A 228527-nucleotide genomic window follows, 5' to 3' on the forward strand; every position below is an offset into this window, starting at 1 on the left:
GGCCGTCGAGCTGCCCGGCGCCCGGTTCCTGGGCGTCCAGTGGCACCCGGAGGACATGTCAGCACATCAGGCGTTGTTCGAGGCGCTCGTGGGGTGCTTGGATCAGGACCCATGACGGTCCACGCGACGATCGAGGCGGTCTGGCGGATCGAGTCGGCCCGTGTGATCGCCGGGCTCGCCCGGATGGTGCACGACGTCGGGCTGGCCGAGGAGCTGGCCCAGGACGCCCTCGTCGCCGCGCTGGAGCAGTGGCCGCGCGACGGCGTGCCGGACAACCCGGGCGCCTGGCTCATGCTCACCGCCAAGCACCACGCGATCGACCAGCTCCGCCGCAAGGCCCGCTACCAGGAGAAACTCGCCGAGGTGGGGCGCAGCCAGCAACAGCGGGAGGAGCCCGAGGAGCCGGACCCGCCCATCGAGGACGACCTGCTGCGCCTGCTCTTCACCGCCTGCCACCCCGTCCTGCCCACGGAGGGACGGCTGGCGCTCACGCTCCGGCTGCTCGGCGGGCTCACCACCGAGGAGATCGCCCGCGCGTTCCTGGTGCCGGAGCCGACCGTCGGCCAGCGCATCTTCCGCGCCAAGCGCACCCTGACCGACAGGAAGATCCGCGTCGAGCTGCCCCCGGAGGAGGAGCTCCCCCAACGGCTGGCCTCGGTCCTGGAGGTCATCTACCTGATCTTCAACGAGGGCTACTCGGCCACGGGCGGCGAGGACTGGATGCGCCCGTCCCTCTGCCAGGAGGCGATGCGTCTGGGCCGGATCCTCGCCGGGCTCATGCCGGGCGAGAGCGAGGTGCACGGGCTGGTCGCGCTGATGGAGATCCAGGCCTCGCGCACGGCGGCGCGCACCGGGCCGTCCGGCGAGCCGATCCTGCTGCTCGACCAGGACCGGTCGCGCTGGGACTGGCTGCTGGTCAGGCGCGGCCTGGCCGCGCTCGACCGGGCGCAGTCGCTGGGCACCCTCGGCCCATACGGCCTGCAGGCCGCGATCGCCGCCTGCCACGCCAGGGCGCGCACGGCGCAGGACACCGACTGGAGCCGCATGGCCGCGCTCTACGTGCTGCTCGGCCACCTCTCGCCGTCGCCGATCGTGGAGCTGAACCGGGCCGTGGCCGTGGGCATGGCAGGAGAGCCTGCCAAGGCGCTGGAGATCGTCGACGGGCTGGCCGGCGAGCGGGCGTTGAAGGGGTATCCGCAACTGCCCGCCGTACGCGGGGATCTGCTGGAGAAGCTGGGTCGGCGCGGGGAGGCCCGCGCCGAGTTCGAGAGGGCTGCGGCGCTCACCCGCAACGCGGGTGAGCGCACGCTCTTCGAGGCGAGGGCGGCTGCCCTCTAACTCCGGTCTGTACCGCGCCCCTGTGGCGGACAGGCCCTGGTGATCCATGCTTCGTTGCCCGCCCCCGGGCCAACCTTCGTCTGTTTCACGCCGCCACCATCGGCGAGCGTGGTTGTGCGGCGGTTAAGCCCCAGCTCAGTCGGCGACCAGCCGCCTGGTTCTGGTCTGGTTGTTGTGTTCGCGTTGCCTGCGCACCACGTAGGTGCCGGGCGTGAGGCCGGTCGCGCCGTGCTCCGGGTGGAGCAGGTAGGCGGGCGCCGTCGTGGTGAGCGCGCCGAGCGCCAGGTCCATGGTGTCCCTGACGCTGACCGTCCACAGGCAGGTGCCCGGGTCGGCGACGAGCGTGTGCGGGTTGCCTCCAGCGGCGCCGCGCAGTAGCTCGACGCCCTCGGGCGGCACGGGGCGCCAGTCCTCGCGCCAGATCCTGATCGCGTGGGCGATCGTCTCCAGCGGGATGACGATCAGGTCGCCCTGGGCCTGGAGCCCGTCGATGACCGGGATGGTCACCGTACGCTCCAGGTGGTCGAGCACGGCCAGGCCCGTGCGGTCCGTAAGGTCTGCGAGGTTCATGTGCGTCTCATCACCTGTGCGTATTGGCGGCCGGACAGCCCGTAGGTCCATCCGGCGGCGTCGAGGGGGTCGTCGAGGTGGCCGGGAACATCCAGCCCGTATCTGCGCCGCTGACCGTCCCGTTCGACGGAGCCGTTGACGGCGAGCAGCAACCGGCCCTTGGGCGTCTCGTAGAGCTGCAGCTCCGACCCGTCGTTGCCGGGGTCGGGGGCGACGGAGACGAGCCGCAGGCGGGCCTGGTCGAGGTAGGCCTCCCAGCCGATGCGCTCGATGGCGCACCTGCGCACCTCCACGTTGGGCTCGTGGCTGATCCGTTCGGCCGAGGGGTCGTGGATCACCCAGCCGGGCACCCGGGTGCCGTGCCAGGAGTGCACGCCCCAGCCGTCGGCGTACTCCACGGCGGGCCCGTCATCCGCGTGCAGACCCTTGTCGCCGGCGTGGACGGCGGCCGGGCGCTCGGCGACGACGCAGACGCCGTCCCCCGGCCACCACCAGCCGCACGACCTGGCCAGCGTCACCCAGAGGTCGAGCTGCCAGTAGCTGCGCACGCCGCCCAGCCGGCGCCAGGCGTCGTAGTGGCCGATCCAGTACGCGTCGTGCTGCCCGCGCCAGATCTGGTCGGTCCGCCGATCGAGCTCCTGGCACAGCGGCGAGAGCAGATCGTCCCGTACGGCTTCGCGCAGCGGGTCGCGCACCTCTGCCCTGAGCACCTCCCACAGCGGGCGGTCCACGCCGCGGTTGACCCAGAACCCCTCGGCCCACGGACGGCCGATCCGCCTGTCGAGGCGGGCGCGCAGGTCGTACATGAGGGTGGCGAGCGGGGCGGCCACGGGCGTCTTGGCTGACGGGAGCGCGGCAGGGGAGTCGACCCAGGCGAAGCGCGGCTTCTCCTGGCCGATCAGGCGGTAGAGCTCGGTGATCACGGCCTCTGCGGCCGGGCGGTCGGCTGGGAGCGTCGAGTACGCCCATCCCAGCCATTCGGCACGAAGGTCAGCGGCTTCCCGCCGCTTGACCGCTGTCATGCGTGGGGGGCGTCATGCCCCTTTCTTCCGATCATGTTCCGAGGGTGGCAGCGCCCTCGCCGATCCGTCAACCCTTGGCCGCCTCGAGGTGGGCGACGATGTGGCGCAGCGTCGAGGCGAGCTCGTCGACCCGCTCCTTGTCCAGATCGCCCAGGACGTGCTTCTCCTCGGCGTTGAAGGCGGGGAAGAGCGTACGCATCAGCTCATCCCCCTCCGGCGTCAGCCTGAGCAGCACCCTGCGCCCGTCGGTGGCGTGCGACAGCCGCGTGAGCAGGCCCCTCGACTCCAAGGTGCGGATGATGCCGGTGAGCGTGCCCTTGGAGATGCCCGCCTCGGCCGCGACGTGCCGCGTCTCCATCTCGCCCCAGATCCACACCACCCAGAGCACCACGAACCCGGTCCAGGTCAGGTCCTGCGCGCGGAGCACCGACTGCTCCAGGTGGTTGCGTATGGCGTTGACGGCCCGGTGCAGGTTGGACACGGCGGCCATCGCCGAGAAGTCGAGGCTGAGGTCACCCACCCTGGCCTGTACGGCGCGTTCCGTCTCGCTCAGCGTGTGGTGCCCGGTCATGAACTCACTCTAGTCGTTCGGGACCGTACGAACTGCGGGCTGACGCCGTGCACCCGCTTGTACGCCGTGCTCAGCGCGAAGGAGCTGCCGTAACCGACCTTGCGCGCCACGGCCTCCAGCGTCACCCCGGGCTCGCGCAGCATGTCCGCGGCCAGGTCGAGCCGCCAGGAGGTCAGGAACGTCATCGGCGGCTCGCCGACCAGTTCGGTGAACTTCCTGGCCAGCGCGGCGCGCGAGACGCCCGTCTTGGCGGCCAGCGAGGCGACCGTCCACGGCTGCGCCGGGCTGTTCTGGATCATCCGCAGCGCCCGCCCGACGACCGGGTCGCTCATCGCCTTGTACCAGGTGGGCGGCTCGGCCTCCGGGCGCGCGAACCACGTCCGCAGCACCGCGATGAGCAGCAGGTCGAGCAGGCGGTCGAGCACGGCCTCCTGGCCGGGATCGTCCTTGACGATCTCCTCGGCGAGCAGCGACAGGATCGTGCAGTTCCACGTCTCCTCGCGGATCACCAGCATGGGTGGCAGCACCTTGAGCAGGCGCTGGCTGATCTCGCCGTCCATCTCGTAGGTGCCGGTGAACATCATGGCCGCGCCGTCGAGGCTGTCCCCCCAGGTCCGTACGCCGAGGTCCATGGAGAGCGCCAGGTGTTCTCCCGAGGGCGTCATGCAGACCTGGCCGGGGTGGATGACCGCCTGCGGCTTGGTGTCCAGGGCGTCGCCGATCGTGTACGGGTCGGGGCCGCGCATGATCGCCACGTCGCCGGGGCGCAGGAGCTGCGCCTCGCCGTCGTCCGGCTTGAGCCACGCCTCGCTCCGCACCATCGCGATCAGGGTGAGCGGCGAGCGGTCCTCCAGCCTGATGGACCAGGGCGGGTCCATGATCGAGCGGAGGAGGAACGCCCCCTTCGCCCGAGGACCGTCAAGCAAGCCAGCCAGTGCATCCATGTAGACGATTAAACATGGAAATGAGGTTCCTAGCGATGTTGCGTCTCTTCTGGAGGCACTTAGCTGAGGGACATGGAAAACAACACTCTGATTCTCGGTGGCAAGGGCAAGACCGGTCGACGCGTGGCGGACCGGTTGCAGGGGATGCCGGTGCGCATCGCCTCCCGCTCGGCGCAGATCCCCTTCGACTGGGAGAACCCGGACACCTGGGAGGCCGCTGTGGAGGGCATCCAGCAGGTCTACATCACCTACCAGCCCGACCTCGCCGTCCCCGGCGCCGCTGACTCGATCCGCGCCTTCGTGGACGTCGCGGTCAGGAGCGGCGTGCGGCGGCTGGTGCTGCTGTCGGGGCGCAGGGAGGAGCAGGCGCAGCTCAGCGAGCAGATCGTGAAGGACTCCGGGCTGGAGTGGACGATCGTGACGTCGAGCTTCTTCGCCCAGAACTTCAGCGAGGGGGTCATGCTTCCCGCGGTGCTCGGCGGGGCGATCGCGCTGCCGGCCGGGATGGTGGCGGAGCCGTTCATCGACATCGACGACATCGCGGACATCGTGGCGGAGGCGCTGTCCACGGACAAGCACGTGGGCAAGCACTACGAGGTGACCGGGCCGCGCCTGCTGACCTTCGCCGACGCCGCCGCGGAGATCGCCGAGGTGTCGGGACGCGAGGTCGCCTACTACCCGATGACGCCCGACGAGTACCGGGCGGAGATGGCGAAGTACGGCGTGCCTGAGGAGGAGACGGAGATGCTCATCGCGCTGTTCGGTGAGATCCTCGACGGGCGCAACGCCCTGGTGGCCGACGGGGTGCAGCAGGCCCTCGGCCGCCCGGCCAGGGACTTCTCCGACTACGCCCGCGACGCGGCCGCAGCGTGGAAGTAGCGGCCAGTCTCGAAGAAGCCGCCCGACGCGCCCGTTGTTACGGCGAGCACCCCGTGAGCCCTCACGACCTCCCGCGACAGCCGGTCACCCACGGCGGCGGGAGGCATCCCCTGGCGCCAGCCGTACCCCCTAGAAATGTCCCGCCAGCCGCGACTCGACGTCGCGGTAACGCGAGACGGGGATGAGATGGACGCCGTCGAATGCGCCGGAGTCGCGGATGGCGAGCACGTGCTCGCACGCCGCCTCGACTCCGGCCATCCGGTCGGTGGCCAGCCGGTCGACCAGCTCGGCCGGGATGTCGATGTCCGGGATCATGCCCGCCAGCCGCCGCGCATGGGTCTCGCTGGCCAGGACCATGACGCCCGCGTAGACCGGCACGTCGACCGGGTTGGCCTCGCGCCAGCGCAGCAGCGCCTCCAGCGAGAAGCTCGCCTGCACGAACAGGAAGTCGGCCGCGCGCTTGAAGGCGGGCAGCGGCTTGAGCCCCGCAGACGCGCCCAGCCGGAAGTCCGGCGAGAAGTTACGCGCCTCCTCGATCATCGAGCGCACGTTCAGGTCGCTGGTGCGGTTGCCGCTCGTCGGCTTGTCGCCATAGACGAAGAGGAACTGGTCCACCCCGTACGCCGCGGCGGTCAGCAGGTCGCGCTGGAAGCCGAGCAGGTTGCGGTCGCGCGAGTTGAGGCACGCGATGCTCCGCCCGCCCATCGACTCCACCTCGTGCGCCACCGCGACGCTCGACACCGTCGCCCGGCCGATGTGGTTGTCGGGGATCAGGAACGAGTGCGCGACCTTGCTCAGCGTGCCGATCTGGTGCCTGACGTGCTTCAGATCGGGCTTGGTCGGGGGTTCGATCTCGCAGACCAGCTCGAAGCTCATGGACGCGAACTTAGCGCCTGGATCCCGGCCAGCAGCAAATCCACCCCGAACGAGTCGTAAAAATCGGGATCCATCCCGTTGGCCATCGGCCCGGCCATTTCCACAAGGTGTGGATACTTCTCCACCGGCAGCGACTGCAGGGCGAGCTTCTTGGTCCTGGACCTCTCCGGCGTCTTGGGGTGCACGGGAGCGTCGGCGATGGCGATCACGCTCTGCAGGATGTACTTGGAGATCAGGCAGCTCTCCTCGATGCTGAACCCCGCCGAGCGCGCCAGGCCGAGCGTCAGGTCCCAGACCGCCAGGAAGTTCGGCACCTCGACCTGGTCCACCTGCTCCAGCACGTTCTTGGCGCACGGGTTGCGGCGCAGCGTCCTGATCAGCCCCTGGACGAGGTCGCGCAGCTGGTCCAGCCACGGCCGCTCGTCGGCCGGCTTGGGCACGAAGTCGGCGATCAGGTGGTCGGCCATGCCGGCCAGCAGCTGTTCCTTGTTCTTGAAGTGCCAGTACAGGGCCATCGGGGTCACGCCGAGGTCGGTGGCCAGGCGCCGGATCGTCACCGCGTCGAGCCCCTCGGTGTCACCGATCTCCAGCGCCCGCTCGACGATCGCGGCCGCGGTCAGTTTTCCCATCACGGTTGACAACTATACGCCGTACAAGTTCAACTATACGACGTACAAGTACGGCGTATAGGAGACAGCGATGCGATGGTGGGCCCTGAGCGCGGTGACGCTCGGAACTTTCATGACTTATCTCGACAACAACGTGGGGAACGTGGCTCTCCCGACGATCCAGCGGGAACTGAACCTGACGCTGTCCGGCCTGGAGTGGATCTCGGCCAGCTACATCCTGGTGTTCGCCGGGCTGATGCTGGTCGGCGGCCGGCTGGCCGACGTGTTCGGCGCCCGGCGGGTGTTCGTCTCCGGTCTGGCCGTCTTCACCCTGGCCTCGCTGGCGGCCGGCCTGGCCACGGACGGGACGGCGCTGATCGCCGCCCGCGCCGTGCAGGGCATCGGCGCCGCCTTCCTCACCCCGACGGCGCTCTCGCTGATCTCGCAGATCTTCCCCGACCCGGCCGAGCGCGGCAGGGCGGTCGGCATCTGGAGCGCCGCGGGCGCGCTCTCCATGGCCCTCGGCCCCGTCACCGGCGGCTTCATCACCGAGAACCTGCAGTGGGGCTGGATCTACCTGATCAACGTGCCGATCGGCGTGGCCACGATCGGGCTGGCGCTGTGGGCGGTCCGCCCGGCCTTCACCCGCGTACGGCACCGCCTCGACCTCCCCGGCCTGGTCAGCTCCACCGTCGCGCTGTTCGCCCTGACCTTCGCGCTCATCGAGGGCGAGAGCCGCGGCTGGACCTCGCCGGAGATCCTCGCCGCCCTCGGCCTGTTCGCCGCGGCCGCGCTGACCTTCGTCCTGGTCGAGGCGCGCTCCGCCGAGCCCATGATCGACCTGTCGTTCTTCCGCGTGCGGATCTTCTCCGGCGGCCTGGCCAGCATGGGCGTGTGGTCGTTCGGCGTCTTCGGCATCTACTTCTTCAGCGCCCTGTGGCTGCAGAACGTGCTCGGCTTCTCCCCCACGCAGGCGGGCGCCTCGTTCGTCCCCATGGCCCTGCTGATGGCGGTCACCGCGCTGCAGTCGCAGCGGATCAGCGCCCTGTTCGGCACCGCCAGGACCGTGGCGCTCGGCCTGGCGATGATGGGCGTGGCGATCTTCATGCTCTCGGGCGTCGGCGCCGACGGCGGCTACGGCGACGTGCTGCCCTGGTTCCTGCTCTACGGCCTGGGCGCCGGGCTGCTGGTCTCGCTGACCGCCGTCACCCTGGGCGCGATGCCAGCGGGCCGCTCAGGGGTCGCCTCCGGCGTGCTGAACGTCTCGCGCGAGGTGTTCGGCCTGCTCGGCATCACCGTGCTCGGCGCGATCCTGAACGGCAGGCAGAGCGGCAGCACCCAGCCGCCGCTCCTCGCCTTCCTCGACGCCTACCAGTTCACGCTGATCATCGCCGCCGCGATCGTGATGCTCGGCGTGCCCGTCGCGCTGCTCACCCTGCGCACCCCCAGGAAGCAGCCTCAGGCCGCCAGCCCCGAGTTGGTCGGGTCGGCGAACTGAGTGGTGTAGAGCTCCTCGTAGCGGCCACCTGCGGCGAGGAGCTCGGCGTGCGTGCCCCGCTCGACCACGCGGCCGTCCTCGATGACCAGGATGAGGTCGGCCGCCCTGATCGTGGACAGCCGGTGGGCGATCACCACGGCCGTGCGGCCGTCGAGCGCCTCGCCCAGCGCCTCCTGCACCGCCACCTCGGAGACCGAGTCGAGCGCGGCCGTGGCCTCGTCGAGGATCACCACGCGCGGCCTGGCAAGCAGCAGCCTGGCGATCGTCAGCCGCTGGCGCTCGCCGCCCGAGAGCCGGTAGCCGCGCTCGCCCACCACGGTGTCGAGCCCGTCGGGCAGCGACTCGATGAGCGCGGCCAGCCTCGCCCTGCGCAGCACCTCCCAGAGCTCCTCCTCACTCGCCTCCGGCCTGGCCAGCAGCAGGTTGCCCCTGATGGAGTCGTGGAAGAGGTGACCGTCCTGGGTGACCATGCCGAGCGTCTCGCGGATCGTGTCGGCCGACAGGTCGCGCACGTCCACCCCGCCCAGCCGTACGGTGCCCTGGTCGGTGTCGTAGAGGCGCGGCAGCAGTTGCGCGATCGTCGACTTGCCCGCGCCTGAGGAGCCGACGAGCGCCACCATCTGGCCGGGCTCTGCCTTGAACGAGACCTCGTGCAGCACGTCGACCCCGCCCCGGCTGTCGAGCACCGCGACCTCCTCCAGCGAGGCCAGCGACACCTTGTCGGCCGACGGGTAGCCGAAGGTCACGTTGTCGAACTCGACGGACACCGCCCCTTCCGGCATGGCCTTCGGCGAGGAAGGGTCGGCGATCAGCGGCTTGAGATCCAGGATCTCGAAGACCCGCTCGAAGCTCACCAGCGCGCTCATCACGTCCATGCGGGCGCTGGCCAGCGCGGTCAGCGGCGCGTACAACCGGGTCAGCAGCAGCGCCAGCGCCACGACGGAGCCTGGCTCCAGCGAGCCCGCGAGCGCGTAGAAGCCGCCCAGCCCGTAGACGAGCGCGAGGGCCAGGGCCGAGACCGTCGTCAGCGCGGTGATGAACATCGACTGCGTCATCGCGGTGCGCACCCCGATGTCGCGCACCCTGCGCGCCCTGGCCGCGAACTCGGCCGACTCCCGCGACGGGCGGCCGAACAGCTTCACCAGCGTCGCGCCCGGAGCGGAGAAACGCTCGGTCATCTGGGTGCCCATGGCGGCGTTGTGGTCGGCCGCCTCCCGCCTGAGCTCGGCGATCCGCGCGCCCATCCGCCTGGCGGGCAGGACGAAGACCGGCAGCAGGACGAGCGCGAGCAGGGTGATCTGCCACGAGATGCCGATCATCACGGTCAGCGTCAGCGCCAGCGTGACCACGTTGCCCGCGACGCTGGAGAGCACGTCGGTGAAGGCCCGCTGGGCGCCGATCACGTCGTTGTTCAGCCTGCTGACCAGGGCGCCCGTCCTGGTCCTTGTGAAGAAGGCGATCGGCATGCGTTGCACGTGGTCGAAGACCGCGGTGCGCAGGTCGAGGATCAGTCCCTCCCCGATGCTCGCCGACAGCCACCTGGTCAGCAGGCCGAGCCCGGCCTCGGCCAGCGCCAGGACGGCGATCAGCGCGGCCAGGCCGACCACCGTCCCCGTCGTCGAGCCCTTCACGATGGCGTCGACGACCCGCCCGGCGAGCACGGGCGAGGCCACGGCCAGGGCCGCCATGACCACGCTGAGCAGCAAGAACTGGATCAGCCGCGCTCTGTGCGTCTGCGCGAACGCGGCGATCCTCCGCAAGGTGGCCATCGAGAACGGCCGTCGCTCCGGCCGCCCGTTCATCGAGTACAGCTGGTGCATAGCCGTCATCTGCATGTCCATGGCTATGGACAATAGGAGCTCAACCTAAGTTGAGGTCAAGCTTTTTCAGGCGCCGACCTTGCGCCCGCGCGAGTGCCACACGACCGCGACGGACGGCCGGGGCTGTGAGGTGCCGCCGTCGGGCCAGCGGCTGGCCGGGTTGTCCGGGGTCGCGCCGTCGATCTCGCCCGGGTGCTGCACGGCCACGAACACGCTGCGCTGGTCGGCCGAGACCAGCGGGCCGCAGGTCTCGGCGCCCTTGGGCACCGTGAGGAACTGGCGCAGGTAACCGCGCTCGCGCCCCCGCAGGGGCATGACGAACATGCCGTCGTTGCTGCCGAGCTGGTTGCCGTCGGTCGAGATCCACAGGTTGCCGTCTGCGTCGAAGGTGACGTTGTCCGGGCAGGAGATCGGCGAGACCTTCGTCTTGTCGAACCCGGCGAAGTACGTCGCCGGGTCGTTGGGGTCGCCGCAGACCAGCGGGAGCGACCACGCGAACGTGCTCGCGCCCGCGTCGTTGCGCCGTTCGACGATCTCCAGGATGTGGCCGTGCTTGTTGGACGGGCGCGGGTTGGCCTCGTCGACCTGCGCCGCCGTACGGTTGGAGTTGTTGGTGAGCGCCACGTAGACCGCGCCGTTGACCGGGTTGCGCTCCATGTCCTCCGGCCGGTCCATCTTCGTCGCCATGACCTTGTCGGCCGCCAGGCGGGTGAAGACCAGCACCTGCTCGGCGGTCATGCCGGGCACGTGCGACTGCGAGCCGCTGACCAGCGGGATCCACTCGCCTGAGCCGTCGAAGGCGCCGTCTGAGGGCAGCTTGCCCGTGCCGTCGATCTCGGCGGCCGGGCTGTCGCCGGTCAGCTTGGCCACGTACAGGGTGCCCTCGTCGAGCAGCGTCCTGTTGTGGCGGTCGTAGCCGGGGATGTACCGCTTGCTGGAGACGAACTTGTAGATGTACTCGAAGCGCGAGTCGTCACCCATGTACGCCACCACGCGGCCGTCGCGGGCGATCGTCGTCGTGGCCGCTTCGTGCGCGAACCGCCCGAGCGCCGTGCGCTTGACCGGCGTGGAGTCCGGGTCGAACGGGTCGATCTCCACGATCCACCCGAACCTGTTGACCTCGTTCGGGTGCTTGGCCAGGTCGAAGCGCTCCTCGACGCGGTCGAACCGGCGGCCGGCCGTACCGCTGGGGATGCTGTAGCGGACGTTCTCCGGCGTCTTGGCGCCGCTGATGAAGTACTGGTTGAAGTTCTCCTCGGCGGTCAGCACCGTGCCCCACGGGGTCGTGCCGCCCGAGCAGTTGTTGAGCATGCCGACCGGGTTGAGGCCCTCGGCGTCCGCCGCCGTCTTGAGCAGGTCGCTCCCGGCGGCAGGGCCGCTGAAGCGCATCGGGGTCTGGGCGGTGATGCGGCGGTTGTAGCGCCTGCGGCCGTTGGTGACGAGCTGCCACTGGCCGGTGCCGCGCACCCGCTCGATCTCTACGACGGAACCGCCGTGGGCGGCGAGCGCGATCCTGATCTGCTCCTCGGTCGCGGCGGCGCCGGTGGTGTAGCCGCGGAACATCAGCGTCTCGTCGGTGTACTCGTGGTTCACCCACATGAGCGCCCGGTTGTGGCCCATCGGGAAGACCGTCACGTAGTCACAGTTGTAGCCGAACTGCTTGGCCTGCGCCGCCGCGCTCTGGTTCTCGAAGTCGAAGGCGGGGGCGTCCGGCAGCACCGGGTCGCCCCAGCGCACCACGACGCCCGAGGAGTAGCCCTCGGGGATCGTCAGCGCGTCGTTGGTGTTCGGCGCGACGGGCGTGAAACGAAGGTCGCTCCCCCAGAAGCCCTGAGCCTCCACCGCCGACGGCTCGTCAGCCAGGGCCGGTACGGCTCCCGCCACCCCGGCGCCCACGACGACGGCGCCGATGGCCCCCGCCCTGAGCATGCCGCGCCTGGACAGGGCCTTGGTGGCGATGTCGCCGAAATAGGTGTTGTCACTGGTGTTGGCCACTTCGTGGGCACATGCGTTACCACAGCGGAACTGGCAGGTCAGTGCGCTTCTGCCGCTCTTGTGCGGGGTGGAAATAAGGGGCAACATCCGGCTCTGCACAGGTCCTCCAGCTTTGGGCGCAGTCGTACGGCGGGCACGTTACGGCGGCCGTTGAAACCAGAGGTGAACAACTGTTGACAGGCGACTCCTCACCAGCCCAACGTATTGCGGTGCTCCAAGATCCCAAGCTCGTGCGGCTGTACACCGAGGCAGTGAACGAGGTGCTCGCCGGCGAGGAGATCCGCACGGCCATCGCGGACACGGCGGTGTCCCTGGCAGGCATCCGCGTCGCGCTCGCCAACGACGCGAACAGGATCCTCGAGCAGGCGGGCACCGAGTACACCGTCTACCGGAACGCCATGGCCGACGCCGGTGAAGCCCCGGTGACCTTCCCCGAGCTCACCCGCCCGCTCCTGCTGATCGCGGGCGGATTCGGGCTGGCCGGGCTGGTCATGCTCCCCATCGGACTGGTCGCGCCGTGGGTGAGCTGGGCGGGCGCCACGCTGCTGATCGCCGCTGCCCTGGTCGCGCTGCTCGCGTACGTCAAGGACACCAGGTTCGTGCGGCATCTCGTCGGCGCGGGCGTCGCCACGATCAGTGCCGACATCGCCCGCGCCCAGCTCGTCGAGGCCGTCGCGGAGACCGAGCTCCTGTCCGAGGTCAGGGCGCGGATCAACGCCGCCCGCACCGACCGGTTCGGCCACGAGGTGTCCGTCGACACCAGCCCTGGGCTGAGCGAGGTCCACGAGCGCTCCTACCACGTGTCCACCGCCGTGGCCCACCAGGTGGACGGCCTGCTCGACCGCCTGGCCGGGGCCAGCATCGGCATCGCGGGACCGCGCGGATCCGGCAAGTCCACGCTCGTCCGCCGCTACTGCGAGAACCTGCCCGGCGAGCGCGGCGACCTGCGGTGCATGGTGTCCGCGCCGGTCGACTACGTGGCCAAGGAGTTCGTGCTCCACCTGTTCGCCGTCTTCTGCCGCAGCACGATCAGCTACTTCACCAGGAACGGCAAGGTCAACAAACGCGCCGTCGCCGACGCCAGGCGCCACCTGCGCCGCACCCGCTACCTGCAGACCGTCTCCCAGGGCTGGACGGGCTCCGTGCAACTGCCCGTCGGGATCGGCGGCCAGCTGAACAGCGGCAGGTCCAAGGCCGAGTACCCGCTGACCTACCCCGAGATCGTCGAGCAGTTCCGCTCCTTCGCCAGGCGCGTCGCCCGCGTCGTGCACGAGCGCGGCGACCGCGTCTGCATCGGCGTGGACGAGCTCGACAGGATCGGTACGGCGGAGCAGGCGGAACGGTTCCTCAACGAGATCAAGGGCATCTTCGGCGTCCCCTACGTCTACTTCATCGTCTCGGTCTCCGACGACGCGCTCACCTCGTTCGAACGGCGCGGCCTCCCGCTGCGCGACACCTTCGACAGCGCCTTCGACGAGATCGTCAGGGTCGGGCCGCTCCCCTACGCGGAGTCGCGCCGCCTGCTCTACCGCCGCGTCATCGGACTCACCGAGCCCTACATCGCGCTCTGCCACTGCCTGTCCGGCGGCCTGCCGCGCGACCTCATCAGGGCGGCCCGCCAGGTCATCGAGGCGGCCAAGCGGCCGCTGCCCGAGGGCGAGAACGTCCTGGCGAGTACGGCTGCCGCCGTCGTCCGCGACGAGATCCGCCGCAAGGCGGGCGCCTCGCCGAACCTGAGCCGGCTCGCCCACGCTCTGGACCGGGGCGACTACGCCGACCAGCCGGTGCTGTCGATCCTCTACGACCTGCCGGAGGACGCGGAGGACTTCGCCGCCTACGTCTACTTCTGCGGCACCCTCGAGGACGTCTTCACCTGGCGCAGGCCCTCCACGGCCGAGCTGATCGCCGCCACCTCGGGGTCGCGGGACCCCGGCACCTTCGACGCGCTGGCCTCGGCCCGCGTCGCGCTCGGCCACGACACCAGGCTCGCCTGGGACGCGATCGGCGCGTTCCGGGAGAGGTGGGGGGATCTGCACACGCCAGAATGGGGAGCATGGCGACCCGCAAGATCGACGAGGAAAAGGTCAGGACCGCGCTGGACGCGCAGCTGATCGCGCTGGACGAGCCGGGGTTCGACGGGCCTGTCTCGGCGCTTCCCGACGCGTGCGTCTCCGCGGTGCTGGCCGCCTATGACCGGGGGCTCAAGCCGGAGCGGGAGGCTGCTCGCTTCGCCGTACGGTATCTGCTGGACAAGCTGGCGACGGCCGCGCCGGGGCGGACGGTCGAGGTGCGGGTGCCGCCGTATGCGGCGGTTCAGGCGATCGCGGGGCCTCGGCACACGCGGGGGACGCCGCCGAACGTGGTCGAGATGGACGGGCGGACGTGGCTGGAGCTGGCCACGGGGCGGGTGAGCTGGGCTGAGGCCATGGCGAAGGGCGCCGTTCTGGCGAGCGGCGCCCGTGCCGACATTTCCGATTTTTTGCCTGTTTAGTTGCCGGACCAGCGGTCCTCGACGCAGCGCCTGGCGAACTGCTCGGGCAGGTTGAAGCAGTCGCCGAACTTGCTGACGAACCACATCGTGCCCGCCACGGCCAGGATCAGGGTGAGGATGCTGAGGCCGATGCCCACCCAGGCCATGCTCTTGTTGGCGCCCTTGGCCACGGCGACGATGCCGAGGACGAGGCCGACGATGGCGGTCAGGGTGCCCACGCCGCAGAGGGCGAGCAGGAAGATGCTGGCGATGCCGAGGATCATCGAGGCGGTGCCGAGGCCGCCGCCGGGCTTCCTGGGCTGCCAGTCGGCCTGGTAGGGGGGCGGGGTGGCGCCACCGGCAGGGGGCACGTAGACGGACCCGCTGGCCGGGGCTCCGTAGGCGGACCCGCTCTCGCCGTAGCCACCGGCGGGCATGTAGGGGTTCTGCCCGGTGGGGGCAGCGGCCTCATAGGGATTCTGCGACGCCCCACCGCTGTACGGCTGACCCCCCTGAGAGCCACCACTCTGCGGGGTGCTGCCGCCGTAGGGGCTCTGGCCGCCCTGGGCGGCGCTGTCACCGCTCTGAGCGGCGCCACCGCCGTAGGGGCTGCCTTGAGGGCTGGCCTGCGATGCGCCGCCCTGAGCACCCGCCGCGCCGCCTCCTGCTGCGCCGCCTCCTGCTGCGGCGCCGAAGGCTCCTGCGGCTGCTGCTGCGCCTGCGGCCCCAGCGGCGGCTCCGAACGCTCCTGAGGCGCCCTCAGGGGTGCCCTGGTCGCCGGTGGACGTCGCGTAGGGGCTTTCCGGCGCACCCGTCCCGCCGTACGGCGACGCGCCAGGCGTGGGCTGGCCGTACTCCTTCGGTGCGCCCTCGTACGGCGAGCTGTACTCCTTGGGCGCACCCTCGTAAGGCGAGCTGTACTCCTTCGGCCCGCCCTCATACGGAGAGCTGGTGCCGTCGGTGGGCGGGGCGAACGACGGGCGGTCCACCGCGGGGAACCCGTGCGGCGGCGTCGGCGGGTCGTAACGTGACGGGCTGGACGCCCCCGGAGTCTCGGGGGCGGCGGGCGCGCTGCTCTCCCACCCCGGGTACGCGGGCGTCCCTCCAGGCACGGGCAACGACTGCCCAGCCTCAGGGGTGGACGGCTGCTGCCAGTCCGTAGCCCCGAACACCGCCGTCCTCTCAGCATCCCCACCCTCAGCCTCGAACGCCCCCCTGGACGCCTCATCCGCCCCATAGGCGGGCGGCTCATAGGCCGATGGCTCACTGGCGGCAGGCGCTTCGTAAGCGGGCGGCTCGTAGGCCGCGGGCTCGCTTGGGGCGGGCGCTTCGTAAGCGGGCGGCTCATAGGCGGGCGGCTCGTAAGCCGGGGGCTCGCTTGGGGCGGGCGCTTCGTAAGCGGGCGGCTCATAGGCCGCGGGCTCGCTGGCGGCGGGCGTTTCGTAAGCCGGGGGCTCGTAGGCGGGCGGCTCGCTGCCGGCGGGCGCTTCGTAGGTCGGGGGCTGGTACGCCGGAGGCTCAGGCACCTCGGGCGATGAGGGAAGGTCGGGGTGCTGCGGTTCGCTGGGCTCCCACGGCGAAGGAGCGGGCGGCGTGGGCACGATCGGCGGCGCCGGCGCGATCGGCTCCTCGGAAGCCCAGGCAGCCCCAGCGGACTCCTCAGACGTGGTCGCCCAGGACGAGCCGGTGGACTCCTCAGAGGAGCTGGCCCAAGAAGCACCAGCGGACTCCTCGGACGTGCTCGCCCAGGACGACCCGGTGGACTCCTCGGAAGTGCTCGCCCAGGAAGCGCCAGCGGGTTCCGAGGACTCGGACCATGACAGCCCCGGCTCGTCGGAAGCGGTCAGCTCCTGAGCAGCGGTCTCCTGCTCCGGCCAGGGTGTCTCCTCAGGCTCGGAAGCGGGCTCGGACGATGGCTCGGAAGTGGGCTCGGTAGCGGACGGCCCGGAGGCAGCCGGTGCAGCGTCCTCTGCCGGGCGGTCCTGCCCCGGGTGAGGCTGGTTCGGATCTCCAGGTGTGGTCACGTCTACGTCTCCCGACGTGTCGTCATGCCGCGGACACCCCACCTTTGCTCGCCACGCCCCGTCGTACACCTTCGACACGGTAAGACCACGTCCATCCTTGGGTCACGGTGCGCCAAACGCCCAGGCAGCGGGCAAGATAGGGACATGCTGGACGAGACCCTGGTCTACAGATTGCTGAAGGTCGTGAAGACGTACCGCTTCAGGATCGCCGCCGGTCTGGCCCCTCTGGGCCTCCACCCTGGCCAGGAGTTCCTGCTCAACCAGCTCTGGCGCGAGGACGGCCTGACCCAGAGCGAGCTCATCGCCAGGCTCGGCGTCGAACCCCCCACGGTCACCAAAACCCTCCAACGCCTCGAACGGGCCGGAATCGTCACCCGCACCCAGGAGCAACGCACCCGCGTCCACCTCACCGAGCAGGGCAAAGCGCTCAGGGAGCCCGTCGAGGCGGTCTGGCGCGAGGCCGACGAGGACCTGCGCGCGGGCCTGAGCGACGAGGACAGGAAGGTCCTCGACCGCCTCCTCGAAGCCACCTGACGGTTTCACTCCAAGCGAAACCCCCTTGTGTACGGCGACGCCGCGGAGTTAGCTGGCTAATTAGCCGACTAACAAGGGATGACACCATGAAAGTACTCGTCACCGGCGGATCATCGGGCATCGGCGCCGCGACGGCCGTGGCGTACGGCAGGACCGGCGCCCACGTCACCCTGACCTACCGCGAGGGCGAGGAGCGCGCCGCCCAGGTCGTCAAGCGGGTGGAGCAGGCGGGCGGCACGGCGCGAGCCGTACATCTCGATCTCGAGGACCACGCGAGCATCGGGCTGGCCGTACAGACCGCTGGGCCGTTCGACGCGCTGGTCGCCAACGCGGTGCGGTGGGGCAATGTGATGCCGAACTCGATCCCGTTCGAGGAGGTCCCTGCGGCCGAGTGGTCGGCGGCGCTGCACGGGAACGTGGTCGGCAACGCGGTGCTGGTGCAGGCCGTACTCCCGGAAATGCGGAGGAGGAAGTTCGGCAGGATCGTGTTCGTCTCCTCGGGCGCCGCCGAGGAGGGGCTGCCGGGCCCCGGCCCGTACGGCACGGCCAAGAGCGCCCTGCACGGCATGGCCCGCGCGCTGGCCTGGGAGGCGGGCAAGGACGGCATCCTCGTCAACGTCGCCGTGGCCGGGCTCACGATCACGGAGCGCGAGCGGCCGGTCCCCCAGGAGGCCCTCGACGCCATCGCGGCCCACACGCCCACGGGAAGGTTGTCGACCGCTGAGGATGTGGCGGAACTCATCCTCTTCCTCGGATCGGCCGCGAACCGCAACCTCACCGGCGAGTTCATCAGGGACGGCTCGAACGCGGGAAGGTCCTCCCACATGCTCTGATCTGGACCCGGGTGTGCGAGCACGGAAGCCGCCGACCTAGACTGAAGCATGTGCTGAAGGGCGACGGCCGGCTCGGCCATGACCTGGACCCCCACGACCGCGCACCGAAAGATGCCTGTGGCATCTTCGGGGTCTGGGCGCCAGGCGAGGAAGTCTCCAAACTCACCTACTACGGGCTGTATGCGTTGCAGCACCGCGGGCAGGAGTCCGCGGGCATCGCAGTCAGCGAGGGCAGCCGCATCCTCGTCTACAAGGACATGGGGCTGGTCGCCCAGGTCTTCGACGAATCGGTGCTGGGCACCCTGCGAGGCCACCTCGCCATCGGTCACTGCCGCTACTCCACGACGGGTTCGAGCGTCTGGGAGAACGCCCAGCCGACCCTGTCGTCGACCGAGGTGGGCGGGCTCGCGCTCGCCCACAACGGCAACCTGATCAACACCCCGGAGCTGGCCAAGCAGCTCGCTCCGGGCGTGACCAGGGCGACCACCGACACCGAGGTGCTGACCAGCCTGCTCGCGCAGGACCGCAGCCAGCCCATCGAGGACGCGGCGGCCGAACTGCTCCCGCAGGTCAAGGGCGCCTACTCGCTGGTGTGGATGGACGAGAAGACCCTCTACGCGGCCCGCGACCCGCAGGGCATCCGCCCGCTGGTCCTGGGCAGGCTCGACAGCGGCTGGGTCGTCGCCTCCGAGACGGCGGCGCTCGACATCGTCGGCGCGGTGTTCGTCCGCGAGGTCGAGCCAGGCGAGCTGCTCACCATCGACGAGCGCGGCGTCAGGTCGCGCAAGTTCGCGCTGCCCGACCCCAAGGGCTGCCTGTTCGAGTACGTCTACCTCGCCCGCCCCGACACCACGATCGCGGGCCGCGGCGTCCAGGTGACCAGGGTCGAGGTGGGCCGCGTGCTGGCCCGCGAGCACCCGGTCGAGGCCGACCTCGTCATCCCGACGCCCGAGTCCGGCACCCCGGCCGCCGTCGGTTACGCCGAGGAGAGCGGCATTCCGTACGGCCAGGGCCTGGTCAAGAACTCCTACGTCGGCCGCACGTTCATCCAGCCGTCGCAGACCATCCGCCAGCTCGGCATCAGGCTCAAGCTCAACCCGCTGCGCGAGGTCGTCGAGGGCAAGCGCCTGGTCGTGGTCGACGACTCGATCGTCCGCGGCAACACCCAGCGCGCGATCGTGAAGATGCTGCGCGAGGCGGGGGCGCGCGAGGTCCACGTACGGATCTCCTCTCCCCCTGTCGCCTGGCCGTGCTTCTACGGCATCGACTTCGCCACCCGCGCCGAGCTCATCGCCGGTTCGCTGTCGGTCGAGGAGATCCGCGCCTCGCTCGGCGCTGACTCCCTGGGCTACATCTCGCTCGAAGGCCTGACCACGGCGACCACGATCCCGGCAGAACGGCTGTGCAGGGCGTGCTTCGACGGCACGTACCCGATCGCCATCGACCAGGACAACGTCGGCAAATACGTCCTAGAAGGTTCCAAGAAGTGACTACATACGAGGCCGCCGGGGTCGACATCGAGGCGGGCGAGCGCGCCGTCGAGCTGATGAAGGCGAAGGTCGCCCGCTCGCGGCGGCCCGAGGTCGTCGACGACGCCAGCGGCTTCGCCGGCCTCTTCGACGCGTCGTTCCTGCTGAAGTTCAGGCGCCCGCTGCTGGCCACCTCGACGGACGGCGTGGGCACCAAGGTCATGCTCGCGCAGCGGTACGGCAAGCACGACACGATCGGCATCGACCTGGTCGGCATGGTCCTCGACGACCTCGTGGTGTCCGGGGCAGAGCCGCTGTTCATGACCGACTACATCGCCTGCGGCAAGGTGGTGCCGGAGCGCATCGCCGAGATCGTCGGCGGCGTGGCCGAGGGCTGCAGGCTGGCCGGGGCCGCCCTGGTCGGCGGCGAGACCGCCGAGCACCCGGGCGCGATGGGTCCCGACGAGTACGACCTGGCGGGGGCGGGCACCGGCGTCGTCGAGGCGGACGAGATGCTCGGCCCGGACAGGGTCGCGGCCGGAGACGTCGTCCTCGGCCTGGCCTCCTCGGGCGTGCACTCCAACGGCTATTCGCTGGTGCGCCACGTGCTGCGCGAGGCCAAGCTGGAGCTCGACGCCTCGCTGCCCGAGCTGGACCGTCCGCTGGGTGAGGAACTGCTCGAACCCACCCGCATCTACTCCCTGGACTGCCTGGCGCTCGCGCGCGAGGTCGAGGTCCACGCCTACGCCCACATCACCGGCGGCGGCCTGGAAGCCAACCTGTCCCGCTCGCTGCCCTCGCACCTGGACGCGGCGCTCGACCGCTCGTCGTGGACGGTGCCCGCCATCTTCGACGTGCTGGCCGGTCGCGGCGGCATCGAGCAGGCGGCGATGGACAAGACCTTCAACCTGGGCGTCGGCATGGCCGCCATCGTCCCTGCGCCGGTCGCCGACGAGGCCATCCGCTTCCTGACCGTCCGGGGCCTGCCCGCCTGGGTCCTCGGTGAGATCGTGAACGGCACGGGCCAGGCCCGCTACCGCTGACGATCAGTTCCCCAACGGGCCTGCCGACGATCTGACAGAACCGTCGCGGGCGAACACGACCTCGACGTGCTCGCCCGGTGCGTGCTCGCGGCAGAACAGCCACACGTCGCTCAGGCCGAACACCGGCGCGGCCCCCAGGCGGAGGATGATGTCCCCGGGCCGCAGTCCGGCGGCCTCGGCGTACGAGCCTGCCGCGACCTCGACCACCTCAGGCCCGGCCGGGCCGTCGCTCAGGTGTGCGCCGACAGCGCCCCTGAAGGTGTTCATGCGGTCGTAGGTCACTCCGGTACGCAGATAGAGCTGCAGCCCGGCGAGGCTCTGCGCCCAGCCGAGCCGGGTGCCGTCGAGATGCCCCTGCCACACCGGGCCAGCGCCGAACCCGGCCTCCTCGATGGCGACGCTGGTGACGTCCGGACCGGCCGGCTCGAGGGTGACGGTCGTCCGGCGCTCGCTGGGGACGGAGCCGGGGGGTTCGATCCAGACGAGGCGAGCGGGCGCTTCTACGGCCTCGACGGTCCAGGTGATCCCGCTGGCGCCGGGAAGGTCGAAGGTGATCCGCCCACCGGGCCGGATGTCGCACTCCCGGACGGGCGCCAGCCACGTGGCGAGGTACTCGGGCGCGGTGAACGCCAGCCACGCCCGCCGGATGGGCACGGGAAGCAGAAGATCCGTACGGAAGATCCCCGTCATGGGCGAGAGCGTAACTCAGCCCCCGAAGCGGCGGGCCAGGTGGGATCACGTAGCGTCAGCACATGATTTTCACCCAAGCCGAGCTCGACTACCTGGCTACGCAACCCATCGGACGGCTGGCCACCGTCTCGCCGGAAGGACAGGTGCAGAACAACCCGACCAACTTCTTCGTGGACGCCGAGGGCGGGGCGATCGTCATCGGCGGGGGTGCGCTGGGCGCGTCGAAGAAGTTCCGCAACGTCCAGCGGGGTAGCACGGCTTCGTTCGTGGTGGACGACCTGGCGTCGACGGACCCTTGGACACCGCGGGGCATCGAGATCAGAGGCAGGGCCGAGGCCTTGACCGACCAGGAGCCGCCCGTGCCAGGCCTGTCCCGGGAGATCATCCGGATCACCCCCACCAAGATCGTCTCCTGGGGCCTGGACGGCGGCCGAACCACCCGATCAACCTGACACTCTCGGGTCCTTAGCCGCCCAGCACCGACGTACCTGAGCACACCGCCGAGATCGTCGGCGGTGTGGCCGAAGGCAGGCCGGGGCCGCGGTCAGCCATCGTTGACACCCCAAGGCTTCTCGATGCGCTCCGGGCGCTGTTCAAGCACCGATCTCCGCACCGTCACCCCGGTTTCAGGGGGGCTAAAGTCGAGGGGTGGCGCGCGCGGTCCCGCCGCCACAACAGGGGGCCAGATCGCCGACGGTCGCGGGGAGGGCAACGCCCGGATGGATCTGAAGACGCTGAGGGAAGTCGCGGAGATCGCCGACCCTGTCGAACGCGCTCGTATCCTCAGCCGGCTGATGACCGAAGAGCAGGGCCTGGTCACCGAGGCCGCCAAGATGCGCCGCCAGGCGATCGCCGAGGCGCGCGAGACCGGGATGAGCCTGGAGGAGATCGCCGGACACCTGGGTGTCTCTCCGGGCCGGATCTCACAGATGAAGAAGGGCCCTGCCGCCCGCGCGCCGGAGGGGCCGGCCCTCCCCGCGCCCCGGGTGCTGGTGCAACGCGCGTTGCCAACTGAGCCTGCGGTGCGTGGGTCGAAGTCCCTGTTCCTGGCCGAGGCCGAGCGGCAAGGACTCAAGGCCGACCGACGCATGCTGTACATCGGGCTGGAGCCCGCCGGCGATCACGTCGCGCCCTGTCTACGCGTCGAGCCGGGTACGGAGATCATCGCCAGGCGCAAGATGATGACCGCCAACGAGGTGCCCGTGCGTATCGCCACGAGCTACTTCCGGGCAGACCTGTTCGGGGGGACCCGGATCGCCGAGCCGGAGTTCGTGCAGCCGTCGTTGCAGTCGGCATTGACGGCCCTGGGGTATGCCTTCGGCCATGCCGAGGAGAACTTGACAGCCCGCCCGCCGACGTCGTTCGAGCGTGAGACTTTGGAGCTGGAGTCGGGCGAGTGGGTCGTCCAGGTGCTCCGCGCGAGCTACTCGACCGAGGGCACAGCGATCCATGTCCTGGAGACCATTTGCGCCGCCAACCGGCACATCTTCCCCATCGGCCAGGTCTCCGGCTACGACGAATTCTGAGCGACGATCTCCTTGCGCCCGCCGGTGGCGAGGAGCCTGCCCCTCGGAAGAGCTTCATGCGACCCGCCGCGTTCCTTACCCAGCGGAGCAGGTGGGGTCACGGCTTCATGCAATGGAGCCGAGCTGGTTACGGTTCGCGCTCGCGACTTCACTGACCCCCGCGTATCTGGAGCACGACCAAGCCCTCGCCGCCGAGCGACCTACAAAACCTCGGGCCAAGCACTTCGAGCCCAGGGGGCGCAAGCCCCCGGGAAGCGCTTCTCGCAACCCGCCGGACCCCCTCTCCCAGCGCAGCGGGTGGGACAAAAGAGGCCCAACCACGGAAGCGTGCACGGGTGGGCCGGGGGTCCGGGGGCCTGCCCCCGGCTGGGGGTCTTGGGGGGCTAGGCCCCCCAAAGGAGACCAGCCCGGAGCGCGAAGCGCGAAGGCCCATGCCGTTCAGGGGCACACAGATATGCACCCGGCGTGACCATCCACCCCGGGTGCACATCATGCGTCAAGCAGCAATACGCCTATCGTTTGCCGGACGTACGCTCATCGTCGTCGTCTCCGGCGTCATAGCCGTCGGCGTAATCGGCATAGCGATCCGCCAGCTCGTCGTTGAGGTCGTCGGCGTCGTCGTTGTTCTCGTTGGAGTCAGAGACTCCGAGTTCGTCGCGCAGACGGTCAAGATCCGTGCCACCGCTGTTGTACTTCAGCTGGCGAGCAACCTTGACCTGCTTGGCCTTTGCTCGGCCGCGCCCCATTGGCTCGACCCCCTCGTGTGGGGTCGTCCCCGACCCCTCGTCGCTAACGCACCACACACTGACGCCATGACTGGGCGTCAGCCTCTCGTTCGCCTATTACCGTACCTGTTTTGTGCCCAGCTCGGTACGCCGTATGGGCGTGGGGCGTCACTGGCCCAGCCAGATGCCCCTGATCCGCCCGACTTCTGACATTCTCCGCTCGGCCAGCCTATCCGCTGCCACCGCTGGTGGAACGCCCTCGTCCGTCGCGATCCCGAAGATCTTCAGGGTCGTGTCGTAAATCTGGGCGGCCTTGGCCCGCGCGCGGTCCATGTTGAAGCCCTCGATCTCGTCCGCCACCTGGATGACGCCGCCCGAGTTCACCACGTAGTCCGGCGCGTAGAGGATGCCGCGCTCGGCGAGCTGCTTCTCCACGCCGGGGTGGGCGAGCTGGTTGTTCGCGGCGCCACAAACGATCTTCGCGGACAGCAGGGCCACCGAGGCGTCGTCCAGCGCGCCGCCCAGGGCGCACGGGGCGAAGACGTCGATGTCCGCCGCTTTCAGCGCCGCAGCGTCGGCCACGACGGAGACGGCCGGATGGCGCTGCAGGACCCGGTCCACGGCCGCGGAGTTGACGTCGCAGATCACCACCTCGGCGCCGTCCTCGATGAGGAGGTCGACGAGCCGGTGCCCGACCTTGCCCACGCCTTCGACGCCGACGCGCTTTCCATGCAGGGACGGCGTGCCGTACACGTGCTCCGAAGAAGCCCGCATCCCCTGGAAGACGCCGAACGCGGTCAGGATCGAGGAGTCGCCGGCGCCGCCGTGGGCCACCGTACGACCGGTCGCGAAGCGCGTCTCGCGCGCGACGATGTCCATGTCCTCGCTGTAGGTGCCCACGTCGCAGGCGGTGATGTAGCGCCCGCCGAGCGTCTCGACGAAGCGCCCGTAGGCCCGGAGAAGGGCCTCCGACTTGTCCACAGCGGGATCGCCGATGATCACGGCCTTGCCGCCGCCGAGGTCGAGCCCGGCGAGCGCGTTCTTGTAGGCCATGCCTCTGGAGAGGTTGAGCACGTCGGCCAGCGCCGCCTGCTCGCTCTCGTACGGATAGAACCTCGTGCCGCCCAGACCCGGCCCGAGAGCCGTGTTGTGGATGGCGATGATGGCGCGCAGCCCGCTCTGCCGATCGGCGCAGAAGACGACCTGCTCATGCCCGAAGACGTCGGTCACTGTAGTGACTCCCTGTCCAGACCACTGCCCCTTCGCAGCGGAGATCGCCTCTTAGCGTAACTACAACGGTGCACACCGGGTGTCTTCATGACACGATGCCTGCGTGCTGCCCTATGCCGCGTACCTCCGCGTCTACGAGCCGCTGACCGCTTTCGGCGAAGCCGAACGCCGGGTCTGGGCCGAATATGCCGAGTCTCGCGACCGCCCCCGCCGCGCCACGGCGCTCAACGCCGAGCACGGAGAATCGGTCAGACGCCTCCTCGGCATGCCTCCCCAGCCCGCACCACCCCAGGAGAGCCCCAACGCCTATCTGAGGCGCGTGGAGGATCGCCTGTACGTCTGCCCCTGGCAGACCCGTCTGCGGTCCTGGCTGGCGTTCTCACGCTTCCGTGGAGCCACTCCCGTCAAGCTGATGGACCGTTTCGTCCCGAACGCCATCTCCGAGCAGACCGCGGATGACTTCGACCGGTTCAAACGCGGCGGCAGCGCATCCATCCTGCGCACCTACATCAGGACCACGACGTGGCACGTGCCGGCGTCATGGTTCGTCCCGTTCGACGGCAACGAGCGCTGGCTGGTGCTCGGCACCGCGACCAAGGGCCAGGACGTGACGACGACCACGGGCCGCAATCTCATCTATGTCACCTCGATGGCACAGGCGAGGAGGCGTACGGCTCGCGCGCTCCAGGTGTTGCGCAAGCACGTGGGTGAGGTGGCGACAAGCCTCGAGGTGGAGGACGTGGCCCGGTGGCTGGAGGAGTTCCACCCGCATTCGCTGGTCGAACTCGACTATGGCGGGCTGGTTCATCTCATGGACGATGATGCCCTCACTGCAGACCAGTCTGTTGCGGAACTTGCTGCCGCTTTGACCGGTTTGGACACCGGTCAAGAAGAACTTGCCTACGCCATGTATCAGCGGGTGATCTTGCGCTGGAAGTCAATGCAACATCTGGAATCTGCCAACTGAACCTAAAACAACGCTCCTGACCTGCAAGAGCATGGCATGAGTGGGTCACGTGTCCCGTCCGCTGGCTTCTGCGAACTGAGTAGTTTGCCGTTTTCACTGCGATACCACGAAACGTGTCGCTAGAATCACCGAGCGTGACATCGCCACGTGGGCGGGCAGATGGGTCAAAGAAGGGCTCGCCAATCGCTCTGCGTGGCGGTATGGTCACTTCGGGTGATGCCGCATATGGACCAGATAAGCCGCACGCACTGGTCTATAGGGGGACATCCGTGACACGCGCAGAAGCAGTCGCAGGACCGCCAGAGCCGGTCCACACGGAGGAGAGGCCGCACAAATGTCAGCTCGTACACCCGAGGCCGAGCCACTGCTCACGCCCGCCGAGGTCGCGACCATGTTCAGGGTCGACCCCAAGACCGTTACGCGGTGGGCCAAGGCGGGCAAGTTGACGTCGATTCGCACCCTCGGCGGTCACCGGCGCTACCGGGAGACCGAGGTTCGCGCTCTGCTCGCGGGGATTCCGCAGCAGCGCTCGGAGTAACACCGGGGTCGTCACGGACCTAGGGGGGTTTAACGGTGGGCCTGGTATTCCGGCCCGGTCCACCCGCGTGACGACTCCATGTCGCCCGCCGCGTCGGGGGACGCAGAAGCAGACACGGGAGCTGGCGCCGCCCGCCCGGCGCCATCCTTCCCACCCCTACGTCAGCTGCTCACGTACCAGCAGTTCGAGCAGCTGCTCGACATCCTTGTCGTAGACGGCGGCCACCCCGAGCAGGGCCACCATGTGGTCCACCAGCATGCGCTCCAACGTGGCCCGCTCGATGTCGCGATGCTCCAGCCAGTCGAGACCGGCCGTCTCCACCGAGGCGATCCACGACCTGAGCGTCGTACGGAGCACAGGACTCGGCTCCTCGACCCTCATCTGCTTCATGATGAGGCGGAACAGCCGGTGCCTGACCCCGTCCACGATCTCGCCGATCTCACCGGCCCTGTTGGCGGGCCCGCCGCGCAACAAGGCGGCGAACCCGGCCGCGTGCTCCTCGACGAAGTCGAAGTAGCGCCGCAGCCCGGAAGCCAGCTCGTCCACCGGCCTGCCGCCGTCCTGCGGCCGCAGCCGGGACTCCAGCTGCTCGGCCGCGCTCCGCAGCGCGGCGACGTACAACTCCTGCTTGCCACCGAAGTAGTGGTAAACCAGCGCACGAGACGCCCCGGCAGCCGACGCGACGTCGTCGATCGAGACGTCTTCCGCGTCGCGCTTGCTGAACAGCTCCAGGGCTGCCGCCATGAGCTCCTCGCGCCTGCGGTCGACGCTGAGCCTCCGACGAGCGGGGCGAGCTGTGTCAGCGGGCTTCACATCAGAAGATTATCCGACTCCGCGCCCAATAGCGTTCCGGTCAATATCGGCCAGGCCGTACCCTGCGGCGAGCTCGATCGTTTTGACAGACAGGTGCCCATCTTCGCATCGCGGGGGAGACACATGTCAGGACCACCCGTCAACACCATCACCGAGCTCGACAGCCTGCCGAGACCACGGCCGACGATCCGCAACGTCGCAGAGAGAGCCGGCGTCTCGAAATCGCTCGTCTCGCTCGTGCTGCGCGGATCGCCGCACGTCAGCGAGCATCGACGGCAGGCCGTACTCACCGCTGCCCGAGAGTTGGGCTACCGGCCCAACGCGGTCGCGCGCAGTCTCGTCGAGGGACGTACCCACCTGATCGGCGCGCTCGTCGCCGATCTGCACAACCCGTTCTACGCGGAGTTCTTAGACGGTCTGCAGGAGAGCCTGCACGGCGACGGACTCCGCATGCTGATCGGCAACAGCCAGTGGGACCCGGCCTTCGAGGACGAGGCGGTCGAGGCGTTCCTCGAGCTCCGCGTCGACGGGCTCGTCCTGCTGGGCATCGCGCCGACCAGCGAGACACTGATCGAGGCGACCGCCTACACCCCCACGGTCGTCGTGGGGGAACGTGACATCGAGCTCGACAACGTCGACATCGTCGTCGACGACGACCAGCTGGGCGCCCGCCTGGCGATCGACCACCTGGTCGAGTTCGGGCACAAGCGCATCGCGCACATCGAGGGTTCGCGCTCGTCGCGCTGCGAGGGCTACCTGGTGGCCATGCGCAGGCACGCGCTCGCGCCGTACATCATGGTCGAGCACGGCGACTCCACCGAGGAGGGCGGCAGGCAGTCCGCACTCGCCCTGCTCACCAGGGATCCGCGGCCGACTGCGATCTTCGCGGCCAACGACCTCGTGGCGCTCGGAGTGCTTTCAGCGGCGAGCGAACTGGGACTCCGCGTGCCGGAGGACCTGTCGGTGATCGGTTACGACAACACGCACCTGTCTGCCGTCCACCACATCTCGCTCACCTCGGTCGACCAGCCCCGCCGTACCATGGGCCGGTCTGCCGCAGCCCTGCTCAGCGACCGGATCGGAGACCCGGGCAAAGTCGCCCGTCTTCGTCAGGTCACCCCTGAACTGATCGTACGGCGGAGCACGGGACCCGCCTAAGACCTGGCCAAGCCTGGGTCAATCCAGGCGGCGGCGCACCAGCCCAGCTGTTAACTCGTCAGGGTCACTACGTCTGATCCTGGGGGGAACAGTCATGCGTGATCCTGAACTGGTGTCCTGCGCCCAACGCGCCGCCGCCGAGCTCGAGCGCGCCTGGTCGCACTGGCGCGCTGGTCGAGGGAGGGGCGCGGACGTCGGCGCCGAGTCTGTCGCCAGCTACGTCGCCCACTCCCTCGACCACCCGTGGGGCCGTCCGCGCGTGGTCCTCGGCCTCGACGCCGAGGACGCGAGGGAGCTGGCGGCGCTGCTGCAACGTCAGGAAGTGGGCGAACACGTCTGGTAGGTCGCCGCGTTGACGTAAGTTGGAGCGCATGCGTGCTCTCCCAGCCTCCGTTCTCGCCCTCTGCGGCCTGGCCGTCAGCGCCTGTGGCGGCGTCGCCACAGGCGAGTCGGCGGCGGGCCGCCAGCCGCTGCCCGTGGAACAGCAGCCAGCCGTGGAGAAGCCGGCGGCGGCCAAGGCCGCCAAGCCGCTCGAAGGCAAGGTCGTGGTCATCGACCCGGGCCACAACGGCGGCAACTTCAAGGACCCGAAGGCGATCAACAAGCAGGTCAACGTCCTGACCAAGTGGAAGGCCTGCGACACGACGGGCACGGCGACCAACGACGGCTACACCGAGGCGGCCTACACCTGGGACGTCTCGACCAGGCTCGCCAAGATCCTCAAGCAGCGCGGCGCCACGGTCAAGCTGACCAGGGCGGACAACACGAGCGTCGGCCCGTGCATCACCGAGCGGGCCGCGATCGGCAACAGGGCCAAGGCGGACGCCGCGATCTCGGTCCACGCCGACGGCGCGGCCGCGGGCAACCACGGGTTCCACATCATCATGCCGAAGAAGATCGGCGGTCCCGTCGATCCCGTGGTGGGCGACTCCGCCGAGCTGGGGCTGGCCGTACGTGATGCCTTCAAGAAGGGCACGGGCGTCCCCTACTCCACCTATATCGGCTCCAAGGCCCTCAACTACCGCGACGATCTGGGCGGCCTGAACCTGTCCAAGGTGCCGAAGATCTTCATCGAGTGCGGCAACATGCGCAACGCGGGCGACGCGGCCAACTTCAAGGACCCGGCATTCAGGCAGAAGGCAGCACAAGCGCTGGCGAACGGTCTGCAAAACTACCTTTCATGACTTCGCTGCTCCCGCACCCGAGCGTTCTCAGCTCGCTCTCCGGCTCCTACGAGCTGACCTCCGGCGCCACGGTGTCCGGCCCCACCGACCTGGTCGACGCGGTACGGCTGGCGCTGCCCGGACTCGACCTGCGCCCGGGTGACACGGGGGCGATCGACGTACGGCACGACACCACGCTCGGCGCCGAGGCGTACAAGCTCACCGTCGGCTCGCGGGGCATCGAGATCACCGCCGGCGGCCGGGCCGGCGCCTTCTACGCGGCGCAGACCCTGCACCAGCTCCTGCCCGACGCCTCCTACCGCTTCTCCGCCGAGGCGTCCTGGACGGTGCCCGGCGTGCGGGTGGAGGACTCCCCCGCCTTCTCCTGGCGCGGCATCCACCTCGACGTGGCCAGGCACTTCCAGCCCAAGCGTGAAGTGTTCCGCATGATCGACCTGATGGCGGTGCACAAGCTCAACCGGCTCCACCTGCACCTGGTCGACGACCAGGGCTGGCGGATCGAGAGCCGGGCCTTCCCGCGCCTGCACGAGGTCGGCTCGCACCGGGCGCGCACGGCGACCAACTACTTCCGCGAGCCGGACACCTTCGACGAGATCCCGCACGGCGGCTACTACACGCTCGACGACCTGTCCGAGCTCGCCGCCTACGCCAGGTCGCGATCCGTCACGATCGTCCCCGAGATCGACGTGCCCGGCCACGCGACGGCCATCCTGGCCGCCTACCCGGAGTTCGGCGCGACGGGTGAGACCTTCGAGGTGCTGCCGAAGTGGGGCATCTCCCCCGCGATCCTGTCCCCGCTGCCGCCGACCGTCGACTTCCTCACCACGATCTTCGACGAGCTGCTCGGCGCGCTCGGCGAGACGCCGTTCGTGCACATCGGCGGCGACGAGGTCGTGCTCGACCACTGGTCGGAGTCCGCGGAGATCGTCGCCTACCAGGAGTCCCTCGGCCTGGACAACTCGGCCGAGCTGCAGGCCTGGTTCCTGCGCAAGCTCGCCGACGTGCTGGCCGAGCGCGGCGTGCGCGCCGTGGTGTGGGACGAGGCGTTCGTGAGCGGCGAGCTGCGCCAGGACACCGTGGTCATGCCGTGGCGCGGCATGGGCGTCGGCCGCCGGGCCGCGGCGGCGGGCCACGACGTGATCGCCACCCCGGTCTTCCCGCTCTACTTCGACTACGCGGAGGCGGCGAGCACCGAGGAGCCGATGGCGATCGGCGACTCGATCACCGTGCACGACGTGGCCGCCTTCGCGCCGACGCCGTCCTCGTGGTCGGCCGAGGAGACCGCCCGGGTGCTCGGCCTCCAGGCCCAGCTGTGGAGCGAGCGCATCCCCGACGCCCGGGTCCTCGACTACCGCGCCTGGCCGCGCGCGTGCGCCCTGGCCGAGGTCGCCTGGGCGGGCAACGCCTCCGAGGGGTTCGGCGACCGGCTGCGCGAGCACCTGGGCAGGCTCGACGCGATCGGCGTGGAGTATCGCCCGCTGGACGGCCCCAAGCCGTGGCAGCGCCGCCGTCCGCACCGTCCGGGCATCGTCCCCGTGGTGACGGCGATGGAGCACCTGGACAAGATGACCGAGAGCGCGCACTCGACGCGCCCCAGCATCTAGCCCTTCTTGAGGTCGGTGACCGTCGAGACGCCGTGCCTGCGCAGGCGCCTCGACAGGTCCCGGTGGATCCGGTACGCGTACAGCGGACCCTCGTAGATCATCGCCGTGTAGCCCTGGACCAGCGTCGCGCCGGCCAGCAGGCGTTCCCACACGTCGTCGACGTCCTCGACGCCGCCCACGGACACCAGCGCCAGCCGGTCGCCCACGCGGCCGCTCAGCCGGCGCAGGACCTCCAGCGAGCGCGCCTTGAGCGGGCGGCCCGACAGGCCGCCCGTCTCGCCGCCGTGCCTGATCGTGGTGTTCGTCGCGATGATGCCGTCGAGCCCCAGCTCCAGGGCCAGGTCGGCGACCGCGTCGACGTCCTCGTCGGCCAGGTCCGGCGCGATCTTCACCAGCAGAGGTGTACGGCGGGGCGTCCCGTCGGCCACCTCCTTGACCGCGACCAGCAGCGGGCGCAGCAGCTCGACGGCCTGCAGGTTGCGCAGTCCCAGCGTGTTGGGCGAGCTGACGTTGACGACCAGGTAGTCGGCCAGCGGCGCGAGCTGCCTGGCGCTCGTCACGTAGTCGGCCGTCGCCTCGGACTCGGGCACCACCTTGGTCTTGCCGATGTTCACCCCGACCACGACGGGCACCCCGCGCGTACGGCGCAGCCGCTTGGCCGCCGCCGCAGCACCGGCGTTGTTGAAGCCCATCCTGTTGATGATCGCGCCCTGGCGTACGAGCCGGAACAGCCGCGGTCGCGGGTTGCCCGGCTGCGCGTGCGCGGTGATCGTGCCCACCTCGACGTGCCCGAAGCCCAGCGCCGACATGGCCTCGGCGCACGAGGCGTCCTTGTCGAAGCCGGCTGCCAGGCCGAACGGGCTCGGGAAGTGCACGCCGAACGCGCTGACCCGCAGCGCGGGGTCGCGCGGCGCCAGCAGCCGGTGCAGCAGTCGCTTGAGCAGGGGCAGGCTCGCGAGCAGCGCGAGCGCCCTGACGGTCACGTGGTGCACGGCCTCGGCGTCGAAGCGACGCAGGACCTGCGAGAACAGGAGTCGGTACATCACCGGCCAGGTTATCGCTCCTGGTCCTGCCGCCCGGACACCAGACCCGCCTCGTAGGCGACGATCGCCGCCTGCACCCTGTTGCGTACGTCGAGACGGGTGAGGATGGCGCTGACGTAGGCCTTGACCGTGCCCTCGACGATGAACAGCCGCCTGGCGATCTCGGCGTTGGACATCCCGGCGCCGAGCAGGGCCAGGACCTCGCGCTCCCGATCGGTCAGCCCGGTGATCCGGTCGCGCGCTGCCGCGCCTTTGGCCATCTGGCCGCCGGCGAGCTGCGTGATCACCCGCTGGGCCACCTTGGGCGACAGGTACGCCGCGCCGTCCGCCACGGCGTGGATCCCGGCGATGAGCTCCCTGGGGTCGCCCGACTTGAGCAGGAAGCCGCTCGCGCCGACCTCCAGGGCCTTGGCGATGTAGTCGTCCTCGCCGAACGTGGTCAACATCACGATCGCCGTCTCCGGGGCGACCTTGCGCATCTCGGCCGCCGCTGCGAGCCCGTCGAGCTTGGGCATGCGGATGTCCAGGAGCGCGACGTCCGGCCGGTGGCTGATGGCCAGATCGACCGCCTCGCGCCCGTCGCCCGCCTCGGCGACCACCTCGAAGGCGGGGTCGGCGTCCAGGATCGCGCGGATGCCGAACCTCATCATGGCCTCGTCGTCGGCGAGGAGCAGGCGAATCATCCCTCTATATTGTCCGACATGGCTCAGGTGAAGGTCTTCGGCCGCCGCGACGTGTGGGCGGGCCGACAGCGCGAGGTGTCCGATCTGTTGCAGTCATGCCTGGTGGAGGCGTGGGGGCTGCCGGAGGACAAGCGGTTCCACCGGTTCCTGCTGCTCGACGCGGAGGACTTCATCTGCCCGCAGCGCAGCGACGCGTATCTGATCGTCGAGGTGGTGTGCTTCACCGGGCGCAGCGAGGAGGCCAAGAAGAAGCTCATCAGGGCGGTTTCCGCGGCCTTCGAGGACGTGGAGATCACGATCATCGAGATGCCGATGGTCAACTGGGGGATTCGCGGGGTTCCTGCTGACGAGCTGGCTCTGCCGTACAAGGTGGAGGTCTAGCCGACCTCGCCCAGGAACACGGCTCCCGCGAGGATCGCCCCGGCGAGGGGGAAGGCCCACCATTTCGGGCGCTCGCCCTCCCTGAAGAGCTTGATCGCGTAGGGCAGGAAGGCGACGCACAGGCCCAGGGCCGCGACGATCGACATCGGGCCCGTGCCCTTGAGCACGCCCAGCGGCAGCGCGGACATCAGCCCCAGCGCCACGGACTGGACTCTCCCGAGTGCTCCGGAGCGCCAGGTGGCGACGGCCAGGACGATCCAGCCCAGGAACGTGGCGATGTTGACCGCGTGGAAGATGTGGAAGGCCGAGTAGGCGTCTTCCATGGTCTTCTGCGCCTGGGGCAGGCCTTGGGCGTCCACGAGCTGGAAGGCCAGGTGGTTGATCCCGGCGTGGAAGGTCCTGGCCAGCAGACCCAGCAGTACGGCCATGCCGCCCCAGACGCTGCCCGCCCTCCTCGCCAGGCCGATCACCACCGGGAAGGCGAGCACGAGCCCCGCCGTACAGCAGCTGTAGGAAACCGTCATCAGCGTTGGGCTCTCCGCGAACGCGGCGAGCTGGCTGGGGAAGAACCCGTCATAACCGAGGCGCAGCAGCACACCGGTGAGCAACAGCAGCGGGCTCAGCAGGGCGGAGACGCCTTCGACCCAGCGGCCGGGGAATTCGTTCATGGCTCCCATCCAACCGACGTGCCGCTTTTCACACATGGGCGCTGGTTGGAGGGTTCAAGGTAGACCTGGCACTACCGGTATCGTCCGAAGCATGAGCACTCACTATGACGTCGTCGTCCTCGGTGCCGGGCCTGGGGGTTACACGGCCGCGGTAAGAGCATCACAGCTGGGGCTGCGTGCGGCCGTGGTGGAGGAGAAATACTGGGGTGGCGTCTGCCTCAACGTGGGATGCATCCCGTCGAAGGCGCTCCTGCGCAACGCGGAGCTGGCGCACATCTTCAACAACGAGGCCAAGACCTTCGGCATCAGCGGCGAGGTCACCTTCGACTACGGCGCGGCCTTCCAGCGCAGCCGCAAGGTGGCCGACGGGCGCGTCAAGGGCGTGCACTTCCTGATGAAGAAGAACGGCATCACGGAGTACAACGGCCGCGGCACCTTCCTCGACGCCAACTCCCTGCAGGTGGGCGACGAGACGATCACCTTCGACCACTGCATCGTCGCCACCGGCGCGACCACCCGCCTGATCCCCGGCACGTCCCTGTCCGACCGCGTGGTGACCTACGAGGAGCAGATCCTCTCCGAGGAGCTGCCGTCCAGCATCATCATCGCCGGAGCGGGCGCGATCGGCGTCGAGTTCGCCTACGTGCTGCACAACTACGGCGTGAAGGTGACGATCGTCGAGTTCCTCGACCGGATGGTGCCGCTGGAGGACGAGGAGGTCTCAGCCGAGCTGTTCAAGCGCTACAAGCGGCTCGGCATCGAGGTGCTGACCTCGACCCGCGTGGAGGACCTCCAGGTCACCGGGTCGTCCGTGCGGGTGACCGTCTCCCAGAACGGGCAGCAGAAGGTCCTCGAGGCTGACAAGGTGCTGCAGGCGATCGGCTTCCAGCCGCGGGTCGAGGGCTACGGCCTGGAGAAGACCGGCGTGGCGCTCACCGAGCGGGGCGCGATCGCGGTCGACGGGCGGGGCCGTACCAACGTGCCCAGCATCTACGCCATCGGCGACGTGACGGCCAAGCTCATGCTCGCCCACGCCGCCGAGACCATGGCCGTGATCGCCGCGGAGACGATCGCCGGGGCGGAGACCATGGAGGTGGACTTCGCCATGATCCCGCGCGCCACCTACTGCCAGCCGCAGGTCGCCAGCTTCGGATACACGGAGACCCAGGCGCGCGACCTGGGCTACGACGTGAAGGTGCAGAAGTTCCCCTTCACCGCGAACGGCAAGGCACACGGCCTCGGCGACGCGGTGGGCTTCGTCAAGATCATCGCGGACGGTGAGCACGGGGAGCTGCTCGGCGCCCACCTCATCGGCCCCGAGGTCACCGAGCTGCTGCCCGAGCTGACGCTGGCGCAGCAGTGGGACCTGACGGTGCACGAGGTCGGGCGCAACGTGCACGCGCACCCGACCCTCGGCGAGGCCGTCAAGGAGGCCATCCACGGGCTCGCAGGCCACATGATCAATATGTGAGAGCGAGGGCGAGCAGGACCGTGGCCAGGGCGTCCGCCCAGCCTCTGGTCGTGTTGAACCTGGTCCACCTGGGCGAGAACGCCGCCCAGGTGGTCTCGTTCCTGTCGAGGGCGTTGTTCATGGGCACGTTGACCGCGCCGGTGAGGATGAGGGAGCCGACGAGCGCCACCGCTCCCCCGGCGAAGGCGAACAGCGCCGGCGTGGTCTGACCGGCGATGAGCGCGACGACCCCGGCGGCGAGCGCCACGATCGGGCCGCCGACGAAGGTGAGCAGGAACCTCGGGTTGAGGATCTTGCGGTTGATGCTCTGCATGGCGGCGACGGCCTCTTCCGGCTTGATCGCGTCGAAGGCGGGCATCACGGCGGTCGAGAAGGCGAAGAACACTCCGGCCATTGCCCCGTTCATCAGCAGGGCCACGATGATCACGATGTCTGTCATGCCCTAAGTCAATCGTCACCCGGGCGCCGGGACCATCGTCGAGATGCTCAACCCCATAAGCACCCGTCTCATACGATGGGCAGGTGAAGTACATGATGATCATCTACGGCAACAAGGAGATGTGGGACGCGATCCCTCCCGAGGAGTGGACCGAGGAGATCGCCAGATACGACGTGTTCAACACGAAGTTCCGCGCGACCGGGGAACTTCTGGGCGGGTACGGCGTGGCAGACGCGGAGGACGTCAAGCAGGTCCGGGTGCGCGACGGGATGCCCGCCGTCACCGACGGGCCCTACCTGGAGTCCAAGGAATACCTCGCGAGCTGGTACCTCCTCGACGTCACCGGCGAGGAGCGGGCGCTGGAGATCGCCGCCGAGCTACCCGCCGCCAGGAACGCCATGGTCGAGGTCTGGCCGATCACCCACGAGTCTTCATAACCCAGTTCGGGTCCCGGCCGATGAATCCCAGCAGGCGGTCCTGCGCCGAGGCGTCTCCGGCCACCTTCACCTCCGGCCCGAACACCTCCACGCCGGGGCCGAACGCGCCCGGGATGCGGAACTTCTCCATCATCTCGGCCGGGATCGAACTCATCGACCCCCAGCCCCGCTCGACGTCCACGGGGTCGATGGTGGCGTCCTGACCTGTGGCCTTGGCCAGGTCCCAGCCGTGCAGCGGCAGATCCGCGCTGACCACCTGGTCGACGTGCTGCGCGGCGGTCATCCGTCCACTGGGGGTGTCGCACTCCTGACCGGCCAGCTCGGGGTCGTCGAGGACGGCCTCGACGTCGGCGCGGGCCGACCTGAACCTCTCCAGCGGCTCCGCACCCGACGGGCTGAGCTGCCTGCCGAGCGGGTTGAGCATGGCGCCGTGCATGTCGACGATGTGCTGGACGACGTCCCTGGCGGTCCATTTCGCGCAGGGAGACGGGTTGTTCCACTGGTCCGGCCGTACAGCCATGATCTTCGCCTCGAAGGCGTCGGCGCGGCGGCGGTAGGTTTCCTTCATAACTCATAGTTTCTATAACTCATTGGTTTCCTACGTCAAGTGATCCCTTCGTGATCCGTACGCGCCAGGATCTCTTCCCATGAAGCGTCTCGTCCTGGCGGTCATCGCCGCACTCACCGCCATCAGCGCCCCGGCGCAGGCCACCGGCCCCGTTGAGGTGCCCTTCGCTGACGGGCGCGGGGTGACGGTGTCCGAGACGAGCCACTACAAGCTCGCGCGCGACAAGATCACCTACACGACGCTCGCCGCGGGGGTGATCGGGTTCAGCGACTCCGCGGCTGTGACGCACGACCTCACCCGGACATTCAAGATCACTCCGGAGATGGAGAAGGAGCTCAGCGAGCAGGAGCTGGAGTACGCGCGTCAGCCCCTCCGCGAGATCAAGGTCGGCCGCTACACCTACGTGAACCCCTTCGAGTGGGGTCCGATGCCGGCGGGCACCAAATGGGTGCGCTTCGGGGGCAACGCCCACTGGGGCTCGGAGGGGCAGCGCGCCAACCAGCTCGTGGACGTCTTCGACCCGGCCGTCCTGAAGCGGGTGCTCTCCAGGGCCACGCTCGTCGGCGACGGAGAGTACCGGGGTGTCCTTCGCAGAAAGGACCTTCCCCTGTTCACCGACGCGCACTCGATCGCCTTCAGGCTCTTCCTCGACCACGAGCGCCGGCCCATCCGGCTGTTCACCGAGTTCACCGAGGACGCGTACGTCCTCAACGACGACGAGACGGACCTCGTCCGCACGACGGCCCATGTCGTGGTCGACACCCGCTACACGCAGTGGGGCAGGAAGGTGCACGTGGTCGCGCCGCCGAAGAACGAGGTCGTCGACTTCAACAAGCTCGACCCCTCCGACTGGCCCAAGCCCGACCCGTGGCGGCTCGTGGGGTAGGGCTGGCCCTACCCCGTGACGCTGGTGCGCCGGATCGATCGCGCCCGGCCCGGCTCGTAGCGTTGTCGGCATGAAGTCACTCCCCCGCCGCATCGCCGCAGACACCCACTACAACCTGGTCGGCCTGCCGACCTCCATCGCCTCCTTCTCCCTCACGATCGCCGGGATCGCCGCCGGGGTCGGCAGCCTCGTCGCCGTCGTCGGCCTGCCGGTCCTCGCCGGCACCGGCGCCATGGCCCGCACCTTCGCCGACCACGAGCGCGCCGCGCTCACCGAGGTCGTGGACCAGCCCCTGGAGCGCCCCCACTACGCGGCCGCCCCCGCGGGCGCCGGGTGGTTCAGGCGCGCGCTCAACCCCCTGGCCAGCGGCCAGACGTGGATGGACCTGCTGCACGCCATCGTGACGTTCCCGCTGTCGCTGGTCAGCTTCGTCCTGACCGTGGTCTGGTGGGCGGGCGCGATCGCCGGGCTGACCTTCCCGCTGTACGGATGGATCCTCTACCGGATCCCGGACTTCCACAGCAGCCTGCCGGAGCTGCTCGGCCTCGGCAGCGACCTGACGACCTACGTCGTCTTCAACACGGCGCTCGGCGTGGCTTTCGCCGTGACGCTGCCCGTCGTCGTGCGCCTGGCCGCGCTGACCAGGGCGAGCATGGCCCAGATCCTGCTGACCCGCCCGGCGTACGCCCCGCGCCTGTACGCCGCGGCCGCCTGAACCGGTTTCCTGCCGGTGCTGCGTTTCTGCCGGTGCTGCGTTTCTGTCGGTGGTGCGTTTCTGTCGGTGCTGCGGAGCATCATCGACGGATGGAGAAGCCAAGGATCGTGTCGCCCGAGGAGTGGCAAGAGGCCCGGGACGACCTGCTCAAAGCCGAGAAGGAAGCCACCCGGGCGCTCGACGCGCTGGCCGCGAGGCGGCGGAGGCTCCCGATGGTCGCCTTCGACAACAGCTACGTCTTCGACACCCCGACCGGCCCCAGAACCCTGCTCGACCTCTTCGAGGGGCGCAGGCAGCTGGTCGTGTACCAGTTCATGAACAACGGCCCGGACAGCTACTGTCCGGGCTGCACGCATTTCACGAACAACGTCCCCCCGACCGCCCTGCCCTCTCTGGGTGAGCACGACGTGACCTGGATAACGGTCTCCACGATGCCCCTGTCCCAGATCGAGGCCTACAAGGCGGAGCGCGGCTGGACCCTGCCCTTCGTGTCGTGTGCGAACACCACGTTCGCCGAGGACTGCGGCGCCAGATATTTCATGCTGAGCGTGTTCCTACGGGACGGCGACGACGTCTACCGGACGTACAACACGACGGCGCGCGGGGTGGACCGGCTGCTGTTCGCGAACAACATCCTCGACCTGGCCCCTTACGGACGGCAGGAGGAGTGGGAAGACTCCCCACCCGGCTGGCCCCAACACCCCACCTACGGCTGACCGTGAATTAGGGCCTTCCTGTCAGTCTGACAAAAAGCTACGGTGTCCCCATGGACGACGACCCGTGGGAGCCGCCGAGCGTGTTGCTCGCGGTCGACCTGGTGATCCTGACCCTGCGCGGCTCGCGCCTCCACGTCCTCCTCGTCGAACGCGGGATCGAGCCCTTCCACGGTGCCCTCGCCCTGCCCGGAGGCTTCCTCCGCGACCACGGCGAGGGCCTCGAGACCGCCGCACGTCGCGAGCTGGCCGAGGAGGCCGGCCTCGTCGACGTCCCACACCTGGAGCCTTTGGGCGTGTACGGCGAGCCGGGGCGCGACCCGCGCGGCCGCGTGGTGTCGGTCGCCTACCTGGCGATCGCCCCACGCCTGCCGGAGCCCGTCGCCGGCACGGACGCGGCAGGCGCCCGCTGGGAACCGGTGTCTGACGTCGTGGAGCTGGCGTTCGACCATCTCCAGATCCTCACGGACGGGGTGGAGCGGGCGCGCGCCAAGCTGGAGCACTCCTCGCTCGCGACGGCGTTCTGCGGCGAGACCTTCACCATCTCGGAGCTCCAGCAGGTCTACGAGGCCGTGTGGGGGGTCCAGCTCGATCTCAGGAACTTCTACCGCAAGGTGCAGAAGGCGCAGGGATTCATCGTCGCCGACGGTCCTACCCGACGGACGCAGAACGGGCGCCCTGCCCGGCTCTTCAGGGCCGGACCGGTTCACGTGCTGTACCCACCCATGGTCAGATCTGCCCAATCCTGAAGGAGACGTGCGCTCGTGAACGAACGTCCCATCGTGATCCTCACCGCGCTGGATCTGGAGTACCAAGCCGTTCGCGAGCACCTGATCGGGCTGCGCCTCCACCGCCATCGCGCGGGCACCCGGTTCGAGATCGGCCGCCTCTCCGGCGGAGGGGCCCAGGAGGTGGCGCTCGGGCTGGTCGGCAAGGGGAACCAACCCGCGGCGGTGCTGGCCGAGCGCGCGATCGGCGAGTTCGACCCGCTCGCCCTGCTGTTCGTCGGCGTGGCCGGTGCCCTCTGGCCCCAGATCGGACTTGGCGAGGTGGTGGTGGCGACCCACGTGTACGCCTATCACGGGGGCACCAGCGAGGACGACGGGTTCAAGGCTCGCCCCCGCGTCTGGGAGGTCTCCCACGAACCTGACCAGATCGCCCGCCACCTGGCTCGGAGCGGCACCTGGTTTCCCGGAGGCGCAGCCGTACCGAAGGTGCACTTCGGGCCCATCGCAGCGGGAGAGGTCGTCCAGGACTCGGCCATCTCCGCGCACGCGCGCTGGGTGCGCAGGACGTACAACGACGCGCTGGCGATCGAGATGGAAGCCGCCGGGGTGGCGCAGGCCGCGCATCTGAACAGGTCGCTGCCCACGGTCGTGGTGCGCGGCGTCAGTGACAGGGCCGACGGCACCAAGGTGGCGACCGACGGCGCGAACTGGCAGCTCAGGGCGGTGGCCGGAGCCGCGGCCTTCGCCACCGCCCTGGCCCGCGAGCTGGGCCGGGAGTTACCTCACGTCACGACGGGAAGGGCAGGCGCACCGATGAACGAGGGCGTTCGTAACGTCGCGAGCGGCAATGCGCGGGTGGGTGTCCAAGCCGGGCACATCTACGGCAACGTCTCGATCGGACAGCCGCAGGAGACGGCGCTCGACTGGGCCGCGGAGCTCGCCAAATTCCGCGAGAAGCTCAGAAGGGCGCTGAAGGCGGGAGAGCTGGACGAGGCCACGTTCGCCGCGGCGGAGGAAGAGCTGGACGCGGTGGCCGAATCGCTCTCGACGCGAACGGAGCAGGGCAAGAGCAAGGCGATGATCGCGCTCAAGAAGCTCCGCGGCCTGGTGGTGGACGTGGCGGAGCTGGCCTCGAAGGTGACGTCCATCATCGCGGCCATCCGGGGCGTCTTATGAGCAACTTCGCCGACGGCTCCGCGACCGTAGGAATCCAGACAGAGGCCGTGCACGGCGACGTCCACGTCTACCAGCTTCCTCCCAGCCCCACGCCTCAGGAGAGGTTCGAGCTGGGCGTCCGTCATCTTCACGGCGGGATGCCGGGTAAGGCCAGGGAGTACATCGTCCAGGCTGTGACGGATGGCTATGTGACGAGTCGTTCGTGCTTCTACCTGATCCTCGCCCTGCTGAGCGGCCGCACGCTACAACAGGTGTCGAACGCGGATCTGTGCGCTCTCCGCTCGGTGCAGGGGAAGATCAAGGACACAGCCCGCGATGAATGGACCGAGGCGATCAGGATGATCAACCGCCTCTTCACGTCCATCCAGACGAAAACGGTGGACTCCGACGTCATCGAGAAGGAGCTCAAGAGTCTTGGCTCCCTTCAACAGGACGAAGTCCTGCGAGATCTCGAGATGTTCCTGAGCGGAACCGTCCAGGACGCCTTGTGGACGCGGACGTTCGACCTCGCGAGGGAAGAGAGACACCACCGGCGTTCGAACCGGGTCTGGCGCTTCTTCCAGCCCAAGCCCATGGAAGCGCGGGTGCGGCGGCCGCGCATGGTGGCCACCACCACGGGTGACTGGCTCCGGTCGATCGCGACCAGCATCCTGGCGCTGGCGGCCGTCGGCTTCGTCAGCGTCATCGCATGGCGGCATTCCTGGCTGTCGGCCGCCATCGCTCTCCTGGCGTTGGCCGCGGGCAGTTATGTATGCGCGCGGAACGGCGTGGAATGGCGATTCCGTACCGACCGCCGCCGGGCGAAGGACCAGGAATTCATGGACGTACGGCAGAGCCCGGCGTCCTCCGGCCAGCGCGGCGGTTTCGTCAACAAGATCGATCGGCAGTTCACCGACTACTTCAACAGATACGTCCCGAGGAATACCGACAGAGCGGAATGGGTCGCGCGGACGGCAGGCATTCGCAAGGCCCTCAGGGACGAAGTGGTGGACCTTTATCGCGAGAGCAGAATCGACGCCAAGCGAGTGGCCTGGCTCACCCGCTATCTCGTGAGCGATGTGAAAGCCCGATGGCAGGCGGGCACGCTGCGGGAGTACCAGGAAACCTTCCGGGTCTCCGGTACCACCAAGGCGGCTTTCGCGGCAGGGCTCGCCGTACTAACCATTGGCGCGACCATGCTGGTCTCTGGCGGATTCCAGTCCGAGTCGCTCCGCGTCGTGGCCGCGACGGTGATCGCCCTGCCTTCCGGGTGGCTCGCCGTACGCTCCTGGCTGCGCATTGCCCTGGAGAACAAGCGATACGCGGCTGAGTACGCGGAGTCCGAGCGGTTGCTGGCCGATCGGCAGGCAGCTCTCGAACGGTGGCGGAAGAAGCTCGCCGACAAACCCGATGACCAGGAAATGGCTCGCTGGCTGGACTGCGATCGCAAGGCGCTGATGGAGGAGGCGATGCACCATTACAAGCTGGTGGCGCACGATGTCATCGCCCACGCCTTCATCGAAGCACCGGCAGCGACGTACAAACGGGCCAGGGTGAAGACCGGGCCTTGGCGCTATTCGCGATACACGCTCCTGATCTTCCTGTTGACGGCGGACGGTGTGCGTCAGATGACCGTGGATCTGGACTTCGAGGAGGCCACCTTCCACAACCGGGCGAGAATCAACTATCGCTACGACGCGGTCGCCGCCGTCCAGGTCAGCGAGGCCGACTCCGGTGAGAGGGTCTTCGAGCTGACGCTCGTGAACGGCCATCCCATCAAGGTCGAAGTGACCGGGCGCTGGTCAGAGCCCGTGGAGCCGGGCGAGGACATGCGTACCGTGTCCCAGGTGACGCTCGACGCCGCGGGGCTCGGAAACACCCTGCACATCCTTGAAGGCGTCGCGGCCGAGGGGAAGAAGTGGATCAACCACGAGCGGCAGCGGGAGGCGAAGCGGCTGGCTGATCTCACCAGCGCCGCCCACCAGGTCTTCTTATGACCGGTTCGCTGACTTGACCTCGACGAGGATCACGTTCACCTCGCCTGCCAGCAGTTCCCAGGAGTGGTCGAAAGCGTCCTCCTGCCAGACGACCGCCCCTGGGTTCAGGTCCACGATCTGCGTCGTCCCGTCCGCCATGGTCACCTTCTGGCGGCCGGAGCCGTGGTTGACGACCAGCATCGGCAGGTGCGAGTGCATCGCGCTCTCCCAACCGTGCGAGGCCCGCGCCTGGATCACCCGGACGTGCTCGTTCTCGAACAGGACCTGGTGCACATCGGGGTCCACGACCGTGGCGTGCTGGTGCGTCTCAGGGGTCGAAATGCTCATTGCAGGCTCCTATCGGCTGGGCTGTCGCCTCAAACAGTAACCATGCAAGGTTGTAAAAAACAACTAGATTGAGTGTCGATTTCAGATTGCTGGCGAGGGGTTGTGAAAAGCAACTACAATGGGTGGTAGTTCGGGATGGACAGAGGAGAGGCATGCCAACCAACCGCAGCTACCGGGACTCGTGCGGGATGGCCCGAGCCCTCGACGTCGTCGGTGAACGGTGGGCCCTGCTGGTCGTCCGGGAGCTACTCCTCGTGCCCCAGCGCTTCTCCGAGCTGCGTCACGCTCTCCCCAACGCCAGCTCCAATCTGCTCGCCGACCGCCTCCGGGAGCTCGAACACCACGGAGTGATCCACCGCCGCAAGCTGGCCACGGACTCGGGCCCGCAGGTCTACGACCTGACCGCATGGGGCAGGAAGCTGGAACCCATCGTCCTGGCCCTGTGCGATTGGGGCATCGACGCCCCCAACCCCCCAGAGCCGTCCTCCCTCAGCGCCACCTCGGTGCTGATCTTCCTGCGCGACCACGCCCGCCCCGACCCGGCGGCCCCGCCGTACGTCTGCCGCCTCGACCTCGACGGCTCGATCTGGACGGTCTCGGTGGACATAGGAAAGGTCCAGGTGGAGTACGGCGAGCCGCCCAAAGCCGACATCTCTCTCCGCACGACCCCCAAGACCCTCGGCAACCTGCTGGCCAACCCGGCCGAGCTCGACGCCGCACTCGCCGACGGAAGCGCGACCCTTGTCGGCGACCTTCAGACCCTCACCTGGCTTCTCAGCGGAGGTTGACGATCAAGGCAGTACGCCGATGGCGAGACTGTCCGCGTCAGCGATCTTCTCCGGCAGGGCCAGCTTCCTCGCCGTGCCGGTGCGGGCGTTGACCAGGTGGTACTCCCACCCGTCCCCGGTGGAGACCTCGAGGACCACTTCGTTGGAATTCCGCCAGCCGAAGAAGGACGGGGTGTCGTCCACTGACTTGATCTTCAGTGGTCGCGTGCTGAGCACCCTGCCGGTCTGGGCGTCCATGGTGGTGATGCCGTATCCGCCGTCGTCGGGAAGGTCGACCGTGAAGGCCAGCGTGCGACCGTCGGGAGAGAGCTGGCTCGCCGATTCCCAGAGGGCGAAGTCGATCTGGAAGCGCGTCCTGGGCTTGGCATAGCCCGGCCGGAACTCCATGACCTGGCTCACCACGGGGAAGCCCGGCACGTCGCCGGTCACGGCGCGGTTGGCGAGCATGGCGACTCCGGAGTCCGAGACTCCGATCGCGCAGCAGGCCAGCGGGATGTGGGTGGCCTGGCCGGTCTTCAGGTCGTAGAGCACGGACTCCGCCTTGACCTCGTCCTCGCCGGAGTCGGCGAGGACGTAGCGGCTGTTGGCGGAGAAGACCAGGCCGACGCCGCAGTCGCCGTGCTTGACCTTCCCCGAGATCTCGCGCGTGGTGCCCTTGCGGAGATCGCGCGTCACGAGGTTGCTCTTGGCATCCAGGTAGACGAGGTGCCTGCCGTCCGGTGACACGCTCAGGGCGCCGTCGTCGTCCGATGCCCGAGCCTGGTCGAAGGCCCAGGAACGGCCCGACTTGTCGATCAGCCTCCAGCCGGAGTCGCACTCGTCCTCGTCGCAGGAGTACGCGTATCGGATCGGCTCCGACAGCTTCTTCGGCAGGTGCTTGACCGACGCTTCATGCGTCTCCTCCGAGGGTTCCTCCTCTACCTCCGGCTGCTCGGCCAGCGCGGCGTGCTCCGTCGTCTCATAGGGCGGATCGGCTTTGCCGTACGAGGTAGTAAGCCAGAAGATCGAGCCCAGCAGCCCGGCGACCACGATGGCGGAGATGACTCCGCTCCTCACGGCCGGCCTCCCCACGGCAGCGGGTCCGGCGGGAGGGTGGCCGAGGGTGGACAGTTCGGCCATCGCTTCGCATAGCTGCTGCGGCGAGCCGTCGCGAGACAAGCTGAGGAGCAGGCGGCCGTATTCGGCTCGGCCTTCCTCGAGGTTCCAGCGGGCGGCGAAGACGGCGCGGGGGATTTCGTGCCAGATGTGGAAGCAAGCTACGGCCAGGGCGCGGCGGTCCGCATCGAGGGCCCACAAATTGCGCGGTAGCTCCCCATAGGCCGGGTCGGAGGGCGGCGGCCAGGATCCGTCGAGATAGTGGGCCAGGAGGAACTCGAAGAGCCGGTCGCGAGGATTGGCGCGCGACACCGTCGTCCAGCGCGTGCGGACGGCGCTCATGGCCGCGTCGGCCAGCTCGACTGCCTGGCCGTAGTTTCCAGTGAGGAGATAAGCCGTACCGGCTAACTCGGCGCGAATTTTCCCGTAAAACTCCAGAAAATCCCCCATACGCCGGAGGATAGCGATCGCTGACCCGTTGCCCCAGTGGAGGCGCAAACAAAAACGCCCCGGAGCACATGCGCTCCGAGGCGTTCTGACTGTTCGAGAGAGGTGGTCAGGGGCGGGGTCGAACCGCCGACCTACCGCTTTTCAGGTGATGGGAACACCTGATCGAATTGCTGATGCCCTACTCAAAGCGTCCGTGGACGTCCGGTGACATACTGCAGTGATCGTGGGGATTGTCAGGCAGTTCGTCAGGCGGACCGCCCGCGATCTTCGCGAGGCCCCCTCACCTATTGCCGCCTTCGGGGTTCGATGCCGAGGCCCCTTCATTAAGAGCCAATTGGAACTTGCGTTCTACAGCCAACGTATGCCCTTGTAACCTGCATCGGACCATCCATCAACGGCCCGCATGTTTGCGATCAGCTTCCGTCGTTGTCACCCAGATGCCCCATGCCTACCTCACCATCACCGGCGCGATCCCCGCGAAGTCGGCCACAGTCAAAGTCGCTACCTAAAGTTCCTGTTCTCGCCCTACTTGGTCATCAGGTCTCACGAGAGCTGACAAAGAGGGGGTTGGTTCGCCGCGACCTATGGGCCGCTATAGCGGACGATCCCGCACTGGACTAGCAAAAGGAGAAGGATTAGCACTGCGGCGCCGAGCCGGGCAATCCGCCTGGTGCGGTGCTCCCAGGGTCGTCGATTGTGAGCCTCAAGTCGCATTCTGCTTGCAAGCTCACCAAGCAAAGCCTCGTTCCCAACGTTCCTGACGACCTCGCACCACGCGGCATAGACACGCCGTGAGGCGAATATCTCGGCCCGCGCACCAAGCTCCGGGCTGTGACAATTCGTGCGCGCGGCGGCCAGCATCTCCGCGTAGAGTTGCGCACGCCGTTCGTTGATCTCTCTGCTGAATTCTAGGGATTGGCTGGTTCGGCTGCCGCGTTGTGACAGCCATACCGACATCAGGGCGATCACCCCGCTGACTCCCGACCCTACGAGGACGGTCACAGTGGGGTTGGCAAGAAGATCTGTCAGAACGGGATCCACGTGCGCCCTCCCGAGGTCTTAGGCCAAGGGATCTCGGTTTAATCATCGCTCGGTTTGTGACCCACACACAGGGTTCGGATCCCTGTTTGGAGTCTGGATCTTCGTCACCGACACCAGGGGCGCTTCTACCGGTCGTCGGCGTCGAAGCTGGTGGAGCGGATCGGCCGTCAGGCTAAGATCTTGTCGAATGTGACGCCGCATGTGCTGCGGCACATCTGAGGCGTCTATCGCCTCGCCCAACTCTCCTTCCAAAGACGAGCATGTGGTGAACGTGTTGTGGGAGGCGGTCCCAGTTGCGACTAAGCCGTCCCCCCTTCCTCCCTCTCTTGATGCTCCTCAGCGAGCTGCTGGAGTCTTTTGCGCTCCCTGCGCATCTCATCCAGACGTGAGAGCGCCAGGAGATAGATTTGCAGGTCATCACCCACGCGAGGCCACGTTTTCTTGCCGTTGTCATGATCACCCGAATGCAGGCTCTCCTTTTTGCACCGACCCCCAATAAGGCCCTGACGCTGATCGCACCGATCGCGCATTGCAATACCGCCTTCTAAAGAGACATAACAGGAACTATGGCGCCCCACTCATCAATGGCGTCCCCCTCGATTTGCGGCCAATGCTTCCGCAGACGTTCGATCTCTCGACGAAGGTCACGGATATGTTCCCTCCTGAGATCATTAAGATTGCCGCACTTTGCCAGAGAATCTCGCTCACCGCGCAGACTGCCGCGAAGGTCCCTGACTCGCATTTCGTCAACACACGGACCCTCAACCCGCAGACCTAGGATCGACTTCGCGGCTATGACAACAGTGGTGTGCGGATCCCCTTGACCATCAAGCCAGGAGACAAAGAGCTCGAGGTCGGCCCCCATATTCGGCCGATGGCTCCAAACTCGAATGGTGTCACGGATGGGCTTGTGCCATCCGTCCGATAAGAGGATTTCGACAATGCGATCCAGAGGAATAAGGCTAGAGGCCACGTTCATCATCTGATGTCTCTCGTCCGACATAGGCTCAGTCCTGAAAAATGATCTTTTTACAGTACTCACATGGGTCGTTATATCCCTTTCGCACCCATGTCTGACGTTTACAGTTAGGGCATGTCACCTTTACGTTTTCAGCCATAATGCATCCTTTGTCCGGTTCGAATTGAGTATTTGAACTCAAGTGGAGCCTCTTCTTCTCTCTCGCACAAGTCAAGAGTGGCCCCCGGGACCTGCATCTGAGTGGCGGTGTGGCGGAGGCTATGTCATCGCGGACAACACGACGAACCGGCTTATCTGGACAATCCGTTTCCCCCCGCCCACCGGGCAGGCCAAGGGCTACCAACGGGTGGACTTCGCCGACGCCTGGGCGCGCTACTGCCCCGACCCCGGCGGCCCCGCCATGACGGCCGAAACCGGCGTCGAAAACGGTGACGTACTGCCGTTCGCCAGGGGAAGCCGTACCGGCCGTACCAGCGTCGATTCCGCAGGTCAAAGCGGTACGGCTCACATCCCCGGTACGGCTTGAGCCGTACCACCAAAAAAGCCGTACCGGCTCTGACCAAGCAAAACAAGGCTGGTACGGCCGGTACGGCCACCCCCCTCAGACACAACCCCTGGCAAGGAGCACCGCACTCATGAGCCCCGCCATCACGATCACCGAAACCCCCAGCTCTACCGCGTCACCGACGCCATGCGCCTACTGCGCATGAGCCGAAGCCTGATCTATGAGCAGATCCGTTCAGGCCGCTTGCACACCGTCAAGCAAGGCCGCGCCCGCCTCATCACCGCCAACAGCATCCGCGACTACATCGCCCTCTTGGAGAAGGAAGCAGAGGAAGCAGCCTGATGACCAAGCGACGCAGCAGAGGAGACGGCGGGCTGCGCTGGAGTGAGAGTCTCCAGCGCTGGATCGTAGAGACCACCACCGGATACACCCAGCAGGCAAGCGCATCGTCCGGACCGCGAGCGGCAAGACCAAGACCGAGGCGCTGAAGAAGCTCAAGGAGAACCAGCGCGACCATGACGACGGCCTTGCCGCCGCGACAAGCGGTTACACCGTGGCCGAAGCGGTCAACTACTAGTACTACAGTCTGATTTTGTTATGTCTGAGCCAGCGTCTCCAGTAATGGCTACTTCTGCCGCGGGCTTGGTGTTCTCGGCGCCGGGTTGACCAAGCCAAGGCGAAGTCGATCGGTCGGGTGATGGCCGTGGTCAGGTGTGCCAGGAGACGCCGGATCTCCGCGGGTGTGAGGCGGACCAGGCCGCTTGGGCTTTTGGGGCGTGAGCTGCGGTGACGGCCAGGTAAGCATGGGCGAGCAGGGCAAGGGTGATGTGGCGGTGCCAGGCGTCGAAGCGACGGACCTGGTAGTGGTCCAGGCCGGTCTCGTTCTTGGCTGCCTGGAAACACTCCTCGATCGCCCAGCGGGCTCCGGCCACGCGGATCAGTTCCTCCAGCGGCGTTCCGGACGGTCCATGGCACAGGTAGTAGGCGATTTCCAACTCGCCCTTGGCATTGGGAATCAGCGAGCGCCGGGCCAATAGCCAGCGTTGATAGCCGGGCTCGGTCTCGAAATGCACGGTGGCCAGCGCCCAGTCATACAGCCGGGGACCTTTGGCGCCCTGCCCGCACGACAGGCGCTTCCACGCCTCGGGCGGCGCGCCGGCGACCAGTGTGTCGGCCCGCTTGTCCCCCTCGCGCAGGCTCATCGCAACGATCTGGTTCTTAGGAACGGCCACCACGTAGCTCACTCCGCGTTGCTCCAGGAAACGCCGGAATTTGGAGTCCATGCCATAGGCCTCATCAGCAGTCGCCCATGACGCCGGCACACCTGCCTCCAACGCCTGGGCGAGCATCTGCTGGGCCAGCGCCGGTTTGGTAGCGAAATCCACCTCATCCGGGATACCAGCCTCCCGACAGCGAGGCCGATCCTCCACCCAGGACTTCGGCAGGTACAGCGCCGCGTCGATCAACGTCCGGCCCAAAGGGGAGGCGTAGGCAAGAAACACCCCGAGCTGGCAGTTCTCCGTCCGGCCCGCCGTCCCGGAGTACTGCCGCTGCACCCCGGCGGACTTGGTGCCCTTCTTGAGGAACCCGGTCTCATCCACGATCAGCACCGCGTCGCGGTGACCGAGGTTCTCCACCACATAGGCCCGCAGATCCGCCCGCACCTGGCCGGCATCCCACCGGGCATGGTTCAACAGACGCTGCATCCGATCCGGGGCGACATCCCCAGCAGCCTCGGCCAACTGCCAGCCGGTCTTCCGCTCCACCGGCGCCAACAACCCCATCACATAGGCACGAGCCTGCCTGCGCGGTTCCACCCGACCAAACCGGGCCGCCACCCGTCCGAACAGTGCATCCAGACCCGCCACCCACGTCTGCAAGTCGCTCGACGTCACCTCATCAGCCATGACTCCAATCTAAATCACGAAGTATGACTGTAGTACTAGCACGACGTGTTCGCCAGGAGCGGGAAGGCCCCGGCGACCGTCAAGACGAACCGGGGCTACATCGACAACCACATCATTCCGGGGCTGGGCAGAGCGAAGGTCCGGGACCTGACCGTCGAAGACGTCGAGAAGTGGCTGATCGCCCGCACCGGTACGTTGAGCACGCGGTCACTCCAGATCCTCCACTCGATCCTGAACCGATCGATCAAGAAGGCTCAGGCGCGCGACAAGGTCAAGCGCAACGTCGTCATGCTGGCCGAGATCCCCGAGGGACGCGATGGCCGCCCGTCCAAGTCGCTGACGCTGGACGAAGCCGAAGCCGTCCTTAACGCGGCCCCCGGCTACGCCCTGGAGGCGTACGTTGTGCTCTCGATCCTCACCGGAGCACGCACCGAGGAGTTGCGAGCGTTGACCTGGGAACACGTGGACTTGGAAGGTCAGCCTGCAGCGCTCGGGAAGCCCTTGGTGCCACCGTCCATCAAGGTCTGGAGATCTGACCGGACGGGAGGCGACACCAAGACCGTGAAGTCACGTCGGACGCTCGCCATGCCGCTTCGCTGCGTGGACGCTCTGAAGGCGCACAAAGAGCGCCAGGACGTCGCGAGAGAGAAGGCCGGAGAGAAGTGGCGCGAGCACGGTCTGGTGTTCTGCACCCGCACCGGCAGACCCCTGGGAGCCGACAACGTCAAGCGCGACATCCGGCCTATCTTCAAGAAGGCCGGGTTGGTCCCCAAGGACTGGACACCCCGCGAGCTGAGGCACACGTTCGTCTCGCTGCTATCAGAGTCCGGGGTGGCGATAGAGAACATCTCCCGCCTGGTCGGCCACAAGGGCACGGCAGTTACGGAGTTGGTCTATCGCAAGCAGCTCAGGCCCGTCATGGAAGACGGCGCGACCGCGATGGATCTCATCTTTCCGCAGGCCCGCGAAGAGCTGTAGTCAGGCAATTAGTCAGGCAGACAGCAAAAGGCCCCGCATCCATAACTAGGATCGGGGTCTTTTCGCAGCTTAAGAAAGTGGTCAGGGGCGGGGTCGAACCGCCGACCTACCGCTTTTCAGGCGGTCGCTCGTACCAACTGAGCTACCTGACCGAAGCGGTCCTGACGGGACTTGAACCCGCGACCTCCACCTTGACAGGGTGGCGAGCACTCCAAACTGCTCTACAGGACCTTGCTTGCTTGACCCTTTCGGGCCTCGCTTAGCTTACCAGTCTTTCGGAGGTCTTCGACCAGCCGTTTTCCTCGTAAGCCGTGCCCCCAACGGGATTCGAACCCGTGCCGCCGCCTTGAAAGGGCGGTGTCCTAGGCCGCTAGACGATGGGGGCTCAGGATTCACATCCTGTTCCTGACGTCTTCCGTCGGAGACCTCTGAAGCATAGGGGACGATTGCCCCTCATGCCAAAGTGGCGATCCAGCGTTCGGCGTCGTCGTGCCTGAGACCGATCCCGTTGGCGACGGGCTGTCCGTTGGCTCTGGAGAAATCATACGGCCAGGGTCCGGTTCCACGTGACGCTGGATGTACACGGACTGCTCCCCGAGCCCGCCGAGCGTGATGTCGTCCCAGGCCTGGAGGCGATGGGTCGCCTTGTCGAAATACAGCACGGACGCCTGCACGGGCGTGGGCTCCGCGTGTTCGAGGGCGCGCATCCCCGCCCCGCCCGTCGATCCCTGGACCAGCACGCGGGTCCCCGAGGGCAGCACGGTGGTGGAGCGTTTGTGGGCGTGTCCCGCCAGGACCATGGGCGCCTTTCCGGAGAAACCACGCGCGATGATGTCGTCGTGCACGGCGACGAGGTCGACGGCGGGCATCCGGGCGGCGTGTTCCTGCCCGAAGGCGAGCAGGCGGGCGGGGTCCGATTCGACCGCCACCGCCTTGTCCGGGGTGAAGCGGGGGTCGCCGACGCCGTAGATGCGCAGGCCGGCGACGCTGGCCAGCGAGGAGTCGAGCACGACGGCGTTCTTCTGCCTGGCGACCGCCCGCTGCGTGGTCATGGAGTCGTGGTTGCCGCGGACGAAGACGTACGGCACGCCGAGCTTGCCGATCTCCTCCACGATCGCGTTCTCCGCCTTGGTGCCATGGTCGGAGATGTCGCCCGTGTCGACGATCGCGTCGACCTTGAACTGGTCCTTCATCGACCGGATGACGTTCCAGGCGATCGGGTTGAGATGGATGTCGGAGACGTGGAGCACCTTGATGGAGTTCGGGTCCGCGTCGTACACAGGGAGGTCCGAGACCGTGTCGTACAGCTTGGAGACGTTTGTCACCAGCTTGGCGAGCTGCGCGCGGTACGTCTCGAAGCGCGTGACGATCGACTGGGCGCTGCCGACGAGCGAGGGCGCTGCTGCGATGAGTCCTGAATAGCGTGGTTCCATCAGCGAGCTCGGGCGGAACGTCAGCGCCGCCGCCGCGCCGGTGCCCGCGAGGGCCACGGCGGCCGCCAGAAGCCCCACGAGCGCCGTTGTCGGGCGCCTGAAGACGATCAGCACCGCGACGAGCGCGCCGGCCGCAGCGCAGAGCAGCGAGCGGATGACGAGCTCCACGATGGCGCCGCGCAGGTCGCGCTCGATGATCCCCGGCAGCCGGTCGGACAGGCGCGGGTCCTCGATCAGCTTCTTGGCCTGCTCCTGGTCGATGTTCTCCAGCGTGATCGCGAGCCGCAGCGGCGCGTCGTGGCTGCTGAAGCGCAGCGTGCCCAGCGGGTGCGCGTCGACGACCGTCTCGCCGGTCCAGGCGGGCCTGAGCGACAGTCCTGCCTCTACCGGACCGATGTTGGCGGTCACGGTGCCACTCAGGACGATGCCCAGCCATGCGCCGATCGCCGCGACGAAAAGTACCGCAGCGAGCCTTCCCCACCTGTTAACGAAATTCATGCTGTTACATGCTTACCTGACGAACAGGGCAGAATGGCAAGCGTGATCGAGGTCTCGCGGCAGAAGTTCGAGGAACTCGTGGCCGAGGCATTGGACACGATTCCTCCAGAGCTGACGGCCCAGATGAAGAACGTGGTCGTCGAGGTCGTCGACGACCCACCAGAGCCCAACCTGCTCGGCCTGTACACCGGCATCCCCCTCACCGAGCGCGGCGACTGGTACTCGGCAGTCCTGCCCGACCGCATCGAGATCTACCGCAATCCGATTTGCGAGATCTGTGACACCGAGGACGACGTGATCGACGAGGTGCAGATCACGGTCGTGCACGAGATCGCCCACCACTTCGGCATCGACGATGATCGGCTGCACGAGCTCGGCTGGTAACAGCATGTCGGCAGATTTCGACATTGCCGATTACACTTTGCAAGGGGTTGGCTGCTTTCGGTTGCGGACTGGCATGTAGTCAGGCACCTTAGGTGACATAGCGAACACTCTGAGTCAGGCGCAGCGGAGTCCTATGGGGGCGAGGCTTCCGGGGCGGCACCGACGTGCCACCGAGAAACAAGCGACATATGGCGAGGTCATCGCCATCAAGGAGTTCCGCGCGCTCTGGTACGGGCAGGGGTTCTCGCTGCTCGGCGACCAGCTCGCCCAGGTGGCGCTCGCCGTACTCGTCTATCACCGCACGCACTCCCCGCTGGCCACGGCCGCTGTTTACGCGTTGACGTATCTGCCGCCGATCCTCGGCGGGCCATTGCTCGCGGGCCTCGCCGACAGGTTCGCGCGGCGCCGCGTCATGATCGTGTGCGATGTGCTCCGCGCGGTGCTGGTCGCCGGCATGGCGCTGCCCTGGACGCCGTTCCCGGTGCTCTGCGTGCTCGTCTTCTTCGTGGTGCTGCTCAGTGCGCCGTTCTCGGCTGCGCGTGCGGCTCTGCTGCCCGAGGTTCTCGAAGGAGACCGCTACGTCGCGGGCTCCGCACTGCAGAATATGACCAACCAGGCCGTTCAGATGCTCGGGTTCGCTGCTGGCGGAGCGCTGATCGCGGGGCTCGGGCCGTACCGCGCGCTGGCCCTGGACGCGGCCACTTTCCTGGCCTCCGCCCTCATCCTGGTCTCAGGGGTACGGCGGCGCCCGTCGGCTGCCCGCGGGGACGGCAAGCCGTCGATGTGGAAGATGACCAGGGCGGGCGCGGGGCTCGTCTTCGGCGACCGGAAACTCCGTACCCTGGTGCTTTTCGCCTGGTTGTGCGGCTTCTACGTGCTGCCTGAAGGTATCGCCGTGCCGTACGCCGCAAAGCTCTCGGACGGGACGATGCCGGTCGCGGTGATCACCGGTCTGCTCATGGCGGCGATGCCGACGGGGACCGTCCTGGGCGCGTTCCTGTTCAGCAGGTTTGTCACACCTTCTGGACGGCTGCGCAACATGGGATGGATGGCGATGCTCAGTTGCGCCCCTCTTGTCGGGTGCGCCATGAAACCGTCACTGGGCGTTGTGCTGGCATTGTGGGTGTTGTCCGGCATCGGCGGCGCCTACCAGCTGGCGGCCAACGCGGCCTTCGTGCAGTGTGTTCCGGCGGAGCGCCGGGGTCAGGCGTTCGGGCTCGTGCAGTCGGGGCTGATGGCGGTGCAGGGCATCGGCATCCTGATCGGCGGGCTCGCCACCGAGCACCTCGGCCCGGAGCCTGTCGTCGCACTCGCCGGCGTCATGGGAGTGACGTCGGCCGCGGTGCTCGCCATGCTCTGGACCGAGTCTCGCGGGGAACTGGCCGCCAGGGCGCAGCAGGCCCAGGCCACCGCCTGATCACTGCTGCGGCTTGTGCTCGTCCGTGTTGCCCTGCCACGGGCTCTGGCTCTGGCTCTGCTGCTTGTTCATCAGGTCCTGCACGATCGAGGCGTCCTTGCCCTCTTCGGGGAGCAGGAGCCAGCCGATCGCGTAGACCGCGATGCCGGCGCCACCGAACAGGGTCGCGATGGCCAGGCCGACGCGGATGATGTTCGCATCGATGCCGACATACTCCCCCACACCGGAGCACACACCGGCGATGATCCTGCCGCGCTGGGTCCGACGAAGCTGCTTGCTGCTGAATTCGCTCATGTCCTCAGACTGCCCGATGCGTCCCCGTTCGCACATCGGGATTCCCCCTGGTAGAACCCTGGTAGCCCCTTACGCTCTCCGCTGAGAGGATCGTGCACATGGACGACTTGCTTCGCATCGACGACAGACTCGACGGCGACCAGCGGCTGATCAGGGACACCGTCAAATCGTTCGTGGACGACCGCATCCTTCCTTACGTGGGCGACTGGTTCGAAGAAGCCGTCTTCCCAGCTCGCGAGCTTGCTCCGGTTCTGGGGGAGCTTGGCCTGCTGGGCATGCATCTGTCCGGGTACGGCTGCGCCGGAACGGACGCGACGTCGTACGGCGTGGCCTGCCGGGAGCTCGAAGCCGGCGATTCCGGCCTGCGGTCGTTCGTCTCGGTTCAGGGTTCCCTGGCCATGTTCCCGATCTGGAAGTACGGGTCGGAGGAGCAGAAGTCCGAATGGCTGCCGCAGATGGCCGCAGGTCAGGCGATCGGCTGCTTCGGCCTGACAGAACCGGACCACGGCTCCGACCCCTCCGGGATGCGGACATACGCCAAGAAGGACGGATCCGACTGGATCCTCAACGGCGCCAAGATGTGGATCACCAACGGCTCGATCGCCGACGTCGCCGTCGTGTGGGCGCAGACCGACGAGGGCATCCGCGGCTTCGTCGTCCCGACCACCACGCCCGGCTTCTCCGCCCCTGAGATCCACAAGAAGCTGTCCCTTAGGGCATCGGTGACCTCTTCCCTCTACTTCGACGACGTACGGCTGCCAGGCTCCGCCGTACTGCCTGAGGTTGTGGGCCTTCGCGGGCCGCTGTCGTGCCTGTCCGAGGCCCGGTTCGGCATCCTGTGGGGCGTTGTGGGCGCGGCCCGCGCGTGCCTGGAGGCGGCGGTGTCCTACGCGCAGAGCCGAGTGCAGTTCGGGAAGCCTATTGGCGGGTTCCAGCTGACTCAGGAGAAGATCGCTTGGATGTACGTGGGGTTGGCGCAGGCGTCACTCACTGCTCTGCATCTGGGATCATTGAAGGACGCTGGGGTGCTTCGGCCGCAGCAGGTGAGCTTCGGGAAGCTGGCCAACGTGCGGGCGGCGCTGGACATCGCGCGCGAGGCACGGTCGGTGCTCGGGGGGAACGGGATCACGCTGGAGTATCCGGTGATCAGGCACATGACGAACCTGGAGTCGGTGTTGACGTATGAGGGGACGCAGGAGATCCACCTGCTGACACTCGGGAAGGCGCTGACCGGGCTCGACGCGTTCAGATAGGCACAGTACGTTATCGTCGCGTAGTGCGCGGTACTCTCGGTACCCTGCATGATGCGAGGGGCGTTAGCTCAATTGGCAGAGCTGCGGACTTTTAATCCGTAGGTTCCGGGTTCGAGCCCCGGGCGCCCTACCACCCAAAACCCCATCTGACCTGGGCTTTCTCGATTTTCATCTTTCTTCTGACAGACGAAAATGGCCGAGTCGGTGCTCGGAAAGTGCTCTTGGGCACGCGCCAGGGCGCGGCGTGGCCCATCGCGCGGGCGGGTGTGGGGCGCGTCAAACGCCGATCGCAAAGCCAGACCCTACGGAAGCCCATCGGAAGGGGTGCGGCGGAAGGTGGGCGGGGGTAGGTCGCGCCAGGCGCGCTCCCCGGCTCGGTCACGCAGGCGCAAAGCCGCTCGCGGCCGGATGGTGCCCGATTTATCGACAATGCCCGACTCTGCGCCTGCCGAAAACTCCATCCATGCAGTTCAAGCCGCATGTGCATACTCGTGGAGGATTCCTCCGAGCCGGTCTCGTCGGCGGATGTTCAGGTCGATAATTCGCGCTGGATCAGTGATCGGATCCGGGGCGGTACGCAGCGGGGCTGCCTGGGCCAGACCCTGGTGAGCTCGGTGCTCGTTGTAGAACCGTTCATACTCACCCAGGGCGTGGCGTAGATGGCGTTCGTTCCAGATCAGGCAGCGGTTCAGGAGCTCGTGGCGGCAGGACTGCACCCACCGCTCCATGATCGAATTCATTCGTGGCATTCGGATACCGGTGAGCACCGTCTGAATGCCGGCCTCAGCGAGAATCTCCTCCATGAGGGCGGGGAACTTGCCATCCCGGTCTCGGATCAGATATCGCGCCCGGCAGCCCGCATCTTCTAAATCCATCACGAGGTTCTTCATCGCCTGGGTGACCCAGGCGGTGGTTGGGTGGGCGGTGGTGCCGAGTATGCGGATGCGCCGGGTGGCGTGCTCGATGACGGCCAGGATGTACTGGCGCTGCCCGTTGAGGGTGACGGTTTCGATGAAGTCGCAGGCCAGGAGTGCGTCGGCTTGCGAGCGCAGGAAGTCGGCCCACGTGGTGGACGTCCGCTCGGAAGCCGGGTCAAGACCTTCCTGCTGGAGGATCTCCCAGACCGTGGACGCGGCGACCTTGAGGCCGAGCGTCGTCAGCTCGCCATGCACCCGCCGATAGCCCCAGGACGGGTTCTCCCGGACCAGGCGCAGAATGAGGATGCGGATGGAGCGGACGGTCGGCGGGCGGCCAAGCCGCTTCGGACGACAGGTACGGGCGTGCCGCTGCCTCACCAGATCGCGGTGCCAGCGCAGGACGGTATCCGGCCGGACGACAAGCCGCAGCCGGCGCAGGGCCTCGCGGGGCAGCGAGGTCAGAAGAGCGGCCAGCAAGACGCGGTCCTCGGGGGCGAATCTCACTCTGGCGTCGGCGCCGAGTTGCCGTTGCAGGACCGTCACCTGGTGACGCAGAGCGAGAATCTCGACATCCTTGTCCCGGTCGCCCATCGGCAGCAATCGCAGCGCGGCGAAAGCGTTCGTGATGGTCAGATAGGCCAGGCGAAGGAGCATGACCGATCATCATGCCGCACGTGGATTCCCCCCTGTCAGATGGAGTCCGCCCACGCCGCCCGGAGCTCTACAAGGCCATGACCTGGCCGGATGACATTTTCGGCAGGCGCAGTGCTGGCCCGGCCAGGCTAGGTACCGGGCCAGCGCCCCCACCGCCCCTGCGGAACACCCGCCAACCTTCGACGCTGTCCTCGTTGTTGCAGGTCACAGCGTTTCCGTACAAGTTTCGGGCACTGCGGCGAGCCCCGCCGATAGCCGCTCACAGCTCGTTTGGAAGCGTCTGGCGCACCAGCAGAGCCACCTCCTGGAGCACCTGCGCACGCGTGCGCCCACTCGCAGCGGCCAGACGGCGGACCAACACTAAGGCCATCGCCCGGCGTCACCGTCACCCCGCAGATCCAGCACACTGCACCCTCGCTCATCGGTGCACGTTCGACCCGGCCCGGATGATCACCGGTCACCAGGCCAGCTTCACCACCACCATGGGACAACCGGCATATCAGTCTTACCCTCCGACATGGCGGCTTGTTTTCGCAGGTCACAGCGTTTTCGGACAACTTCCGGGCAACGACCTTCACCCGTACTTGCCGTTGACCAACGTCGCCAAGCAGCCCCGCCCACCCTGAGAGGAGAACGGACCAGGGCACGCTTCGGGAGGTGGCCGGTATGCCGAGCCGCAAGGACGAACTGGCCAAACGCCGCTTGGCCAAGCTCGTCGACCAGATGCGGGCGATGATGAGCGCCTGTCTCAAGCCGGAATACCACGGCTTCTACGGACAGCTCGTGCTCAACCGCGAAGCCGTCACCGACCTCGGCCAGCTGGCCGAAGTACGGAAAGCGGCTCGAGCAGCCGGACGCCAGCTCGGCTGGCGGGTACGCACCCACGCCGCCGACAACGGCACCCTGCTCATCCTCGACGACCGCGCAGCTCCTCAGGAGATCCGGGAACTGGCAGCCCGCCGCCCCGGCCCAGCCGTCCGACACCCCCAGTCCGACGATCACCGCGCTCAGGTGGACGGCCCTGCACACCTTCACCGGTCACCACAAGGAGCAACCCGGCGAGGCGCTGTTCACCCCCGATGGCAAGACCGTGATCACCAGCCGCTATCGCGGCGGTGGCATGCTCGCGTCCTGGGACGTGCGCACCGGCGAACGGCTGCGCCTCTTCGGCGACGCCGAACTCGGCGCCAGCAACCTGTCCCTCGATCCGGACGGGACCAGGGTGGTCACCAACGGCGTGACCTGGTCTTCGCTGTGGAACCCGGCGACCGGCGCCCTGATCAAGAGGCTGGGGGGCCACGACATCCCCTGGGCCACGAAATTCAGCCCGGACGGCTCGGTGCTGGTCACCACCGGTAAGGGCGAGCCCGTCCTGCTGTGGACCGCGGGCGGCAAACTGCTGGCGAAGCTGAAGGGGCACACCGGCATCGTCTGGAACCCCGCCTTCAGCGCCGACTCCACCCTGCTCATCACGCCCAGCGAGGATCGTACGGCCCGGTTGTGGGACGTACGCGAACGCAAGCTCCTGCACACCCTCAAGGGTCACCTGGACATCGTCACCGACGCCTCGATCAGCCATGACGGCAAGCTCGCGGCCACGTCCAGCCGCGACGGCACCACCCGGCTGTGGGACACCGGCACCGGCGAGCTGGTGGCCGAGCTGGAGGGCGAGGCCTACAACGTCGCCTTCCGGCCCGCCGACCCCGCGGTCCTGGCCACCACCGACATCGGCGGGCCGTTCCGGTACTGGAACCCGGCCTCGCCCGGACAGCCAACAGAGCTGCCCGACCAGGGCCGGCTCAACGCCCTGACCTTCTCCGCTGACGGCTCACTCCTGGCCACCTGCGCCGAGAGCGGCGAGATCTACCTGTGGGACGGTGCTACAGGGGCTGCGGCCGCGACGCTTACCGGCCACACCGACGCGGTGCGGTTCGCGGCCTTCAACCGCGACGGCACCGCGCTGGTCTCCTGCGCGGAGGACGGCACGGCGCGCGTCTGGCAACTCACGCGGTAGGCACGTCCGCGCCAGGCGTGCGCTGGCACGGCGTGGCCGCTTGGCCACCCGGTACGAGATCGCGCGGATGCTAGCAATGCAAGGCCAGTACGGCACGGCCGAGCCGGGCAGGGGTGGACGGATCGCCGCACCCTGCTGAAGCACGCCGCGCCTGGCCCGTGAGTCCGGCTTCAGTGTGCGCCGCTTGGACCTGCTAACCGCAGCCGCCCGCATCGTGATGGCGTTCGTGTGGCCGAAGGTGGCCGCATGAAAATCTCCGATGGGTGCGTATCTCGTGTGAAGCTGAGTCATGAACGGATTGGTGCGCTTCAGAACCCGCGACGGCAGGTACCTCAGCGGCGGTTCCGCCACGGCGGTGGGGGGCGGACTCCGTGCTGTGCAGGGCATTCCGTCCACGTCCCAGACGTTCGCGTTCTCGGCGGGAACCGGCCAACCGGCGCTGACCGACGGCGGCCCGATTGCCGTGGCAGTCTGCGGATCGGACTGGGCCCCCACGTTGAATCGCTGGACGATCATCTCCCACCCCGAACGCATTCCCCCATCAATCCAGCGGATCGCCTTCGGCGGCCCGAACACCGACGTGTGGGTCGAGAACTGGGCTCCTTACCCGCCACCGACCTGGCACCCGCGGTACCAGGCCCTCTTTACGGTTCGGGTCAGCGGTGGCGAGATCTCCATTCTCGTGTCGGACCGGCAGGAGTGGTTCTTCCGTGTTGCCGACGACGGCTTCCTGGTGGCCGACGGGTTGGCGCCGTTCCAGGCCGACACCGCGTTCACTGTGGAGTTCGGACCTTTCGAGTGTGCGGCGGTGACCGGCCACGTGCTCGACGCCACCTCCCAGCAGCCGCTCGCCGGTGCCGCAGTCGTCATCGATGGAGGGTTCACCGGGACGAGCGACTCGAGCGGGTGCTTCAGCCTCGTCAACGCCGCAGGCTCTACATGCGTGGCGGCGGGCGCCCGCGTCCTGACCGCCACTGAGGAACGCCACCGAACCAAGCACGAGACGATCGCCGTCCCGTCCACGGGCATCGCGACCAGGCAGATCCTGCTCGAGTGCCGGGAGATAAGGGGCATCGTGACCGACGAGGCCGGCATCGGCCAGTCAGACTTCTCCGTCACCCTCATCGGGCCCGGCGCGAACGACCCGCCGGAGTCTTATCCGCCGGACCCGAACACAGGCGAGTTCATCTTCAGGTGCGTCCGCCAGGGCACCTACATCCTCAGCTACCCGGGCGCGAAGGATGAGAGCCGTCAAGTCGGCGAAGACGGTGTCTCCGACGTCCACCTCAGGGTGGCGACGTCGTCGGTCACCGGCTACGTCTCGAACACCAACACGGGTGATCGCCTGGCAGGTGCGTCCGTGCGGGTGGTCGGCCCGCCGCCCGTGCCGCCGCCCGCCGTCACGCAGTCATCCCCGGATCTTGGCCGATACCTCATCAGCGGTGTACCCAGCGGGAACCAGCGGCTGCGGGCGGAGCGGTCGGGGTTTTCGCCGGCCGAGGTCATCGCCGCCGTACCGGTCGCGGGCACGGCGAACCAGGACATCCAACTGACTCCCGTGAGCGCACCGGCCACGTCGGCCGTCTTCAACACCGGCGTCGATCAGAACCGGGCGATCCTTCCGGGCGGAGCCGCCGACCCGCATTGGCAAGTGGTCGGTGGCCCGGGGATCACCTCTCCGCGGGCCGCCGTCGTGGTGACCAACCCCCATCCTTCCGGGCAGTACTACACCCCAACCGACTCGGCCTGGATCTGGGTGACCGCGGACGGCTCTGGCCCGATCAACCAGAGCTTCACCTTCCGTCTCGAGTTCGACCTGACATCCGTCAGCACAATGACGCGGATCAGCGGCGGCTGGGGGTGCGACAACTTCGGGTCCATCAAGCTCAACAACCTGACACCAGCGGGTACGGGTATCACCTCAGTTGCAGGCGAAGCGTTGGGAAACTTCAACATGATGAGTTTCTTCACGATCACCAGCCCGTTCAAGGTTGGTCGCAACACCTTGGAGGTCGTCGTGACGGACGTTGGCAATCCCGGTGGTCTGAACGTGTCGAAGCTCCTGCTCACGCGCTAGATCGCTACGTCCTCGCGGCCGCGGCCAGGAGACCAGCGAGCTCGGGTGCGTCTCGATGACCCGGCCCCGCTGGTCGTAGAGTCCACCAGTGCTGGTCTGGGCGGGTTCGGCCGTGATCCCGAGCGTGGCGGCGGCGGGCAAGATCACGCCCCACATGCCCTGCTCGGGCAGCTCGGCAACCAGCCGCCCCTGCTCATCGTGCACCTGCCAGCCGTCTGCTCCGAGGTCACGCAACGAGCCCACCCGGCGGCCGCCGTCCAACAGCAGGTACTGCGCAACGTACAGGTGAGCCAAGTGCAGGTCAGGGTCGACTCCTCCCCCGCCCAGGGCGTTCGCGAGCGACGCGGCGCCCATGCTCGACAGCGACGGCGGAGGTCGCAGTGGGGGTGACGGTAATACGCCGCTTGCCGTCGCGACGCCGCGGCGAGCTGCGGCAGGTCGTCAGGGCCGTCGGGTTGATCATGCACCTGGTCGGACGGACGCTCAGCTGCAGTCTGGTGGGCCGCCCCGACTGGGACCGTGTCAGGGAGGCGCTCGACAGGAGTTTCGCCGCCCTCTGTGGCAGTCGCTGCCGAGGTGGTGGTGAAGGGTCTCGATGGCGGGGCCAGGGACGGGCGTGTGGTCGGGCTGCTGGGTGAGCAGGCCAGCCACGTCCAGCCCTCCGGCGTGGGCGGCGCGGCGTAGCGCGGTCTGCTGCCGCCATCAGTCGAAGCTGCGGCCGTCCTCGCGCAGCAGCACCAGCTCGCCCGCGGTGCGGTCGGCCAGCAGCGGCCGCAGCAGGTTCATCGCTTCGGCGGCGAGCGGGACCAGGATGGTCTTGCCGCCCTTGAGCCGGAAGCTCATCACCCAGTGCCCGGCCGAGCGCCGGATCCGGCCGACGGTCAGACTCTCGAGTTCTCCGGCGCGCAGCCCGACCGTGGCCAGCAGCACCACTGTGGCGGCGTCGACCGGGTAGCGCGGGGCGATCGCCTGTGCGCCGCGCAGCAGCGCGGCGGCCTCGCCCAGGTTCAGCGCGGGGGTGGTGCCGGCCTTGCCGACCTCGGGCGGCTCGACGAACTGGGCAGGACTGTAGGTGATCACCCGACGGCGTACGGCGTAGCCGTACAAGGATTTCAGCGTGGACAGGTGCCGAGCCAGGGTGGCGGCGCCCAGCACCCGGCCGCCGCGGGTCAGCTGGGCCGCCCGCTCGCTGCCGGTGCCGAGCTCGTCGAGGTAGGCGACCACCACGTCCTCATCCACCTGCCACAGCCCAGCCCCGGGCGCGGTGGCCGCGAGCCAGCGCACGAACATGACCAGGTCGGCCAGCCGGCCCCGGCGGGTGGCGGCGGTCTTGCCCGCCCGCAGCCAGGCCGCCACCGTCGGCCAGCTGGCTCGCTGGCCGACTTCCGGGTCGTCGTCGGTGCGGGGCAGCGCGTCGATCAGGTCGACGTGCGCGCCGGGCACCTCGCCGCCGTCCCGGTACCGGCGGCGCGGCCGCAGCACGGCGATGTCACCGACCGAGTCCACCAGCGGCCGGGGCGGCGGCGGATCCTGCCCGCCCAGCCCGCCTGGCCCGCCGAGCACCAGACCGGCCCCCGCTCCCCCGGATGCGGTCGCCGGGGTGCTGGTGGGCGTCGCCGCCCCGGCCTGGGAGCCTGGCGCGCGCCTATGTGCGGGGCCGGGCGGCAGCACCGCGGTGGGGATGAGGGCGACACGCTCGTCCGCAGGCTCGCTCCCGGTCATGACTGGGTCCTGTCTTGCTCATGGGCTGCGGTGAGTGGGGGCGCCTGGTGCTCCTGCAGCATCCGGGCGGCTGCCGGGCCGCCCACCGGCGCGGCGGCACCAAGCACAGCGGCGTGCAACCGCCAGCGCCGCCACGGCGGCGATGGCCCGCCGGGCAGCGGATACAGGTCGGTGCGGGCCACCACGGCCAGCAGCATGCGAAGCGAGAGGCCCTCGCACACGGTCAGCGACAGCAGCGCACACCGGTGATGCAGTCCGGCATCGGTGACGAGCTCGCCGTCGGTGATGACCAAGGCGCACGGCGAGAGTACTAGGCCGCATACCTGGCACAGCCACTGCTGCTGGCAGCGCAGCAGTCGCCGGCCGTGGATCTGCGTCCAGTACGGCACGCCGTCCAGCACCGGCGTGATCCACGGCAGCGGCAACCCGTACAGCCGGGGCCGCGGCCAGCCCGCCGGGCAGGGGTCGAGGCCGGTGGCCTGCTCGGCCGCGTCCTGCCGCCGCCAGACCTCGCTGGGCGGCAATCCTGTCTGCGTGGCGGCCTCGCGCGGGCTTCCCGCGCCCGCCGCTCACGCTCCCTGTCCCTGTGGCCCGGCGGAAGTGTCGCCGGGTGCTTCGTCCTGGACCATGTCGGGGCGAGGTGGTCCAGCGCGGCGAGCTGGGCGCGGCTGCACTCCAGGAGCTCGGCCAGGTCGTCCACCAGCGGCGGCCAGTCCGAGGTGTCGGGGGCGATGGCCTCAGGTGACAGGTTCCCGGCCAGCACGCTGAGCCGGGTGCCGTAGTGGTGCGGGCCAACCACCGCCAGCCACCCGGCGCACAACCGCATGGGGTGGGCGGTGTCGGGCTGGTCTAGGTGGCAAGACATCCGGCGCGCGTCGGTCAGCTGTTCGACTTTGGCCAGGTTGTAGGCGCCGCCTCTGGTGTCGCCGCGGCTGGCCGCGCGAAGGAGCGCCATGTCCTCATCGGAGATGAGAGTCAGGTCGGCGTCGCGCCGCCACAGGCACACTCGCACCGCGCTCGCGCACGGCCGGGACCGATACTCGTCGCCGCTCGTGCCCCGTCCGGCAGCCGCATGCGGGTCGTCGTCACCCGTTTGCGCCGTATCGCCCTGATCGGGCGCTGCGTCCGGTTCGCTTGGGCCGGGTCGCGCGGCGCGGTCGTCGCGCGCCGTGGTGCTCCGCAGGGGCGTCGCCGTCGCGGGTCCCATCGGGTGCGCCGGGGGCGTGCTGGGCCATGCCCGCCACGATATCTCACACAAACTGAATTATGTGAGATCCTAAAATGCACCCCTATAAGCGTATCCGATCCGTTCAGCACGGATCGGATACGCGTCTACTAGATTCTCACATGATTATTAAGACAACGGGTGGCTCCAAGAGGCGAAACTCCGATGGGACAAGTAGGGAGATCCCTTTTTATCCCATCTCAGAGATTGTCGACACACGCTCGATTTGATGTAAGATGTGGACACCTCATGCCTGACTACCTGCACAGATGGACCTCGATGCCAATTGGCTTCACTCAACGCGAGACCATTCCCTACAAGGTGCTCGACGAGTAAAAGCTGAGCTAAATACAAAAGCTCAGACGCCATTCAAGCAGTCGCGAAGCAGAGACGACGAATAAGGAACCATCCACCATGCGGCCCAGGCCGTTAATGCGACAGTTTCTAGGTTAGTTCACCCGCCATGCCAGCCTTCTTAACCAGTCGTCCCCAACGAGGAGACCGATCGAAATGTCGAGCTATCGATCCCCCGCCGGGAACCTGGCCGTTCGAACCCCAGATGCTCCTGCGCCCATAGCCACGCGGTGCGCTGCAAGGCCCTGTCGCCTTATCCTCATCGAGATCCCTTGGCCCCAGGGCCACGTTCCGGTCTGGCGACCTGCCTGATCTGGCTCATCAACATCTCGTATGCGCCGATGAGTGCCAGACTCGGCCACCCAGCAATTACACGGCCGATCAGAGTCGGCTCAGCGACCGCGATATTCGCGCCCAGACTGGCTAGACAGCTGATCATGAGCGTGACCCAGGGCAGGACGCCCCCGCGCGAGCCGTAGCGGCTGGCCAGGAGTAGCGACATGGACGCGGTGACGATCGTGCCGTCTACCGCCAGAGGGATGAGGGCTGCAGCCAACTCGTCTTCGCCGTGCATGAGGGCGAGTTCGTGCATATGCCGGAAGGATACGACTGCGGCGATCACCGCCAACAAGAGCGCGCTTGCCGTGGCGGTTCGCCGGATCCAGACTTCGAACGTCGCGGGGCCCTGGGGCTCATCGATCGCCACCGGGTGAGCGTGTGGGTCGTCCAGACCATTCGCAGGCATCCTGTCACCAGCTCTGCGGCGTGGGCCGCGCAGGAACCTGGGGACCACACGCCATGCGTGCATCCGCACAACCTGCAGGTCAACGAACATGCTGCCATACCCCGGGAGAGCATATGACCAGCGTAATCCCCTACCCCCATGTTCTGGGGGTCAAGGGGTCGCGGGTTCAAATCCTGTCGTCCCGACGGTTGTGAACAGGGCGTCATCCATCGTGATGACGCCCTGTCTCGTTGGTGAGTGACTACCGGGCGAAGATCTCATCCACCACCCCAGCTCCCCCGAACAGAACCGGGCGGATCTGCTTGCGGTTGACCGACCCCGTCACGGCGGTCCCGCTGTGGCCGGCGAGCCTTGCGATCTCTTCCAGCGGCACGCCGGAGTCGGAGAGCAGCGAGACGAAGCTGTGCCGCGACTCCCTCGGCGTCCAGTAGTAGGGCGCGAGCCCGGCGTCTTTGACGATCAGCCGGAACGCTCGCCTGACGTTGTGCGCGTCGAGCGGCGTGCCGACGAGCGAGGCGAAGACGAGGCCGTGATCCTTCCAGTTCTTCCCCGCCTTCTCCTTGTCGCGCTCCTGCTGCGTTCGGTGCGTGATGAGCGCGGGACCGGCGCGAGCGCTTCGTCTCGTGTCACCTCCTGCCCGCGCCGAGCACCACACGGTGATCCGCCTACGCTGAGGTGCGTCTAGTTCAGTGCTGGCCACTCTTAGTGGCTGAAATCGACCTGCCACGTCGTCGCAGCTCATACGTAGTGCGTGAATTCTGAGGCGGTACAGGCGCTGCGCCCGCCGACGGGTGCGGGCGTGCGGCTCGAACTCCTGCTGGTGTACGCGTCGACCCGATCGATCGAGAGAGTTGGGCAGGAGCAGTCAGGTCAATGAACTGGTCCGACCCCGCGATCAACGCCTCACCCGGCTGTGCGTGAGGATCGCAGTTGTCCACTCCAGCAGCAGTCCATAGACACACCTCAGGTGTTCTGACCTGGTGGGGCGAAAGGAGACGACCGCTATGGCTGGGAGGCTTGCGATTGCCACCAACAGCACGGGGATCAAGGCGAGTGCCACGATCAGCACGCGCGATGACCCGAGATGCGAAATTCCCGAGAGCTGAACAGGTGCAGCCATCATGATCCCTTCCGAGGGTGGCCGGACCGCCCGGCATGTGATTCACGATGGTCGCGCTCGGGCTGTTGCGGGAGATGGCACAAGCCGTTGCGGAAACCTGGCAACAGGCCAAGGGATCATGCCAGAGTAGGTCATGGCCACCAAGAGGCGACCCGTTGACGCTCTGGCCCCGCTTTCCAAGGACCTCCCGTCAGAGGTGCGACAGCTGGCTGAGTTTCTTCGCGAGTGCTTCGCTGACCTGGATCAATCCCTCCGAAGCTACTCGCGCGAGCGGAATTGGGACGCTGGCGCCGTGTCGCGGTTTCTGAGCGGCGAACGAATCCCTCCCTGGGACTTTGTTTCTCCGTTCCTTGATGATGTTGCTGAGCGACGCGATCGACCGATGTCCTCCTCTGAACTCCAGCGGGCCCAGGACCTGCGCATGGAGGCATTGCGGGTCAGCAACGCCCTGCTGCACGAAGCGGAGAGCCTTCGAGGGAAGTTGGGCGCTGCCGAAACCGAGAAGGCTCAAGCAGAGGAACGTCTCACTGCCCTTCTTGATCTCATCGCGGCCCGGCGAGGAGAGATGGGCGAGGTCCGGAAACAGACGCTGGCCATCGAGAGCTCATGGAGCGGCCGCTCGATCACCGCGCGCGGGGGGCAAGAGCTTGAGGTTTACCAGAGCCAACGGCAAACACTTGCCTATACGCAGGGAGAACTCGAAGCGGAGATCGAACAGCTGAAGGCGGACTTGGATGAGGCTCGTGCGGCAAAGGAGATAGTTGAGCAAAAGTGCCGCGACCTGGAAGCCGCTCTCATAGAAGCGCGCAGGCGGGTGGCTGTGATCGGCGGCCTCGTCGGCCGCCCGGACTTCGAACTGCCCTCCGGCATCATGGCGTATGTGGATGACCGACGAAGCCGTTGGGGCGGGGTTATCGGCATCTGCCTGGTGCCCGCGATAATCTATGGTCTTCCGGCCTACTTGGGCTTCATGTATCAACTGCTCCCCGCAACTGGAACGCTCCTGCGGAGCTTCACCCTTGGCGCCTTGGCCATTCCGATCTGGTTCGCCTACGGAATCAAACGCCTCGAGCGTGCCGGGCTATCCAAAGGAGTCCATCTCCTCGGCGCTACACTCGCAACATCCGCCATCTTCCTCGCTGGGACTTTGATCCCCATCTGGCGCTGATGTTCGAACCCAGTAGCCGTTCCTCCGAACCGGCCGGCTCCTGTGTTGCTCGAGTATTGGGTTAGGCGGACTGAGCTGCTGTGGCGGTATTCGTTGATCATGCCGGTGACCACGGGGTGGCGTTCATCCTTGGCGTTCGCGGCAGTGTGATGACCTCACGAACCGCCCCTGCTCCACTGTCCACGCTCCGGTTGGCGCGCGGTCACTCCTGCCAGATGCAGTCTCCGACTACCTTCAACCACCAGGAAGTCGCACGTGATGATCGCGTGTGGCTCTCCCACACCGTGGAAGCCGCGATCGGATAGCCCAGGAGCGCCGACTCGCCCTTGGATTCCCAGTGCCCTCAGGACGGGTTCTCCCACGCCATCCGAACGATCAGTACCTTGACCGACCGGCGGGTGCATTGCCGCCCCGGGCACCGCTTGTCAGTGAAGGTCCGCTTACGAGCCACGAGGGTACGGTGCACGGCCTGACGGAAGCAGCGACAGCCCGGCAACTACTGAGGACCGGCTACGGCCCTCCGGCGTAGGAAAACAAGATCGAAAGCTGCTGCTGCGCTCATCGTGGAGGCTCGCCGCGTCCAGCGGAACACCGACTCTTTCGAGGCGTCAGGCGGTGGTGTCGGGGAGTGCCGCCGGAATTACGGCTGTTCCATCGGGTGGCCTCAGCTGGACGAGAGTGACGCGCCGGGAGCACGTCACGCACGCGTGCAGCCGTCCGGACCTGCCGCGTCTGCGCGAATCACCGCAGCCGAAACGCAGCACCGGCACCCGCCGCGACTTGACCGGCACCACATCGGCAATCAGCCTGGGAGCATCTCGACTGGACCCACAGGGGGTGTCGTTCCAGTGCCCAGTGGCCCGGCTCCACATTTCGTCGGCCGAGAGCGGGAACTCGGCGAGATGCTCGAGGCCCTCGACCGGGCCCGGCTGGCCGTACCTGGTCTGATCCTCGTCGACGGGCCGCAGGGGATCGGGAAGACTGCCCTGGCGAACCACTTCGTCGCCCGGGCGGGCGAGGGCCTCAAGGTGCTGCGGGCCAGCGGCGACGAGGCGGAGATGACCCTCCCGTACGGCGTGCTGGAACAGCTCACGGGCATCGCGGCGAGCCGCGTCGAGCCGCTGGCGATGGGCTCGACCGTCCTCGATCTCCTCGGTGATCTCCAGGAACTCGGACCCGTCGTCCTGGTGGTCGACGACGTTCAGTGGGTGGACAGGCTCTCTCTTCAGGCGCTCACTTTCGTCCTGCGGCGGCTGCGCAGGGACAAGGTGCTCACCGTCCTGACGACACGCGACGCGGACAGCCCGTGGCTGCCGGAGAGCCTGCGCCGGGTGCTGCACGACTCGGGCGTCTGCAGGCTCACCCTGGACGGTTTCGGCAACGGTGAACTCGATTGCCTGTGCGGCCTGCTCGGGCTGGCGCGGCCGCGTCCCGTCGCCGCGGAGCGTCTACTGGCGCACACGCGTGGTAATCCCCTGCACACCCTCGCGCTCCTGGAGGAGTTGCCCGTGCAGGCGATCAACAACATGGGGTCGTCGCTACCAGCCCCTCGTTCCTACGCGTTGCTGACCCTCGGACAGCTCGCCAGGTGCGGCGAACCCGTCCGCCTGCTGGTCCAGGCGGTCAGCGTGCTGGGGATGTCCACGTCCTTACGGAACGCGGCCGCCCTGGCGGAGGTCGCCGATCCGCTGGCGGCCTTCGACGAGGCGGCGGCGGCCGGACTGCTCGAGCTGCAGCCGGGTCAGACGAGCAGTCTGCTGATCGGGTTCCCGCACCCGCTCGTGCGCGCCACGGTCTACGACGATCTCGGTGCGGGCAGGCGGGTCCTGCTGCACTTGCGCGCCGCGGAGCTGGTCACGAGCGCCCATCACCGGCTCGTCCACCGGGTAGCCGCGGCTGTGGGCCCCGACCCGCAGCTGGCGGCGGAACTGACCGAGTACGCCAGGGCAGAGGCGACCAACGACCTGTGGAGCGGCGCGGCCGACCATCTGCTCCAGGCCGCGTATCTCAGTGACACCCCTGCCGTCAGGGGACGGTTGCTGGCCGAGACGCTGGGCGCCTTCCTCCTCGACGGCCGTATCGACGAGGCCAAGCGGGTCAACGACCTCATTCCCGCTGACGCGGAACCGGCGATCCGCTCCTATGCCGCCGGACATCTGGCGGCCGTGGCCGGGCAGGTCGCCGAGGGAGAGTCCCTGCTCACCGAGGCGTGGGCCGGGCTGGATCCCGCAGCACACCCCGTCATCGCCTGGCGTACGGCGCAGCAACTGGCCATGCTCAGCCTGATGCAGGCGCGCGGGCGCGACAGCGCGGAATGGGCCGGGCGCGCCCTCGGCATCGCGGCCGACCGGCCGGCCACCGACCTGACCGACTTCACCCGGCTCACCGCCCTGTGCGTCTGCGGCGCGCCCGACGAAGCGCTGGCGACGACCGGTAACGGCCTCGACTATCTCCTGGGCCGCGGGCTCGTCCGCACCTGCGTGGACGATCTGGCCGGAGCGCTGGAGGATCTGCGCGGCGTGGTGAACGCCTGCCGCAACCAGTCGATCCCGTTCCAGGTCCTGGCCACCGCCATCCTCGGGCAGGCCGAGTTCCGCGCGGGGCAGTGGGACGACGCCCTCCTCCACACCGGCATAGCCGCCTCGCTCGCCGACGACGCGGAGCAGGCATGGATCGCCCCGATCTGCCACGCCCTCGCCGCGCTCGTCCCCGCCGCGCGCGGCGACTGGGATCAGGCGGAGGAGCACCTGCTCGCCGGGCAGAAGCAACTGGCTCACGGCGGCGGCGTCGCGGCCCGGACGCATCTGGCCTATTCCAGGGCGGAACTGGCGGCGGCTCAGTCCGACCACCATGGCGTCCTCGCGGCGCTGCAGCCGCTGCTGGAGTTCGCGCTCCACGACATCGTGCACGAGCCGGGCGTCGTCATCTGGCACGACCTGCTGGCCGACGCCCTCATCGCGCTCGGCGCCTGCGACAGGGCTCAGGTAGTGCTGGATCGCCAGCAAAGCTTGGCTGCTGCGCGCAACCGCGTGTCCGTTCTGACCGTCGTCGCCCGAAGTTCGGGGAACCTGCATGCGGCCAGGCACCGGTCCAGTGCTGCCGAGAGCGCCTTCCTCGCGGGCATGGATCACTCGGCGCGGGTCGAGGCTCCCTTCGTCAGAGCCAAGCTCTGCCTGCATTATGGAGCGTTCCTCAGGCGGACCGGCCGGCGTGCGGCTGCCGTGGTGCAGTTGCGCGCCGCGCAGGCGATTCTGACCGGCCTGCGGGCCGTGCCGTACCTGAATCGTTGCGAGCAGGAGCTCAGCGCGGCCGGCCAGCCGTCAGGACAGCGGCGCGACCCCCGCCTCGGCGCCCTGACGCCGCAGGAGCTCGCCGTCACCCAGCTCGTCATCAAGGGCATGACCAACCGGCAGGTGGCCACCAAGCTGGTGCTCAGCGTGAAGACCATCGAGTACCACCTCGGCAACGCCTACGCCAAGCTCGACGTCACCTCCAGAACCGGGCTCACCGCCAAGCTGGCCGAGATGAGGCTGGAGTCCGTGCGATCAGGACCGTGAGGTCACGCCAGGATCGTCATGCCGGCCGGCGGCAGGTCGATCGACACGCAGGCTCGCCCGTCGCGCCAGGTCACCTGCGCCCGCTCACCGGTCGGCCCGGGGAACTCCTTCCAGTCGCCCCGGTAGAGCACCGTCATCGTCGAGCCGTCGGGATGGAAGGGCGCGTGGACGGTGACCGTCGCCCGCTGCGGGCGGTCGCCGCTGGTGTTGAGCGCGATCAGCACTTCCCTGTCGTGCAGGAGCCGTGACCACGCGGTGAGTTCGCCCGCCCGCGGGAGCCTGAAGCCGCCTTCGTAGTCCCCTTCGCGCAGGTACATGCGGCCGCGTCGCAGGGCGAGCCCTACCTGGTCGCGCCGGTTGCGCAACGCGGCGACGGCGGCGATGCGCCGGTAGGCGGGGTGCTGGGGGTCGAAGAAGTGGCAGCCTTCGGTCTCGAAGGCGCCGAAGGTGCCGCCGAACATGCTCTCCCTGATGTAGCGGTCTCCCCCGATTCCCGGGTCGTATGGCTCCTCGTCGCCGTCGAACGCCTGCTCGGTGCCGTAGTAGACGCAGGGGATCCCCAGGGTGGTGAGCTGCGTCCCGACAGCGTGCGCGACCTGCTCCGGGTTGGGGTTCCCCGCGCAGAACCGTCGCTTCGGAGCGCCGATCATGTCGTGGTCGTCGAGGATCGACACGTGGTAGCGGCCGGTCTCCCGGTGGCTGCCCAGGGCGTGCCGCCCGTGGAACTGGTCGAAGAAGGCGTTCGGCGCGACGAACCCCTTGACTGTTCCGGCGAGCAGGCGGGCCGGCTCGCCGATGTCGAGCACGGCGTCGATGTTGCGTCCGAAGACGTCGAGGTAGTCGCGCTCCATGGCCGCTCCCCCGGTGACCTCGCCGAGCAGCAGGAAGTTCCCCTTGCCAATGGACTCGGCGTACTCGCGGACAGCGCCGCAGAAGTTGCGTGATGCCTCCCAGGAGACGTGCTTGACGGTGTCGATGCGGAAACCGTCGCAGTCGCTCAGCGCGATCCAGTACTTGTAGACGTCGATGACGGCGGACAGGGTGTCGCCGCGGTCGAGCGCGAGGTCCTTCAGCGCGTAGAAGTCGCCCCGCCTGAACTCGTTGTCGGGGTGCAACGGCTGCTCCCACGGCTCGGGGTCCCAGCGGCCGATGCGCCCGGCGCGGGTGTACCTGCCCATACGCTGGAACTCGACCGGCCAGACGCCGTCGTCGCGCGATCCGATGGCCGGGATGCTCTGCCCGGTGCCCGAGCGCCAGCCGTACACGGGATGGGGTGGTTGGAAGCGATAGGGCAGCTCGCTGACCGGCGCGCCGGCGTCGTCGTAGAACCAGTTGTCGCCGGTGTGGTTGTAGATCACATCCAGCAGGACGTACATCTGGCGTTCATGGGCGGCGTCGACGAGGTCACGCAGGTCCTGGCTGGTGCCGAAGCGCGGGTCGACGTCCAGGAAGTCCTGGATCGCGTACCCGTGGTAGGTCTCCATGTCGGGGCGCTGCCGCCAGACCGGGCCCAGCCACAGCGCGGTGATCCCCAGCTCGCGCAGGTAGTCGAGCCTGCCGCGGACGCCGTTCAGCGTGCCGCCCTGGAACCGGTTGCCCGCCTCCATCCACGCACGGCGGTCGGGCGCGCGCCGGGGATTCTCCGGGTCGTACGGCGGGCGTTGCGTGTCCTGGCCGTCGCTGAACCGGTCGGGGAGCAGGAAGTACAGGATCTGGTCGCGCCAGGTGACCGGGCTCGGATGCACCGGGCCGCGCGGTGCCAGGTCGAGGTTGGCCAGGGAGGCCGGTGCCGGGTCCGTCATGAGCCTCACCTTTCTAGGGTTCTGCTGGTTCGAGCAGCCGCAGGAGGTCCAGCCAGCCGTGGAACGGGACTGGCGTGGGATCGCCCTCGGTGGTCACTTCGCCGTGCATTCCGTCGGTTGTGTAGTAGATGTCCACTACGTAGCGCACCTCTCGAACGTAGGCCGCAGCCCGTGCGCCACACCCCAGGGTTCAGCTAGGGGATGTCCCCAGGTGTCCGATTTCTACGTGCGTTTGACGGTCACTCTTCTGGACCGTCAACCGTCTTGGCCCCCACCTTCCACCGACCCGCTCACTGTCACGAGTGTGGACGGCTCCCCAGAGGGGGTGGACTCGAAGGTGCCCACGACTCTTCCAGTTCCAGCGGGTGGAGTTTCCCGGCCTGGGCGAGGTCAGAGGGGTGGGAGGGGGAGGTCGGCGGCGTCGAACGCGAACGAGTGCCTGGCCGTGCTCAGCCTGCGGCCCTGACCGTCCGCCGCCTCGGGCAGGATCGTCGCGGGGAGGGTGTAGCCCCTGGGGTTGGCGCCCCAGCGCGGCCAGTCGTGCACGTATCTCAGGGTGTCGATCAGCCCTTGGCCCTGCCCCGGATGCGTCAGCAGGTGTGCGATCAGTGCCTCCTCAGCCGCGTCCGTCCAGGTGTCCGGGGCGCCCGCGAAGAGGGTGGCGTTCTCCTTGGCCGCGTTGTCGTAGATCGCGCGCAGGACAGGACCTGCGCGGCCGATGCGCCGGGTGGGCTGCGGTTCGCTCGCGGGGCCGCCGGCCACGATGTTGGCCGGTGCGCTGATGTGCCAGCGGTAGACCAGCGCCATGCCGCGCTCTGAGGTGATCACGTCCTTGATGCGGGCCGGCCGTGCGCCCTGTGGATCGGGGACCGTCCAGGTGGGCTGGTCGGCAGGGCCGTCCCAGGGAGTCTCGCCGATGTCGCGGATCCGCAGCCGCGCCATGTGCCACATCCTGCGGCGGAAGCCCTCCACCGTGCGCGCGGCCATCTGGAAGCGGTAGAACCAGTGCCAGCTGCGGAAGGCGTCGAACTCCCCCACCACCTGCCGCAGCACCCGCATCGACCCGTCCTCCTGCGCAACCGTGGGGCGGGAGACGTACTTGCGCTGGTTGGCGTAGAACAGGTCCCGCCCGTTCTCACCCCACTCGCCTGCCACCCCGATGCCGAACCGGCCGACGGCCTGGTCGAACGCGTCCCGGTCGACGGCCTTCAGGTAGCTGAGGAAGGCCCACAGCTCACCGTCCGCCACGGGGGATCCGTCGAGGGGATCGCTCGCCGGTCCTGCCGTCCAGTGGCACGGGCCCAGCGAGATGAACGCTCTGTCGAAGGCGTTGAGCACGTCGAAGTAGCCGTAGGCCTCGACCTCGGCCACCGCGCGCACCACCAGGTAGGTGCTGAGGCTGCCGCGGTCGCCCGCGTCCATGAGCCGCTGCAGGGACGGCGCGAACGGCCCGCCGGGCAGCAGGTGCTCGGGCAGCATCTCCGCCTCGGGCCGCCAGGTGTGACCGGCGTTGGGCGTCGCCCGCGGGCCGCCCCAGACCTCCAGGTACCGGGCCCAGTCGCCGGTGACGTCCAGCTCGGGATGGGCGGGGGCGGCGGGCGGGCGGTTCTGGCGCTGCCAGGTGCGCGTCAGGTCGCGGACGTAGAAGCGCGGCGCGTTCGAGGGCACGTCCTTGTGCCCCCAGACGTTGTCCCCGGACGGGTGGATGCGGTCGGGCTGTCCCTGCTTCATCTGCCACGCCTCGACCACGATCGGGCAGCGCCGTCGCTGATCCTTCCACCTGCGCAGGACGAAGCGGGTCCACGGGTTGACGACGCCGGTGATCGCCTCGGTGTAGCGCTCGTAGAAGTGGGCGGGCACCGCGACGAGCCGGTCCGACCAGCGGACCAGATCCACCTGGACGCCCGAGGCGTGCGCGGCTGCCACCGTGTCCTCGGCGCCGCGGGTCACGGTCAGCTCGCCCGCTGCCGCGATGCCGGTGACGTCGAGGACCTCCGCGTCGACGCGCACGCGGAACGGCGGCGGGGGGAACGCGGTGGCCGGGCCGGCCTTGATGGTGCCGCTCGCCGCCGTGGCCGCCTCGATGAGGGTCGCGGAGTCCGGCAGGCGCTGGGTGGCCGAGTCGGGCAGCGAGGCGTACCGCTGGAACTCCTGCACCGCCCACCGCGTCCGCCTGGTGAAGGTCGTGTCGTCGGCCGGGGCGAGGAGGATGCCCAGCTCGCGCAGATCCCGGTGCAGGTCGCGGACGTGCGTGGCGCTCGCCACGTCGGGGCGGTCCTGCCCGCCGTACCGCGCGACGACGCCGGGAAGCGGGTCCCGGTCGCCGTCCTGCAGGTCGAGCTCGCCGTACAGGCCCGAGGTCGGCCGGATGAGTACGGCGAGCAGCCACGTGAGCACCTGGTCGAGGTCTTCCAGCATGCCCCGACGGTAGGCACGAGCGCGCGCCCCTTGCCTCAGGGAGCGCACTAGGGAAACCTCGGGACCGTGAGCGTGCAGCTGGTGGCGGGTTCGCCTGCCGAGGTACGAGACCTGTACGAGTGGCTGCGCCAGGAGCCCGGGCTGCGTCCTGCACTCCGCCTGGTCGAGAACCCACCTCCCGATGGCTCGATGGGGCCCGTCGCCGAGGCGGTGAGCGTGATCTCCGACGCGCCGGAGGTGGTGGCCGCCCTGGCGAGCGTGGTGATCGCCTGGCTGCGCTATCGCAGGGGCGACGTGAAGATCACCGTGAAGCGGCCGGACGGCGGGCCGGAGGTGGAGCTGAGCGCCACCCGGGTCAGGACACTGAGCGGGGAGCAGACACTCGCCTTGACGAGGCAGCTGGAGACGGCCCTACGTCCGCCGGAGCCGGAGGAGCACCAAGGCTAGGGCTATCCCTAGGTGGTTCACCGAGGCCTCAGGGACGGTCCTGGCCATAGCATTCGAGGCCCCGCGGCGCCCTCAGGAGGCCTTAACATGACCGTCCGGCTGGAGAACCTGACGTCTCGCCTGGTGACCCTGATGTTGAACAGCGGAGCCGTGGTCCACCTTCCGCCGGGCCACTGTTTCGAGCCGGAATCGGTCGAGATCGAAGCGAACCCCCAGGTTCAACGGCTCTGTGACGCGACGGTGATCGCGGTGACCCGGCCGGAGGCCGAGGCCGCAGACGCCGAACCTGCTGACGAGCACGAAGCGGAAGCAGACCGGCAGGCCAAACCTCGCCGGGGCCGCCGCCAGCCGGCGCCCGACAACGAGCAGTAGAGGTGGAACAACGATGGCCAACGTCTCCTACCCCGGCGTCTATGTGGACGAGGTGTCGAGCGGTGTCAGGCCGATCGCCGCCGCGGGCACGTCCACCGCTGCCTTCCTGGGACAGGCCCAGAAGGGCAGCCTGACCGAGGCCGTCAAGATCTTCAATTTCACCGAGTACCAGAGGCTCTACGGCGACTTCCTGAGCGGTTCGTTCCTCACCCACGCGGTGTTCCAGTTCTTCAACAACGGCGGTTCCCAGTGCTACATCGTGCGGGTGACCGGCGCCAACAGCACGCCGGCCAACATCGTGTTGAGGGACCGCGGCACCACCGCGCAACCAAGCCTGACGGTCGAGGCGAGCTCGCCCGGCGCCTGGGGCAATTCGCTGGCGCTGATAGTGGCCGACGGCACGACCGACGCCGCGAACGAGTTCAACCTCAGCGTGCTTCGGCAGGACCAGCCCACCCCGGTGGAGACCTTTGCCAACGTCAGCATGGTGCCGGGCGCCCCGAACTTCGTGGAGACAGTGACCGCGTCATCGGCCTACATCCGGGTCACCGTGAGCCAGAGCAACACCAACGTGCAGGCTGGCACCAGCCGCGGTGCGACGGCTCCGCTGCCGCTCACGGGCCTGCCGCGGACCCTGTTCGCCGTCAACGTCAACGGTGACGGGTACCAGGAGGTGAACCTCCAGTCGGCCGTCGGCGGCGGCGCCGGCCAGGTGACCGACCTCGGTACGGCGGCGAACCTGGCGGGAGCGATTCAATTCACCGTACGGGCCCTGACGAGGCTGCGCTCTTCGACCAATGCCTCGGCTTTCGCCGGGTTTACCTGCGTGGTGGACGGTGGTGTCCTGCTGCTGCGCTCCGGTTTCGCCGCCCCCGGGTCGTCGGTGTGGGTTGCCGACTCGACGAACGCCGGCGAGAACGCCACCGGACTGCTGCGCCTCGGCAAGGCCAACGGTGGAGTCGAGACGGTCGGCGCCGCCGTGACTCGCCCGCGGGCCAACCCCTCCGGCATTTTGTATCTCGTGGGTGACAACACGGCCCCGACCCCGGATGTGGCATCCGTCCGAGCCGGTTCAGACGGTGACCCCGTCACCAGCGACGTGCCCTACATCAATGCCTTCCAGCGCCTCAACGGCCTGGACGACGTGAACCTGATCGCGGTGCCCGGTGTCGGATCCCCCGTCCTGGTCGGAGAGGGCGTGAACTACTGCGCAAGACGTCCCCTATCGGACTGCTTCTTCATCGGGGACATGAGCCAGGACACCGACACAGTGCCAGGGGCGGAAGCGTTCATGGCACTGATCAGCCCGAAGAACTCCTACGGCGCGGTCTATCTGCCGTGGATAAAGATGATCGCCCCCGGCGGCCCGTCTGGCGAGCCCGTCCTGGTACCCCCGTCCGGCTATGTGGCGGGCGTGTACGCCCGCAGCGACTCCCAGCGCGGCGCGTGGCGGGCGCCGGCTGGGACGAGCCTCGCCCTCGGCGGGGCGATCGGGCTGGCGGTGAACCTTACAGATACGCAGCAGGGGAACCTCAATCCGAAGAACATCAACGTGGTGCGGAGCTTCGCCTCCTCCGGGGTCGTCCTGTGGGGCGCTCGGACGATCTCCTCCGACGCGGAGTACAACTATGTGCCCGTCCGGCGGATGGCGATCTTCCTTCGGGTGAGCATCTACCGGGGCCTCCAGTGGGCGGTGTTCGAACCAAACGACGAGCCGTTATGGGGACAGATCCGCCTCAACATCCGCTCGTTCATGACGACCCTGTTCCGCCGCGGCGCGTTCCAAGGCACGACGGCCGCGCAGGCGTTCTTCGTCAAGTGCGACGGCGAGACGACCACGCAGGACGACATCAACCTCGGCATCGTCAACGTGCTGGTCGGATTCGCACCGTTGCGCCCGGCGGAGTACGTGGTCGTCCGGATCAGCCAGCAGGCCGGGCAGTCCGTCTGAGGAGGGAGTACGCGGCATGGCCAGGTTCACGGTCAACTCGGAACGGTTCGACCCGTACCACAACTTCAAATTCAAGATCAAATGGGACGGCCAGTATGTCGCCGGGCTGAGCAAGTGCAGCGCACTCAAGAAGACCACCGAGGTCACCACCTGGTACGAGGCCAACGACCAGAGCGTCCCGCACAAGATCCCTGGCAAGACGACCTACGATCCCATCACCCTGTCGGCCGGGGTCACCCACGACGGCACGTTCGAGAACTGGGCCAACAAGGTCAACAACTTCCAGGGCGAGGCGGACATGTCACTCAGGTCCTTCCGCAAGGACATCACCCTCGAGGTGTGCAACCTGCAGGGCAAGACCGTGCTGGTCTACAACGTGTTCCGATGCTGGGTGTCGGAGTACACCGCGCTTCCGGAGCTGGACGCCGCGGGCAACGCCGTGATGATCCAGGTGCTCAAGCTCGAGAACGAGGGCTGGGAACGGGACGCCTCGGTCACCGAGCCGACGGAGAGCTGACGGTGATGACGATATCGGGGCAGGTCACCGTGCTGCCCGGCGGCTACGCGGACGGCCGCGGGCGGATCCACCGCGAGGCGGAGGTCATCGCCATGACCGGCCGCGACGAGGAGCTGCTCGCGGACGGAAGCGGCAGCGCGGTCCTGGTGACCGCGCTGCTGAGCCGCTGCGTCCGGCGGATCGGCACCATCACCCCGGTCACCCCGGAGGTGGCACGCGGCCTGCTGGTCGCCGACCGGCAGTTCCTGCTGCTGAAAGTGCGTGAGGCCACGTTCGGCACAGCGGTGAGGTCCAGCATCGCCTGCCCCCGGCCGGAGTGCGGGAGGCGGATCGACGTCGAGTTCGACACCGCAGACATCCCCGTCGTCGAGTCAGCGGACAAAGGCCCCCAATTCCCGATGACCCTGGACACGCAGGACGGCCTGCGGGCCGACGGGGGGACGCATCGCGAGCTCGTGTTCAGACTGCCCCACGGGGGTGACCAGGAGGCACTTTCAGCCGTGCTGCAGAAGAACGACGCCGCGGCACTGACCGCCCTGCTGGAGAGATGCATTCTCCGGATCGGCCCGTTCGAACCGGCGCCGCCGGAACTCGTCGCACGACTGTCACCGCGGGCGCGGCTTGCCGTCGAGCGGCGCATGGCCGAACTCGCGCCTCAGCTGGACCTCACGATGGAGTCCACCTGTCCGGAATGCGGCCACGGCTACAGCGTGCCGTTCGAGATCCAGAGCTTCCTGTTCGGCGAGCTGCGGGTGAATGCGGGCCTGCTGCGCGGCGAGCTCCACTACCTCGCCTACCACTACCACTGGAGCGAACAAGAGATCATGGATATGCCGCGGGAGCGGAGGCGCCGGTACGTGGCCATGCTCACCGACGAGATCGAGCGGTCCCATGCAGACCTCTGACCCGCCGCCCTACCCGGGGCCCCTCTTCCTGGCGCTCCTCGACGGCGCCACGCCCTTCCGGTACCGGGACACGGTCCGATCCCTGCTCGGCGTCCTCGGAACCGCCGCCAATTCACCGCCTCCCGAGGTCCACGAGCTGGAGTTCGAGCGTCTAGTGGAGACCCGTCTCGGCGCACCCCGGAGCGAGGCACGGGAGGTTCCGCTCCCTTCTGCCCCGCAATCAGCATCGGCAGCCGGAGACCCTGCTCGTCTGTCCGTCCAGGACGGACCGCGAGCGCCGGTGGTCACCGTGCCCTACTCGTTCCAGCAAGCCACCTCACCCGCTTCCGGTTTCGAACCAACAGGACCGCTTGTCCCCGGTGCTCCCGGCCCCGAACTGCGCCCATACGACCACTCTGAGAACGCCTGCCCGGAGGCTCCCCTCGGGCGTCCCGAGGTGGGCGCGCAGGCAACGAGGCCCGCTGTGACGCCGGTCGAGCTGGTGGCGCCGAACCTTACGCAGGAGTCTCACGGGCAAGCGCCCACCATCCCTGAGGAAGAGCCCACCGCCCCCGCATCACCGCCCGCGCAGGATCCTCCGCGACCGGCCACGGTGTCGAGTGCCCCTGCGGCTCCGGTCCCCTCGGAATCGGGGCTTCTCCGCGGTTCCCGGGCAACCGCCCCCACGCCCCAGGTCCTGCCGGTCGCTCCCGCGCCGCCGGAGGCCCCGAAACAGGGCACATGGTCGGCTTCTCCTGCGTCACCCAGCGCGCCGGTGTCGTTCATGGTGTCCGCAACCGTGGTCGTGCCGCCTTGGGAATCGCGCCCACCGGCAGTCGAGCCGCCGCGGGAGTCGCTTGCGCCTGCGGCCGTCCCGCTCCGGCAATCGCGTATCGCGCAGGCGGCGCCATCCCCGGCCATCGCGGAACCAATACCGGCGGTGGCGCTGCCGGTGGCGTCCGCGCTCCAGATGGTGCCGCAGGCGGATCTGCGAGCGACACCCGGTGTGGACCAGCTCCGGCGCACGGTGACCATCCTTGCGGAGAAGGTCGAGGGCATGGCGGCCACGCCGTGGGCGGAGTTGACCCGTCCGCCGGAGACCGTCACACCGGTGGCACCCGCCGCGCCGCGGCCCGCGCCGCCTCCGGATCGGGCGCCGCCGGCGTTCTGGGAGCGCAGGTACCTGGGGTCGCGCCGGCGTAGAGGCGGGCACCGATGAGCGCCGCGACGGCCATCGGAATGGTCAGCGAATCGTTGCGTGGCCTGCTGACCGGCGAGATGACCCTGACACCGACGGTGCCCGTGACCGTCCTCGCACCCGACGAGGCAGGCGGCCCGCGCCGGATCAACCTCTTCCTCTACAAGATCGAAGAAAATCCGACCTTCAAGAACGCGGATTGGCAGGTTGTCAGAGGCAACCCCGACCGGCTGGCCCCGCCTCCCTTGACACTGAACCTCTACTACCTCATGACGGCGTACGCCCCGAACGACGCCCAGAACGGCAACGCCGCCGCCCACGCGATCCTCGGCGAGGCGATGCGCGTGTTCCATGTGAACCCGGTGATCCCCCCAGCCGACCTCGTACCTGGCCTCCAGAACATGAGGGAGCGCATCCAGATCTTCCTCAACACCCTCGATCTGGACGAGCTCACCAACCTGTGGGGCGCCTTCACCCAGCCCTTCCGCACCTCGGTGCTCTACGAGGTCTCGGTCGTTCAGCTCGACCAGGCAGCGGAGGCTCAGCGCTCGACGCCGAAACGGGTCAGGTCCGTAGGCGTCCCCGAGGTCCGTGCGCCTTTCGCGCCGCCCACGATCGACACGGTGAACCCGGTCGCCGGGCCGGCAGGCCGGACGGTCACCGTCGGGGGCACGGGCCTCGCAGGCTGGCAGACCGACGTCTCCCTCTCCGGCACCCCGCTGCTCACCGCCCACGCGCTCACGGCCGATGCTTTCACCGTGACCCTCCCCACAGCCCTGGCCCAGGGCTTCTACGAACTGCGCGTGGACATCTCCCGACTCACCCGTAGGACACTGTTCCTCGAGGTGACACCGTGACCGCGGACCGGTCGACCGAGACGGCATGTCCGTACGCGGACGGTTTCACGCACATCACCGCACATCTGAGAGTCCTAGACCAGCGCATCGCACAGCTCGTGCGCAACCTCCGGCAGACCGAGCTTCAACGGTCGGGCCTCGACGCCCGCAACCACATCCTCGTGTCGGACGGCGAGGTGGACCGCCTGCTGGACGAGGGATTCCCCGGACCGGACGCCCCCGCCTCGGCACCGGACGGCGTGGTCGAAACCGAGATCGCCGCGCGAGTGGCCGCGAGTGCCGAGGGCGGGATCGACCTGCCGTTCGACCGACTCTGCCGAGTGTTCGGGCTGTGCGGGTTCGAGCGCGACGCCGTCATGATCTGCCTCGCACCCGAGATCGATCGCCGTTACGACAGGCTCTACGCCTATCTGCAGGATGATGCCACGCGCAAACGGCCCAGTGTCGACCTGATCCTGCGCCTGCTGTGCGGATCACCGCCATCCATGTGGCAGGCCATGCCGCTGCTCGCTCCAGACTCGACTCTCATGCGGAAGGGCATTCTCGAACCCGTGGTCGACGGATACCACCCGTCAGGCTCGACGGACGTGTCGCGCTTCCTGAGGCTTAACGACCGAATCACCAGATTCATCCACGGCCACGCCACCGTCGACGACGCATTGGCCGACGCGGTCACCGTGAAGCGTCCGGTGAACTGCCTTCGAGAAGCCGTCACCGAATCCTGGTTCAGGACCAGATTGTTGATCCTCGCGCGCCGCCACTTCGGCGCCCCGCGACCGCTGGTTCTCGGTCTGCGCGATCAGGCGGGGGCGGACCACAGCCAGCTGGCCGCGGACATCTGCGCCGGCCTGGGCCGCCCCCTGATCGTCGTCGACGCAGCCGCCTGGATCGGGCGCGGCCGGGACGCCCTCACCCTCCTGCCGCTCGCATTCCGGGAGTGCCTGCTACACCAGGCCGCGATCTACGTGGGCGGCATCGACGAGTTGACGTGTTCCGACGCACGGCTCGGCACCGCGGTCCTGACCGTAATGAGCAGGGCCGCCGCCGAGTACAGCCCGCTGACGTTCCTCAGTACTGAGAAGTCAGCGATGCTTCCCGGCGTACCAGACACGCTGCGGTACCACGCCGTGGAGATACCGGCCCCTGACACGGTGGTACGCGAAGCCGCCTGGCGGGCGACGATGCGCGGCTCCCTACCGGCCGCCGACCCATCCTGGGCGGCTCAGCTGGCCAGAGCCTTCACCCTGACGCCACATCAGATTGCTGCGGCGGCGGACGAGGCCGCGCTCGTCGCGGACGGCCGGCGAGGCACCCCGCCGTTAGGGCTCGAAGATCTTTTCGCAGCATGTCGGGAGCAGGGCGGTCACCAGCTCGGCGATCTCGCGCTGAAGACCGCGCCGAGTCGGACCTGGGACGACCTGATCCTGCCCGCTCCGCAGCTGGGGCAGCTCCATGAGCTGTGCGCCCAGGTTCGGCACAGGACTCTGGTCCTGGAGGAGTGGGGGTTCGGACGCATCATGAGCCGGCGTCGCGGCGTGAGCGTGTTGTTCACCGGCGTTCCCGGCACCGGCAAGACGATGGCGGCCGAGGTGGTCGCGGGTGAGCTGGGCGTCGACCTGTTCACGGTCGACCTGTCGGCGGTCGTGAGCAAGTACATCGGTGAAACGGAGAAGAACCTCGCAACCGTCTTCCGGGCGGCCGAGAGCAGCAACGCGATCCTCTTCTTCGACGAAGCGGACGCTCTCTTCGGCAAGCGGACCGAAGTCGCCGACGCCCACGACCGCTATGCCAACATCGAGACCAGCTACCTGCTGCAGAAGATGGAGCAGCACGACGGTGTGGTGATCCTCGCTACGAATCTCCGCGAGAATATGGACGAGGCGTTCGCGCGAAGGCTCCGCCTCGTCATCGAGTTCCCCTTCCCCGACGAGGTGAGCCGGGCCCTGATCTGGCGGGCGCATCTCCCGCCCGAGGCGAGGATCTCGCCCGAGGTCGACCTCGGGATGCTCGCGTCCCTGTATCCCTTGTCCGGGGCCGGGATCAGGAACGCGGTGCTGACTGCGGCGTTCGCCGCGGCGGAGGATGTCCGCGACATCGAGCTCCGCCACGTCCGGCACGGTGTCCGGCGCGAGTACGAGAAACTGGGCAAGCTCTGGGATGAGCCGCTTCCGCAGTATCGCCTCGTCCGAGGAGGCCACTGAGCATGGCGCCCCGTCCCGCACATGCGCAGACCGACCGCGAACCGGCCGCTGGAGACCCTGCCGCTCCGGTGCGCGGCGCCCAGACCACGCAGGCCCCCAAGGATCCGGTGGCGGTGCTCGGCAACCAGCATCTCCAGCAGACGGCCAAACCGGATGAGAGGCCGCTCAGCCAGCTGCGGACCATCGCTTTCGAGGCCATCGACAACTACCGCGGAGCGGCACAGAACGGAGTGGCGGACGCCGTATCCACGGTCAGCGACACCGGATGGAGTGCCTGGGCAGCGGCCCTGGCTGGAAACCTCATCTGGGCGCTGGCGTGCTTCGAGACGGGGGGCGCCGCCTTCATCATCAGTCTCGGGGGCATCGCGGTCGGCGCGGTGGGCACCCTTCCCAAGAACGGTCCCGCCTTCGTCAAATGGGCCTCGGACCACCTCATCACTGCGGTGACCGACCACATGGGCGCCCAGGTCGACCGGGTCACCAGAGATGCGCTCGGCACGATCACTGCCGAGGGCTGGGCCGATAGCCGGGTCCGGATGATGATCCTTCAGCGTCTGCTCAAGCCGGAGTACATCATGCTGCTCTCCGGGGGGATCCCGACAGCCGATGTGGCGAGAATCCGTGATCTCATCCATGCGGAGCTGCTCATCCGAGCCAATCGCCAGGTCGCGGACCCGTATCCGATGCAGAACCCCGGGATCGTGCGCCTGAACTATCGCGTCGACGGCCACTTGCCGCGCGGCTACGCCGAAGGAGACCGGGTCGGACCGGTGGAGAACTGGGCATTCGAGTTCCTGTCTGCGGAGCTCTCCATGGACGTGGGCGGAACAGCGGCGGTCCAGGCGCTCAAGAAGGAGAAGACCCTCAAGACCGCGGAGACACCGTTCATCAAGGTGGTGATCCTCGATTCGGCGATGGGCGGCCATGCCGTCCTGGTCCTCGACGGCCAGAACAGGTTTTTCCGTGAGAGTCACAACGTGGGCTTCCGGGGGATCGACGGGCCCGCGGTCCTCGCGCGCATGTGGCGCTCCACCAACGGGAAGCCCCCGGACATCGACATGGACTCTCTCAAGTGAAGGCGACCGGATACATGAAAGGAAGATCGGGAATGCGGATGCCGACAGCGCAGGAGATCGTGGGCCATTTCGGGCCGAACCGGGCCGAAGCTCACTCTTACGCTCGCCATCCCCAGCTCGCATCTGCGTTCGGTGAGATGGCGGGCCAGGTGATCCTCGGCAACCGGTACCTGCAGCAGGTCAACCAACCGGAGCCCGAGCGGCAGGAGGATGAGTCCGGTCCGGCGGAGGTCCTCGAGCATCTGGTGGGGTCGGATGGACTCGTGGACGAAGAGATCTCGATCGTCCAATCCGGGCACACGTGCGTACCGTCGGTTGGCTTCTCCGCCACAGGCCGGACGGAAACCGTGCCGTACGGGCATCCGCCCGGGCCGGGGCATTGGCGCTGCCCGCTCCTGTTCACCGACGGTGGCCGAACCGGGAACGTCGTCTTCGCGGGAGGAGGCGGCGCAGGCCCCCACGGCAACCAACCCGCGGGCTCCATTCAAGCGGAGGTCGTCCCGGTGTTCGAGTCCGTTTCGCATGGGGCGCTCAAGGATTCCGAGGCCTGGGTAATGCCAGGAACCGGGAACGTCGACGTCACACGGTCCTTCGTCGATTCGGGCGCCGGCGACCAAGGAAACGGCTGGTATCTGACGGCGGCCGCCGCCGCGAGAGCCACAGCCCATGAGCAGCTGCATGTCGACAATTCGAAGGCGCACTATGTCCGGCTCATCGACCCCTTGCTGATCCGCAAGCTCGCACGTCGCACCGCGTTCACGCGATGGGGCGCCAAGAGAGACCTACGCGAGTATGTCCGATGGCCGGAGACCATCAAGGAGTTCCAACGAGACGACGCGGCCGCCAACCGGGCGATGGGCAGCGTCGACGTGGCCGACCTGGCCTCCCCCACCTTTCCGGTGGATGCGGGGCCGGGTGTGGCCGGAGGCAAGAACTTCCTGCACATCGCACGTCTACCGGCCGAACCCAACCCCATCTGAGAGCGGCGATGAGAGTCGAGATCGAGATACCCGCCCCCGAGGGTCCGTTCGACGCTTTCCGGGCGAGAGCCATTTTGTTCAACGACGGGTTCGAAGCCGTCACCATATCCAGGAACGCGTTCGTCGGACCGAAATTCCGCCTGGGTGCGGCGTCGGGCCATCAGGTGCTTCTCGATTCGGTGGAGGCCACCTTCGGCATGCAAGAGGACCTCGTTGTGCTGCAGCCCCACACGTTCTACGGGCGAGAGCGCGAAATCGCAGACCCCGGACCCGGTGAGGTCGAGGTCAGCGCCTATTACCAGGACGGCGACCGTCGCGAGCACGCGACGGTCATGCGTTCCGCCGGCGGAGGTGCGTCGTGACTGATGGCCTTTCGAATCGGCCGAAGGTATTGCGGGGGGCGTTGGTGGAGTTCGGACTCAGCCTGCCACCGTTGTTCGTGGTGTTCCAGTTCAATCCGGTGCAGGTCACTCGGAATCGGTCGCTGACGTATTCGGTGCCCGCCGGGGGCGGGAATTCGCTGCGGGACATGCATCGGAAGTACGACAGCCTCAGCGAGTTGCGTGATGCGCAGCAGGTGGTGGTGCAGGAGGAGGTCATCGGGCTGGAGGTCCGGCTGGATGCCAGTGGGCGGCTCGATGAGGGGGACACGGTCACCGAGCAGTTCGGGATCTTGCCGCAGCTGTCCACGCTCGAGCTGATGGTGCATCCGAAGGAGGAGAGCCTGATCGGGCGGGCGGTGGGTGCGCTGCTGGGGTCGCCGGGCGGGTTCAGCTTCACGAAGCGGCCCAACCCGCCGCTGACGCTGTTCGTCTGGGGGCGTAAGCGTGTGCTGCCGGTGAACATCACCACGCTCAACATCACGGAGTTGTTGTACAGCCCCGATCTGAATCCGATCCGCGCGACTGCGACGCTCGGGCTGACAGTCATCGAGGGCAAGAGCATGCCGTACTTGTACTCGAAGGCGATGAAGGAGGCCATGTCCGTGCTCAATCTGGGCAATGTCGCCGACACCGCCAACGTCGTGGTCCCGGGGTAGGCGCCGTGTTCTCGAAGATCTCCCGATACCGGCCGCTCGCCGACGTCGTGACCATCGACGCCGCGGGACGGCGGCTCAGCTCCCGGGACCTCCGGGCCACCGGTCCGGTCACCGGCCGGTACCAGCACACCCTCGCCGACGGGGACAGGCTCGACGCGCTCGCCGCGCACTACTACCGGCAGCCCCGCTCCTGGTGGCGGATCTGCGACGCCAATACCGACTACTTGTCCCCACAGGAGCTGGTTGGCGCGGAGCCGGTGCTGATCTGCAGGTTCGAGATGACCGGCACGCCGACGGCTGCCCTCGTGCGGGCGGTCAGCGCCCTGGTCGGCGTGGACCGCGCGGTGCTCGAGGGCGACACCACCCTGCTGGTGACCTTCAACCGGCTCAACCTCTCCGTGCAGGACATCGCGGCCGTGTTCCAGGCAGGCGGGCACCCGGTGGTCCGCGCCGTCCAGGCCGGGCGAACCGGCAAGCCGATCGTCATCCCGCCGGACATCAGCGGTTAGCGGGGGCGCCATGCAGACCGAGAACTTCCGCATCGAGATCGACGGCATCGAGGCCGACGACCTGTACCCGAGCCTGCTTGGACTGGAGGTCGAGCTGGACGACGAGCTGGCCGCGATGCTCCGGCTCCGGCTGGTGATGGACCAGCGGTCCGAAGGCGGCTGGACGCTGGTCGATGACGAGCGGCTGGCCGTCTGGGGCCAGGTGAAGATCATGGCCGGGTTCGCGGGAGCCGCCGAGGAGCTCATCGACGCGGTGATCACCCATCTGCGGCCCGACTTCGACCCCGATCCGGGCCGCTGTTCGCTGGAGGTCTGGGCGGTGGACCGCAGCACGCTGATGGACCGTCAGGAGGTGTCCAAGGCCTGGCCGAACCGGCGGGACAGCGACATCGCCCGCGAGATCCTCAGCGCCCACGGGCTCCGCGCAGATGTCGAGGACACCAAGGTCAGCCACGACGAACCGGTCTCCACCGTAATCCAGCGTGAGACCGACATGCAGTTCCTGACCCGGCTGGCGCTGCGCAACGGGTTCGAGTGCTTCGTCGAGGGCACGACCGGTTTCTTCCGTGCGCCCCGGCTCGACGGGCCTCCCCAACCTGTGCTCGCCGCCCACTTCGGCGAGGCGACGACCCTGCGCCGGTTCTCGGCGGAGGTGAACGCAACCACGCCCACCGAGGTAACGATGAGCCAGCTGACCAGGGCCTCAAAGGAGATCGTGACCGGCGCCGCGACAACGAGCCCCCAGACCTTGCTCGGGCTGGCCGGAAGCATCCAGCTCCGGCTGGCCGGCCTTCCACCCGCGCGCACGGTCTTGGCCCAGGCGCCGGCCACGGGCGAAACCGAGCTGGCCGTGCTGTGCCAGAGCCTGCACGACCGCAGCGACTGGTTCGTCGAGGGCCGTGGCGAGGTCGTCGCCAACCATTACGGGCACGTGCTGCGGCCACGCAGAACCGTGACCGTCAAAGGGGTCGGCGAGATGCACAGCGGCGTCTACTACGTGTCCCACGTGACACATGTGTTCGCGCCCGACGGCTACATCCAGCGTTTCACGGCGCGACGCAACGGCCTGATGCCGACGGGCGCCGAGCAGTTCACTGAACCCGCCGGACTCCAAGGGGGCACGGTATGACGCTCGAACGGGTCCTCGCCGATCTGGTCCAGCGAACGGACCGCCAGTTCTTCGGCAAGTACCGCGGCCTCGTCGTGGACAACGCGGACCCTGAACGGCTCGGCAGGCTGCGGCTGCGCGTGCCGAGCGTCACCGGTCCCGAGGCCGTCACCGGCTGGGCCACTCCGTGCGTGCCGTACGGAGGCATGGCCGACCAGGGAATGCTCTTCGTCCCGGCAACCGGGGCCGGGGTGTGGGTCGAGTACGAGGAGGGCGACTTGGAGTTCCCCATCTGGGTCGGGACCTTCTGGAGCAAGCCCGACGGGGCAACCGAGCTGCCGAAGACCGGCGGCTCAGCCCAGGACCCGCCGACCCGCAAGATCATCAGAACGGCCAAGGGCCACACGATCGAGTTCGAGGACAAGGACTCCGAGGAGCTAGTCACGATCACCGAGGCCGCCCACGGAAACGTGATCATGATGGACCAGGACGGGATCACCATCAAGACGAGCGGCACCCAGGTGAAGGTGGGCACCGGTGGCGTCCTGATCGGCGGTTCTGGCGCGACGGAGGCGCTGGTGCTCGGCACCCGATTCCAAACGCAGGTCGCCTCGTTCATGACCGCGCTCGCGACCCACACGCACGTCGGCAATCTCGGCGCGCCAACGTCGCCGCCGACCGCCCCCATGAGCCTGGACGTTCCGCTCTCGACGAAGCACAAGGTGGAGTGATGGCGCTGGAGATCGGCTCCCCGGCCGCGGACGCGGGCCTGGCCAAAGAGATCTTTACCCAGGTGGACCTGCTGCTCTCCCCACCGCTCCTGGCGGCCGTGGACGGCGCGAAGGCCGATGCGCGGCCAGGCGCGCAGCAGGCGCTGGAGGCCGCACGGGACGGCTGGCGCAAGCTCTCCTTCGCCGTCGCCAAAGGGGTCGTCGACCATGTCGTGGCCAACCTCGAGATCGGCGGCGTGACGGTCTCTGGAACGGTCAGCGTGCCCGTGTCCGGCAGCACCGGACCCGCCGCGCCGAACTCCCACGTCCACGGTGTCTCCCTTGCACCCGCGGTGGTGGTCGCGCTCAGCCAAGACAACGACGGGACGGGACGGGTGCGATGACCACGGCTTTCGGATTCCCCTTCGCCATCGGCCCGGACGGGTCGGTGGATGTGAGCCGCGGCGACGACGCGGTCCGAGCGAAGATCATCCAGGTGCTGCTGACAGCTCCCGGCGAGCGCGTCAACCTGCCCGAGTTCGGTTGCGGACTGCTCAACCTCGTGTTCGAACCAGATGACGGCGTCCTGGTCGCCGCTCTGGAGTTCACGATCGGCCAGGCTCTGACCCGCTGGCTAGGCGACGACATCGTGGTCGGCGCCGTCGACGTGGCCGCCGCGGGCGAATTGATCACCATCGAGGTGGGGTACGCCGAACGCCCTGCGCTCACCCCGAGGGCGCTCCGGATCTCCTTCAGGTGAGGGGCCACTCATGGCTGACATCCAGTACCCCGACCGCCGCCCGGTCATCGACTACATGGCCAGGGACTACGACAGCCTGCTCCAGGCGATGCGGGCGCTGATCCCCGAAAAGCTGCCCGAGTGGACCGATTACACCGCAGAAGCCGACTTCGGCAATGTGCTGCTGCAGCTGTTCGCTCACATGGGCGACATCCTGAGCTACTACCAGGATCGGGTCGCGAACGAGAGCTTCCTGGGCACGGCACAGACACGGCGCAGCGTGATCGCCCATCTCGGCCTCATCGGGTATCGGATGGCGACCGCCGTACCCTCTGCGACCCGGCTGACGGTGTCAGTGCCGGGCAACGCCACCGGCACCGTCGTCATCGGGCGCGGCGCGGCCTTCGCGACGCAGAACCTGCCGGGCAGGCCGAGTGTGCGCTTCGAGTACAACGGCGCCGCGCCCCTCACCCTCGATCTCGGTACGCTGCCGCCCGACCCCGCAGACCCGACCCGGAAGATCTATTCGGCCGGCCTCCCGGTCGAGGAGGGCCGACTGGTGGCCGACGAGGTGGTGGGGACCTCCGACGGCTCTGCCGACCAGCGCTTCCCGCTCCTGCGGACGGGCGTCATCCTGCGCTCGCTGAGCCCGGCGAACCCGGATATCACCGTGCGCACCGAGCTCGGCGGCGCGGCGCAGTCTTGGACGCCGCAGCGCAGCCTCGCGTTCAGCCGCGGCGGCCAGCGAGACTACACCCTGGACATCGACGAGGACGACCGGGGCGTGCTCCGGTTCGGCGACGGAAGGCTAACCGGCTCCATCCCGCCGGTCGGCTGCACGATCCTCGCCACATATCGGGTCGGCGGCGGCGCGCACGGCAACGTCGCTGCCGGTGCCGTCAACACTGTCGTCGAAGCCCCCGCACTCGCTGTGGCCGGAGCCCGGGTCATCAACCCCGAGCCGGCGACGGGCGGCGCCGACCGGGAAAGCATCGAGCACGCGGTCGCCAACGCACCGGCGGTCTTCCGTTCGATGGACCGAGCGGTGACCGCTGACGACTACCGGGCGCTCGCGCTCAACGTCAACGGCGTCGGCAAGGTGCGGGCCTCAGCCGACCGCCGCAACGTGGTCACCTTGTACGTCGCACCGGCCGACGGCGGCCAGGTCAGCGACGTCCTGACCGCATCGCTGCTGGCGTACTTCGCGGACAAGCGGGCGATCACCACCGTCGTGGAGGTAGCCGACGTCGACTACGTGCCGGTCATGGTGACAGCGGTCGTGGGCGTCGACAGCTTCTATTCCCGGACGTCCGTCGAGGAGGCCGTCACGGCGTCCGCCGGCGGCCTGCTGGACTTCGCGTCCGTCGACTTCGGGCAGGTGCTCTACCTGAGCAAGGTGTACGAGGCGATTGAGGCGGTTCCCGGCATCGTCTTCGCCAACGTGACCGAGTTCCGCCTGGACCGGCAGCCGCCGGGGACGGTCGAGCCCACCGGGCGGCTAGCGCTCGGCCCGAACGAGATCCCGGTCGGCGGTCACACCGGCGGGATCAAGCTGACCATCGAGGGCGGGTACTGACGATGCGGCTGCGTTCCCTCACTGCCACCCCGCACCCTGCGGGCAACCAGATCGTGATCTCTTGGGACGACCCTGCTCCTGCTGGATTCCCCGGGGTCAGGGTGATGCGCAGGGCGGACGGCTATCCGGGTTCCCCGACTGACGGTGTGCTCGTGGCGCACGGTACGGGCCTCACCCGCTGCGTGGACACTGGGCTCAAGGGCGAGACGACTTACTACTACCGGCTGTTCCCGTTCACCGGGAGCCCGCCCGCGTTCGACCTCGACCAGGAGAACCGGGTGGCCGCGCCGGCCACTTCACCCTTCGGCTACGCGGACCAGATGTACGCGCTGCTCCCGGCGCTTTACCTGCGCTATGACACCCGAGGGCTGTTGCGCCGCATGCTCGACCTGCCGGGCGGGCAGCTCGACCAACTCCGCAGCCTCGCCCAGGCCCTCCTCAACCAGCACGACGTGGACCGGGTCGACGGCGCCCTGCTGTCGCTGCTCGCGCAGTGGATCGGGTGGCGGCCGGATCTCAGCGTCGACCTGGGTGCCCGGCGCGCTGAGGTGCGCAACGCGCCGGCCGTCTACCGGGCCATCGGCCTGGTGCCGACGGTGGAGGCCACGGTCAAGAGGATCCTCGGCCGCGATTGCGTAACCAAGGAGTACGGCGCCAACGTCGCGCACTCCAACGCTCCGGAACGGCGCACCCTCTGGATGCGGCAGCGGTCCGGGGCCGGTACCTGGAGTACGCCGGAGGCGCCCCTGTCGCTCGACACCGCCCACCAGGGCCGTCCGGCCGCTGCGACGGACTCCTCCGGCACCCGGTGGCTGGTGTATCACGCGCTCAACGGCGGACGGTGGCAGATCAGGTTCAAGAGCGCAGCCGCCGACGGCTTCGGTCCGAGCCGGCCACTGTCGCCTTCGGCAGAAGCACAGTTCCATCCCACGGTCGCAGTCCAGGGGACACTGCTGTGGGCATTTTGGTCCGTCTACGACCAGGCCGCGGAAGCCTGGGAGATCCGGTACCGGATCCACGACGGTGTCGGGTGGTCGGATGATGTTGTTTTCAGCGCGCCGGGCGTCCAGCGGCGCCGTCCCGCAGCCACCGCCGACGCGTCCGGAGGAATCTGGCTCTTCTGGCAGGAGCGTCGGTCCGGGGGGTGGATCTTCCGTTACGCCAGGCACGACGGGACGGCGTGGAGCCAGCCGGTGACCTTCCCGCTCGACGGCGGCGCGTCCCCGAGGGTGGAGGACGACCCGATCGCGATCGGCGGCGTCACCGGGTCCGCCGCCCGGCTGTGGCTGTTCTGGGCCTGCCGCGAGGCCGGGGGCCCTTGGACCGTGGTCTACCGGACCAAGAGCACCCTGGTAGCCGACGCCTCCGGGTGGAGCGCGGTCACCCGCTTTTCCATCGTTCCCACGGCCTTCGACGACCGGGAACCCGCGCCCGCCGCCGTCGCGGGGCGGATCGAGCTGTTCTGGTCGTCCAACCGCGGCGGTGCGTGGTCGATCTGGCAGAGCGTCTTCGACCAGGCAGCGGGCATGTGGGCCACCCCTGCTCAGGTCACCACGGGGCCGCACTCCGAACGCGGGCCAGCAGTCTTGCCCAGCCCGTCCGGGCTGTCGCTCTTCACGGGTTCCAACCGTGCGGTGACCTATGCGAGCGACGTCTACCGCGCCACCCGGATCGTGGACCGGCGCTACTCGGGCAGCACCACCGTGGACACCCGCAACACCGCGAAGCTCGCGCTACGCGGCCGTCTCAGCGACTTCGCCGTCTATACCTACTCCGCCGGACGGGTGGGCCTGCCCACAGACGCCGACCGGTACGCCTACGACGCGGTGGGGATCTTCCTCAGCACGGCGATCGACCTGCCGAACCAGGCGGGCCGCAGTACCCAGCTCGACCAGGTCAGGCAGGCCTTGAGCGCATTCCTGCCCGCCCACGTCCGCGCCATTCTGATCGACAGCCCGAGTTAGGAGTCCGACGGTGGGCGACTTCTCCCGAACGACCTTCGACCGGATGAAGCACTACGTCGGGGTCCGGCTGCAGCAGGGTGTGCCCATCGTCGACGCCGACTGGAACGAGCAGGAGGACATCCGCCGGTACGAGCTGCAAGCCTTTCTCAAATGGTTCGTCGGCGACGGGGTTCCCGCGGGAAACGACGGCTTCCTGGTCGCCCCTCTGCCCGGTGGGGGCGTCGGCACGATCCGGCTGGCGTCCCGGTCCTCGGTTCCCGGCCAGACCTCGGTCTCGGTCGACGTGGGTGCGTCCACGGCCGCCGCCGCGCTCGGTTTCACGCAGGCGAACCGGAGCGCGACCCGCAGCGGGTCCAATCCGGCCCAGCTCACCGGCGTCGCGGCGCAGCCGTTCGCGCTGGCCGCGGGTCTGACACTGGTGCTCAGTGCCGACGGGGCGGCGCCGGAGACCGTGACGTTCGCCGCGGGCGCGTTCGCCACCATCGGTGCGGCCACCGCGGCCGAGGTCGTCGCGGCGACCAATGCGGCGGTGAGCCGGGTAGCCGCCTCAGCAGGCGCCGGTGACGATTTCGCGGTCATGGGCGGCGACGGCACGCCCGAGGGCGCGGGACGCTGCCTGGTCGATGGCAGGGACGCGGTCACCGAGACCCAATTCACATACAGCTCCCAGCCGCTGTTCGACAATGCCGTGCTCGCCGCGGAGTGGGGCGTGCCGGTCGTGCAGCCGCTGTCGGCCGGTGACCGCGACGACCTGGTGTATCTGGACGTCTGGGACCGTGAGGTCACCTCGGCGGAAGACGACTCGCTGGTCAACCCGCTGATCGGCGTCGAGTCATGCGTGCGGGTCAGGCGAGAGTGGGCGGTCCGGGTCCGCACCGGAGCCGCGAAGGTTCCGGCACCCGGTGACTCCGATTTCAGGCCGCAGCACTCCTACCTCGCGCTGGCCGTCCTGGCCCGCAAGGCAGGGGTTCCCGCGGTCGGCGTCATGAGCGACCTGCGTCCGCGCAGCCTGCTCGTGCCGCCCAGCACGCTCATCGAAGACGTCTTCGGCACCAGCGCGGACAGCTACAGGCGCGGCGAGAACCGGCCGTTGACGAATCTGAGGGAGGCCATCAACGCGCTCATGCGCGGCGAACTGCCGGGTACACCGGACACCCCGATCGCGCCCGCCGCCGCCCAGGACTTCATGTCCACCGCCTTCACCGTCGCCGGCGGCGACGTCGTGGCCCTCTGGCACTCCCGTCGGGCGGCCAACGTCAACCAGGTCTTTCTGACCAGATGGCCGCTGAACGCACCCGGCTCGGCCGCGACCACCTTACCGGTCCAGGTCACCCCCGGTCCGGTCGCGCACGCCTTCCCTGCTTCCGTCGCGTTGCCCGGTGGAGACCTGATCGTCGTCTATGAGACGGCCGGGCAGGACATCTTCGCCAAGCGCGGCACACCGCAGGCGCTGGCGGGCGCGACGGAGTTCGCGGTCGCCTCGGCCGCGACGACCGACCGTCAGCCGTTCGCGGTCCTTTCCGGCGAGGTGGTGGTGTTCCTATGGCAGCAGATCGCCGGGGCCGCCCGTACCTGGCTCTACCGGCGCTGGCGCCATGCCACGAACACCTTCGTGGACGCCACCGCGCAGCAGCTGTCCGCGGCCACCGCCGCACTCCTGTCGGGCGGAATCGGAGACTTCTCCGCGGCGGTGGACGGCAGCGGGGACGTCTGGGCCGCCTTCCGCGCCGATGACGGGGGCGGGAACTTCAGCATCCGGCTGCTCCGGCTGCGGCCGACCACGCTCCAGCTCGACGAGCAGACGATTTCCAGCGGCGGCGCCAACGAGCAGCCGTTCGTGCTCGTGGACGGCAGCGAGGCCGTGTGGGTGTTCTGGCGCAGTGGCACCGACGCCGCGGCGTCGGTGTCCTACCAGCGGGTCCCGCTGCCCGCCCCGGCGACGTGGCCTGTCCAGCCGCCTCCCGTCGCGGTCACCGGCGCGGCCGCCGCGAGGCCCGGCGCGGTCCGCGACGCCCAGGGCGCCGTATGGCTGTTCTGGAGCCAGCTGACCGGGGTCGGCACCACCAGGGCGGTCTGGCTGCAGCGCCACCTGAAGAGCACCAACAGCTGGGGCACGTCGCGCCAGATCACCGGCTCCGCCGCGGTGGACGACCAGCCGTTCGCCCTCACCGGACCGGGAGGGACCGTGCTGCTGTTCTGGCTGAGCAGCCGCAGCGGGAACCTCGACCTCTTCTCCAAGCAGTTCATCACCGCACTCTGAGAAAGGCCCGCCATGTCCACGATCATCCCCGGCGCGATCGGACTCACTGCCTACACCATCGCCGACTCCGCGAACGCCTGGTTCTACCTCGACATCGAGCTTGACGCGGGAGAACAGGCGGAGCTCGAGCTGCACTGCCCTGTGGCGGCCGCTGTCACCCTCGCGGAGAGCGGCGGCCCGCCGATCACTCTGTCGACCACCGGCGCGATCCCCGCGGACGCCACCGCGACACGCATCGTGAACGGCTCGGGCACCCAGGCGGGCGGCGGCGCCGTCGTGCTCGTCACGATCGAGGCGACCAACCCGTTCCATACCGCATGGCAGCTGAGGGTCGGCGCCGTCGTGCCGCCGCAGACCGTACACCTCCAGATCAACGCCGGCGACGCCGAGATCAGGAGGATCCTCGCCGACCCCGTGGCAACCGCCGCCCCGCCAGCCGCGCTGACCGAGAAGACGCCGATCAGCCTGACGGGAAGCGCGAACTACACGACCGTTCCGGCCGGTCCCGGCCCTGCGGGCACACCTGCCCCGCCCGTCCTGCGCGCCACCTGGACGCAGACCGCCCCGGCTTCGATCAGCGCACCGCCGCCGAGCACGCTGTTCAGCACGACGATCGCCAATGTCCCGCTCAACGCCTCGATCCAGTCTTCACCGGCGTTCCGGGCACCGGTCGTATACGCGGAACAGTCGATCGGGTACCGATTGACCGCGTTCTACGACGACGTCCCGAACATGACCCCCGACCCGGCGGAACCGGTCGAGACGGCCGAGGTGACGCTCACTGTGAGGCCGCGCACTCAGCACATGATCCTGGCCGTCGACCGCTCGGGCAGCATGCTCGCCCTCATGCCCGGCACCACCCTGACCCGGTGGGAGTTCGCCCGGCAGGCGGCCCATGTCTGGGCCGACCTGTGGATCGCGCTGCGCGGCCAGATCAGCCCCGCCGACCGTGCGGGAATCATGATCTATGAGGCGTCGACCTGCGGCTGGACCGGCAAGCCGTCCGGGCCGATCGAGATCCTTTTGCCGAAGAACGGAACCCTCGGCGGTCTCTCCGCCCTCGACGTCACCTCGCTGGGGCTCGGCAATCCCGGCGCCTGTACCCCGATCGGCGATGCGCTCATCGTCGCGATCGACGAGTTCGTCGGCATCGGCGGCACCCCCGACGACCGGTACGTACTCATGCAATTGACCGACGGCATGGAGAACTCCAACGCGGTGGTCGTGGAGGACGACTCCCCGGTCCCGCAGGGCGCTACCGCGACCTTCCGCAGCCAGCGCGGCGCGGGTGCGCGAGCGACGGTCGATGCCCGGCTGGCCATCTACACGATAGGCCTGGGCCCGCGCGGCACCGTCCAGGACTCGGTCCTGGACGATCTCGCCACCGGGAGCCCCACGGACCGTGGCCTCTACCGCCCGGTCCAGGCCAACCAGCTGATGTCCGCCTTCGGCGAGATGCTCGGCCACGCCCTGGAAGCCGAGAACGTCACTCCCCCCGATCCCAACGACGACATCGCGGTCAGTGCGGGTGAGAACCATCTGACCTTCACGCTGCGGTGGAAGAGCATCAATGACCGAATCAAGGTGTTCCGCACGGTCGGCGGAGTCGAGCAGCAGGTGGCGGGCCCGGGCGCCGTAGTCGCGCCCGGTATCACCGTGCGACTGCGTGCCAACCACGGCCTCGTCGATGTAGACCTCACGGCGCACCTGGGGGCGGCGGTGCCTGCGAGCACGTGGCGAGTGGAGTACTGGGAGAACGGAACCGGCCTCAAGCAGATCGCCCCAGGTGACCTTCTGGTGCTCGTCGACCTGTTCCTGAAGGCCGATATCCGATTCGACCGTGTCCGCTATCTGACCGGCCAACGTGCCCTGGTGACCTGTCAGGTCACCGCCGGGGGAGAATCAGTGAAGGACGCCAAGGTGTACGCCGAACTGGCACGTCCCGGTGAAGGACTGGGCACCTTCCTGGCCGTCAATGGCTCCGGCTACAAGCCAGCAGGCCAGAACGTCTCCGACCCGCTCGCACCGAAGGCCGCCATGCTCGCGGACCTGCTCCACCGCAAGGAGCGGCAGGGCCTTTTGGAGGATGTCCCGAAGGGCATCTTCCGGGACGGCACCGACCAGCTCTGGGACGACGGACGGCACCAGGACGGCATCCGCGACGACGGCACCTACACCAACACCTACGCAGGCGTGGAGAAGGAGGGCATGTACAACTGGCGATTCACCATCCGCGGCACCACACCTGACGGGCATCCGTTCCTGCGGGTCGCCCACCGGTCGTTCTGGGCGGGCGTGGGCGTCGATCCCGAGGCCTCCAAAGTGGAGATCAAGCAGGTCGAGCACGAAGGTGAGGGGGACAAGCTGCGCACCGTCATGATCACCGTGTCGCCGGTCGATGCTCGCGGCGAGCGGCTCGGCCCGTTCCGGGCGAGCGTGGTCCAGATCCGTAGCAAACAAGGGCAGTTCCAGCCGTTCTCCCCGGTTCCGTCCGACGGCGTCGCCTACCCGCAGCCCGACAACGGCGAACTGCTCAGCCGGTACGACGGCCGTTACTCCAGGATCTTCACCTACAACCCCGCCGACCACCCGATCGTCACGATCGTCGTCCAAGGAAGGAGGTTCCCCGAGCTCGCCATCCCATGAGCAGAGTCATTCACCTACCGCAACACGAACCGCATCCCTGCGATCGCTGCCGGGTCGAGTTTCGCCACGAGACGAAGGGCGTGACCGTCGGGACTGTGATCATTCAACCGGGTGCGGGGAGGCGACTTCGGACAGGTGCCCTGCGCCGGTGCTGCACAAGACTGCCGAGAGTTAGCGACGTCCAAGAACGCCACGCACTGGTATCGCACCTTGATTGTCGACAATCGGCGCGTCATGCCGCTCAATTCACCCCGCGAGATCGACCAATTTGTCCGAATCGCGAGCAGGGCAGCGCACAGCGATAGGATCTCAGCAACTCGTCCACATAGCCACGAACGCGTTGCGCAGCACCGGATCCGCTGACACCGATCCAAATCCCCAGAGATGGTCATCCACAGGATTCGCGCCGGTTTCCTCGGGCCACACCGCCCCCACCCACCGAATCGGGCCGTCGGGTGGGCATTTGTCGTTGTGTGTCGCTTGGATCTCCCGCCCCATCCGGAGCCAGGCCGTGAGGACGAACTGACCCTCCGCGGCGTATTCGGCGAACCTTAGGCCGGCGAACTCTGAGGACATGATCTGCGAGGCGAAGCCGAGCAGCATGTGGAGCCCGTCGAACACCCCCTTCCACTTGTCCAGAGCGTCGTATCCGCTGACCTTGGTGCAGGGAGCGACAATGTCCGTGTCCCGGAAGAGGATGTCGTCCTGAAGCGGCCCGCATCCGTTGATGCCTATCCATTCAACGTCCTGGCTGCCCCATGCGGGCCGGTGCGGCTTGGTGTCGAAGCTGACGTTTCCCCCCGCCATCACCCAGCCTTTGGGGCTCGCGTGCCCGTTGAAGTAGGCGAAGTCCACGGCATCCACCCATTTGTCGGCGTCTTCGAGCCATTGGGACTTCTTCGCTTTGTCTTCAGCGTTGGCCACCGTGATGTGCCATCCGGCGGAATTCAGCACGTGGAGCAAGCCTTCCGCGCTGAGCTTGAGATTCTCTGTCACCGCAGGTTTTCCGCCGTACCACCAGGCGCCGCACTTGTACGGCTTGTCGTCGGCGATGCCGTCGTCGCGCACGCGGGCCGGAGGCTTAGGCTCCTGCTGGTCCGCAGTGGACGATAGGTCACCGACAGCGCGGGCGAATCGGGTCGGGTCGTGGGGTGGGTCGATGATGTGGTGGCCGCCGGACCTGCCCTCCTTCGTCGCGGGGAGCAGGATCTCCTGCATCTTGAAATCGTTACCGTCGACCCGCACGGTGGCGGAGCAGACGTAGACGGGGAAGATGAACTTCTGGTCGGTGAACGCGGGCCCGGCATAGTAGGCGAGAGAGACCGAGACGGCGCTGAACTCCAGCTCCCTGATCAGGATGCGGAATTCCTTGTCCGCCTCGTGCAGTGGGACGAGCTCCGCCTCGCGCACGAATGCCGTTCTGCGCCATGCGCCGCTGAAACCGATCAGGCGGGCTCTCTCGCCGAACACGAGATTGAACGAGCCACCGCCTCCGACGAAGGGGATCCGATCTTTGCCGTCCTTGACATTCACAGTGATCGGGTAGTTGACCGTGATGTCGTAAGGATAATCTTGCCTGCCGTCCTGCGCGTTCCAACGCGCAATCACGGTCCTGGTCGCGAACGGCGCGCCGTACGCGAAAGGCTGGTCGGCTCCGAGCTGGGGCAGGAGCTTCTCCACGTGGTTCGCCGCCGCACTGAGCGCGGTGTCGGCGTCAGGGATGTCCGGTGGCGGGATTCGCGGATTCCACATCCTGGCCTCATCTGCTGCCCACACGCCTGCTCCCTCCACGTCCGCCTCGACCACGTGCTGGCCCGAGCGGAGGACGATGCGACGGCCCCGCCGTTCCAAGCTGACGGGGTCGATGCCGAAAAGCTTCTTCGCGAGTTCGATGGTGTCCTGCGTCGTGGTCGGGACGCGGACGGCCCGGAAAATAGGAAGGGTGTCCATGGCGGCATCGCCTCACTTTTTCTTCACGCTGACCTTGTTGGATGTGACGGCTCCAATGGGATCGACGCCGTTGATATATACGACTTTCATATGCCAGACCCCCGACACCTTCTTCGTTTGGGTGTTGAATTCGATAACTCCACCGTCCTTCACGCCCCGAAGGATCGGATTCCCCTTCTCCCTCCCCGACGCCTGGAAGCTAACCTCGATCACGTCATTCCGTCCCACCAGCGGAACGCTCGTTAGCTTTCTCTTCGGAACGAGCTTCGACCTGTGGTGGATCGTGTCGCCGCGCTTTACCTTTCCAGGCTTCACGGTGTACTTGCTGAATTCCAGTCCCGTCGGCAGCCCGACGTTCACGCGTATGTGGATGGGGTCGCTCCTGGCGCCGAAAGGGCTGCCCGGTGGGTCGAAAACGGCCCGCCAGTCGCCGCCGAGCTCCATGACCTGCTTGAAATGGAGATCACCGTTCGGACCTGTCTGCGAAGTCCCCGTCTCCTCCCACACGACGGTGCCGGTCTCCCGGAACTGCAGCACGACGGTCTGACCGTCGAACGCGCTCCACGTCGTACCGTCGCCGGTTCGCAGCGTGCCGTCGAAGTCGACCACGTCGCCCCTCTCCACGGCGACGCCGGTGTTGACGTTCGTCCGCAGAGAGATGTCGTGCTGGCCCGGCTGCGTGGTGCGGCCCACGCCGAAGCGCAGCACCGCGGTCTCCCGTACGCGGGTCCTCGTCTCGGCGATCACGACCAGGTGCCAGGCGCCCACCGGATCTGCCGATTCGAACGGGTAGGTCAACTCCCAGAGCCGCTGGTTCCGCACATCCAGCCTGACCTGCGACTTGTCGAAGTCCACCTCGTCCGGTTCCGCGGTGGGATCTATGAGCAGGCCGGCGACCTTGGAGCCGCCCGTGGTGACGACGCGGAACGTGGCGGACAAGACGCCGCCCGGGGGTACCATGATCACGTCGGGGACGACCTCGACGAGCTCGATAAAGAACGTCGCCATGGCTAGCACACCTTTCGATAGGGCGCCTGCGGTATGAGGCGGCGCCAGTCGTCCGTGGACAGGGTCGTGCCGGCGCGGGCGCACACGGCCCGCACGGCGCGGTCGGGGTCGAGCAGGTAGCTCTGATGCGTGCCGTCCGCGCCGATACTGTGCAGGCCACCGCCAGCGTCGAAGGCCAGCGCAAGAACAGCGTCGGTGTGCAGCGTGTACGCCTCGCCGAGCGGAATCCTGCGTACGACGTCCCACAACCGGACCTCGCCCTTGTCGTTGCCGGTGGCGAGGGTGCGGTCGTCGCGCGAGAACGCCAGCACCTTGACCTCGCCTGAGCCGCCACGCACGGGCACCAGCTTCCCGTATCGTTCCCCGGTCCTGGCGTCCAGCAGCAGTACGCCCTCCTGGCTGTAGCCGGCGGCGAGTATCGCGCCGCCGTTGCTGAAGGCGACCGTCAAGGCCCCGTTCAGGCTTGGGCCGGCGCGAATGGGAAGCCGGATATCCCGGTCGATGTCGACGAGTGAGGTCGGCGGCCCGGAGAGGGCGAGAACCCGGCCGTCCGGGCTGAACGCCATGGAGAACGAGCCATCCTCGGCGAGGTCCTTCTTCCTGCGTCCCTGCTCCACGTCCCACAACTGCACCGGCACACGGTTTCCTGACCAGTGGGTGACGGCCAGGGTGCGCCCGTCGCGGCTGAACGCCAGCCCCACCACGTCTTCCAGTGCCGGGTCGCCGGATTCGAGTACGCCTCTCGCCTGCCCGGTATAGGGATCCCACAGCTTGACGACTCCGGCATCACCCACGGCCACCGTCGTGCCGCCCCCATCCAGAGCGAGCGCCTCAGCATTCGGGGCCGGCAGGGCGGGGCCGAACGTGCCCCCGCCGGCGATGTCGCGCAGCTGCACGGTCCTGGCCGCGCCCTTCCCGGCCAGCACGGCCGCCGTACGTCCGTCGGGCCCGAAGGCGGCCTTCACCACTCCGGCGTACTGGATCGCTGGGTTGGTGTAGGCGGAGACGTCCACGGTGACCACGGTGGCGTCACGCAGCGTGTAGGCCAGCGTACGGTCGTCCCCGGCGATCCCCACCAGCGGATTGGCGATCGTCTCGATCGGCAGATGCCCCACCAACCGAGTCCCGTCGGTCTTCCACACCGACAGGCGCGTCTCGTCATACGAGATCAGACGCGTCCCGCTGTGGGTGTACCAGAGCCCGTACGCGCCGGCGTTTCTCAGCACCACTGGCGTGGGCCTGCCCGAAGGCAGGGCCCAGAACCGCACGTCATGCTCGCCCGCGACGGCGAGGGTCGCCGAGTCCGGGCTTAAGGCCACCGCACGGGCCAGGGTTCTGATCCGGGTGATACGCCGGTGCTGGTTCAGGCTCCACACCTCGATCACGCCGTCGAAGAAGGCGATCACCGCGAGCCGCTCGTTGTCGGAGATCGTGATGCGTTTCACGCCGTGGTGGTTCGCGCCGCTCGTCCTGAACACCAAGCGTCCGCCCTTGGGATCGATCCGATGGACCTGCGCGTCGCGGTCCCGCGTCACCACGGTCAGCAGGCCGCCATGGGGACTGAACGCGAGAAAGGTGTTCCCTTCGGGGATCTCGTGGCGCATCCTGCGGGCAGTGATGTCCCACAGCCGCACTGTCTCCCCTGTACCCACGGCGATCGTGTGCTTGTCCGGGCTCAGCGCCAGCATGCTGGCGTTCCGGTCGATGCCCTCGACCGAATCCGTCTCGCGATGGTCCGCGACATCCCACAGGTAGGCCCGCCCGGCGTCGACGACCGCCAGGGTACGACCGTCTGCGCTCAGCTCGAACATGGCCTCCACCCCGATGCGGGGTGCGGGCCCTATCCTCTCCGGCCTGGTCAGTGACGTGTACAGGGCCGCACGCGCCTCCTCCACCGGGGCCAGTTGCCACGCCGCCACGCTCATCAGCGCCGCTCGTACCGGATCCGTGCCCCGAAGGTCGTCGGCGAGCGCGGCGACCTGCCTGGCGAGCGCCGTGTCCCGCTGTCTGGTCGCCTCCACGTTCCTGTTCACGGCCACGCCCGCGACAGCCAGCGTGACCACCAGCAACACCGCCAGCGAAGCGCTCAGCCAGGCCAACATGCGGTTCCGTCGCTGCGTAGCCTCCTGTTCCCGGCGCTCCCGCAGGCTGGAGGCGTCCACAAAGGCTCGGGCCGCCGGTCCTGCGTCGTGGACGGCCACCCAGTCGAGGGCGAGCGCGAGCTGTGTGCCCCGGTACAACACCGAAGGATCGCGGCCGTCCCAGGCCGCGGCCACGTCCCTGAGCGGCTGCTCGACGAGGAGACCTGCACGGTCGGCATCGATCCAGGACCTGAGAGTGGGCCACGCCCTCAGGAGCGCATCGTGGGTGAGCTCCACTGACTCCTTGTCTACGGTGATCAGCCTGGCGGCGGCGAAGGCGTCGAGAACCGTCCGTACGGTGGCCGGACCGGGCAGGTCGGCCAGCAGGTCCTCGAGATTCGCCCGGCGACGCGTGTCCTCGGTTCCTTCTCCTACATGGACGAGCCGGCGCAGGAGCATGCGAGCCGTCGCCCGCGCCGGTTCGCCAAGATCATTGAGCACCTTGTCGGCGGTCTCCGAGAGGGCCTCGTGAATGCCACCCGCCGCACGGTAACCCGCGAGGGTCAGCGCGCGTCCAGAGCGCCGCTGCCAGGTGGTCAGCAGGGCGTGCGAGAGCAGCGGCAGCCGTCCGGCCTCATAACCGGCGCCGGGGCGGGCCCCGAGATCGTCCAGGAGCAGGTCGGGCAGGCCCGGCTCCAGCACCAGGCCCGCCGCCTCCGCAGGGCGGCGAATCGCCGACCGGAGCTCCTCGGTCGTCATCGGGCCCAGCACGATGCCCTGTTCCTGCAGGGATCGGGCGAGTTCGGGATAGTCGGCGCATCGCCCGCTGAAGTCCGCCCGGATCCCCAGTACGACGAGGGCCAGGCGGTGCGTCGCCGCCCGGTGGAGGAAGCCAATGAGCTCCTGCCGCTCCGCCTCGTCCCTGTAGTCCACGAAGACCTCTTCGAACTGGTCGACGACGATCACGACGCGCTCGTGCGGGAGCCCGCCCAACGCGTCGAGCAGGGCATCCGCTGTCGGTTCCGTACGCAGTTCCGCAGCCAGCACGTCTAGCGGCGAGCCTGCCGGGGTGAGCAGGAACCGCGGCCAGCCAGCCGACCCGGACAGCCCGAGCGCTCCCCTGCTCACGGCGGGCAGCAGGCCGGCGCGGAGAAGCGATGACTTTCCGCAACCTGACGCGCCTGACACCAGCAGGAGCCGCGGGTCGTCGTACCGCTCGCCCAGCCGCTGGATCAGTGTCGTCGTCTGCCTCTCACGGCCGAAGAACCATGCTCCGTCTGTGGCCTCGAACGCCGCCAGCCCTTTGTAAGGGCATTCGTCCGACGCCACCGGGCCGACGGTGGGCGGGATCGCGGGGAAATCGGCACGTGGGCGGTAGGCGCGGTTATCCGTGAGGACTAGCGACCCCGCAGCCCCACTGGACCGGCAGCGCGGAACCGGGCGTCCCGCGGCCCGCAGCGTACGGCTCAGCGACCGGTACACCTCCAGCAGCCCGAGCCCTGACGGGCCGTCGGGATCGCCGTACTCCATGAGGCGAAGCAACGCTCCAGTGAAGGACGTGTGTCGCTCGCCCGGAGGGGCGATGGCGACTTCGCTGGACCCCGCGGCAGCCATGACGAACGCACCATCGACCTCGGCGAGATTGACGACCTCGTCGTCGGCGTCTCCCAGGCCGCTGACCGCGCGTCCGGAGAAACAGCAGTCAAGAATGATCACGAGCGGGCCCGCCGCGCAGTCGAGCAAATATCGGCGCAGGGTCGCGTACGGCAGGGCGGTGTGCTCCAACCGGAGCGACCTGGGATCGGTGCACGCGGCGCTGAGATACAGGTTGCCGCTCGGGCTGACCAGGCCGTGCCCGCAGAAGTAGACCAGCAGCAACTGACCCGCGGATTCTGTGGCGGTGGCGATCGCCTCCCCCATCACCATTGGCGTGGGCGGGTCCAGCTCGATCTGAATAGATCTCCGGGGAACACCACACCGGCGTTCCAGCGCTTCCGCGAGATCCTTGATCGTGTCGTTCACCGCGGGAATGTCCGGAAGGCTGCCGTACTCACCCGTGCCCATCAACAAAACACGGACTTCCGGGAAGTCACTGAACCGCAGCATAGCTCAATAAAGCATTGGAAATCGCACCTGTCACTCTGAGTGCCGCATATTCAGGAAAGACTAGGGGAACCCCTGAGGCATACCCTAGGTCGCGCCGGCACTAAGCGCTCAGGCTGGCGATACCCTTAATGGATACCCGTAAAAGCACATACAGCCGCGGTTTCGGAGTGTCTGTTTAGGGCCTGGTCTGGCGAATGCGCCGGAAGCCGGAACAGGACAGGATGTGATTTACGACGTTGATGCGGGAATGAGGAACTGGGTCAGGAGGACACCGAGACGCGGTGTGTGCGGTCGTTCCCTGGACCTCGTTTCCCGGGGCAGATCACTTGATCGCGGGGGACTCGTGTACTGGCTCGCCTGGGACGCAAGCGAGCGCCAAACCGCTCGCCGATACTGATTGATCAATCCCGAGACGCGGCTTCTGGACATGCCCGCAACACAGCCCCCTAGAGCGCCTGAGCAAGTCCGGTCTGGTATGACGCCTACAACCAATGACACACCTCGACCACCCCAGAGACGGGCGGAGGTCTTCAGACTCGCTGATTAAGACTCAACTGCCCTCCGTGATCGAGCGTCCGAACCGGCTCCTGGACGTCCACTTACGGTCGGGGCTGTCCAAGACTCCATTGATCTTCATGCCGGCCCGTCCTTTCCACGACCGACGCGCCAACATAGGTCGGGAAGGCATACCCGTTGCTCACTGAAGTGTGAGCCCAGTCGCATCTCGCTGTGCTAGGTGAGATCGCCTTGTGGTTCTTTGCCCACCGCCAAGCTCCCCCGCTGCAGAGACCGACCGCTCTCCCCCATCCCGAGACACAGAACGGATCGAATCTTGATCAGGCTCCACCGGCCTCCGGACCTGAGTCACCAGCGTCTAGGTCGTTCATCCACGCCTTGACGGGAATCGCAGGCGGGGTCGGTCTACTCCGGAACCGGCGTGAGTTGGCGGCGTAGGCCGCTTCCAACGTCGCGGCCCGCTGGAGGCGGATCTGGCCGGCGGTGCCGAAGTGCGCCGACGCCGGGGCGTGCAACCCGATGTGGGAATGGCGGTGATGGTGGTTGCAGTTGGAGAAAAAGTGCCTCGCAGAACGCGCGGGCATCGTCCAGGCCGCCGAACCGCTCAGAGACGGCCGGACAGAGCTTCAACGCGTTAAACGCCGCCTCGGAGTAGGGGATGTCGTGGCTCGCTTTTGGGGCGCGAGTGAGAGCGACTGATCTGCAACTCCACCAGCAGCGCTTTCCCGATGCTCGACCCGCCGGCCACCCACGTCCCGGGAGTAGCTGTCGAGCATCACATACAGGTCATAGACCACGCCCGGCCGTAGCCCCTCCGGTTTGGTGATGTCCCAGGTGAACACCTGCGACGGCGGCCGAATCAGGACCGACTGTGGCGCGGTGGCGTGCCTGCGCGTCGCTCAGGCACGCCCCTTCTCGGCGCGCAGCAGCCGATACATCGTGGAGATCGAGTACAGATATAAACCCTCATCCAGCAGGGTCACCCACACCTGCGGCGGCGCCTAGGAGCTGTTTCCTGGATCAGGTTCGGAGCCAGATGATCAGGCTGGCCAGGGTGACGGTACCGAGGAAGATGTAGGCGCGTTTGTCGTACCTGGTGGCCACGGCCCGGAAGTTCTTGAGCCGGTTGATGGCCCGCTCGACGACGTTGCGGGCCTTGTATCGCTCGGCGTCGAAGCCGGCCGGGCGGCCACCGGCTGACCCGCGTCTGCGTCGGTTGGCTTGCTGGTCTGCAGGTTCGGGGATGGCGTGCCGGATGCCGCGGCGGCGCAGGTAGGCGCGGTTGGCGCGGGAGGAGTAGGCCTTGTCGGCGGCCAGGCTGTCGGGCCGGGTGCGGGGACGTCCCGGCCCCAGCCTCGGCACCCGGATGGCCTGCAGTACCGGCCGCAGGTGCGGGCTGTCACCGTGCTGGCCGGGCGTCAAGACCACTGACAACGGGCGGCAGCGGCTATCGGCCGATAGGTGGATCTTCGTGGTGAACCCGCCCCGGGACCTGCCTAGGCATTCCCCAGCTTGACCACCTCCACCAGCCGGGCCACCAGCTTCGCCAACACCGGATCGAGGCGCTTTGTCCCCGCGCCGGCCCCCTTTTGCCCGACCATCGCGGGCCGGGCACGGGGCGCCCCGGCCGCATGCTGATGCGCCCGCGTGGTGGTGGAGTCCACAGCAATGTCCCAGCCCACCTGGCCCGCCGCGTCCTCGGCCGCGCGGACCGCTGCCAGCAGCCGCTCCCACGTGCCATCCGCCGACCAGCGCCGATGACGCTTGTAGACCGTGATCCACGGCCCGAACCGCTCCGGTAGATCCCGCCACGGCAGCCCAGTACGCGCCCGATACAGCACCCCATTGATGGTGACCCGATGATCGTTCCACCGTCCACCACGTTGACCGCCCTCGGGAAGCAACGCGATCAACCGCTCCCACTCGGCGTTCGTCAGATCTCCACGACCCATGAACCCATCGTGACAACGCAGGTACTCACAGTCAGCCGATCCAAGAAACAGCTCCTAGGAGCGACCCTGCAGAACCTTGGCCACCTGCTCCACGTTGACCCGCTTCATCGCGGTCTTCTCCGCCGCCGACGCTCCCCGCAGCGCGTCGATCTCTCCGTGCTGCTGGACCAGCATTGCGCCTGCCGAACACTACGTCCGTGCAGTTCAAGCGGCGTGTGAGTATTCGCGGAGGATGCCTCCGAGCCGGTCGTGTCGGCGGATGTTCAGGTCGATGATGCGCGCCGGTTCGGTGATCGGGTCGGGGACGGCGCGAAGTGGAGCCGCCTGGCCGAGGGCTTGATGAGCGCGATGCTCGTTGTAGAACTTCTCATACTCGCCCAGGGCGTGGCGTAGATGGCGTTCATTCCAGAGCAGGCACCGGTCCAGGAGTTCGCGGCGGCAGGTCTGCACCCACCGCTCCATGATGGAGTTCATACGCGGCATCCGGATGCCGGTGAGCACCGTGTGAATACCGGCTTCGGCGAGGATCTCGTCCATAAGTACGGGGAACTTGCCGTCCCGGTCGCGGATCAGAAAGCGTGCCCTGCAGCGCGCGTCCTCCAGGTCCATGACGAGGTTTCTTATCGCTTGAGTGACCCAGGCCGCGGTCGGATGGGCGGTGGTGCCAAGCACATGGATGCGCCTGGTGGCAGGCTCGATGACGGCCAGGATGTAGTGGCGCTGTCCGTTCAGGGTGACGGTTTCGATGAAGTCACAGGCCAGGAGCGCGTTGGCTTGTGATCGTAGGAAGTCGGCCCAGGAGGTAGGGACTCTCTCGGGTGCTGGATCGATGCCTTCTTGCCGGAGGATCTCCCAGACCGTGGACGGCGCGACCTTGAGGCCGAGTGTGGTGAGCTCGCCGTGCACCCGCCGATATCCCCAGGAGGGGTTCTCCCGGACCAGACGCAAGACGAGGGCGCGGATGGAGCGGACCGTGGGCGGGCGCCCAGGGCGCTTCGGCCGGCAGGTTCGGGCGTGCCGCTGCTTCACGTACTCGCGCTGCCAGCGCAGGATGGTGTCCGGGCGGACGACAAGCCGGAATCGGCGCAGGACCGCGCGGGGAAGCGAGGTCAGGAGCGCCGCCAGGAAGAGGCGGTCCTCGGGGGCGAACCTCACCCGTACATCGACGCCGAGCTGCCGTTCCAAGACCATCATCTGATGACGCAGGGCGAGAATCTCGACGTCCTTGTCCCGATCGCTCATCGGCAATAGCCGTAATGCGGCGAACGCGTTCGTGACAGTCAGATAAGCCAGACGAAGGAGCACGACCGATCATCATGCCGCACTCGGCTCCATCTCCTGGCCGGCCTGAGCTCAAGCCGCCACACAAAGCGCTCGCACGGCGATGACCAGGCCGGATGTAGTTATCGGCAGGCGCAGTCTCGGTGTCACGCGACACGCTGATCCGGTTGGTTCGCGCCCTGCCCGATCCGCCGACCGGGCAGGTCACTGTGCCGGGCGTGGACGAGTGGTCCAAACGCCGCGGCCGATCGTTTGCGACCGTGCTGGACGACGACCAGGCCGACACCTTCGCCGCCTGGCTGCGCGGCCACCCCGAGGTCCAAGCCCCGCCCATCAGAGCGGCGGGACTCATTTATGTTCGCGTGAAATACACGCCTCTTCGTAGTCCAGTACGGCCTTTTTGGACTCGCGTGTAATTATGCCGATAATCGCAGTGTAGCTAGCCTTCGGTGGAACATCGATGGCAAGAAGTGAGCGGATTGACCCCGCCTCCGCCTCGCACCCCATTTGCTCCAGCTCGTTCCTAATCTGACTTTCGGCATCTTCTTGAAAGAAGATAAGTCGCAGCGTCGAATGACCTTTTGCAGATAGCAATTCGGAGAATTGCGCTTCATTTCCTTTTGTGTCATAGGAGATAAAATCTCCTCTGCTGATGCCAGTTACGAAGAAGGGGATGCTGAGGACTTCACCCACACCATCGGTGAGGGGCCGAACCCAGATCCCCTCCTCTGTGTATGGGGGGTAGCCGTCCTGGTCTTGTTCGAGAGGAAACATCACACGAACAGCACTAACATCTAGATCGGACATGCTACCTCGCACTTCTCCTACCGCTCCAGTGGGAGGGTAGTTCTTCGGATAAATTCAACCTGACGCTACAGCGGCCCCTTGGGGATGTTGCTCCAGTTGCCGTTGCATACGACACATGTTACTCGACCGTTCCAGGGCGACCCTGGACCGCCTAGCGACTCGGGCCAAATATGATCGATCCGCGTTTCTAGAGGATTCGTAGGAACGCCGCGACGCGACTGCTGGGCGGGACTCGTCGCTGCCCCACAATCGTCACAGACGGTTTGTCCACCATTATTATTGCGGGATTCTTCGATGACCTTCCGCTTTCCGGCTCGCGTGAATGGTTTGCCTGCTCGGCTCATATCCGCATCGAGGTCCGAAGCAACACCTCGCGAGTCTACTTCAAAGCGACATCCATCGGGATTGGTGTTGTGAACCAGGATGTTTTGGTCTCCGGCACCGACATAGTAGGTGTGGATGTCGGCGACGGTGAGGTTGTGGACGCGACTGATCGCGCTCCATTCGGAGACTGATTCGACGCGGATGGCTTGGCCGGCGGGTCCGCGCAGAATCACGCCAGGACGTACCGTCTCAGCCTCGACCCAGGCGCGTGTCTGCTGGTTCCAGACGGGATGGTTGGCGGTGGCGGTTACCGAGCCCGTTTCCCGCTCTCTGGCTTTGCTGCCAGTTGCGGTGATCTGGACGAGTGTCTTCTTGCCTTCACTGGTGAGAACGTTCGTGACGGGCTTGGCGAAGGTTTTGCCGGTTTGGGGATCGGTTGCGAGTACCGTATCGCCGATCTTGATCTTTTCGATCGATTTTTGAGTCCCATCGGCCATCAGCACCTTTGTGCCGGGAACAAAGCTGCTGCAGGACGTCTTAGCATCGGGTTCTTTTCCTACGACGGACTGTTTGGCGCCCAGCTTTGCGTCATTTTCGGAGGCCGTTGCCGGCTTTCCGTTCTTCCAGCCGAACAGCATCGCCTTAAGACCTGCAATACCAGCAACGTGCGCTGGTACCGCGGGGCCCTCCGATTGCGTCAATTCGCTCGTATTGAGGGTGCGCATGTACATCGGGCCGAGTAGATCTTGACGGAGACTGTCGTCGGCATCGCAAGCCGCGATATCGTCGCAGATCAAGCCGGCCAGCGACCATTCTTCGTGGGCGACTGCTCCGGGACGGTCGTAATGCAACAGCGCACGTTTCATCTGCGCCGTATAGCGCTGGTACCAGAGCCTGATGAACTCTTCTCGGGCTGCTCCGGAGAGTCGGGAGATCATCGTGGTGTAGACGGCGGATGGGCCTGAGCCGTGCCTGCTGTCGACCCACTGGGGCATGGTGCCGGTGGGGTCGCTGGTTGTGACGGGGTTGTTGTTGGCGTAGCTGTAGCCGTGCATCTGCTGCGGACTGGCCAGGTCCATAAGGGGGTCGACGCTGATGAAGCGGCCGATGGTGGGATCGTATTCGCGGGCGCCGAGGTGGGTCAGGCCAGAGGTGTCGTTGATGCCAGTGCCGAGGAAGCCGTGGTCACCCGGCCAGGTGCCGGTGGATCCGCGCAGGCTACCGAAGGGCAGGGTGCGGCGGTAGGCGACGACCTGGGTGGCGCCGTTGATCGACAGTTGGCCGGTGCCCTGATGGTCAGGGGAGAGGAAGGACAGGGAGCTGGTGGTGCGGATGGCGGTGGCTCCGCCGCCGAGGTTGTAGTAGCGGGTGGCGTTGACGACGCTGGTTTTCTTCAGTTCCATGCCGCCGGGCAGGTAGAGGGTGACGGTGGTGCCGTCGCGGCGGATCAGCCGGTTGCCGGAAGCGTCATACAGGTAGCTGAGGGTCTTGGTGCCGTCGGTGATCTTCTCGAGGTGGCCCTCGGTGTCCCAGGTGAGGGTTTGAGCGGCGTTGGTGCCGATCTTGCGGGTGGCGGTGTTTCCGGTCTGGTCGTAGGTGTAGGTGTCGGTGCGGGCTCCGGCACCGCCGGTCTGGTCGACCTGGGCCAGGCGGTGCTGTCCGGCTCCGCCGGCGGGGTAGGTGTAGGTGCGGATGGTGTCGGCCGCGCCTGCCAGGCCGTGCTGGGTTTCCTTGGTGCGGTTGCCGGTGGTGTCGTAGGTGTAGGAGTGCCAGTACGGCTGGATGCCGCCGATCTCCGTGCTGGAGGGGCTGCTCGTGCAGGTGGTGTCGCCTTCGGCCCAGGTCTCGCTCAGGCGGCGCAGGTAGTCGAAGGCGAAGCACTGGGTGTCGGTGCCCTTGGCGGAGACGTCGGCGACGGCGGTGATGTTGCCGGCCGCGTCGTAGCTGTATGTGGCCGACCGGTCGGTGCCTGCCTGGTTTTCGCGGTTGACGGCAGAGTTGGCCAGGCGCTTGGTGCCGTACTGGTAGGTGTAGGTGAACCAGGAGCGCTTGGTGGCAAAGTTGCCGACCTCCTGCTGCTGGAGCTGGCCGGTGAAGGAGTAGTCCGCCCTGGTCAGATAGGTGCCCAGGTTGGAGCTGATCGCGGTGATGCGGTTGAGGTCGTCGTAGGTGGGGGTGACGACCTCGGCCGATAGGCCGCCCGCGTCCGGGTAGCCGGTGGACTGAACGGTGGCGTCCAGGTTGTAGACGGTATTGAACTGGTAGGCCCCGGCCAGGGTGCCCTCAGTGGAGGGGATGGTGATGGTGGTGCGGGTGACCCGGCCCATCACGTCGTAGATGTCGTTGCTGGTGGTGTAGGCCTGCCCGGCCGCGTAGCGGGTGGCGCTGGTCAGCTGGCCCTTGCGGACGGTGTCGTAGACCGCCTTGGTGAGCAGGGTGCCGGTCGGGGAGCCGTCCCGGGTTTCGGTGACGCGGGACAGCGCGTCGTAGCCGGTCCAGAGCGTTTTGGCACGTGCATCGGTGGTGGTGACCACCCGGTCGAGGTCGTCGTAGACGGTGGTGGAGATGCCCTTGTCCGGGTCGTTGCTACCGATCTTCCGGCCGCGTTGGTCGTAGGTGTAGGACCAGGTGTTGCCGGTGGCGTCGGTGACGCTGGCGAGCTTGCCGGTGGGCGTGTACCCGTAGCTGATCTTGTCATAGTCGCCGGTGGGCGAGTCACCGTGGTACTGGCGGACCTCGGCGGTCTGCCCGCGGGCATCGCTGATGGTCGTGGTGGCGGTGCCGCCCGCGGGCGGGTCGACGTGGATGCGGTCGCCGCCGTAGGCGGTGGTGGTGCGCCACTGTTCGGTGCCGTCCCCGGCGCCGAGCAGGAACTTCTCGACGGTCGGGCGGCCGAGGCCGTCGTAGTCGTAGGCGACCTGCGATTCCACGCCGTCAGTGACGTCGAACAGCACAGCGTCTGGGGCGCTGGTGGCGTAGTAGGTGTCGTACTTGCGGCCGACCTTGCCGTTTTGGTCGTAGAAGGTGTCGCTGATCAGGCGTCCCCCGTTGGGGCCGGGGGCCTGAGTCTGGCGTGGCCTGAGCAGGCCGTCGTAGAGGGTGTAGGCCCACGGCGTGTAGGAGGAATCCGCTCGCAGCGCGCGGGTACCGACGGCGACGATCGCCCCGGCGCTCATCTTGTAGGCGTATTCGAGGTTGGGAGTGTGATTGGAGGCCTTGGAGCGGTTGGGCTGCCAGACCTTGGTCAGTCTGCCGAGGGCGTCGTAGGCCAGGTCGGTGCGTCCGCCCGCTGGGTCGGTCTTCGTGACGGGCAGTCCCAGCGCAGGGTCGAGGGTGGTGATGGTGACCTGTGCGGTGGCCGGGTCGGATGCGACCGCGCGCGGGCTGGTCACGGTCGTCTGTGTGGGCAGGCCGCTGGCGGGGGTGTAGCCGGTGGTGGTGACCCTGCCCCCCGCGTCGGTCACCGTGAGTGGACGGCCGTAGCTGTCGTAGGTGGTGGCGGCGTTCGTGATGTAGGTGGCGGTGGTGCCGTTGTGGCTGGCCACCTGTTCGACCTTGGTGATGCGGCCCAAGCTGGGGGCGGCGCCGAGCGTGCTGTTGTCGTAATAGGTGCGGGTATCGCTCACCACCTGCTTGGCGCGATCTGGCGCTACCGCGCAGCCGACCGAGACGGTTTCGGCGCGGGCGACGTAGTTGACCAGATGGCCGGAGGTGTTGGGGGCGGTATAGGTCGTGCGCGTACAGCGGTCGTCGACCCCGACGCTCACATCCCCGAGATCCTCAGCCTGGGTCACCAAGCCGTAGGTAGTCTCATACGTGTTGTTGATCCGGGTCTGACGCCAGCCACCGGCCTCCAGCGCAGTCCAGGTTCGAGCCGAACCGGTGCCAAGCAGGGTGGCGCTGACCGATCCCCACGAACGGGTCCGAGTGGCAGTGACGTGCCGCCACGGGGTGTCGACCGTCTTGGACTCGACAGGGCCGCCCGGTCCGTCGTGAACGGTGGTCTTGAGGGAGAACCCCTCCAGGCCTTCGTAGTCGGTGTAGTTGCCGCCTTCGCCATCGGAGACGGTGACGGTCTTGAGGTCGCTGCCGTCGACGTTGGCGCGGTCACCGTGCATACCGCGCAAGAACAGGCTGGTGGACTCGGTCTTCATCGGACCGATGGACCCGCCGGAGCGGGTGGTGACACTGCCGTAGCCGCGCCACTGCGACCAGGTCTTGTACTTCTCCTTGGTCAGGCCGTCATCGTCGTCGAAGTGCCAGGCCGCGCCACCGTTGTAGGTGTAGGTGGTGAGCTGGGAGGGGGATTTGCCGGTCAGGTCAGAGACCGTGACGTCGGTGACGACGTACTTACGGAACCAGTCCAGGGTCGGGTTCTTAGTGCCGCCGGACTCCCACCACACCGGGAAGCAACGCCGGGTGTTCGTCGCCGGGGTGGGCAGGTCGTCGGGGGCGCAGTCCGGGGCGGAGTAGTTGACCTCCACGGCGCCGCCGGACTCGTCATAGACGGTGGACAGCCGGTACTTGATGAACGGCGGGATGTCGTCGCCGGGCCGGTCGACGCGGTTGGGGGCTTGTTCGTGGTTGAAGGTGACCGGCGGCAGTGCGATGGGGTCGCCGGTGGCGCGCCCGGTGTGCTGGATCTGCTTGAGCAGCAGCGCCGCATCGGCATCAGCCCGTCCCCAGTCCTGCTGCAACTCCCAGGAGTCGACCGGCTGGTAGCTGCCATCGGTCTTCAGAACACTGGTGGTGACGCCGGTGAGCCGCTTGCGGGTGAAAAAGGCCGGTGACAGGACCTTCTCGCACTTGCCGTCGGCGTTCTTGCACTGCAGGTCCCAGGGCACATCGGGCCAGTCCTGCGGGTGGTCGTCGATGGCAGCCGGGTCGCAGGTGACGCCCGCTGCGGGGATGCAGCGTTCGGAGACGGTGAAATCGACCTTGGCCAGCGGTTTGGCATACAGGTTGGTGGAGCGATGCCCGTATTCGATGCGGTCCAGCCAGCCGCCCCGGTCATAGGGGGTGACGTCGCTCGGGGTGAGGTTGCGACCGTAGGTGTTGCCCTCGGCCTGGTAGTAGTAGGCGATGGCGTTGCCGGTGGGGTCGACGACGTAGTCGAGGTTCCACCGGTAGGCCTGCTGGCACCAGGAGTCGACGAAGTTGCTGACATCCGCCTGGTCGCCGTCATAGCAAGGCTCACCCTTGTTGTTGCCGTACACCGGCACGGTAAGAGTGGACTTGGTGTCGGGCTTGCCGCTGCTCCAGCCGGGCAGCCGGTTGCGACCGAAGAAGTACTGGGTGCCACCGGGGGTGGTGATGCGCCAGTATTCGCCGTCGTTGTCGCCGTTCCCGAGCGCGGTGTCGGCGAGCAGGTCGATGCGTGAGCCGTCATCGTCCTTGAACTTCCAGCTGTTAGCGTCGACTTGGATCAGTTCGCCGCCCTTGCCGTTCCAACTGACCGTGGCGTTGTTGTAGGCCCAGCACCGGTCGGGGACCTTGGCCTGCTTGGCGTAGTTGTACTCGCCATCGTCGCCGCAGGACTTGTAGCGGCGTTCGATGAACCCGGGCGACAGATCAAAGCCTTCCCCTACCCAGGAGGGCTGGGTGTTGGTGGAGGCGACACGGCCATCCACACTGCCCGAGGAATACTCAATGGCCAGGTTCGGAACCAGATCACCCGGTACCCCAGGCACGTGCATCGGGTAGGACCAGCCGAAGTCGCCGGTGTTGCCGCCAGCGTGCCAGGTGGCCGAGGCCGCCAGTGAGGTGGCCTCGTAGTCGCCCTGCGAGCCGGAAGGACCTGCGACGGCAGCCAACACCATCGGAGAACCGTCGGCAAGAGTACGGGCCGTTTGCGGCGCATCCTGCTGGCCGGTGCCGGTCGGCGGCGTGGAGGCGGCGGCACCTGCGGGGATGACGACGGTGGCGGACACGGTGGCGGTCGCCGGCTGGTTGATCGACGGCAGCTCGGTGACACTCTGACAGGCGACCTGGTCCGGGGTGGTCAAGGCACAGGCCGGCAGTTGCACCAACCGGAGCCGGGAGCCGTAGCTACCACCGTAGGCAGCGGCGATGCCGGAGTAATTCAGGGACACCTCGGCGGCGCCGACCTTGGTGGTCTGCGTGGGTGTCAGGCTCAGCAGCAACCCGTCCAGACCCAGCTTCGTGGCCTGCGCACGGTCATGAACGGTGAGCGTGACCAGGCCGGAGGCAGGCGAGGTGGCAGCAGTGTTCTGGCTACGCCCAGTTTCTGCCTGGCTCTTTGTCGCTGCTGCGTCGGCGGGGCGTACCTGCACCGGCAGACCAGAAGGGGCTTTGGCTGCCGCACGAGCAGATGCGGTCAGATCAACCGTTGCCGAAGCAGCGGCAGGCCAGGTCGGCGGGGCGAACGGCTTGCCGCCCGCCAAGGTCGGGTCAGGCCTACGCTCCCGGACCTTCGCGATCTTGCCAGTGGCGATCTTATCGTTGGTGGAGGTCTCGGGCCGGCCGCCAACGGCCGCCTGAACGGGCATCTCTGACAACAGCGAGCAGGCGAGGGCGGCCACGCCGAGCACTGCCGTCGAAAGGCGCAAGCGCCGCCGAAAGCGTGGTGAGGAAAGCCTGGTGTGGGGCGTGCTGGGAGGCACGGAGAACTCCAACGACGTCGGGAAAAGCGGACATGTTCAGGGCTTAAGCCGTCTGCGCCGGCACGCCACATACGGGGCCCACATAAAGGGGCGCAACCCGGCCCGGGGCCGAGCAGGCTGGCGATTGGTACGGCGGTCCCAGCTACAGCGGCTCACGTCGACGCGCAGCGCGCGTGCGTCGGTCTTGCTGCGTTGCGCGCGGGAGAACGCGGCCCGCGCGCGATGAGGTGGAACTGCCACCCCGGGATGCCTGCCTCACAAAAACCCCAAGAAAAAGTAAAGAGGGGATAAAACGGCAGGAACGTATCAGATCACTATCAAGATCATCTTTCGGGCGAGGGTGACGAAACCACCCTGTTAGGCCTGGAGGCCCCGTAGATACTCAGGAGTCGGCGCCACAAAGATCAGCTTCTGCCCTACTACGATTCGATAACACGCGGCCGAGATGATGGGCCATGGCGACCCAGGCGCGCCCGACGTGACTGTCCTCGCTTTGGGGTGTCTGTCCGTCAGCGGCAGGCTGCGACCGCCGGCTAGAGATTGTGATCTAGTTGTTACGCCCGCTCCCAAATAGAGTCCGGCCATCCATGTCGTCGACAGGGGCTGATGCTGCGATGCTCGTTAGCCCTCAGGCTCGCCATGGACCCCTAAATGATCAAGAGCAGCAGTCTGTTATCTTCCTCCCGCTTACATCCCTTTTACCTGCATTTGAGGTTTTCGTGAGATTGGTGCGCGGAGGATCCGCCGCCGCGGCAGGGACGCTGTTGCTGGCTCTGCTTCAGGCCGTTCCGATCCCCATGGGATCACCATCAGCTGCTGCGGCAGCGGCCACCGATGTACCAACGGTCGCGGTCACCGAGAGCGAAGCGCGTGTCCTGGCGCGACGCTCCGGGCGTGAGGTGGAGGTGGAGGCCTACCGGAGCGAAACGAGCGAGGTGTTCGTCAATCCGGACGGGTCGCTCAGCCAGGTTCAGCACACCAACCCGGTCCGCACCCGGCAAAACGGCAAATGGGTCAAGGTCGACCCGACTCTGATCGTGGACGAGCTGGGGCGTATCAGGCCCAAGGCAACCACACTCGACATGACCCTGTCCGGTGGCGGCCACGAACCACTGGCCATCTTGAAGAACGCTGGCAAGCAGATGACTCTGGGCTGGAAGGGCGAACTGCCCCACCCCACGCTCGAGGGCGACACCGCCACCTACGCCGAGGTGCTGCCCGGCGTGGACCTGCAGGCCCGCTCCACCGTGGACGGCTTCTCCCACGTGCTGGTCGTCAAGACCCGTGAGGCCGCCGCCAACCCCGCACTGGCCACCCTGCGCTACAGTCTGCAGGCGCCCGGTATATCGGTGAAGGACACCGATGGCAGCGCCCAGGTGCAGTTCGTCGACCAGGCCTCCGGCGGCACAGTCTTCGAGGCACCCACTCCCACCATGTGGGACTCCTCCACCTCTGAGACCATTGCCCAGGCCACCGAGCAGACTCAAGCCAACCCGCTCAGCCGCAGTGCAACCAGCACGGAGTCCCCTGAAGCGGGCACGGCCACCAGCATCGATGACCCAGCCGATGCGCAGGCCGAGCTGATCGCCTCGGCGATGGGGCCGGGTGAAGCGTCCAAGGTCGCCGACCTGCCGATGAGCGTGCAGGACAACCAGATGGCGTTGGTTCCCGACCAGACGCTGCTGGCCGCTGCCGACACCCAATACCCCGTCTACATCGACCCGCTCCTCGGGTCAACCAAGGCGACGAAATGGGCGGTAACCGACTTGTGGGAGCAGGACGCTGCCCTTCCGCAGTTCAACGGGTGGGCCAATCAAGGGGTGGGCGCCTGCGACTCCGCGTTGCCCAAATGCACCTACCCCGGGCACATGCGGCGCATGCACTTCCTATTCCCGGTGACCGCCTATCTGGGTAAGCGGATCCTGTCCGCTCAGCTACAGGTCTACAACTCCTACTCCACCGAGTGTGAGCCCGACCGGTTCGTGGATGTGTGGTGGACCAACACCTTCGACGCGAGCCTCACCTGGAAGAAGCAGGCCGTCGCCGGGTGGTGGAAGCAGAAACTGGACACCCAGGGCTCCAACTACGGCGGTGGTAAGAAGTGCCCTGGCAAGAACATGGAGTTCGACGTCACCGCCGGCGTGAAGGGGGCTGTGACCGCCAAGTTGTCGACGATGGGAATCGGCCTGCGTGCCACCAACGAGAGCAACACCATGGCGCACAAGTGGTTCTCCGACGACGCCTACCTGCGCATCAACTACAACTCTCCGCCCAACCAGCCTGATCAGAAGCAGTTGTCGATGACGCCCGGTGGTGCCTGCGTCTACCCTGCCACGACGATCAGCAGTGCCACCCCTCAGCTGTCGGCGGTCTTGACTGATCCCGACGGGACCGCCGAGCAGATCAGGGCGGTGTTTGGCGTCGCCTGGGATGCCGGTGACGGAGGCGGCAACAAGACTCGCTGGACGTCGGGTTACACCAAGCCCGCGGCCAGCGGCTCGGTGTTCCGGGTAACCATCCCGGCGGCGGTAGCGCTCCCCAAGAACACGGTGATCAGCTGGTACGTCACCGCCTACGACGCCCTCGATGCGAGCCCACCCAGCTACGACGGCGACAAGCAGACCTCGTGCTACTTCATCGTGGACACCACGATTCCGGTGGCGCCGACGGTGACCTCAAGCGACTACCCCGCCATCGACCCGGACAACGCAGAGGACCCCAACAATCAACCGCACGGGGGCGTGGGCAAACCGGGCACGTTCACTATCCAGCCCGCCTCCGCCAGCAACGCGGCCAAGTACTGGGTCGCGGTCAACGCCGACCCTACGGCCAATGACAGCTACCCGGCCCCGACTGGCGACGGCCCGCTCACACTCTCTCTCACACCCACCCAGGTCGGGCCGAACGTGGTGCGTGTCAAGGCCATCAGTGCAGCCGGGGTGGGGAGCGAGATCAGCGAATACATGTTCAACGTCGGACCCGGCAGCGCCGCGGTGGCCCAGTGGAAGATGGATGAGATCAGCGGCTCGCAATTGGCCGACGCGGCCGGATCTTTCCCGGCTACCGTCAAGGGCGGCGCTACGCTCGGCCAGCCTGGGGTCGACGGCCAGGCCCTCACGTTGAACGGCACTGACGGGCACGCCGTGTTCAACGGCTCGGTCGTCGATGCCACCAAGAGCTTCACCGTGGCTGGCTGGGCCAAACTCGACACCCTCACCCAGCACGGCGTCATGATCAGCGGGCAGGGCAGCCGGGTCATCGGCTGGCGGATCGGCTTCCGCTACGACACCAAGCAGTGGTTCATGTCGATGACCAGTAGCGACACCGACGCCCCCACCTATCCCGAAATCCGCTCCACCGGGCCTGCCCAGGCTGGGGTATGGACCCACGTGGCCGGCGTCTACGACGCAACAGCCAAGAAGATGCGCCTGTACGTCAACGGCATCAAGCAGAGCGAAATATCTCAGACCTCCACCTGGAGCCCGGCACTGGCCACCGTGATCGGCAACGGCAAATGGAGGGGCAGCATCTACGACTGGTGGCGTGGCCAGCTCGATGACATCCGCGCCTACAACCGCGTCGTCAGCGATGAGGAGATGGGCCAGCTGGCCAATACCACCCCGGTGCTGACCGGCCGCTGGAAGCTCAACACCGCCACCGACACCACCCCGAAAACCAGCCCCGACGACTCCACCAACGCCCGCCACCTGCAACTAGGTGACACCGCGGCCATCACCCCCAATGATCCCATCGTCGGCACCGGATCCCTGACCCTGAACGGCAGCGCCAACAGCTGGGCCGCCACCAGCACGCCCCCCATCACCACCACCGGCAACTTCACCCTGGCCGGGTGGGCCAGCATCCCGGCCAACCCCACCACCGACATGACCGTTTTCAGCACCGACGGCACCACCAACGGCGCCTTCGCCCTGCGCTACATCAAACCCGCCGCCGCCGGAGCCACCGGCACCTGGCGGGCAGACATGTACGACAAGGACGCCACCGGCTCGATCGTTAAGAGCGCCGTGCACACCGGCTACCAACCCGGCCAACCCCAGCACCTGGCCATCACCTACGACGCAGGAACCAGCCGGCTCAGCCTGTACGTCGACGGACGGCTCGACCAGCCCAACGGCACCTGCTCCGGCTCGGTCAACTGCGCCGCCCCCACCTTCACCACCACCAGAGGCCTGCAACTCGGCCGCTCCAAAACCGCCGGCCAGTGGGGCCAATACTTCTCCGGCGCCATCGACGACCTCTGGACCTACCAAACCACCAGCTCCGCCACACAGATCCAGCAACTGGGCAACCCCACCGAACAAGGCACCTACCCGCCCGCCCCCAAGAAGGCCTGGCTGGAGTTCAACGAGACCGACGGCACCACCGCAGCCGACAGCAGCGGCAACGACAACACCGCCACGCTGATGGGCGGCGTCACCTGGCTGCAGGAGAACGCAGCGGTCGGCACCGCGATCACACTGAACGGCACCGACGGCTACGCCCAAACCCAAGGCCCGGTCATAGACACCAACGCCAGCTTCACCGTGGCAGCCTGGGCCAAACTTCCCTCCAACGGCCAAACAGCCACCGTCATCAGCCAGGACGGCACCCGCAGAAGCGGCATGCTGCTGCAATATTCCGAACCCGCCAAGAAATGGGCCTTCACCCTGCCAGCCGCCGACACCGACACCGCCGCAACCGGACAAGTGCTATCGCTCGAGCCCGCCAAGCTGAATGAATGGGTGCACCTGACCGGCATCTACGACGCCACCAGCCGCAAGATCATCCTCTACGTCAACGCCCAACCCCAGGGCTCGACCACCGTCAGCCCCGCATGGAAGGCGAGCGGACCATTGGCCGTCGGCCGCGGCCAACTCAACGCCGCCCCGGCAGACTTCTGGCCTGGAGGCATCGACGAACCGCAGGTCTACCAGGGCATCGTGGAAGAAGCCAACATCCAACGGCTCTACGCCGAAGGAGGAGAAGCCGCCAACCCCTAGAATCCGACTCTCAGCCCCGGCTCGGATACAGATAGTTACACCCCACCCCTAACCATTCGTTAGAGGGTGGGGTGCGGCATAGATGGGGCTTGCAATGATCGCTGGCCCAAGGTTCTGGCCGAGGGTTGAGCGCCCACGCCGAGGAGCTGACCATGACACCGAGCGGGTCGATCGGCCCCTGGCTGTCATGGTCAACCGCGCGTCACTTCCGTCCCGCGTTCCTTCGCGGCCATCACGGATGGCTGCACGGATCGCTACTCCTGCTGAACCTCGAGCCGAGCTCTGCCAGCGTCTTGTGCATTGACCCCGGCGGCATGGAGCGGATGGACTCTGCACCTGCCGAAAAATACATCAATGCAGTTCAAGCGGCACGGATGTACCCATGGAGGATTCCTCTCAGCTGGCTGCCCGTCAGCGGATGGTTAGGTTGACGATGCAGTCGCCAACCCGTCGAGCTGCCAGCAGTGCTTCAGAATCCATCGTGGAGCGTGCCCGAGTCGGCTTGACTCAGGAAAGATTCGCAAACAGACATGGCACACCCCAAGTCCTACCGCCGAGATACCCTTTGAAGTGCCTCGGCTCCCACAGATCCTACGACTCAAACTAACAAAGTCGGACGGTTAATTCTGTGTAGGCGCCGTCCGGTTGCTCGGGGGTTGCTCTTCGGCATCCGATACAGCATGACCCCTAATGCCATTCTTAGACATTTCGATGAGTGACATTGGCGCTCAGGATGGTACATTGAAATATAGATTGGCACATCCCAGCATTTATGCTGCGGACTTTTAATCCGTAGGTTCCGGGTTCGAGCCCCGGGCGCCCTACCCCGACGAACTGGGCAGACTCCCCCATCTTCATGATCGGGAAGCCTGCCCAGTTGGATTTCCAGTTGCAGTTGTGGGTTCTCCGTTGCTGCTACTCGTCCCACAGCGCGCGGCCCATTCGTGCAGCCGCGTCGGTGGCGAAGGTTTCCGTGATGTGGGTGTATCGCTTGGTTGTCGTGAGTTGCGAATGGCCGAGGACGGCCTGGACGACTCTGATGTCCGTGCCTTGCTCCAGGAGCAGCGTCGCTGCTGTGTGGCGGGCGTCGTGAACACGTGCGTCCTTGTCGACTTCCGCGAGGCGCAGGATGGATTTCCAGTCGTCTCCGGCATCGATGGGGCTTCCATTCGGGCGGCACCAGAAGAGGTCCCAGTCCTGCAACTTCTCCCCCGCCGCTGCCCTCTCGCTGAGTTGCGCGGCGTGCTGGGCCTTGAGAACGACCGTCAGCGGCAGGGGCAGGCTGATCGTTCGTTTGCCTTTGCCCTTGGGTTTGGCGAAGGTCCAGCCGCCTTGTCGCTGCGGGCAGGAGGGGGCGTGCTTCGCGCAGTCAGAGGCACAGAATGACGGGCACTTGCCCTCATACTTGGTGCAGTTCGTACGGCACTTGATCTTGCAGATGTGGCGTCGGCCTGAGGTCCCTTTCACTTTGGGGCAGTCCTTCGGACATGGGTAGCGGTGGAGCCTGGCACGCATTTACGGGGGTCGTCGCAGCCGTGTTGGTAACGCTGGTGCTTGATCTGCCAGAAGACGCGGACGGTGCCCAAAGACGTCGAGCTGATCGCCACACGCGGCAGGCGCGGTCGCGCCGTACCAGGCTGAGCGTCGGAGTGCACGCGCATCGCGCGGAAGACCGGGCGAGCGCGAAAAAGGTCAGCAGTCGGGCTCCGGGCACCGGCCCGGCTCTTACGCCTTGAGGGCTACGGCGGGGCCGGCACCGCGCCAGCCGTACCCGCGCCAAGGTTCGCACGGGCAGCGCGCTGTAACGCCGAACGGGCCGGGCACCGCACCGGGCGCACCGCCCTACCGAATCGTTTCGGAGCCGGATCAGATGGAACCCACGAACATCACCCACGGGGACACGGCCACGCTACGCGGGAGGCCTACAGGCCTCGCCGATGATCAAGTCTATTGTCCCCCTGGATGATCTTCCCCGTCCGATCCTGCGCCACTGAAAGATTCGCCCTATACGAGATGGGCCTGGCCTCCATCGTCATCGCCATGACAAACTGCTAACGTGCGCAAACCCGGCCAAAAATACGAGGATGTCGTCTTATCCCGGCAGGAGCCGCGCCGATGGGGTATGGCCATATTTCTCGCGATCGCAGCTGTGGTGATGACGTGGGGCGCAGTCCATAGACGCGGTTTAGATATGAGCGTTCTGACCGCCTTAGCCCACGGGCTCAATGTCCTGACCTACTGCATCTCCCCGCGCCACCTGCCACGCTGGTGTCAAGAGCCAGCCTTTCACTACATCAACTGGCTCGCCATCACGTTTTGCTGGTTCGCCGTTCTCGCACCCGAGCTGCCACTCGCAATATGCGTCGGGCTCTCGGCATTCCTGGTTGTAATGATCAACACTATTCATCGACGCCGAGCCGATCAGGAGGCACGAGAAGCCGCCGAACTGCGAGCCCTGGAAATCCAGTGGGCCAGGGAAGATAGTGATCGCGATGGGACAAGTCGATGACCGCGAGCAGACCGGGCTACCGAGTCCGGGATATTTCCGGGCCCGAAATCGCCCTGACGCCAGGTGATCCTGTATCTGTCCAGGTCAACCACTATGGGTGGATCAGAGATCAGATCCGCTTTTGATCCGTAGGTTCCGGGTTTGAGGCCTGGGCACCTTACCCCGCCACACCCCATTTGACCCGATGGTTCTGGGAGTAGAAGTCGCGAGTTCGTGCTCCTCGTCACATCTATGACTGTCGGCGTACGTGGGATATGCCCGGTTTGGCGCACCAGGCTCACATCGCCGAAATCGGACACGCAACGCCAGACCTATGTGAAGTCCACAAGAGCACGAAAGGGCGTGGCGCGCGCGACTTGACCGCATACCCATCCAAGCATTCATGAAGCCGTATTCGGCCGAGGTCTCCTCTGCGGGAAGCGCCGTCTTGTCCTGCTTTCCTGGCGCATTCTTCGGGTCGGCCAGGCTGCTCACAACGTGCTCGTCTTCATCAGGTGGGCGTGTGTGCTCGGCGCTCTTCTCCACGATCGATCGAAGATGCGTTCGTTGTTGGAGGCGGTACACGGCGGCCACCCAATCATGACCTGGCCACTCAACGGGCCCACCTGCAGTGGCTACAAGTCAGTATCGGCCTTCGTGAGCCCAACGATTCTCTTCTGCGTTCCACGGCCGCCATGATCAGGCTCCGGCGGAGTAAAGCGAAGCGTTCATAGTCAGAACGTGGATGCCGCCCGCTCCAGTAGCCGCCACGCAGGCGCCTTCCACACTGCTGGTTCTCTGGTGCAGGTACGGCTTTGCGCCGTCTGCGAAGGCGTCGTCCTTGGAACCAGCTGAGAACAGCGATGCCGACCGCGCGCAGAGGAACGACACGACCCACCAGCCTGGGTACCACGGCTGGAACGAGCCTCCAACGGCTTCAACAGCCACGCCGAGGACCGCGATCACCACAGCCAGGGCTACGGCGACATAAGGGCGAATTCCCGCAATCTGGATATCAGCGACCTTGACGTCGAGGGTGATCAGTTCGCCGATACCCGGCCCCGCTTCCGAATCCATCGCGGTATGGATGATGGCGGTGGCCGACGACATTTCACACTCTCCCGGCGAAGGGTCCCGAGCCAGAGGCTATTGGATTTTGGGTCTAGGAGAGGTGCGAGGTCCGTGAGACGTTGCGCCCATGCAGCGTGGAATGGCGCGAATCGTCTCGTCGGTGGCCGCGGTTCTGCTGGCCGGAGCCGTCGTGGTCGCGCCCGAGCCGATCCCGGCGCGGGCCGACACAGGATCGGCGTCCTGCACCGAGTCCGCCATCACCTGGGCTGTGGACTACACGACCGCCGACACCGTCTACGGCGTCGTGATGACGGCCGTGAATCTCAGGCGGGTCGAGGGCGGGGCCAGCGCGGACGCCACCTCCCAGACCTGGGAGCTGCGCTGGGACAACCTGCCCGGCGCCTACCCACCGGCGGGGACGAACCCGCCGTCGTTCGGCTCGGTGCAGGGGCCGCTGACCCCGTCGGGGATCGGCCGTCCCATCCCCACGTACCTCTCGCCCAGGTTCTTGACGCCGGACGGCGCCTGCACGGTCTACCTGTCGCCCTTCGCCAACATCGGCGCGGTCGCCTCGGCGCCGGCGGTGGCGGTGCTCGGTGACGACCTGGTACACCAGCTCAACGACTCCAACCGGAACCAGACCGCCCTGCAGGGCCATCTCGAGAGCAGCCTGACCGGGCTGGGTGTCCGCAGCGAGATCGAGGGCCACCTGGGGGCGCGATGGTCGCCCACCGCGGGCAGTTCGGGGCTGGCGAAGGCGAACTCGTATCTGCTCGACGAGTTCCGCGGCCTGCTCGAGCACGACATCGACGGCGTGGTGGTGGCGCTCGGCGTGAACGACGCCCTCTACATCGCCGCCGGCGCCGACGCGGCCGCGCGGGACGCCCGCCGCGACGAGGTGTACAACGCCGCGATCGCGGTCGCGGGCGAGCTGTCCAGGGTCGGTTGCTTCACCCTGGTCACCGCGCCGGAGAACGCCAGCACCCTCGATCCCGACTACGCCTGGGCCGCTCTGCAGGTCAACAACCTGTTCCGCTTCCTCACCGCGCTCGGCACCGCCACCGACGCGGGCGAGCTGGTCGATTTCGGCACCGAGGCCAAGAACCACAAGCCCACCGACGCCGTCCCGTGGTTCGGCGCCGACGGCGTGCACCTGGCGGGCGCGGGCCTGGATGCCTACACCGGCGCCCTCACCCGGGCAGCGCAGCGCTGCGCCGACAGCGTGGTGCTGTGGGGCGCACCCGGCACGCTCGACGACCCCTTCGTCACCGGCCGGAGCGTCATGCCCGCGGGCCAGGCCTTCAACACCAGGGCCGTCGCGGGCTGGGACTTCGGACCGAGCAGGGCCGCGCACTTCTCGACCGTCACCGCCGACGGGACGATCTTCTTCATGACCGGCGGCACGGGCGGCAACGTCTTCGCGGCGAACGGCGAGGGCATGCAGCTGTCGGCGTTCAACCCCGACGCCCGAACCTTCGCGAACATCCCGATCAAGACCGACCGCAACGTCACCGTGCCCCGGGCGCCCTGCCCCGACGACCTGATCGTCAACGGCGCGGTCATCGCCAGATGGACCTGGTGCGACACCGATCCCAACGTGAGCGGCGAGCTGTTCGGGATGGGCGGCTGGGTCGGCGACGTGGCCACCCTGCACGGTGGGAATGCCGTCGCTTTCACCGGCTACCAGTCGTACCTGAAGCAGGACGTGGTGACTCAGGGGGTGTACCCGGCGTTCGGCGTCGTGTCCCGGGGCGTCAACGGGGCCTGGCAGGTGGTCGAGGGGCCCGACGGCAACGGCGACGGCCTCCCCGACTGGCGCAACGCCTGGTCGCCGACCGAGCTGTACGACGCCACCGTGGCAGCCGCCGTACCGTCAGGACCCGACGCCGTCGAGCAGGCCAAGGCGCTCGCCGACTCCATCTGCCCGCTGTCCGTGACCGACCTGCACAACGTGCCGACACGCGACTGCGGATCCTGGGTGAACGAGATCGCGGTGCTCCCGCAGTCGCACGACGTGGTCGTCGCCCACTACGGCACAGGCAAGCTCAGCGTCATCGACGTCAGCGAACCCGGACCTGGCGGCCGGATCACCGCCCGCATCACCGCGGTCTACGACCTGCCCGACATCCAGAACCCCGCAGACCCGTCGAAGATGATCACGCCCGCGCCCCGGGAGGTGCAGGCCGACCCCAGCAGCACCCTGGGGGACGAGCGCTTCGGCCTTCAGTCCGACTTCGCCCCTGGCCTCATCGAGTTCAGCTACAACGCCAACGCCGCCGCGCCCGCCGACCGGATACGCCCGGTGTCGGCGCCGGTGCTCAGCGGGGAGCGCTGGACCCCGCCGCTGAGCACCACGCAGGAGTACGTCGGCTACGGCCAGTTCCACTACGACCAGGCGGGCAACCTGTGGGTGCCGACCACCGTGGGCACCACGGGCCTTGGCGTGAAGATCTACGCCAAGACCGCGAACGGCCGGAAGATCACCCGCGCCGAGTGCCTCGAGTACGTCAACGGCCAGCCCAAACCCATCCAGTCCTACGTCGCCCAGGCCTCCGGTACGCGCCCGGCCTGGGGCAAGACCTGCCTGCCCGACTTCAACATCTCCCAGCCGCGGATCCTGGGCCCGATCTACGGCCTGGAGGAGGACCCCACCACCCACGACATCGTCCTGACCGACTGGGCGCACGGCATCACCACGGTGGTCCGTTCCTCCGGCAGCGGGACCGCCATGACCTTCCAGGTCGGCAACATCACCGACCCCATGACCAAACGAACCTCCGCCGACCCGGTGACGGTCTCGACCCCCTGCTCCCCCCTGAGCCCGGGTGACTCCCCGACCGGGCCCTGCACCCGGGGCGCCTACCTGGGCGAGATGCAGGGCCCCGTCGACGCGAAGGGCCGCCTCTGGATCGCGGTGCAGCAGTTCGTCCCCGGCCCCATCGGCACCGCGTCACGCCAGATGCACATGCGCCGCCTCGACCAGTGGATCTACTCCGTCGACATCAGCCGCCTGCTCGGCCGGGAGCCCACGCAGCTCACCGCCCGCTCGGGCCAGGCCACCGTCGTCCAGGCCGAGCAGGTCAGGACCATGGCCACCGTCCAGACCCCCGGCACCACCGCGGTCACCGAGGTCAGATCCACGGCACCGGTACGGCCATGCATGCACCGTATGACGGTCTACGGCCCCCAGACGTGCACCGACCCGGTCACCGGGATCGCCGGCGGCGGCTATGCGCTGGGTGACGACGCGGGAGTGGCGCAGGGAATGACGGCTGAGTACCGCGTCGTCGTCCCCAAGGCCGGCACGTACACGCTCACCTACCGGGCGACGGACCGGGGAGCCGCAGGAGCTCAGAACCTGGAGCTGACCGTTAACGGAGCCACCCACACCACCGAGATCACCAGTGGGGACAGCCCGCCGTACGCCTCCATGAAGGACCACGTCCTGTCCACGCCCATCACCCTGCCCGCCGGGGTTCACACCGTACGGATCACCGCCCCTCAGGGCGGCTGGGAACTCGACTGGATCAGGTTCGCCCGGACCTGAGCGGTAACTGCGGGGCTTGACCGGGTCAGGTATACGACCTACGTTAACGATATTCATCCGAGTGCACTTAGGATGAACCTCTTCGCCATAGGGCAAATAATGAACGGCTTGGCGATCCGCAATGCGGCGAGAGGGTCGCTGTTCGAGCGACAACGCTCCAGGCGGGCAAGGCCTGCCACCCACCGACCAACACTCACCGGGACGAACCCATCGTGACGCGAACCTCCATCACCCGCATGTCCACGACGATGCTCCTGAGTGGCGCACTGGCTCTCGCCGCGTGCTCCGGCGCCGAACCCACCCCGCCCTCGGCCGCAGCGACCCGACCGTCCAACGACGCGACCGTCGTGCGGGCCAAAGATCTGTGCGACTACCTTCAGGGCCGGCTACCGGTCCTGCGTGCGATCGGTTCGGAGGTGGGCAGGATGGGCAACCTCACCGTCAACCTCTACTCCTGGTACGAGAAACAGGGGGCCGTCCCCACCGGAGCCCAGATCGACACCCAAACCCAGAAGGAATGCCCAGACACCCGGGCAGAGCTACTCAAGATCTCCGGCATGCAAAGCTTCGCAACGCTCTGAACACGACGACAACGTGGCACCACAGACGTACTCGCCGCGGTGAGGCCCTCCGGGTACCTGCGCTCCCCCTTCTCGCAGAACTCGTTCGCAACGAGAGCGGGCGAATTCCATCCTGACGGGCGGTACCTGGTTCACCCCTTCGGGTGAGGCCGGACCGATTCCACCTGGCTAGCTTCGAGATTGTGCTTTTCCCACGTCTCCGTACTTCTCAGCCTCGTCGGCTGGACAGCCCCGGCCTATGCCGGTGACCAGGAGCTGATCGACGGGTCGTCCTCCCACGTTCGAGATGGCCGACCCCGCGCTACACCAAGATCACCTCACGCTCACCGAGCTAGACCCTCGCGCCCGCACGAAACGAGGTCATCATGACTGCTTCCCCCACGCGATCCAGATCAACTACTGCCGAAGTCACGTGGTTCTTCGCGATCGCCGTTCTGCTGTGTTTCGCGTTGTCCGTTCCCATGGTCTTCCGGCTCGTCCCGACGGACCTCTACAACCTGATCACCCCGATCATGCAACAGACCCCGATGCTCGCAGCGATCATCATGTGGCTCGTCCGGCGCCCCGGAACGTTCCGCGAGACGTTCGCCATCAGGTGGCGCGGCACACCCAAGTGGGCCGCCATCGGCATCGGCCTCATCGCTGCGATCGCCGCGATCCAGACCGCCATCGCACTGGCATCGGGGATCTGGCCGCTCAACCCGCTTGACCAGATCATCACGGCGACCATGTGGCTCGTTCCGGTCTTCCTCATGCAGTCGGTCTTCGCCATCGGCGAGGAGTTCGGCTGGCGCGGATGGCTGGCGACGCGCGCCGCGTCGTGGGGATTCTGGCGGCTGGCCCTTGTCAGCGGTCTGGTCTGGATCGTCTGGCACCTGCCGGTCCTCGCCGTCATCGGCGACAAACCACTCTGGGACATCGTCATCTACTACGCGGGCATGCTGCCCTGGGCGCCGCTGCTGCTCGCACTTCGCTGGCGGTCAGGGAGTGTCTGGCCCGCGGTCCTGACGCACGGAGCGATCAACAGCGTCCGGGTGTACCTGCTGCAATCCGTCCCCAACGCAACGGATCACCTGCTCATCGAAGTGCTCGGCTGGGTACTCACCCTCGCCGCTGCCATGTGGCTGATGCGCCCGAGCCGTACGCAGCTCGTCCCCGGGTCTAGTTGAAGGTTAGGTTGATCTCTCGCTTGAGTTTGGCGCTATCCCATTGCGTAAGCCGCCCAATTCGTGGGCGTGAACAGGCTTGGTCATCTCACTCAGGTGCTCGTGGATGTTCTTGTCGGCGCTCGATGATCGCGGCCGGGCGTCGGCGGAATCCACCTCACGCTGGGCATCACAAACGGGAGCGAGGTAGACCCGCCAGCTAACGGCTTCGACCTCGCCTGGAATTGGCGAGGACAGATCCGGCCCGTTCCCCCTACTTTGGGATTCATGGACGAAGCGGAGGCCAGCGGGCATCTGTGGCGTCACGACGTAGAGCATCGTGGCACCGCGGAACAAGATCGAGAAGCCCTCAGCGCCCTGGTCGACTACGACGCCGACCCCTTCGAGGTGGAACTCCTTGAGCAAGCCTCCGACCCGCAGATCCGGCTTATCGATCAGGTGCAGCGGTCCTATGAAGGTCAGTATCGCCGCCGTCTGCGTCGCCTACGCGACAGGAAAGCCCACCGGGACGCCTCGCCCTAGCTCTGGTTGCGCATCACGCGGTGGGCCCACCAGGTGGTAGTTGCGCACGCCAGAGGCCAATGCGCCTAATCCACGCCCTCCTCGTCGGGTGGCAGGAGGCCGCATGCGTGGTCGATGTCTCCGCTTGCGATCATGTCTTGTACAGCATCGATCATCGACGCGAAGCCCGGTTCGCGGATGATGATGAGATCCGTACAGTAGAAATATCGGCCGTTCAGAGACTCGCCTGACTTCTGCCAGCGATCCATGATCTCGCCGACGACCTCAAGCGTCATGAACGTCGCCGACCGACGAGTGCCATCCGGCAGCCTGATGATTGCATCAGCTTGATCCGCCGTCTCAGGGGCATAGCCTTTCCAACGAGGAATCATCATCTCGAATCCCGGGTCGCTGATGCGATAGAACGCCCCGTCGATCTCCATCACGTTGCCCACTCTGTCAGGGGTGCGTGGTGGTGCAACAGTAGGCCATCACGGTTGCACTTCGGGTTGGAAGACTCGCTGGGCCGGATGGGCTCGTAGGCCGTGAGCAGGGGTTCGGGGTAGGGCAGACTGCTGGGCGTGAGGATCAGTCCTGCCGAGTTGCGTGCGATCCAAGCCGGTGAGCTGGATCTGGGTTTTCGCCGCTGGGAGCGGCCGAGGGTGGTGGTCGGCACTCTGATGCGTACCGCTGTCGGCCTTGTTGAGGTCACTTCGGTGGATCTGGTTGAGGACGGTGACCTCGGCGAGGAGGATGCTCGTCGGGCTGGTGCGGCGTCGGCTGAGGCGCTGCTTGCGGGGCTCGCGGCGCGTGCGGGTCAGCCGCTCTGGCGGGTCGGGCTGCGGTACGCCGGTCCTGATCCGAGGATCGCGCTGCGGGAGGCTGTGCCGGACGCCCACGAGGTTGCCGCCATCCGGGCTCGGCTTGATCGGATGGACCATAGTTCGTCATACGGGCCGTGGACTCGGGAGACCCTTGATCTGATCGATCGGTTTCCGCAGCGGCGGGCGCCCGATCTTGCCGCGAGGGTCGGGCGGCCTACCGCTGACTTCAAGACGGACGTGCGCAAGCTGAAAGAGCTCGGGCTGACCGAGTCGCTGGACATCGGCTACCGCCTGTCCCCGCGCGGGGCGACGGTGGTGGATGCGGAGCGGCGGGCGCGGGGCGGGCGGGCTCGACGCCGGGCACCCGGGCCTGAGGGTACGGCGTTGCCTCCGGTCGGGCAGTCCGCCAACCGGGCATTGCGGGCGGCGGGGGTGGTCACGCTTGAGGATGTGGCGGCCCGTCGCGAGGAGGAACTGGCCGGCCTGCGCGGGGTCGGGCCGGTGGCGATCGCCAGGTTGCGGGAAGCGCTCACCGACCACGGGCTGTCGTTCGCGGGGAAGGGTTAAGGGAGCTGGCCCGGCTTGTCCACGAGTCTCGTGTCGAGCTGGGCGCCGAACACCAGTGGGGTGCCCGCCTTCGCCAGATATCCGGGGAATTGGCCGTCCTTGATGCCCCACGTCCTGTCGACGCTGAGCTCGACGTAGAACCCCAGGAACCGGTAGTCCTCGTCACTGACGATGATCTCGACGCGTTCGTCACCCCCGATGCGGACGAACGCGACCCCATGCCGCCCCGCCGCGTCGACGGCGCCCTGCTTGACCGACACCCCCTCGATCAGCGGAAGCGCCCTGAACAGCGCGGCACGCACCTCTGGTGCGAGCGGCTGCGAGCTCATCAGCTGCCTGACGGCCTCGAAGATCAGCTGGTCCTTGGGCGTGTCGACATTGCTGCCTGGCTGGTCTGCCGGGATGCGGGGCGTCTTCGTCACCGCCGCGTCGACCCTGGCGAGCATCTCCTCCGGCGTAACAGGCGCCTGGCCGAGGTCGGCGCTCGAGAGCCCCTCGGGAAGGGGCTCGATGATGAGCTTTCCCTCCCCGTCGTCCATGGCCACCTGCTTGCCGTCGGCGCTGGTCCAGGTTTCGAGCGTCTCCCGCTCGTCGAGCTTGGCCCCGTAGGTTGAGGGCTCGTTGCTGAAGGGGGTCAGCGTCTCCTTGACGTACAGCCATTGGCCAGGGGCGGGAACAGGATCGTCCTCGACCGCCCGCGCCGCCAGCTCGCCGAGATCCTGGACGCTGGCGACAGGAACATAGGCGGTACGGTCGACACCGCGGATCACGATCAACCCCGTGCCCACGGCCACCGCGACTGACGCGGCCAGCGCCAGACGCCATGCCAGGCGAGGCGCGCGACGCCTGGGCGCGGCGGTCGGCTCGTGCATGGCGTTCAGCAGCCGGGTGCGGGCCGCTTCCTCGGCCTCGCGAGTGATCACTGGCGTCGAGCTGCGGAACTGCCTGATCTGGTTCATACGGTGTCCTCCCGTGTCGGGTCGTCGCCGCCGAGGGCGACCTTGGTCTTCCTGCGGGCGCGATGCAGGCGGGAGCGCACGGTCCCGATCGGCACGCCGAGCGCCTCGGCCGTCTCCTCGTAGCTCAGGTCGCCCCACGCCACCAGCAGAAGCACATCGCGATCGCCGCGAGACAGCCCAGCGAGCGCCGTCGACAACCTGCGTTCCTCCTGCCGCGCGGCGAGGCGGCTGAGCGCGGTGTCAGCCATCGGTTCTGGCAACGGTCCACGCCAGTACGGCTCAGCGCCCGCAGGAAACGTTCCTCGTCACGGCGGTGCCTGGCCATGAGGGTGGTCGCGATGCCGTACAACCACGGCCTGGCCAGCGGACGCGTCAGGTCGTACGACGCGCGACGGCGGAACGCGATCAGGAACGTCTCGGCCGCGATGTCGTCGGCCGAGTGCGTGCCGAGCCGCCGGGCGACGTAGTGGTGGATCTGCTGGACATGGCGGTCGAACAGGGCGGCGAACTGCTCTGGATCGTCCAATGACCGGCGGATCAGCTCGGCGTCGTCGACGTCGAGTGCCTCCGCCTGAGTTCGTGTCATGCCTGCTGTCTCCCGACGGGGCCAATCGAGTTCTCGCGCAGGAAGCCGGGGTGGACTCTGGTAGTCAACTGCACCCTTCACTTAGAGTTAGCGATCGTCAACGATTCGTAACTAGTCGGTGGGTGAGTTTCGATGATGGTCACGCTTGTCGCAAGTGCTCTGCTGCTGTCCGGGGTTAGTACACCCGTCCTGGCGCCCGAGCCGCCCCCCTCGGTGTCGGCGGAACCCCGGCCGCCGTGCAGGCCCTGGCCGAACTGCTGCCCAGGCTGCATCTCACCCCCGCCCCACGACTGGTGGCTGCCTGGTCCTGGGCATGATTGCCCGTACCACAAGCCCTGAGGTCCCATTCTCGAACTCCACGTGCCCGCCCAGCTCCGCCGCGCGCTCGCGCATCGATGACCGCCCGATCCCGGCGTGTTCGGCCGCTTTGTCGGGGAGCCCGGTGCCGTCGTCCTCCACCGTGAGGACGACGGTCGACTGGCCCACCCACAGGTTCACGGTCACATGCCGGGCCCGGGAGTGCTTGATGACGTTCGTCAGCGCTTCGGCGGTGATGTGGTAGATCGCGACCTCCAACGCGGCGGGGAGGGCGGGCAGCGGGACGGGGCTGAGCGTCATGCTGGTGTGCAGCCCCGCCCCGGCGTTGTCGAGCAGGCGGTCGAGCGAGGCGGCGAGGCCGAGTTCGGGCAGCGGCGCTGGCACGAGCCCCGCGGTGATCCTGCGGATGTCGTGGACCATCGTGGCGATGCATTCGGAGATCTGGTTGAGGGGTTCGATGGCGGGCGAGCCGTCGGGCAGCAGCGCCTGGGCCGTGTCGACCCGCAGGCGCAGGCCGGACAGGGTGGGGCCGAGGCCGTCGTGCAGATCGCGGCGTATGCGCCTGCGCTCCTCCTCCCGGGCGGTGACGAGCTGCTCGCGGCCCGCCTGGAGATCTTCCGACAGGTGCAACAGGGCCAGACTCGGCGCGAACTGGTCGGTCAGCAGCCGCAGCACGTCACGGTCCTGCTGGTCGAGCTGGTCCTCGCCGGGCCGCGAGGCCACGAGCAGGTGGCCGATGACCTCGCTGTGATGGGTGATCGGCAGGTCGTGCGGCGTGGGGCCGGAGCCTTCCGCCGCCAGGTCCCGCGGCCCGCCGCGCGTGGAGACCCGGACGCGGGCGGCCGGGATCCGCAGCGCCTCCACGAGGACGGCGCACATCAGCGACGGGACCTCTTGCGGTTGTACGGCGTCGCTCATGCGCTGGGCCAGGTCGCGGACGACGTGGTACGGCCGGGCCCGCTCGCCGTAGTAGAGCCGGTCGGTCAGCCTGGCCGCCGCCTGGGTCACGGGGCGGAGGGTGCCGCCGATGAGCAGGCTGAGCAGGATGACGGTGACGATGTTGTCGGCGGTGGCCCACAGCAGCGCGAACGCTCCGCCGTACAGGATGATCAGAGCGGTGAGCAGGAGGAAGCTGGTGATCAGCCGGCGCGCGGGCCGTTCCACGCTCCACAGCCGGTCGCGGGCGAACACGTATCCCACCGCGACGGGCAAGGCCAGGCCGCCGACGGTGAGGACGAGGATGCGCGTCCACCCCTCGAGGGAGAGGTAGTAGACGGACAGCAACGAACCCGCCCACAGCAGGTAGGCGGGGAAGAGGACCGACATGCTCCGGCGTCGCTCAGGAGCGAGGTCCCGGCATCGCCACGCGGCCGCGGCCAGGTTGACGGCGAGGAGCACCGGGGTGCCGACCTCGAAGACCCAGTAATAGCGTGCTCCCGGGCCGGCGGCGCCCATGGGGATCACGGCCACGAGCACGCTCCAGAGCGCCAGCGCCCCGGCGTAGATGCGCCTTCCTGCGGTCGGCAGGGTGCCGTCGGGGGCCCACAGCGGCAGCGCGAGCAGCGTGAAGACGTGCATGACGCTGCCTGCCGCCCAGGTCAGCCCGACGATCGGCGCGTTCAGCGCGTCCCCGGCCGCCAGCGCCAGCCGGGAGAGGATCTGCGCGAACGCGGTCAGCAGCAGCAGCCAGCCGACGACCTGGGCCCTGCGGTGAGCGATGATCAACAGGCCTGCCCCGGTCAGGGCCAGGACCACCGGGATGCGGGCCAGGCTGTCCCAGGTGGCGTCCCCGAAGCCCAGCCGGCCGGAGAGCAGGATCAGCCAGGCCAGCACGCACAGCAGGGACAGCCCGCTGACCGCCCCCGCCGCGACCAGGCTTCTGTTGCTCATGCTTGATCAGCTCTCTGTGCAGTGATGATTACGCATAGTATTTCGCCGTGGTAGTAAGGGTCCTCATCGTCGACGACCATCCGTTGTTCCGCGCCGGTCTGCGTGCGGCGCTGGACAGCTCGCCCGACGTGAGCGTCGTCGGCGAGTCGGCCACCGGCGAGGAGGCCGTGGCGGCGGTGGCCGCGGACGCGCCGGACGTCGTCCTGCTCGACCTCGGGCTGCCCGACATCTCCGGCATCGAGGTCATGCACCGCCTGCCGGACGGCGTCGCCGTACTGATCCTGACCATGTCCACCGAGGACGACAGCCTGCTGGCCGCCCTGCGGGCCGGTGCGCGCGGCTACCTGGTCAAGGGCATGGGGCGCGAGGAAGTGCTGCACGCGGTGGGCACCGTGGCGGCCGGCGGCGTGGTCTTCGCCCCCGAGATGGCCGGACGCCTCACCTCGCTGCTCAGCTCGCCCGCGCCCGCGGGGCACGTCTTCCCCACGCTCACCCCGCGCGAGCGCGAGATCCTCGACCTGGTCGCCCGGGGGAAGAACAACCACCACATCGCCCGCGAGCTCGTCCTCGCGGAGAAGACGGTACGCAACCACGTGGCCCGCATCTTCGAGAAGCTGCAGGTCACCTCGCGGGCTGAGGCGGTCGCCCGAGCGCGCGACGCCGGGCTCGGCGGTTCGTAGCGGTCCAGCCATGGCGGCCCTCCTGGCTGCGGGTCGATGCCGACCCGCTTCATCGTGATCTGCCCGTACGGCCGGGCGCATGGGGCACCAGTCCCAATCGCCTGGGACATCGGCCCTGCCTACCCCGGCCGGGCACGGTCGGGGCATCGGACCCATGTATCCCGCCACCAGGGCCAGGCACCGTGACCCTGTCGCTTCAGCGAGGAGCACGAGCGGAGGGGTCGACCGATGGACATGCGCTACCTGGAGTACTGCCCGGCGGGCCCACTGTTCTACGACGTCGCCTCCCGCGATGGCGAGCAGTCGGGCGGGTTCGAGCAAGCGCACCTACCAGCTCCTGAGGGGTGGCGTCGGGCGGCCGAGGCGCCGTGGATCCAGCTGGCTCCCGAAGGGCTCCGCCTGCCGCCCCAGGGCTGGAAGATCCACGTCTCGTCGTGCGTGGAAGACGCGGACGCCGTCCTAGGTATCGTCTGGGACTACTGCGTGGCGCAGCGGGTGGCGTTCAAGTTCCTGCCCAGCCCGAGCGCGCTGATCGGCCGCAACCTCAAGCACGCCGACCGGGGTGGCAGCGGCAAGTTCATCACCCTCTACCCGCGCGACGACGCGGAGCTGGAGCGGGTGCTCGAAGGTCTCGCGCCCCTGCTGGAAGGGCGGCGCGGGCCGTACATCCTGAGCGACCTGCGCTACGGGGCCGGCCCCCTCTACGTCCGCTACGGCGGCTTCGCCGAGCGGCGCTGCCGCGACGAGCACGGAGACCTCGTCCTGGCCATAGAAGACGGGTCGGGGACCCTGGTCCCCGACCCGCGCCAGCCGGTCTTCCAGCTGCCTTCGTGGGTGGAGCTCCCGCAGTGCCTGGTCCCCCACCGGCAGGCGCTCGGCGGTGGCGCGCCGCCTGACGACTTCCCCTATGTCATCGAGAAGGCGCTGCACTTCTCCAACGGCGGTGGCATCTACCTCGCCCGCGACCGGCGCAGCGGCGCCCAGGTCGTGCTCAAGGAGGCCAGGCCGTACGCAGGGCTGGACCAGCGCGGCGTCGACGCCGTGGCCAGGCTCGAACGGGAGCTGGAGCTGCTCACCGAGCTCGCGGACCTGACGCAGGTGGTGAGCGTCCACGAACGCTTCTCGCTCTGGGAACACCAGTTCCTGGTCCAGGAGTACATCGAGGGGGAGACGCTCAACAAGGTCATGGTGGAGCGCTTCCCGCTGGTGCACGCCAGTGAGGCGTCCACCGCCGACTACACCGCGTGGGCCCTCGACGTCGTCAACCAGGTCGAGGTCGGGCTGAGCCTGCTGCACGAGCGCGGGGTCACCTTCGGCGACCTGCATCCCAAGAACCTCATGGTCCGCCCGGACGGGCGGGTGGCGTTCATCGACTTCGAGATGTCCTACCGCGCGGGCGAGCCGGCCAACGTCGGCGTCGGCGCACCCGGCTACATCCCTCCTGACGGCCGGAGCGGGCCCGACGCCGACCGCTACTCGCTGGCCGCGCTGAAGCTGTCCATGTTCCTGCCACTGACCATGCTGCTGCCGCTGGACTCCGCCAAGGCGGGCATGCTCGCCGACGGCGTGGCCGAGCGCTTCCCGGTGCCCCGCTCCTACCTCGACGGCGCACTGAAGGACCTCGGCCTGCCCACGCGCGAGCGCTGCGAGCTGGTCCGCGACTGGGATCGCGGCAGGCCGGACTGGCCCGAGATCCAGCGGCAGATCGTCGCCGGGATCGTGGCGAGCGCCACTCCCGAGCGCTCCGACAGGCTCTTCCCCGGCGACATCCAGCAGTTCCTGGGCAGCGGGACGGGCCTGGCGCACGGGGCGGCAGGCGTGCTCTACGCGCTGTCGGTCACCGGTCACGGCCGCTTCCCCCAGTTCGAGGAGTGGCTGCTCGCCCACGCGGGCAGCGGCAACGCGGGCCTGTACGACGGCGCGCACGGCACCGCCCACGTCCTGGATCATCTGGGTTATCGGGCCGAGGCGCTGGAACTGGTCGAGCGGACGCTGCAGATCCCGATGGAGCTGCTGTCGAACGACCTGTTCTCCGGCCTGGCCGGTGTCGGCCTCAACCTGCTGCACCTGTCACGCCGCCTCGGCGAGCCGGGGCTGCGGGATCAGGCGCTGCTGGCCGGCAAGGTCCTGGCCGACCGGCTCGACCAGAGCCTGCCGGAATCCGGCTCGGCGGTCGCCACCGGCAAGGGCGGCCTCATGCGCGGCTCGAGCGGCCCCGCCCTGTTCTTCCTGCACCTGTTCGAGGAGACCCGCGATGAGGTGTTCCTGGACCTCGCCGAACACGCGCTCCGCCGCGACCTGCGGCACTGCCTGCCGGCGCCGGACGGTTCGCTGCAGGTCAACGAGGGCTGGCGGATCATGCCTCACCTGGCCTCCGGCAGTGCCGGCATCGGCGTGGTGTTGCATCGGCTGCTGAGCCATCGCCCCGACGAGGGGCTGGCCGAGCAGCTGGCCCTCATCAAACGGGCCGCCGAGCCCGAGTTCGTGATCAGCTCCACCCTCTTCAACGGCCGCGCCGGGCTGATCGCCCTCCTGACCGAGACCGGCGGCGACGAGGCGCACCTGCGCCGCCATCTGCACCGGCTGGCCTGGCACGCCATCGGCTACGCCGGTCATCTGGCCTTCCCCGGCGAGCAACTGCTCCGCCTGTCGATGGACCTGGCCAGCGGTGGTGCGGGCGTCCTGCTCGCCATCAACGCCGCGCTCGGCCAGGGTCCCACGCTCCCGTTCCTCAGAGCCTCCTCCCGCAACCATCCACGGGTCAGCTGACCCAGCCACGAAAGGAGAGAACACCATGTCCTACGTCCTCAACCTGCAGTCCGGTCCTGCCGCTGCTCTGGCGTCCGACCTGGACACCACCGCCGCGCTGATCAGCATCGTCAGCGTCTTCGCCTGCTGAAAAGGAGAAATCACCATGTCGTACATCCTCAACCTGCAGTCCCGTCCCACCGCTACTCAGGCCTCTGACCCGACCACCACGGGCGGTCTGATCAGCATCGTCAGCGTCTTCAGCTGCTGACCTAGATGAACAGCGACCGGCAGTGGATCAGCTGCACCGCCCTGACCGTGCTGTCCTGCACGGGCGCGGTGGCGGGGCTGCTGCTGCCGGTCGCGACAGCCGCCGCCGTCGACGATGCCCTCGCGGCCGTCGACGGCGGCGCGTTCCACCGGCTGGCCGCCGTCATCGCCACGCTCGTGGCGGCCAGCCATTTCCTCGCCGCCAGATACCAGGCATCGGGTACGGCGACGCTGCGCCGCACTGCCCTGGCCCACCTCCTCCACCGGGGCCTGCGCCGCCCGTGGCCGGTCGGCGACGCGCTCAGCCGCCTGGCCGTCTCGGCCCCGGACGCCGCTTCCCGACCGCTCACCATTTGCCAGGGGCCTGTCGGCTTTCGTCACCGCGTCCTGCGGGGTGATCGCGCTCGTCCTGATCGATCCATGGCTGGCCGTCGTCTTCGCGTTCGGCACAGCCGTTCCTTCGCCGAGTTCACGATGGCCTGCCAGAACGGCTGCGCCTCGATCTGCGCTCGGCTCACTGACGCCCTGGGCGGCGTCCACACGATCGCGGTCCACGACACCCTCGACCGCGAGACCGGGCGAATCCTGGCACCCTTGCCCGGTCTGCGCACCTCCAGCGCATCGATGTGGACCGCCCAGGGCCACCTGGCCTGGCACGCCGGGCTTCTGGTGGCTTCACCCGGGTCAGCGCGCTGGCCATCGCCGGGCAGGTCCGTAGCCGCCCTTCTCCCGAGCTGCGTCATGCGGGCTGGTGGTCTCTGCGTTCAGGCTGATCTACGTCGAGGGCGCACCGCTCGATTACGCCAGGCTCGTCGTCAGCCCCTCCTGGCCGGGGGTTCCGAGCTTCGGCATCCTGCTCAGGAGTAACACCCCATGGGCCGCCCGCGGGGGCCGCCCGGAGAGGGCCGCCCGGAGAGGGCCGCCCGGAGGAACCATCCGCGGGAACCACTCAGGCAACCGCCCGCGGGAACCACTCGGGGAGCCACCCGCGGGAACCACCCCCGGGAACCGCCCGGGGGAGCTTTTGCCCTGATGGCCGCCCGGGGGAGCTTCTGCTCTGATGGCCGCCGGTGCGCGTCCTTCTTGCCGCGATGATCGCTGCTGTCTACTGGCCACCGGGCGCTGCTGTCTACGGGCCACCGGGCGGGGCTGTCTACCGAGGCCGCTGGGTGGGCCAGGGTGCTTGGGCGCTCCGGCCTGGTGGCGGGGCTCCAGCCGTCCTCGGGGGTGGAGGGGCTATTCATTCAGCTGTTTGGCTAGTCCTTCGGTGTCGGAGATGACCCAGTACTCGGCGAATCGGTTGCCCTCGGCTCGCAGGATGTCGTGTCCGGTGAAGGCCACGCGCTTGCCGCTGTGGGTTCCTGCGAAGGTCCAGCGTGCCGCTACCAGGTCGCCGTTGACTATCGGGCCTACGTCCAGGGTCACCGTGACGTGGTCGAAGGGGGCGTGTCCCTGCTTCAGGGCTCCGATCAGGCCGTCGGGTCCATGGATGTCCATGCCTGGCCAGTGGCCGACGAAGTCATCTGTGACCAGCTCACTGGCTAGGTCGAAGTCGCCGTTCCACAGCTCGAGCAGCCATCTCTTGTACAGGTTTGCCAACATGCGATCCGGTCCTACCCGCTGCACGGGTATTCGCACCTCTGGAGGAGGGTTCAGAGGATTGGGCTGGTGATCTGTGGTGGGCTTGGCTTTGGTTTTCGTCTATCTGGGGGCGCGGTGGGTTGGGTGGGGATTCGGGCTTTAGGGGCTGGTCAGGGTCTTGGGGGTGGTGTCAGTGGGGGTGTCAGAGCGGTGTCACCTTGCCGTCAGTGCGGTCGGCGAATCTAGAGCTCGTCCAGAACACGTCTGGCGCATACAGGAGGAGTACAAGACCATGAGCGTTAACCTCACTGACCAGGACAAGAGCGTTCTGCGTACCGCCGCTTACGGTGCTGTCTCGTTGATGTCGGCTGCTGGGGCTGCCGACTCGCCTCACAAGATCGCTACGCACGGGTCCATTGCTCTGGCTTCGGCTACTGGGCTGATCGGGCATGTGCTTGCTGCCAAGACCAAGGACATCGATCTGAGCGGTAAGACCGTCGCGGATCTGGCTGATCATGTTCTGCCTGCTTTGACGGCCGCTATGGCCGCGCTGAAGGCGCAGGATCTGGCTGAGGCTGAGAACTTCCGTAACGCCGTTGTCGTGGCTATCGACGCGGGTGCGCAGGCTCACAAGGGGCAGCCGAGCCCGGCGTTGATCGACATGGCTCGCAAGATCACCGCGGCTCTCGATGCTGCCTGACGGGGTCGCCTATTGATCTGAGCGCTGCATCGCGGGAGAGGGGCATGATCGCTCGATCCTGGGGTGATGAGGCGGGCCTGAGGGCTGGCCAAGGGCTCCAGAAGCTTCCGGACGCGGACGTCGTGACGCGCTCGGCGTGACGCGCTCGGCGTGACCCGGAAGGCGCGGCCCGGACGTCGCGGCCCGGACGGCGTGATCCGGACGGCGTGATCCGGACGGCGCGGCCCGGACGGCGTGATCCGGAAGGCCCGACCCGGAAGGCCCGACCCGGACGGCGTGATCCGGAAGGCCCGACCCGGACGGCGTGACCCGGACGGCGTGACCCGGACGGCGTGACGTGCTCGGCGTGACCCGGACAGCGTGACGTGCTCGGCGTGACGCGGACGTCCGGCTGGGGTTTTGGGGTGGGAAGGCTGGGTTTGTCGGCTGGGTGGAGGGGTGTTTGGGGCGGGGATGTGTTAGCGTTCTGATTTAGTCAGCCGACTGACTAATGAGGAGGTTTGCCATGATCGCTGTTACTGGGCATCTCTCGGGGTTCCTTGCGGAGCCTCGGGTGGCGACCCTTACTACCCTGCGTGCTGATGGGTCGCCGCATGTGGTGGCTGTGCGGTTCACGTGGGATCAGGGCTCGGGGCTGGCGCGGGTGTTGACCGTGGCTGGGTCGCGTAAGGCTCGGAATCTGGTTGCCGTTCCCGGTGGGCGGGCTGCGTTGTGCCAGGTGGATGGGTTTCGTTGGGTCACGCTTGAGGGGCCTGCAAACGTTCACGGTGATCAGGAACGTGTTGAACGGGCTGCTCGCCATTACACGGAGCGCTACTCGGGGCCCCCGCCCAATCCTGCCGAGCGGGTTGTCATTGAGATTGCTGTCGATCGCATTACTCGGCTCAACGTCTAGGAGGGTTGTCGCGCCCAATCCTGAACGGGGTCAGTTGTGGTGGGTGTGCTCTGTGGCACGCCCTCGTACGACTCGTGGCTGACCTTCAGGTTCGGCGGTCGGCCGGATCGCAGGACTCCATCCCCGAATACCGCCCTGGGCTGATCGCCGGGGCGATTGTGGCCTGGACGGACGTTCATGTGCTCCGGCAGTCTCCGGCCTTGGCCTATCAAAACTGCCCTGCTTATGGAGCGTGCTGAGCACCTTCTGCGGCAGGGGAAACCATCTGAAAATTCCTAAGGAGAAATACATGTCTCGCAAGCTTGTAGCCGCGCAGTTCATCTCGCTCGACGGAGTCGTGGAAGCGCCAGAGGAATGGCACTTTCCCTACTTCAGTGATGAGATGGGCGCTGCCGTTGGTGAGATGCAGGCTGCGGCCGACACGCTGCTGCTGGGCCGGGTGACGTATGAGGCCTTTGCCGCTGTCTGGCCGCATGAGAGCGGTGAGATGGCCGATGCCATCAATGCCATCCACAAGTTGGTCGCCTCCACTGCCCTCACCGAACCCGGCTGGCGGAACGCCAGTGTGATCGAGGGGGACGTCGTGGCCGCGGTCAAGGAGCTCAAGGGGCAGCCTGGTGCGAATATCCACATCAACGGCAGCATCACCCTGACCCAGACGCTGCTGGCGGCTGGGCTCATCGATGAGCTGCGGTTGCTTGTGCACCCGATCGTGCTGGGTGGCGGTCGTCGGCTCTTCTCGGATGGTGTCGGCCAGGTGCCGCTCAAGCTCACCCAGGCGGTCACCTTCGGCACTGGCGTAGTCGACCTCACCTACCAACCGGCCTGAGGCCTGACCTACCAACCGGCCTGAGGCCTGACCTACCAACCGGCCTGAGGCCTGACCTGCCGACCGGGCTGGGGCCTCACTTGCCGACTGGCCTGAGGCCTCACCTTCCCACCGGCCCGGAGGCCTTACCTACCGACTGGCCTGAGGCCTCACCTCCCCACCAGCCCTGAGGTCTTACCTACCGATCGGCCTGAGGCGTGGAACGGGATGGAACGCCCATCGGACGTAGCCCATTGACCGATCCACGAGGAGAACCATGAAGCACCTTACGAAGAAGCTGCTGGTCGCGGTGGCACTGGCTGGTTCCGCTGTGAGCATCGCGGCGCTCCCGGCCGCCGCCTCCGTCGCGGTTCAGGGCGGGGCGCTGTTCGACGGGTTCGGTAAGAGTCTCGACGAGGACGTCGCGCTCGCGAACGCCGAGACCGCGGCCAGGCAGAACGCGCTGCGTCACGGGTTCAGCGAATGCGACGTGTTCGAGTCGACGACGTCCCAGGATGCGCGTACCCACGTGTTCTTCGCGGTGGTCACGGTCCGTTGCGAGGATGTGGCCGCCCTGTAGGGCACCCCCGGCGCGAGCCCACCCGGGTTCGCGCCACACAAAGAACACAAGCCACACAAAGAACGTAACCATGTAAACACAAAGAGTCGTAGGAGCCATAGGAGCCGGAGGCGTAGGAGCCGGAGGCGTAGGAGCCGGAGGCGTAGGAGCCGGAGGCGTAGGAGCCGGAGGCGTAGGAGCCGTAGGAGCCGGAGCCGTAGGAGCCGGAGGCGTAGGAGCCGGAGGCGTAGGAGCCGTAGGAAGCGCGGAGAGGCTAGAGGTCGCTCTCCTGTTCGTCCAAGATGGCCAGCGCCGCCGCCACCGCCGCCGCCTGGTCGCCGCGTTCGATCGCCGCCAGCAGATCCTCGTGGCTGCTCTCCCCCGGCCGGACAGCCCGCTCCAAGCAATGCGCTTCCCGGACGCTTTGACGGATCGACTGGCTGAGGCCTCGGTAAAGATCGCTCAGGACCTGGTTGTGGGCGGCATGTGCGACACGCAAGTGGAAGTCCACGTCGGCGTCCGCGAAGTCATCCAGTTCCCCGGCGCGTGAGGCCGCCAGCCGCCGCTCCCCCGCCGCCCGCAGCCCCGCCAGGTCCTCCTCGGTGCGCTTCGCGGCCGCCAGCCGGGCCGCCACCAGATCGAGGCCGCGCCGTACGTCGATGATGTCCAGTTGCTCGGCGCTCTCCAACCGCCGCGTCAGCGCCACCTCGGACTCGTCGGTCGCCACCACGTAAGTGCCGTCCCCCTGACGGGTCGCCAGGAGCCCCGAGTGGACCAGTACGCGCACGGCTTCACGCACAGAGAGCCTGCTCACGCCCAGTGCGGCGGCGAGCTGGAGCTCTGTGGGGATCTTGTCGCCGACCTGCCAGGCGCCGCTGTGGATCTCCGCGCGCAGCTCTGCGAGCACGCTGTCCACAATCGACGGCTTCGCAACGCTTCGCATCAAGCCCCTTCTCTAAACATCTGATGTCTGATAAGTCTAGGCCCCGTGACTCAGGTGCTCTTCACGAACGTCCTGCCCCACGACCTGCTCGTCGAGAATGGTCGCATTGCCGACCCGCGAACGGCACGTCCCGGGGCCGAGACGGTCGACTGTGGCGGCGGGCTCGCCCTGCCCGCACTGGTCGACGCCCACATCCATCCGGACAAGACCACCTGGGGCCAGCCCTGGCTGAGCCGCGAGCCCGCGAACACCCTGCGCGAGCTCATCGACGGTGACGTGGCGGCCCGCGCGCGGATGACCGCGCCCGTCGCGGAGCGGGCGGGCGCGCTCATGGACCGCGCCGTCGCGGGCGGCGCCCGCGCCTGGCGCGCCCACGTGGACGTGGCTCCGGTCTACGGCCTGGACAACGTCCACGGTGTACGGCAGGCAGCCGACCAACGGCTGGACCTCCTCGACGTGCAGATCGTCGCCTTTCCCCAGCTCGGGCTGCTCAGCCACCCCGGCACGGCGGCCCTGCTGGAGAGGGCGCTCGACGAGGGGGCCGACATCCTCGGCGGGCTCGATCCGATCGGTGTAGACGGCGACCTGCACGGGCATCTCGACCTGCTGTTCGGGCTGGCGGAGGCCAAGGGAGTGCCGCTGGACATCCACCTGCATGACCGGGGTGAGTCCGGTTTGGAGCAGCTTCTGGAGATTGCACGCCGTACAAGACAGACCGGCCTGACGGTCACGGTCAGCCACGTCTTCTGCATAGACAAAGACCTGAAGAGCATGGGCGGGGGGCTGGGGGAGCTGCTGGCCGGGTCTGGCGTCTCGCTCACCACCTGTGCGCTCGGCGCCGACCCGGTCTTGCCGGTGGCCGACCTCACCACGAAAGGCGTGCTCGTAGGGCTCGGATCGGACGGGGTCCGCGACCCATGGACCCCGTTCGGCGACGGCGACATGATCGCCAGAACCCACCTCCTGGCCTACCGCACCGATGCAAGGACAGACGAGGAACTGGCCGCCTGCTGGGCCACGGCGGCGCACGGGGGCGCCGACCTCCTCGGGCTGGAACGTTCCGAGTTGCACCCCGGCGACCCTGCGGACTTCCTCGTCGTGCAAGGCACCTCACCCGCGCAGGTCGTCGTGGACCGCCCGGTCCCCACCCATGTCGTGCGCGGCGGCCGCGTGGTCGCCCGCGACGGACACCTCCTCGAAAGGACCCCCCGATGATCCGCCGAACCCTCCCCCTCGCGGGCCTGGCCCTGGCGCTGACCGCCTGCGCGGGCGCACCACAGCAGCAGCAAGCAGCGCCAACCGCGAAAGCATTGGACCTGAAGTACACGACCCAGGCAGCCGGCAAGGGCCTGGACGAGATCAAGTGGAACCTCCCCTACGAGCCCTCCACCCTGGACGCGGTAAAGGCCTCCAACTACGCCGAGAACACCGCGCTGGCCAACCAGTGCGAGAGCCTGCTCAAGATGACCCCGGAGATGAAGTCCGAGCCGGGCCTCGCCGAGAAGGCCGAGAGCCCCGACCCCACCACCTGGGTCTACACCCTGCGCAAAGGCGTGAAGTTCTGGAACGGCAAGGAGGTCACCGCCGAGGACGCGGCCGCCAGCCTCAACCGCAACCTCGTGCCAGAGAACGGCACTCTGTGGGGCACCTACTACGCCAACGTCGAGTCGATCAAGGCGACCGCCAAGGACCAGATCACGGTCAAGCTCAAGCAGCCCGACGTGCTCTTCAACCAGGCCATGGCCACCCCGGCGGGCGTCGTCATGGAGAAGGCGTTCCTCGACGGCGCGGGCAAGGACGTCGGCACCGCGGCCAAGGGCGTCATGTGCACCGGCCCCTTCAAGCTGGAGAGCTGGAAGAGCGGCGAGTCGATGACCCTCGTCCGCAACGAGGACTACTGGGGCACCAAGGCGAAGTCCGCCAAGCTGCGCTTCAGCTTCATCGCCGACGAGACCACCGCGGTCAACGCGCTCCGGGCGGGCGAGGTGGACGGGCAGTACTTCTACCTGCCGCCCGCCGCCGTCGGCCAGCTCATCGACTCCCCCACCGGCTCGGTCACCCTCGGCCAGTCGCTGGTGTTCTGGGCGCTGCTCGGCGCGGCCAAGGAGGGCCCCTACGCCGACCCGCGCGTGCGTGAGGCGCTGTCGCTGGCCCTCGACCGCGCCGCCATCGCCAAGGTCGTGCTGCAGAACACCTCCCAACCCCAGCGCGCCATGGTCGGCTCGCCGTACTGGACCTATGCCACGGACACCTTCAAGAAGGCCTACGAGGCGCTCCCGGCGGAGAAGCAGGACCTGGCCAGGGCCAAGGAACTGCTCAAGGAGGCCGGTTCGCCGACCGAGCCGATCACCATCGGCGTGCAGGGCAGCTCCGCCGTACACGAGCAGACGGCCAACCTGATCAAGGCCTCGGGCGAGGCGCTCGGGCTCAAGATCGAGCTGAAGGTCGTCCCCGTCGACCAGTACGGCAACCTCTACGGCTCCGACCCCAAGGGCCGCGAGGGCATCGACGCCTTCTTCTCCACCTGGTACGGCAACCTGCCCGACCCGCTCGACGTCTACTCCGTCTTCGCCAACGGCGCCCGCACCAACTTCAACAACTTCCAGGGCGTCGACGCCGACCTGTCCAAGGCCCGCGCCGAGTACGACGACGAGGCCCGCGCCAAGCTGATCACCGGCATCCAGGAGAAGGTCACCCGCGGGGTGGCGTGGACGCCGATGACCAACCTCTCGGTCGTCCTGTACATGAACGACAAGATCACCGGCGCGGTGCCCTCCTTCGCCTTCCTCTACGCGCCGTGGGCCACGGAGCTGGGCGCCAAGTGAGGTTCCTCGCCAAGCGGCTGGCAGGGCTGGCGACAGTCCTGCTGGTCGCCTCCTTCTCCGTGTACGGCCTGCTGTACCTGGTGCCGGGCGGCCCCCTCGGGGTGCTGCTCGGACCCCGCACCCCCAGCCCGGAGGTGGTCGCGGCGATCAAGCGGGAATGGCGGCTGGACCAGCCCTTCCTGGTGCGCTACTGGCTGTGGCTGACCGACGCGCTCGGCGGCGACCTGGGCCGCTCGATCGTCTACAAGAGCGAGGTCTCCTCGCTCATCGGCTCCCGCATCACCACCACCGCGCTGCTCGTCGCCTACGCGATCACCCTCATCGTGCTCGGCGGCGTGCTGGCCGGGACGGTGGCCGCGCTGCGCGGCGGGTGGGTGGACACGCTCGTCTCCGGGCTGTCCTCCGCGGCGCTGGCCGTACCCGCCTTCGTCGTCGGCGTGGTGCTGGTGATCGTCTTCGCGCTCTCGCTGGGCTGGTTCCCCGTCTTCGGACCTGGCGACGGCTTCGGCGACCGGATCTACCACCTCACCCTGCCCGCGATCACGCTGGCCATGGGCGTCGGCGGCTACCTGGCCCGCATCACCAGGACCTCGGTCGGCGGCGAGCTGCGCAGCGAGCACGTGGAGACGGCGCGCAGCCGCGGCCTCGGCGAGGGCTCGATCGTCCGCAGGCACGTGCTGCGCAACGCCGCCATCCCCGTGGTCACCGTGACCGGCGTCAACGTCGCCGGGCTCATCGCCTCCTCGGTGGTGGTGGAGAACATCTTCGCGCTGGACGGTCTGGGCTCCCTGTTCGTCCGCGCCATCCTCCAGCGCGACTTCGCGATCGTCCAGGGCGTGGTCCTGGTCCTCGTGACCGCCTTCGTCCTCGTCAATCTCCTGGTGGACCTGTGCTGCAAAGCTCTCGACCCGCGCCTCTCGCTCTGAAGGGCTTCCTGCTGGTGCTGGTGGCCGCGACCATCCTGGCCCCGGTCGTGGCCCCGTACGATCCCGACCTGCCCGACCTGATGAACGCCCTTGGCGGGAGTACGGCGGCGCACCCGCTCGGCGGCGACGCCCTGGGCCGCGACGTGCTGTCCAGGCTCCTGTACGGCGGGCGGACCACGCTGCTCGGCCCCGTCCTGATCATCGCGGTCTCCACCGTCCTCGGCACCGCCCTGGCGATCACCGCGGCCTGGTGGGGCGGCAAGGTGGACGCCGTCGTCTCCCGCGTGCTCGAAGTGCTCTTCTCGGTGCCCGGCATCGTCTTCGCCCTGGTCACCGTGGCCGTCCTCGGCCCTGGCATCCCGGGTGTCGTCACCGGCCTGGCCATCGCGTACACCCCTTATGTGGCCCGCGTGGTCAGGAGCGCCGCGTTGCGCGAGCGCAACCTGCCCTACATCGCGGCCGCCTGGGTGCAGGGCCGTTCCGGCTGGGCGATCGGCACCCGGCACCTGCTGCCCAACCTGCGCCCGCTGATCATCGCCCAGTCCGTCTCCGGGCTCGGCTTCGCCATGGTCGACCTGGCGGCCATCTCCTTCCTCGGGCTCGGCGTGCAGCCGCCGGAGGCCGACTGGGGGCTGATGGTCAAGAGCGGCCTCGACAGCGCCATGCGCGGCAACCCGATGGAGGCGCTGGGCGCCGGCGTCCTCATCGCCCTCGTCGTCGCCTCGGTCAACGTGCTGGGCGACCGGCTGGGAAGGCAGTCATGACCCTGCTGTCCATCACCGACCTCAACCTCTCCCTGGGCGGGAAGACCCTCGTGGAGGAGGTCTCCCTGACCATCGCCCCCGGCGAGACCCTCGGGCTGGTGGGCGAGTCCGGCTCGGGCAAGTCGATGACCGCCCGCGCCGTCATCGGCCTCACCCCGCCCGGCGCCCGCCTGCGGGGCTCGATCCAGTTCGGCGGTGAGGAGATCCTCGGCCTGCGCGGCAAAGCGCTGAGAGCGCTGCGCGCGAGGAAGGTCGCGATGATCTTCCAGGACCCGCGGGCGCACATCAACCCGGTGCGCGGGATCGGCGACTTCCTCACCGAGGCCATGATCGCCAATCTCGGCATGACGGCGAGGGCGGCAGCGGCGCGAGCCGTACAGCTCATGAAAGAGGTCGGCATCGCGGACGGCGAGCGGCGGATGCGGCAGTATCCGCACGAGCTCTCCGGCGGCCTGCTGCAGCGCGTCATGATCGCCTCGGTGCTGGCCGTGGAGCCCGAGCTGATCCTCGCCGACGAGCCGACGACCGCCCTCGACGTGACCACCCAGTCGGAGGTCATGGCCATCCTCGACGAGGCCAGGCGCGAGCGCGGCACGGCCATGCTGCTGATCACCCACGACCTGGAGCTGGCGGCGGCGACCTGCGACCGGCTGGCCGTCATGTACGCGGGGCGGATCGTGGAGCGCTACACGGACACCCCGCGCCACCCCTACACCATCGGGCTGCTGAGGTCGCGGCCCGAGCTGTTCGACCGGCCGGAACGGCTGCACGTCATCCCCGGCCGCCCGGTGGCGGCGTTCGAGGCCGACGAGGGTTGCGCCTTCGCGCCGCGCTGCCCGCACAGCGGGCCGGTCTGCCTGGGGGCCCGGCCGCCGCTGGCCGACGACGTGGCCTGCGTACGCGTGGAGGAGCTGGCATGATCGAGGTCAACGATGTGCGCAAGGTCTTCGGCACCGCGGTCGCCGTCGACGGGGTCTCCTTCGAGGTGTCCGAGGGCGAGTCGTTCGCGGTGGTGGGCGAGTCCGGCTCGGGCAAGACCACCGTGGCCCGCATGCTGCTGGGGCTGGAGACGCCGACCAGCGGAACGATCGCCGTCTGCGGACGGGTCAGGACCGCCGGGCGACCGTCGGGCGCCGAGCGCCGGAGGCGGGCCAGGGAGATCCAGATCGTCTTCCAGGACCCCTACTCCTCGCTCGACCGGCTCCAGAAGATCGGCGACGTCATCTCCACCAGCCTGTCGCTGCATTTCCCGCTGACGGGAGCCGAGCTGCGCAGCCGTACCCTCGAACTCCTCGAATCGGTCGGCCTGGCAGAACGGCACGCCTCGATGGTGCCCGCACAGCTGTCCGGCGGGCAGCGGCAGCGGGTGGCCATCGCCAGGGCCATCGCCGTGGAGCCGCGCGTGCTGGTGCTGGACGAGGCGGTCGCCGCGCTGGACGTCTCCATCCAGGCGCAGATCCTCAACCTCCTCGCCGACCTGCGCGAGCGGACCGGGATGAGCTATGTGTTCATCTCGCACGACCTGGCCGTGGTCAACCAGATCAGCGACACCGCCATCGTCATGCACCAGGGCCGGGTCGTGGAGCGTGGGCGTACCGCCGACCTGCTGCGTGAGCCCGAGGAGGACTACACCAAGGCGCTGCTGGCCGCCGTGCCCCGACCCGGCTGGAAGCCGTCCCGCCGGAGCAGCTGAATGGGGTCGTTCCGTAATCGCCGTTTCACGTTGTTGTGGCTGTCCAATCTGTTCTTCTTCGGCGGCGCCTGGAGCCAGACGCTCGTGCTGGGCTGGCTCGTCTACGAGACGACCAGGTCGGAGTTCCTCGTCGCCGTCTACACCGCCATCAGGCTCGCGCCATTGCTGCTGGGACCGCTCGCCGGTGCGATCGCCGACCGGTACGACCGCACCCGGCTGCTGACCCTCGCCTGCGGATGGGCGCTCGCCGCGACCGGGGCCGTGGCCGCGCTGGCCACGCTCGACCTGCTGCCCTACTGGGCGATCGTGGCCGGTGGCCTGGCGCTCGGCATCGCCCAGTCGCCCTCGCAGCCCGCCCGCTCCTCCCTCGTGCTCGACCTCGTCGGCCGCGAGAACCTCAGCAACGCCAACGCGCTGAACTCGATGGCCATGAACGCGACCCAGGTGGTCGGGCCGGCGGCCGGCGGGGCGCTGATCTCCGCCGCCGGCGCGCCTGCCGCGCTGTGGATCTCCATGAGCTGGTTCGCGCTCTCGCTCGTACTACTCCTGCCGTTGCGCGGCCAGGCTTCGGCGACGTCCGACACGCCGGTCTTCGCGATGATCTCGGGTGGATTCCGGGCCATCGCCAGCAACCGGCTGGCGGTCGCCATCCTCCTGGTCACCCTCGCGGCGAACGTCCTGGTGTGGCCGATCTACCAGTCGTTCATGCCGGTCTTCGCGCACGAGTCGCTCGGGCTCGACGCCGCCGGACTCGGTGCGCTGCTGACCAGTTGCGGGGTGGGCGGGCTGGTGCGCTCGCTGATCATCGCGGGGCTCGGCGACTTCCGCTTCAAGGGCGGCCTGTTCGTCGTGGGCACGGTCGCGATGGGGGTGCTGTGGGCGCTGTTCGCCGTCACCGACCACGCCGGGGCCGCCTACGTGATCATCGGCGTCATCGGGCTGGCGACGGCTGCCTTCGGCGTCCTCCAGACGACGCTGCTGCTGACGGCCACCGAGCCCGCGTTGCACGGGCGGGCGCTGGGGGTCCAGGAGCTCGCGATCGGCGTGATGCCGCTGGCCGCCCTGGCCCTCGGCGCCATCGCCCAGGCCGTGGGGGTGGCGGTCACCACGCTGTGCGCGGGGTTGCTGCTGGCCGCCGTCCTGGTGGTGCTGGCCGTACGGGTGCCCGAGCTACTCCGGTACGGCTGAGCCGTGCAGCGCGGTCCGCAGGACGTCGACGGCCTGGGCCATGGCCGCGCTGGTCGCCGCGGTGGCGCGGACGGGGTTGAGCATCATGAAGTCGTGCAGCGTCCCGTTGTAGCGCACGCTGGACGTCTCCACCCCTGCCGCGATCAGCTTGCGCGCGTACGCCTCGCCCTCGTCGCGCAGCACGTCGTTCTCGTCCACGATGACGAACGCGGGTGGCAGCCCTTGGAGGTCGGCGAGCGAGGCGCGCAGCGGCGAGGCGGTGATCTCGGCGCGCTGGGCGGGGCCGGTCGTGTAGGCGTCCCAGAACCAGGCCATCGCCTTGGCCGTGAGGTACGGCCCGTCGGCGAACTCGCGGTAGCTGTCGGTGTCCTGGCCCGCGTCGGTGACCGGGTAGTACAGGGACTGGTGAACGAACCTGACGTCGCCGCGCCGCTTGGCCAGGAGGGTGAGGGCCGCGGTCATGTTGCCGCCGACCGAGTCACCGGCGACGGCCAGGCGGGAGGCGTCCAGCCCCTCCTCGGCGCCGTGCTTGGTGATCCACTGGGCGGTGGCGTAGGCCTGCTCGATCGCGACCGGGTAGCGGGCCTCCGGCGAGCGGTCGTACTCGACGAAGACGACGGCGGCACCCGCGCCGACGGCCAGCTCGCGGACGAGCCGGTCGTGGGTGTCCGCGTTCCCGATGACCCACCCGCCGCCGTGGACGTAGAGGACGGCGGGGAGCGTGCCCGTCGAGCTCTTCGGCTTGACGATCCGTACCCGCACGTTGCCGACCTCGGCGGGGACGACGATCCACCTGTCGTCGACGTCCGGCTTGGCGATCGGGGCTGCCTGCAGGTCGTCGAGCACCTTGCGTGCGCCCGCCGGACCGAGCTCGTACAGGAAGGGCGGCTTGGAGGTGGCCTCGGCCAGCTCCCATGCGGCGGGTTCAAGGATGTGCATGATGTGCCTTCTCTCGAAAAGTGGGACCGGCGCCGACGGCCATCAGGGCCTGCGCCTGGGCCTTGAGCGCGAACATGGTCCGGGTGGCGTCGGCGAGCTGCTTCTGCTCGCCGTTGAAGGTCTGCTCCAGTTGGTGCAGGAGAGTGCTGTAGGTCCTGTCGAACAGGTCCTGAGCAGCGCGTACGGCGGTGCCGGGCGCGGCGGGCCGCGGGTTGGGCGCCATCGGGAGCACCCCGGCCGGATCCACCACGATCGGCTCCCCCGTGGGACCGGACTGCGGGGTGTCGCCCCGCTGGTAGCGGCGGCCCAGCTTGAGCTCCAGGAAGCGGTAGTAGTGGGCGACCTGGTCCTCGTCGCCGTCCCAGACCTCGCTGCGGGCCGTGCCCTCACCCTGCTCGACGATCTCCTCCAGCGCGCCGAGCGCGGACTCCAGATCCACCACGGCGAACAGCGACCCGCCGGTGTGGCGGAAGTGGGCGCCGTTCACCTGCCTGGCCGGGTCGCCGCAGAAGACCGCCTTCTCGCCGAGCGTGTCGCACAGGTGGCGGACGCCCTGCTCGATGGCGGCGTAGAACTGGCCGATGGTCTCGTAACCGTCGTCCTCCGGCGGGGCGCTCGGCTCCGCCGGGCGTTCCAGGCGCAGGAACATCTCCAGCGCCTCGGGGCCGAACGGGAGCAGCGCGACCTCCAGCTCGCCGTGCGGCAACCGACGGGGGTGCGGCGGGGGCATCTCCAGGCGCGGGGCGCCGCCGACGGCGTTGAGCAGGTTCGCCGCCAGCGCCAGGTGCAGCATCTCCTCCACGAAGACGCTGCTCACCACCTCGACGGCGACCGGGTTCTTCGCGGGATCCAGCGAGTACAACGCCGTGAGATACGGCGGCAGTGTGGCGTGCTCCAACTCGACCGCCCACTGCAGGTGCTCGCGGAGACCGTCGAGGGTGTCGATCATCATCCGTCCTCTTCCACTAGCGTGAACATCGGCTTCCCCGGCTCGCACAGCGTGGTGACCGTGAACCGGAGCGGGATGTCGTCGCGGTTGTTGCCGTCCTGGTAGTGGATGACGTCGCCACCCGGCTCCCAGAACGCCTCGCCCGCGGGGGTGAACGGAGGCTGCGCCTCCTGCAGCACGGTCAGCGCCGTCTGCCATGCGGTCGATCGCGGCTTGTCCATCACTGGGCGTCGAGCCACTGGCGGTAGGTGACGGTGCCGAGCTGCGCGCCCTCGCCGGGCACCAGCGACCGCTCGCCCAGCACGCTGCCGAAGTAACGCGCCTGCGGGTCGGTGAGGACCTCGCGGGTGTCGCCCCACGCGGCCAGCGCCTTGCGGAAGAACTCATCCATCCTGTACTGCATCGGTCCCGCGATCTCGATCCGGCCGTTCAGCGGCTGCCCCACCGCGGCCCTGCCGACCGCCTGTGCCACATCGTCGCCCGCGATCGGCTGGAACAGCACCGGCGCGACGTGCACCTGCCCGTCCGCCGTCGCCTCGTCGGCGATGCCCCGGACGAACTCGTAGAACTGCGTCGAGTGCACCAGCGAGAACGGCACGCCCGACCGCTCGATCAGCTGCTCCTGCGCGATCTTCGCCGCGAAGTAGCCGTTCTCCGGCATCCGCTCGGTGCCCACGATCGACACCGCGACGTGGTGCCCCACACCGGCTGCCGCCTCGGCAGCCAGCAGGTTGCCGGTGGAGGTCTGGAAGAACTCCATGACGGCCGCGCGCTCGAACGAGGGCGAGTTCGACACGTCGATCACCACCTGGGCGCCCTCCAGCACCCCGGCCAGCCCCTCGCCGGTCAGCGTGTTGACGCCGGTGTTCGGCGACGCGGCCACGGCCTCGTGCCCGTGCTCGCCGAGCTTGGTCACGAGCTTCGACCCGATGAGCCCGGTCCCGCCAATCACCACGATCTTCATTACGGTCCCCTTCTGTCTGCCCGGGGCGCCTCGTGCGTCCCGGTCGTCAGCTAAGACCGGACAGCCTTCCGACTTGTGACAGCACGATCCTGGTGAGTTCGACGCGCGAGCCGATCCCGAGCTTGCAGAAGGCGTGCCCCAGGTGGGTGCCGACCGTGTGCGGCGACAGGAAGAGCCGGTCGGCGACCTGCTTGTTGGTGGCGCCGCCCGCGACGAGCCTGACGATCCGCAGCTCGGACTCGGTGAGGCCGTCCCAGCCCGGGGTGGAGCGGGGGCGGCGATCGCCCATACCCTTGAGCCGGTCGCGCACGCGGGCGGCGTCGTGCCCTGCCTCCGCCTGCTCGTAGAGCCGCAGCGCGGTGTCCAGGTGGGCGACCGTGCTGGTGCTCGGCGGGGTCCACGGGACGGCCACGGTCCGCGGACAGGCGTTCGTGCGCGCGCCGGACGTCGACCTGTACATCAAGCAGGCCAGCTTCCCCAAGGTGTTCGCGGCCGACCTGCCGCTGTCCCAGGCCCGCAGGACGGCCGCAGAGCAGCGTCCCTTCGGCGTGGCCGCCTTCTCCGGCACGTCCCGACTCTCCGGCGTGGAAGAAGATCCCGTCCTGGGCGATGATCACCACCTAGGACAGGGCCATCGACCCCGAAGGGCAGCGGTGGACGGCCAAGCGCGCCAAGGCGCACGTCATCGAGGTGAAGTCGTCGCAGGCCATCTCGGTCAGCCACCCGGCCGCAGTCGCCGACACCATCGTCGACGCGGACCGCGGCACCCGCTGACGCCAGAAGGGGCCGGCCTGCGAGGGACGGGCCGGTCCGCCGGCCTCCGACACCGAGATGGCGATCATGAACTGGATGGAGCGCGGCGCCTGCCGCGACAGCGATCCGGAGCTCTTCTTCCCCTTGACCTGGGAGACCCACCCCACGCTCGCCCGGCGGATCTGCCGGGACTGCCCCGTGCGCGTGCAGTGCCTGACCTGGGCTGTGGACACGGGCGAGCCGGACGAGGTGTGGGGTGGCACCACCCCGGCAGAACGGCGCCGCATCCGCTCCGGGTGAGGCCTTCAGTGCCATCGCTGGAGCTTGTCGGGGTTGAGGATGATCCATACGGCCGTGACCTCGGCCCCGGCCACGCTCACGCTGACCACGGCCACGGCCCTGCCCGCCCGCCGCAGCACGAGCCCGGCCCTGCCGTTGACGGAACGCAGGCCCGCCTCGGTGCCGGGCAGCAGCGCCGTGAGGAACCGGGCCACCGCGTCCGCGCCGTGGATCGGCCGCTCGGCGACGCGGATCTTGCCGCCGCCGTCGCTCACGGCGATCGCGTCGAGGGCCAGCACCTCGCGCAGCGCCTCGGCGTCGCCCGCCCGGCAGGCCGCTGCGAACAGGCGGGCCACCCGGTCGTGCCTGGCCAGCATCGCCTGGCCGTACCCGGCCTGGTGCGTGGTCGGCACGGACCAGGTGTGGGACGCGGGGGCGGCGGGCACCCGGGTGGGGTCGGCGAGGAACGCCAGGCCGACGCCGCTCGCGGTCCGTGCCAGCCAGTCCAGGGGCGTCGCGATGGCGGCGCGTTCCGCCTCGCCCAGGGCGTACCAGCGGCGGTAGGTCTCCTGGACGACGTGGTCGGCAGCGGTGTCCGAGCCGACCATCCGCAGGGCGAGGTCGAGCAGGTGCTGCCGCTCGTCGAGCAGTTCCGCCAGCGAGGTCATGGTCTGCCGCCTCCTTCGGTGTCGGCAGACAAGACCGGACGGCCGCGTGACCGCTCGAAGGCCGCGATCTTGGCCGGGTTGAGAATCCACAGCAGGTGGTGGATCCCCGCCGTGGAGGCCTCGACGGTGAGCAGGGCGATCCCGTCGCCGTCCCGGCTGACGAGCACGCCCGGGTGACCGTTCACCTCGACCCACGTGAGGGTGGTGCCCGGCCAGAACCTGGGCCCGAACGCGACCACGAACCTCGCCACCCGAGCGGCGCCCAGCACGGGGAACTTCGCCGAGCCTCTGAGGCCGTCGCCGTCCGAGGAGCTGACGACGTCGGCGGCGAAGAGCTTCTCCAGCGCGCCGACGTTCCCCGTCCGCGCGGCGTCGAGGAAGGTCGTCAGCAGGCGCCGGTGCGCGAGCCGGTCGATGGGCTCGCGCCGCTCCGCGGTCAGCCGCCTGCGTGCGCGGGTCACGATCTGCCTGACGTTGACCACGCTGAGCCGCAGGATCTCCGCTATTTCGCGGTAGGGGTAGTCGAAGGCCTCGCGCAGGACGTAGGCGGCGCGCTCTGTGGGGTTGAGCCGCTCCAGGAGCAGCAGGAAGGCCAGTTCGAGCGCTTCGCCGCGCTCGGCGCCGACGGTGGGATCGACGCTGGTGTCGACGGGTTCCGGCAGCCAGGGGCCGATGTAGGACTCGCGCCGCACCCGCGCGGACTGGGCCACGTTGATGGCCAGCCGGGTGGTGACGACCGCCAGGAAGGCGGGCGGGTCCTCGACGGATTCACGGTCGGCGTCCTGCCAGCGCAGCCACACCTCCTGGACGACGTCCTCGGCCTCGGCCGCGCTGCCCAGCATCCGGTAGGCGATGCCGAACAGGCGCGGCCTCAGCTCGCAGAAGACCCCCAGGGACTCCGCGTTCATGCTCCCCTGGCGGCGTCGAGGATGACCGCCGTCACCGCGTCAGGCTGGGCGGCCGCGACCGCGTGCGAGGCGCCGGGGACCTCCCGGGTGCCGCGCGAGCCGGCGCGCTCGGCCATGAAGCGCAGCGTGGCGGCAGGGATGTTGCGGTCCTGGTCACCGTGCACGAACCAGGACGGTACGGCACGCCAGGCCGCCTCGCCGACGAGAGCGTCGGACAGCGCCCGCTCGGTCACCGGCCGCTGGGTCGCGGCCATCAGCGCCGCCTCCTCCGCGTCGAGGTCGGCGCAGAACTGGTGGTGGAACTTCGCCGGATCGATGCGGAACTCGTTGCCGCCCGAGGCCACCGGGTAGGCCTGCAGCGCCTGGCCGAGCGTGCTGCCCTCGAACTTGCCCGACAGCAGCAGCGCGCTCTCGCCCGGCTCGGGGGCGAACGCGGCGACGTACACCAGGGCGCGCACGGCCGGGTTGCCCGCAGCCGCCCGGGTGATCACCATGCCGCCGTAGGAGTGGCCGACCAGGACCACGGGGCCGCCGAGTCCGGCGATCACGTCGCGCAGGTAGGTCGCGTCCTCCTCGACGCTCCGCAGCGGGTTCGCCACGGCGACCGCGGTGAGCTGGTTGGCGTGCAGGCGCCGGACGACGCGGTTCCAGCTCGCCGACTCGGCGAAGGCACCGTGGACCAGGACGATGTTCATCGGGGTTCCTTTCCGTTCTCCAGCACCTCGACCGCGTCGCGTAGCACCCGCAGGCCGATCTCCTCACGCTCGACGTCCGTCGGGTCGTAGAGCCATTCGGTGACGGGCAGGTTCAACTCCTCTTCCGGGTGGCTGGCCTCGGCCATGCTCAGCTCCTCCTCGACCTCGACGCGGAGCTCGTCCAGGAACTCGTTCTCGCTCATGTCTCCTCCAATTGACGTAGCTAAGACCGGGCAGCCGCCGCACTTGTGACACCCGCTACTCGACGAGCTTTCCCGCGGTCGAGACCTCGCGCATGAGCGCCGCGATCTCGGCGGGGATCGGCGGGATGGGCTCCGCCTCCACCGCTCCGGGCCCCGACCAGACGAAGTTGACCTGCAGCGCGGGGTCGAGCTCTGGGTAGTCGGAGCGGTTGTGGCACCCTCGGGTCTCGCGCCGCTCGATCGCGGTCTCGATGGTCGCGCGCGCGGCCAGCGCCGCCGACTTCAGGTCGAAGGCGTGCGCCAGGTCCTGGTATCCGGCGATGTCCGGGTGCACGCCGACCGCGCGGATGCGCTCCTCGACCGCTGCCAGCTCGGCCAGGCCCTTGCGCAGCCCGGCCTCGTCGCGGACCACGCCCGCGTGCTCGGTCATGATGTCGCGCACCGCCCGCTGCAGCGCGCGCACGTTCTCCGGGCCGTCGGCGGCGAGCAGCTCGTCCACCTCGGCGCGCGCCTCGTCGAGCGCCTCCGCCGAGCGGCGCTGGGCGTCGAGGCCCGCCGAGTACTCGGCCGCCGCCTGCCCGACGATGCGGCCGAAGACGAGCAGCTCGATGAGGGAGTTGCCGCCCAGGCGGTTGGCGCCGTGCAGGCCGCTGGCCGCCTCTCCGATCGCGTACAGCCCGTCGACGCCGGTGCCGTGGTCCTCAGGACGCACCCAGACGCCGCCCATCGAGTAGTGAGCGGTCGGCGCGATCTCGATCGGTTCCCTGGTGATGTCGAGCATCTGCAGCTCCATGAGCGTCTGGTAGACGCGCGGCAGCCGCTTCATGATCGTATCGGTGGGGAGGTGCGAGACGTCCAGCCACACGCCGCCGTTCTGGGTCCCGCGCCCCTCCTTGATCTCCGTGTACGCGGCCAGCGCGACCCGGTCGCGGGTGGACAGCTCCATGCGCTCTGGGTCGTAGCGCGCCATGAACCGCTCGCCGAGCTGGTTACGCAGGATCCCGCCCTCACCGCGCGCCGCCTCCGAGACGAGGGTCCCCGCCGCGTTCTCCGGCGCGATGAGGCCGGACGGGTGGAACTGCACGAGCTCGGGGTCGCGGATCCGGCAACCGGCCAGTACGGCGAGGCGGAACGAGTCGCCGGTGTTCTCGTCCCTGCGCGAGGAGGTGCGCCGCCAGATCCTGGTGTGTCCCCCTGCGGCGAGGATCACCGCGTCGGCGTGGATGACGTAGCGGGTGCCGTCGGTGAGGTCGAACCCGTAGGCGCCGAAGACCGCGTTGTCGCGGACGAGGAGCCGGGTGATGTACACCGAGTCGAGGATGGGCACGTCGAGCTGGTTCGCCCGGTCGATCAGGGTCCGCTGGATCTCCAGGCCGGTGTAGTCACCGGCGTAGGCGGTGCGCCGGTAGGTGTGCGCGCCGAAGAACCGCTGGGAGATCCGCCCGTCCTGCTCGCGCGCGAACGGCATGCCGTACCTCTGGAGGTCCTCGATGCCCCGCGCGGCTCCCTCGGTGACGATCCGCACGGTCTCCGGGTTGGCCAGGAGGTAGCTCTCCTTGAGGGTGTCTGCGGCGTGCTGCTGCCAGGAGTCCTCCGGGTCCATCGTGGCGAGCGCCGCGTTGATGCCACCGGCGGCGAGGGAGGTGTGCGCGTCCGTCTTCGGCCGCTTGCCGACCGCGAGGACGTCGACACCGCGCTCGGCGAGCTCGATGGCGGCTCTCAGACCGGCCCCTCCGGTCCCGATGACCAGGACAGATGTCGCAATCCTTTGCATGACTCTCCTCAGGCCGCGCCGATTTATCGATCCAGAAATATGACTGGACGGCGGCCGGATTTGTGACATTTCAGATCGTGATGCTGGCCACAGCCTTGGCTATCGTGCAATTGACGGGGAGGTATCCGTGTTGCGACGTGTGCTGGCCGCGCTGTTGCTGTTGTCCACCGGCTGTACCGGGGTGTCCGTCGCGACGAGCCCGCAGCCTCTGCCCACCACGGACTGCTCGTCCCTGCGGTCCGGCGAGCACAGCCTCACCTTCGCCGGGAAGGAACGCCGCTTCCTGCTGTCGGTGCCGAAGGGCAAGGGGCCGCACCCGGTCCTGCTGAACCTGCACGGCCTGGGTTCCAACGCCGACCAGCAGGCCGCCTACAGCGGGCTGCCCCAGGCCGGACGCGAGCGCGGCTACGTCGTGGCCACCCCGCAGTCGGACCCCGACGCGTTCGGCTGGGGGCTGCCCGGGTTGGCCGGGCCCGACGACGCCGGGTTCCTCGCCGCGCTGCTGGACCTACTGGAGCGGCGGTTGTGCGTGGACAAACGACGGGAGTTCGCCGCTGGCATGTCGATGGGGGCGGGAATGTCCACCGGGCTGATCTGCGGCCTGCGCGGGCGGCTGGCCGGGGTGGCGCCGGTGGCGGGCATCAACATCGTGACCGCCTGCGACAAGCCCGAGCCGACCACGATCGTGGCCTTCCACGGCACAGCCGACACGGTCGTGCCGTACAAGGGCGGGCATCCGTTCGCCGGGCGGTCGGGCAGGCTGAGCGAGCTCGGGCAGCTGATCACGCTGGCGCCGGTGGTGGACAGCGTGCGGGCCTGGGCGGGCGGCTTCGGCTGCGGCAAAACGCGGACCCGCGGGGAGCTGCGGGAGTGGACCGGGTGCGCGGAGGGCGTCGTGGTGCGGCTCTACACGCTCAAGGGCGGCGGCCACACCTGGCCTGGCGCGAGACCGGTCGCGCGCCTGGGACCCACCGATCCGCTACCGGCCACCAAGCTGATCCTGGACGCCTTCGACGCCGTCCGCTGACCGTATATCGTGTGCTGTCGGCGTGTTGGAGGAATGTGGACGGCGCGAACTGGTCTCGGTGGGACACCGTCCGCGCCCATCGCCGGGTCCTCGCGGTCGCGCGGAACGTGACCTCCGCCGGTCGGCTGCTGGACGTGCTGCCGGTATTCGGTTCCGATCCGCGCGTCCAGACGGTGTTCACGACGGTTGACGGGTCGGCCTTCAACGACGGGCTCGACGACTACCTGTCCGACGTCCAGGCGCGGGTGGTGCCGTGGGGCCTGGCCGTACGGACCGAGTTCGACCTGGCGCTGTCGGCCACCGCCAACGGCGACCTGCACGAGCTGCGCGCCCCGGTGCTGCTCATGCCGCACGGAGCGGGGCACAACAGGCTGCTGCGTACCGCTGACGGGTACAGCGCGGAGGTGTCCGGGCTGGCCAGGAGCCAGCTCCTGCGCGACGGCAAGGTGGTGCCCGCGGCCATCGCGCTGTCCCACGAGGAGCAGCTCGCCAGGCTGGAACGCTACTGCCCCGAGGCGCTGCCGTTCGCGGTGGTGACCGGTGATCCCTGCTTCGACCGCCTCGTGGCCAACCTTCCCCGCCGCGAGCGTTACCGGCGTGCGCTCGGTGTTCCTGAGGGGGGACGGCTGGTGCTGGTCAGCTCGACGTGGGGTGAGCACTCCCTGTTCGGGGACAGCTCGCTGATCTCCCGGCTGGTGAGCGACCTGCCGCTGGACGAGTACCGCGTGGTCGTGGCCGCGCACCCAAACGTCTGGAAAGGGTACGGCGGGCTGCAGGTGCGCCTCTGGCTCGCCGAGGCGCGGGCGGCCGGGCTGATGCTGGTTCCGCCCGAGCGCGGGTGGCAGGCCGCGTTGGTCGCGGCCGACGTGGTGGTCGGCGACCACGGCTCGGTCACCTTCTACGGCGCCGCGCTGGACCGGCCGACGCTGCTGGCCTCCTCCGGCGGGGAGTTCGCCGAGCTCGACCCGCTCTCCCCGACGGCCGAGCTGTGCCGCCTCCTGCCGAGGGTGGATCGGCTGCGCCCGCTGCGCGAGCAGGTGGAGGGGGTCGTGGCCGCGCATCGGCCCGGGGCGTACGCACAAGTGACCGAACGCACTTTGGGAGAAGTCGGACGCTCCTCCGAGCTGCTGCGCCGTACCGCGTATCGGCTGATGGACCTGCCCTGCCCGTCCGGGCCTGCCGTACCGGCTGCGGTGCCCTCGCCGGTGGGCGAGCGGGCCGAGGTCACGGCGTTCCTGGTGCAGACCGAGGTCGAGCCCGGTGCGCGGCAGGTGGTGGTGCGCCGTTTCCCGGCGACCGCGAAGATCCCCGCCGGGGAGCCCGATCCGCATCTGGTGGTCGACGTCGAGGAGCTGGACCGCCGCCTGCTGGAGAGCGCCGATGTGATCATCGGGTCCGGCGAGCCACAGGAGATCCTGAGCCGCTACCCCGGCTGCGCCGCCGCCGCGCTGGTCACCGGGTCGCGGGCACGGGTGACGTTGCGCGACGGCCGCGTAGTCACCGTAACGGGAAGTGGCGTGGATCCGGCCTGCCTGCCTTCCGTGGTGTACGGCTGGCTGGCGGTCGGCCTTCCGTTTCCCGAGGAGCTCGTGGTCAGAGCCGGTGCGGGAGAAACCTGCGTTGACGTCGCTTAGGCGAGGCGCGTGCAGGGCGTCGGCCGGGCAGATCGGCTCCATTACCTTCGGGCAGCAGTAACCGCCACAACCGCGCCCCCGAGGAACCAGACCGCCTGGAGGGCGATCTTGGCTGTGCCGTGGAGGGGGTAGGTGGCTTGGGGCGCGCAGAAGGCGCCCCAGATCCCGGCGAAGACCGCGAGCCCGCCGACGATCGTGGCGATCCGTCGCGGCCAGGTGGAGCGGGTCCAACCCCAGTAGACGACGGCGGCGTAAACGGCCATTTCGGCGGCGAACCAGATCAGGTCGACAATCGTCAGCACGGTCAGCTCCACAGGGCGGCGGCCAGGATCAATTCATAGCGTGAATGATACTTAGAGATTACCATTCAGGCTGTGAATGATGTCAAGTGGAGCTCGCGTTCAGGCCATCGCGGGGGTGCGGGTCAGCTCGGTCACGTGGTCGATGTAGGCGGTCGGCAGGGCGGCCAGTGCGGCGAAAGGGTCCGAGGCGGGTAGGGCTGCGCGGGCCTCGGTGGCCAGGGCTCGGCAATACGCGAGGGTGTCGTCGACCATGCTGCTCCGCCTCACCCTTGCCAGCACCTCAGGAATGTCGCCGTCGAGGAGGTCGGGGTTCTTGCCTCTGGCCCACAGCAGCGGCAGGCTGTAGACACCCTGCACCAGGTCGTTACCGGTGGGCTTGCCCAGCACCTCCGCCGCCGCCGTCAGGTCCAGCAGGTCGTCGAGGATCTGGAAGATCAGCCCGAACTTCTCCCCATAAATCGCCATCCGGGTGCGTTCCTCTGCGCCGGCGCGGGCGCAGAGGGCGGCCACCAGGCAGCTCGCCCTGAACAGCGCCGCCGTCTTGCCGGTGATCGACCTGAGGGCGGACTCCTCCGTACGGTCCCGGTTGAACAGGTCGGTGGTCTCCAGATACTGCCCCTCGGCGAGCTCCACCACCGTGGCCGCGAGCACCTCGGCGACCGGCCTGGACACCGACGTGATCGCCGCCAATCCCGCCCTGGCGAGCATGAAGTCGCCGATGACCAGCGCCTTCCCCTGCCCCAGGTCGGCGTTGAGCGTGGGGGCGCCGCGCCGCTTGGCCGCGTTGTCCATCAGGTCGTCGTGGACCAGGGAACCGGCGTGGATCAGCTCCACGCACGCGGCCGCCGTGATCACCCGCCGGTCCGGCTTCTTGCCGAAGGCGAGCGCGGTGGCCAGGGTCAGCGCCGGGCGCAGCCGTTTGCCACCGGCGTGGACGATCCGCTCGGCGCCCGCGTTGATCTCGGGCAGCGAGGAGGAGCCACTGAGGCGGCTGATCCTGGTCTCCACCCGGCGCAGTCCTTCGGCGACCGCTGGAGTGCTCAAGAGCTGGTGCATCTGGTTCAACCCCCTAATGATGACCACTTGGTCATTAGTGACCGTAGCACCCTAATGACCGGCCGTACACTAAGGGTGTGAGCAAACGTGTGCGCGACCCGCAGGCCCATCGCGCGGCCATCCTCCTGGCCGCCAGAGCCGCATTCGCCGAGCTCGGCTACGCCAAGGCGAGCATCCGCGAGATCGCCAAGCGGGCCGGCGTCACCCACGGTCTGGTCATGCGGCACTTCACCTCGAAGGAGAAGCTGTTCGTCGCCGCCATGCCCGGTTCGAGCAATCTGAACGAGCTCATGCCGGACACCGCCGACGCCGTTCCCGAGCGCATCGCCCGCGCCTACGTCGACCGGATGGAGAACTCCATGGGGGACGACCCGTTCATCGCGCTGATCCGCAGCGCGGCCACGGACGAGCAGGCGGCCACCGAGCTCTACCGGGCCATGCGGCAGCGCAGCATCGAGGCCTACCGCACGATCCTGACCGGCCCCGAGCTGGACGAGCGGGTCGACCTACTGGGCGCGCACCTGATCGGCGTGACGTTCACCCGGTACGTCGTCAAGGACGGCCCTCTGTCCGAGATCGCCCCCGACCGGCTGGTCGAGCACCTGACGCGCACGCTGCGCGCGATCCTTTTCGGCTGAACGCAGCAGCATGGCGGCAGGCACCCAGAGCAGGATGAACGGCGAGGGCTCGAAGAGCGCCGCGCCGACGGTCCCCCAGCCGCCGAGCAGCCAGGCCACGAAGACCGGCGGCATCGTTCCTCTACGGCCCAGCCACGCGATCAGCAGCCCCAGGGTGAACAGCGGCAGGCCGAACGAGCCGATCGTCAGCCAGAAGGCGCCCAGGTCAGCCAGCCCGTTGGCCGGGAACCAGTAACCGCCGGACAGGTCCTCGACGTTGATGGCGACCGTAATGACCAGGTGCAGTACGCCAAGGAAAGCCGTAATTCGGCCTGCCCACACAACCATGACAGAACTCCTCAATGTGGGGCCGCGGCGCGGAGGATCGTCTCCACGGCGCGGCGCAGCGCGGCGCGGTCGGGCGGCTCGGGGTTGGGCCTGGTGACTCCGTCGTACGTCAGTCCCTCGACGACCGCCAGGATGAGCTGGGCGTTCTCCTCGGCCGCCGGGCTGCCCATGCTCAGGAGCATCAGGCGGCTCTGTTGCAGGAACCGTTCCCTGAGCGGGCCGAGGGCGTGCAGGAGCTCAGGCTGCTCGGTGGCGAGCAGCCTGATCTCCAACCTGGCCTTCGTACGCTGACGCGCCGGCCCGAGCCAGTGCGCCAGCACCCCGGCCAGCAGGTCGGCCGCCTGGCGCAACATCGGCTCGTCGCCCATGCCGGGCGACAGGGTGGCCCGGTCGATGTCGTCCTGCTCCTGCTCGGCGATGAGCTCGACGATGCCCTGCAGCAGCGCCTGGCGGGTGCGGAAGTAGTAGCTCGTCGAACCGGGGGGCACCTCCGCCTTGGTGTCCACGGCCCGGTGGGTGAGGCCGCGCAGGCCGTCAGTGGCCACGACGGCCACGGCCGCCTCCAGGAGCGCGGTCACCCGCGCCGACCTCGTCATCCCTCTACATCCATAGAGTGAATCCTCTATGGATGTAGAGTCGGTGTCAAGTTCGGCTGCTGGCTTAAAATCGGCCGTTCTCGCCCAGCCGGAGCTACTGTGTGGGTCAGGCGGAGCACCCGCCGGTGCCAGGCGCGACTCCCCACGCAGATCGCGCAGGATGGCCAAGAGTCGCCGACTCAGTGCACTGGAGTCAGGTGTGCGGCCTGATCGTGCCGCCTGATCGGTGGGATGCGTGGGGTCCTGCCGGAGGCATGATGGTTGAAGACCAGCACCAAGACGAGCGGCCCCGGCGCAAGCCGGTGTCAGGCAGGGCGCGCAGGCGGGCGAACCGGGCGCGGGCGGCCCTCACCGGCGTCCCCTACTCCGTGGCCAGGCGCGGCCTCGATGCCTACTGCGAAGGTCCGGCCAGCCAGGGCCGCACCATCTATCCCGCGAGCACGGACGGGCACCGGCTCAAGCTGATCGACCTCCGGGCCGGGCGCACCTTCGCGCAGCGGGTCCACGACGCCCGCGTGGCCGCCGACCTGCCGTGGGGGCGGGCGCGGCACCTGTGCGAGCGCTTCCCGCCGACCAGGGGCGAGAGCGGCACCGGGGTCGGCCCGCTCTACCACGGGGAGTGGCGGCAGGACGTGCTCGCCCGGGTCTACACCACGATCGCCACCGAGGTGGAGGGGCTGGCGCCGTCGGTCGGCGAGCTCGCCTGGGCGGCCGAGCTGGGCGAGGAGACGGCCGTGGACATCGTGTGCGCGCTGCTGGACCGTACGGCCAGGCTGGCGCTCGACCGGGTGCCGTCGATCCGCGCCGACCTCAGCTTCGAGGGGGCCAAGCAGACCCTCGACGCGCTGCTGGTGGTGTCCGAGGACGGGCACTCCCCCGGGACCCGTGTACGCATAGCGGCTGAGCCGTACTCAGGAGCGACCGGCACGATCGTCGGCGCGCGCTGGGAGCTGACCGGGCCGCCCGTCGCCTACGTCGTGCGGCCCGACGGGGTGGCGGCCGAGCTCGTCGCCAACCCGGATGACCTGGTCGTGCTCGCGTTCCGGGCACCGTCCCGCAGGGAGGTCTGATGTTCGAGAGGTTCACCGACCAGTCGCGGCGCGTTGTCGTCCTGGCCCACGAAGAGGCCAGGATGTTCAACCACAACTCCATCGGCACCGAGCACGTGCTGCTTGGGCTCATCACCGAGGGCGAAGGGGTCGCCGCCAGGGCCCTGGAGAGTCTCGGCATCGGCGCAGAGGCGGTGCGTCTCCAGGTCGAGGAGGTCCTCGGCCGTGGGCTGACGGCTCCGATCGGGCAGCTCCCGTTCACGCCTCGGACCAAGAAGGTCCTCGAACTCGCGCTCCGTGAGGCTTTGCAGCTGGGCCACAACTACATCGGTACGGAGCACATGCTGCTCGCGCTCGTCCGTGAGGGCGACGGCGTGGGGGCGCAGACGCTGGCCAGGCTCGGTGCCGATTCCGGGCGGGTACGGCAGGCGGTCATCCAGCTGCTGCACGGCTACCAGGGTGCGGCGGAGAGCGCCCAGCAGCAGGAGGCGGCGACGCCGTCCCCTTCGACCGTGCTCGACCAGTTCGGCCGCAACCTGACCAGGGATGCCCGTGAGGGCAAGCTGGATCCGGTGATCGGGCGGGACAAGGAGATCGAGCGGGTCATGCAGGTCCTGTCGCGCAGGACCAAGAACAACCCGGTTCTCGTGGGCGAGCCAGGTGTGGGCAAGACGGCTGTGGTCGAGGGGTTGTCGCAGAAGATCATCAAGGGGCAGGTGCCCGAGACGCTCAGGGACAAGCAGGTCTACACGCTTGACCTGGGCTCTCTGGTGGCCGGTTCGCGTTATCGCGGTGACTTCGAGGATCGGCTGAAGAAGGTGCTCAAGGAGATCCGCACGCGGGGCGACATCATCCTGTTCATCGACGAGCTGCACACGCTGGTGGGCGCGGGGGCCGCGGAGGGGGCGATCGACGCGGCGAGCATCCTGAAGCCGATGCTGGCGCGGGGTGAGCTGCAGACGATCGGGGCGACCACGCTCGACGAGTACCGGCGCTATCTGGAGAAGGACGCTGCGCTGGAGCGTCGTTTCCAGCGGGTGGAGGTGGCCGAGCCGTCGCTCAGCCACACGATCGAGATCCTCAAGGGTTTGCGTGATCGCTATGAGGCGCATCATCGCGTGTCGATCACGGATGGGGCGCTCGTCGCTGCCGCGCGGCTGGCTGATCGTTACATCAGCGACCGGTTCCTGCCGGACAAGGCGATCGACCTGATCGACGAGGCCGGGTCGCGGATGCGGATCTCCCGGATGACGGCTCCGCCGGACCTGCGGGAGTACGACGAGAAGATCGCCGGCATGCGCTGGGACAAGGAGTCGGCGATCGACGCGCAGGACTTCGAGAAGGCGGCGACCCTTCGTGATCAGGAGCAGCGGTTGCGGGCGCAGCGGGAACGGCGGGCGAAGGAGTGGAAGGCCGGGGACATGGATTCCGTGGCCGAGGTGACCGAGGAGCTCATCGCGGAGGTCCTGGCTGCTGCTACCGGGATTCCGGTGTTCAAGCTGACGGAGGAGGAGTCGCAGCGGTTGCTCCGGATGGAGGATGAGCTGCACAAGCGGATCATCGGTCAGGACGACGCGATCAAGGGGTTGTCGCGAAGCATCCGGCGTACTCGTGCGGGGTTGAAGGACCCGAGGCGGCCCGGTGGGTCGTTCGTCTTCGCCGGTCCGTCGGGGGTGGGGAAGACGGAGCTGGCGCGCACTCTGACGGAGTTCCTGTTCGGGGACGAGGAGGCGTTGATCAGCCTGGACATGTCGGAGTTCATGGAGAAGCACACGGTCTCCAGGTTGTTCGGCTCGCCTCCCGGCTATGTCGGGTATGAGGAGGGTGGTCAGCTGACCGAGAAGGTCCGCCGCAAGCCGTTCTCGGTGGTTCTTTTCGATGAGATCGAGAAGGCGCACCCGGACATCTTCAACTCGTTGTTGCAGATCCTGGAGGACGGTCGGCTGACCGATGCTCAGGGTCGGGTGGTGGACTTCAAGAACACGGTCATCATCATGACCACGAACCTCGGTACCCGGGATATTTCCAAGGGGCAGGGGATCGGGTTCTCCAAGGCGCATGACACCGAGTCGAACTACGACCGGATGAAGTCGAAGGTGCAGGAGGAGCTCAAGCAGCACTTCCGGCCGGAGTTCCTCAACCGTGTCGATGACATCGTGGTCTTCCACCAGCTGACGCCGAACGAGATCATCAAGATCGTGGATCTGATGCTCGCTCAGGTCGGGGAGCGGTTGAAGGACCGCGACATGGGCCTGGAGGTGTCTGCGGAGGCCAAGCAGTTGCTGGCTGATCGGGGGTATGACCCGGTGATGGGTGCTCGTCCGTTGCGGCGGACGATCCAGCGGGAGCTGGAGGACTCGTTGTCGGAGAAGATCCTGTACGGCGAGCTGCGTCCTGGACAGGTCGTCAAGATCACCATCGAGGGCGAAGGCGACAACGCCACCTTCGTCTTCACCAGCGACCGCGAACCAGTCCTCCTCTAGCGCCTCCCCGGGGCCTTGATAAGCGATCCCGGAACCCACCTGCCCCCCCCCCAGGAAGGACCCCTCGCCTGCCCAGCTAGCGGGCGGCGCGGGGCCCTACCAACCCGCCCAGCCATCCAGGCGAAGGGGCGCGCCGGGCGAGCGCGACGGCGCGGGCCCGTCAGCGCGTGGTGAGTGCACACACGGCCGCACAAGCGCACGGCCGCACAAGCGCACGGCCGCATGGGCGCACGGGCGCAGGGCCGCACGCTGCTTGGCGCGTGGGCGGCGCGGCGCGTGGGCGGTGCAGCGGGCCTAGCGGGGCGTGGCGTTGCACGGCATGCGGGGCGGCGCATGACTTGCAGGGCGGTGCACGGCAGGCGGGCGGGCGCGGCAGGCGGGGCCATGCGGCGCGCCACGTCAGAGGGCGGGTGGATGTGTGGGGGGAGGGGTGGTGTTAGGAGAGGGCTTTGGCTGCTGTGTCTATCAGGTCGGATACCGCCGATGGCTGAGAAGCCAGGGAGGCGTGGCTGGCGGGGAGTTCGATGGTCCTGCGTGGGGCCATGCGCTTCGCCATCCGCCGTTCGTTGTCCGGGTTGATCATGCGGTCTTCGCTCGATACCTGGTACCAGGTTGGCTTCGCCTTCCAGGCTGGGCTGGTCACCGGGTTGCCGAAGGTCGAGGCCAGCGGGGCCTTCTGGGTTACGGCCATCACCAGGGACTCGTCGTCGGTCAGGTCCTGGCAGAAGCTCTCCTGGAACTTGTTCTGGGCTATCCACAGGTATCCGTCGGAGTCCGGGGCGATGTTGGCGAAGGCCGCCGGAGGGAGCTCCTCGCTGATCTGGCCTGGGCTTTCTCCTGCGTCCGGAGCGAAAGCGGCGATGTAGACCAAGCCCACCACGTTCGGCTGGTTGCCTGCTTCGGTGATCACTGCACCGCCATACGAGTGGCCCACCAGGAGCACTGGGCCCTGGATCTGGTTGATCATCTGTTGGGTTCGTGAGGCGTCCGCAGCCAGGGAGGTCAGGGGGTTTTCCACGGCGAAGATCGAAGCGTAGCCACGCCTGTACAGCTCGACGATCACCTTGCTCCAATGAGCCGCGCCGCCCCAAAAGCCGTGCACTAGAACGATTGATGTCATAAGGGAGCAATTCCCCTAGACATCGCCCCCGCCGCCGTCTTTGTCGCAATGTTTGGGGCTACTTCCTTGACCTGGATGAGGCGCGGATCTCCAACCGCGGCTCCAGCAGCCGCCCAGCCACCCCGGAACGGCCCTCTATACGGTCCACCAGCAGTTCGATGCCTGCCCGTGCCGTCTCCTCCGGCACGAAGCTCAACGTCGTCACCGGCGGGTCCGTATAAGGCGCCGTCTGCTCCTCCGTCGCGCACACCAGCAACAAGTCACCAGGCACCGACCTGCCCAACCGCCGGATCGTGTCCAGCAGCAACGGCGGGCTCACCTCCACCAGCGAGAACAACGCGTCCGGCGGCTCAGCAGCACCGAGCAACGACTCCACCGCCACCAGCGTCGCCTCCAACCCCGGCTCGTCCAGCATGGCCAGCCGAGGCTCGCACCCGTGTGACGCGCACCAGTCGAGATAGGCCCGCGCCGAGTCATGGTGAAAAGCCGCCGTGGTCGCGCCCGCGATGGCCGCGATCCGGCGCGCCCCGCCCGCGTGCAGGTGGTCCATGACCTCGTGTACGGCCCGGCCGTAGTCGAAGTCGATCCACGGCCCGTCCGTCCCCGCCATGGCCCGCCGGTCGGAAAGGATCGGGATGCCCGCCGAGAGGAAGTCCCCCACCAGCGGATCGTCGGCGACGGGATCCACGATGAACACCCCGTCCAGCGGCAACTCCAGCCAGCAGTCGTCCGGTCCGGTGTTGGGTAGCAGCACGATGCCATAGCCCCGGGCCAGCGCCTCCCGCGAGCAGAGCGTGGCGAGCTGCGCGAAGTAGGCCAGCTCGGTGTAGACCCAAGGCCGCTCGACGTACTCGCGGGCCGCCAGCCCGATCAGCCTGGTGTGCCCCGCCCGCAGCAGCCGCGCGGTGGCGTTGGGCCGGTAGCCCATGCTGCGCGCCACCTGCTTGACGTGCTCGCGGGTGGCCTCGGGCAGCCTGCCGGCGCCGTTGAGCGCGTCGGAGACCGTGGTCTTGGACACCCCGGCCGCTCGGGCCACGTCGATCAACCGAACCTTCATGCGCCAAGCATTGCAGAATCGTTCCGCCACAGGCTTGTGCAGGAACGTTCCTTCACGAATACTCGCAGCCACCCGAAAGAGCCCGAAAGAGGTGGTCCGATGCGCACAGCCCGGATCGGAGCCGCGGTGGCGTTCGCCGCGCTCGCCGCAGCGGCTTGCGGCGGGAGCACGACCCCGTCGGCGAAGAGCAAGGCCTTCGAGATCAGCAAGGACACTCCCCCGGCCAAGGGCCCGGTGGACACGGTGACCTGGTCCCTGTACGCGGAGCCGCAGTCGCTCGACTACGCCTACGCCTTCGACTACCCGCCGAACACCGTGCTGGCCAACGTGTGCGACCAGCTCATGCGGATCACCCCCGACCTGAAGCTGGAGCCGGGCCTCGCCGAGAAGGCCGAGTCCCCCGACCCGCTGACCTGGGTCTACACCATCCGCGCAGGCGTACGGTTCCACGACGGCAGCGAGCTCACCGCCGACGACGTGGTGGCCAGCATGAAGCGCCACCTCGACCCGAAGGTCGGCTCCTACTGGGTCTCCGCCTACCAGAACGTGAAGTCCGTGGAGAAGAGCGGCCCGATGCGGGTCACCGTACGCCTGACCAAGCCCGACCAGCTCTTCAACGAGCAGATGGGCACCTCGGCAGGCACCATCGAGAGCGCCGCCACCCTCAGGAAGCCCGGGTACGGAAGTCCGGACGTGGGGGTGAACTGCACCGGTCCGTACACGTTCGCCGGCTGGGAGAAGGGCCAGGCGATCACGCTCAAGCGGTTCGACGGCTACTGGGACGCCAAGCTCGCCGCCAAGGCCGCGACGGTCAGGAACGTGTTCATCGCCGACCCGTCCACCCGCGTCAACACGCTGGTGTCCGGCGAGGTGGACGGGGGCTACCTGGTCCCCTCCAGCGGGTTCGGCAAGCTGACCGCCGCCACCTCGGGCAAGCTCTACTTCGGCCCCAACACCACGGCGGTCAACCTCATCCCGACCAACCTCAAGGGCACCCTCGGCGACCTGCGGCTGCGCAAGGCCCTGTCGATGGCGCTGGACCGGGAGGGCGTGCTCAAGGCGGCCTCGGCCGGCGTCGCCGTACCGGCCAAGGCTCCAGCGGCGATCGGCGCGTGGGGCATCGCCCCCGACCTGGCCAAGGAGTACTACGCCAAGCTGCCCGCGCTCACCCGCGACGTGGAGGGCGCCAAGAAGCTGGTCCAGGAGGCCGGTGCGGCGGGCAAAAAGCTCGTCATGGCGACCAGCACGATGTCGCCCGAGATCTCGGTCATCGCCAACGCCGTCCAGGCGGCAGGGCAGGCCATCGGGCTGCAGGTCGAGCTGAAGGCGGTCGCCCCCGACGCGTACACAGCGCTGTTCTCCGACCCCAAGGCGCGCGAGGGCATCGACCTGGTCATGACGATCTGGTACGACTCCACGCCCGACCCGCTGGAGTTCTACGGCATCCTCAAGACCGGCAACTTCGCCAACTACGGCGGCTACTCCAACGCCGAGTACGACAGGCTCGTCGACGAGGCGGGCGCCCAGGCGGACACGGCCGCGCGCGCCGCCGTCGTGGCCAAGCTGCAGGACATCGCGATCAGGGACATGATCTGGATCCCGCTGTACGAGGTGCCGCACAGCATGTTCCTCAACAAGCGGCTGAGCGGCGCACCGACCAGCATCTCCCAGCTCGTCTACCCCTGGGCGGCCATGATCGGGTCGGCCGGCTGATGTTCGGCTTCCTCCTGCGACGGCTGGGCGGCCTGGCGGCGACCCTGGTGGCGACCTCGTTCGCGGTGTTCTCCTCGGTCTACCTGGCCCCGGGCAACCCGGCCTCGTTCCTCATCCAGGGCCGCTCCGCCTCCCCCGAGGCGCTGGCGGCGATCAGGGCGCAGTACCACCTGGACGACCCGTTCCTCGTCCAGTACGTCAAGTGGGTCGGCGGCGTGCTCACCGGCGACCTGGGCCGCTCGGTGCAGTTCCGCCAGGACGTGGCCGGGCTGATCCTGGCCCGGCTGCCCACGACGTTGTCGCTGGTGGCCTACGCGGGGCTGCTCATCCTGCTGACCGGGCTGGCGCTCGGGGCGCTGGCCGCCCTGCGCCCCGGCCCGGTCGACCGGATGGTGCTGCTGGGCACCGGGGTGGCCACGGCGACGCCGTCGTTCGTCGCGGCCATCAGCCTCATCTCGCTGTTCTCCGTACAGCTCGGGTGGTTTCCCGCGTTCGGCAACGGCAGCGGTTTCGGCGACCGGATCGCGCACCTGACGCTGCCCGCCGTGGCGCTGGCGCTGACGTTCGCCGGGCTGCTGGCCAGGGTGACGCGCTCGTCGATGCTGGAGGAACTGGCCCGCGAGCACGTCGAGGTGGCCCGCTCGCGCGGCGTCCAGGAGCGGGACGTGATCAGGAGGCACGTGCTGCGCAACGCCATGGGCCCGATCACCACCGTGACCGGGACCGTGATCGCGGGGCTGCTGGTGGCCACCTCGATCGTGGAGACCGCCTTCGGGCTGTCGGGGGTCGGTCAGCTGCTGGTCGGCTCGGTCACGGTCAAGGACTTCCCGGTCGTGCAGGCGGTCAGCCTGCTCGTGGTGCTGGCCTTCACGCTGGCCAACCTCCTCGTGGACCTGCTCCACCCGTTCATCGATCCGCGGCTCACGCACGCGAGGAGCGCACGCTCATGACAGCCGTCCCCCTCTACCGCAGATACCGGCTGCCTGCCGACAACATGCTGGTCGTCGCGCTGGTCGTGCTGGTGATCCTGGTGACGGCGGCGGCGCTGGCGCCGGTCGTCTCGCCGTACGACCCGCTGGCGGTGGACTTCTCGGCCGCGCTGAGCGGTCCGAGCGCCGACCACCTGCTCGGCGCCGACCAGTCGGGGCGCGACATCCTGTCGCGGCTGATCTACGGCGCGCGGGCCGGACTGCTCGGACCGCTGCTCGTGGTGAGCGTCTCGACGGTGCTCGGCGCGTTGCTCGGCGTGGTCGCCGCCTGGTGCGGCGGGATCGTCGACACGCTGCTGTCGCGGGGCATGGACCTGATCTTCGCCTTCCCCGCGCTGCTGCTCGCGATCATGATGGTGTCGTTGTTCGGCCCGGGGCTGACCGCTCCCATCGTCGCGATGAGCGTGGCGTACGCCCCGTACGTCGGCCGCCTGGTGCGCGGCGTGGCCATGGCGGAGATGTCCAGGCCCTACATCCAGGCCTACCGGGTGCAGGGCTGGTCCGGCTGGGTGATCTGCGTCAAGCACCTGGTGCCCAACATCGCGCCGCTGGTCCTCGCCCAGTCCGCGATCAACTTCGGCTACGCGCTGATGGACCTGGCCGCCCTGTCGTTCCTCGGCTTCGGCATCCAGCCGCCCACCCCCGACTGGGGCGCGATGATCAACGAGGGCGCCGGCGCGCTGCTGCAGGGCGCGACGCTGCCCGCGCTCGCACCGGGCATCGCCGTCGTGATCACCGTGGTCGCCTTCAGCATGGCCGGCGAGGGCCTCGCCGACCGCGTCGCCCAGCGGGAGCGCTGATGCTGGAGATCGAGAAGCTGAGCGTACGGCTGGCAGAGGCGGGACGGCCGATCCTCGACGAGGTCTCGTTGCACGTCGCGCAGGGCGAGGCCGTCGGGCTGGTCGGCGAGTCCGGATCGGGCAAGTCCGTCACCTGCCGCGCGGTGCTCGGCCTGCTCCCCGGCGGCGCCGAGACCTCCGGCAGCCTGCTGGTCGGCGGCGACGACGTGCTGGCCATGACGCCAGCCCAGATCCAGGCGCTGCGCAGGACCAAGGCGGCGATGATCTTCCAGGACCCGCGCGCCTCCATCAACCCGGTGCGCAGGATCGGGGACTTCGTCACCGAGGGGCTGCGCGCCGGGGGCACGGCGTACAAGCAGGCGCTGGAGCGGGCGGTCGAGTTGCTGGAGGCCGTCGGCATCAACGATCCGCGCGGGGCGCTGCGCCGATACCCGCACCAGTTCTCCGGCGGCATGCTGCAACGCGTCATGATCGCCGGGGCGCTGGCCGCGCACCCGCAGCTGTTGCTGGCCGACGAGCCCACCACGGCGCTGGACGTCAGCACGCAGGCCGAGGTGATCGCCATCCTGGCGCGGCTGCGTGCCGTACAGGAGATGGGGATGCTCTTCGTCACCCACGACCTGGAACTGGCCTCGGCGATCTGTGACCGGATCTACGTGATGTACGCGGGACGGATCGTGGAGGAGCAGACCACGGCCGAGCTGTTCAGCCGGCCCAGGCACCCCTACACGGCCGGGCTGCTGGCGGCGACGCCGAGGCTGGAGTCGGACACGCCGCCGCACGGCATCCCTGGACGACCGCTGTCACTGGCCGACGCGCCGCCGGGCTGCGCGTTCGCCGAGCGGTGCGCCCACGCGCGCGACCTGTGCGGCGAGCATCGGCCGGAACTGCGGATCGTCGACGGCGCGAGCGTGTCATGCCTGCGGGCAGAGGAGGTCGGCGGATGAAGCTGCTCGAAGCCGACGGGCTGCGCAAGGCGTTCGGCGGCCACCTGGCCGTGGACGGCGTCTCCTTCAGCCTCGAAACGGGCCGCTCCCTCGCCGTGGTGGGCGAGTCCGGCTCCGGCAAGACGACGACGGCGCGGATGCTGGTCGGCCTGGAACGGCCCGACGCGGGCCGGATCCTCGTCGAGGGGCGCGACCGGCTGGCCGTACCCAGAGGGAGGACGGCGCGGCTGACCAGGGCCAGGGAGATCCAGATGGTCTTCCAGGACCCCTACCTGTCGCTCGACCCGCGCATCACCGTCGCGGCCAGCGTCGAGGAGCCGCTGCGCCTGCACTTCGACCTGACCGTGCAGCAGCGCGCCGCCCGCCGCGACAAGCTGCTCGACCTCGTCGGGCTCGGCTCGCGCGAGGCGGGGGCGCTGCCGCGCCGCCTGTCCGGCGGGCAGCGCCAGCGGGTCGCGATCGCGCGGGCGCTGGCCACCGAGCCCAAGGTGCTGATCCTCGACGAGGCCACGGCCGCGCTCGACGTGTCCATCCAGGCGCAGATCCTCGACCTGCTCGCCGCGCTCCGGCGCGACCTCGGCGTCGCCTACGTGTTCGTCAGCCACGACCTCGCGCTGGTCAAGCACCTGGCCGACGACGTGGTCGTGCTCCACCGGGGGCAGGTGGTCGAGGCCGGGCCCACCCGGCGCGTGCTGTCCGCCCCAGAACACCCCTATACCCGCCTGCTGCTGCACTCGGTGCCGCGGCCCGGCTGGGATCCCGCCCAGATTGCCGCCGCCAGGAGGCTGCTGTGAACTACCTGTCCGCCACGGAAGCCCTGCGGCTCTTCAGGTCGCGCGACCTGTCGCCCGTCGAGCTGATGACCTCCGTGATCGACCGGGCCGACGCCGTGGAACCGCACGTCAACGCGCTGAGCGAGCGCCTCTTCGAGGAAGCGCTGGCCCAGGCCAAGCAGGCGGAGCGCGCCTACGCCCCGGGCGGCGACCCGCGCCCGCTGGAGGGGCTGCCGGTCGCGACCAAGGACGAGCAGCCGATCACCGGCCGGATCGCCTCGGACGGCTCGCTGGCCTTCACCGACCAGGTGGCGCTGGTGACCCACCCGGTCATCGAGCGCATCCAGGCGGCGGGCGGGATCGTGCACGCCCGCACCACCACGCCCGAGTTCTGCTGCGCCGCCTTCACCCACTCCAAGGTGTGGGGCGTCACCCGCAACCCGTGGAACCTGGACTACTCCCCCGGCGGCTCGTCCGGCGGTTCCGGCGCCGCGCTCGCCTCGGGGACGGCCACGCTCGCCACGGGCTCCGACATCGGCGGCTCGATCCGGATCCCCGCTGCCAACACGGGGACCGTGGGCTACAAGCCGCCCTACGGCCGGGTGCCCGCGATGCCGCCGTACAACCTGGACCACTACTGCCACGACGGGCCGATGGCGCGGACGGTGGCCGACTGCGCGCTGCTGCAGAACGTGATCGCCGGGCCGCATCCGCTGGACGTGGTGTCGTTGCGGCCTGCCGTACGGCTGCCTGAACGGCTCGGGGACGTGGCGGGGATGCGGGTGGCCTTCGCCCCCAACCTGGGCGACTGGGAGATCGAGCCGGAGGTCGCCGCCAACACCGCCGCGGTCGCCGACGCGCTCAGGGAGGCCGGGGCGATCGTCGAGGAGGTCGAGGTGGGGCTACGGCGAGCCGATGTGATGCGCGCTGTCTTCATCCACTTCGGCGCGATCTTCGGGCCCATGGTGGCCAGGATCCCCGACCAGGACCTCCTCACCGCCTACGCGCGCGCCTTCGTGACCGACACGCGGGACGCTGGCGACTTCCTGACCGGGCTGGAGCTGGAGGCGGACGTCTACGCCAGGATCGGGCCGCTGCTCGACGACTACGACGCGCTGATCTGCCCGACCACGGGAGCGCCCGGCCTGCTGGCGGGCGAGGAGTACATCGACACCAAGCTCACCGTCAACGGCGTCGAGCTCGACCACTACCTGGGCTACGCGCTCACCCCCGTCTTCAACATCGCCAGCCGCTGCCCCGTGCTCGCCGTCCCGTCCGGCCGCTCGTCGAGCGGCGTGCCCACCGGCGTGCAGATCGTCGGGCGCACCTACGACGACGCGACCGTCTTCCACCTCGGCGCCGCGCTCGAACGCGTCCGCCCGTGGTCCTTCCAGGAGGCCCTGCCCGATGCACGCTGACCTGGTCTTCCGCAACGGCCCCGTCCACACGCTCGACGCGGCGGGCACCGTCGCCCAGGCGGCAGCCGTACGGCAGGGCCGGATCGTCGCGGTGGGCGACGTCGAGGCTCTCGTCGGGCCGGGCACCGAGGTCGTCGACCTCGCCGGACGGGCGCTGCTGCCCGGGTTCCAGGACGCCCACGTGCACCCGGTGTTCGCCGGGCTCACGATGATCAGGTGCGACCTGCACGAGGCGGGCTCGGCCGACGAGGCGCTGGCCCTCATCGCTTCCTACGCGCGGTCCAACCCGTCCGGGTGGATCTCGGGCGGCGGCTGGTCCATGGAGTGGTTCTCCGGCGGGACGCCCAGCAGGCAGCTGCTCGACGCCGTGGTCGCCGACCGGCCCGTGTACCTGGTCAACAGCGACGGGCACGGCGCCTGGGTGAACACCAGGGCGCTGGAGATGTCCGGCGTGCACGCCGGCACCCCCGACCCGTCGGACGGGCGCATCGAGCGCGAGCCTGACGGCGCCCCGCAGGGCACCCTGCACGAGGGCGCGGCCGAGCTGGTCGGGCGGCACGTGCCCGAGCCGACGCCGTCGATGATGCTGGAGGCGCTGGCCGTCGGCCAGCGGCAGCTGCACGCCGTGGGCGTGACGTCCTGGCAGGACGCGCTGGTCAACCAGCAGGTCCAGGACACCTACATGGCCGCGTCCGGGTTGCTGACCGGGCGCGTCGTGGGCGCGCTGTGGTGGGACAGGGACCGCGGCGAGGAGCAGATCCCCGAGCTGATCGACCGCCGGATCACCACGGGCCGGTTCCGCACCACCAGCGTCAAGATCATGCAGGACGGCGTGGCGGAGAACTTCACCGCCGCGATGACCGTCCCCTACGTGCACGACTGCGGCAACTCCGGTCTGAGCTTCGTCGACCCGGAGAAGCTGCGCGGCTACGTCACCCGGCTGGACGCGCTCGGCTTCCAGGTGCACGTGCACGCGGTCGGCGACCGCGCGGCCAGGGAGGCGCTGGACGCGTTCGCCGCCGCGCACGCCGTCAACGGGCCGGGCGACAACCGGCACCACATCGCCCACCTGCAGGTCGTCCACCCCGACGACGTGCCCCGCTTCGCCGCGCTCATCGTCACCGCGAACCTGCAGCCGCTGTGGGCGGCGCACGAGCCGCAGATGGACGAGCTGACCCTGCCCTTCCTCGACTCCTCGCTGGCCGGTTGGCAATATCCGTTCGGCGACCTCCACCGGGCCGGGGTCCCGCTCGCCGCGGGCAGCGACTGGCCGGTCAGCAGCCCCAACCCGTTCGAGGGCATCCACGTCGCGGTCAACCGGGCGCACCTCGGCTCCGGGCTTCCCGCGTTCCTCCCCGCCCAGCGGCTCGACCTGACCACCGCGCTCGCCGCCTACACGCGCGGGACCGCGTGGGTGAACCACCTCGACGACTGCACGGGCACGATCGAGGCGGGCAAGTACGCCGACCTCGTGGTCACCGACCGCGACCCGTACGCCGTCCCCGTCGAGGAACTGGGCGCCACGACCGTCACGGCCACCTACGTGGACGGCGTCCTAGTCCACGGGCAGCGTCTGTCCTAGCTTGCGCAGCAGGCCGGCGAGGGTGTCGCGCTCCTCGCCTGTCAGCCCGGACAGCAGCCTGGCCTCGTGCTCCACGTGCTCTCCCACGACGTCGTCGATGACCTGAAGCCCGCGGGCGGTGAGCTTGATCAGCCGGCCACGGGCGTCGTCGTCCGCAGCGCGCCGGGCGACCAGCCCGGCCCGCTCCAGCCGGTCCACCCGCTTGGTGACCGCCCCCGAGGTGACCATGGTCGACTCGCCCAGTTCCCCGGCGGTCAGCTCGTACGGCTCGCCAGAGCGCCGCAGCGTGGCCAGCACGTCGAACTCTCCCCGCCCCAGGTCATAGCGGGAGAACACCCGCAGCAACCGCTCGTCGAGCGCCCAGTGCAGGCGGCTGATCCGCCCGATCACGTGCATCGGGCTGGGGTCGAGGTCCGGCCGCTGGCGCTGCCACTGCGCGACGATCCGGTCCACCCCGTCTTCCATGGCCATGCCTTGACTATAGCTTCCACGGAAAATAAGTTATCTTCCATGGAAGATAACTCTTGGAGATCATGGCTGAGCGTCGCCGTGATCACAGCCAGCCTTTTCGTCTTCGTCACCACGGAGCTGATGCCCGTCGGCCTGCTCACGCCGGTGAGCACGAGCCTGGACATCTCCGTGGGCGTCGCCGGATTGATGGTGACGCTCTACGGCCTCTCGGCCGGGCTCGGCGTGCCGTTCATCGTGGCCTGGACCAGGCGGGTCAACCGGCGCGTCCTGCTGTCCGCGCTGCTGGCGATCCTGGCGCTGGGAAACCTGATTACCGCGGTCTCGCCCAGTTTCCCGCTGGTCCTGACCACGCGGCTGGTGATGGGGTTCGCCAACGGGGTGTTCTGGGCGATCGGCGTGAGCATGGCGATGCGCCTCGTCCCTGAACGGCACGCCAGCAGGGCGGCGGCGGTCGCGCTGTCCGGCATCTCGATCGCCACGGTGGTGGGGATGCCGCTGGGCACGTTCCTGGAGGGCCTCACGAGCTGGCGGACCACGTTCCTCATCTGGAGCGGGCTCAGCGCGGTCGTGTTCCTCGCCGTCGCCGCGCTGGTGCCCTCGCTGCCGTCGGAGAACGCGGTCCCGGTCCGCGAGGTCCTCACGCTCCCGTTCCGGAACGTACGGCTGCGCATGGTGATGCTCACCGTGGCGTTGTACGTGCTCGGCCACTTCGCCGCGTACACCTTCATCCGGCCCTTCGCGGAGAACGACGCGGCCAACATCAGCGTCCTGCTGGTCATCTACGGCGTCGGCGGCGCGGTCGGCAACTTCGTCGCCGGGCACACCGTCACCAAGAACCTGCGGGGCAGCTTCGTCGTCGCCTGCGCCGGGCTCGTGGCCTCACTGCTGCTGCTCCAGGTGCCGGGCGCGCTGGTCTTCGCGGTGGCCCTCTGGGGAGTCTCCTTCGGCGCCATGAACCTGTGCCAGATCAACATGACGCTCGCCGCTGCGCCGGACACCTTCGAGGCCGCCATGTCGCTCAACACGCTGGGCTACAACACCTCGATCGCGCTGGGCGCGCTCGTCGGCGGGCTGTTCGCCGACCACCTGGGCGTCGGCAGCGCCTTCTGGTTCGGCGCGGCGCTGACGGCGGCCTCGCTGCTCCTCGCCCTGAGGTCGCGGAGCGCGCCGGTGCCGGTCACCGTAGAGTGACGCTCCATGGAGCTGGAGTTCAGCGGCGAGGTGTGGTTCTGGAGAGGGCCGGCGCCGTGGCATTTCATCACCGTTCCCGATGAGGAGTGCCACGACCTGGAGGCCACCGCCGGGCGGGTGAGCTACGGGTGGGGGATGATCCCGGTCACCGCCCGGATCAGGGGGACGCGGTGGACGACGTCGCTGTTCCCCAAGGACGGGCGCTACCTCGTGCCGGTGAAGGCGGACGTGCGCAGGGCCGAGGGGCTTGACGTGGGGGACGTGGTGACCGTTCAGCTGAGCGTCGACGGCTGATAGCCAGCAGGTGGGTCCTCGCCGACGAGGCCGTCCACGGACTCGCGGAGCAGGTCGGCGTGGCCGGTGTGCCTGCCGTACTCCTCGATCAGGTCGCAGAGCAGGCGGCGCAGGCTGCAGTGGCGGCCGTCGGGGTAGGCCACGTGGACGAGCTGGTCGAGGCCGCCTTCCGCCAGGGCCTTGCCGAGCTTCACGCGGGAACGTTCGACGGTGGAGTCCCATAGTGCGTAGAGGGCCTGCGGGGTGTCGTCGGCGGCCGAGGTGAAGTCCCAGTCCGGGTCGGCGTCCCAGGGCGCGGTGTCCCACGGCGGGCCGAGGGGGGCGCCGCTGAGCTTGGTGTTGAACATCTCGTCCTCGGCGCGGGCGAGGTGTTTGAGCAGCCCGCCCAGGGTGAGCGTGGACGCGCCGACCCGGGCCCGCAGCCCGGCCGCGTCGAGGCCACCGGCCTTCCACCGGAACGTCGCCCGCAGCCGGTCGAGGGCGCCGGTCAGGTGCTCGACCTCGGTGCCCGCGACGGGCGGCTCCCACCAGTAATCAGTCATGAGCCCACGCTAGAACCCATTCCCGTCACCTTCTGTCCGGATTAACAAACCGTCAATGCCCGGCGGTTAGCTTCACCGGCATGCGCCTTCTCCTCGCACTGCTCGCCCCGATCTCCATCTTCCTGACCTGGACCACGGCGATCGTGGACGGCCGGGCCGGGGTGTCCATGGCCGCGACCGTCGTGGCCGCGGTCTGCTACGCGGTCGCCCTCCTCGGCATGGCGCTGCGCAACGACTGGCTCACCTACATTCCCGGGGTGATCGCCCTGACGTCGATCATCTGGGTCTGGGCCATTCCTGCCGCCTGAGTCGGTAAATATCCGGCCATGGGGGCTGCTGGGGCGGTGAATACGGGCATCTCCCCACCTATGACCGCCTACCTGGTAGGTGGCGGGATCGCTTCGCTGGCGGCAGCCACCTTCCTCATCAGGGACGCAGGCCTCGACGGATCGCAGATCCGCATCCTCGAGGAGCTGCACATCGCCGGTGGCGCCCTCGACGGCGCGGGCGACCCCGACACCGGGTACGTCTCCCGCGGCACCCGCATGCTGGGCGAGGAGACCTGCGCCTGCCTGTGGGACCTGCTCGGCTCGATCCCCACGCTGACCGACCCCGGCACGACGGTGAAGCAGGAGATCTGGGACTTCAACCGCACCAGATACACCGACGCGGGCGCGAGGCTCGTCGACGCCGACCACGAGATCCTCGACGCCGCCTCCCTGGGGCTCGACGCCAGGGACCGCGCCGACCTCATGCGCATCCTCGCCCTGCCCGAGCGCGCGATCGGCGCCAGGCGCATCGACGACTACTTCTCCGGCCACTTCTTCCGCACGCGCTTCTGGGCCCTGTGGCGCACGACGTTCGCCTTCCAGCCGTGGTCGAGCGCGATCGAGCTCAAGCGCTCCTTCCTGCGCTTCGCCCAGGAGTTCCCGCGCCTCCACACGCTGAGCGGCGTCCGGCGGACGGTGCTGAACGAGTACGACTCCATCGTCCGCCCGGTGCAGCAGTGGCTGACCAAGCACGGGGTGGACTTCGAGTACGGCGCAGCCGTACAGGATGTGGAGTTCGAAGGCCGCCGCGCCACCAGGATCGTCACCGCGGCGGGCGGCTACGACCTCGGCCCCGGCGACTACGTCTTCGTCACGCTGGGCTCGATGACCGCCGACAGCACCTATGGCGACGACGACACCCCGCCCGAGCTGACCAAGAACGGCGGCTTCCGGCTATGGGAGCGCATCGCGGAGAAGGCGGCGGACTTCGGCAGGCCCGCGGCGTTCGCCGGCAACGTGGACCAGACAAAGTTCGAGTCGTTCACCCTCACCATGCACAGCCCGCTGCTGCTCCGCCGGATCGAGGGCAAGGCGCCGGGTACCGGAGGGCTGACGACGTTCGTCGACTCTGGCTGGCTGATGTCGATCGTCGTCCCGCACCAGCCGTACTTCGTCGGCCAGCCGGACGACGTGTTCACCCTGTGGGGATACGGGCTGCTCCCCGACCGGGTGGGCGACCACGTGCGCAAGCCGATGGCCGAGGCCACCGGGCGGGAGATCCTCACGGAGCTGGTCCACCAGCTCGGCTTCGAGGACGACCTGGCCGAGATCCGCCGCTCGACGCGGGTGATCCCGGTGACGATGCCGTACGTCACCAGCCCGCTGCAGCCCAGGCACGTGGAGGACCGCCCGCTCGTGGTGCCCAGGGACGCGCGGAACTTCGCCTTCCTCGGCCAGTACGTCGAGGTGCCCGAGGACGTGGTCTTCACCGTGGAGTACTCGGTGCGGGGCGCGATGCACGCCGTGTATCAGCTTTTCCACATCGATCGCGAGATTCCCGGCGTCTATCACGCGCTCGCGCACCCGCACGTCGCCTTCGAGGCGCTCAAGGCCGCTCTGGGGGCCGGGCACTGAGCTCGTCGAGCCGCCGCTCGATCCTGGTGAGCTGCGCGTGCAGCATGGCGATGTCACCGGCGGAGGCGTCCTCCTCGTCGCTGCGCAGCCGTACGAGCAGGCGGCCGCCCGGCTCCAGGGTGACCAGCTCGGTGTCGGTGATGTGGTCGCCGCCCTGCTTCTTGACCGCCACCGCGATGTCGGCCCGCCTGATCCCCAGGCGGCGGATGGCGGGCAGGTCGTAGTGCCCGTCGCGCGCCAGGACGGTCGGCTCCCCCTCCAGCAGCCGGTTCAGCCGGGGCCAGTGCGATGCCGTCCGCACGACCAGGGCGTTGGCCCCCAGCAGTACGGCGGCGCCGATCAGCCCGCCGAGCACCGAGTTGTCCGGCCCGATGACCGCGTTCTGCACGACGTTGGACAGCAGCAACATCACCACCAGGTCGAACGTGTTGAGCTGCGCCAGCTCCCGCTTGCCTGCCAGCCGCAGCAGGAACAGGATCGCGAGGTACACCACGACCGTCCTGATGACCTTCTCGGCCAGCGGGACGCCCACGGTGACAAGGTCGTCCCAGATCACGCTGACTACCTCGCCGCGACTGGCAACGATCAACACCAAGGCTTCGCAAGAAACCGGGCTTTGCCTGATCCACCTCAGGCAACGAGACCGCCATGCGAATCGTTCGACTGCTCCGCAAGGTGCTGGGCCGCCTGCTGAGCGGCCGTTCCTCCGGCGACCAGGTCACCCTGCTGCCCGAGGCGGAGAAGGAGTCGATGTGGACCCGCCGCCTGGCCGCGCTGCTGTGCGAGCTCGGCAGCGCGCTGCTGCAGGCGGGCGAGACGACGGAGCAGGTCACGGACACCCTGCGGGACGTGGCCGCGAGGTACGGCGTGCGGGCGCGGTCGTTCGTGGTGCCGACCGGCCTGTTCGTCCGGGTCGGCGACTGGGGTGACGAGGTCGTCGACTTCCTCCCGGTCGACAACGCCCAGCTGCGCCTGGACCAGGTCCAGGCGCTCTACGCCCTGGTCAGCCGGGCCCGCGCGGACGAGATCCCGATCGAGGACGTGCGCGCCGAGCTGAAGACGGTGCGCGAGATGCCGTCCCGGGTGAGCCCGGTGGCGTCGATCGGCGGGTACATGGTGCTGACCGTGGGGCTCGGCCTGCTGCAGCACCCCACGTGGCAGGCGGTGGCCGGCTGGGCCGTCCTCGGGGTGGGGGTGGGCGTGCTGCGCCTGCTCGGCCTGCGCTTTCCGGTGCTGGCGACCGCGATGCCCGTGGTGGCGGCCGCCGCGGTGACGGTCGTGTCGCTGCAGTGGGCCGGGCCGTTGCTCCACATGCCGCCTGAGGAGCTGCTGATCCCGCCGCTGATCGCCTTCCTGCCCGGCAGCGCCCTCACGATGGGCACGATGGAGCTGGCCAAGGGCAACATGCTCGCCGGGGTCGGGCGCCTGGCCAGCGGCGTCAACGTGTTGCTGCTGCTGGCCTTCGGCATCCTCGTCGGCTCCTCGATCGCCACCGTGCACACCGCCCTGGACGGGGCGAGCCGGAACCAGGTCCTGGTCGGATGGGCTCCATGGGCGGGCGTGCTGCTGCTCGGGGTGGGCTTCCTCGTCTTCTACTCGGCCCAGCCGAAGGTGTTGCCGTGGCTGGTGGCGTGCCTGATGATCGAGCGCGCCGCGCAGCTCGCCGGTACGGCGATGGCCGGGACGGCGTTCGGCGCCTTCGCTGCGGGTCTGGCCATCCCGCTCATCTCCGCCTTCGTCGAGCGGCGGACCACCACGCCGGCGCAGGTGCTGTTCCTGCCGTCGTTCTGGATGCTGGTGCCCGGCTCTGTCGGGCTGACCGGGGTGAGCGAGCTGGTGACGGGACAGGGTTCGGGCGCCGGCGACCTGCTGCAGACCGTCATCATCGTGCTGGCGATCACGCTCGGCATCCTGGTGGGAGCGAGCCTCCTGCCGATGACCCGGGTCGAGGTGGAGTCCGTTACGGAGTGATATTTGCCGTTTTGTTGGTGTTGCCGAGAACGGGGAGCGGCAACGAGCCCAGCATGACGACGTCACCTTTCGGGTCGTTCTTCGGCGGCCAAGATCCTTTCCGTGGGTTCGAGTCACTGTTCGGCGGAATGGACTCCTGGCCGCCCGCCCGGCCGAGCGTCCAGCGCGTCGACCTGGGCAAGCTGCTCACGGAACCGGCCAGGGGCCTGCTGCGGCGCGGCCAGGAGCTGGCGGCGGCGCGCGGCGCGGCCGACCTCGACAGCCTGGACCTGCTGCAGGCCGCGACGGGTGAGCCTGGCACGCGGACCCTGCTGATGAACGCCGGAGCCGACCCGGAGGCCCTGGACGAGCGCATCACCGAGCTGCTGCCCAGGGGCCAGGAGGGCGAGGTCCCGACCACGGTGAGCCCGGCGGTGAAGAAGGCGTTCCTGGACGCGGCGCGCATCTCGCGCGCGCTCGGCTCCTCCTACATCGGCCCCGAGCACCTGCTCCTGGCCATGGCGGCCAACCCGGACTCCCCGGCGGCGCGGCTGCTGGCGGCCTCCGGGGTCTCGGCGGGCGAGCTGGAAGAGACGATCATGGCGTCCGGCCCCGAGCCCGCAGGGAAGAAGCGCGAGACCAACACGCCTTCCCTCGACGAGTACGGCAGGGACCTCACCGAGGAGGCCCGCGACGGCAAGCTGGACCCGGTCGTCGGCCGCGAGGACGAGATCGAGCAGGCCATCGAGGTGCTGTCCAGGCGGCGCAAGAACAACCCCGTGCTGATCGGCGAGCCCGGCGTCGGCAAGACCGCGATCGTCGAGGGCATCGCGCAGCGCATCGTCAACGGCAGCGTCCCCGACACGCTCAAGGGCCGCCGGGTGATCGCGCTCGACCTGTCCGGCCTGGTGGCCGGGTCGAAGTACCGCGGCGAGTTCGAGGAGCGGATGAAGAAGGTGATCGACGAGGTCACCGCGCACAGCGACGAGCTGGTCGTCTTCATCGACGAGGTGCACACCCTCGTCGGCGCGGGCGCGTCGGAGGGCGGCATGGACGCGGGCAACATGCTCAAGCCCGCCCTGGCCCGCGGCGAGCTGCACGTGATCGCCGCCACCACGATCGACGAGTACCGCAAGAACATCGAGAAGGACCCGGCGCTGGAGCGCCGCTTCCAGCCCATCCTGGTGCCGGAGCCCAGCGTGGACGACACCGTCGGCATCCTGTACGGCCTGCGCGACCGCTACGAGGCGCACCACCAGGTGAAGATCAGCGACGACGCCGTCGAGGCGTCCGCCCGGCTGTCCGACCGCTACATCAACGACCGGTTCCTGCCCGACAAGGCCATCGACCTGATGGACCAGACCTCGGCCAGGGTACGGCTGCGCGCCATGACCCCGGCCGACGACGTCCGCGAGCTCGAAGCGCGCCTGGAGGAGCTGCACCGCGACAAGGACCAGGCGGTCAGGAACGAGGACTACGACCGGGCCAAGGAGGTGACCGCCGAGATCGACCGCCTCCGCCCGGAGCTGGAGGACGCGCGCAACGGGCACGACGACGTGCCGCAGGTCGTCGTCCAGGACGTGGCCGAGGTGGTGTCCAGGCTCACCGGCATCCCGGCCACCCAGCTGACCGAGGAGGAGCGCGACCGCCTGCTGCGGCTGGAGTCGCAGCTCCACGAGCGGGTGATCGGACAGGACGAGGCGGTCGACGCCGTGGCGGAAGCCGTACGGCGGGCCAGGGCCGGACTGTCCGACCCCAACAGGCCCATCGGCAGCTTCCTGTTCCTCGGCCCGACCGGCGTCGGCAAGACCGAGCTGGCCCGCGCCCTGGCCGCGGCGCTGTTCGGCGGCGAGGACCACATGGTCCGCATCGACATGTCGGAGTTCCAGGACAAGCACACCGTCAGCCGCCTGGTCGGCGCGCCGCCCGGATACGTCGGCTACGAGGAGGCCGGCCAGCTCACCGAGGCCGTACGGCGGCGCCCGCACACCGTGGTCCTGCTCGACGAGATCGAGAAGGCCCACCCCGACGTGATGAACATCCTGCTGCAGATCCTCGACGACGGCCGCCTGACCGACGGGCAGGGCCGTACCGTCGACTTCACCAACACGATCGTCATCATGACCAGCAACCTCGGCTCCAACCTCATCCTCATGCACAACGGCGACCCGGCCGAGCTGCGCGACCAGCTCATGGACCTGCTGCAGACGCAGCTGCGGCCCGAGCTGATCAACAGGATCGACGAGATCATCGTCTTCCACCGGCTCGACAAGGAGGAGATCCGCCAGATCACCTCGCTGCTGCTGGACAGGACCACCAGGCGGCTGGAGGCGCAGGACGTGCGGCTCACGGTCAGCGACGAGGCCAAGGACTGGCTGGCCGAGCGCGGCTACAAGCCGGAGTTCGGCGCCCGGCCGCTGCGCAGGACGATCCAGCGCGAGATGGACAACCGCCTGTCCACGATGTTGCTCAACGGCGACATCAAGCCGGGGGACGAAATAAACGCCGACGTGAGCGACAACCAGCTCGTTCTGCACACCACCTGAGCCCCATCAACGGCGCGTCGACGGGGCGTCAAACGGCGGAGACCACGCTGACCAGGTGATTCGCACCTACCTAGTTCGCGCTCTCGACCTGCTGGCGACCTCGTTGATGGAGTTCGCGCTGCCGCTGATCGTCCTGAGCACCACGGGCAGCACCGCCCTCGCCGGGTTGAGCTACGTCGCCGAGTGGGTGCCCAGGATCCTGGCCATCCCTCGCGCCGGGGCGCTCGTCGACCGCTGGGGCGCGGGACGCGTGTTCGTGCTGGCCTCGGCCGCGCGGGTCACGCTGGGAGCCGTCGCGGTGACCGGCCTGATCCTCTGGCCGTCGGCCTGGTGGCTGGCGCTCGTCTTCGGCGCGGCGTCCGGCGCCCTGTTCGAGACCACGTTCATCGCGGGCGAGGCCCTGACCAGCGCCCTGTGTGACGCGCGTCCCGACGACACCGCCAGGATCCAGGGCAGGCAGGGCATGGTGGACGAGATCACGATGCTCTGCGGGCCGCTCATGGCCGCCTTCCTCGTCCAGGCGGGCGTCGTGGCGGCGTTGGCGCTGGTGACCGTCCTGGCGTTGCTCGCGGGCGTGCTCGCCCGCCCCCTTTCCCCGGTACGGCCCGCGCCCGTGGAAGAGCCTCGGGGCGCTCTGACCACGGCGATCCGGGTGGTGCGCGCCCATCCCGTGCTGCTCTGGGTCATGGTGGCGCAGTTCCCCGTGAACCTGGTCTTCGCCCTGCTGACCGTGGGCGCTCCCGCGGTGATCATGAAGGGGTTCGGGCAGGGCGAGACCGCCGTGGGCGCCCTGTGGACCGTCGCCTCCGTGGTCTCGCTGCTCGGCATCAAGCTCGCGGAACGCGGCATCTCCCGCGGCGGGCTGCTGCGTACGGGCCTGGTCACCTTGGCCGTCACGGCTCTGGGCGGCGTCGGCGCCGGTCTGTCCTCCGGCTTCCCCGCCTTCTTCGTCTGCGCGGCACTGGCCACGAGCACCCTGGGTGCGGTGATGACCTTCCTGCGCACGATCCGCTCCAAGGTCATCCCGCAGGAGTCCTTCGGCGCGACCATCTCCCTGATGGTCCTGGTGGCCCTGCTCGCCAACCCCCTGGCCGGACTCCTCGTCGCCGTCGTCCCGAGCGGCGGCCTCCAGCCCCTCCTGGCCGTCTCAGGAACCCTCGCCCTGGTCGCGGTGGTCATAGCCATCAGCAGGATGAGGACCGAGACTCGTACATATGTCCGATGAGCCGCTGGAAATCGGTGAGATCACCATCTCCGACTGGTATGCCCATTCCGACACCATGGCCGCCGTCGGCTTCCTGACGATCGCCAGGAAGCTGCCCTCCCTGGTCGGCCAGGCGATGCGCATGGCCTGGACGGCCAGCCCGCGCGACACCCTGGCGACGATCGCGCTCAACCTGCTGGGCGGCGTGTTCACCGCGTTCGGCCTGCTGGCGACCACCGGCGTGCTGACCGCGCTGTTCAGCCAGGGGCCCACCCTCGACCGGGTCCTCGCCACGCTGCCCAGCCTCGCCCTGGTCGCGGCGGCCGGGATCCTGCGCGCGATCATGCAGGCCGGTGCGGGCTGGGCGCAGTCGCGCCTCACCCCGCAGATCTCCCGGCTGACCGAGGAGCGGTTGTACGGCCTGACCAGCCGCGTCGACCTGGTCGCCTTCGACGACCCCGACTTCCACGACGCGCTCGAACGGGCCAACAACCGCGGGGTCGCCGTGGCGGACTCCGTGGTCGCCTCGGCCATCGACGTCGTGACGGCCGCCGTGGGGATCGGCGCGGTCGCCGGGGTGCTCGGCGTGCTGCACCCGGTGCTGCTGCCGCTGCTCCTGCTGGCCGTGGTGCCCGACGCGTGGGCCGCGATCCGGGCGGCGCGGATGCGCTACACCACGATGTACAGCCTCATCCCGGCCAGGCGGCGCAAGTGGATCATCGCGGAGTTACTGGCCGAGCGGGAGCCCGCCGCCGAGGTGCGCTCGTTCACCATGCGCGACTTCCTGCTGCGGATGTACGACGCCGTCGCCAGGGCGGAGCAGGAGGTCATGCTGCGGCTGGCCAGGCGGCAGACGGTGGCCAAGCTGGTCGGCGAGGCGCTCGGCGGGATCGGCACCGGGCTGGTCTACCTGGCGCTCGGCTTCCTGCTCGCGGTCGGCGCGATCCCGCTGGCCGTGGCCGGCACCGCCGTACTCGCCATCAGGTCCGGGCAGCAGTCGCTCGGCAACCTCCTGTACGCCACGAACCGCCTGTACGAGGACGGCCTGTACTTCACCGACTTCCTGGTGTTCTGCGCCGACGCGGAGCGGCGGCTGCCGGACCTGGACGCGCAGCCCGTGCCCGCGCATTTCCGGCGCATCGCGACCACCGACGTGACCTTCTCCTACCCGGGCGGGTCCGCGCCGGCGCTGCGCGGGGTGTCCATCGAGATCAGGCAGGGGGAGGTCGTCGCCTTCGTGGGCGAGAACGGGTCGGGCAAGACCACCCTCGCCAAGATCCTCTCCGGGCTGTACGCGCCTGACGAGGGGGTGGTGCAGTGGGACGACACCGACCTGGCCCAGGTCAATCCCGAGGACCTCAGGCGGCGGATCGCGGTCATCGCGCAGGACCACACCCGGTGGCCGTTGACCGCCCGCTACAACATCACGATGGGCACTGACCGGGGGGAGGCGGCGCTGCACTCGGCGGCGTCGGTGGCGGGCGCCGACGACGTGATCGCCGACCTGCCGCTGGGCTACCGTACGCTGCTGGACCGCCGTTTCAAGGACGGCCAGGAGCTGTCCGGCGGGCAGTGGCAGCGCATCGCCGTCGCCCGAGGTTTCCACCGGGACGCCGAGCTGCTGATCTGCGACGAACCGACGGCCGCGCTGGACGCACGCGCCGAACACGCCTTGTTCGAACGCATCCGCGGTCACGCCGAGGGCAGGACGGTGTTGCTCATCACCCACCGCCTGGCAAGCGTCCGGTACGCCGACCGTATTTACGTGCTGCAACACGGCAAGGTCATCGAACAGGGCACCCACGCGGCCCTGATGACCCTGAACGGCCTCTACGCCGACCTCTACACCTTGCAGGCCAGCGCCTACCGATAGAGGATCACGGGATGAAGCCCTGGTTACGCCTCCTCATGATCGTGCCCCTCATCAGCGTGGTCCTCATGATGAGTGAGAAGCGAGGCATCGTGATGGGCGTGGTGGCCGCCGTCGTCTGGGGGCCCCTCCTGCTGCCATCGGGGATGGTGGAGCGCTGGGAGCGCCGGAATCATCCGGTGAGAAGCGTCCTGCTCTTCGTTCCTGCGGCTTTCTGCGCGCTGGCCCTCTTCACGCAGTGGTCGCTGGTGGCCTGTCTCGGGCTCGCGCTCGCCTGCCCGATCCTGTTGATCCCTGTGGCACAGGCGGTCACCAGGCGAAGGGGACGGAAGGAAGTCCTGAGCCCGCGTCAGGAATGACGAGCACCGAGCCTGCCGGTGGGGCCGGGTCCGTCAGGCCGATGGTGGCCGTCGTGATGTACAGGTCCCGGCCGACGAAGGTGCAGGCGGTCGGGCGGGCGACGGGGAGGTCGATCACCAGGTCCAGCCGCCCGTCCGGGGCGTACCGGTGTACGGCGGAGCCGTCCCAGATGGCCACCCACACGCAGCCCGACGCGTCCATGGTCAGGCCGTCGGGGAAGCCCTCGGGCACCGATGCGAAGGGGCGGCGGTTCACGGCGTTCCCGTCCACATAGGTGAAGACGTCGATGCGCCGGGTGGCGCTGTCGACGTAATACATGAGACGGTCGTCGGGGCTCCAGGCGATGCCGTTGCTCACCGTGGCTTCGGTGATGAACTCCGTCGTCTCCCCCACGCGGCACAAGCAGCCGCCGCCCGCCGCCTCGTCGTAGCGCATGGTGCCCGCCCACAACCGGCCCGACGAGTCCACCGCCGCGTCGTTGCCGCGCCGCCCCGGGACGGGCCAGTGCGCCAGCCATGTCCCGTCCTCCAAGGCCACGCCGTCGCGCAGGTTCAGGACCAGCCCGCCGGATGCGCGTGGCTTAGCCGCGCCCACGTGCTGCCCGACCCGCACGACCTCGTCGGACCCGTCCGGCGCGAGCTGGTGGACCTCGGATCGCAGGATGTCGACCACGATCAGCCGACCGGCCGCAGCGTCCCAGGTGGGACCCTCGCCCAGCTCCAACGCCAGCGGATACGCGACCTCAGCGCGCATGGAGCTTCGGGATCAGCCGCACCGCGTTGTCGTGGTAGACCGACCGCAGCACGGCGGCAGGCAGGTCGAGCCCGCTGATCGTCCAGTCGCCCATCAGGATGTCCCCGTGCGGGAAGTCTTCATCGGCCGTCTCCAGGAAGCGGTAGTGGGTGGCGTAGGTCTCGGCGGAGGGCGGGAAGTCGTCGGTGCCGAACAGCACCCGGTCGGGATGGCGCAGGATCAGCGCCCTGGCTGCCTCGGACACCCGGCCGATCTCGGCGAGCCTGGCGGCGATGTCGATGTTGAAGTGGGGATAGGTGTCGAGCATCCGCCCGACCCAGTCGAGGTTCTCCGGATAACACCCGGCGTGCACCCCGACGAACGTCGTCGCCGGGTTGGCCGCCACCAACGACTCCAGCGAAGCGATGAGCCGCTCGAAGCGCGGGAAAACCGGGTCGCAGAACGACCACTCCGGGTGGACGAGGAGCTGCGCCCTGCGTTCGTTCGAGGCGTCGACGGGTTCGAAGAACGCGACCGGGTCGGCGGTGTGGATCCAGACGGGCAGCCCGAGCGAGGCCGCCGCCTCCCACACCGGCGCCAGCCGTACGTCGTCGGGAAGGACCAGGTCACCGCGGTCGTCACGGATGTGCAGGCCGAGGTCCTTCCAGACCTTCAACCCCGCCGCGCCCGCCTCAGCTGACTTCACGAGCGAGGCGACCATAGCCTCGGGGCGGTCAAAGGAGACGTGGCAGAAGGTGACGAACCGGCCAGGGTGGGCGCGGTCGTAGCGGTCGAGGTTGGTCTCCAGCTCGTCGCCCCACCGGCCGTCGAGGTTGACGACCGTGGTCACGCCGACCGAGTCGAGCATGGCCAGCAGGTCGGGCACGGACGGCACCGCCCAGTCGCCGGTCAGCCAGCGGCCCAGGTGGTTGTGGGCGTCCACGACCATCAGAACTCCAGCCCGTGCGCCTCGATCATGGCGTCGACCAGGGAACGGATCTCCGACAGCGAAAGCGTCGCGGCCGTGTTGGGGTCGAGCATGGCCGCGTGGTAGGCGTGCTCCCTGCGCCGCTCCAGCGCCGCTCGAAGCGTGAGCTCGCCGACGTTGAGGAACGTGCGGTTGAGCGCGGCCAGTTGCGGCGGCAGGTCGCCGACGCGGGTGGGCTGCACGCCCGCCCTGTCCACCAGGCACGGCACCTCGACGCACGCGTCGTCGGGCAGGTTGGTGATCAGTCCCCCATTGCGTACGTTGGCATGAAGGACCCTGGGCATCCCCGTCTCGATGGAGTGGATGATCTCCGAGGCCAGCTCGGAGGTCGCCTCGATCTCCACGCCCTCCCCCGCCGCGAGCGCCCGCTTGGCCTCGGCGTAGGTGTCGAGGTTCTCCTCGCACCACTCCAGGTAGACCCCGACGGGGATGCGGTGCTGCGCGATCTGGTCGTCGCGGTGCAGGAACCAGGGCAGGTACTCCGAGCCGTGCTCGCTCGACTCGGTGGGGAAGTGGCCGAACGCCTGGTACATCGCCACCCGCACCGTCCGCTCCAACGAGGGGTCGGCGGCGATCGCGGCGTCCAGGCGCGGGTAGAGGTTCTCGCCGCGGTGCTCGAAGCGCAGCACGAACGCCTGGTGGTTGACCCCGGCCGTCTGGAAGGCGATCTCGTCCACCGGCACGCCGACCAGCGCGGCCAGCCTGGCCTGGGTGTCGCGCACCGAGTGGCAGACGCCGACGACGCGCTTGAACGGCGACCCCTCGTAGACGGCGCGCGGGATCATCGACATCGGGTTCGTGTAGTTGATCAGCAGGCTGGACGGGGCCAGCTCAGCGAGGTCCTCACCCAGCGACACCATGACCGGGATCGTGCGCAACGCACGGAAGATGCCGCCGATGCCCAACGTGTCGGCGATGGTCTGCCGCACCCCGAACCGCGCGGGCACGTCGAAGTCGATCCGCGTCGCCGCATACCCTCCCACCGCGATCTCGTTGATCACGTAGTCGGCGCCGTCGATCGCGGCCCTGCGGTCGACGTGCGCCTCGATGGCGGTGCCCACGCCCAGCTTCGCCACCATCCAGCGAGCCATGGCCGTGGCCGTCTCCAGCCGCTCGGCGTCGATGTCGTGCAGCACGATCGTGGTGGAGTCGGCGAACTCCATGGCGAGCAGGTCGGAGAGCAGGTTCTTGGTGAACTCCACGCTCCCGGCGCCCATGAAAACAATCCGCGTCATGACATGTCCTCTCAGTACGGGCGGAGCAGCGCCCTGATGGGACTCTCGCCGCCCTCCATCAGGTTCGTAAAGATCTCGGCGCCCTCGGCCAGCGGATAGCTGCGCACCCAGGGCAGCTCCCACCCGGCCACCAGCTCGGCCGCCTCCTCGAACTCCGCGTCGGTGTAGGCGAACGACCCGAAGATCCTCTTCTCCGTACGCACCAGAGCCGACGAGTCGAACCCCGCCTCCGGGTTCGCCAGCCCCAGCCACACCGTGACGCCCCCCGGCCTGATCCGCTCGATCGACTGCCGGTGCGTCTCCGGCGTGCCCACGGCGTCGAAGACCACGTCGTACTCGCCGGTCAGCGCGGTACCCGTCGCGTGCACGCCGAGCTGGGACGCCGCGTCGAGCCTGGAGGCCGAGCGGTCGGCCACCTCGACCAGGGAAGCCCCTCCGGCGAGCGCGACGGCAGCGCACACGAGCCCGATCGCCCCCGCGCCGATCACGCCGACCGTCCCACCGGCGGGCCGCCCGGCCAGCGCCCACGCGTGCACGCCGTTCGCGGCGGGTTCCACGACGGCCGCCCGCTCCCAGCTCAGCCCGGTGGCCAGCGGGCGCACCGCGCTCGCCGGCACCGACACCCGCTCGGCGAACCCGCCCTGCCGATGCACACCGATGATCTCGCGGGAGCGGCAGATCTGGCGCAGCCCGCGCCCGCACAGGTCACAGCTCCCGCAGGAAAGGATCGGGTTGACCACGACCGGCACGCCCGCGTCCGTCGTCCCCGCCATCTCGTGCCCCATGATCAGCGGCGGGACCCGGAAGCCGGGCGTCCTGACGCCGTGCAGCTCGCTGCCGCAGATCCCGGTGGCGGCGACGTGTAAGAGAACCTCGCCGGATGCGACCACCGGGTCGGCCACCTCGTCGAGCTCGACGACGCCAGGACCGGTGAAGACCAGAGCCCTCATTCAGCTTCCTTCCATCATACGGAATGCTCTTCCGTATTATGGCTACAGATCGGAGCGGGTCAAGAGGCATCACATGACCGCGAGCTGCCCGCCGTCCACGACGAGCTCGGCTCCGTGCACGAACGACGCCTCGTCCGAGGCGAGGAACGCGTAGACGGACGCGACCTCCTCGGGGAAACCCGTCCGCCCCAGCGGGATCTGCTCGCGCGCATATGCCGCCACGAACTCCTCGCCCAGCGACGCGGCGATCCCGGCGTTGAGCGGCGTGCTGATGTAGCCGGGGCAGACCGCGTTCACCCGGATGCCGTGCCGTCCGAGCTCCACGGCCATCGTCCTGGTCAGCTGCACGACCCCGCCCTTGGAGGCGTTGTAGTGGGCGTAGTCGCCCTCGGCCTTGAGCCCGTTCGTCGAGGCCATGTTGACGATCGAGCCACCGGCCCCGCGCGCGACCATCCGCTGGGCCACGGCCTGGCCGACGAGGAACATGCCGCGCAGGTTGACCGCCATCAGCCGGTCCCAGTTCGCCGCCGCGATCTCCAGGAACGGCTCCCGCCAGGCGACGCCCGCGTTGTTGATCAGGACGTCGATCCCGCCCAGGGCCGACTCGGCCGCCTCGACCAGCCGGGCGACGTCCTCCTCGCTACTCACGTCGCAGGTCATCCCGCCCACCGCGCCGTAGCGGTCGACCACCTCGGCGACCCGGTCCACCCCACAGAGGAAGACCCGGGCGCCTTCGGCCACGAACCGGGCCACGGCGGCCTCGCCGATCCCGCTGCTTCCGCCGGAAACGAGTACTGACTTGCCTGCTAATCCACGCATGGCGCGACCGTAGCAGTCCGACGCTAGGATTCCGCCTAGCGAAATCGCCTACCGGGAGTGTCATGAAAACCTCGCCAGTGGAGAGCGTCGACCGGGCTCTGCGCATACTCAAGCTGCTGGCGGGCAACGGCCAGGGCGTCACCCTCGAAGAGCTGGCGACCAGCTCGGGCATCCCGCGCAGCTCGCTACACCGGCTGCTCAGCGCGCTGCGCCACCGCGGCTTCGCCGCCCAGCCCGAGCAGAACGGCCCCTACTTCCTCGGCACCGAGATGCTCGCGATCGCGTTCCGCTACAGCGAGAACCTCGACCTGCGCGCCCTGGTCCACCCGCTGCTGCTGCGCCTGCGCAAGGACCTGCAGGAGACCGTGCACATGGCCGTGCTCGACGGCGGCGAGGTCGTCTACGTCGACAAGGTCGAGGCCAACCACCCGATCCGGATGACCTCGGTCATCGGCGGGCGCAACCCGGCGCACTGCACCGGCGTCGGCAAGGCGCTGCTGGCCTGGACCTACCCGACGGACGAGGCCATCGCGCTGTGGGCGCGCACCTACCAGCCGCTCGAAGCCAGGACCCGGCACTCCATCACCAACCCGGTCAAGCTGGCCGAGGAGATGCGCCGCATCAGGGCCGCAGGACACTCGCTCGACCTGGAGGAGAACGAGGAGGGCGTGCGCTGCGCCGCCGTACCGGTCTTCCTGGGACGGACCACTCCGCTCGCGGCGATCAGCGTGACCGCCCCCAAGAGCCGCTTCCCCACCGAGAAGCTGGCCAAGGCGGCCGAGACGCTCGCCCAGGTGATCGCCGAGCAGGACGATCCGCTCGGCGGCTGAAGTATTGACACCGCAGATCTGGCTCTGCTTTCCTCGTTGCTGGAATTGATTTCCGGCATACGGAAAGGTCTCATGATGGCCTTAGCATTTCCACGGCCCCTGGCCGTCATGACCCTGGCCGCCCTGGTCCTGGCCGGATGCGCCGGAGCCCAGAAGACCGCCGACCCGAACGCCCCGGTGACGATCACCTGGTGGACCGGCCAGGCGGACGACCAGGAGAAGCAGTTGGAGGCGCTCGCCGCCGAGTACCACGCCGCGCACCCGAACATCACGATCAAGGTGTCCCCCGGCGCCCCCACCACCGACGACCTGCTCACCAAGCTCTCCGCCGCGTTCGTCGGCGGCACCCACCCGGACATCTCCTATGCCTACGGGAGCTGGGCCACCCAGCTCGCCCAGAGCGGCAGGACCCAGGACATCAGCGCCCTCGTGAAGGACCCGGCGATCGGCTGGGACGAGTTCCCGCCCTCGGCGCGGGCCACGGCCACCGTCGACGGCAAGGTCATCGGACTGCCTGCCGTGGTGGACAACCTCGGGATCATCTACAACAGGAAGCTCTTCGACCAGGCCAAGCTCGCCTACCCGAACGCCGACTGGACCTGGGACGACTTCCGCTCGGCAGCCAAGAAGCTGACGAACCAGGCCACCAACGTGTACGGCACGGCCTACCCGGTCTCCGGCAGCGAGAACACCACCTGGGTGCTGTGGCCCCTCCTCTGGCAGCGCGGCGGCGCCATCCTCAGCAAGGACGGCAGGACGCCGGAGTTCAACTCCGACGCCGGGGTGCAGGCGCTGACCTTCCTGCGCGACATGGCCGTCACCGACAAGTCCATCTACCTCGACCAGACCGACGAGAAGTTCGGCCCGCTGTTCCTCGACGGCCGCGTGGGCATGCTGATCTCCGGCCCGTGGCAGCTCTACGACATCAAGGAGCGCAAGCTCGACTACGGCGTCGCCGTACTTCCAGGACACAACGGCGACCACCAGACCATCTCGGGCCCCGACCTGTGGACGTTGTTCGACCACGACGACCCGAACCGGGCCAAGGCGGCGAGCGACTTCGTCCTCTGGCTGACCGGCAAGGACACCGACGCCCGCTGGAGCCTGGCCAACGGCAACCTCCCGCTGCGCGACTCGGAGAAGGCGCTGCCCGCCTACCAGACCTTCGTCAAGGAGTACCCGGGCGTGGAGACGTTCGTGGAGAACCTCGGCAACGCCAAGCAGCCGCGGCCGACCGTGCCCGGCTACGTGGAGCTGTCGCAGTATGTCGGCGAGGCGATCTCGCAGGTCATGCAGGGCGCGGCCGACCCGAAGCAGGCGCTGGACGCGGCGGCCAAGAAGTCCTTGGAAGCGCTGGCCCAATGAGGGGCCATCGCAGGGTCGTGCGCGGCCGTACCAAGGACCTGCTGACCGGGTGGGCCTTCATCGGGCCCGCCTGCCTGATCATCGCGGGGCTGTCGCTGTTCCCGGCCGTCTGGGCGTTCTTCATCTCGCGCACCAGGTGGAACGGCATCACCGACCCCGTCGACGTCGGCTGGGGCAACTACGAGCGCATGGTCCAGGACCCCAACGTGATCGACGCGGTCGAGCACACGCTGTTCTTCACCGTGTTGTTCGTGCCCGCGTCGATCATCCTCGGCATGGTCATCGCCATTGCGCTGAACAGGAAGATCCGGTTCATCGGCTTCTACCGGACGGCGATCTTCGTGCCGTTCGTCGCCTCGGCCGCCGCGACCGGCATCCTGGCCAGCTTCGTCTTCAACCCGCAGTTCGGCGCGGCCAACGAGATCCTGCGCAACCTCGGCCTGCCGCCGCAGCAATATCTGGAGAGCCCGGCGCAGGCCATGCCGGTCATCGTGCTGATCGCGCTGTGGGGGCAGATCGGCTTCACCGCCGTCGTCTACCTGGCCGCGCTGCAGGACATCCCGAAGATCCTGGTCGAGGCGGCCGTGGTGGACGGGGCTTCGCCCTTGAAGGTCTTCCGCCACGTCACGCTGCCGCAGCTCGGGCCGGTCACGGTGTTCACCGCCGTCTGGCAGACGATCACCGCGTTGCAGCTGTTCGACCTGGTGTACACGACCACGCGGGGCGGGCCGCTCAGCGCGACCCAGACGATCGTCTACTACATCTACAAGACCGCCTTCGGCGGCCAGCGCTACGGGTACGGCTCGGCCGTGGCGTACACGCTGTTCCTGATCACGCTGCTGATCACGGTCGGCATGGTCCTCTACTCGCGGCGCAGCAAGGTGGGTGCGTTCTGATGCGTTTCAGCCGCTGGCACCTGCTGCTCCTCCCTCTGGCGTTGCTGTTCCTGTTCCCGCTGGTGCAGATGGTGCTGACCGGGTTCATGAGCGACACGGAGATCAACCGCTTCCCACCGGGACTGATCCCGAGCAGCCTGCGCCTCGACGGCTACGTCAAGCTCTTCCAGGAGACGCCGATCCTGCGCTGGCTGGCGAACACGGTGGTCGTGTCGGCCATCTCGATCGTCTCGCACCTCGTCCTGTGCTCGCTGGCCGGGTACGGCTTCGCCCGGCTGAAGTTCCCGGGGCGCAACCTCGGCTTCTTCGGCATCCTGGCCACGATCATGATCCCGCCGCAGCTGCTGATGATCCCGACGTACCTGATGTTCGCCAAGCTCGGCGTGGTCGACACGCTCGCCGCCGCCTTCGTGCCCTGGCTGGCCTCGGCGTTCGGGATCTTCCTGATGCGCCAGTTCTTCCTGGCGCTGCCGACCGAGCTGGAGGACGCCGGGCGCATCGACGGGTGCAGCAGGCTCGGGGTGTTCCTGCGGATCGTGCTGCCGCTGGCCAAGCCCGCGCTGGCGACGCTGGCCGTCTTCACGCTGCTCGGCTCGTGGAACGACCTGATCTGGCCGCTGATCGCGATCAGCGACCAGGACTCGTTCACCATGCAGGTCGGGCTGACCACGTTCCACGGCGCTCGGCGGACCAGCTGGTCGCTGCTCATGGCCGGGAACGTCGTCGCCACCATGCCGCTGCTCCTCGGCTTCGTGCTGGCCCAGCGCCACTTCGTGGCCACGATGACCTTCAGCGGTCTCAAGGGGTAGGCGGCTTTTTCGTGCCATCGGGGTGGAATGCAATTCCGTATGATGGAAAGGTAAACGATGAAACCTATCCGGATAACCGTCGCAGTAGCTCTGGCCTGGTTATTCATGGCGAGCCCCGCACAGGCCGCCACCACCACGCTCGCGCCCGTCTCGATCACCACCACGGCAGGGTCCGTCGGCAGCGGGCAGACCGTCGCCAACCTGGTGGTCAAAGACCAGAGCGGCACCCAGAACAACTACGCCAAGTACGTGGAGTTCTCGCCGAACTACGTGGGCTACCGCACCTACACGCTTCCCGCCTCCGTGCCGCCGTCGAGCGTCACCGGGCTCCAGGTGCAGGCCAACTACCGTGGCCCCTCGGCGGCCGAGCAGACGTGGAAGTGGTCCCTCTACGACTGGGGCACCAGCGCCTGGACCCAGGTCGGGACGAACGCCGGAGCGCCGTCCTGGGGTTCGTGGACCACGCTGACCTTCAACGCGGCGGGCAACTACGTCTCCGGCACGGGCTCCATCCGCGTACGGCTGGCCGCGAACAACACCAGTGACAGCGCCGACGTCGACTACGAGGCCGTCACGGTGACGAGCTCCTCCTCCGGCGGCGACACCACACCGCCCTCCACCCCGACCGGTCTCGCGTCAACGGGGACGACGTCGAGCACGGTGTCCCTTTCGTGGACCGCGTCCACCGACAACGTGGGCGTCACCGGCTACGAGGTACTGAAGAACGGCGCCGTGGCCACCACGGTCACCTCGACCACCGCCACGGTGACCGGGCTGGCCGCCTCCACCAGCTACACCTTCACCGTCAAGGCGCTCGACGCGGCGGGCAACCGTTCAGCGGCCTCCTCAGCCGTGACGGCCACCACCACGGCGGGCGGAGGTGGCATGTGGACGCCGCCGCTCAACGCCCGCTGGCAGTACCAGCTCCAGGGCGACGCGGCCTTCGCCTCGACCGGCGGCATCGACGTGAACATCTGCGCCGTGCCGTACACCGGGGGCGCCTGCGTGAAGCCGACGGTCTTCGACATCGACTTCTACGTCGACGAGCTGATCAGCGGCAACAACCACACGCTCAACACCGCTGCGGTGAACGCCATCCACGCCAACGGCGGGCACGCGATCTGCTACGTCGACGCCGGGGGCATCGAGAACTTCCGCCCCGACTACCAGGAGGCCGTCGACTGGGACAACGCGCACAACCACCAGCTCATCGGCAAGCCGTACCCCGGGTTCGAGAACGAGTTCTACGCCAACATCAACAACAACGTCGGCCAGCGCGACTTCATGCTCAGCCGCATCGAGAAGCGCGTGGCGCTGTGCGATCAGCTCGGCTTCGACGCCGTCGAGTTCGACGTGGTCAACACCTACGAGGACGGGCAGGCGACCACCGGCTGGAACATCAGCGCGGCCACGCAGCTCGTCTACAACAAGGCGCTGGCCGCGATCGCCCACGACCACGGCATGTCGGTGGCGCTGAAGAACGACCTCTCGCAGATCTCCGACCTGGTGTCCTTCTTCGACTTCGCGATCAACGAGCAGTGCATCCAGTACAGCGAGTGCGGTGACTACAGCCAGTTCACCAGCGCCGGGAAGGCCGTCTTCCAGGTCGAATACACCATGAACGGGAACTCGGACACCGCCGGTGGCCGCTGCGCCACCGCCAACACGCTCAACTTCAACTCCATCCACAAGAACAAGGACGCCACCCTGTTCTCCCAGCCGTACCGGCCCTGCCGCTGATGCACGTCCCGACCGAGCACGTGGATGCCAGGACCACCGGCATCCACTGGCCGGGCGAGCCGGTCACGTACGCCGAGTTCGCCGCCGCCCGCCACCACCTGTCCGACGGCCCGTTCACGCCGCCGTTCGCAGTGGTACGGCGGGCGGCCGTCGAGGCCAACATCGCCGCGCTGGCGGGGTTCTGCGCCAGGCGCGGCGTGCTGCTCGCGCCGCACGGCAAGACCACGATGGCGCCCGCCCTCTTCGAGATGCAGATGGACGCGGGCGCCTGGGGTATCACCGCGGCCACACCTTCGCAGGTCAGGGCGTACCGGAGCTTCGGGGTGGAGCGGATCCTGCTGGCCAACCAGCTCGTGGACCGGCGCTTCGCCGAGTGGATCGCCGGGGAGCCGTGCACGTTCCTCTGTCTGGTGGACTCCCGCGCCGGGATCGACCTGCTGGCCGGGTTGGGAATCAGCGTCCTCATCGACGTCGGCTATACCGGCGGCCGGACAGGCGTCCGTTCGGTGGCGGAGGCGATGGACCTTGCCTCTTACGCCGAGGGCCGGGTGCAGGTGGCGGGCATCTCCGGCTACGAAGGCGCCCTGTCCTCTGGTGACGACGTGATCGCCTACCTGAAGACCCTGCGCGAGGCGGTCGCCGCCTTGCAGTCCGGCCAGCCATTGATCGTCAGTGCAGGCGGCAGCATCTGGTTCGACCTGGTCGCCGATCATCTGGGCGGCGACCCCACGATCCACCTGATCCTGCGCAGCGGCGCCTACATAGCCCATGACGTCGGCTATTACCGCAGGCTAACCCCCTTCCACCGCCTGACCAACGAGGGTGTGCTCCACTCAGCCCTGGAGATCTGGGCCCCGATCCTGTCCACCCCCGAACCCGGCGTGGCCTTCGCCCTGCTGGGCAAGCGCGAAGCCCCATATGACCTGGACCTCCCCACAGTCCTTTCCCACACGGGCGTACAGGTGACCCAGCTGAACGACCACCACGCCCAGCTGGCCGTCCCCGCCGAGGTGTCCCTCCGCCCCGGCGACCTGCTGCGCTTCGGCGTCTCCCACCCGTGCACGGCCTTCGACAAGTGGCGTACCCTCCTGCTCACCGACGACAACGACACCGTCGTCGACCTGCTCAGGACGTACTTCTAGGAGGACCGTTGGGGATCTTCTTCGACTACTACCGGGCGCCCGACCGGCAGGCCGCGACGGCGGATCCGGAGAACAGCCCCGCCTTCGACCGCGTCGAAACCAAGGGGATCGATCCGGAGGTCTGCCTCGGCCAGCTGATCGCCTTCATCGAGGGGGTCTCGGACGACCTGTCTCCCATGGAAACGGTCACCCTGTATCCCCCGCCGATGACGATCGAGGAATGGGAGGCTTTGCCGGACGGCCATCCGCACAAGGACGGTCCTGGCATCGCCGAGCTTCCCGCCGGAGCGCGGGACACGCTGGCCGACGTGGCCGACGACCGGCTGGCGGGTCTTGCCGCGCAGTGGGCGCGGATCGACGAGTTCTTCGCGCCGCCCGACGAGGGGTACCTGGTCGAGCTGATCACCGACCTGCGCGGGCTGGCCCAGCGGGCGCGCGCGGAGGACCAGCTGATCTACTGCTGGATCTGCATGTAGAGCATGAAGGGAGCTGGTGCAGGTGCTGGGCGAGATGGTTGTGCGGCTTGTGGGGCGGGATGAGGATGATGAGGTGGTCACCCTCGGGTTGTCCGAGGATGAGGACGGGGAGGGGCGGGCGCTGATCTTCATGCTCGCCGAGGATGAGGACGAGCCCTACTGCGTCACTCGCGAGTACGGCTCGGGCACCACCTATGGCGGGGTCGTCGGGTGGGAGCTTACGGGGACGGCGCTGACCTTGCGGTTCAGTGAGGAGGCTGCGCGGGATCTGGGGGTTGAGGCCGTCGTCAGGGTTGAGTTGCTGGTTGACGACGCTGGGGTTGCGCTGGTGCGGGCTGGGTTGGGGGAGATTCTTACGCCGGGGAGATCTTGAGGATCTTTCCGTTCACGTCGGCCACCAGGTAGCCGGACTTGTAGCTGTCTCCGGCGTACAGCATCATCCCCACGCGGCCGTTGACCACGAAGGCGAAGGCCGGGTCGATCACCAGGTAGCGCGTGGTCACCTTCTTCACGCCCAGGTCCTTGTCGGCGCGCTTGATCAGGGCGGGGAGGGCGTCCCAGTTGAACTTGGACAGGTCCCAGGCGGGTTCGTCCATCTTGCCGCCCGGGCCGTTGAGTACGGCTTCGCCGTTCCTGTAGCTGTAGCGGTCGTAGACGGTCTTGTCGTCCTTGTTCGGGGCCTCGAAGCTCGCGTACTCCGGGTAGACGACCAGGCTCTTGATCTTGGTGCCGCCGATGACGGGTTTGATCTGGGAGACCAGTTTGCGCATGCCTGCTGGGGTGAGCAGGTTGGTCGTGGCGGCTGGTTCTTCGGTCTCGGTGGTGCCGCTGTCCTCGGTCGGCTCGGCCTTGGTGGAGGGTTGGGCGGAGAAGGACGGGGTGGTGCGTGGGGTGGCGGAGAACATCGGGGCCACCTGCCAGACCGCCAGACCCACGACGACCACGGCTGAGGCGGTCACGGCTACCACCGCATTACGAGTGCCGCGGCGTCTGCGTGACGGGGAGGTCATGGGCTGCGAGGGGGACGCCTGCCATCCGGGCGGGACGGTGGAGCCCGGCGGAGGGCCGCCCCATGCGGGCCCTTGGGCGGGCATGGGGGCCCAGCCTTGCGGAGGTCCTGCTTGGGGGGCCTGACCGGCGAACCCCGGGCTGGCGAATGCCTGGCCAGGAGCCTGGCCATAGGGCCCGGACGCCGCAGGGCCTGAGGGGTTGAGAGGGCCCGAGCCGGGTGGACCTGACGGGCCGGACGGACCTGACGGGCCTGAGCCGTAAGGGGCGGAGGGGGATGCGCCGTAAGGGCCGGACATCGCGGGGCCGGAGGGGCCCGATGCGGCGGGGCCGGGGGTGGGGTGGATTACGGGGCCGGGGGTGGAGCTCAGGGTTGGGGTGGTGGCGCAGGCGGCGAGGGCCTGGTCCAGCCACTCCGCGTCCGGCCGCATATGGGGATCCCGCCGCAGCAACGCCTCCAGGATCGGCGCCAGCGGCCCAGCGTTCTGCGGCGCGGGCACGTCCTGGTTGAGCACCGCCGCCAACGTGGCCAGCGTCGTGCTCCGCCGCAAAGGGTGCCGCCCCTCCACAGCCACGTAAAGCAGCATCCCCAACGACCACAGGTCGGAGGACGGATTACCCTCGAACCCGTTGATCCGCTCGGGCGCGATGTACTCCGGCGACCCGATGAACGACCCCGTAGCCGTCAACGACGTGGACTCCCGCATCGCCGCGATCCCGAAGTCCGTGAGCACCGAAGCCCCGTCCGCCCGCAGCAGCACGTTCGCCGGCTTGACGTCCCGGTGCTGGATCCCGACCGCGTGCGCCGCCCGCAGCGCCGACAGGACCTCACGGCCCAGCCGTACCGCCTCGGCCTGGGAAAGCGGCCCGCGTTCGAGCCGCCCCTGCAGCGAGCCGCCGGAGACCAGCTCCATGACGATCCACGGGTACCCGGTCTCGGCCGCGTCGACGATGTGGTGGATGGTCACGACGTGCGGGTGGCTCAGCCTGGCCAGCGCCCGCGCCTCGCGCAGGACGCGCAGGCGCAGCTCCGTGGCGGCGGCCGAGTCGTGATCGTCCGGGGACCGTACCTCCTTGAGCGCCACCTCCCGCTGGAGCACCTGGTCCCAGGCGCGCCACACGAGGCCCATGCCCCCGCCGCCGAGCCGTTCCACCAGCTCGAAACGGCCGTCGATCACCCTGCTCTGCATGCCAAGCAGCGTACGGCCAAACCCGGTCTCATATTTACTGATCACATGTCGAAAGCCCTCATAACCGGAGAAGGGCTACGGGGTCCTCGATCAGGCGGAACGAGCACGGACCTGCTCAGGAAGGTCCGCGCCCGGTTCACTCGCGCAGGTGATCGTCACCGTCCTGGAGGCCGGCGTGCGGATCACCGAGATCTCGTGCGTCAGGACGCCGAGCTGATGGTCCAGAGCTGACCGGACGGCTTGTTGCAGTCGATGGCCCAGAGGGTGTTGCCGTCGGCGGTGAGGCAGCCGCCCTTCGAGTAGCCCTTGTCCCTGTTGTAGCGGTTGACGATGCTGTAGCGGCCGTCGCCGTCGCCGTCGTGGAACATCCACTGCTGGGTCGAGCCGTGGTTCACCCTGCCGGTCTGGACGGTCCACTTGTCCGGCACGACCTCGTACACGGAGCCGGACGCCGTGGGCTCGATCTCCCACAGGCCGTTGCCCTTGTCCCAGAGCGACACGGGGCCCAGCGTGCGTCCGTTGTCGGACTTCAGCATCACCTTCTTGCCATGGGCGGGCTTGTCCCCCGAGCCAGGACCGGGATCGGGCGTGCGGTTGTCCTCGTCGTCGGAGTCCCAGTCGCCGCCCTGCGCCTTGTCCGCCTGGTCGTGCTTGCCGTCCTCGGCCGTCTCGTTGAAGTGGACCTTCCCGCCGTCCCTAGTGAAGCCGTCAGGCGCGTAGAACCGCCAGTTCAGGTAACCGCCGTCACCGGTGTTGACGAACGTGCCGTCCTCGTCGAAGATCCACACGCCGTACTTGGTGCCTTCGATGTCGACGTCCTCGAAGGTGTAGTCGGGGTCGCTGCGCGGACCGGGCAGTCCGGAGGAGTCCGCCCACTCGTACTTGGCGATGATGATGTTGAACTCGCCGCGCGTCTCGGACACGGTCTTCTCCATCAGCGCCTTGACGCCGATCTCGCGGTCCTTCTGGTTGTTGGCCAGCTTCACGATCGTCTGGATCAGCTCGGCCGCCTTGAACACGCCGCCGACGAGGGCCGCCGGGCTGGCGTGCGCCGGGGTCGCGAAGGTGGAGAGAGCCAGGACGGCGCCGGCCGCCGCGGTGAAAATCTTCATGCGGGCCACCGTGGCCCACCGATCTTGACAGAAGATCGACAGAAGCTCACCGGCGCTGGTCAGCGGCCTTCCGCCACAACGCGTTCCACCCGCCGCGCCCCAGCCAAGCCGAGGGTACGGCCAGCCCGCCGCCCGCCACCCGCTCCCAGAACGCGTCGACGGAAGCGCCGAGCTCCTCGGCCGTAGGAAGCGCGCTCTGCCACGGATCGGCGTCGAGGCTGGTCCGCGGGAACCCGGGCACCGTCACCTCGCCTGGCCCGCTGATCGGAACCAGCGGCTCGGGCGCGCCCCACGAGGTGACCGCGACGACGAGCGCGCACAGCGCCTCGGTGCTCACGCCGCGACCGACGTCGAGCTCCCCGGACCTGGCCAGCGCGCCGATCGCCGCACGGACGCGGCGCGACACCAGCTCGACGGACCTGGCTCGGGCGATCACCGGGTGCTTGGCCAGCCTGCGCAGCGACCCGAGCAGCGGCGCGTCAACGGTCAACAGGTCCAGGTGCGCGCCGCCGTCGAGTTCGGCGAGCGCGCTCGACAGCGGCCGCGTCCCCGAAGCCCGCCACAGCTCCACCAGCCCGGCGGACGCCAGCGCGCGACGGCACTCGGCGGCGAGCCGGTCCGGCCCGAGCCTGCGCAGCGCGGTCGCAGCGCCCGGCCCGCCGTGCACCCGCTCGAAGACCTCCAGCGAGAGGGGCGCGACCAGCTCGATCAGCGCCTCGCCCACCTCGGCGAACACCCGGTCGCGCGGCCGTCGCCCGCTCGGGCCGCGCGGCGGACGCTCCACCGGGTCCTGGAGGACCACGGCGGGCGTCACCAGGCGCCGCACCCACGCCCTGACCCGCTCCTCGACGTCCTGCGGCGGGTCGGCGTTGAAGCGGGCGCGCAGCTCCTCCACCCGCCAGCCGCCGCGCGACGGCACGACCTCCAGGTTGGCCGCGATGTTCCCGTCGCGGTCACGCAGCGCGGCCAGCCCTGACCTGCCCTTGGTCGCCGACTCCACGTAGTAGGGCGTGGCGATGCAGTTACCCATGTAGGCCGACCATCCGGCCAGCGCGCGCGGGGTGTGCGCCCACTCGACCCGCAGTCTCGTCCCAGGCACCTGCTTGCCGTCCCAGGCAGCGAGGGCCGCGGGCAGCTCGAACGCGCCGGTCATGGCCTCGGCCAGCGAGGTGCTCGCCATCAGCCCGGCCACCAGCTCGGTCCAGGTACGGCAGCGCGCGGGCGGCCGCCCGCCGAGCGAGACGAGCTGCGCCGCCCCGGCAGCGGCCAGCACGACCGAGTCGAGGCGCGGCTGGAACGGGCTGGCCTCCTCCGGCGCCGGATCGACGTCCACGTACGGCACGCCGGGCCGGTAGGCGATCTCCGCTGCGGCGTGCCCGTCGAGCACCGCGACCGCGTCGGCCAGGTCGGCGTACCAGAGCAGGTCGCCAGGCGCCTCCTCCCCGCCGGGCCGCCGGGCGAGCGGCTCGTCACCGCCGAGCGGCGGCTGCACCCACGTGCCCGGGTCGCGCAGGTGCCCGACGGCGGCCCGCCACCGCTTGAGCCCGCCGCACTCCCAGCTCTCGTAGAGGAACTCGGCTGACTCGATCGCGGCAAGGACCGAGAGCGCGTAGTCGCGCGCCCGGGCCACCCGCTGCCGCACGTAGACGTCGAGCTTGTCCAGCCCGTGCTTGCTGGTCCCGCCGACGGAACCGGTCGCGCGGGCCAGGTCGCGCACGTAGCAGACCGGGCGGGCGGGCAACCCGGCCAGACCGGGCACCCGGCGCGCCGCCAAGGCCGCCTCGTGGTCGGAGACCAGCGTGGCCGCCGCGTCCAGTTCCTCCTTGTGCAGCGCCAGCGCCTCGCCCGCGCCGTGGTCTGCCACCGACATGGCGACCCGCAGCAACGTGGTGGCGGCGAGGGCGTCGTGCACGAGCCGGTCGCGCGCCTGCGCGGCCATCCAGGGCGGCGGCACCCACCGGGCGGTGACGGCCAGCGAGGGTTCAGGGCCGAGATGACCGTGCAGGATCTGGAGCGTGTGGTCGTCCTCATGGTGCGCCCACCGTTTGCGTATGTCCGGCAACCGGCTCTGGCGGCCCTGGGTGGCCAGCCGCCGCCGCTTGCGCTCCTCTTCCAGCGAGCGCGCCTGGACCTGGGCGCACAGGTCGATCAGCAGGTCGAGCCTGCGCCGTTCCGCGTAGCCGCCGAGCGCGCCTGCCAGGTGGGTGGCCAGCGTGGAGGCCATGCCGTACGGCTCGCCCGCGTCGAGCGCGAGCACCTGCTCCAGCCGTTCCGGTCCGAGCAGGTCGCTGGCGGCGGAGGCGAGCTGCAGCGTGCCCCAGCGGCCCGCCGCGATGGCCGCTTCCGCCGCGGCTCCGAGGGGCTTGGTCGCGGTTGGGCCGAAGAGCGCGACGAGCATGCCTTCGCGGGGGCCGAGCCTGGACGCCTCCGCGACGGGCAACGCCGCCAGCAGGGCGTCGCGCCGGTCGCCGCGTGCGCCGTCGAGCCGGGCGGAGACGAACCCGGGCGCCAGCTCCACACCCGCCCCAGCGGCCAGCGCCCCACCGGCCGCCACCAGCTCGCCCAAGGCGGCGAGAGCGGCTGAGGGATCGGCGTCATGGGGCCCGACGGCCACCGGGGCGCCGTCCCCGGCGACCAGGCTGTAGGCGTGCTGATCTGGCCCCGTCACCACGCCGTGCGCCAGCCGTACCACCATCACATGATCACAGGTCGGCGGCGAGCCCGTCCATGGCCGCAGACAGCTTGCGCAGGGCGACGAGGATCTCGGGAAGCTCCCCTCCGAGCGAGGAGGCCAGCTTGGCGGCGAACGCCGCGTGCCCGGGAACGATCTTCGAGATCGCCGCCCGCCCCTCCAAGGTCGGCTGCAGCAGCTTGGCCCGCCGATGCGCCGGGTTCGGCCGGTATTCGGCCAGCCCCTTCTCCACCAGCAGATCCGCGATGCGCTGAACGCCTTGACGCGTCATCCCCATCACCCGCGCGATGCCCGCAACCGGCAGCGGCTCGTGCAACACCGCCCCCAGCACCTGCCACCACGCGGCCGTCAGCCCGGACGGCCTGGCCAGCTCCTCCGCCACGTCGAGGAACTGGCCGTTGAGCCGGAACACGGTCAACGCCGCCTCCGACAACTGCTCCGCACTCACTCGGCGTTCAGCTCCTCGAAGGCGGCTGGGTCACTGTGCTTGTACAAGCGGTACCAGGCGTCACGCTTGGCGGGCGTGAACACGTCGAGCTTGGTGAAGATCTCCCGAGCGAACTCGATCGGCGCCGTCGGCCCGGCCGTGATGAGGTCGCCACCGGTCACCGCGTCCGCGTCGACGTAGTGCTCGGCGCCCTTGTACGCCTCCTGGCCCATCAGGTAGTAGACGACCGCACTGGTGTGCTCGCGGTCGTCGAGCAGCCCCTGCCTGGCCATGCCCGCCGTCGCGCCGCAGATCGCCGCCACCGGCGTACCCGCCGAGAGGAACTCGGCCGCCTTGGCCCCGAAGGCGTCGAGCTTGCCGGAGTCCCACGTCTCCGACCCGGCCAGGACCAGCATCGAGCTCTCCTCCGGCGACAGCTCGTCGATGGTGATGTCGGGAACGATGCGAATGCCGCCCATCGTCGTGACCGGCGAGGCGTCGAGGCCGACCGTGACGATCTCGTAGCCGTTCTGCCGAAGCCCGACGGTGGCGTAACCCGTCTCCCAGTCGGCCAGCGTCTCGTAAACACCCACGTGAATCTTGTTCATGACAGTATCTTGTCATAACGACAACATGTTGTCAACTGAAAACGTGCGAGGATGGCCCCCATGGCAGAGATCGTCGGCGGGGGACGTCCGGTCAACGACGCCGAGCGTCGGGTGATCGCGCATCTACGCGACAGCGCCCCGTCCGACTGGCTGCTGCTCCACAACGTCGAGGTGCCGCGCGGCGACGACGTGTTCGAGGTCGACCTGATCGTGCTGACCGGCCACTCGATCGTCATCGTCGACGTCAAGGGCACCCGCGGGCGCATCGAGGTGTCCGGCACCCGCTGGTTCCCGCCCAGGCGCGAGGCGTTCGGCTCGCCCGTGGCCAAGCTCAGGGGTACGGCACGCGCACTCAAGGGCCTGCTCGTCGACAAGCACCGCGCCCTGGAACGCGTCTACGTCGACAGCCTCGTCGTGCTCACCTCGCCCGACGCCCAGCTCATCGACCCCGGCGGCCGCGACGAGGGCAACGTGACCGACCTGTTCGGCCTGATCCCGACGCTCAAGGACGGCACCCGCGTCAGGCGCGGCTGCACGCCGGACGCGAAGCCGTACCTGACCGCGATCCTCGACGCGCTCAACGCCTCGGTACGGCGGAGCACGGCGCCGCCCAGGTTCGGCAACTGGGAGGTCGAGGAGCAGCTCGGCGGCGACGCCAAGGTCACCGAGTACCGCGCCTTCAACGCCACCCTGCCCGGCAGCGAGACCGTCCTGCTGCGCGTCTACCAGGCGGACCCGATGGCCGACCAGGACTCGCGCATCGCCGAGCGCCAGCGCATCGCCAACGCCTACGCGACGCTCGCCCGCATCCCGCCGCACCCCAACATCGTGCGCTCGCGCGACTTCTTCGCCATCGACGACGAGAGCAGGTTCGTGCTCGTCCTCGACGACGTGCACGGCCAGGCGCTGCACCTGCGGCTCGGCCAGAGCGCCGGGCTCGGCGTGCTCAAGGACCTGCTGGCCGGGCTGGCGCACGCGCACGCCAACGGCATCGTGCACCGCCAGCTCTCCCCGGCCAGCGTGCTGGTCACCGACGACGGCCACGCGATGCTGACCGGTTTCGACTACGCCAAGCCGGGACCGCGCAACTACACGGTCGCCCACGAGCTGTCCAACGTGCTCGACGCGCAGTACGTCGCGCCCGAGTGCCAGGACCGGCCCGACCTGATGACCGCCGCCTCCGACGTCTACGCGGCCGGGGTGATCGCCCACCAGTTCCTGGAGGAAGCCCCGGAGATCGTCCAGCGCATGCTCGACCGCAATCCCGCCCGCCGCCCCACCGCCGCCGAGGCACTGGCGGCGCTCGAAGGCGGCGAAGTTCCCCAGAAATCCCGACTTAGCCGACTTTTCCGTCGCCTAGGGTCGTAGGCATGGACGTGAAGCTGGCCCCCGTTCGCGAACAGGATCTGGACACGCTCAACTTCCTCACCGGCGACCCGGACGGCGCCGGAGACCACCAGTGGTACGGCTGGCACGACCCGCACCGGCACCGCAGACGCTGGGAGGACAACGGCTTCCTCGACGACGACGGAGGCGTCCTCATGATCGTCGTGGACGAGGAACGCGCGGGCCTGCTGTCCTGGCGCAAGATGGTGACCTCCCGCGTCTCCTACTGCTGGGCCATGGGCGTCATCGTCGCCCCCGGCTTCCGCGGCAGGGGCGTCGGCAGCAGGGCGCAACGCCTCCTGGTCGAGTACCTCTTCGCGCACACCCCGGTCAACCGCATCGAGGCCACCACCGAGCTCACCAACATCGGCGAGCAGCGCGCCCTGGAGAAGGCCGGGTTCACCCGCGAGGGCGTCCTGCGCGGCGGCGGGTTCCGCGACGGCGCCTGGCACGACGGCGTGCTCTACGGCATCGTCCGCGAGGACCTCAAGGGCTGATGCTGCGCCGCAGCGTGACCGCCTGGCGCAGGAAGTCCCGGGCCAGGCTCGTACGGCCGGCCGACCGGTAGAGCTCGCCCAGCATCTGCGACGTGGCCGCCTCCCCACTGCGGTCGCCGAGCTGCTGGAACACCTGCAACGACCACTCCAGCCCGGCCGAGGCGGGCGCGATCTCCCCGCGCGCCGCCTGTAGCCCGGCCAGGCTCTGCATCGCGTAGGCCCCGCAGTGCCGGTCGCCGAGCGAGTCGAAGATGTCCAGCGCGTGCCCCTGGAACCGCATCGCCTGCTCCGCGTCCGCCCCGAGGTCGTGCAACCGCCCCATCTGGATGGACACGCACCCCTCCCGGTGCGAGTCGCCCAGCTCCTGGGCCAGCCGCATGGCCTGGTTCAGCCACACCGAGGCCTGCGCCAGGTCGCCCGCCTTGAGGCAGACCCTGCCGATCGCCTGGCGGACGAACGCCTCGCCGTGCCTGTCCTCGATGGCCAGGAACATGGCCAGGGCGCGCTGGAAGTGCGCGACCGCGCGGGCGTGGTCGCCGCGGAACTGGCTGACCGCGCCGAGCCCGCAGACCGAGGTCGCCTCGCCCCTGCGGTCGCCCAGGTCGCGGAAGAGCCGCCTGGCGAGGTGGAACTGCTCCGCGGACTCCTCGTAGCGGTCCTGGTAGAGGCAGACCTGGGCGAGACCCCTGAGCATGGCTGCCTCGCCGTACGTGTCGCCCGCCGAGCGCGCCGCCGCCAGGGCCGTGGTGTGGGTCTGCTGCCAGGCGTCGAAGTGGCAGTGCAGGTCGAAGTAGGGCACCATCGCGGCGGCCAGCCCCCAGGCCGACTCGGTGAGGCCGGAGTCGGCCGCCAGCCGTACGGCGCCGAGAAGGGTGTCGTGCTCGGCCTCGAACCACGACAGCGGGTCGGCCGTCAGCCGTTCCAGCGTCTGCTCGGGCAGCCGCCAGCGGGCGGCCTTGGCAGCCGTGAGGCTGAAGACGGAGGCGGGCAGGCGGGCGGTGGCGTGCTCGGTGGTCGCGGTCCAGGCGGCCAGCACCCGGTTGAGCGCGGCCGGGTCGGACGGCTGCGCCATGGCGTGCAGGCGCACCAACTCGGGCAGCCTGTAGCGCGGCTGGCCAACGGCGTCCGTGCCGACGAGCTGCAGCAGGTTGACGTCGACCAGCAGGTCGGTCACGTCGTCCGCGCGGTGCCTGCCGAGCACGGCGTCGACCACCCAGGAGGGTAAGGAGTGCGCGCCGAGCAGCCCGAGCGTGGCGAAGGCGCTGGCGGCGTCGTCGGGCAGCAGCCGGAAGCTGCGGTCGAGGCTGACCCGCACCTCGCGCAGCTCGCTGAGCCTGTCGTCGTCGAGGCGCTGCCTGAGTACGGCCAGCGACCAGCCGGGCCGCGCGTTCAGCCGGGCGCCGACGTCCCTGACCGCGAGCGGCAGGTGACCGCAGGCGGCGACCAGCGCCCGCGCGGCCGCCGGTTCCCGCGCCACCCGCTCGGCGCCGACGATCCTGGACAGCAGCGCCAGCGACTCGTCCGGGTCGAGCGCGTCGATCTGGAGCTGCAGGGCGCCGGGCAGCTCGGTGATGCGCCGCCGGCTCGTCACGATGACCACGCTGTCGTTGCCGGGCAGCAGCGGGCGCACCTGCTCCGCGTCGAGGGCGTCGTCGAGCAGGACCAGCATCGGCCGCTGGGCCAGCAGGGTCCTGAACAGCGCCGACCGCTCGTGCAGCGTGGGTGGGGGCGCGGTGACGCCCAGCGCCCGCAGCGCCTCGGCCAGCAGGTCGGCCGGGTCGCGGCGGTCGAGGCAGAGGTGCAGCTGACCGGCGGGGAAGCGCAGGGCGTGCGCCCCGTGCACGGCCAGCGCCGACTTGCCCACCCCCGGCGGACCGGAGACGACGGCCACGGAGAACGGCCCGGCGAGCGCGGCCAGGGCGTCTCGCCTGCCGGTGAAGTCGGGGATGTCCGGCGGCAGCTGCCTCGGAGTGTCCTCGTCGAGCAGGATCGTCTCGTGCACCCGGCGCAGCTCGGCGCCCGGCTCGACGCCGAGCTCCTCGACGAGCTGCTCGCGGATCGCGCTGTAGGCACGTAGCGCCTCCGCCTTCCTGCCGCCCCGGTGCAGGGCGAGCAGGAGGCGCTGCCACACGTCCTCCCGGTAGGGGTGCTCGGACAGCAGGCCGCGCAGCTCGGCGACGGCCAGGTTGTGCTCGCCGCCCTCCACGCACCGGTCGGCGTGGTCGAGCCTGGCGCGCAGCCGTACCTCTGCCAGCGGTTCCAGCCTGCGGTCCCAGAGCGGGCTGCCGGGCAGGTCGGCCAGCGGGGCGCCGCGCCACAGGGCCAGCGCCTCGCCCAGGCGCCGCCGTTCGACCAGGTCCTCGAAGGCGAGCAGGTCGAGCTGCTCGGCCGTCAGGTTGATCATGTATCCGGCGCCGCGGCCGGTGACCTCGTTGCCGCCCAGGTCGGACCGCAGCGAGCTGACATAGGTGCGGACGTTGGCGTGGGCGGACCGGGGCGCCCGCCCCGGCCACAGCACCTCCACCAGATCGTCGGTGGAGACCACGTGGTTGGCGTCCAGCAGGAGCGTCGCCAGCAACATGCGCGGCTTCCTGCCGGATATCCGGACAGCCTTGCCCGCCGACCGTACTTCGAGCGGGCCCAGGACGTGGAAGGTGACCGTCATGACCGCATCTGCTCCCAGTTGGAGGCCTGACAGCTCTTTGTATCGGTTCTGGACGTTTCCTGTGCGGGTTATACCCACCCTGGTCTCAGCGATCCCACTGACCTTGCGCCGCCTCGCGAGAAAGGATCCTCCATGCGAAAGCTCTTCGGAGGAATCGTCGCAACCCTCTTACTCAGCATCTTCACCGCTCCCATGGCGTTCGCCGATCCCCGGGACCCCAACGACCCCGCTGACCAGGCCACAGCGCCGGCCACCGCCTCGATCCTGGCGACGAACTTCCAGATGCCGTTCCCCTGCGGCCAGTCCTGGAACGGCAACTCCAGCAACAGCAGCGCCCACCAGTCGTGGGAGATCGACTGGAACCGCGGCAGCACGGCAGGCGCCGACCTGGGCGACACCGTCGTCGCCGCCGCGTCTGGCACCGTGGTCATCGCGGCCAACCAGGGCTCGGTCAACGGCTACGGCAACCTGGTCAAGATCGACCACGGCGGCGGCTGGGCGACCTACTACGCCCACCTGCAGTACATGTCGGTGAGCGCCGGGCAGTCCGTCTCCCAGGGCCAGAAGGTCGGCGCGGTCGGCAACACCAGCAAGCCGGGCAACAACATCAGCCCGCACCTGCACTACGAGGTCCGCCTCGGCAGCAGCTACCCGAGCAACATCCAGAAGGCCGTCTTCAACGGCGTCACCTTCGGTTACCCGGACCAGACGCTGACCTCCAGGAACTGCGGCGGCTCGACCAACCCGTACACCCCGCAGCAGGTCTGCGGCACCGGCTACGACGTGGTCGACTCGGCGGCGCTCGGCTCGTCCGGCACGGTCTACCTGCTCTACAACAGCGGCAACGGCTACAACTGCGTGACGACGCTCAAGTCCACCTCGCTCGGCACCGCCTCGCCCGTCTCGGCCTACCTCGAGGTCCAGGGATCGGCGCGGATCTCGGACTCGGGCAACTTCAGCTACTACGCGGGCCCGGTACGGGCAGCGGCCCCAGGCAAGTGCGTCAAGTGGGGCGGCTCGGCCGGCTCCTCGACCTACGACAGCCCCTTCGAGCACTGCGGCTGATCATGGAGAACTCGTGAGAGCAAGATCCCTAGGCGTGGCGGCCGTGCTGGCCGCCGCGCTCTGCGCCCCCCTTCCGACCGCCCAGGCGGCCGACCTCGACGCCGCCTTCGCCAAGGCGGCGGCCACCTACGACGTGCCCCGCGACCTGCTGGTGGCGCTCGCCTACGCGGAGACCCACCTCGACGGCCACGGCGGCAAGCCCAGCGCCAGCGGCGGCTACGGGGTGATGCACCTGGTCAGCAACCCGTCCACGCACGCGCTGGAGGAGGCGGCCAAGCTCACCTCGCAGCCCGTCGACGCGCTCCGGACCAACGACGCCGCCAACGTGCAGGGCGGCGCGGCCGTCCTGCGCGCCCAGGCCGACGCGCTCGGCCTGGACGACGCAGCGCGCAAGGACGCCGGGCGCTGGTACCCGGCCGTCGCCGCCTACGGCCACACCTCCAACGACGGTACGGCCAAGCTGTACGCGGACGCCGTCTACGAGACCCTCGCCAAGGGCGTCGACGCGCGCGGCGTGCGGGTGTCCGGCCGGGCCGTACAGCCCGATCTCGGGAAGTACGCCGAGGAGTCGCGCGCGCTGGCCGCGGCGACCGACTACCCGGGCGCGCTGTGGGTCCCGGCGAGCACGGCCAACTACGCCGTCTCCAACCGGCCCATCGACGAGCCGATCGACCGGATCATCATCCACGTGACCCAGGGCTCCTACGCGGGCACGATCTCCTGGTTCCAGAACCCGTCGGCCGCGGTGTCCGCGCACTACGTCGTGCGCTCCTCCGACGGGCAGATCACCCAGATGGTCAGGGAGAAGGACCGCGCCTGGCACGCGGGCGTCAGCTCCTACAACCACCGCTCCGTCGGCATCGAGCACGAGGGCTACATCGACAACGCCTCGTGGTTCACCGACCAGATGTACCGGGCGTCAGCCGCGCTGACCCGCAACATCGCCGACAGGTACGGCATCCCGAAGGACCGCACGCACATCATCGGCCACGTCGAGGTGCCGGGCGCCGACCACACCGACCCGGGCCCGTACTGGAACTGGTCGACGTACATGTCGTACGTGACCGGGGCGGCGACCAACCCGTACACGCCGCAGAAGGTCTGCGGCGACGGCTACTCGGTGATCGACACGCAGGCGCTCGGCACGTCCGGGACCGCCTACCTGCTCTACAACAGCGCCAACGGCAACAACTGCGTGGCGACGCTCAAGTCCACCTCGCTCGGCACGGCCACGGCGACGAGCGCCTTCCTGGAGGTGCAGGGGTCGACGCGGATCACCGACTCGGGCAACTTCACCTACTACGCGGGTCCTGTGCGCGCCGCAGCGGCGGACAAGTGCGTGAAGTGGGGCGGCAAGGCGGGTTCGACGAGCTACGAGAGCCCGTTCGAGCACTGTGGCTAGATCACGTCGATGATGTCCACGACGTAGAGCAGGGTGCCCTCGGGGACGCCGATACCGCCGGTGGTGGCGGTGAAGCCCTTGGTGTCCGCGGCAGGGACGGGAATGGCGACGCGGCTGCCAACGCGTCTCCCCGTCAGGCCGCCGACCCACCCCGGGGGCACCGCCCTGTCCTTGAGCACGAACGCGTTCGGCCCGCCCCTGGCGTACGACGAGTCGAAGATCTTACGGCTCGGCCAGCGGGCGCCGACGTACTGCACCACCACCCTGGCGCCCGGCCGCACCTGCTCACCCGAGCCGTCGACCAGGGTCTGCGCCTTGAGCCCGAGGCCGGCGGGGAGGCTCGGCAGGGTCTGGCCGATCAGCCTCGCGTCGCGCGGGTAGCTGCCGAGGACGTCGAAGACGAGCACCAGCGTGTCCGCCGGGTTCACCCCGGCCGGGGGGCCGTCTGGGCCGAAGCCCTTGGTCGCCGGGCTGACGAGCATTACCCTGCTGCCCGCTCGCTGGCCGACCAGCGCCTGCTCCCAGGTCTCCGACACGTGCTGGCCGTCGAAGACGACCGTGGTGGGCTGGGCGGCGTCGTAGGTGTTCATGTACGGCTTGTTGCCCTGCCACTGCCTGATCTCGACGTCGGTGATCACCACGTCGCCCTTGCGCGTCGGCGGGCCCGAGCCCTCGGAGAGCACCGTGACGTGCGGGACGGCCTCCGGCTTGCCGGTGGGCAGCTTGATCACCGGCTTGACCCCGAACGCCCCGGACACGGACGGCGTCGCCACGTTCCGCGAGAGGCCGCACGCCTGGACGGACAGGAGGACGGCTAGGGCGAGCCAGAGCGGGCGCATGGATGCTTCCTAGCCGTGATCGGCTCAAGGGATTCCTGGCCCCCGCCTATGTCACGACAAAGGCGGGGGCCAAGCGCCCTAGTCGGGCGTGACCTCGTCGGTCGGCGTCGGGCTCGGGGGCGGCGTGACGACCGTCCCCGGGTCCTGGTCGGCGTCGTAGAGGACGGCCGCGTGGCCGATCGTCACGTCACCGACGTTCGACCCCAGCAGGCTGGCGTGACCGGCGTTGACGTACCCGCTCTTGGCCTTCGGGTTGTAGTGCTCGGTCTCGACGCCCTTGCTGTCCGTCGTGACCTGCTCGTTCAGCGTCACCTGCGCGATGACCGGCATGCTGTAGTTGGACGGGATCCGGACGCCGAAGTTCGGCGGCCAGTCCAGCGGCACGTCGATCACCTTGAACCCGAACGACGACAGCGTCGCGCGCCCGAAGCGCCCGGTGAACTTCACCGGCCCCTTGGGCGAGGTGCGCGCCGTCACCGTGATGCCCTCGCCGTGCAGGCCGACGGGCGACATCGGGGTCTCGGCCCCGGGCAGCGGCGCGATGTACGGGATGCCGACGTCGAACTCGCCGCCGCCGGCTTCCGCGTACGCGCTGCACGGCGCGTCCTTGGGCGGACGGCCTGGCCCCGCGGGCAGCTTGTTGCCCATGGCCGAGGTGTAGAGGGCGCCGACGCGGCCGAGGCCGACGCCGACACCCGGCAGGATGAGGTTGATCAGGTCCTTGCCGCCGCCGGCCTCTTCAGGCGCGGAGGGCGTCTCCGGGTAGTGGGACGCGAACAGCGAGGTGTCGACGAGATTGAACGCGCCCTTGACGCGGGCGATCCAGGAGTGGGCCTGGACGCAGCCGCCCTCCTCGATGACCGTGCCCCAGTTCGTGGTCTCCTCGTGCCGCTGTTCGGCCGAGGAAGGCGCCATGGTGGCGAATATGGAGACTGCCGCGACGGCTGCTGCCAGCGCGCCACGGCGTCCCGAAGTGCTCCAATGCATGGTGGATGCACTCTCCTTGGTGAGTGAACTTACCTCTGGATATGTGCCCTCTCCACCAAAAGGGGAGTGCTTTGCGGGTCTAAGAACCCCACAAATCAATTCATCTCGGTCACCGTATAAGTGACGACCACATTTCCGTCGTTGAACTCGGCCTTGTGCTGGCCGGGACCGTCTTCCGGGGTCCACTGCGCGTGGCCGAGACCCACCTCGTCGTCGCCCTTGAGTCCGAAGGAGATGCCGAACCCGATCGAGTCGTCGTCCCAGACCGCGACGTCCACCGGGACCTTGCCGTCAGGGCCGAGGTTCGGCCTGGCCTCGACCGGGACGAGCGTGGCCAGGTTGTCGCCACTGTCGACGCTCTCGTAGTCGTCCTGCGTGTGGTACCAGACCGGCAGACCGTCGATCAGCACCGAGCCGTACATCTCGCCTGCGCCCTTGGGCCACCAGTCCTCGTCGTCGTCGATGTGGACGCCGTCGACGGTGACCTTGTAGCGGGTGCACTTGGCCGCGCGGTCGGCGCAGCCGTCCCAGTTGGTGATCGCGTGGCGGTACGACAGGTCGATCGTGTTGCGCGCGTTGTCGTAGTCGTCGATGACGATCCCGTCGCCGTGGATCGGCTGCACCCGGTTGATCATCCTGTCCGGCGTCGGGTGGTCGGCGGCGAAGAACACGTAGTCGCGCAGCGCCTGCGCCTTCCAGTCGAGCGTGGCGACCGGGCTGGTGGAGTACTGCGCCGGGCCCGGCCGCTCCGGCTCGGCCACGTTCAGGGAGTCGACCATGTACATGTACTCCTCCTGGCGCAGGTCGGCCACGAGGTCACCGGCGATGACCACCGGCTCGTCCTCGGGCAGGCCGTCCACGAAGGACCTGATCTCCTCGTACTGTCCCGTGCGGATCTCGGCGCCCTCCTCGAACCGCCCGCCGTACGGACAACCCTTGCGGTCGTAGGACTGCACCTGGACGCCGATGACGTTCACGAACGTCCCGGGTACCGGCTCGACCTTGGCGTACGCGAAGCCCTGCCTGGTCTTGTCGTTGACGCCGCACGACTCCTTGAAGAGGTGCTGGCTCATCTCCTTGATCGGGTAGCGGCTGAAGATCTTGACGCCGCCGCCGTGCGGCCTGTCGTCCTGGTTGCCCGTGGTGGCCTTCCAGCCCTTCTTGGCGCCGACCTCCGGCGTGCTGTGCGGGAAGGTGCCCTTGAGGCCGTCGGTGATCGTCTTCTGGGACTTCGTGTCGTAGAGCTCCTCCAGCACGAGGATGTCGCTGCCCAGGAGGTACGGGTTCCTGGCGATCTGCTCGGCGCGCTCGTCGCGCTTGGTGAGGCTCAGCGCCTCCTCGGCGACCAGGTCGTCGGCGGGAAGCATCGTGTTGTACGTCGTGACCCGCAGGTCGTTCAGGTCGAACGTGTCCGGCGGCGATATGAGAGAGCCGCCCAGAAGAGCGGTGAGAATGATGATTTTCCCCATGTTTCGCGACGCTAGATTCCGCGCGACGCGTAGACGTGGAATGACCGCCCGAGCTGTCCAAAACCTAGGGCAAGCTTGGAAGGTGAGCAGGCCCAACCTGGCGCGCCGGGTCGCTGAAGCGGCCGAGATCGCCCTGACCAACGCGAAATACGTCACCTTCCTCGACGTCGTGACCGGCCTGCGCTGGCTGCACACCCGCCACGTCGACACCTGGCGCCAGGGCCGCGCCGCCACCCTGGCCGAGCTCGCCGCCGTCGACGAGGCCAGGCTGGCCGACGCGGCGGAGCACCTGCGCGCGTGGGCGCTCGGCAAGGGGCTCAACCCCTCCGTCGCCCCCTATGTCGCGAGCAGCCGCGACCGGCGCGAGCTGCGGTTCACCTCGACCGGCGACCAGGAGCCGTTCCGCGTCCACTGGCTGTCGCCGCTGCTCAGCGAGGCGCGCGTCCGGCAGATCACCGAGCGCCAGGCCAAGGCGCCCGACCTGGTGGCCGTGGTGCCGCAGAAGCCGTGGACCTGCGCTCTGTGCGGCGACACCGGCCCCTACCTGATCATGGAGGACGACCGGCCCCACTGCCTGACCTGCGCCGACCTCGACCACCTGGTCCTGCTGCCCAGCGGCAACGCCACGCTCAGCCGCAGGGCCAAGAAGGAGAGCGGCCTGTCGGCGGTGGTGGTCGAGTTCAACCGGCGGCGCAAGATCTACCAGCGGATCGGCGTGCTGGTGGAGGAGGCGGCGCTGGCGCTGGCCGAGGAGCAGTGCCTGGCCGACGAGGAGGTACGGCTGCGCCGCCGCGACCGCGACCGGGTACGGCGGGCCGACCAGGACGTCGAGTACCAGTCGGCGATGGCCGCCGAGATCCTCAGGCTGTTCCCCGGCTGCCCGGCCGAGCGGGCCGCCGAGATCGCCGAGCACGCGGGCCAGCGCGGCAGCGGCCGGGTGGGGCGCTCGGCCGCTGCCAAGGCGCTCGACGAGAACGCGATCACCCTGGCCGTCGTGGCGTCCGTGCGCCACCTCGACACCGACTACGACCGGCTGCTCATGTCCGGGGTGCCGCGGATGGAGGCGCGCGACCGGATCCGGCCGGCGATCGAGGCCAAGCTCACCGAGCTGCGGCGACCCGCTCGATGACCGGGCGCCAGGTCGCCAGCTCAGCCAGGGGCTCCCGGTCCAGGCCGATCACCTTGCCCGCGTCGTCCGCCCGGCGCAGGGCCACGGCCCGCGTGCCGTACGCCTCGAAGGCCAGCACCTCCTCTGGGGACATCAGCCCGCCCTGCAGCTCCAGCGTGCGCGCGCTCTCCGGCGACAGCGCGCGCTCCGGCTCCACGGTCGCCAGGTAGCGCTTGGCCGGGACGTGCAGCTCGACCAGCTCCGCCACCCCCTCGCCCAGCAACGGCCTGACCGCCTCGGCGCCGGCCGCCGCGTGGCCCGCTTCGTCGCCGGGGTTCAGCAGGTGGCCGAGGTCGTGCACGAGCCCGGCCACCTGGAGTTCGACGTCGTCCGGATAGCGCTGCCTGAGCACGGCGGCCACCTGGAGTCCGTGGTCCAGCAGCGGCACGGGGTCGCCGCTGCGGTCAGGCGTGTCCCAGGCGTCCTCGCAGGCGGTCAGGAGGTCCATCAGTTCGTCCACAGTCATGTTGGGTAGCGTGCACCATATGACCGACTGGCATGAAGCCCTGCGTGACTTCGCCCTGTCCCTGCCCGAGGCGTGGGAGGACCACCCGTGGGGCGACACCGTCATCAAGGTCAACAAGAAGATCTTCCTGTTCCTCGGGACGGAGGGCTTCGGGGTGAAGCTGCTGTCGGAGACGCACGGGCACGCGCTGAGCGTCACGGGCGCGGCGCCCAGCGGGTACGGGCTCGGGAAGGCGGGCTGGGTCAGCGTGCCGGCGGCCGCGGACCTTCCCGACGTCGAGGTGCTGATCGACTGGGTCGAGGAGAGCTACCGGGCGATCGCGCCGAAGCGGGCGATCAAGCTACTGGACGACCAGGCGCAGGGCGAAGCCGACCAGTAGGAGGCCGGTGATCCGTTCGACCCGCTTCTTGATCCTCGGCGTACGCAGCAGCGCGCCCACCCGGTCGACCACCACGTTGTAGAAGGTGAACCAGACCGCGTAGAGGGCAGCGAAGATCGCCGACAGCAGCAGGGGCGACTGCCCGACCATGAACTGCGGCAGGAACGTCACGAAGAACAGCAGCACCTTGGGGTTCAGCAGGTTGGACAGGAACCCGTTGCGCACGTAGTGCTTTCCCGCCTTCTGTTCCTTGACGGTCTCGGGCCTCGACCTGAACGACTGGATCCCCAGCCAGAGCAGGTACGCGATCCCCACCCAGCGCAGCACCGCGAACGCGGTGGGCGAGGCGGCGAGCAGCGCGGACAGCCCTATTGCCGCAGCGGACGCGTGCACGGTGAGGCCGATCAGCCCGCCGAGCATCGTGAGCAGTCCGGCGGCGCGGCCGTTGGCGAGCGAGGAACGCATGATCAGAGCCGCGTCGGGGCCAGGGATCATGATCATGACGAGTGCGGTGACCGCGAAGGTCAGCAGCATGGCGGGGGTCTCCCGGAGAGCTGGGGGCGCGCCTCCGAGGACCCGCGGGTGTGCAGGGTCGCACGGAGCCGCATGGTCAGTGCCTTATGGGCAGGATGATGTTATCCGACCCACGGGGAAGACCAGCTCGCACCTGGGGGGCAACCGCCCGACCAGGCGATCCATCCGCAGCGTGACCAGCAGATCCTCCCCCACCGGCGTAACCGCCAGCCACCCGACCCCGGTCGGCCACCTGCCCGGGAGCCGCTCGATCGCCTTCCTGGTGCGTACGGACGTGACACGAACGCCGCCACGGAAGACGTCGGCACGGACACCCCGCCGCCCGATCGTCACGTGGAGGGCGAGCGTGCCTGAGACACCTGCGTAGCGACCGTCCATGACCGCACGATCCTCCGGGGTGATCGCGCGGTCATGAGTAAGGCCTACCCGGTTATCTGGCGCTGTTCCGGTACGGCTTCGCCGGCCTGCCCAGGTTCGGCGGGCCGAGCAGCTTCTTGGACGAGACCGCGTAGATGCCGTCGTTGGTGAACACCCACACGATCTTGCGGTCCCACTCGACGTAGATGCCGTGCGTCTGGTTGCCCAGGGCGTAGTCGGGGACGTTCTTGCTGTAGCCGGTCGGGACGAACTGGGCGACGATCTTCGGGTGCTTGACGTCGCTGGTGTCGAAGAACTGGACGCCGGCGTTGTAGAAGCCGTACATCATCAGGCCCTGCTCGGGGTCACCTGGTGAGGTGTAGTAGCCGGAGCGCTTGGGGCCGAAGCTGCCGCCGCGCTGGCAGTAGTCCGTGAACTTCGCCCCCGGGGCAGGCTTGGGCCTGGGGAGGGTGCCGACGATGCGCGGGTGGCGAGGGTCTTTGGCATCGATCTGGAAGATGTCCTTGTAAGGCTCGTGACAGTCTTCGCCGAGCGGATATCCGGAAACATAGACCATCCCAGTCTCCGCGTACTGCGACACATCCACATTGTCCGCCTCGGTACCCCCGACGGACATCGGCAGATCAAGATGCGATATTTCCGTCATCTTCCCGGGGTTCTTCAGGTCCAGAACAGAGAACCCGAACCCCCCGAGCGCCGCGAAGCCGTACCGGCCTGAGACCGCCATGGGCATCCGCGCCCCCATCCAGGAGGTCTGGTTGCCGCAGCGCGGATTCTTGGCATAGGCGGCGCTCTCGGAAGCGATCTGCCCCTTGCGGTGCCACTCGCCGACCTTCTTGGGATGCCCGAGATCCGACATGTCGTACGCCTGATATCCAGCCGAGTACAGATAGGTCGGGACCTCGGTATTACTCCAGCTGTCCAGAGGAGCAGTGGCGATGAACATGTACTTGCCGCCGGTCCAGTACGGCACATCCAGCGACCCGGAGCCCTGCTGAACCCCCGGCTTGGGATCCGTAAGCGTCGGATCCGTAGTAACGGTAGAGATCAGCTTCCAGTCTTTACGCCGAGGCCCATCGAGCCGATAAACCTTGAACCCCTTGAACGTGGTGGCGTTGCGCAGCTTCTCCACACCGTCGGGATTGTGGAACTTGGATTTTTTCGGATCATCACCAAGCTCCTCGACCTGCCGCTTCTGCTCGAAGCTCTGGATCATGACGTAATGCCCATCACGCCACTGAATCGTGGAGGCGCCCCAGTAGTCGGCGACCTTCCAGTCCTTCCCGGAAAGCTTCTCCACGACAGTCACCTTCTTCACATCAGTGACGTCGTAAACCCGAGCCTCAGTCCGGTCGTACTGGAACAGATACCGCCGCCCATCGAAGTCGACGATGTTCTGCCAGGTGTGGAAGTAGTCGGGTGTGAACTCCGCTCCCCGATATGCGGCCTCAACCTTGATCGGCCCCTCGACATAACTCCTGGGGTCGTACCCTTTGGTCTTGGAAAACAGATCCATAGCCCCACCAGGAAAAGCAAACCGCTCTTCTCCGGCGGGAGTAAGCCCTGGATGCCGGAACGACCCATCGAGCTGCATCCCATACTCACCAGCGGCCGGATCAGCGGGCCTCCGATCCCCGCAGACGTTGGGGATGTTGTCCGAGGTGTCGGCGAGGGCAGGGGCGTGGGAAACCAGCAACAGACCAGAGACGGCCGCCACGGAGAGAAGTCGACGCATGGGATGCCTTTCAGGGGGGTTATGACACCCAGCGTGCCTTATCCACCCCTACGCCCCCAACGCCCAATTCCACCCTCCGGAACCCTCCGGTTCCACCTCCTGGAACCCCGCCCACGCGGCTCCTCGTCCTTCCCGCGACGGAGGCGTCCTCGTCCAGCACGCGATCCCCACGCCCGCGCTTCACCGAAGGCCACGGCAGGATGGCCGCTCAACGAGCACAATCCCCGTCCCTCGGCTGCGGGCGCTCGGTCCTGACCGAGTAGGGCTGCCCGTCAGGAAGCCCTACCCCGCACGGACGGAAGCCGCCGCAGGTGGCCCGCCACAGCGGGAGCAGGGGCGGGCGGGTGGCGTGCGTCAGGTTACGGCGAGGCGTTGGGTGTACTTCTCGTCTCGCCACAGCTCCTTGTCCAGGACCTCGGCGATCGTCGTCGCCGCGTCGTACACGTCCACATGGCGGATGTACAAAGGCGCGAAGCCGAAGCGCAGGATGTCCGGAGCGCGGAAATCGCCATGCACCCCCTTGTCGATCAGGGCGCGCATCACCGGATAGCCGTCCGGGTGGCGGAAGCTGATCTGGCTGCCGCGCATCGCCGGATCCCTGGGAGAGACCAGCTGCAGGTCGGTTGTCGACTCGATCAGGTCGATGAAAAGGGTGGTCAGGGAGATGCTCTTCGCCCTGACCTGACGCATGTCCACCCTGTCCCAGATGTCTAGGGCAGCTTCCAAAGCGGCGAAAGACAGGACGTGGGGGGTGCTCACCGTGAAGCGGCGGATGCCCTCCGCCGGGCGGAAGGTGGGTTCGAAGGCGAACGGTTCGGCGTGGGCGTACCAGCCGGACAGAACGTTCTCCGCGTCCGGGTGGTTGACG

203 protein-coding genes, 4 tRNA genes and 1 pseudogene (2 of these 208 cut by a window edge) are annotated in these 228527 nt (G+C 68.6%); 119 read left to right on the plus strand and 89 right to left on the minus strand.

Annotated features, from left to right (window positions below; all coding sequences use genetic code 11):
• Both ACIBG8_RS42515 and ACIBG8_RS42520 read left to right on the plus strand, forming a co-directional pair.
• On the plus strand, nt 1-115 hold the end of the coding sequence (locus ACIBG8_RS42515; RefSeq protein WP_397348935.1) for a gamma-glutamyl-gamma-aminobutyrate hydrolase family protein. Its footprint begins 545 nt before the window's first position; 115 of the gene's 660 nt are visible here — the last part of the coding sequence; the start codon falls outside the window, past its left edge; its stop codon occupies nt 113-115.
• Entirely contained in the window at nt 112-1338 is a 1227-nt protein-coding gene (locus ACIBG8_RS42520) for an RNA polymerase sigma factor (RefSeq protein ID WP_397348936.1), read from the plus strand. Before ACIBG8_RS42515 ends, ACIBG8_RS42520 begins: the two co-directional genes overlap by 4 nt.
• A 135-nt stretch (nt 1339-1473) precedes the next feature.
• Here the strand turns inward: ACIBG8_RS42520 and ACIBG8_RS42525 are convergent, their stop codons facing one another.
• The 4 genes from ACIBG8_RS42525 to ACIBG8_RS42540 all read right to left on the minus strand — a co-directional run bounded on the left by ACIBG8_RS42525 (nt 1474) and on the right by ACIBG8_RS42540 (nt 4445).
• On the minus strand, nt 1474-1908 hold the full coding sequence (locus ACIBG8_RS42525; protein ID WP_397348937.1) for a hypothetical protein: 435 nt from the start codon (nt 1906-1908) through the stop codon (nt 1474-1476).
• The gene (locus ACIBG8_RS42530; protein WP_397348938.1) at nt 1905-2930 is read right to left on the minus strand and encodes a DUF6745 domain-containing protein; all 1026 of its coding nucleotides are present in this window, start codon (nt 2928-2930) and stop codon (nt 1905-1907) included. Before ACIBG8_RS42530 ends, ACIBG8_RS42525 begins: the two co-directional genes overlap by 4 nt.
• A 67-nt stretch (nt 2931-2997) precedes the next feature.
• A complete protein-coding gene (locus tag ACIBG8_RS42535) occupies nt 2998-3501 on the minus strand; it encodes a MarR family winged helix-turn-helix transcriptional regulator (protein ID WP_397348939.1) in 504 nt (167 codons plus the stop codon).
• Nucleotides 3498-4445, minus strand: a complete 948-nt coding sequence (locus tag ACIBG8_RS42540) for an AraC family transcriptional regulator (RefSeq protein ID WP_397348940.1) — start codon at nt 4443-4445, stop codon at nt 3498-3500. Before ACIBG8_RS42540 ends, ACIBG8_RS42535 begins: the two co-directional genes overlap by 4 nt.
• Nucleotides 4446-4517: 72 nt before the next feature.
• Here ACIBG8_RS42540 and ACIBG8_RS42545 point away from each other — a divergent pair, with 72 nt between their 5' ends.
• The gene (locus tag ACIBG8_RS42545; RefSeq protein WP_397348941.1) at nt 4518-5324 is read left to right on the plus strand and encodes an NAD(P)H-binding protein; all 807 of its coding nucleotides are present in this window, start codon (nt 4518-4520) and stop codon (nt 5322-5324) included.
• Between the two features lie 129 nt (nt 5325-5453).
• On the opposite strand, the gene ACIBG8_RS42550 is transcribed toward ACIBG8_RS42545, so the two are convergent.
• Both ACIBG8_RS42550 and ACIBG8_RS42555 read right to left on the minus strand, forming a co-directional pair.
• On the minus strand, nt 5454-6200 hold the full coding sequence (locus tag ACIBG8_RS42550; protein WP_397348942.1) for a methylenetetrahydrofolate reductase: 747 nt from the start codon (nt 6198-6200) through the stop codon (nt 5454-5456).
• Complete coding sequence (locus ACIBG8_RS42555; RefSeq protein ID WP_397349734.1) at nt 6197-6829, minus strand: TetR/AcrR family transcriptional regulator; 633 nt, start codon at nt 6827-6829, stop codon at nt 6197-6199. The genes ACIBG8_RS42550 and ACIBG8_RS42555 overlap by 4 nt, the downstream gene beginning before the upstream one ends.
• Nucleotides 6830-6899: 70 nt before the next feature.
• Between ACIBG8_RS42555 and ACIBG8_RS42560 the strand changes: the two genes are divergently transcribed.
• Entirely contained in the window at nt 6900-8306 is a 1407-nt protein-coding gene (locus tag ACIBG8_RS42560; RefSeq protein WP_397348943.1) for an MFS transporter, read from the plus strand.
• Here ACIBG8_RS42560 and ACIBG8_RS42565 read toward each other — a convergent pair.
• Both ACIBG8_RS42565 and ACIBG8_RS42570 read right to left on the minus strand, forming a co-directional pair.
• Complete coding sequence (locus ACIBG8_RS42565; RefSeq protein WP_397348944.1) at nt 8267-10147, minus strand: ABC transporter ATP-binding protein; 1881 nt, start codon at nt 10145-10147, stop codon at nt 8267-8269. The genes ACIBG8_RS42560 and ACIBG8_RS42565 overlap by 40 nt on opposite strands.
• Before the next feature lie 45 nt (nt 10148-10192).
• A complete protein-coding gene (locus ACIBG8_RS42570) occupies nt 10193-12208 on the minus strand; it encodes a PhoX family protein (RefSeq protein WP_397348945.1) in 2016 nt (671 codons plus the stop codon).
• A gap of 122 nt (nt 12209-12330) precedes the next feature.
• On the opposite strand from ACIBG8_RS42570, the gene ACIBG8_RS42575 reads away from it, so the two are divergent.
• Complete coding sequence (locus ACIBG8_RS42575; protein ID WP_397348946.1) at nt 12331-14232, plus strand: hypothetical protein; 1902 nt, start codon at nt 12331-12333, stop codon at nt 14230-14232.
• Nucleotides 14175-14612, plus strand: coding sequence for a sterol carrier family protein (locus ACIBG8_RS42580; RefSeq protein WP_397348947.1), 438 nt, complete (start codon nt 14175-14177; stop codon nt 14610-14612). The genes ACIBG8_RS42575 and ACIBG8_RS42580 overlap by 58 nt, the downstream gene beginning before the upstream one ends.
• Here the strand turns inward: ACIBG8_RS42580 and ACIBG8_RS42585 are convergent.
• A complete protein-coding gene (locus ACIBG8_RS42585) occupies nt 14609-15763 on the minus strand; it encodes a hypothetical protein (protein ID WP_397348948.1) in 1155 nt (384 codons plus the stop codon). The two genes, ACIBG8_RS42580 and ACIBG8_RS42585, sit on opposite strands and share 4 nt — an antisense overlap.
• Before the next feature lie 421 nt (nt 15764-16184).
• Between ACIBG8_RS42585 and ACIBG8_RS42590 the strand changes: the two genes are divergently transcribed.
• From ACIBG8_RS42590 to purM, 5 genes are all read left to right on the plus strand, one after another.
• Nucleotides 16185-16445 (plus strand): hypothetical protein, encoded by a 261-nt coding sequence (locus ACIBG8_RS42590; protein ID WP_397348949.1) that lies wholly within the window; start codon nt 16185-16187, stop codon nt 16443-16445.
• Between the two features lie 314 nt (nt 16446-16759).
• Nucleotides 16760-17149 (plus strand): MarR family winged helix-turn-helix transcriptional regulator, encoded by a 390-nt coding sequence (locus ACIBG8_RS42595; RefSeq protein WP_397348950.1) that lies wholly within the window; start codon nt 16760-16762, stop codon nt 17147-17149.
• An 86-nt stretch (nt 17150-17235) separates the two neighbouring features.
• Nucleotides 17236-17982 (plus strand): SDR family NAD(P)-dependent oxidoreductase, encoded by a 747-nt coding sequence (locus ACIBG8_RS42600; RefSeq protein WP_397348951.1) that lies wholly within the window; start codon nt 17236-17238, stop codon nt 17980-17982.
• Nucleotides 17983-18032: 50 nt separating this feature from the next.
• Nucleotides 18033-19472 (plus strand): amidophosphoribosyltransferase, encoded by a 1440-nt coding sequence (gene purF, locus ACIBG8_RS42605; protein ID WP_397348952.1) that lies wholly within the window; start codon nt 18033-18035, stop codon nt 19470-19472.
• Nucleotides 19469-20494 (plus strand): phosphoribosylformylglycinamidine cyclo-ligase, encoded by a 1026-nt coding sequence (purM, locus tag ACIBG8_RS42610; protein WP_397348953.1) that lies wholly within the window; start codon nt 19469-19471, stop codon nt 20492-20494. Before purF ends, purM begins: the two co-directional genes overlap by 4 nt.
• A 3-nt stretch (nt 20495-20497) precedes the next feature.
• On the opposite strand, the gene ACIBG8_RS42615 is transcribed toward purM, so the two are convergent.
• Nucleotides 20498-21184, minus strand: coding sequence for an SRPBCC domain-containing protein (locus tag ACIBG8_RS42615; protein ID WP_397348954.1), 687 nt, complete (start codon nt 21182-21184; stop codon nt 20498-20500).
• Between the two features lie 62 nt (nt 21185-21246).
• On the opposite strand from ACIBG8_RS42615, the gene ACIBG8_RS42620 reads away from it, so the two are divergent.
• Both ACIBG8_RS42620 and ACIBG8_RS42625 read left to right on the plus strand, forming a co-directional pair.
• Nucleotides 21247-21636 (plus strand): PPOX class F420-dependent oxidoreductase, encoded by a 390-nt coding sequence (locus ACIBG8_RS42620; protein WP_397348955.1) that lies wholly within the window; start codon nt 21247-21249, stop codon nt 21634-21636.
• A 267-nt stretch (nt 21637-21903) separates the two neighbouring features.
• Nucleotides 21904-22710, plus strand: coding sequence for a UTRA domain-containing protein (locus ACIBG8_RS42625; protein WP_397348956.1), 807 nt, complete (start codon nt 21904-21906; stop codon nt 22708-22710).
• Between the two features lie 512 nt (nt 22711-23222).
• Here the strand turns inward: ACIBG8_RS42625 and ACIBG8_RS42630 are convergent.
• Nucleotides 23223-23456: a DUF3073 domain-containing protein gene (locus tag ACIBG8_RS42630; RefSeq protein WP_397348957.1), complete on the minus strand. Its 234-nt coding sequence runs from the start codon at nt 23454-23456 to the stop codon at nt 23223-23225.
• Nucleotides 23457-23603: 147 nt separating this feature from the next.
• Complete coding sequence (locus ACIBG8_RS42635; protein WP_397348958.1) at nt 23604-24665, minus strand: Leu/Phe/Val dehydrogenase; 1062 nt, start codon at nt 24663-24665, stop codon at nt 23604-23606.
• A gap of 103 nt (nt 24666-24768) precedes the next feature.
• On the opposite strand from ACIBG8_RS42635, the gene ACIBG8_RS42640 reads away from it, so the two are divergent.
• Together ACIBG8_RS42640 and bldC are read left to right on the plus strand one after the other, a co-directional pair.
• A complete protein-coding gene (locus ACIBG8_RS42640; protein ID WP_397348959.1) occupies nt 24769-25632 on the plus strand; it encodes a hypothetical protein in 864 nt (287 codons plus the stop codon).
• Between the two features lie 334 nt (nt 25633-25966).
• Entirely contained in the window at nt 25967-26170 is a 204-nt protein-coding gene (bldC, locus tag ACIBG8_RS42645) for a developmental transcriptional regulator BldC (protein ID WP_013133571.1), read from the plus strand.
• Nucleotides 26171-26326: 156 nt separating this feature from the next.
• On the opposite strand, the gene ACIBG8_RS42650 is transcribed toward bldC, so the two are convergent.
• A complete protein-coding gene (locus ACIBG8_RS42650) occupies nt 26327-26983 on the minus strand; it encodes a TetR/AcrR family transcriptional regulator (protein ID WP_397348960.1) in 657 nt (218 codons plus the stop codon).
• A gap of 123 nt (nt 26984-27106) precedes the next feature.
• On the opposite strand from ACIBG8_RS42650, the gene ACIBG8_RS42655 reads away from it, so the two are divergent.
• The 4 genes from ACIBG8_RS42655 to ACIBG8_RS42670 all read left to right on the plus strand — a co-directional run bounded on the left by ACIBG8_RS42655 (nt 27107) and on the right by ACIBG8_RS42670 (nt 30929).
• Complete coding sequence (locus tag ACIBG8_RS42655; RefSeq protein WP_397348961.1) at nt 27107-28141, plus strand: LacI family DNA-binding transcriptional regulator; 1035 nt, start codon at nt 27107-27109, stop codon at nt 28139-28141.
• A 94-nt stretch (nt 28142-28235) separates the two neighbouring features.
• Nucleotides 28236-28484, plus strand: a complete 249-nt coding sequence (locus tag ACIBG8_RS42660; protein ID WP_397348962.1) for a hypothetical protein — start codon at nt 28236-28238, stop codon at nt 28482-28484.
• Nucleotides 28485-28512: 28 nt separating this feature from the next.
• Nucleotides 28513-29325, plus strand: a complete 813-nt coding sequence (locus ACIBG8_RS42665; RefSeq protein ID WP_397348963.1) for an N-acetylmuramoyl-L-alanine amidase — start codon at nt 28513-28515, stop codon at nt 29323-29325.
• A complete protein-coding gene (locus ACIBG8_RS42670; RefSeq protein WP_397348964.1) occupies nt 29322-30929 on the plus strand; it encodes a beta-N-acetylhexosaminidase in 1608 nt (535 codons plus the stop codon). Before ACIBG8_RS42665 ends, ACIBG8_RS42670 begins: the two co-directional genes overlap by 4 nt.
• Here ACIBG8_RS42670 and ACIBG8_RS42675 read toward each other — a convergent pair.
• Together ACIBG8_RS42675 and ACIBG8_RS42680 are read right to left on the minus strand one after the other, a co-directional pair.
• The gene (locus ACIBG8_RS42675) at nt 30926-31972 is read right to left on the minus strand and encodes a quinone-dependent dihydroorotate dehydrogenase (protein ID WP_397348965.1); all 1047 of its coding nucleotides are present in this window, start codon (nt 31970-31972) and stop codon (nt 30926-30928) included. The two genes, ACIBG8_RS42670 and ACIBG8_RS42675, sit on opposite strands and share 4 nt — an antisense overlap.
• An 11-nt stretch (nt 31973-31983) precedes the next feature.
• Nucleotides 31984-32655, minus strand: a complete 672-nt coding sequence (locus ACIBG8_RS42680; protein WP_397348966.1) for a response regulator — start codon at nt 32653-32655, stop codon at nt 31984-31986.
• 18 nt (nt 32656-32673) lie between these two features.
• On the opposite strand from ACIBG8_RS42680, the gene ACIBG8_RS42685 reads away from it, so the two are divergent.
• Nucleotides 32674-33036, plus strand: a complete 363-nt coding sequence (locus tag ACIBG8_RS42685) for a tautomerase family protein (RefSeq protein ID WP_397348967.1) — start codon at nt 32674-32676, stop codon at nt 33034-33036.
• On the opposite strand, the gene ACIBG8_RS42690 is transcribed toward ACIBG8_RS42685, so the two are convergent.
• Nucleotides 33033-33704 (minus strand): hypothetical protein, encoded by a 672-nt coding sequence (locus tag ACIBG8_RS42690; RefSeq protein WP_397348968.1) that lies wholly within the window; start codon nt 33702-33704, stop codon nt 33033-33035. The genes ACIBG8_RS42685 and ACIBG8_RS42690 overlap by 4 nt on opposite strands.
• A 91-nt stretch (nt 33705-33795) precedes the next feature.
• Here ACIBG8_RS42690 and lpdA point away from each other — a divergent pair, with 91 nt between their 5' ends.
• Nucleotides 33796-35175, plus strand: a complete 1380-nt coding sequence (gene lpdA / locus ACIBG8_RS42695; protein ID WP_397348969.1) for a dihydrolipoyl dehydrogenase — start codon at nt 33796-33798, stop codon at nt 35173-35175.
• Here lpdA and ACIBG8_RS42700 read toward each other — a convergent pair.
• Nucleotides 35165-35614 carry a DUF1772 domain-containing protein gene (locus tag ACIBG8_RS42700; RefSeq protein WP_397348970.1) on the minus strand — a complete coding sequence of 150 codons (450 nt, stop codon included), beginning with the start codon at nt 35612-35614 and terminating at the stop codon, nt 35165-35167. The two genes, lpdA and ACIBG8_RS42700, sit on opposite strands and share 11 nt — an antisense overlap.
• A gap of 92 nt (nt 35615-35706) precedes the next feature.
• On the opposite strand from ACIBG8_RS42700, the gene ACIBG8_RS42705 reads away from it, so the two are divergent.
• On the plus strand, nt 35707-36051 hold the full coding sequence (locus ACIBG8_RS42705; RefSeq protein ID WP_397349735.1) for a YciI family protein: 345 nt from the start codon (nt 35707-35709) through the stop codon (nt 36049-36051).
• Here the strand turns inward: ACIBG8_RS42705 and ACIBG8_RS42710 are convergent.
• Nucleotides 36032-36619, minus strand: a complete 588-nt coding sequence (locus ACIBG8_RS42710) for a TIGR03086 family metal-binding protein (RefSeq protein WP_397348971.1) — start codon at nt 36617-36619, stop codon at nt 36032-36034. The two genes, ACIBG8_RS42705 and ACIBG8_RS42710, sit on opposite strands and share 20 nt — an antisense overlap.
• Nucleotides 36620-36698: 79 nt before the next feature.
• Here ACIBG8_RS42710 and ACIBG8_RS42715 point away from each other — a divergent pair, with 79 nt between their 5' ends.
• From ACIBG8_RS42715 to ACIBG8_RS42740, 6 genes are all read left to right on the plus strand, one after another.
• Nucleotides 36699-37505 carry a hypothetical protein gene (locus ACIBG8_RS42715; protein WP_397348972.1) on the plus strand — a complete coding sequence of 269 codons (807 nt, stop codon included), beginning with the start codon at nt 36699-36701 and terminating at the stop codon, nt 37503-37505.
• Between the two features lie 70 nt (nt 37506-37575).
• A complete protein-coding gene (locus tag ACIBG8_RS42720; protein WP_397348973.1) occupies nt 37576-38220 on the plus strand; it encodes a sensor domain-containing protein in 645 nt (214 codons plus the stop codon).
• An 89-nt stretch (nt 38221-38309) separates the two neighbouring features.
• The gene (locus ACIBG8_RS42725) at nt 38310-38936 is read left to right on the plus strand and encodes a DUF899 domain-containing protein (RefSeq protein ID WP_397348974.1); all 627 of its coding nucleotides are present in this window, start codon (nt 38310-38312) and stop codon (nt 38934-38936) included.
• Nucleotides 38937-38986: 50 nt separating this feature from the next.
• Nucleotides 38987-39682, plus strand: a complete 696-nt coding sequence (locus tag ACIBG8_RS42730) for an NUDIX domain-containing protein (protein WP_397348975.1) — start codon at nt 38987-38989, stop codon at nt 39680-39682.
• A 15-nt stretch (nt 39683-39697) separates the two neighbouring features.
• On the plus strand, nt 39698-40837 hold the full coding sequence (locus ACIBG8_RS42735) for a purine phosphorylase (RefSeq protein WP_397348976.1): 1140 nt from the start codon (nt 39698-39700) through the stop codon (nt 40835-40837).
• Nucleotides 40834-42813 (plus strand): hypothetical protein, encoded by a 1980-nt coding sequence (locus ACIBG8_RS42740; protein ID WP_397348977.1) that lies wholly within the window; start codon nt 40834-40836, stop codon nt 42811-42813. The genes ACIBG8_RS42735 and ACIBG8_RS42740 overlap by 4 nt, the downstream gene beginning before the upstream one ends.
• Here the strand turns inward: ACIBG8_RS42740 and ACIBG8_RS42745 are convergent.
• Complete coding sequence (locus tag ACIBG8_RS42745; RefSeq protein WP_397348978.1) at nt 42808-43140, minus strand: hypothetical protein; 333 nt, start codon at nt 43138-43140, stop codon at nt 42808-42810. The two genes, ACIBG8_RS42740 and ACIBG8_RS42745, sit on opposite strands and share 6 nt — an antisense overlap.
• 152 nt (nt 43141-43292) lie before the next feature.
• Between ACIBG8_RS42745 and ACIBG8_RS42750 the strand changes: the two genes are divergently transcribed.
• Nucleotides 43293-43928: a winged helix-turn-helix transcriptional regulator gene (locus ACIBG8_RS42750; protein WP_397348979.1), complete on the plus strand. Its 636-nt coding sequence runs from the start codon at nt 43293-43295 to the stop codon at nt 43926-43928.
• Nucleotides 43929-43931: 3 nt separating this feature from the next.
• On the opposite strand, the gene ACIBG8_RS42755 is transcribed toward ACIBG8_RS42750, so the two are convergent.
• Nucleotides 43932-45473 carry a hypothetical protein gene (locus ACIBG8_RS42755; protein WP_397348980.1) on the minus strand — a complete coding sequence of 514 codons (1542 nt, stop codon included), beginning with the start codon at nt 45471-45473 and terminating at the stop codon, nt 43932-43934.
• A gap of 2366 nt (nt 45474-47839) precedes the next feature.
• Between ACIBG8_RS42755 and ACIBG8_RS42760 the strand changes: the two genes are divergently transcribed.
• A complete protein-coding gene (locus ACIBG8_RS42760; RefSeq protein WP_397348981.1) occupies nt 47840-48019 on the plus strand; it encodes a hypothetical protein in 180 nt (59 codons plus the stop codon).
• A gap of 48 nt (nt 48020-48067) precedes the next feature.
• The gene (locus ACIBG8_RS42765) at nt 48068-48340 is read left to right on the plus strand and encodes a helix-turn-helix domain-containing protein (RefSeq protein ID WP_397349736.1); all 273 of its coding nucleotides are present in this window, start codon (nt 48068-48070) and stop codon (nt 48338-48340) included.
• Nucleotides 48341-48705: 365 nt separating this feature from the next.
• Here ACIBG8_RS42765 and ACIBG8_RS42770 read toward each other — a convergent pair whose 3' ends face one another.
• Nucleotides 48706-49905, minus strand: coding sequence for an IS701 family transposase (locus ACIBG8_RS42770; RefSeq protein WP_397348982.1), 1200 nt, complete (start codon nt 49903-49905; stop codon nt 48706-48708).
• A gap of 45 nt (nt 49906-49950) precedes the next feature.
• On the opposite strand from ACIBG8_RS42770, the gene xerC reads away from it, so the two are divergent.
• Nucleotides 49951-50883 (plus strand): tyrosine recombinase XerC, encoded by a 933-nt coding sequence (xerC, locus tag ACIBG8_RS42775; protein WP_397348983.1) that lies wholly within the window; start codon nt 49951-49953, stop codon nt 50881-50883.
• A 78-nt stretch (nt 50884-50961) separates the two neighbouring features.
• On the opposite strand, the gene ACIBG8_RS42780 is transcribed toward xerC, so the two are convergent.
• The 4 genes from ACIBG8_RS42780 to ACIBG8_RS42795 all read right to left on the minus strand — a co-directional run bounded on the left by ACIBG8_RS42780 (nt 50962) and on the right by ACIBG8_RS42795 (nt 52814).
• Nucleotides 50962-51035, minus strand: a tRNA-Phe gene (locus tag ACIBG8_RS42780).
• Nucleotides 51036-51039: 4 nt separating this feature from the next.
• A tRNA-Asp gene (locus ACIBG8_RS42785) sits at nt 51040-51114 on the minus strand.
• Between the two features lie 81 nt (nt 51115-51195).
• Nucleotides 51196-51268 (minus strand) — tRNA-Glu (locus tag ACIBG8_RS42790).
• Between the two features lie 7 nt (nt 51269-51275).
• Nucleotides 51276-52814 (minus strand): metallophosphoesterase, encoded by a 1539-nt coding sequence (locus ACIBG8_RS42795; protein WP_397348984.1) that lies wholly within the window; start codon nt 52812-52814, stop codon nt 51276-51278.
• 33 nt (nt 52815-52847) lie between these two features.
• Between ACIBG8_RS42795 and ACIBG8_RS42800 the strand changes: the two genes are divergently transcribed.
• Complete coding sequence (locus ACIBG8_RS42800) at nt 52848-53198, plus strand: metallopeptidase family protein (protein WP_397348985.1); 351 nt, start codon at nt 52848-52850, stop codon at nt 53196-53198.
• Nucleotides 53199-53331: 133 nt separating this feature from the next.
• Nucleotides 53332-54615 (plus strand): MFS transporter, encoded by a 1284-nt coding sequence (locus ACIBG8_RS42805; RefSeq protein WP_397348986.1) that lies wholly within the window; start codon nt 53332-53334, stop codon nt 54613-54615.
• On the opposite strand, the gene ACIBG8_RS42810 is transcribed toward ACIBG8_RS42805, so the two are convergent.
• Nucleotides 54616-54909, minus strand: coding sequence for a PspC domain-containing protein (locus ACIBG8_RS42810; RefSeq protein WP_397348987.1), 294 nt, complete (start codon nt 54907-54909; stop codon nt 54616-54618). It lies immediately after the preceding gene.
• Nucleotides 54910-55007: 98 nt separating this feature from the next.
• Between ACIBG8_RS42810 and ACIBG8_RS42815 the strand changes: the two genes are divergently transcribed.
• Nucleotides 55008-56162, plus strand: coding sequence for an acyl-CoA dehydrogenase family protein (locus tag ACIBG8_RS42815; RefSeq protein ID WP_397348988.1), 1155 nt, complete (start codon nt 55008-55010; stop codon nt 56160-56162).
• Between the two features lie 57 nt (nt 56163-56219).
• Nucleotides 56220-56295: transfer RNA gene (locus ACIBG8_RS42820), tRNA-Lys, on the plus strand.
• A 337-nt stretch (nt 56296-56632) separates the two neighbouring features.
• On the opposite strand, the gene ACIBG8_RS42825 is transcribed toward ACIBG8_RS42820, so the two are convergent.
• Entirely contained in the window at nt 56633-57733 is a 1101-nt protein-coding gene (locus ACIBG8_RS42825; RefSeq protein ID WP_397348989.1) for an integrase core domain-containing protein, read from the minus strand.
• Between the two features lie 471 nt (nt 57734-58204).
• Complete coding sequence (locus ACIBG8_RS42830) at nt 58205-58735, minus strand: hypothetical protein (protein ID WP_397348990.1); 531 nt, start codon at nt 58733-58735, stop codon at nt 58205-58207.
• Nucleotides 58736-58823: 88 nt separating this feature from the next.
• Between ACIBG8_RS42830 and ACIBG8_RS42835 the strand changes: the two genes are divergently transcribed.
• The 4 genes from ACIBG8_RS42835 to ACIBG8_RS42850 all read left to right on the plus strand — a co-directional run bounded on the left by ACIBG8_RS42835 (nt 58824) and on the right by ACIBG8_RS42850 (nt 62508).
• Nucleotides 58824-59747, plus strand: a complete 924-nt coding sequence (locus ACIBG8_RS42835; protein ID WP_397348991.1) for a WD40 repeat domain-containing protein — start codon at nt 58824-58826, stop codon at nt 59745-59747.
• A 289-nt stretch (nt 59748-60036) separates the two neighbouring features.
• Nucleotides 60037-61824, plus strand: a complete 1788-nt coding sequence (locus ACIBG8_RS42840) for a carboxypeptidase regulatory-like domain-containing protein (protein WP_397348992.1) — start codon at nt 60037-60039, stop codon at nt 61822-61824.
• Nucleotides 61825-61869: 45 nt separating this feature from the next.
• Nucleotides 61870-62214 (plus strand): hypothetical protein, encoded by a 345-nt coding sequence (locus ACIBG8_RS42845; RefSeq protein ID WP_397348993.1) that lies wholly within the window; start codon nt 61870-61872, stop codon nt 62212-62214.
• A gap of 168 nt (nt 62215-62382) precedes the next feature.
• Entirely contained in the window at nt 62383-62508 is a 126-nt protein-coding gene (locus ACIBG8_RS42850; protein ID WP_397348994.1) for a hypothetical protein, read from the plus strand.
• Nucleotides 62509-62526: 18 nt separating this feature from the next.
• Here the strand turns inward: ACIBG8_RS42850 and ACIBG8_RS42855 are convergent, their stop codons facing one another.
• The 4 genes from ACIBG8_RS42855 to ACIBG8_RS42870 form a co-directional block, all read right to left on the minus strand.
• Nucleotides 62527-63546, minus strand: coding sequence for a tyrosine-type recombinase/integrase (locus ACIBG8_RS42855; protein ID WP_397348995.1), 1020 nt, complete (start codon nt 63544-63546; stop codon nt 62527-62529).
• On the minus strand, nt 63543-64070 hold the full coding sequence (locus ACIBG8_RS42860; protein WP_397348996.1) for a hypothetical protein: 528 nt from the start codon (nt 64068-64070) through the stop codon (nt 63543-63545). Before ACIBG8_RS42860 ends, ACIBG8_RS42855 begins: the two co-directional genes overlap by 4 nt.
• Before the next feature lie 1314 nt (nt 64071-65384).
• Nucleotides 65385-65831 (minus strand): DUF2637 domain-containing protein, encoded by a 447-nt coding sequence (locus ACIBG8_RS42865; RefSeq protein ID WP_397348997.1) that lies wholly within the window; start codon nt 65829-65831, stop codon nt 65385-65387.
• Nucleotides 65832-66111: 280 nt separating this feature from the next.
• Complete coding sequence (locus tag ACIBG8_RS42870; protein WP_397348998.1) at nt 66112-66525, minus strand: tyrosine-type recombinase/integrase; 414 nt, start codon at nt 66523-66525, stop codon at nt 66112-66114.
• A 757-nt stretch (nt 66526-67282) separates the two neighbouring features.
• On the opposite strand from ACIBG8_RS42870, the gene ACIBG8_RS42875 reads away from it, so the two are divergent.
• Nucleotides 67283-68158, plus strand: a complete 876-nt coding sequence (locus ACIBG8_RS42875) for a hypothetical protein (RefSeq protein ID WP_397348999.1) — start codon at nt 67283-67285, stop codon at nt 68156-68158.
• Nucleotides 68159-69006: 848 nt separating this feature from the next.
• The gene (locus ACIBG8_RS42880) at nt 69007-71715 is read left to right on the plus strand and encodes an AAA family ATPase (protein WP_397349000.1); all 2709 of its coding nucleotides are present in this window, start codon (nt 69007-69009) and stop codon (nt 71713-71715) included.
• A gap of 2 nt (nt 71716-71717) precedes the next feature.
• On the opposite strand, the gene ACIBG8_RS42885 is transcribed toward ACIBG8_RS42880, so the two are convergent.
• The 3 genes from ACIBG8_RS42885 to ACIBG8_RS42895 form a co-directional block, all read right to left on the minus strand.
• Entirely contained in the window at nt 71718-73517 is a 1800-nt protein-coding gene (locus ACIBG8_RS42885; RefSeq protein WP_397349001.1) for an alpha-amylase family glycosyl hydrolase, read from the minus strand.
• 13 nt (nt 73518-73530) lie between these two features.
• Entirely contained in the window at nt 73531-73665 is a 135-nt protein-coding gene (locus ACIBG8_RS42890; protein ID WP_397349002.1) for a hypothetical protein, read from the minus strand.
• 242 nt (nt 73666-73907) lie between these two features.
• On the minus strand, nt 73908-75935 hold the full coding sequence (locus ACIBG8_RS42895; protein ID WP_397349003.1) for a peptidoglycan-binding protein: 2028 nt from the start codon (nt 75933-75935) through the stop codon (nt 73908-73910).
• Nucleotides 75936-76001: 66 nt separating this feature from the next.
• Between ACIBG8_RS42895 and ACIBG8_RS42900 the strand changes: the two genes are divergently transcribed.
• From ACIBG8_RS42900 to ACIBG8_RS42995, 20 genes are all read left to right on the plus strand, one after another.
• A complete protein-coding gene (locus ACIBG8_RS42900) occupies nt 76002-76382 on the plus strand; it encodes a hypothetical protein (protein ID WP_397349004.1) in 381 nt (126 codons plus the stop codon).
• Nucleotides 76383-76469: 87 nt separating this feature from the next.
• The gene (locus ACIBG8_RS42905) at nt 76470-76754 is read left to right on the plus strand and encodes a hypothetical protein (RefSeq protein ID WP_397349005.1); all 285 of its coding nucleotides are present in this window, start codon (nt 76470-76472) and stop codon (nt 76752-76754) included.
• 13 nt (nt 76755-76767) lie between these two features.
• Nucleotides 76768-78705, plus strand: a complete 1938-nt coding sequence (locus tag ACIBG8_RS42910) for a phage tail sheath family protein (protein ID WP_397349006.1) — start codon at nt 76768-76770, stop codon at nt 78703-78705.
• A gap of 16 nt (nt 78706-78721) precedes the next feature.
• Nucleotides 78722-79222 carry a phage tail protein gene (locus ACIBG8_RS42915; RefSeq protein ID WP_397349007.1) on the plus strand — a complete coding sequence of 167 codons (501 nt, stop codon included), beginning with the start codon at nt 78722-78724 and terminating at the stop codon, nt 79220-79222.
• A 2-nt stretch (nt 79223-79224) separates the two neighbouring features.
• Nucleotides 79225-80127, plus strand: a complete 903-nt coding sequence (locus ACIBG8_RS42920; protein ID WP_397349008.1) for a hypothetical protein — start codon at nt 79225-79227, stop codon at nt 80125-80127.
• Nucleotides 80128-81321: 1194 nt separating this feature from the next.
• The gene (locus tag ACIBG8_RS42925; protein ID WP_397349009.1) at nt 81322-82161 is read left to right on the plus strand and encodes a Pvc16 family protein; all 840 of its coding nucleotides are present in this window, start codon (nt 81322-81324) and stop codon (nt 82159-82161) included.
• Complete coding sequence (locus ACIBG8_RS42930) at nt 82158-84362, plus strand: ATP-binding protein (protein WP_397349010.1); 2205 nt, start codon at nt 82158-82160, stop codon at nt 84360-84362. Before ACIBG8_RS42925 ends, ACIBG8_RS42930 begins: the two co-directional genes overlap by 4 nt.
• 2 nt (nt 84363-84364) lie before the next feature.
• Complete coding sequence (locus tag ACIBG8_RS42935; RefSeq protein WP_397349012.1) at nt 84365-85438, plus strand: hypothetical protein; 1074 nt, start codon at nt 84365-84367, stop codon at nt 85436-85438.
• Nucleotides 85435-86418 carry a hypothetical protein gene (locus tag ACIBG8_RS42940; protein ID WP_397349013.1) on the plus strand — a complete coding sequence of 328 codons (984 nt, stop codon included), beginning with the start codon at nt 85435-85437 and terminating at the stop codon, nt 86416-86418. The genes ACIBG8_RS42935 and ACIBG8_RS42940 overlap by 4 nt, the downstream gene beginning before the upstream one ends.
• Nucleotides 86419-86426: 8 nt before the next feature.
• Entirely contained in the window at nt 86427-86780 is a 354-nt protein-coding gene (locus ACIBG8_RS42945) for a hypothetical protein (RefSeq protein WP_397349014.1), read from the plus strand.
• Between the two features lie 44 nt (nt 86781-86824).
• On the plus strand, nt 86825-87457 hold the full coding sequence (locus ACIBG8_RS42950) for a hypothetical protein (protein ID WP_397349015.1): 633 nt from the start codon (nt 86825-86827) through the stop codon (nt 87455-87457).
• Between the two features lie 5 nt (nt 87458-87462).
• Nucleotides 87463-87966 (plus strand): hypothetical protein, encoded by a 504-nt coding sequence (locus tag ACIBG8_RS42955; protein WP_397349016.1) that lies wholly within the window; start codon nt 87463-87465, stop codon nt 87964-87966.
• Nucleotides 87967-87976: 10 nt separating this feature from the next.
• Complete coding sequence (locus ACIBG8_RS42960) at nt 87977-89095, plus strand: phage late control D family protein (protein ID WP_397349017.1); 1119 nt, start codon at nt 87977-87979, stop codon at nt 89093-89095.
• On the plus strand, nt 89092-89805 hold the full coding sequence (locus tag ACIBG8_RS42965; RefSeq protein ID WP_397349018.1) for a phage baseplate assembly protein V: 714 nt from the start codon (nt 89092-89094) through the stop codon (nt 89803-89805). The genes ACIBG8_RS42960 and ACIBG8_RS42965 overlap by 4 nt, the downstream gene beginning before the upstream one ends.
• Complete coding sequence (locus ACIBG8_RS42970; protein ID WP_397349019.1) at nt 89805-90188, plus strand: hypothetical protein; 384 nt, start codon at nt 89805-89807, stop codon at nt 90186-90188. The genes ACIBG8_RS42965 and ACIBG8_RS42970 overlap by 1 nt, the downstream gene beginning before the upstream one ends.
• Nucleotides 90185-90544, plus strand: a complete 360-nt coding sequence (locus ACIBG8_RS42975) for a GPW/gp25 family protein (protein ID WP_397349020.1) — start codon at nt 90185-90187, stop codon at nt 90542-90544. Before ACIBG8_RS42970 ends, ACIBG8_RS42975 begins: the two co-directional genes overlap by 4 nt.
• A 10-nt stretch (nt 90545-90554) precedes the next feature.
• Nucleotides 90555-92099, plus strand: a complete 1545-nt coding sequence (locus ACIBG8_RS42980; protein WP_397349021.1) for a baseplate J/gp47 family protein — start codon at nt 90555-90557, stop codon at nt 92097-92099.
• A gap of 2 nt (nt 92100-92101) precedes the next feature.
• Nucleotides 92102-94063 (plus strand): hypothetical protein, encoded by a 1962-nt coding sequence (locus ACIBG8_RS42985; protein WP_397349022.1) that lies wholly within the window; start codon nt 92102-92104, stop codon nt 94061-94063.
• Nucleotides 94064-94073: 10 nt separating this feature from the next.
• Nucleotides 94074-96323 carry a DUF6519 domain-containing protein gene (locus tag ACIBG8_RS42990; RefSeq protein WP_397349023.1) on the plus strand — a complete coding sequence of 750 codons (2250 nt, stop codon included), beginning with the start codon at nt 94074-94076 and terminating at the stop codon, nt 96321-96323.
• A gap of 12 nt (nt 96324-96335) precedes the next feature.
• A complete protein-coding gene (locus ACIBG8_RS42995) occupies nt 96336-98969 on the plus strand; it encodes a hypothetical protein (protein WP_397349024.1) in 2634 nt (877 codons plus the stop codon).
• Between the two features lie 309 nt (nt 98970-99278).
• On the opposite strand, the gene ACIBG8_RS43000 is transcribed toward ACIBG8_RS42995, so the two are convergent.
• The 7 genes and pseudogenes from ACIBG8_RS43000 to ACIBG8_RS43030 all read right to left on the minus strand — a co-directional run bounded on the left by ACIBG8_RS43000 (nt 99279) and on the right by ACIBG8_RS43030 (nt 117536).
• On the minus strand, nt 99279-100919 hold the full coding sequence (locus ACIBG8_RS43000) for a DUF6345 domain-containing protein (RefSeq protein ID WP_397349025.1): 1641 nt from the start codon (nt 100917-100919) through the stop codon (nt 99279-99281).
• Between the two features lie 12 nt (nt 100920-100931).
• Entirely contained in the window at nt 100932-101927 is a 996-nt protein-coding gene (locus ACIBG8_RS43005; RefSeq protein WP_397349026.1) for a hypothetical protein, read from the minus strand.
• A gap of 2 nt (nt 101928-101929) precedes the next feature.
• Nucleotides 101930-106114 carry a caspase family protein gene (locus ACIBG8_RS43010; RefSeq protein WP_397349027.1) on the minus strand — a complete coding sequence of 1395 codons (4185 nt, stop codon included), beginning with the start codon at nt 106112-106114 and terminating at the stop codon, nt 101930-101932.
• Nucleotides 106115-107650: 1536 nt separating this feature from the next.
• Nucleotides 107651-108582, minus strand: a pseudogene (locus ACIBG8_RS43015) (IS5 family transposase).
• A 204-nt stretch (nt 108583-108786) separates the two neighbouring features.
• On the minus strand, nt 108787-109887 hold the full coding sequence (locus tag ACIBG8_RS43020) for an integrase core domain-containing protein (protein ID WP_397349028.1): 1101 nt from the start codon (nt 109885-109887) through the stop codon (nt 108787-108789).
• A 324-nt stretch (nt 109888-110211) separates the two neighbouring features.
• Nucleotides 110212-110670, minus strand: a complete 459-nt coding sequence (locus tag ACIBG8_RS43025; protein WP_397349029.1) for a DUF4265 domain-containing protein — start codon at nt 110668-110670, stop codon at nt 110212-110214.
• Nucleotides 110671-110735: 65 nt separating this feature from the next.
• The gene (locus tag ACIBG8_RS43030; RefSeq protein WP_397349030.1) at nt 110736-117536 is read right to left on the minus strand and encodes a polymorphic toxin-type HINT domain-containing protein; all 6801 of its coding nucleotides are present in this window, start codon (nt 117534-117536) and stop codon (nt 110736-110738) included.
• Nucleotides 117537-118336: 800 nt separating this feature from the next.
• On the opposite strand from ACIBG8_RS43030, the gene ACIBG8_RS43035 reads away from it, so the two are divergent.
• On the plus strand, nt 118337-122617 hold the full coding sequence (locus ACIBG8_RS43035) for a LamG-like jellyroll fold domain-containing protein (protein ID WP_397349031.1): 4281 nt from the start codon (nt 118337-118339) through the stop codon (nt 122615-122617).
• Between the two features lie 915 nt (nt 122618-123532).
• On the opposite strand, the gene ACIBG8_RS43040 is transcribed toward ACIBG8_RS43035, so the two are convergent.
• A complete protein-coding gene (locus tag ACIBG8_RS43040) occupies nt 123533-124084 on the minus strand; it encodes a tyrosine-type recombinase/integrase (RefSeq protein ID WP_397349032.1) in 552 nt (183 codons plus the stop codon).
• 589 nt (nt 124085-124673) lie between these two features.
• Between ACIBG8_RS43040 and ACIBG8_RS43045 the strand changes: the two genes are divergently transcribed.
• Nucleotides 124674-125126: a hypothetical protein gene (locus ACIBG8_RS43045; RefSeq protein WP_397349033.1), complete on the plus strand. Its 453-nt coding sequence runs from the start codon at nt 124674-124676 to the stop codon at nt 125124-125126.
• Nucleotides 125127-125804: 678 nt separating this feature from the next.
• Here the strand turns inward: ACIBG8_RS43045 and ACIBG8_RS43050 are convergent.
• Entirely contained in the window at nt 125805-126215 is a 411-nt protein-coding gene (locus tag ACIBG8_RS43050) for a hypothetical protein (protein WP_397349034.1), read from the minus strand.
• A gap of 100 nt (nt 126216-126315) precedes the next feature.
• On the opposite strand from ACIBG8_RS43050, the gene ACIBG8_RS43055 reads away from it, so the two are divergent.
• From ACIBG8_RS43055 to ACIBG8_RS43070, 4 genes are all read left to right on the plus strand, one after another.
• Complete coding sequence (locus ACIBG8_RS43055; protein ID WP_397349035.1) at nt 126316-129723, plus strand: carbohydrate-binding protein; 3408 nt, start codon at nt 126316-126318, stop codon at nt 129721-129723.
• A gap of 212 nt (nt 129724-129935) precedes the next feature.
• The gene (locus tag ACIBG8_RS43060; protein WP_397349036.1) at nt 129936-130304 is read left to right on the plus strand and encodes a hypothetical protein; all 369 of its coding nucleotides are present in this window, start codon (nt 129936-129938) and stop codon (nt 130302-130304) included.
• A gap of 365 nt (nt 130305-130669) precedes the next feature.
• Entirely contained in the window at nt 130670-131473 is an 804-nt protein-coding gene (locus ACIBG8_RS43065) for a lysostaphin resistance A-like protein (protein WP_397349037.1), read from the plus strand.
• 264 nt (nt 131474-131737) lie between these two features.
• Nucleotides 131738-131992: a hypothetical protein gene (locus tag ACIBG8_RS43070; RefSeq protein WP_397349038.1), complete on the plus strand. Its 255-nt coding sequence runs from the start codon at nt 131738-131740 to the stop codon at nt 131990-131992.
• Between the two features lie 65 nt (nt 131993-132057).
• Here the strand turns inward: ACIBG8_RS43070 and ACIBG8_RS43075 are convergent, their stop codons facing one another.
• Entirely contained in the window at nt 132058-132417 is a 360-nt protein-coding gene (locus tag ACIBG8_RS43075; protein WP_397349039.1) for a hypothetical protein, read from the minus strand.
• Between the two features lie 135 nt (nt 132418-132552).
• On the opposite strand from ACIBG8_RS43075, the gene ACIBG8_RS43080 reads away from it, so the two are divergent.
• Entirely contained in the window at nt 132553-133362 is an 810-nt protein-coding gene (locus tag ACIBG8_RS43080; RefSeq protein ID WP_397349040.1) for a hypothetical protein, read from the plus strand.
• On the opposite strand, the gene ACIBG8_RS43085 is transcribed toward ACIBG8_RS43080, so the two are convergent.
• The 4 genes from ACIBG8_RS43085 to ACIBG8_RS43100 all read right to left on the minus strand — a co-directional run bounded on the left by ACIBG8_RS43085 (nt 133359) and on the right by ACIBG8_RS43100 (nt 137115).
• Complete coding sequence (locus ACIBG8_RS43085; RefSeq protein WP_397349041.1) at nt 133359-134321, minus strand: CU044_5270 family protein; 963 nt, start codon at nt 134319-134321, stop codon at nt 133359-133361. The genes ACIBG8_RS43080 and ACIBG8_RS43085 overlap by 4 nt on opposite strands.
• Complete coding sequence (locus ACIBG8_RS43090; protein ID WP_397349042.1) at nt 134318-134518, minus strand: RNA polymerase sigma factor; 201 nt, start codon at nt 134516-134518, stop codon at nt 134318-134320. Before ACIBG8_RS43090 ends, ACIBG8_RS43085 begins: the two co-directional genes overlap by 4 nt.
• Nucleotides 134446-134907, minus strand: a complete 462-nt coding sequence (locus tag ACIBG8_RS43095) for an RNA polymerase sigma factor (RefSeq protein WP_397349043.1) — start codon at nt 134905-134907, stop codon at nt 134446-134448. The genes ACIBG8_RS43090 and ACIBG8_RS43095 overlap by 73 nt, the downstream gene beginning before the upstream one ends.
• Before the next feature lie 273 nt (nt 134908-135180).
• Nucleotides 135181-137115, minus strand: coding sequence for a histidine kinase (locus tag ACIBG8_RS43100; protein ID WP_397349044.1), 1935 nt, complete (start codon nt 137113-137115; stop codon nt 135181-135183).
• 47 nt (nt 137116-137162) lie between these two features.
• On the opposite strand from ACIBG8_RS43100, the gene ACIBG8_RS43105 reads away from it, so the two are divergent.
• The 3 genes from ACIBG8_RS43105 to ACIBG8_RS43115 all read left to right on the plus strand — a co-directional run bounded on the left by ACIBG8_RS43105 (nt 137163) and on the right by ACIBG8_RS43115 (nt 141680).
• Entirely contained in the window at nt 137163-137795 is a 633-nt protein-coding gene (locus ACIBG8_RS43105) for a response regulator (RefSeq protein ID WP_397349045.1), read from the plus strand.
• Between the two features lie 228 nt (nt 137796-138023).
• Nucleotides 138024-140564 (plus strand): class III lanthionine synthetase LanKC, encoded by a 2541-nt coding sequence (gene lanKC / locus ACIBG8_RS43110; protein WP_397349046.1) that lies wholly within the window; start codon nt 138024-138026, stop codon nt 140562-140564.
• A 255-nt stretch (nt 140565-140819) separates the two neighbouring features.
• Complete coding sequence (locus ACIBG8_RS43115; protein WP_397349047.1) at nt 140820-141680, plus strand: hypothetical protein; 861 nt, start codon at nt 140820-140822, stop codon at nt 141678-141680.
• Between the two features lie 369 nt (nt 141681-142049).
• On the opposite strand, the gene ACIBG8_RS43120 is transcribed toward ACIBG8_RS43115, so the two are convergent.
• Nucleotides 142050-142415 (minus strand): ester cyclase, encoded by a 366-nt coding sequence (locus ACIBG8_RS43120; protein ID WP_397349048.1) that lies wholly within the window; start codon nt 142413-142415, stop codon nt 142050-142052.
• 271 nt (nt 142416-142686) lie between these two features.
• Here ACIBG8_RS43120 and ACIBG8_RS43125 point away from each other — a divergent pair, with 271 nt between their 5' ends.
• The 4 genes from ACIBG8_RS43125 (at nt 142687) to ACIBG8_RS43140 (ending at nt 145377) form a co-directional block, all read left to right on the plus strand.
• A complete protein-coding gene (locus ACIBG8_RS43125) occupies nt 142687-143094 on the plus strand; it encodes a hypothetical protein (RefSeq protein WP_397349049.1) in 408 nt (135 codons plus the stop codon).
• A gap of 505 nt (nt 143095-143599) precedes the next feature.
• Nucleotides 143600-143989: a pyridoxamine 5'-phosphate oxidase family protein gene (locus ACIBG8_RS43130; protein ID WP_397349050.1), complete on the plus strand. Its 390-nt coding sequence runs from the start codon at nt 143600-143602 to the stop codon at nt 143987-143989.
• Between the two features lie 289 nt (nt 143990-144278).
• On the plus strand, nt 144279-144818 hold the full coding sequence (locus ACIBG8_RS43135; protein ID WP_397349051.1) for a dihydrofolate reductase family protein: 540 nt from the start codon (nt 144279-144281) through the stop codon (nt 144816-144818).
• Nucleotides 144819-145074: 256 nt separating this feature from the next.
• Nucleotides 145075-145377: a hypothetical protein gene (locus tag ACIBG8_RS43140; protein WP_397349052.1), complete on the plus strand. Its 303-nt coding sequence runs from the start codon at nt 145075-145077 to the stop codon at nt 145375-145377.
• Between the two features lie 253 nt (nt 145378-145630).
• Here the strand turns inward: ACIBG8_RS43140 and ACIBG8_RS43145 are convergent, their stop codons facing one another.
• Nucleotides 145631-146299: a FadR/GntR family transcriptional regulator gene (locus ACIBG8_RS43145; protein ID WP_397349053.1), complete on the minus strand. Its 669-nt coding sequence runs from the start codon at nt 146297-146299 to the stop codon at nt 145631-145633.
• Nucleotides 146300-146344: 45 nt separating this feature from the next.
• Between ACIBG8_RS43145 and ACIBG8_RS43150 the strand changes: the two genes are divergently transcribed.
• The 7 genes from ACIBG8_RS43150 to ACIBG8_RS43180 are packed head-to-tail and all read left to right on the plus strand — an operon-like array spanning nt 146345 to nt 153695.
• A complete protein-coding gene (locus ACIBG8_RS43150) occupies nt 146345-147514 on the plus strand; it encodes an amidohydrolase (protein ID WP_397349054.1) in 1170 nt (389 codons plus the stop codon).
• Complete coding sequence (locus ACIBG8_RS43155) at nt 147511-149124, plus strand: ABC transporter substrate-binding protein (protein ID WP_397349055.1); 1614 nt, start codon at nt 147511-147513, stop codon at nt 149122-149124. The genes ACIBG8_RS43150 and ACIBG8_RS43155 overlap by 4 nt, the downstream gene beginning before the upstream one ends.
• Nucleotides 149121-150050 carry an ABC transporter permease gene (locus ACIBG8_RS43160; protein WP_397349056.1) on the plus strand — a complete coding sequence of 310 codons (930 nt, stop codon included), beginning with the start codon at nt 149121-149123 and terminating at the stop codon, nt 150048-150050. The genes ACIBG8_RS43155 and ACIBG8_RS43160 overlap by 4 nt, the downstream gene beginning before the upstream one ends.
• Entirely contained in the window at nt 150014-150814 is an 801-nt protein-coding gene (locus ACIBG8_RS43165; RefSeq protein ID WP_397349057.1) for an ABC transporter permease, read from the plus strand. Before ACIBG8_RS43160 ends, ACIBG8_RS43165 begins: the two co-directional genes overlap by 37 nt.
• Nucleotides 150811-151734: an ABC transporter ATP-binding protein gene (locus tag ACIBG8_RS43170; RefSeq protein WP_397349058.1), complete on the plus strand. Its 924-nt coding sequence runs from the start codon at nt 150811-150813 to the stop codon at nt 151732-151734. The genes ACIBG8_RS43165 and ACIBG8_RS43170 overlap by 4 nt, the downstream gene beginning before the upstream one ends.
• Nucleotides 151731-152507 carry an ABC transporter ATP-binding protein gene (locus tag ACIBG8_RS43175; RefSeq protein ID WP_397349059.1) on the plus strand — a complete coding sequence of 259 codons (777 nt, stop codon included), beginning with the start codon at nt 151731-151733 and terminating at the stop codon, nt 152505-152507. The genes ACIBG8_RS43170 and ACIBG8_RS43175 overlap by 4 nt, the downstream gene beginning before the upstream one ends.
• Nucleotides 152508-153695, plus strand: a complete 1188-nt coding sequence (locus tag ACIBG8_RS43180) for an MFS transporter (protein ID WP_397349060.1) — start codon at nt 152508-152510, stop codon at nt 153693-153695. It abuts the gene before it with no gap.
• Here ACIBG8_RS43180 and ACIBG8_RS43185 read toward each other — a convergent pair.
• From ACIBG8_RS43185 to ACIBG8_RS43210, 6 genes are read right to left on the minus strand one after another with little or no spacing between them, the layout of a single operon-like run.
• Nucleotides 153678-154634 carry an alpha/beta hydrolase gene (locus ACIBG8_RS43185; protein ID WP_397349061.1) on the minus strand — a complete coding sequence of 319 codons (957 nt, stop codon included), beginning with the start codon at nt 154632-154634 and terminating at the stop codon, nt 153678-153680. The genes ACIBG8_RS43180 and ACIBG8_RS43185 overlap by 18 nt on opposite strands.
• Nucleotides 154621-155586, minus strand: coding sequence for a ferritin-like protein (locus ACIBG8_RS43190; protein WP_397349062.1), 966 nt, complete (start codon nt 155584-155586; stop codon nt 154621-154623). Before ACIBG8_RS43190 ends, ACIBG8_RS43185 begins: the two co-directional genes overlap by 14 nt.
• Entirely contained in the window at nt 155583-155804 is a 222-nt protein-coding gene (locus tag ACIBG8_RS43195) for a hypothetical protein (protein WP_397349063.1), read from the minus strand. Before ACIBG8_RS43195 ends, ACIBG8_RS43190 begins: the two co-directional genes overlap by 4 nt.
• The gene (locus tag ACIBG8_RS43200) at nt 155804-156547 is read right to left on the minus strand and encodes an SDR family oxidoreductase (protein ID WP_397349064.1); all 744 of its coding nucleotides are present in this window, start codon (nt 156545-156547) and stop codon (nt 155804-155806) included. The genes ACIBG8_RS43195 and ACIBG8_RS43200 overlap by 1 nt, the downstream gene beginning before the upstream one ends.
• Nucleotides 156548-156593: 46 nt before the next feature.
• Nucleotides 156594-157115: a response regulator transcription factor gene (locus tag ACIBG8_RS43205; protein ID WP_397349065.1), complete on the minus strand. Its 522-nt coding sequence runs from the start codon at nt 157113-157115 to the stop codon at nt 156594-156596.
• 52 nt (nt 157116-157167) lie between these two features.
• The gene (locus tag ACIBG8_RS43210; RefSeq protein WP_397349066.1) at nt 157168-157389 is read right to left on the minus strand and encodes a hypothetical protein; all 222 of its coding nucleotides are present in this window, start codon (nt 157387-157389) and stop codon (nt 157168-157170) included.
• On the opposite strand from ACIBG8_RS43210, the gene ACIBG8_RS43215 reads away from it, so the two are divergent.
• The gene (locus ACIBG8_RS43215; RefSeq protein WP_397349067.1) at nt 157388-157600 is read left to right on the plus strand and encodes a WhiB family transcriptional regulator; all 213 of its coding nucleotides are present in this window, start codon (nt 157388-157390) and stop codon (nt 157598-157600) included. The two genes, ACIBG8_RS43210 and ACIBG8_RS43215, sit on opposite strands and share 2 nt — an antisense overlap.
• A 5-nt stretch (nt 157601-157605) precedes the next feature.
• Here the strand turns inward: ACIBG8_RS43215 and ACIBG8_RS43220 are convergent, their stop codons facing one another.
• From ACIBG8_RS43220 to ACIBG8_RS43240, 5 genes are read right to left on the minus strand one after another with little or no spacing between them, the layout of a single operon-like run.
• Complete coding sequence (locus tag ACIBG8_RS43220) at nt 157606-158247, minus strand: hypothetical protein (protein ID WP_397349068.1); 642 nt, start codon at nt 158245-158247, stop codon at nt 157606-157608.
• On the minus strand, nt 158244-159155 hold the full coding sequence (locus ACIBG8_RS43225) for an RNA polymerase sigma-70 factor (protein ID WP_397349069.1): 912 nt from the start codon (nt 159153-159155) through the stop codon (nt 158244-158246). Before ACIBG8_RS43225 ends, ACIBG8_RS43220 begins: the two co-directional genes overlap by 4 nt.
• Entirely contained in the window at nt 159152-159850 is a 699-nt protein-coding gene (locus ACIBG8_RS43230) for an alpha/beta fold hydrolase (RefSeq protein ID WP_397349070.1), read from the minus strand. The genes ACIBG8_RS43225 and ACIBG8_RS43230 overlap by 4 nt, the downstream gene beginning before the upstream one ends.
• On the minus strand, nt 159847-160053 hold the full coding sequence (locus ACIBG8_RS43235) for a hypothetical protein (protein ID WP_397349071.1): 207 nt from the start codon (nt 160051-160053) through the stop codon (nt 159847-159849). Before ACIBG8_RS43235 ends, ACIBG8_RS43230 begins: the two co-directional genes overlap by 4 nt.
• Before the next feature lie 55 nt (nt 160054-160108).
• Nucleotides 160109-161827: an L-aspartate oxidase gene (locus tag ACIBG8_RS43240; protein WP_397349072.1), complete on the minus strand. Its 1719-nt coding sequence runs from the start codon at nt 161825-161827 to the stop codon at nt 160109-160111.
• A 127-nt stretch (nt 161828-161954) separates the two neighbouring features.
• On the opposite strand from ACIBG8_RS43240, the gene ACIBG8_RS43245 reads away from it, so the two are divergent.
• Together ACIBG8_RS43245 and ACIBG8_RS43250 are read left to right on the plus strand one after the other, a co-directional pair.
• Entirely contained in the window at nt 161955-162854 is a 900-nt protein-coding gene (locus tag ACIBG8_RS43245) for an alpha/beta hydrolase family esterase (protein WP_397349073.1), read from the plus strand.
• Nucleotides 162855-162889: 35 nt separating this feature from the next.
• Nucleotides 162890-164488 (plus strand): hypothetical protein, encoded by a 1599-nt coding sequence (locus tag ACIBG8_RS43250; protein ID WP_397349074.1) that lies wholly within the window; start codon nt 162890-162892, stop codon nt 164486-164488.
• A 41-nt stretch (nt 164489-164529) separates the two neighbouring features.
• Here ACIBG8_RS43250 and ACIBG8_RS43255 read toward each other — a convergent pair whose 3' ends face one another.
• Both ACIBG8_RS43255 and ACIBG8_RS43260 read right to left on the minus strand, forming a co-directional pair.
• Nucleotides 164530-164790 carry a DUF2568 domain-containing protein gene (locus tag ACIBG8_RS43255; RefSeq protein WP_397349075.1) on the minus strand — a complete coding sequence of 87 codons (261 nt, stop codon included), beginning with the start codon at nt 164788-164790 and terminating at the stop codon, nt 164530-164532.
• A 99-nt stretch (nt 164791-164889) separates the two neighbouring features.
• A complete protein-coding gene (locus ACIBG8_RS43260) occupies nt 164890-165846 on the minus strand; it encodes a polyprenyl synthetase family protein (protein ID WP_397349076.1) in 957 nt (318 codons plus the stop codon).
• Between the two features lie 77 nt (nt 165847-165923).
• Here ACIBG8_RS43260 and ACIBG8_RS43265 point away from each other — a divergent pair, with 77 nt between their 5' ends.
• On the plus strand, nt 165924-166484 hold the full coding sequence (locus ACIBG8_RS43265; RefSeq protein WP_397349077.1) for a TetR family transcriptional regulator: 561 nt from the start codon (nt 165924-165926) through the stop codon (nt 166482-166484).
• A 338-nt stretch (nt 166485-166822) separates the two neighbouring features.
• On the opposite strand, the gene ACIBG8_RS43270 is transcribed toward ACIBG8_RS43265, so the two are convergent.
• Nucleotides 166823-167407, minus strand: coding sequence for a TetR/AcrR family transcriptional regulator (locus ACIBG8_RS43270; RefSeq protein WP_397349078.1), 585 nt, complete (start codon nt 167405-167407; stop codon nt 166823-166825).
• Between the two features lie 254 nt (nt 167408-167661).
• Here ACIBG8_RS43270 and ACIBG8_RS43275 point away from each other — a divergent pair, with 254 nt between their 5' ends.
• Together ACIBG8_RS43275 and ACIBG8_RS43280 are read left to right on the plus strand one after the other, a co-directional pair.
• A complete protein-coding gene (locus ACIBG8_RS43275) occupies nt 167662-168477 on the plus strand; it encodes a hypothetical protein (protein WP_397349079.1) in 816 nt (271 codons plus the stop codon).
• Complete coding sequence (locus ACIBG8_RS43280) at nt 168477-170939, plus strand: ATP-dependent Clp protease ATP-binding subunit (protein WP_397349080.1); 2463 nt, start codon at nt 168477-168479, stop codon at nt 170937-170939. Before ACIBG8_RS43275 ends, ACIBG8_RS43280 begins: the two co-directional genes overlap by 1 nt.
• Before the next feature lie 436 nt (nt 170940-171375).
• Here the strand turns inward: ACIBG8_RS43280 and ACIBG8_RS43285 are convergent, their stop codons facing one another.
• Together ACIBG8_RS43285 and ACIBG8_RS43290 are read right to left on the minus strand one after the other, a co-directional pair.
• Nucleotides 171376-172059 carry an alpha/beta hydrolase gene (locus tag ACIBG8_RS43285; protein ID WP_397349081.1) on the minus strand — a complete coding sequence of 228 codons (684 nt, stop codon included), beginning with the start codon at nt 172057-172059 and terminating at the stop codon, nt 171376-171378.
• 58 nt (nt 172060-172117) lie between these two features.
• Complete coding sequence (locus tag ACIBG8_RS43290) at nt 172118-173116, minus strand: LacI family DNA-binding transcriptional regulator (RefSeq protein WP_397349082.1); 999 nt, start codon at nt 173114-173116, stop codon at nt 172118-172120.
• Nucleotides 173117-173215: 99 nt separating this feature from the next.
• On the opposite strand from ACIBG8_RS43290, the gene ACIBG8_RS43295 reads away from it, so the two are divergent.
• From ACIBG8_RS43295 to ACIBG8_RS43325, 7 genes are read left to right on the plus strand one after another with little or no spacing between them, the layout of a single operon-like run.
• Entirely contained in the window at nt 173216-174829 is a 1614-nt protein-coding gene (locus ACIBG8_RS43295; RefSeq protein ID WP_397349083.1) for an ABC transporter substrate-binding protein, read from the plus strand.
• Nucleotides 174829-175779, plus strand: a complete 951-nt coding sequence (locus ACIBG8_RS43300) for an ABC transporter permease (RefSeq protein ID WP_397349084.1) — start codon at nt 174829-174831, stop codon at nt 175777-175779. The genes ACIBG8_RS43295 and ACIBG8_RS43300 overlap by 1 nt, the downstream gene beginning before the upstream one ends.
• The gene (locus tag ACIBG8_RS43305) at nt 175776-176618 is read left to right on the plus strand and encodes an ABC transporter permease (RefSeq protein WP_397349085.1); all 843 of its coding nucleotides are present in this window, start codon (nt 175776-175778) and stop codon (nt 176616-176618) included. Before ACIBG8_RS43300 ends, ACIBG8_RS43305 begins: the two co-directional genes overlap by 4 nt.
• Nucleotides 176618-177565 carry an ABC transporter ATP-binding protein gene (locus ACIBG8_RS43310; protein WP_397349086.1) on the plus strand — a complete coding sequence of 316 codons (948 nt, stop codon included), beginning with the start codon at nt 176618-176620 and terminating at the stop codon, nt 177563-177565. Before ACIBG8_RS43305 ends, ACIBG8_RS43310 begins: the two co-directional genes overlap by 1 nt.
• Nucleotides 177562-178359, plus strand: a complete 798-nt coding sequence (locus tag ACIBG8_RS43315; RefSeq protein ID WP_397349087.1) for an ABC transporter ATP-binding protein — start codon at nt 177562-177564, stop codon at nt 178357-178359. Before ACIBG8_RS43310 ends, ACIBG8_RS43315 begins: the two co-directional genes overlap by 4 nt.
• A complete protein-coding gene (locus tag ACIBG8_RS43320; RefSeq protein ID WP_397349088.1) occupies nt 178356-179756 on the plus strand; it encodes an amidase in 1401 nt (466 codons plus the stop codon). Before ACIBG8_RS43315 ends, ACIBG8_RS43320 begins: the two co-directional genes overlap by 4 nt.
• Nucleotides 179746-181338, plus strand: coding sequence for an amidohydrolase (locus ACIBG8_RS43325; protein ID WP_397349089.1), 1593 nt, complete (start codon nt 179746-179748; stop codon nt 181336-181338). The genes ACIBG8_RS43320 and ACIBG8_RS43325 overlap by 11 nt, the downstream gene beginning before the upstream one ends.
• On the opposite strand, the gene ACIBG8_RS43330 is transcribed toward ACIBG8_RS43325, so the two are convergent.
• A complete protein-coding gene (locus tag ACIBG8_RS43330) occupies nt 181312-181809 on the minus strand; it encodes a MarR family winged helix-turn-helix transcriptional regulator (protein ID WP_397349090.1) in 498 nt (165 codons plus the stop codon). The two genes, ACIBG8_RS43325 and ACIBG8_RS43330, sit on opposite strands and share 27 nt — an antisense overlap.
• A 39-nt stretch (nt 181810-181848) precedes the next feature.
• Between ACIBG8_RS43330 and ACIBG8_RS43335 the strand changes: the two genes are divergently transcribed.
• Nucleotides 181849-183000, plus strand: coding sequence for an MFS transporter (locus ACIBG8_RS43335; RefSeq protein WP_397349091.1), 1152 nt, complete (start codon nt 181849-181851; stop codon nt 182998-183000).
• A 6-nt stretch (nt 183001-183006) separates the two neighbouring features.
• On the plus strand, nt 183007-183294 hold the full coding sequence (locus ACIBG8_RS43340) for a DUF1905 domain-containing protein (RefSeq protein ID WP_397349092.1): 288 nt from the start codon (nt 183007-183009) through the stop codon (nt 183292-183294).
• Here ACIBG8_RS43340 and ACIBG8_RS43345 read toward each other — a convergent pair.
• Complete coding sequence (locus ACIBG8_RS43345; protein ID WP_397349093.1) at nt 183273-183836, minus strand: DUF664 domain-containing protein; 564 nt, start codon at nt 183834-183836, stop codon at nt 183273-183275. The two genes, ACIBG8_RS43340 and ACIBG8_RS43345, sit on opposite strands and share 22 nt — an antisense overlap.
• 80 nt (nt 183837-183916) lie before the next feature.
• Here ACIBG8_RS43345 and ACIBG8_RS43350 point away from each other — a divergent pair, with 80 nt between their 5' ends.
• Together ACIBG8_RS43350 and ACIBG8_RS43355 are read left to right on the plus strand one after the other, a co-directional pair.
• Nucleotides 183917-184144, plus strand: coding sequence for a hypothetical protein (locus tag ACIBG8_RS43350; RefSeq protein WP_397349094.1), 228 nt, complete (start codon nt 183917-183919; stop codon nt 184142-184144).
• A gap of 60 nt (nt 184145-184204) precedes the next feature.
• Nucleotides 184205-185740, plus strand: coding sequence for an oleate hydratase (locus ACIBG8_RS43355; protein WP_397349095.1), 1536 nt, complete (start codon nt 184205-184207; stop codon nt 185738-185740).
• Here the strand turns inward: ACIBG8_RS43355 and ACIBG8_RS43360 are convergent.
• Nucleotides 185712-186296, minus strand: a complete 585-nt coding sequence (locus tag ACIBG8_RS43360; RefSeq protein ID WP_397349096.1) for a DUF421 domain-containing protein — start codon at nt 186294-186296, stop codon at nt 185712-185714. The genes ACIBG8_RS43355 and ACIBG8_RS43360 overlap by 29 nt on opposite strands.
• A gap of 92 nt (nt 186297-186388) precedes the next feature.
• Here ACIBG8_RS43360 and ACIBG8_RS43365 point away from each other — a divergent pair, with 92 nt between their 5' ends.
• The 5 genes from ACIBG8_RS43365 to ACIBG8_RS43385 are packed head-to-tail and all read left to right on the plus strand — an operon-like array spanning nt 186389 to nt 193669.
• On the plus strand, nt 186389-187711 hold the full coding sequence (locus tag ACIBG8_RS43365; protein ID WP_397349097.1) for a threonine/serine exporter ThrE family protein: 1323 nt from the start codon (nt 186389-186391) through the stop codon (nt 187709-187711).
• Between the two features lie 53 nt (nt 187712-187764).
• A complete protein-coding gene (locus tag ACIBG8_RS43370) occupies nt 187765-190236 on the plus strand; it encodes an ATP-dependent Clp protease ATP-binding subunit (protein ID WP_397349098.1) in 2472 nt (823 codons plus the stop codon).
• A gap of 55 nt (nt 190237-190291) precedes the next feature.
• Nucleotides 190292-191461, plus strand: a complete 1170-nt coding sequence (locus ACIBG8_RS43375) for an MFS transporter (protein ID WP_397349099.1) — start codon at nt 190292-190294, stop codon at nt 191459-191461.
• A complete protein-coding gene (locus ACIBG8_RS43380; RefSeq protein WP_397349100.1) occupies nt 191451-193313 on the plus strand; it encodes an ABC transporter ATP-binding protein in 1863 nt (620 codons plus the stop codon). Before ACIBG8_RS43375 ends, ACIBG8_RS43380 begins: the two co-directional genes overlap by 11 nt.
• Nucleotides 193314-193348: 35 nt before the next feature.
• Entirely contained in the window at nt 193349-193669 is a 321-nt protein-coding gene (locus ACIBG8_RS43385; protein ID WP_397349101.1) for a hypothetical protein, read from the plus strand.
• Here the strand turns inward: ACIBG8_RS43385 and ACIBG8_RS43390 are convergent.
• The 5 genes from ACIBG8_RS43390 to ACIBG8_RS43410 all read right to left on the minus strand — a co-directional run bounded on the left by ACIBG8_RS43390 (nt 193620) and on the right by ACIBG8_RS43410 (nt 198394).
• The gene (locus ACIBG8_RS43390; RefSeq protein ID WP_397349102.1) at nt 193620-194423 is read right to left on the minus strand and encodes an SMP-30/gluconolactonase/LRE family protein; all 804 of its coding nucleotides are present in this window, start codon (nt 194421-194423) and stop codon (nt 193620-193622) included. The two genes, ACIBG8_RS43385 and ACIBG8_RS43390, sit on opposite strands and share 50 nt — an antisense overlap.
• Complete coding sequence (locus ACIBG8_RS43395; RefSeq protein WP_397349103.1) at nt 194413-195351, minus strand: amidohydrolase family protein; 939 nt, start codon at nt 195349-195351, stop codon at nt 194413-194415. Before ACIBG8_RS43395 ends, ACIBG8_RS43390 begins: the two co-directional genes overlap by 11 nt.
• Nucleotides 195351-196625, minus strand: a complete 1275-nt coding sequence (locus tag ACIBG8_RS43400) for an alpha-glucosidase/alpha-galactosidase (protein ID WP_397349104.1) — start codon at nt 196623-196625, stop codon at nt 195351-195353. Before ACIBG8_RS43400 ends, ACIBG8_RS43395 begins: the two co-directional genes overlap by 1 nt.
• 11 nt (nt 196626-196636) lie before the next feature.
• The gene (locus ACIBG8_RS43405) at nt 196637-197575 is read right to left on the minus strand and encodes a zinc-binding dehydrogenase (protein ID WP_397349105.1); all 939 of its coding nucleotides are present in this window, start codon (nt 197573-197575) and stop codon (nt 196637-196639) included.
• Nucleotides 197576-197644: 69 nt separating this feature from the next.
• Nucleotides 197645-198394, minus strand: a complete 750-nt coding sequence (locus ACIBG8_RS43410) for an SDR family NAD(P)-dependent oxidoreductase (protein WP_397349106.1) — start codon at nt 198392-198394, stop codon at nt 197645-197647.
• 62 nt (nt 198395-198456) lie between these two features.
• Between ACIBG8_RS43410 and ACIBG8_RS43415 the strand changes: the two genes are divergently transcribed.
• From ACIBG8_RS43415 to ACIBG8_RS43450, 8 genes are all read left to right on the plus strand, one after another.
• Nucleotides 198457-199224, plus strand: a complete 768-nt coding sequence (locus ACIBG8_RS43415) for an IclR family transcriptional regulator (RefSeq protein WP_397349107.1) — start codon at nt 198457-198459, stop codon at nt 199222-199224.
• A 108-nt stretch (nt 199225-199332) separates the two neighbouring features.
• Nucleotides 199333-200589 carry an ABC transporter substrate-binding protein gene (locus ACIBG8_RS43420; protein WP_397349108.1) on the plus strand — a complete coding sequence of 419 codons (1257 nt, stop codon included), beginning with the start codon at nt 199333-199335 and terminating at the stop codon, nt 200587-200589.
• A complete protein-coding gene (locus tag ACIBG8_RS43425; RefSeq protein WP_397349109.1) occupies nt 200586-201485 on the plus strand; it encodes a carbohydrate ABC transporter permease in 900 nt (299 codons plus the stop codon). Before ACIBG8_RS43420 ends, ACIBG8_RS43425 begins: the two co-directional genes overlap by 4 nt.
• Complete coding sequence (locus ACIBG8_RS43430) at nt 201485-202294, plus strand: carbohydrate ABC transporter permease (protein ID WP_397349110.1); 810 nt, start codon at nt 201485-201487, stop codon at nt 202292-202294. The genes ACIBG8_RS43425 and ACIBG8_RS43430 overlap by 1 nt, the downstream gene beginning before the upstream one ends.
• Before the next feature lie 105 nt (nt 202295-202399).
• Entirely contained in the window at nt 202400-204034 is a 1635-nt protein-coding gene (locus ACIBG8_RS43435; protein ID WP_397349111.1) for an endo alpha-1,4 polygalactosaminidase, read from the plus strand.
• Nucleotides 204034-205176 carry an alanine racemase gene (locus ACIBG8_RS43440; protein ID WP_397349112.1) on the plus strand — a complete coding sequence of 381 codons (1143 nt, stop codon included), beginning with the start codon at nt 204034-204036 and terminating at the stop codon, nt 205174-205176. The genes ACIBG8_RS43435 and ACIBG8_RS43440 overlap by 1 nt, the downstream gene beginning before the upstream one ends.
• Nucleotides 205177-205184: 8 nt before the next feature.
• Nucleotides 205185-205652 carry a hypothetical protein gene (locus tag ACIBG8_RS43445; RefSeq protein WP_397349113.1) on the plus strand — a complete coding sequence of 156 codons (468 nt, stop codon included), beginning with the start codon at nt 205185-205187 and terminating at the stop codon, nt 205650-205652.
• 16 nt (nt 205653-205668) lie between these two features.
• Nucleotides 205669-206025, plus strand: a complete 357-nt coding sequence (locus tag ACIBG8_RS43450; RefSeq protein WP_397349114.1) for an Imm10 family immunity protein — start codon at nt 205669-205671, stop codon at nt 206023-206025.
• On the opposite strand, the gene ACIBG8_RS43455 is transcribed toward ACIBG8_RS43450, so the two are convergent.
• The 5 genes from ACIBG8_RS43455 to ACIBG8_RS43475 form a co-directional block, all read right to left on the minus strand.
• Nucleotides 206006-207850 (minus strand): protein kinase, encoded by a 1845-nt coding sequence (locus tag ACIBG8_RS43455; RefSeq protein WP_397349115.1) that lies wholly within the window; start codon nt 207848-207850, stop codon nt 206006-206008. The genes ACIBG8_RS43450 and ACIBG8_RS43455 overlap by 20 nt on opposite strands.
• A 200-nt stretch (nt 207851-208050) precedes the next feature.
• Nucleotides 208051-208962 (minus strand): RICIN domain-containing protein, encoded by a 912-nt coding sequence (locus ACIBG8_RS43460; RefSeq protein ID WP_397349116.1) that lies wholly within the window; start codon nt 208960-208962, stop codon nt 208051-208053.
• A 46-nt stretch (nt 208963-209008) separates the two neighbouring features.
• Complete coding sequence (locus ACIBG8_RS43465; RefSeq protein WP_397349117.1) at nt 209009-211657, minus strand: hypothetical protein; 2649 nt, start codon at nt 211655-211657, stop codon at nt 209009-209011.
• A gap of 7 nt (nt 211658-211664) precedes the next feature.
• Nucleotides 211665-212102, minus strand: a complete 438-nt coding sequence (locus ACIBG8_RS43470) for a MarR family winged helix-turn-helix transcriptional regulator (RefSeq protein ID WP_397349118.1) — start codon at nt 212100-212102, stop codon at nt 211665-211667.
• Nucleotides 212099-212689, minus strand: a complete 591-nt coding sequence (locus ACIBG8_RS43475; protein WP_397349119.1) for a type 1 glutamine amidotransferase family protein — start codon at nt 212687-212689, stop codon at nt 212099-212101. Before ACIBG8_RS43475 ends, ACIBG8_RS43470 begins: the two co-directional genes overlap by 4 nt.
• Nucleotides 212690-212749: 60 nt before the next feature.
• On the opposite strand from ACIBG8_RS43475, the gene ACIBG8_RS43480 reads away from it, so the two are divergent.
• Nucleotides 212750-214057 (plus strand): NERD domain-containing protein kinase family protein, encoded by a 1308-nt coding sequence (locus tag ACIBG8_RS43480; RefSeq protein ID WP_397349120.1) that lies wholly within the window; start codon nt 212750-212752, stop codon nt 214055-214057.
• Between the two features lie 2 nt (nt 214058-214059).
• Nucleotides 214060-214572 carry a GNAT family N-acetyltransferase gene (locus ACIBG8_RS43485; protein ID WP_397349121.1) on the plus strand — a complete coding sequence of 171 codons (513 nt, stop codon included), beginning with the start codon at nt 214060-214062 and terminating at the stop codon, nt 214570-214572.
• On the opposite strand, the gene ACIBG8_RS43490 is transcribed toward ACIBG8_RS43485, so the two are convergent.
• Complete coding sequence (locus tag ACIBG8_RS43490; RefSeq protein WP_397349122.1) at nt 214562-217237, minus strand: BTAD domain-containing putative transcriptional regulator; 2676 nt, start codon at nt 217235-217237, stop codon at nt 214562-214564. The genes ACIBG8_RS43485 and ACIBG8_RS43490 overlap by 11 nt on opposite strands.
• 132 nt (nt 217238-217369) lie before the next feature.
• Here ACIBG8_RS43490 and ACIBG8_RS43495 point away from each other — a divergent pair, with 132 nt between their 5' ends.
• Together ACIBG8_RS43495 and ACIBG8_RS43500 are read left to right on the plus strand one after the other, a co-directional pair.
• The gene (locus ACIBG8_RS43495; RefSeq protein ID WP_397349123.1) at nt 217370-218302 is read left to right on the plus strand and encodes a M23 family metallopeptidase; all 933 of its coding nucleotides are present in this window, start codon (nt 217370-217372) and stop codon (nt 218300-218302) included.
• A 13-nt stretch (nt 218303-218315) separates the two neighbouring features.
• Nucleotides 218316-219704, plus strand: coding sequence for an N-acetylmuramoyl-L-alanine amidase (locus ACIBG8_RS43500; RefSeq protein ID WP_397349124.1), 1389 nt, complete (start codon nt 218316-218318; stop codon nt 219702-219704).
• Here the strand turns inward: ACIBG8_RS43500 and ACIBG8_RS43505 are convergent.
• The 3 genes from ACIBG8_RS43505 to ACIBG8_RS43515 all read right to left on the minus strand — a co-directional run bounded on the left by ACIBG8_RS43505 (nt 219701) and on the right by ACIBG8_RS43515 (nt 222999).
• A complete protein-coding gene (locus ACIBG8_RS43505) occupies nt 219701-220543 on the minus strand; it encodes an FKBP-type peptidyl-prolyl cis-trans isomerase (RefSeq protein WP_397349125.1) in 843 nt (280 codons plus the stop codon). The genes ACIBG8_RS43500 and ACIBG8_RS43505 overlap by 4 nt on opposite strands.
• Before the next feature lie 78 nt (nt 220544-220621).
• On the minus strand, nt 220622-221458 hold the full coding sequence (locus tag ACIBG8_RS43510) for a hypothetical protein (RefSeq protein ID WP_397349126.1): 837 nt from the start codon (nt 221456-221458) through the stop codon (nt 220622-220624).
• 167 nt (nt 221459-221625) lie between these two features.
• On the minus strand, nt 221626-222999 hold the full coding sequence (locus tag ACIBG8_RS43515) for an endonuclease/exonuclease/phosphatase family protein (protein WP_397349127.1): 1374 nt from the start codon (nt 222997-222999) through the stop codon (nt 221626-221628).
• A gap of 82 nt (nt 223000-223081) precedes the next feature.
• Between ACIBG8_RS43515 and ACIBG8_RS43520 the strand changes: the two genes are divergently transcribed.
• Nucleotides 223082-224128, plus strand: a complete 1047-nt coding sequence (locus ACIBG8_RS43520) for a DUF2293 domain-containing protein (RefSeq protein ID WP_397349128.1) — start codon at nt 223082-223084, stop codon at nt 224126-224128.
• On the opposite strand, the gene ACIBG8_RS43525 is transcribed toward ACIBG8_RS43520, so the two are convergent.
• Entirely contained in the window at nt 224100-224633 is a 534-nt protein-coding gene (locus tag ACIBG8_RS43525) for an HD domain-containing protein (protein ID WP_397349129.1), read from the minus strand. The genes ACIBG8_RS43520 and ACIBG8_RS43525 overlap by 29 nt on opposite strands.
• A gap of 19 nt (nt 224634-224652) precedes the next feature.
• Between ACIBG8_RS43525 and ACIBG8_RS43530 the strand changes: the two genes are divergently transcribed.
• Nucleotides 224653-225012 carry an MmcQ/YjbR family DNA-binding protein gene (locus ACIBG8_RS43530; protein ID WP_397349130.1) on the plus strand — a complete coding sequence of 120 codons (360 nt, stop codon included), beginning with the start codon at nt 224653-224655 and terminating at the stop codon, nt 225010-225012.
• Here the strand turns inward: ACIBG8_RS43530 and ACIBG8_RS43535 are convergent.
• The 4 genes from ACIBG8_RS43535 to ACIBG8_RS43550 all read right to left on the minus strand — a co-directional run.
• Nucleotides 224974-225546, minus strand: a complete 573-nt coding sequence (locus ACIBG8_RS43535; protein ID WP_397349131.1) for a LysE family translocator — start codon at nt 225544-225546, stop codon at nt 224974-224976. The two genes, ACIBG8_RS43530 and ACIBG8_RS43535, sit on opposite strands and share 39 nt — an antisense overlap.
• Nucleotides 225547-225630: 84 nt before the next feature.
• On the minus strand, nt 225631-225924 hold the full coding sequence (locus tag ACIBG8_RS43540) for a hypothetical protein (protein ID WP_397349132.1): 294 nt from the start codon (nt 225922-225924) through the stop codon (nt 225631-225633).
• 52 nt (nt 225925-225976) lie between these two features.
• Complete coding sequence (locus ACIBG8_RS43545) at nt 225977-227641, minus strand: hypothetical protein (protein ID WP_397349133.1); 1665 nt, start codon at nt 227639-227641, stop codon at nt 225977-225979.
• Between the two features lie 372 nt (nt 227642-228013).
• Nucleotides 228014-228527 carry the end of a kynureninase gene (locus tag ACIBG8_RS43550; protein ID WP_397349134.1) on the minus strand. 680 nt of this gene lie beyond the right edge of the window, so the window shows 514 of its 1194 coding nt (coding positions 681-1194); the start codon falls outside the window, past its right edge; the stop codon is at nt 228014-228016.

Origin of the sequence: Nonomuraea sp. NPDC050556 (assembly GCF_044457355.1) — a bacterium.
GTDB lineage: Bacteria > Actinomycetota > Actinomycetes > Streptosporangiales > Streptosporangiaceae > Nonomuraea.

Bases quoted from the DNA above. Each gene is read 5' to 3' on its own strand.
- ACIBG8_RS42945 (WP_397349014.1), top strand. From the start codon at position 86,427: ATGAGAGTCGAGATCGAGATACCCGCCCCCGAGGGTCCGTTCGACGCT.
- ACIBG8_RS43230 (WP_397349070.1), bottom strand. From the start codon at position 159,850: ATGAACATCGTCCTGGTCCACGGTGCCTTCGCCGAGTCGGCGAGCTGG.
- ACIBG8_RS43185 (WP_397349061.1), bottom strand. From the start codon at position 154,634: ATGCACATCCTTGAACCCGCCGCATGGGAGCTGGCCGAGGCCACCTCC.
- ACIBG8_RS43175 (WP_397349059.1), top strand. From the start codon at position 151,731: ATGATCGAGGTCAACGATGTGCGCAAGGTCTTCGGCACCGCGGTCGCC.
- ACIBG8_RS42700 (WP_397348970.1), bottom strand. From the start codon at position 35,614: ATGACAGACATCGTGATCATCGTGGCCCTGCTGATGAACGGGGCAATG.
- ACIBG8_RS42680 (WP_397348966.1), bottom strand. From the start codon at position 32,655: ATGATTCGCCTGCTCCTCGCCGACGACGAGGCCATGATGAGGTTCGGC.
- ACIBG8_RS42805 (WP_397348986.1), top strand. From the start codon at position 53,332: ATGGGGGCGAGGCTTCCGGGGCGGCACCGACGTGCCACCGAGAAACAA.
- ACIBG8_RS42535 (WP_397348939.1), bottom strand. From the start codon at position 3,501: ATGACCGGGCACCACACGCTGAGCGAGACGGAACGCGCCGTACAGGCC.
- ACIBG8_RS43465 (WP_397349117.1), bottom strand. From the start codon at position 211,657: ATGGTGGTACGGCTGGCGCACGGCGTGGTGACGGGGCCAGATCAGCAC.
- ACIBG8_RS43530 (WP_397349130.1), top strand. From the start codon at position 224,653: ATGACCGACTGGCATGAAGCCCTGCGTGACTTCGCCCTGTCCCTGCCC.
- ACIBG8_RS42715 (WP_397348972.1), top strand. From the start codon at position 36,699: ATGAAGCGTCTCGTCCTGGCGGTCATCGCCGCACTCACCGCCATCAGC.
- ACIBG8_RS43525 (WP_397349129.1), bottom strand. From the start codon at position 224,633: ATGACTGTGGACGAACTGATGGACCTCCTGACCGCCTGCGAGGACGCC.
- ACIBG8_RS43415 (WP_397349107.1), top strand. From the start codon at position 198,457: ATGAAAACCTCGCCAGTGGAGAGCGTCGACCGGGCTCTGCGCATACTC.
- ACIBG8_RS42670 (WP_397348964.1), top strand. From the start codon at position 29,322: ATGACTTCGCTGCTCCCGCACCCGAGCGTTCTCAGCTCGCTCTCCGGC.
- ACIBG8_RS43195 (WP_397349063.1), bottom strand. From the start codon at position 155,804: ATGGACAAGCCGCGATCGACCGCATGGCAGACGGCGCTGACCGTGCTG.
- ACIBG8_RS42730 (WP_397348975.1), top strand. From the start codon at position 38,987: ATGGACGACGACCCGTGGGAGCCGCCGAGCGTGTTGCTCGCGGTCGAC.
- ACIBG8_RS42795 (WP_397348984.1), bottom strand. From the start codon at position 52,814: ATGAATTTCGTTAACAGGTGGGGAAGGCTCGCTGCGGTACTTTTCGTC.
- ACIBG8_RS43505 (WP_397349125.1), bottom strand. From the start codon at position 220,543: ATGCGCCCGCTCTGGCTCGCCCTAGCCGTCCTCCTGTCCGTCCAGGCG.
- ACIBG8_RS43270 (WP_397349078.1), bottom strand. From the start codon at position 167,407: ATGACGAGGTCGGCGCGGGTGACCGCGCTCCTGGAGGCGGCCGTGGCC.
- ACIBG8_RS42960 (WP_397349017.1), top strand. From the start codon at position 87,977: ATGCAGACCGAGAACTTCCGCATCGAGATCGACGGCATCGAGGCCGAC.
- ACIBG8_RS42885 (WP_397349001.1), bottom strand. From the start codon at position 73,517: ATGACGGACCCGGCACCGGCCTCCCTGGCCAACCTCGACCTGGCACCG.
- ACIBG8_RS43435 (WP_397349111.1), top strand. From the start codon at position 202,400: ATGGCGAGCCCCGCACAGGCCGCCACCACCACGCTCGCGCCCGTCTCG.
- lpdA (WP_397348969.1), top strand. From the start codon at position 33,796: ATGAGCACTCACTATGACGTCGTCGTCCTCGGTGCCGGGCCTGGGGGT.
- ACIBG8_RS42810 (WP_397348987.1), bottom strand. From the start codon at position 54,909: ATGAGCGAATTCAGCAGCAAGCAGCTTCGTCGGACCCAGCGCGGCAGG.
- ACIBG8_RS43395 (WP_397349103.1), bottom strand. From the start codon at position 195,351: ATGGTCGTGGACGCCCACAACCACCTGGGCCGCTGGCTGACCGGCGAC.
- ACIBG8_RS42825 (WP_397348989.1), bottom strand. From the start codon at position 57,733: ATGCTCCTTCGCCTGGCCTATCTGACCATCACGAACGCTTTCGCCGCG.
- ACIBG8_RS42770 (WP_397348982.1), bottom strand. From the start codon at position 49,905: ATGGCTGATGAGGTGACGTCGAGCGACTTGCAGACGTGGGTGGCGGGT.
- ACIBG8_RS42660 (WP_397348962.1), top strand. From the start codon at position 28,236: ATGCGTGATCCTGAACTGGTGTCCTGCGCCCAACGCGCCGCCGCCGAG.
- ACIBG8_RS43025 (WP_397349029.1), bottom strand. From the start codon at position 110,670: ATGTCCGATCTAGATGTTAGTGCTGTTCGTGTGATGTTTCCTCTCGAA.
- ACIBG8_RS42665 (WP_397348963.1), top strand. From the start codon at position 28,513: ATGCGTGCTCTCCCAGCCTCCGTTCTCGCCCTCTGCGGCCTGGCCGTC.
- ACIBG8_RS43290 (WP_397349082.1), bottom strand. From the start codon at position 173,116: ATGAAGGTTCGGTTGATCGACGTGGCCCGAGCGGCCGGGGTGTCCAAG.
- ACIBG8_RS43490 (WP_397349122.1), bottom strand. From the start codon at position 217,237: ATGACGGTCACCTTCCACGTCCTGGGCCCGCTCGAAGTACGGTCGGCG.
- ACIBG8_RS43190 (WP_397349062.1), bottom strand. From the start codon at position 155,586: ATGATGATCGACACCCTCGACGGTCTCCGCGAGCACCTGCAGTGGGCG.
- ACIBG8_RS43120 (WP_397349048.1), bottom strand. From the start codon at position 142,415: ATGTTGGCAAACCTGTACAAGAGATGGCTGCTCGAGCTGTGGAACGGC.
- ACIBG8_RS43240 (WP_397349072.1), bottom strand. From the start codon at position 161,827: ATGCAAAGGATTGCGACATCTGTCCTGGTCATCGGGACCGGAGGGGCC.
- ACIBG8_RS43085 (WP_397349041.1), bottom strand. From the start codon at position 134,321: ATGAACCAGATCAGGCAGTTCCGCAGCTCGACGCCAGTGATCACTCGC.
- ACIBG8_RS42905 (WP_397349005.1), top strand. From the start codon at position 76,470: ATGACCGTCCGGCTGGAGAACCTGACGTCTCGCCTGGTGACCCTGATG.
- ACIBG8_RS43225 (WP_397349069.1), bottom strand. From the start codon at position 159,155: ATGAACGCGGAGTCCCTGGGGGTCTTCTGCGAGCTGAGGCCGCGCCTG.
- ACIBG8_RS43170 (WP_397349058.1), top strand. From the start codon at position 150,811: ATGACCCTGCTGTCCATCACCGACCTCAACCTCTCCCTGGGCGGGAAG.
- ACIBG8_RS42725 (WP_397348974.1), top strand. From the start codon at position 38,310: ATGGAGAAGCCAAGGATCGTGTCGCCCGAGGAGTGGCAAGAGGCCCGG.
- ACIBG8_RS42540 (WP_397348940.1), bottom strand. From the start codon at position 4,445: ATGGATGCACTGGCTGGCTTGCTTGACGGTCCTCGGGCGAAGGGGGCG.
- ACIBG8_RS43220 (WP_397349068.1), bottom strand. From the start codon at position 158,247: ATGACCTCGCTGGCGGAACTGCTCGACGAGCGGCAGCACCTGCTCGAC.
- ACIBG8_RS43145 (WP_397349053.1), bottom strand. From the start codon at position 146,299: ATGCGAAGCGTTGCGAAGCCGTCGATTGTGGACAGCGTGCTCGCAGAG.
- ACIBG8_RS43070 (WP_397349038.1), top strand. From the start codon at position 131,738: ATGGACGAAGCGGAGGCCAGCGGGCATCTGTGGCGTCACGACGTAGAG.
- ACIBG8_RS43295 (WP_397349083.1), top strand. From the start codon at position 173,216: ATGCGCACAGCCCGGATCGGAGCCGCGGTGGCGTTCGCCGCGCTCGCC.
- ACIBG8_RS43310 (WP_397349086.1), top strand. From the start codon at position 176,618: ATGCTGGAGATCGAGAAGCTGAGCGTACGGCTGGCAGAGGCGGGACGG.
- ACIBG8_RS43400 (WP_397349104.1), bottom strand. From the start codon at position 196,625: ATGACGCGGATTGTTTTCATGGGCGCCGGGAGCGTGGAGTTCACCAAG.
- ACIBG8_RS42595 (WP_397348950.1), top strand. From the start codon at position 16,760: ATGCTGGACGAGACCCTGGTCTACAGATTGCTGAAGGTCGTGAAGACG.
- ACIBG8_RS42690 (WP_397348968.1), bottom strand. From the start codon at position 33,704: ATGAACGAATTCCCCGGCCGCTGGGTCGAAGGCGTCTCCGCCCTGCTG.
- lanKC (WP_397349046.1), top strand. From the start codon at position 138,024: ATGGACATGCGCTACCTGGAGTACTGCCCGGCGGGCCCACTGTTCTAC.
- bldC (WP_013133571.1), top strand. From the start codon at position 25,967: ATGTCAGCTCGTACACCCGAGGCCGAGCCACTGCTCACGCCCGCCGAG.
- ACIBG8_RS43440 (WP_397349112.1), top strand. From the start codon at position 204,034: ATGCACGTCCCGACCGAGCACGTGGATGCCAGGACCACCGGCATCCAC.
- ACIBG8_RS43200 (WP_397349064.1), bottom strand. From the start codon at position 156,547: ATGAAGATCGTGGTGATTGGCGGGACCGGGCTCATCGGGTCGAAGCTC.
- ACIBG8_RS43475 (WP_397349119.1), bottom strand. From the start codon at position 212,689: ATGAACAAGATTCACGTGGGTGTTTACGAGACGCTGGCCGACTGGGAG.
- ACIBG8_RS43210 (WP_397349066.1), bottom strand. From the start codon at position 157,389: ATGATCGCCATCTCGGTGTCGGAGGCCGGCGGACCGGCCCGTCCCTCG.
- ACIBG8_RS42560 (WP_397348943.1), top strand. From the start codon at position 6,900: ATGCGATGGTGGGCCCTGAGCGCGGTGACGCTCGGAACTTTCATGACT.
- ACIBG8_RS42840 (WP_397348992.1), top strand. From the start codon at position 60,037: ATGAACGGATTGGTGCGCTTCAGAACCCGCGACGGCAGGTACCTCAGC.
- ACIBG8_RS43425 (WP_397349109.1), top strand. From the start codon at position 200,586: ATGAGGGGCCATCGCAGGGTCGTGCGCGGCCGTACCAAGGACCTGCTG.
- ACIBG8_RS42720 (WP_397348973.1), top strand. From the start codon at position 37,576: ATGAAGTCACTCCCCCGCCGCATCGCCGCAGACACCCACTACAACCTG.
- ACIBG8_RS42965 (WP_397349018.1), top strand. From the start codon at position 89,092: ATGACGCTCGAACGGGTCCTCGCCGATCTGGTCCAGCGAACGGACCGC.
- ACIBG8_RS42980 (WP_397349021.1), top strand. From the start codon at position 90,555: ATGGCTGACATCCAGTACCCCGACCGCCGCCCGGTCATCGACTACATG.
- ACIBG8_RS42815 (WP_397348988.1), top strand. From the start codon at position 55,008: ATGGACGACTTGCTTCGCATCGACGACAGACTCGACGGCGACCAGCGG.
- ACIBG8_RS43510 (WP_397349126.1), bottom strand. From the start codon at position 221,458: ATGGCGCCTTCCTCGGCCGAACAGCGGCACGAGGAGACCACGAACTGG.
- ACIBG8_RS43455 (WP_397349115.1), bottom strand. From the start codon at position 207,850: ATGCAGAGCAGGGTGATCGACGGCCGTTTCGAGCTGGTGGAACGGCTC.
- ACIBG8_RS42855 (WP_397348995.1), bottom strand. From the start codon at position 63,546: ATGACCGGGAGCGAGCCTGCGGACGAGCGTGTCGCCCTCATCCCCACC.
- ACIBG8_RS43340 (WP_397349092.1), top strand. From the start codon at position 183,007: ATGGAGCTGGAGTTCAGCGGCGAGGTGTGGTTCTGGAGAGGGCCGGCG.
- ACIBG8_RS43275 (WP_397349079.1), top strand. From the start codon at position 167,662: ATGATGGTTGAAGACCAGCACCAAGACGAGCGGCCCCGGCGCAAGCCG.
- ACIBG8_RS43345 (WP_397349093.1), bottom strand. From the start codon at position 183,836: ATGACTGATTACTGGTGGGAGCCGCCCGTCGCGGGCACCGAGGTCGAG.
- ACIBG8_RS42675 (WP_397348965.1), bottom strand. From the start codon at position 31,972: ATGTACCGACTCCTGTTCTCGCAGGTCCTGCGTCGCTTCGACGCCGAG.
- ACIBG8_RS42655 (WP_397348961.1), top strand. From the start codon at position 27,107: ATGTCAGGACCACCCGTCAACACCATCACCGAGCTCGACAGCCTGCCG.
- ACIBG8_RS42975 (WP_397349020.1), top strand. From the start codon at position 90,185: ATGACCACGGCTTTCGGATTCCCCTTCGCCATCGGCCCGGACGGGTCG.
- ACIBG8_RS43350 (WP_397349094.1), top strand. From the start codon at position 183,917: ATGCGCCTTCTCCTCGCACTGCTCGCCCCGATCTCCATCTTCCTGACC.
- ACIBG8_RS42600 (WP_397348951.1), top strand. From the start codon at position 17,236: ATGAAAGTACTCGTCACCGGCGGATCATCGGGCATCGGCGCCGCGACG.
- ACIBG8_RS43100 (WP_397349044.1), bottom strand. From the start codon at position 137,115: ATGAGCAACAGAAGCCTGGTCGCGGCGGGGGCGGTCAGCGGGCTGTCC.
- ACIBG8_RS43055 (WP_397349035.1), top strand. From the start codon at position 126,316: ATGGCGCGAATCGTCTCGTCGGTGGCCGCGGTTCTGCTGGCCGGAGCC.
- ACIBG8_RS43480 (WP_397349120.1), top strand. From the start codon at position 212,750: ATGGCAGAGATCGTCGGCGGGGGACGTCCGGTCAACGACGCCGAGCGT.
- ACIBG8_RS42565 (WP_397348944.1), bottom strand. From the start codon at position 10,147: ATGGACATGCAGATGACGGCTATGCACCAGCTGTACTCGATGAACGGG.
- ACIBG8_RS42705 (WP_397349735.1), top strand. From the start codon at position 35,707: ATGATGATCATCTACGGCAACAAGGAGATGTGGGACGCGATCCCTCCC.
- ACIBG8_RS43300 (WP_397349084.1), top strand. From the start codon at position 174,829: ATGTTCGGCTTCCTCCTGCGACGGCTGGGCGGCCTGGCGGCGACCCTG.
- ACIBG8_RS43335 (WP_397349091.1), top strand. From the start codon at position 181,849: ATGGAAGATAACTCTTGGAGATCATGGCTGAGCGTCGCCGTGATCACA.
- ACIBG8_RS43000 (WP_397349025.1), bottom strand. From the start codon at position 100,919: ATGGACACCCTTCCTATTTTCCGGGCCGTCCGCGTCCCGACCACGACG.
- ACIBG8_RS43050 (WP_397349034.1), bottom strand. From the start codon at position 126,215: ATGTCGTCGGCCACCGCCATCATCCATACCGCGATGGATTCGGAAGCG.
- ACIBG8_RS43325 (WP_397349089.1), top strand. From the start codon at position 179,746: ATGCACGCTGACCTGGTCTTCCGCAACGGCCCCGTCCACACGCTCGAC.
- ACIBG8_RS42985 (WP_397349022.1), top strand. From the start codon at position 92,102: ATGCGGCTGCGTTCCCTCACTGCCACCCCGCACCCTGCGGGCAACCAG.
- ACIBG8_RS43410 (WP_397349106.1), bottom strand. From the start codon at position 198,394: ATGCGTGGATTAGCAGGCAAGTCAGTACTCGTTTCCGGCGGAAGCAGC.
- ACIBG8_RS42555 (WP_397349734.1), bottom strand. From the start codon at position 6,829: ATGGGAAAACTGACCGCGGCCGCGATCGTCGAGCGGGCGCTGGAGATC.
- ACIBG8_RS43330 (WP_397349090.1), bottom strand. From the start codon at position 181,809: ATGGCCATGGAAGACGGGGTGGACCGGATCGTCGCGCAGTGGCAGCGC.
- ACIBG8_RS43385 (WP_397349101.1), top strand. From the start codon at position 193,349: ATGATCGTGCCCCTCATCAGCGTGGTCCTCATGATGAGTGAGAAGCGA.
- ACIBG8_RS42545 (WP_397348941.1), top strand. From the start codon at position 4,518: ATGGAAAACAACACTCTGATTCTCGGTGGCAAGGGCAAGACCGGTCGA.
- ACIBG8_RS42910 (WP_397349006.1), top strand. From the start codon at position 76,768: ATGGCCAACGTCTCCTACCCCGGCGTCTATGTGGACGAGGTGTCGAGC.
- ACIBG8_RS42630 (WP_397348957.1), bottom strand. From the start codon at position 23,456: ATGGGGCGCGGCCGAGCAAAGGCCAAGCAGGTCAAGGTTGCTCGCCAG.
- ACIBG8_RS42925 (WP_397349009.1), top strand. From the start codon at position 81,322: ATGAGCGCCGCGACGGCCATCGGAATGGTCAGCGAATCGTTGCGTGGC.
- ACIBG8_RS42520 (WP_397348936.1), top strand. From the start codon at position 112: ATGACGGTCCACGCGACGATCGAGGCGGTCTGGCGGATCGAGTCGGCC.
- ACIBG8_RS42970 (WP_397349019.1), top strand. From the start codon at position 89,805: ATGGCGCTGGAGATCGGCTCCCCGGCCGCGGACGCGGGCCTGGCCAAA.
- ACIBG8_RS42895 (WP_397349003.1), bottom strand. From the start codon at position 75,935: ATGCTGGAAGACCTCGACCAGGTGCTCACGTGGCTGCTCGCCGTACTC.
- ACIBG8_RS43315 (WP_397349087.1), top strand. From the start codon at position 177,562: ATGAAGCTGCTCGAAGCCGACGGGCTGCGCAAGGCGTTCGGCGGCCAC.
- ACIBG8_RS43405 (WP_397349105.1), bottom strand. From the start codon at position 197,575: ATGAGGGCTCTGGTCTTCACCGGTCCTGGCGTCGTCGAGCTCGACGAG.
- ACIBG8_RS43235 (WP_397349071.1), bottom strand. From the start codon at position 160,053: ATGAGCGAGAACGAGTTCCTGGACGAGCTCCGCGTCGAGGTCGAGGAG.
- ACIBG8_RS43155 (WP_397349055.1), top strand. From the start codon at position 147,511: ATGATCCGCCGAACCCTCCCCCTCGCGGGCCTGGCCCTGGCGCTGACC.
- ACIBG8_RS43285 (WP_397349081.1), bottom strand. From the start codon at position 172,059: ATGACATCAATCGTTCTAGTGCACGGCTTTTGGGGCGGCGCGGCTCAT.
- ACIBG8_RS43130 (WP_397349050.1), top strand. From the start codon at position 143,600: ATGATCGCTGTTACTGGGCATCTCTCGGGGTTCCTTGCGGAGCCTCGG.
- ACIBG8_RS42745 (WP_397348978.1), bottom strand. From the start codon at position 43,140: ATGAGCATTTCGACCCCTGAGACGCACCAGCACGCCACGGTCGTGGAC.
- ACIBG8_RS42530 (WP_397348938.1), bottom strand. From the start codon at position 2,930: ATGACAGCGGTCAAGCGGCGGGAAGCCGCTGACCTTCGTGCCGAATGG.
- ACIBG8_RS43355 (WP_397349095.1), top strand. From the start codon at position 184,205: ATGACCGCCTACCTGGTAGGTGGCGGGATCGCTTCGCTGGCGGCAGCC.
- ACIBG8_RS42625 (WP_397348956.1), top strand. From the start codon at position 21,904: ATGGATCTGAAGACGCTGAGGGAAGTCGCGGAGATCGCCGACCCTGTC.
- ACIBG8_RS43140 (WP_397349052.1), top strand. From the start codon at position 145,075: ATGAAGCACCTTACGAAGAAGCTGCTGGTCGCGGTGGCACTGGCTGGT.
- ACIBG8_RS43260 (WP_397349076.1), bottom strand. From the start codon at position 165,846: ATGCACCAGCTCTTGAGCACTCCAGCGGTCGCCGAAGGACTGCGCCGG.
- ACIBG8_RS43540 (WP_397349132.1), bottom strand. From the start codon at position 225,924: ATGGACGGTCGCTACGCAGGTGTCTCAGGCACGCTCGCCCTCCACGTG.
- ACIBG8_RS43010 (WP_397349027.1), bottom strand. From the start codon at position 106,114: ATGCTGCGGTTCAGTGACTTCCCGGAAGTCCGTGTTTTGTTGATGGGC.
- ACIBG8_RS43115 (WP_397349047.1), top strand. From the start codon at position 140,820: ATGAACAGCGACCGGCAGTGGATCAGCTGCACCGCCCTGACCGTGCTG.
- ACIBG8_RS42685 (WP_397348967.1), top strand. From the start codon at position 32,674: ATGGCTCAGGTGAAGGTCTTCGGCCGCCGCGACGTGTGGGCGGGCCGA.
- ACIBG8_RS43535 (WP_397349131.1), bottom strand. From the start codon at position 225,546: ATGCTGCTGACCTTCGCGGTCACCGCACTCGTCATGATCATGATCCCT.
- ACIBG8_RS43430 (WP_397349110.1), top strand. From the start codon at position 201,485: ATGCGTTTCAGCCGCTGGCACCTGCTGCTCCTCCCTCTGGCGTTGCTG.
- ACIBG8_RS43365 (WP_397349097.1), top strand. From the start codon at position 186,389: ATGCGAATCGTTCGACTGCTCCGCAAGGTGCTGGGCCGCCTGCTGAGC.
- ACIBG8_RS43370 (WP_397349098.1), top strand. From the start codon at position 187,765: ATGACGACGTCACCTTTCGGGTCGTTCTTCGGCGGCCAAGATCCTTTC.
- ACIBG8_RS42525 (WP_397348937.1), bottom strand. From the start codon at position 1,908: ATGAACCTCGCAGACCTTACGGACCGCACGGGCCTGGCCGTGCTCGAC.
- ACIBG8_RS42755 (WP_397348980.1), bottom strand. From the start codon at position 45,473: ATGGGGGATTTTCTGGAGTTTTACGGGAAAATTCGCGCCGAGTTAGCC.
- ACIBG8_RS43420 (WP_397349108.1), top strand. From the start codon at position 199,333: ATGACCCTGGCCGCCCTGGTCCTGGCCGGATGCGCCGGAGCCCAGAAG.
- ACIBG8_RS43485 (WP_397349121.1), top strand. From the start codon at position 214,060: ATGGACGTGAAGCTGGCCCCCGTTCGCGAACAGGATCTGGACACGCTC.
- ACIBG8_RS42570 (WP_397348945.1), bottom strand. From the start codon at position 12,208: ATGTTGCCCCTTATTTCCACCCCGCACAAGAGCGGCAGAAGCGCACTG.
- ACIBG8_RS43495 (WP_397349123.1), top strand. From the start codon at position 217,370: ATGCGAAAGCTCTTCGGAGGAATCGTCGCAACCCTCTTACTCAGCATC.
- ACIBG8_RS43390 (WP_397349102.1), bottom strand. From the start codon at position 194,423: ATGCGCGCTGAGGTCGCGTATCCGCTGGCGTTGGAGCTGGGCGAGGGT.
- ACIBG8_RS42740 (WP_397348977.1), top strand. From the start codon at position 40,834: ATGAGCAACTTCGCCGACGGCTCCGCGACCGTAGGAATCCAGACAGAG.
- ACIBG8_RS43215 (WP_397349067.1), top strand. From the start codon at position 157,388: ATGAACTGGATGGAGCGCGGCGCCTGCCGCGACAGCGATCCGGAGCTC.
- ACIBG8_RS42710 (WP_397348971.1), bottom strand. From the start codon at position 36,619: ATGAAGGAAACCTACCGCCGCCGCGCCGACGCCTTCGAGGCGAAGATC.
- ACIBG8_RS43460 (WP_397349116.1), bottom strand. From the start codon at position 208,962: ATGAAGATTTTCACCGCGGCGGCCGGCGCCGTCCTGGCTCTCTCCACC.
- ACIBG8_RS42580 (WP_397348947.1), top strand. From the start codon at position 14,175: ATGGCGACCCGCAAGATCGACGAGGAAAAGGTCAGGACCGCGCTGGAC.
- ACIBG8_RS42550 (WP_397348942.1), bottom strand. From the start codon at position 6,200: ATGAGCTTCGAGCTGGTCTGCGAGATCGAACCCCCGACCAAGCCCGAT.
- ACIBG8_RS42935 (WP_397349012.1), top strand. From the start codon at position 84,365: ATGGCGCCCCGTCCCGCACATGCGCAGACCGACCGCGAACCGGCCGCT.
- ACIBG8_RS43135 (WP_397349051.1), top strand. From the start codon at position 144,279: ATGTCTCGCAAGCTTGTAGCCGCGCAGTTCATCTCGCTCGACGGAGTC.
- ACIBG8_RS43005 (WP_397349026.1), bottom strand. From the start codon at position 101,927: ATGGCGACGTTCTTTATCGAGCTCGTCGAGGTCGTCCCCGACGTGATC.
- ACIBG8_RS43305 (WP_397349085.1), top strand. From the start codon at position 175,776: ATGACAGCCGTCCCCCTCTACCGCAGATACCGGCTGCCTGCCGACAAC.
- ACIBG8_RS42995 (WP_397349024.1), top strand. From the start codon at position 96,336: ATGTCCACGATCATCCCCGGCGCGATCGGACTCACTGCCTACACCATC.
- ACIBG8_RS43280 (WP_397349080.1), top strand. From the start codon at position 168,477: ATGTTCGAGAGGTTCACCGACCAGTCGCGGCGCGTTGTCGTCCTGGCC.
- ACIBG8_RS42915 (WP_397349007.1), top strand. From the start codon at position 78,722: ATGGCCAGGTTCACGGTCAACTCGGAACGGTTCGACCCGTACCACAAC.
- ACIBG8_RS42615 (WP_397348954.1), bottom strand. From the start codon at position 21,184: ATGACGGGGATCTTCCGTACGGATCTTCTGCTTCCCGTGCCCATCCGG.
- ACIBG8_RS43065 (WP_397349037.1), top strand. From the start codon at position 130,670: ATGACTGCTTCCCCCACGCGATCCAGATCAACTACTGCCGAAGTCACG.
- ACIBG8_RS42800 (WP_397348985.1), top strand. From the start codon at position 52,848: ATGGCAAGCGTGATCGAGGTCTCGCGGCAGAAGTTCGAGGAACTCGTG.
- ACIBG8_RS42750 (WP_397348979.1), top strand. From the start codon at position 43,293: ATGCCAACCAACCGCAGCTACCGGGACTCGTGCGGGATGGCCCGAGCC.
- ACIBG8_RS42620 (WP_397348955.1), top strand. From the start codon at position 21,247: ATGATTTTCACCCAAGCCGAGCTCGACTACCTGGCTACGCAACCCATC.
- ACIBG8_RS43380 (WP_397349100.1), top strand. From the start codon at position 191,451: ATGTCCGATGAGCCGCTGGAAATCGGTGAGATCACCATCTCCGACTGG.
- ACIBG8_RS43515 (WP_397349127.1), bottom strand. From the start codon at position 222,999: ATGGGGAAAATCATCATTCTCACCGCTCTTCTGGGCGGCTCTCTCATA.
- ACIBG8_RS43095 (WP_397349043.1), bottom strand. From the start codon at position 134,907: ATGACACGAACTCAGGCGGAGGCACTCGACGTCGACGACGCCGAGCTG.
- ACIBG8_RS43180 (WP_397349060.1), top strand. From the start codon at position 152,508: ATGGGGTCGTTCCGTAATCGCCGTTTCACGTTGTTGTGGCTGTCCAAT.
- ACIBG8_RS43125 (WP_397349049.1), top strand. From the start codon at position 142,687: ATGAGCGTTAACCTCACTGACCAGGACAAGAGCGTTCTGCGTACCGCC.